A 230686-nucleotide genomic window follows, 5' to 3' on the forward strand; every position below is an offset into this window, starting at 1 on the left:
GCCTGCCAAACGCCGCCAAAACACTTTTTACAGGCAATTATCTGCACTCATTCGCTTATCAGCTCCGACACAAGATTATACGCCACACGCACAATAAATTAGAATAATCATAAAACAAAATACTTCCCATCGGAGCCTCTGCCACACCGTTCATGGCAACCTGCTCAAGTGTTTTTTTCCAATCTCCGCTCATTTTTTTTTCAGTTTCTCATCTCTTTTTTCCCACCCACAATTGCTGATGAATTTATTCCATTACCCTCTTGGCGCTTCACGCACTGCCGGCCGGTGGCTGCTGCTCCTGCTGCTATGCCTCGGCAGCCGGGCCGTTTCGGCCCAAACCCTCGTCTGGGAAGAGAACTTCAACGGCACGACCATCGACCCCGATACGTGGACGTTTGACTTCGGCGATGGCTGTGAGCGTAACCTCTGTGGCTGGGGCAACCAGGAGCTGGAGTATTACACCAGCCGGCCCGACAACGCTCGCATCGATAACGGCAACCTACGCATCGAGGCCAAGCGCGAAGCCTTTCAGGGCAAGGACTTTACCTCGGCCCGCCTGAAAACGCTGGGCCGCGTGCACTTCAAATACGGCACCCTGGAAGCCCGCATTAAGGTGACGAACCTGCAAAACGGGCTGTGGCCAGCCTTCTGGATGCTGGGCGCGACCGGCAACTGGCCTGCCAGCGGCGAAATCGACATGATGGAGATGGGCAGCGCAGCTTCCTACCCCAGCAACGTGAACAACTGGGCCGGCGCTGCCCTACACTGGCAGAACAACGGCGCGCACGATTTCGTGAGCCAGCTGCACCAGAGCACTACCCCACTCACCGATGTCTACCATGTATACAAGCTGCAGTGGACGGCCACCGAAATCAAGGTATTCATTGATAACGTGCAGTATTTCAGCCAGAACATCACCGACCCCGACATGGAGGAGTTTCACCGGCCCGAGTTCATCCTGCTGAACCTGGCCGTGGGCGGCGTGTACACGGGCAAGATGAGCCCTGGCGACATCACGGCCCCGCTGCCTTCGGCCATGCTGGTCGACTACCTGCGCCTGTACCAGAACCCCGGCGACGAGCTATATATCGGTAAGAACCATGCCTTTGCCGGCGACTACGGCGTGCTGTCGGAGCGCACCACCATTACCGATAAGCTGGCCTTCGACGGCGTGGATGCCAACCTCTACTACTGGAACAACCTGACCAATATCACCACGCCCGCACCGGTGCCCTTCGAGGGGCAGGACGTGCTGGCGGTGCACGCCAACGCCGGCAACTGGTTCGGCATGGGGGTCGACAACGTGGTGAAAAATCTGGGCAATTTCGCCAACGGCTCGTTGAAGTTTCAGTTCAAGACGACTTATACCGGGCAGTTTAAGGTGGGCGTGAAAAGCGGCCACGGCGAGAGCTGGGTGAATTTCCCGGCCGGCTCGACCCAGTACGGCCTGGTGCGCGACGGCAGCTGGCACGAGGTCACGATTCCGCTCAGCACCTTCAATCAGCCTAGCATGGGCATGCACATCGACCTGGTGTCGATGAACGGGCTGTTTATGTTTGCCGGCGACCCGGCCACCGGCCCGGCCGATTTCTACTTCGACGACGTGCGCTACACCGGCGGCGTGGCGGCCAACCCGCCCCCCACGGTGAGCCTGACCGCCCCGGCCCCGAACGCCATTATCACCCTGCCGGCCAGCATATCTCTCACCGCCACGGCGGCCGATGCCAACGGCACGGTGAGTAAAGTGGAGTTCTTCGAGGGCACCACCAAGCTGGGCGAAGACCTCACCGCACCCTATGTATATACCTGGACGGGGGCACCGGCCGGGGTGTACGTCATCACGGCTAAAGCTACTGACGACGAGGGCGCGACCACCACGTCGAGCCCCGTGACGGTGTACGTGGCGGCGGCCGGCAACACGGCCCCGACCGTCAGCCTGACTGCGCCCGCAGCCAATGCCAATTTCCTCACACCCGCCAGCATCACGCTCAGCGCCGATGCTACCGATACCGGCGGGGGTATTTATAAGGTGGAGTTTTTCCAGGGCACCACGCTGCTGGCCACCGACTTCACCGCGCCCTACAGCTACACCTGGGCCGGCGCGCCAGTGGGCAGCTACAGCATCACGGCCCGCACCACCGATACCGGCGGCCTCACCGCCACTTCGGCGGCCGTGAGCATTACCGTGGCCGACCCCATTGTACCCACGGTGAGCATCACGGCCCCGGCCAGTGGCACCAGCCTGACGGCCCCGGCCAGCGTGACCATTACGGCCGACGCGGCCGACACCAACAGCCCCATTGCCAAGGTGGAGTTCTTCCAGGGCAGCACCAAGCTGGGCGAAGACCTCACCGCCCCTTACTCCTACGCCTGGACCGGCATCGGGCCGGGCGCGTACTCGCTCACGGCCAAAGCCACGGCGGTTGATGGCTACGCCACCACTTCGGCGGCGGTAGCACTGACCGTGCGGGCCATTCCGTGCGTGAACACGGCCGCCAACGGCGAATACCGCTACGAGGTATTTACCAGCGGCCCCGACGTGACCTACACCTTCCATCCGCTGGGCGCCACGGCGGGCGGTAACCTGGCCATCATCTTCATCCGCGAGGGCAGCGTGGGGGCCTTCCCCGGCTATACCATGGTGCGCAACGCGGCCGGCGACTTTACCTTCACCCGTCCCATTGCCACCGGCGTGGTCACCACCTTCTACTTCACTTATGAGGTGGGCGCAGGCGGCCCGCAGCACAACACGCAAAGCACCCCGCATAGCTACACCGTGGGCACGCTGTGCACCGGCGGCGGCCCCAACAACGCCCCGCCTACCGTGAGCCTGACCGCACCCACGGCCACGGCCACCTTTACCTCACCGGCCACCGTGAACCTGGCTGCCACGGCGGCAGATGCCGACGGCACGGTGAGCAAAGTCGAATTCTACCAGGGCAGCACCAAGCTGGGCGAAGACCTCACCGCGCCCTACACATACGCCTGGACGGGCGTGGTGACCGGCACCTACATTCTGACGGCCGTGGCCACCGACAACAGTGGCACCACCGCCACCTCGGCCGCCGTGACCATCATGGTGCGCAGCACCGACGGCTCGTGCGCCACCACCGCCGACTACAGCTTCCGCGCCGAAACCATTGGCCCCGACGTGACTTACACCTTCCACCCCATTGGGGCCACGGCAGGCGGCAACCTGGCCCTGATTTACATCCGGGAAGGCAGCGTAGGGGCTTACCCCGGCTACCCCATGACGCGCAATGCCGCCGGCGACTTTACCTTCACCAAGGCCATTGCCACCGGCGTGGTCACGAGCGTGTACTTCACTTACCAAGTGGGCGCTAATGGGCCGCAGAACAACTCGGCTGCCACCCCGCACACCTACATCGTGGGCACCAGCTGCGGCAGCATCGCCACGGCCACGACGGCCGCCACGGCGCTGGCCACGGGCACCCTGCACCCCAACCCGCTGGGCCAGGGCAGCGCAGTGCTGGCCTTCAGCATGGCGCAAACCAGCGCCTACACGGTTGCGCTGTACGATATGAAAGGCTCCCGGATTAGCACCCTGAGCACCGGCCGTGCCGCCAGCGGCCAGCCCGTATCGGTCGACATTGCGGCCGGCACCCTGGCCAATGGCATCTACCTGGTGAAGGTAACCACGGACAATACCGTACTAACCAAGCGCTTGGTAATAAGCCGCTAGGCTTTTCAGGCAGACCAGTCACGGTTCAGGGCTTGTCTGGAATCGGCGGGTTCTTGCCCAAATTTGAAGAACCCGATGAGCGGGTGGCTACTAAGCCACCCGCTCATTTGCTGTTAGCCACGGCCATTCTTGCAACAGGAATATGGTCCGGCGCACAATATGGGCCATTTCGAGAGGCCGGTCGTGCGATAACCATTATTGCGAGTGGAACGCAACCCGTCAGACTGAATTTCAGCGCGGGTCTAAGCGACTCCGCTGAACAGCCCTACCAACTGCGCCAACGCTCCCGGCGAATGCAGGGCCTCCGTTTGCTCCAACGTCTCGGCGGCGACGGTGGCGGCGCGCTCACGCATGTGTTGTTCGTAGTGGCCGATGGCGGCTTGCAGGTCCGGGAACTGGTTGCTGGTGAGGCACTGGCTTAGTTCGAGGGCGTCGAGCATGGCCATATTCACGCCTTCGCCGGCGTAGGGCGGCATGAGGTGGGCGGCGTCGCCGAGCAGGGTGAGGTTGGGCTGGGCGGGCCAGGTTTGGTCCAGCGGCATGCAGTATTGGGGGCGGGGCACGCAATACGTAGCCTCACTGGCAAATAGCTCCTGCCAGATGGCATCCCAACCGGCAAACTCCTGCCGGAACCAGGCCAGCATTTCGGCCGCGCTTGTGAAGTCGATGCCGCTGTTGCGAGCCCAGGTTTCGGTCGTTTTGCAGCCGGTATAAAAAGCCAGGCTGCCATCGCCCTTTGCACTGATAATGAGGGTTTTTACATCGCCCATTGCAAAGACTTTTCCACCCCGTACCAGCTCGTGCAGGCGGGGCGCGTGCTGCGCCGAGTTGGGCAGGCTACCCTCCACCACCGTCACACCCGAGTAGAAAGGCCGGATGGGTGTCAGCACCGGACGAATTTTCGAATTGGCGCCATCGGCTCCCACAACGAGGTCGGCCACCGCCGTGGTGCCGTCCTGAAAAGTCATTTCCCAACCCGCACCCAGCCGCTGCATGGCTACCAGCTGGCGGTTCCAAACCACCGTATCGGGTTGCAGCGAGTCGAGCAGCAGCTCGCGCAGCGGCCCCCGGTCGATTTCGGGCCGGAAATGGGCGTCGCCAAACGTGGCGGCTTGCGCTTCGGCGTGGTCGTCGAGCACGATGGTGGCGTGCTGGTCGGTGAGGCGCAGGCGGTCGGCTCCCGGCCGGTAATGGGCCCGGAAGGCGTCGAGCAGGCCGGCGGCGCGCAGGGCGGCCAGGCCCGATTCGTGGTGCAGGTCGAGGGTGGCGCCCTGCACCCGGCCGTGGCGGCTGAGGTCGCGCTCGTACACTTTTACTGAGGCGCCGCTTTGCTCGAGCAGGCGGGCCAGGGTGAGGCCGCCGGGGCCACCGCCCACGATTGCAACTTGCTTATTACGAAGTAACATGGCTGAATTATCTGGTTGATTTCAGGCCAAAATTATTTCTTCGGCAAAGCGGATAATTGAATAAATCGGTCGTTTTTGTTCCGCGCTAACTCCTTCGGCGCCACGCCCGTGTATTTCCGGATTTCGCGGATGAAATGCGCCTGGTCAGCAAAGTTTTCCTCCGGAAACAGCCGGCCCTCCCGCAGCTGCGGCAGCGAAGCCCGGAAGCGCAGAATGTTGCCGTAAGCCTTCAGCGAAAGGCCGAACTGGCGGGTGAAGTAGCGGTTGATTTGCCGGCTGCTCCAGCCCGCCGCCGTGGCCAGCGCCTCCACGGTGAGGCCGCCGTCGGAAGCGTAGAGCAGGTCGAATAGCCGGCGGTGGCGCGGGTCGATTTTGGCGGGCAGCAGGGGCGTAATCCGGGCCGCCACCCTGGCGCAGAAGCCATCGAAATCCCTCAGGTCCTCGGCGCTCATGCCCAAGAAATCCGGCGGCAGGTGGCAACCGCCGTCCAGCAAGTCGGCCACCGGCACGGGCAGCAGGCAATCGGCCGCCAGCAGCCGCCAGCTAATGGCAAACATGGTGGTACGCGGCAGAATGGTTTGGGCATCGGGCCGGTTTTGCAGGCCCAGCAGCGTAACGTGGTAGGGCTCGGTGGCCGACAAGGCAAAAAACACATCAATGCGCCCGTCGGGCACGATAACCACCGGCTGCGCGTCATCCGAATGATTGATGAGCATCCAGAAGCTCTCCACAAATTCCGCCAGCGCTGGCGGCGGCGGTACCGCCCGGTACTCAATATCACTGAAGGCCATTGGGGCGCGTTGGGGTTGAAGAGGTTTGCCAGGTACCGACGAATAGCCCGGCCAGATACTTCATTTTCGGCCCGTTGCCGCGGCCTCCTACCCTATCGCCCGCTGCACCCACGGCTTCAGCCCCGGCACGCGGGCCAGGCGCACAGCCGTGTCCACCAGCCACGCCTTGTTGCTGAGAAAGCGCATGAGGCGGTAGCTTTTGGCCAGCTTGCGGCCGATTTTGTGGGCTACCTGGGCATCGTATTCCTGCATAAATCCGGCGCTGAAATCCTGCTTTGCAAAGCACGCCGCCGCCTGCGCCCCAGCCAGGATGCCACTCTGAATAGCCGTGTCGATGCCGTGGCCCTGCAAGGGGTCAATCAGGGAAGCCGCGTCGCCACACAGTATGAACCGCGTACCACTGATGGGCCGCGTGCGTCCGCCACCTAGCGGCAAACCAAACCCCACAATGGGCCCCAACTGCCGCGCCTCCGCAAAGCGGCCGGCCAGTTCGGGGTGCGTGGCCAGCATTTTCGTCATCACTTCCTTGAGGTCGACTTTGTGCTTCGCCACCACTTCAGACAGCATGCCCAGGCCTACATTATAGCGGCCCACGCCCACGGGAAACAGCCAGACGTAGCCCGCCAGGTAGTCGCTGCTGAGGAAAAACTCGGTGGTGCCGCTGCTGGCGCCGGCCACGTTTTCGTAGTAGGCCCGCACGCCGGCGCAGTGGTGGGCGCGGTCGAGCGGTGCGGGCAGCAGCTTGCGGCCCACGGCAGAATTGGCTCCATCGCAGCCTATAACTAGCTGGGCGGTGATTTCGCGACCATCGGTGGTGGTGAGGCGGGCGTGGTCGGGCTCAATCTGCAGGGTTTTGAGGCCGGTGTTTTCGAGAATTTCGGTGGTCGAATTCTTTCGTACTAATTCGAGTAATGCCGCGTCAAACGTTTCGCGGGGGCTGTTGAAGCTGGGCAGCTTCCATTGCAGCGTGAGGCTGGCCCCGCTGGGCGCTACCAAGCGGGAGTCGCGCACATCATCGCGCGGCTGGAGCTGCCAGAGCGCCTCCACAAACGCCGGGTCGAGCTGGCGCAGGGCCTTGAAGGCGTGGCCGGGAATGGCGTCGCCGCACACTTTATCACGGGGAAATTGGGCTTTGTCCAGCAGGGCCACGCGCAGGCCGCTTTGGCGCAAGGCCAGGGCGCAAGCGGTACCGGCCGGACCGGCTCCGACAATGGCCACGTCGTAATCAAATGGGGAAGAAACAGGCACGGGGCCAAAGGTAGCAGCCACGCTTGGGCGGCTCCTGCTGCCCCACCACATTTCCGGCGATTTTGCGTACATTCATTCACACTTCAGCTCCCGGCCTTGACTGCTCTACCGAACATTCTGCTTCCGGCCGATGACGCGGCCCGCCTCCAGGCCCTCAGCCGTTACCAGCTGCTGGACGCGCACCGCGAACAAATCCTCGACGATGTGGTGGCCGCCACCGCCCATCTGTTCCGGGTTTCCAACGCCATGCTGACCATGGTGGAGGGCACCACGGTACTGCTCAAGGCTCCTTACAACCTGCCGGTGCCCCTCGAACGCCTGCCGCGCGAGCAAAGCCTGTGCTCGGCCACCATCCTGCAAAATGAGACGGCTGTATTCGAAGACCTCACCCAAAGAAGTGCGCCGGGCGTCGATATTTCCCTGATTCTGCAGCTGGGACTGCATTTCTACGCCGGCCACAACCTGCGCACGTCCGAGGGCCACAACATCGGCACGCTCTGCCTCTTCGATGGCCCGCCCCGGCACTTCCCGCCCACCGAGCGCCACCTGCTGAGCCAGCTGGCCGCTCTGGTAATGCACCTGTTGGAGCTACGACGCATTATGGGGCCGCATTCCGGCCTCACGGCGCTGCTGTGGGGTCCCATCTACCGCAGCATGAGCGAGCAGCTGGCGGTACTCAATGACCTGGCCCGGCACACGGTACCGCCCGATGGCCCGCTCGCCCCGGCCGTGGCGCAAGAGGCCGGCAGCATCGTGGCCAACCTCGACCAGCTGGTGGCCGGCACCCTGCGCCGCAAGTAGCGCCCGGTTTGCCGCTCCCCGCCGAATTATCCCGGGCTGGTTGGGGTTAGGGCTGAAAACCCCTACATCTTCACGGCACAATCGCGCAACCCTGGCCCCCTGCCAGCGGTACAAGCAGTACCTGACAGCTCGGCGGTACGCACCTGCCTACCGGCCCACCAGAACCATTTGCTTCTTACTGGCCGCGCCCTTTTACCTATTCTATTTTGGTTGATAATTCTATTTCCCTGATACCGGCCAACGACGCAGCCCGCCTCCACGCCCTCGAAGGCTACCATTTGCTGGATGCACGCAGCGAAAAAGTTCTGGATGATGTGGTAGCCGCCACCGCCCGGCTCTTCGGCGTTTCCAACGCCATGCTGTCCATTGTGGAGAAAGATGAGGTGCTGGTGAAAGCACCCTACAACCTGCCGGTAGCCATTGAGCGCGTGCCGCGCGGGCAAAGCATGTGCTCGGCCACCATTTTGCAGGATGACACGGCGGTGTATGAAAACATGAACCTGGCCAGCGCCCCCGGCGTCGATATTTCCCTGCTTCAGCAATTGGGCCTGAGCTTTTACGCCGGCCACAACCTGCGCACGCCCGAGGGCTACAACCTCGGCTCGCTGTGCGTGTACGACGGCCCGCCCCGGCAGTTTTCGCCCGTCGAGCGCGCCCTGCTGGCCACGCTGGCCGGCCTAGTGATGCGCCTACTGGAGCTGCGCCGCATCCTGGGTGCCCACGCCGACAGCACCGCCGTGCTCTGGAACCCCGTGTACCAGGCCATCGGCGGGCAGCTTTCCCGCCTCACCGCCCTGGCCGAGCGCACCACGCCTCCCGGCGGCACCGCCCAGCTCACCGAGCCCGTGGTAGCCGAGGTGAAGGCCATTGCGGGCATTGTCGACCAGTTTGTGACGGCCACGCTCAAACGAGTGTAGGCCAGTGAGCGCGGGGGCGGCGTACTTTTGCGCCGTTTCCGTGTTTCATCATTATGCTTGAAGAAAAGAAGGTAAAAACGCTGGCGCTGCTCGGCGCGACGGGTTCCATTGGCACGCAGGCGCTGGAAGTGGTGCGGCAGCAGTCGGGCCGGTTCCGGGTGGCGGTGCTGAGTGCGCAGCGGCAGTGGGAGTTGCTAGCGCAGCAGGCCCGCGAGTTTCTGCCTGCCGCCGTGGTTATCGGCGATGAAAGCTGCTACCAATCCCTGAAGGCCGCCCTGGCCGACCAGCCCGAAACCGAAGTCCTGGCCGGCACCGCCGCCCTGGCCGAAGTGGTGACGCGACCCGAAATCGACATCGTGCTCACCGCCCTCATGGGCTACGCCGGGCTGCTGCCCACGGTGGCCGCCATCCGGGCCGGCAAGGACATTGCCCTCGCCAACAAGGAAACGCTGGTGGTAGCCGGCGAGCTGATTACCAGCCTCATCAAGCAGCACAACGTGCGCCTGCTGCCCGTCGATTCGGAGCACTCCGCCATCTTCCAGTGCCTGGTGGGCGAGGATGCCAACCCCATCGAGAAAATCATTCTCACGGCCTCGGGTGGCCCGTTCCGGGGCCGCACCGCCCAGCAAATGGAGGCCGTGACCAAGGCCCAGGCCCTGAAACACCCTAACTGGGACATGGGCGCCAAAATCACCATCGATTCGGCTTCGCTCATGAACAAGGGCCTCGAAGTTATCGAAGCCAAGTGGCTATTTGGGCTGACCAATGAGCAGATTGACGTGGTGGTGCATCCCCAAAGCATCGTGCATTCGCTGGTGCAGTTCGAGGACGGCTCGCTGAAAGCCCAGCTCGGCCTGCCCGATATGAAGCTGCCCATTCAGTACGCGCTGGGTTACCCGCAGCGGCTGGCCAACACCTTCCCGCGCTTCTCCTTTCTCGACTACCCCACGCTCACCTTTGAAGCGCCCGACCGGGCCGCGTTTCCCAACCTGGAGCTGGCCTTCGGGGCCATGCGGCGGGGTGGCAACGCGCCCTGCGTCCTCAACGCCGCCAACGAAGTGGCCGTGGCCGCATTTTTGCGGGAGCAGGTCGGCTTCCGTCAAATGTCGGACCTCGTGGCCGAGTGCCTGGCGCGGGTATCGTACCTTGCAGAGCCGATATTGGCCGACCTGGTGGCTACCGACGCGGAAACGCGGCGGATTGCTGCGCAATTAATTATGAATTAGAAATTATGAATTATGAGTTTGCGCTTAGCTGCTCCAGGCAGCTTATGGCTTCTCAATTCGATTCGTATTTCCCAATTCATAATTCATAATTTCTAATTCATAATTCAATTTCCCCCTTGGCTATCCTCACCATGATTGGCCAGCTTGTGCTGGCCCTTTCTATCCTCGTTGGCTTGCACGAATTCGGCCATTTCGCCTTCGCCAAGCTCTTTAAAATCCGGGTCGATAAGTTCTACATCTTCTTCGACTTTCTGTTTCCGATGCCCAACGTGGCCAACTTCGCGCTTCTGAAAAAGAAGATTGGCGAGACGGAATATGGCATTGGCTGGTTTCCGCTGGGCGGCTACGTGCAGATTCACGGCATGATTGACGAGACGCAGGACGCCTCGGCCCTGGCCGGCCCGCCGCAGCCCGACGAATTCCGGGGCAAGCCCGCCTGGCAGCGCCTGCTGGTGATGCTCGGCGGCATCATCATGAACGTGATTCTGGGCATCATCATTTTCGGGGCAATGACGTTTCACTATGGCGACACGTTTCTGCCGGCTTCGGAGGCCCGCTACGGCATCTTGCCCAACGGCCTGGGCCGCGAAATCGGCTTCCGCACCGGCGATAAAATCGTAAAAATCAACGGCCGGCCGTTCGATGAATTTGATGACGTGTACAAGCCCGAGGTCATCATGGGCGACAACTCCTACTACACCGTGGAGCGCAACGGCCAGTTGGCCGACATCAAAATCCCGAAAAACTTCCTCGACAAATTTGGCAAGCAAAGCGCCGACAGCCTGCTGGTGCGCCCCCGCGAAACCTTCGCCGTGGACCGCGTGACGCCGGGCGGCAACGCTGCCAAAGCCGGCCTGCAAGTGGGCGACGTCATCACGAACGTGGCCGGCCAGCCGGTGCAGTTTTTCGACGAGCTCCAGGCCGTGTTGCTGGCCAACAAGGACAAAACCGTGCCCGTAATGGTGCAGCGCGGCGGCCAGCCCCTCACGCTGAATATTACCGTCACCAGCTCGGGCCGCATCGGGTTTGAGCGCAAATCGACTTTGCAGCTCGGCACCCGCAAGTACACGCTGGCCGAGTCCATTCCGCAGGGCGTGAGCAAGGCGTTTGGGGTGATTGGCTTGCAGGCGCGCGCCTTCGGCAAGATTTTCAAGGGCGAAGCTTCGGCTTCGGAAAGCCTGGGCGGGCCGGTTGAAATCGCACAGCAGTTCGGTGGCATCTGGGATTGGCAGCATTTCTGGGGCCTGGCCGGTGGCCTGAGCATGGTGCTGGCTTTCATGAACCTGCTGCCCATTCCGGCCCTCGATGGCGGCCACGTGGTGTTCCTTCTCTACGAAATGATTCTGCGCCGCAAGCCGTCGGATAAGTTTCTGGAAGGTGCCCAGCGCGTGGGCACGGTCCTGATTCTGGCTCTGATGGCGTATGTCATCGTGTTCAAGCAGGTGATGAAGCTGTTCCACTAAACGGAACCGATAGGTTATCCAGAACGTCATGCTGCGCGAAGTCGAAGCATGACGTTCTTTTTTTCACTCAATCAGTTTCTTTCCCATGCGCCTGCTCACCCTTCTCGCCGCTGCGCTGCTGCTGTTTCCGCTGGCCGGGGCCGCGCCGGCGCTCCACGCCTACCACTCCACCATCACGGAGCTGCGCTACAACGCGGCCAAAAAGCAGTTGGAGATTTCGGTCAAAGTCTTCGTTGATGACTTCGAAAAGGCGATTTCGCAGGGCCAGCCCACCCGTGTGAACCTCACCGATGCGGGGCCGCGCCCGCTGGTGCTGGCCACGGCGTACTTCCAGCGCACTTTGCAGGTGAGCGTGACGAGCGGCAAGCCCCTGCTGCTGCAAGTGCTGGGCATGCAAGCCGAAAACGACGGCTGCTGGTTCTATTGCAAAGTCCCCCTGCCGGGCCCGGTCACGGCCGTGAAGCTGCGTCAGGCCATGCTGCTCGACACCTTTGCCGACCAGATGAACATCGTAAACATCGAGGCCAACGGCAAGAAGCAAAGCGCGCTGTTCCGCGCCGGCCACGAGGAGGAAACCATCGGCTGGTGATGTAGCGCGGACTTTTAGTCCGCGAATGGAATCGTTGAATTCGCGGACTAAAAGTCCGCGCTACGCCTCAATCGCGCCGCGCAGGAACTGGCAGAAGGGGACCATCGCTGCAAATACATTCACCACGTGGGCACGAAAGTCGGCGTGGCTTAGCACTTCCGCATCGGTCATCAGGTGAGTAGCGGTGAAGCTTTTGTGCTTCAATAGCTCGATTTCGGGATGGTCGACGGAATAGGCGGCGGGGGATTTTTTGAGCCTATCGCCGCTCATGGAGCCGAAGTAGCGCTGGAAATCGGGCGCGGCCAGAATGGCTTTCAGCTTGTCGGCGTTGTAGTCAATTTCCTGGCGAATGGCGGCCAGCTGCGTTTTATCGGGCATATAAAAACCGCCGCCGATGAGCGTGTTACCATTTGGACCAATCTGCACGTAGTAGCCGGGCGTTTCAATATCCTTGCCGCTGGCGGTGAAGTAGGCCGAAAAATGCGTCTTGTACGGGTCTTTGTTGTTGCTGAACCGCACGTCGCGGTAGATGCGGAAGATGCTTTTGCGGCCGGCGGGGCCGGCGATGCCCGGGTCTAGCTTAGCCAGTTCCTGATACCAGAATTCGGCATCTTCCTCGAATTGCTTGCGGAGCTGGTCGTAGGTGGCTTTGCGCTCCTGAAACCAGGGCCGGTCGTTGTTTTTGGTGAGGGCGGTGAGGAAGGTGAAGAGGGGTTTGAGCTGCATGGGCGGGGGGAAGTTGGCGGTAAACTCCCCTCCTTACCAAGGAGGGGATGTTTCAGCGAAGCTGAAACGGGGGTGGTTGTGGCGTTGAACAGCTTCGCCCAGGTTTCGTTCGGACGTATTCCAGCTACCATTCAACGCCTACAACCACCCCAGCTGCCGCTTCGCGGCAGCGTCCCCTCCTTGGTAAAGAGGGGAGTTTTCGCTCAGTCATCATCGCCTTCCTCTTCTTCTCCATGTTCCGCCTTCGCCTCGCGCAGAAAAGCGGCGCGACGCGGGGCGGGCATGTGACTGTTTTCGCCCCGAATGGCCTGCCAGATATTCTCGTTGAAAGCCAGGTCGGGGGCGGCGTCTTCGCGGCTCATGTCGAACTTGAGGGAGCGGCGGGCGGGGGCGTTGAAGGCGGTATTGCGCACGTCCTGCGGGGTGGTGGCGGGGCGCAGGGCGTAGGGTTTGAAGTTGGGTTTTGGGGTGAAGCAGGCCCAGAGGGGCAGGGCGGCGGCATCGTACTGGCTCATGGGCGGCAGGCCGAGGATGAGCTCCAGCGTGCGCAGCATCCCGGAGGTGGTGTAGGCGGTGTGCACCACGGCGTGGCGGCGGATATACGGCCCCACGAGGTAGGCCGTGGAGCGGTGCGCGTCGATGTGGTCGGGGCCGTTCTGGGCGTCGTCTTCCACTACCATCACCACCGATTCTTTCCAGACGGGGCTTTTGGAGAGGTGCTCGATGAGGCGGCCGAGGGCGAGGTCATTGTCGGCGGCGTAGCTCAGAGGGCTGAATTCACCCTTGCGCGCGCCGAAAGTGTGGTCGTTGGGCAGGCGGATGATGCTGAGGTCGGGCAGCTGGTTGGCGGCCACCAACTGGTCGAAATCCTGCTCCCATACTTTCTCCCGGTCTACGTCGCGCACATGCAGGTCGAAGCCGGCATAGGCTTCGCAAAAGTGGCCTGCGATGGCCGGCAGGCTGGCTTTGCCCTTGTACACAAACTCGCCGTAGTTGCGGAAGCTGCGGCCGGCGCGGCGGCAGTAGTCCCACAGGAAGCCGTCTTTGGGCTCGGCTACTTCGCCGCGGTTGCCCTCGAAATCGTACTCGCCTCCCCGGCCGCTGTAGTTGCCGGGCCAGCTTTTTTCCACGAAATCAGTCGCGTAGGCGGCGGTACTCCAGTTGTGGCCGTCGGCGCTCACCTCGGCATCCACATAGAAATTATCGAGCAGCACAAACTCCCGCGTCAGGGCGTGGTGGTTGGGCGTCACCTTTTCGGGGAAGAGGCAGAGGCTGGCGTCACCGTTGCCAGCCGGTAAATCGCCCAGCACTTGGTCGTAGGTGCGGTTTTCCTTGATGATGTAGAACACGTGCTTGATGGGCGAAGCCTCCCCCACGCGCTGCGGCACGGGGCTGCCGGCGGGTACATCGGGCGCGGTTTCGCGGGTTTTGGTGAAGGGCGTGTTGGCGTAAACCTGGGCTGAGAAGGCGGCCAGGGCTTTTTCATCGGGCACAGGCAGGCGCGAGAGCGAGCCGAGCAGCAGCCCGCCGATGTAGCCTTTGCCTTTTTCGCCATCGTCGCGCACCGGGTTGGGGCCGTCGGGGTTGGGTTTCGAGGTGCTGCCTTTGCCGTTGGCAATCAGGAGCTGATTGCCAACCACGCGCACCGCCGTGGGGTACCAGCCCGTGGGGATGAAGCCCAGCGGCCGGCTGGCGCGGGGCTCGCGCACGTCGAACACAGCCAGGCAGTTGTTGTCGGCGTTGGCAATAAATAGCTGGGAGTCATCGGCGCTCAGGGTCAGGCCATCGGGCGTACTGCCGGCGGGCGAGGCAGGAAACAGGGCGGTATTCAGCGTTTCGATGACGAGGCCAACTCGGGTATCGATGACGGAAACCGAGTTGCTGTTGGCATTGGCCACGAACAAGCGGCGGCCGTCGCGGGTCAGGGCGAGGTCGTTGGGGTGGCTTTCGACGGGAATCGAAGCCAGTAATTGCTGCTTTTCGGTATCGTAAACCGCCACCGCGTGGCCGCCCCAGAGGGTGATGTAGAGCCTGGTGCCGTCGGGGCTGAGCAGGGTGCCGTAGGCTTCGGCGGGCAGCTTGAGGGTGCGCAGGATGCGGCGCGTTTTCAGGTCGAAGGTGTACAGAGAATTGTCCTCCCGGGTCACGGCGTAGAGCACGTTGTGGCGGCCATCGACGGCGAGGCCGGCTACGCCGATTTTCTGTTTCGGCCATTTCTGGCCCAGCACAAAGGCACTATCGGGCTGTAGTTTCTGGCCTTCGATGCGGAAGCAGTGAATGCGGTTGTGCTGCCCGCCAGAGGCGTAGAGCGTGCGGCCATCGGGCGCGAAGGCGAGGCCGGCCCAGGCGGCGGGCACCACTTTGGTATCGAGCACCTGGCCGGTGGCGGCATCCAGAAGCTGCACTGAGTTTTCGCCCCAACCGGCGTTGGTTACGGCGGCCAGGCGGCCGTCGGGGCTGATTTGCAGGCTCAGGGGGAGGTCGCCGAGGGGCGTGGTGGTGCCGGCGGGGCTGAGTTTCCAGCCGTTGGAAAGCTGGGTCTGGCTGGTGCCGGCAATGGGGCCGGGCAGCACGCCGGGGGCTTCGGGTGCAGCTTTGGTACTGGGGTTGCCGGAGCAACCGAGCAGCGCCAAAAGCGGCAGTATGGGGATAAAACGGCGGTATTTGGTTGAAATATGCATAAGCGGGCAGCCGGGCGGAGAAACCACCGCACCAGCCACCACGAAGGTAGCGGACGGGCCGCGCCGTACCCATTACGCGGGCGTTACCGATGCTGCAGTCGAACTTTTATGGTTAGGCTAAAATAGAAACTCCTGAATGCCGTTGTAGCCGCATCCCTCTTCATTCCGGTTTGTTTCTATGCTGCGTCGACTTTCGTGCTGCGTGCTGTTGGTATTGCCCGTTTTTCAGCTGCTGGCCCAGTCCTGTACCCCGCCTGCGGAGGGCTTGCCGGGCGCGAATTCGGCAGATTTCTGGCGGCAGCAACGGCAGTTCCCGCGCGTGCGGGCGGCCGAAGCGGCTACCGGCCCGGCCGTGGCCCACCTGCTGCGCACGCACTACCTCGACCCGCGCCGGCTGGAAATCATGTTCCGCCTCGTGAAAACCCGCATGGAGTTGGAAGTGTGGGCCCGCAACCAGGGCGGCGGGCCCTTTGAGCTGCTCCACGCCTACCCGCTGGCGGCTACCTCGGGCGCGCTCGGCCCCAAGCGCCGGGCCGGCGACTACCAGGTGCCGGAGGGCTTCTACGAAATCGACCGCTTTAATCCCAAGAGCAATTACCACCTCTCGCTGGGCCTCAACTACCCCAACGCCGCCGATTTGGCTTTGGGCGAGCCCAACCCCGGCGGCGACATTTTCATCCACGGCGGCGAGGCCAGCATCGGCTGCCTGCCCATCACCGATGCCGGCATTGAGGAAGTGTACTTGCTGGCCGTGACGGCCCGGGCGGCCGGGCAGGCAGTGATTCCGGTGCACATTTTCCCGTTTCCACTCACAGAGGTTGAGCTGGCGAAACACGCCGCGAGCCCGCACCTGGCCTTCTGGCGCGGGCTGCTGCCGGGCTACGCTTATTTTGAAAAGCACCACGAGCCGGCAGAGCCGATGCAGCTGGCGGTAGCCGGTAAGTAGCGGCCGGCCGGGCGTAAGTTTGACCGGCCGCACCATTCAGCGGCGCTTTTTGCATGAATCCTTCCGTTACTCACAGGGCCGGGCGGGCGGCGCGGCGCTGGTTTACCCTGCCGCCGGGGCTGGTGCTGGTGCTCGCCCTAGTGGCCGCGGCCAACCTCACCAAGCTCAGCAGCGTGCACTTCGGCCCCGACCGGCCGGTGGATTTCCGCCCGGCCTACGTGGGCCAGTGGGCCCTGCGCCACGGCCTCGACCCTTACCAGGACCGCGACATTCGGGAAAGCTGGCGGCGCATTGTGGCCGACGAAAACCTGGTTTCGCACAGCACGCCCGGTCTGCCCGACCAAGCGTTTATCTACCCGCCCTGGGCAGCGGCCTGGCTGGGCATACTGCTTGGTGCCCTGCCCTACAGCCTGGCTTGGCCGCTGTGGTACGGCGTGGTGCTCCTGGCCCTGCTAGCGGCCTGCTACGCCACTCAGCGCGCCCTGGCGCGCCTCAACGCCCCGCCGCTCACCACCGCCGACCTGCTCCTCACGGCTCTGGCCCTGAAAGCTACCGTGGTGGCCCTCATCAACGGGCAGAATACTTTTATGGCCTTGGCGCTGGCCACCGGGGCTTGGTGGGCCGCTGGTGCGGGACGCCGCACGCTGGCCGGGGTGCTGCTAGGGCTGGCCGCATTCAAAATCACCGTGGCGCTGCCTTTCATTGGGTTATTTCTGTTGGAGAAGCGCTGGCGCAGCATCGTGTTGGGCGGGGCCGTGGGCGCGGTAATGCTGGCGTTGTTTTGGTTTTGGGCGGCTGACCCGGCATCTAGCCTGGCCAGCTACCGCCACCTGCTCGATTTCGTGCAGGCCGACGTGGTGCGCCCCACGCAGCCCGGCTACCCGCTGGGCCGGGGCATGATTCTGCAATTTGAACTGCGCAACCTGCTGGAGTTTCTGCGGCCCGGCGGGCACCGTTGGGCCGGACTGGCGGGGCTGGGGCTGGCGGGACTGGTGCTGGTCCGGCTCTGGGGCCTGCGGCGGGCTGGCCACTCGCTGGATGGGCTCTACGCGCTGCTGCTGCTGCATTTGCTGGGCCTGCTTTTCACCTACCATGTAGTATATGATGCCCTGCTGCTGCTGCCGCTGCTGGCCTATGGACGGGCCTTTCCGGGGCGGGTGCAGGCGGGACTGCTAGCGCTGACGGTGCCGTTTTTTCTGCCCATTAATGGCCTATTGGACCGGCTGGGGCAGCCTATGGCGTTGCATCTACTCTACTTCACGCTGCCGCTGGCCACGCTGGGCCTACTGCTGTACCTGCTGGTGCTGGGGCCGCGCCCGCTGGGGCCGGTACGCGCATAATCGGGCACCGCTCATCGGCCCGGGCAGTTAGGTAGACCAATTGGCCCGATTTTTTCGTTAACCCCGCGAACTACTTATCAAACAAATGCGCTCAAAACGCCTTTTTCTCGCCCTGCTGCCGCTGCTGCTCACCCTCACGGCCCGCGCCCAGCGCCCCACCGACATCTGGTATTTCGGCCAGCAGGCCGGCCTCACCTTTGCCGATGGCAACACGCCCAAACCGCTGAACGACGGCAAGATGAGCACCTACGAGGGCTGCGCCGTGGCCACCACCGCCAAGGGCGAACTGCTCTTCTACACCAATGGCGAAACCGTGTGGAACCGCAAGCACCAGCCCATGCCCAACGGCCACAAGCTGATGGGCAGCGGCAGCAGCACCCAGTCGGCCCTCATCGTGCCCGACCCCGGCTCGGGCAACATCTTCTACATCTTCACGGTAGCGCCGCAGGGCACGCCCAACGGCCTGCGCTACTCGATAGTGGACATGACCCGTGCCGACGGCTTCGGCGACCTGCCCCGGGTGAATCTGCTGCTAATCCAGCCGGTAGCCGAAAAGCTGGCCGCCGTGCGCCACGCCAACGGCCGCGATACCTGGGTAGTGGCCCACCGCTGGAATTCCAACGCCTTCGTGAGCTACCTCGTCACGGCCGATGGCGTATCGGCCAAGCCGCTGATGAGCAACGTGGGCAGCATGAACGCCGGCCCCGGCCGCAACGCCATCGGCGCGCTCAAGTTTTCGCCCGATGGCAAGCATCTGGCCGCCGCACTGTGGAAGGAAACCAACAAATTCGAGATTTACGATTTCGACCGCAATACGGGCAAGGTCAGCAACCCGCGCGGTTTTGGGCCTTATGCCGAGGCGTATGGGGTTGAGTTTTCGCCCGATGGCAAGTTCTTATATGGCACCTGCAACGGCCTGGGCGGCGGCGAAACCCAGATTTGGCAGTTTGATTTGGCGAAGAAAGCCAGCCCGCCGGTGCTGGTGGGCAAGTCGGCCAACCGCAAAATCGGCGCGCTCCAGCTCGGGCCGGATGGCCGCATCTACGTGGCCCGCGAGGACAACCCCAACCTCGGCGTTATCGAGCAGCCCAACGTGGCCGGCAAGGACTGCAAGTACGTGGACGAAGGCCTGAAACTCGGCGGCCGCCGCAGCAAGCTGGGTTTGCCGGCGTTTGTAGTGGTGCCGAATTAGAGATTTTGTCATTGCGAGGAGGCACGACGAAGCAATCCGTCCTGTACAATATGATAAGCCCTAATAATGTGAAAAGCCCCGGCACTGTGCAGTGCCGGGGCTTTCTGGTATAAGAAAGAGTCTGGTTTTGACAGGACGGATTGCGTCGTCGTGCCTCCTCGCAATGACAGGCGGCCTACTCCGAACCGCCAATCTTGAAGCGCAGTAAGCCGAAGGCCACCGAGCTATACGGCGAGTCTTCGCTGAGCAGGCCCACCACGTCGCGGGTGCTGATGCCGGCTTCCCAGAGGGGCGACACGAAGGTGAGACCCAGTGGCAGGCTCTTGCCATAGCCCGCGCCGGTGGTGAAGCCGCTGCTCAGTTTCAGCCAGTTTAGGGGCTTGTAATCGACGCCGAGGCCCATGAAGGTGGTGGTGAGGTTGCCGGCCACTTTGTTGAGGGGCGCAGTTACGTCGAGGCCGGCTTCGAAGAACTTGTTGATGCGGATGCCGCCACCCAGGCGCAGCTTGGCGGGCAGGGCGGCCGTGCGCTCTTTGGCCGTGGTGTAGGTGAACAGGTTTTGCTTGTCGGTATCGAACTGCGAGCTGATTTCCTTGAGCACGTTGTAGGTCTGCACGCCGGTAGAGGCGGTTTGCTGGAGCTTCTGGTCGGAGGCTTCGAGCACGTTGCCGGTCCAGGTCATCGAGCCCATATCAGTCACCGAAGCGCCGAAGCGGAAGATTTTGCCGATTTCAGCCGATACGCCGGCGTCGAAGCCGTTGCCGTGGCCCACGGGTTTCAGGCCCGAGCCCGACTCGTAGTTGAAGTTAGAAGCATTGGTGGCCAGCGCGCCGTAGTTCACATCGAACACTGGCGAAAGCGACGTGTAGGCCGTCAAACTCCCGCCGCTCACCCGGATATCGGCGATGCCGATGCCCTGAATGTAGCGGTAGCCCGCGCCTAATGACAGTTTCAGACCGTCATTATGGTACACCTGAATGCCGTAGGCCACATTAAACTCGTTGGTCACGGCCGCCTGGATGCTGGTGCCATCCAGCACGGTGGAGATGAGGGGCGCGTTGGCGGCCGTGGGCGTGGGCGTGCCGCTGGTGTTGGGCGTGGGGTAATACTTTTTCACCACATCGGCGTTCTGGCCGTTGATGATGATATCGGCGGCGTTGCGGTTGAGGGCGAGGTGGCCGCCCACGCGCTGCCGGCTGCTGAAGGCCAAGCCGCCCAGGCCGTTGGGCAGCGTCACGGCAAAGCCGAAGAGGTTGGTGTCGACGTTAAAGTTCAGCACGTTGTCGCCGCTGAGCTGGGTGACCAGCGTGGCTTTTTCGGCGGCCCCGATGCTCTGCTTGCCGTCGTAGAGGATGTGCTTGAAGGTGGTTTTGCTCAGCGACTGCGAGCCGATGCCCGCCCCCACTTCGCCGATGGTGAAGGCCACGCGGAAGTTGGTGTTGCGGCCTAGGTTGGCGGGGTTGATGCCGATGGCCTGGTAGTCGGTGGCGAAGGTGTTGATGACGCCGCCCCGGCCCGTGGCCGAGAAGTTGCTGAGCTCGTTTTGGGCGAAGGCGGTGGCGGGCAGGGCCAGCCCGGCGGCCAGCGATAAGAGGCGGTAAGGGACTTTCATGCAGAAATGCGCTAAGGGGTGGTTAGTTTGCAGCGGGATATGCCCCCGCCAAAAACCATCCGCAAGCTAACGCCAACCGCCCAAACATTGCCTCCCAAACGCCTTTCTGCCGCCGAGTACGCCGCTGGCATCCGGGCCGGCTCCCGCACGGTGCTGGGCCGGGCCATCACCCTCGTCGAAAGCACGCTGCCCAGCGACCACGCCCTGGCGCAGGAGGTGTTGCAGGCCGTGCTGCCGGATACCGGACGCAGCCTGCGGGTGGGCATCACGGGCGTGCCGGGCGTGGGCAAAAGCACGTTTATCGAGGCATTGGGGCGGTATCTGGTCGAAACCAAAGGCCTGAAACTGGCCGTGCTGGCCGTGGACCCCAGCAGCCAGCGCGGCGGCGGCAGCATTCTGGGCGACAAGACGCGGATGCCCTGGCTCTCGGCCCAGCCGGCGGCGTTCATCCGTCCCTCCCCCGCCGGCAGCAGCCTGGGCGGGGTGGCGCGGGCCACGCGCGAGGCCTTGCTACTATGCGAAGCGGCGGGCCACGACGTGATTATCGTGGAGACGGTGGGCGTGGGGCAGTCGGAAACGACGGTGCATGGGCTGGTCGATTTCTTCCTGCTGCTGATGCTGGCCGGGGCCGGCGACGAATTGCAGGGCGTGAAGCGCGGCATTATGGAAATGGCCGATGCGCTGTGCATCACCAAGGCCGACCACGGCAACGAGCAGGCCGCCCGCCGCGCCCGCCTCGATTACCAGAGTGCGCTGCACCTGTTTCCGACGCCGCCCTCGGGACAGGTGGTGCCGGTGCTGCTCACCTCGGCGGTGGATGGCACGGGCATCGGGGCGGTGTGGGAGGTCATCGAAAACTATGCCGCCGCTACCCGGGCCAGTGGCTATTTCGGGCAGCGGCGACAGCAGCAGCAGTTGCAATGGCTGCACCAAAGCATTGTGCAGGCGCTGGAATCGCGGTTTTATAATGACCCGAAGGTGCGGGCGCGGCTGCCAGCGGTGCAGGCGGCGGTGGCCGCCGGCGGGCTCACGCCCTTCGCGGCGGCCGAGGAGTTGCTGGGGCTGTAGCTGTTGCCGGCCGGCTTAGAGGGCAGCCAGGCCGTTTTCGACGCGGTGCGTGGTGGTTTCGCGCACGGCGATGGTGGCCGCGCCGGGGGCTTTGTTGTCGACCTGGATGGTGTAGCGGTAGCGGTCGGGGCCGACGCGGAGGGTGAGGGCGTAGCGGCCGCTGGGCAGGGTGTTGAACTTGAGCAGGGTGCCGTAGGCGGGCAGGCGGTGGGTTTCGTTGAGGATGAGGGTGGCGGTGCTGAGGTTTTCGACCTGCATAGCGATGGGCCGCGTGGAGGAATTGTAGATGCGGACGCGCAGGCTGGCGGCATCGGGCTGGGTGACCTGCACGGGCTGGGGCTGCTGGGCCTGGGCGGCGAAGCTGGTCACGGTGGCCAGGACGAAAATGGCGGGGCGGAGGTGGGCGGAGAGGTTCATAATCAACAAGCGAAAAAAGGTGGGTGATGGAAGTGGTTTGTCCCTGGCGAGTGTCCGGTTTTGAGCGGTTGTGGGCCGGGGGTAATTGGGTAGATTCCATCGCCGTGCCATATTTTTAAATGATTATCAACCAGCATTATATCTACAACAATCACTGATTAAGGGTGTAAAAACCTGTTCACAGCCGGGCAAGTGTCCACTTCTGAACGGCAGTTGTTGAATCGCCACATGATGTCGTTTTACTAAGCCAATTTATCAGCATCAGTCGGGGCTCTTTTTAGCCTATCTGACAGGAGGCTAACTTTGATTCTCCGTAGCTTTCGAGCCTTTCCTACTGCTTTTCTACCGCTCAATGAAGTGTTTCCTGCTGCTGCTTTTTCTAATTTCATTCAGCAGCATACGAGCCCGCCAGCTAGAACCCGTGGTTCGGCTACAAGTGCGGGTGATGCCCGACGCGCACGCCTTCACCTGCCGCTACACCCTGACCGTACCGGCCGGCGACACCGCCACCACCTTGGCCCTCAATCTGGACCGCCGCTTTCGCATTGCACGCGTGCAGGCCCCGCGGGCCCAACAGCAGCGCGTGGCGCGGGTGTATTACCCCTTCTTCGGCGATACGCTGCAATGCGTGCAGGTGCGCTACGCGGCCCGTAGCCACCAGGCCCGGCGCATCACGCTCACGTATTCCGGGGTGCTTACCGAGAAGTTTTTCACGGCGCAGGTGCTGGAGTTTAGCGGGCACAGCGGCTGGCTGCCGTTTCGGCCCTTACGCGAATATGAGCCGGTGCGCTACACGCTGGATGTGCGCACCCCGCCCGGCTATCAGGTGCTGAGCACCACGGCCCCACGCCGACAGCGCCCGGGGCACTGGGCATTTCGGGGGCGCACCAGCGCCATTGAGATTACGGCGCTGGTGGGGCAGCACTTTGCGCGGGCGCAGGCGGCGGCGCGGCCGTTGGTGGGCGTGGTCAAGGCGGGCCCGGCACTAGGACGGCCCGATTCGGTGCTGCTGCACCAGGCGGCGGGCATTATCGGCTTCTACAACCGCACCATTGGGCAGCAGGATTCAATCAGGGCGTTCCGGGTGTTGCTGCCGGGTACCAACCGCGATGCCTTTGGGTTGCTGGCCAATGCCACGGTTATTACCTATTCAGAATTTAACACGGCCGACCGGGGCGATTTACTGATTCTAGCCCATGAAATCAGCCACAAGTGGTGGGGCTACGGCTCGGTGCACGACGAAAACGACTGGCTGAACGAGGCCTTTGCTACGTATTCGAGCCTTCTCTATCTGCAGGCCAGCGGCGACACCGCCGGCTACCGCCTGGAGCTGGCCAAGCGCGCCAAAACCGCCGTTGGCACCCCGCCCCTGCTGGGGTTCGACCGCACCAAATACGACTACCCGATGTACCGCCGCGTCATCTACGACAAGGGCACGGTGCTGCTGGCGGCTCTGCACGCCCGCCTCGGCACTGGGCCATTCGTGGCCGTGCTGGCGGCCACAGCGGCCCGACAGGTCAGCACAACAGCCGCATTTCTAGACGTGGTGGCCCAAACCGTCGGGTCGGATACGCGGGCATGGCTGCTGGCGAAGCTGCAACGGTAGCCTCTTATCCCCGCCGGGGGCGCAGGGCCAGGTAATCCAAGTAATACAGCACTTTTATCGACACCGAGTTATTGTGCGGGGTGTTGATGGTGTTGCTCAGGTTATCGAAGTAGAGCGGGGTGGCGGCATTGGCCTCGAAGAAGGAGGCACCGGCGTTTTTCCAGACGATGCTGACCTGGGAGCCGGGCGCGAACCACCAGGAATAAACGGCGTCGATGTTGAAGGCGTTGAAGGTATTGTCGCGGTTGCGGGTGTAGGCGGGTTCGGGGGTTTCGAGGCCGTCGGGGTGCAGGCGGGAGAAGTCGCGGTAGTGCACGTTGCTCACGTAGTGCCGCAGGCGGATGTTGAACGACATGCGGTTGGTGAAGGTGTAGGTGCCCGTGGCGGTGTTGGTGAAGGTGGTGACGTGGCGGCGGCCGAGGAGCACGTCGCCATCGGAGCCGCCGAAGCGGGTGAGGAAGTCGTTGTCGTAGGGCAGGCTGCTGTCGAGGCCGCCGGCGTAGCCAATCTGGTTGCGGGCAATGGCGTAGCCGATGGAATAGACGAAGCTGAGCTGGTTGCTGACGCGGTAGCGCGGCCCGAGCGTGAGGGAGTAGCTGCTGCGGCCGGTGCGGTCGCCGTCGGCGGCAAAATGCCGGGTGCTGTAGTTGATATCCCAGGCGAATTTCTTGCGGTAGTCGGAGGAGAAAAAGCCGTTCAGGCCGAAGGTAGCGGGCTTGCGCACGTAGTATTTGCCGAGCGGCGCGCGACGCGGGTCGAAGTAGTCGCGGGTGAGCGGATTGGCATCGAGGTTGATGCCGGTGGTGAGGAAGTTTTTGGTGAAGGTGGTGTTGCCGCCCAGGTACAGGCCCATGTCCTGGTAGAGGTTGGGCTGCTCTAAGCGCGAATACGAGGCACTGGCGTAGGTACTGAGCTTATTGACCTTCCAAAAGGGCTTGTAGATGTTGTAGTTGGCGTAGAGCGACTGCGAGATGTTGTTGTTGGCGAAGAGCAGGCCGAGGTCGTTGGGGTTGTAGCTGTGCGACTCGATGCCGTGGTCGAGGCCCCAGGTGAAATTGCCCGAGATTTTGTTGAAGGCCAGGTAGTATTTGTAGCCGTTCTGGTCGTCGATTTCGTCGGTGGTGCCGAAGGCATTGCCGCGGCGGCGGGAGTACATCACGCGGCCGTCGAGGGCGTAGGTATTGGCCTTGGTGGCGAAGCGGAAGAGGCCGCCGGTCACGTTGGCGTCGTAGGTGCTGCCGGCCCGGGTCACGTTGGTGTTGATGAGGCTCACATAGGAGTTGTTTTTGAGGCTCTGGTCGAGCACTACGATGTTGTAGTTGCTAAGCGGCTGGGTGAGGATGTCGCGCCGCTGGCCGGTGGTGCTGTCCTGCACGGTGGCGTACACGTCGTTGCTCACGGCGTTGAAGATGCCCACGCCGAGGCCCTTGCTGGTGCGGCCCGAGACTTTGGTGGCGTTCAGCAGGCGCGTGATGCCGGGGTTCTGCACGATGAACTCGCCGCCTTGGCGCTTGCCATCCCGGCCGGTGGTGCCGGTGCGCAGCTGCCCGCCCACGTTGCCGAAGCCCAGCGGCTGCGCCCCCACCCGCCGCGAATAGAACAGGCCGCCCTTGTTGAACAGCTCGGTGCCTTCGGTGAAAAAGCCCCGGTTTTCGTTGTACTGTACCTCGAAAGGCGAGAGGTTGAGCACCTGGTTGTCGCTTTGCACCTGGCCGAAATCGGGCACCAGCGTGGCATCCAGCGTGAAGCTTTCGTTGATGCCCCACTTCACGTCGGCCCCGCCGTTGAAGGTGGTGGTGGTGTTTTGCTTGCCCTGTTCGTTGTAGGGGTAGTGGTTCACGTAGGCCGAGACGTAGGGCGTGAGGGAGAGGCGCAGCGGCGGCTTGAGGTCGCGCAGGCCGGTGAGCTCGCCCCACTGGTTCACGAAGCCGTCCACCTGCGGCTTCACCTCATTCCAGAAAAACTTCTGGCGGGAGCTGCGCCGCTGCCGGCCAAAATTCAGCCCCCACACCTGCTCCGTGGCCTTGCTGAAACGGATGGCAGAGTAGGGAATGCGGATTTCGGCTATCCAGTCGTTGCCGCGCAGGGCGGTGCGCGAGTCCCACACGGCGTTCCAGGAGCCGTCCTCGCCGTTGGTGGGCGACTGCCGGGCATCGAGCTGCACCCCGCCCGAGCTCACGATGAATTCGTAGCCGTTGAGATGGTCTTTGTAGGTATCGAAAAATACCCCAAACCAGTCCGAATTACCGATATTATCCCGGTTGCTCAGCTCCCGCAGAATGGAATCCTGCGACACATCGTGCATAATGGCGCCCACGTAAATCGCGGCATCGTCGTAGAGCACGCGTACTTCGGTGGGGTGGGTTTCGATGGGGCCGGGTGTGGGCTCCAGCTCGTAGAAATTGGTGGCGATGGGGGCCGACTGCCACACGGCCTCATCCAGCAGGCCATCGAGCTTGGGCGGGGTACTGATGCGCGTGGCCTGGAGCTGGCGCTTTGGCGCGGGCCGGGCAGCATCGGTAGCAGCGGGTGCAGCCGCCGGCGCTTGCTGGGCCCGGGCCACCCCGATAAAAAGACTAAACCAACAAAGCAGTAAAAAACAACGCATAATATTCGTCCGAAACAGAATAGCTTTCGGAGGGGCCAAGAGATGCTGGATGAGGTGGAAGAGTTGCTTGCAGCGAGGCAATTTTTCAGGTGAGTTGAAAATAATCGGGCACAAAAAAGCCGGTTTCCCGCTAGAAAACCGGCTTTTTTGTGCTCGCTTCGCCCCTATTCCTGGGTCGAAATCGTCATGTTAAATTTCTTATCCTCAGCGTGGCCAGTGAGCTTGCGGTACTTGGCCGCCAGCTCGTCCGACTGCTTTTTGCCGTTCACCGTCAGCCCCGAGTTGTTGAGCTGGAACTGCAGGTTTTTCTCGGTGACGCCGAGGATTCCGTCCTTGCGCAGCTCATTCCGCAGCTCCTCCGTGTCGACGCGGGGCGGGGCCGGGGGCGCGGGCGGGGCCGGCATATCCATCATCGGCGGGGCCGGCGGCGCGGCCAACGGGGCCAGGGGGGCACGCGGCGGCCGGGGCGGGCGCGGCCCGGGGCCCATGTTGAAGCTGGAGTCATTGCGGCCGTTGCGGCGGATGACCATCACGTCGTTGCCACTTAGCGAGCGGCCGTTGGCTTCGGCGTATAGCTTCAGGTACTTGTCGCGCACTTTGGCCGACTGGTCCTTGCCGTTCACCGCCATGCTGGTGGGCGAAAGGCGCAGCTGGAAATTATCCTTGTCCTTGATGAGGCCATCTTTCTGCAACTGGTCGATGAGGCCTTCGTTGAGCTTGCGGTCACGTTCGGCGCGGTCGCGGTCACGGTCGGCGCGGGCCCGGTCGCGGTCGGCCTGGGCACGGTCCCGGTCGGCCTGGCGGCGGTCATGTTCGGCCTGGGTGCGGTCATAATCGGCGCGGTCACGGTCCCGTTCGGCCATTGCCCGGTCCCGGTCGGTTTGGTTGCGGTTCTGCTCCATGTCACTCAGCTCCTCCTGCGACTCCCGGATGCGCTCCTTGATTTCCTGCCGGCGCTCCTGCATTTCCTGCCGGTTCTCCTGCATGAGCTGGTTGTGCTCCAGCATCAGCTTTTGATGCACGCGCATTTCGGGGTCCTGGTCGCCGTTCATGCGCAGCTGCCGGCCCGAGGAGGCGTTGCTCTCGGCCTGCTTTATTTGAACGCGCACTTTCTCCAACTCTTTGTTGATTTCCTTGCGCTGGGTGGCGCTCAGGCCCTTGGTGGCAGCGGCGGTGCGCAGGCCGCGCTCGGCTCCGCGCAGAGCGTCGATGGCGGCGCGGCTGGTTTCGGGGTCCTGACCGTCTTTAAGGGTTTTGAATCGGTACACCCGGTTTATCGACCCATCGGGAACCACGCGAAACGCCCTATCCATCGGCCCGCTCATGTCCGGGAAATTGAACTGGAAATTCCGGTTGAAGTTGCGGTTGAATTCCTTCTCCGCCTCTACTTTTCGCTTCATGTTGCGCTCCATGTGCCGCTCCATGTCGCCGCCATCGGTGCGGAACGCAAAGGCCCGCATATCAGCAGAGGGAGCCATCTGGATGATTTCAACCTGCTGTCCTTTATCGCCCTTGCTCTTTTTGGGCTTGCCAATGGCCGACTCCACGCGCTGGCCGTTCACCACGAGGTCCGTAAGGCGGCCCTTTTTGTCCTTGGTCACCACCACCGTGCCGGGATTGCCGGCGAAGGGCATCGGCCCCATTTCCTGACCATTAATGATGACGCGGCGCTGCTGGCGCGGGGGGCGGCCGTCGTCGTTCTGCGAGGCCTCGTCGGCTCGGTCAGCTTCATCCTTGATAACCGTGATTTCGCGGCGCACCTCGGTGGGCTGGCCGGGCGAAGTTGCGGTTGTCGTGTTGGTTGTGGTCGTGGTGGTGGCGTGCTTGTTGGTATCGGCCACGCCGGCGGCTTTGGCGGGCGGTATGGGGCCGGTTTGCCAGTAGAAGGCGGTGGGTTTGGCGGTGTGGCTGTTATCGGCCAGCGGGCCGGCCAGGGCCACGCTGCCGCCCAGCAGGCCCAGCCCGCCCAGCACCAGCGCGCCGGCCATCAGGCCTTCGGCCATGGTGGGAGCGGCGGGGCGGCGCTGCACCAGGCGGCGCACCCGCATCAGCAGGGCCCCGGGCCGGTTCATAGCGGCCAGGGCGAGGCGTGGGGCGGTGGGTACCACGGCGCTCTGGCTCCACTCGGCCAGGGCAGTGAGGGCGCGGGCCAGCCTGAGCGGGTCGCCACCCACGAGGGCCGTGGCGGTGTCGTCGCAGCAGTTTTCGCGCTCGGTGCGCACGCAGTTGGCCATAAACCACACGGCTGGGTGGTAGAAAAACAGCACTTCGGCCACGGTTTGCAGCAAGTTCACGAGGTAGTCGCGGCGCAATACATGGGCCAGCTCATGTGCCAGAATGGCCTCCAAGCAAGCCGGCGACAAGCCCGCCACCGTGCCCAGCGGCAGCAGAATCACGGGCCGCAAGTGGCCCACTACCAGCGGCACCTGCACCAGCGCCGACTCCAGCAGCGCCACTGGCCGCTTCACGCCGCTGCGGACGGCCAGCGCGGCCAGCCGCTCCTGCCACACGGCACTCAGGGGGCGCACCCGGTAGTTCCGCAGCCGCTGCACATACAGCAGGCCGCCCAGCATGCGCAGGCTCATGGCCAGCAGGCCCAGCAGCCACGCCACTACCAGCAGCGGCAGGTTCTTATCGAAATACCGCAGGCCCGTAGCCAACCAACTGGGCGTGGCCGGCTGAACAACCGGACTTCCGGCAGTAGCCGCTGCCTGACGCGAATACGTGGTATTTGCAGCAACTGTCACCGTTTTGTCCGTTCCTTTTGGAGCTACTGAAGCGCCCGCCGCTGGAGTTTCAACCTGCTTCAATGGCGCTACTTGTTGGGTTTTCACCGTGCCGGGGCTCAGCAAAATGCCCTGCGCCGGGCTCGAATTAAAATACAGCCCGAACGTGATGCCGGCCAGCGCCACCACCACACCCAGCGCCCCGGCCGAGGCCGCGTAGCGCACTTCGGCCCGCTGGCGGCGCAGCAGCAGCAGCGCCCCGGCCAGCACGGCCGCTACCAACGCACCCTGCCACAGCGAATGCAGCAAGGTCCAGCCCAGAGCCCGCGTGAGGGCGGGCGAAACGAATTGCTCAAGCGTGGTCATCGTCGTCGGAATTAGGGGTGGAATTCTGGATTTCAATGTCATTCAGTAGGCGGCGGATTTGCGCCAATTCGTCGGCCGAGGTCTGGCGGCTGCCCAGGGCCTGCATCACCAGCTTCAGGGCCGAGCCGCCGAAAGTGGCGTCCACGAACTTGTCGAGGAGCAGGCCCTGGGTTTCCTGCTCTCGCACCGCAGCGCGGTACACGTGGCTGCGGTCGGCATCGTCGCGCCGCACCAGCGCCTTTTCCAGCATCAGCTGCAGAATTTTGAGCGTGGTGGTGTAGCCCACCTCCGCCTGACGGCGCTGGCTCAGGTGGTCGTTGATGGCCCGCACGGTAGCGGGGCCGTGCTGCCAGAGCACGTGCAGGATTTCCAGCTCGGAATCCGTAGGTTTGGGGGGCGGTGCTTTGCTCATGTCGAAAGATACGAGGTTACTACGAATTATTTCGTAGGATGAGACAAAGATTATACGAACACCTTCGTAGTTGCAAGAAATGTCTACGAAAAATTTCGTACAACTGCACTAGATGGGACTAATCCACTGTATGACAGTGAATTAATTTTTATCCAAAGTCTGATTTTGACCGGTATCGTTCAATGGGATACGCAAAGGGTTGCGTCTCTACATCGTTCGAACATTCCTATTGCTTCTCCCGTCGCTTCACCAGCGTGACGCGGGCACGCTGGCAGATACCGCCCAGTGGCGGGTTGAACTTGCTGACGCTGATTTTCACCTTGCGCACGCCGGGCAGCTCGGCCGTGATGCGGTCGAGCACGCGGTGGGCCACATGCTCCAGCAGGCGGGCGGGGGCACGCATTTCCTCGGCCACGAGGCGGTATAGCACTTCGTAGTTCACCGTCTGCTGCAGCTTATCCGACTCGCCAGCGGCCAGCAAATCGGTTTTGATGTAGAGGTCGACGCCGTATTTGTTGCCGATTTTCTGCTCTTCATCATAGTAGCCGTGGAAGGCGAAAAACTCCAGCCCTTCGAGTGCGATTTGGCCCATGTGGTGAGGTGTGAGGTGATGAATTAGAGAGAAACGAGAGCCCAGGCCGCTTATGCCAGTGCCGCCGCAAAGGTCGGCGCATAAAAAAAGAAAGCCTATCCGAGGACAGGCTTTCTTCAAATGACATTTACAAAATCCGAGCAATCCGACTAATCCGTGGTCTAGATTTCATCGAAAAACGACTTTTCCGCTACCGAAGCTTCTGCAGGGGCTGTTGTGGCAGCGGCCGCCATGCCCGGCTGGCCGGGATGAATGGCCGGTTCGGGCTGCGCGATTTCGGGGTGGTTGGGCGTCACGGGCTGAATGTCGGGCGAGGGCGGCTGGATATAGGGCGGGTTGGGCTCGGGTACCTGCGAGGGCGCAGGCGGGTCGATGTGCGGGGCGGGCGAGATGCCGGGGTTTTCGGCCGGAGCGGCAGGGCGCTCAATGTCGGGGTGCGGCGATTGGGCGGGCGCGCCGGGGTCAGGCTGCTGGCCGGGCTTGGGGTTGTAGCCGGTGGTTTGGGCGGTGCGCTCCAGGGTTTCTTCGGCACGGCCCAACGAGGTGGGCGCGAAGGCAGCAGGCGTGGCGGCGGTAACAGCCGCAGCCGATGAAACAGCGGAAGAAGAAGTGACTTGCATGGCGGAAGGGGTTTCGGGCGTGGGTTCGGCGGCGGCTTCCTTGGGCCGCTCTACCTGTACGCGGGCCGCCCGCGAAAGGATGGCCGCCGTGCCGCCCTTGGGCCGGTTGCGGGCTTTTTCCACTTTATCCAGCGCATCGGATGCCAGGTGATGCAGGTCGCGCACGAGGCCGTCGAGCTGCTGTTCCAGGCGCTGGCACTCCTGACCCAGGCCGCCCACTTCACGCTGCATGTCGGCTACGGTTTTTTCGGCTTGCTGGTAGGCGCCATCCACCACTTCGCGGGCGCGCTGGCGGGCTTCGCTCAGGATGCTTTCGGCCTGGAACTGAGCTTCGCGGATGCGCAGGTCGGCATCGCGCTGGGCCTGCTCGGTGATGTTGTTACCGGTGTCCTCGGCCGTTTTGAGGGTGCGGTAGAGGCTGCTTTCCACTTCGCGCATCTTCTGCACGTCGTGCTGGGCATGTTCAAGTTTGAGGCGCAGCTCGCGGTTTTCGTCGCCCAGCCGCTCCCACTGCTGCGAAATAGTGGTCAGGAAGGCCTGCACCTCGTCTTTATCAACCCCTCGAAAGGATTTTTCAAACGTTTTCTGGCGGATATCGAGAGCGGTGAGTTTCATTTTTTCAGTTGTCAGTTATTCGTGGCAGGCAGTCCAAATCAGAGGCAGGAATCAGGCATCTTTATCCCTGAAAACTGACAAAGAACCGTCCACAGCTACGCGCCCAATTCCCAAACGGCCAGGCTGCGGTCGTCGCTACACGAAACTAGCCGGTTTTGGTTGCCCGGCCAAACCAGCCGGTTCACCGACGTGCCGTGGCCGGCGGCGCGGGCGCGGTCGAGCACGCGCAGCAGCGTGAGCGTGGCCGCGTCCCAGAGCTTGATGCTTTTATCGAGGCTGCACGAGGCCAGGTAGCGGCCATCGGGGCTAAAGGCCAAGTGATTGATGGTGTACATGTGGGCCGGCACGGTGTCAGTCAGCGCGTAGCCATTGGCCACGTCCCAGCGCCGAATCTGGGCATCGCGGCCGGCCGTGAGCAGGTGCGCGCCATCGGGTGAAAAGGCCACGGAGAAAACCGAATTGGTGCTCTCGCCGAGGGTAAATTTGGTTTCCAATGAATCCAGGTCGAGCACGCGGGTCAGGTGGTCGGAACTGCCGATAACCAGTTCGCCGCGCTCCTCGTGCAGCACCAAAGTGCGCAGGCTTTTGTCGGTGATGCGCAGCAGCTTTTCGAGGCGGAAATCGGGCAGGCGCAGCACGGCCAGCGTGCCATCGGCCAGGCCCGCGTAGAGCCGCTGGCGGCTGGGCGAAAACACGATTTCGAAGATGGCCACCGGCGGCAGGGCCGTGGCGTGGGCCAGCTGCTTTTGGCTTAAATCGATAGCCTGAATTCCCTGGAAATTGTGCCCCAGCACCAGCAAATCCAGCTCCGGCAGGTGGCGCAGAGCGTACACCGAATTTTCGACGCGGGCCAGCAGCTCGCCGTCGTGCTCCGGTTCGGCGGCATCCCAGCCCACCACCATGCCATCGGCGCTGCCGGAGAAAACGCGGCTGGCGGGGCCACCCGTGAGGGCGTACACGGCATCGCGGTGGCCGGCAAGGGTGGCTATTCGGGTAACGAGCGGGCGGAAGATTTCGGACATAAGTGTGCTGCAAAGGTAGCTTTGTTTAGAAGTGGAGCTGCTTGAAAATGACTCCATCTGTCATCCTGAGCGTAGCGAAGGAGCTTATCACGGCTGCTCCGATTGAATTATAACAGGAGCAGCCGTGATAAGCTCCTTCGCTGCGCTCAGGATGACAGACGCTTCCCACTCCCCGCCTCTCGCCCCACTCCTATGCCCCTGCACTCCATCCAGCGCCTCTCCCCTACCGCCGTGCTGGGCCTCTGGCACCTCACCGAAACGCCCGAAGACCTGTGGACGGACCTGCCCCACGCGGCGGCCTATCAGCCGCTACTGCCCGCCACGGCCGATGCGAAGCGTCAGACGCAATGGCTGGCGGGCCGCCGGCTGGCCCATGCGCTGTTCGGAGAATTGCCCACGCCCCTGCCGCCCGAAACGCTGGTGCAAAACGATGCCACCGGCCGCCCCTGGCTACTCGGCGCGCCCGCCGACACGGTGGTGTCATTGTCGCACTCCGGTGAGTGGGCGGCGGCGGTGCTGGCACAAGGTGGCCGCGCTGGGGTCGATATCGAACTCATCCGCGACAAAGCCCAGCGGCTGGGCAAAAAATTTCTGGCCGAAAACGAGTGGGCGCACGCCCGCGCCGCCACCGCCGATGCGGCCGCCGACGCGCATTATACCCTGCTCTGGAGCGCCAAAGAATCTTTGTACAAGCTAGCTGCCCAGCGCGGCATTATTTTCCGCCAACAGCTGCTGCTTCACGAATTTAGCCCGCAGGCATCCGGCGAAATCCCCGCTACGTTAATGCTGAACGGTGCTGAGACGCGGCACCGCATTTGCTATACCCAACCTGCGCCCGGCTACGTGCTTACGTATTGCCACGAACCCGCCGGGTAGCCGCGAGCCCTTGTGCCGCGCCGTTTTGCCTTACCTTACCGCCATGTCTTTCCGTCGCATTTCTATTCTGACCGCCGTGGCCCTGTTGGCCGTGACCCTCGCCGTGGGCGTGGCCCGCGCCCAGGCCGGCGGCACCGTCACCGATTTCACCCTGAAAACTGCCGCCAACGCCGACGTAGCCCTGAAAAGCTACGCCAAGGACAAAGCCGTGGTGGTGGTATTTCTGAACCCGGCCTGTGCCTTTTCCCGCCTCTATCAGGAGCGGTTGGCCTCGCTCAGCAGCGCTTACCGAAGCCGGGGCGTGCAGTTTTTGTTCATCAATGTGCCCATCAACCTCGATGCGCCCGGCACCGCCGCCCCCGGCGAAGTCGAGCTGCCCACCCTAACCGATGCCAGCCAGCAGGTGGCCGGCCTGCTCGGCGTGACCAAAACCGCCGAGGCTGTGGTGCTGGAGCCGGTTGGCAACGGCTTCGCTATTCGCTACCGAGGCGCGATTGACGATAACCCGCAGGTGGCGGGCAGTGTGCAGCAGCCCTATTTGAAACAGGTGCTTGATAACGTGCTGGCTGGTCGCCCTGCCGGCGTGGCCGATAAGCGTGCCGCCGGCTGCTTGATTAAGAGGTAATAGCGCCCTGTCAAAACCAGAAACGTCTTTATACCAGAAAGCCCCGATAATACGCAGTATCGGGGCTTTCTGGTATAAAATGTAGGGGCGGGGCTTACCCCCGCCCGGCCGGCCGCATTGCCTCAACAATTCCGTTCAACGGCGGGCGGGGTCAAGCCCCGCCCCTACATCGTTCGTCCCCCCCTCACTGCGCCGAAAACCGAAAAGCCGCCGGCGTGAGTCCGGTTTTACTTTTGAAAAGCCGCGTGAAATACTGCGGGTACTCAAACCCAAGCTGAAACGCGGTTTCGTTGATAGTGAGCGAGGTGGTGAGTAGCAGGCGCTTGGCTTTTTCGATTATGGCTTGGTGGAGGTGCTGCTGGGTGGTCTGGCCGGTGAGGGTGCGCAGCATGTCGCTGAGGTAGGCGGGCGACACGTTTAGTGCATCGGCGAAATGCTGCACGGTGGGCAGCGGCAGTTCGGTATCGACGGCGAAGTAGTGAGTTAATTGGGCCTCGAAGCGGCTGAGCAGGTCGTGTTCGGGACTGCGGCGGGTGAGAAACTGGCGGTGGTAGAAGCGGTTGGCATAGTTGAGCAGCACGTCGAGCTGCGACACCAGCACGTCCTGGCTGAAGGCATCGATGGGCCGGCCGTATTCAGCCCGAATGTTATCCAGCAGCGTATCCAGGGCCGTTTCTTCCTGAGCCGAGAGGTGCAGCGCCTCGTGCACGGCGTAGGAGAAAAAGCCGTAGCCGGCAATTTTCTGGCCCAGCGGGTACTTGCGCAGCAGGTCGGGGTGAAACACCACCATCCAGCCGCTGATTTGGGAAATATCCAGCGTTCTATCGATGGCAAAGACCTGCCCGGGAGCCTGGAAACCCATCACACCTTCGCCAAAGTCGTAGGACTGGTGCCCGTAGTGGACTTTGCCTTTGAGATTTTTCTTGACCCAGACGGTGTAGAGCTGCTGGAGCACTGGCATCATCTTTTCGGGCGGCGCGTTGCCGCGAGTCTGCTCCAGGTCGATGACGGTGAGCAGCGGGTGGGCCGGCGCGGGTAGCCCGCACAGGCGGGTGTAGTCCGTCACGGTTTCCAGCACGCGGATATCGGGGGCCTGCTGTTTCATTATGATGTTTAATAAATGAGCTACTCCGCAACTTCAAGCGGCAATTGCTGCTCCAGAAACTGCAGAATCTCAACCTGCATTTCCGTCTGAAATTGTGCCCTATCAAACCCAGGCGGGTCTTGCGAGGGCGGAAACGCTGGGCCCGTGCGCTCCGGTGGAAATGGGCTGAAGAAGGAATAATGGCCGGCATTTTTGATGATGCGGTGCTGCACCTGCTGCCGGTCGGCCACGCCGTTGAGCACGATTTGCGCGTGGAAATCGGGCGTCCATTCGTCCTTTTCGCCCATCATCAGCAGGATGGGCACCCGCACCTCACGCAAGGCCTCGGCCGCCCGGTACCAGACGGTGGCTGGGGCCAGCAGCACCAGCGCGCGCACCCGCGCATCGGACGTGGCGGGGATGAGCTGCGATGGTTCAGTCACGGTACCCGGCTGCCCGCCGGCCAGCGCCAGCGCCGTGTAGCCGCCCAGCGAGTGTCCAATCAGGGCCACCCAATCGGGCCGCAGCGCCGCTCCGAATTCCGCGACCAGCGCATCAATGGCCAGGCTGAGATGGCGCGGGCGGGCCACGAGGTTATCGGGCGTGTTGTGCCAGGAGTTGTCGTCGCGGTGGTTGGCGTGGTGCCGGGGCAGGCCCACTACGAAGCCGTGGCGGGCCAGAAAATGCGCCAGCAGCCGGTGCGTGAGCGGCGTGCCGCCGGTGCCGTGCGAAATCAGCACCAGCGGAAATGGGCCGGGTTCGATGGGCGCATCAAAGGCCACTTCGAGGCTGTAGGGGCCGATGGGCTCGGGCTGGCCGGGCGTGCCGGTGGGGTACAGCACGAGCAGCGGAAAAGTCAGGCCCAGGGCAGCATCAGCAATTTCCAGGGTGCGGCAGCCTACGAAGTCGGGCATAGTTTGATAAGGTTGGCGGGGGCAATTGCCACCGGGCAAACTTAGCGGCTATTGTGGCAGCAGAGGCCTCAACTGCATCAATTGTGATGATTCAAATTGTCATGGCTCAAGCAGCTAGCGCAACCCGAACCATGACGTTCTGATGATGATATTTAAGCCTGCACATAGGCCGCACCGGCGGCGCTGCCCACGGGCATGATGGCTTCCAGCTCGGCCAATTCCGCCGCGCTAAGGGCAATGCTGGCGGCGGCTACGTTCTCTTCCAGGTACTTGCGGCGCTTGGTGCCGGGAATGGCCACCACGTCCTGGGCCAGCACCCAGGCCAGCGCCAACTGCGAGGCCGAAACGCCTTTGGCCGTGGCCAGGGCCTTTACTTTCTCTACCAGAGCCAGGTTTTTGGTGAAGTTCTCGCCCTGGTAGCGCGGCAGGTTGCGCCGAATATCGGAAGCATCAAAGTCTTCAAACTTCGTAATCTCGCCCGACAAAAAGCCCCGGCCCAGCGGCGAATAGCCCACGAAGCCGATGCCCATCTCGCGGGTGGCTTGCAGCACGCCGTCGTCTTCCACGCCCCGGTCGAAGAGCGAATATTCGGTTTGCAGGGCCGTGATGGGATGCACCTGGTGCGCCCGGCGCAGGATATCGGCCGAAACCTCGGACAGGCCGATGTAGCGCACTTTGCCTTCTTCCACCAGCCGGCTCATGGCCCCCACCGTGTCCTCGATGGGCGTGTTGGGGTCGAGGCGGTGCAGATAATACAGGTCCACGTAGTCGGTGCCGAGGCTCCGGAGCGAGCGTTCGATGGCCTTGCGCACGTAGTCGGGCCGGCCGTTATAGCCCCAGGTCAGCGCCTCGTTATCATCGATTTCGAAGCCGAATTTGGTCGCGATTAAGCACTTATCACGCTGGCCGGCAATGGCCTTGCCCACCAGACGCTCGTTCAGCAGCGGGCCGTAGAGGTCGGCCGTGTCCAGCAGGTTCACGCCCAGTTCCAGCGCCCGGTGAATGGTGGCAATGCTTTCCGTTTCATCGGCCACGCCATACACGTTCATGCCGGCCAGAGTCGTCATGCCCATGCAGCCCAGGCCTTCCACGGGCACTTCCAAGCCCTGGCTGCCCAGGGCTACTCGTTTGATTTCAGTTGTCATTTTGCGGTTGATTTTGATAGCGTTTGGTTATCTCAAAGGTCCGGCCCACACACCCCGGCGGGCCTACACAAAACCCCATTTCTGCAACACAAAACCCGGCTACTGCCAGCCTCGCACACTGCCGCCGCCAAATACGGCCTGCTTCAACACGGGCCAAATCCGGTCCTGAAACGGGTCGAGAATGCTGGCATCGTCCAACGTTTTCAGCTGCTCAGGGCTAAGCTGAATTTCGAGCGAAGCCAGACTATCGTGCAGCTGCGCCACCTTGCTGGCCCCCACAATCAGCGAACTGATGCCGGGCTGCGCCATTGCCCAGGCCAGCGCCACCTGCGCCAGCGGGCGGCCCAGCTCCGCCGCCACCGGCCGCAGGGCATCTAGCACGCGCCAGTTGTGGTCGGTGAATTTCATATTGCCGAAGGGATTGGGGCCGGTGAGGCGGCCTTCGCCGCTGGCTCCGGTACCGTCGCGCTCGTACTTGCCGGCCAGGAAACCGGCCGCCAACGGGCTCCACGGCGTGATGCCTAGGCCCATTTCTAGGGCGGCGGGCACGTGCTCGGCTTCGATGCGGCGGGCCACCAGCGAGTATTCCATTTGCAGGGCGATGGGGCCGGGGATGCCGTGCGCGGCGGCCAACGTGGCGGCTTTGGCGGCGTACCAGGCCGGCACGTTGCTGAAGCCGAAGTAGCGGATGCGGCCGGCCCGCACGAGGTCACCTAGCGTTTGCAGGACCTCTTCCACGGGCGTTACGCCGTCAAAGGCGTGCAGCCAGTAGAGGTCGGCGTAGTCGGTTTTGAGGCGGCGTAGCGAGCCTTCCAGCGCGCGGTGAATGTTTTTGCGGCCGTTGCCGCCCACGTTAGGGTTGCCGGCCTGCCCGCCGAAGCTGAATTTGGTGGCCAGTACCACTTGGTCGCGCAGGCGGCGGCCGGCAATGTAGCCACCCAGCATTTCCTCGCTCTTACCACCCGAGTACACGTCGGCCGTATCCACAAAATTGCCGCCGGCCTCGACGTAGGCATTGAAAACGGCCTCGGATACGTCATCGCCCGAGCCCCAGCGCGGGGTGCCAAACGTCATGGTGCCCAACGCCAGCGGGCTTACCACCAAGCCGGAGCGGCCCAGGGTGCGGAAATCGGTGAGCTTCATCAGGAAACGGGGGTTAGGGCCGAAGCGACGGTACTTCGGCTGCTGAACAGGCAGCACTCCACAAAGGTCTTGGGATAGGCCATGCCTGGACCTACACAAACCGCCGTTTCTGCAACACAAAACGCAGGCGTTGTTTACGCCGGAACGGTCATGCTGAGCGTAGCCGAAGCATCTCTACCGCAATACTAAAATTGATTAGTTACACGGTAGAGATGCTTCGGCGGCGCTCAGCATGACCGTTCTAACGGTGCTCCTGCCCCTACTCCAGAATACTCAGCAACACGGCCACCTCGGCCGCCTTAACCGGCTCCTGCAGGCGCTCGAAGCTCATTTGCAAATTCCGCATGGCGCGGCGCACGATGTCGAGGTGCGAGCAAGGCTCGAAGAAAATGGGATTGGGCGTGATGTTGAGCTGGGCCACGTAGTGCTCGATATCGGTGCGCGAGAGCACCAGGCCGCGGTTGTAGCAGTTGATGTAGAACGGCTCGGCCCCCGGCAGCTCGGGCCGGAAAGTCAGAACAAAAAGATTGGGCAGATTCACCCCGAAAACCGGCAGTTGGAGCCGTTGCGCCACCAGCAAATAAATCACGCACAGCGTGAGCGGGTTGCCGCGCTTGGTTTCAATCACGCGCTGGAGCATGGAGTTGGCCGGCGAGTGGAAATGCTGGGTGTTGGCCGCGAACTTATGCGTGCGGAACATCACGTAATTCAGGGTTTGGACCTGGTCGGCGGGGTGCATTTCGGGTCGCAATGCCGTCCAGGCCTCGAAGCGGAGCTGCTCGATGGCACGGTTCAGGGCCTGGTAGTCGGCGTCGGGATACTGGTAGGTGTTCAGCAGCCACATGCCTTCGAGCAGGTCGGTGGCCCCGGCTTCGCGCCACACTTTGAGGCGCTGCTGCAGGCCCTCAAACTGCAGGTGGTGAATCAAATCCTCCAGCCGGTGCTGCTGCTGGCTGTCAAGCGTTTCCTCCCACGACTCCTCCAGAAAGGGAATGATGCTCTCGCCCAGGTTCTGAATTTTATCCTGGATTTGCGGCGCGATTTCCGGGTCGTCGAGCAGCGAGATGAGGGCTTTGATTTCTTTGTTGGTCATTGGATGCGAAACGGCCGCCGCTAGGGTTGCGGGGCCGAATTTAACACGCGGAAGGGCCTTTTGGGTTTCGTAGGGGCTGCGATGGCCGGCCACGGGAGTGATATAGAACGTCATGCAGAGCGTAGCGAAGCATCTTGCCCGCCACCAGTAATCCAATCAAAAAAGTTAGTGACTGCGGGCAAGATGCTTCGCTGCGCTCTGCATGACGTTCTTTTCGGTCAGGCAAACCCTACCGAAACAGGTTCGTTTTCGCCACTTCCAGCAGCTCGCTGCCCTTGCCATTCATCAGCGCCTTCAGCGCATACAGCCCAAACCCCTGCGCCTGCTTCAGCTCAATACTGGGCGGCATGCTCAGCTCTTGGCGCTTCACCACGGCATCCACCAGGGCGGGGCCGTCGTGGGCCAGGGCTTGGCGGAGCACGCTTTCCAGGTCGGCGGGGTCGCTCACGCGGAAGCCTTTGAGGCCGGCTGCAGTGGCCAATGCCCCGAAATCGGGGTTGTCCAGCTCGGTGCCGTATTCGAGGATGCCGGCGGCCTTCATTTCCAGCTCCACGAAGCTGAGGGCGGAGTTATTGAAGACGATGATTTTGACGGGGATTTTGTGCTGGCGGATGGTCAGCAGTTCGCTCAGCAGCATAGCCAGGCCGCCGTCGCCGCACATGGCGATGACCTGCCGGCCGGGCTCCACCAGCGCCGCGCCGTAGGCCTGCGAAACCGCGTTGGCCATGCTGCCGTGCACGAACGAGCCGATGAGCCGGCGCTGGCCATTCATGTGCAGATACCGGGCGGCCCAGATGGTAGGCGTGCCCACGTCGCAGGTGAAAATGGCGTTTTCGGCGGCTATTTCGTCCAGCAGGCGGGCTACGTGCTGGGGGTGCAGGCTGGTATCGCCAGCGTCGCCGGTGGCCAGCTCGGCGAGGTGGGCGTCGTCGTCGCGGTGGCGTTTTTGGGCTTCTTCGAGGTGGGCGCGGTCGGTGCGGGGCGTGAGGTGGGGCAGCAGCTGGCGCAGGGTTTCGGCCACGTCGCCGGCCAGCCCAATTTCGACGCGGGTGCGCCGGCCGATGTTTTCGGGGCGGATATCGACCTGCACCACGCGGGCCTTCTCGGGGTAAAACTGGCGGTAGGGAAAGTCGGTGCCCAGCATCAGGATGGTGTCGGCGTCCATCAGGGCATGGTAGGCGGCGGGCATGCCCAGCAGGCCAGTGAGGCCCACGTCGTAGGGGTTACCGGGCTCCACATGCTCCTTGCCGCGCAGGGCGTGCACCACGGGCGCTTGGAGCGCGGCAGCGGCGTGCACCAGCTCATCTAAAGCTCCGGCACAGCCGATGCCGGCCAGAATCGTCACCTTTTCGCCCGCGTTCAGCAGCTCGGCGGCTTGCTTAATATCAGTGTCCGAAGGGCGCAGGGCACTACGGCGGCCGTGGGTGGGCAGCAGGACATCTGGTGCTTCAATTTCGAGATACGCTACATCGCCGGGCAGCACTACCACGGCCACGCCGCGCTGGCCCAGGGCGGCGGCCACGGCGCTCTCAATGGTGCGCACGGCCTGCTCGGGCACCGAAATCAGCTCGCAGTAGTGGCTGCATTCGCGGAACAGCCGCTCGGGGTGGGTTTCCTGGAAGTAGCCGGTGCCGATTTCCACGTTGGGAATCTGGGCCGCGATGGCCAGCACCGGCACGCGGCTGCGGTGGCAGTCATACAGGCCGTTGATGAGATGGGTGTTGCCCGGCCCGCAGGAGCCGGCGCACACGGCGAGGTCGCCGGTGAGGTGGGCCTCGGCTCCGGCGGCGAAGGCCCCGCCCTCCTCGTGCCGCACGGCTATGAATTCGATGTCGTCGCGGGTGCGGATGTTGTCGGTGATGCCGTTGAGGGAGTCGCCTACCACGCCAAACACGCGCTTCACGCCGGCGGCTACGAGGGTATCGACAATGATTTCAGCTACGGATTTCTTGGGCATAATTTTCTGCGTTAGAGTCGCTGGCTTTACGCAAAAACGAAAGGCCCGGCAGTGCGGGCCGGGCCTTTTTTGTCATATAGCGCGGACTTTGTCGTCCGCGCCCCGGAACGGCAATTATTGGGGCAGCGCGGGGACGCGGACGACAAAGTCCGCGCTACGCCGCAGCCAGCGCCGTTTTACGGTGCCGCCGCCACACCACCAGCAGGCCCACCGCCCCCACCAGCCCGCACACGCCCAGCCACAGCAGCATATTATACCCATCTGTGAAAGCCCGGTAGCCGGCCGTGAAGACGAATAGCACCGCCCCCACCCCTTCCCACAATCGGCTCTCAAACAGCGCCGAAGTAGCCTCAGGCACGGCCGGCAGGTTCACCACCACGCGCAGGCGGTTCCAGTCCCAGGCCAGGAGCAGCAGGCCCGCCAGCAGCATCAGCCCGGTGATGACGGGCGTGCCCCGAAAGTCGTAGGAAATGGTGATGACGAAGATATTGGCCATGATGCTCACATAAGCCAGCGCCCCCAGCAGGGCGTAGCGCTGCGTGAGCAGCAGCAGCCCCGCCACACACTGCGCCCAGCCAATAAACTGCCAGTACAGCCCCGACTGGTACATCATCTCGAAAAAATGGCCGACGCTATGCGCCTCCGCCGTGTCCGAAATCTGCGTGAAGCGGTGCCCTTTGATTTTAATCAGACTGGCAAACACGAACGCGCCGCCCACCAGGTAGCGGGTATAAATAACGGCCAGCTGCAGCAGCAGCGAGTGTTTCAGGGCTTGGCGGGTCATGGCGACGGGCGTATTATTTCAGGCCCAGCCCCTGCGCCGCCGCCCCACCAAAGGTGACCGTGGCGCTGTCCGAAAAATGGTAGCGCAGCTGCGGAATTCTCGTTTTCAGGGCCAATTTGCTTTGGTGTTCGATGGCCAAATCAGCGGCCTGAATGTTGTTGGTGCCCTCCACTACCAGGATGGCCGTACTGCCCGCCGGCGCTTCGGCCACCGCCCGAAGCCGGCGCAGGTTGTTGCTCTCCAGCGTCACGGTGCCCGCCCGGCGCTGGTTCACCCGCAGGCTGTCCTGGTTGAAATTGCGCACCAGCACCTCGCTGCTGGGGTCGTTTCGGTAGTCTTTGCGCGTGACCGCCAGGTAGCCCGCGTCCGTGGTCAGCTGTTGCAGCTGCGGGCAGTGAATAATGACGTGCGGCTGGCCACCCAGGAAATGCACCTCTTCCGGCGAAGTAAGCGTCACGGCCAGCGTGCGGCCGTGCTGGCGGAGGCGCACGTATTCGGTGGCCTCCTTGTTTACCCACACGCCCGCCGGGCCGGCTTCAATCTTCACCCGGAAGTAGAGCCCGGCCGGCACTTCCACGGCATCGAAGCCGGTGCCGACCTGTTTGGTGAAGTTGTGCAGCGGGTCTTTGTAGTGGCCGGTGCGGTATTCGGCCAGCAGGGCGGCATCGTAGGTGGCCATGGAGCCGAGCACCAGGGCCACGGCGGCCACGAAAAGCTTGTTACTGGTTTTCATCAGGAAGGGACGGTGATAGGTTGCGGTTGGGCACTTTTGAATTCCTCGTAGCGGCGCTGCACCTCGGGCAGCCCAATGCCCAGCAGCAGCATGGTGCCGAACACCTCCGGCAGCTCCTGGCTCAGAAACCGCTCGCGGCGGGCGGCCTGCACCTGCTGCACCGCGGCCGGGGCCACGAAAAAGCCGATGCCGCGCTTGTTGTACAGCACCTCCTGGCTTTGCAGCAGCTCGTAGGTGCGCATCACCGTGTTGGGGTTCACCTGCAAGTCGCCGGCCAGCTCGCGCACCGACGGAATCTTGCTATCCGGCGGCCACTTGCCGCGCAGTATCAGCTCGCTCACGTACCCGGCTATTTGCAGGTAAATGGCCTCGTTGTCTTTAAATTCCATGACTTTCTTCCCTTAAATCTGCTTCTCCGTGACGCGTAGGTAGGCCGCCGCCCAGGCCAGCAGCATCACGCCCACCGGCACCAGCAGAAACCAGCTGTTCTGCGTCGGCTCCAGGTTCACCGAATACCACTCCTGCCCGTCCCGAAAGCCCATGCCCGCGAAGGGCAGCACGCCGTCCAGCTTACGCCCCACCAGCCCTTTCACCACCTGCATATTCGCCAGCGACACCAGCACCCCGACCAGCAGCAGGCCAAACGCCGTGCGGACAAACTGCTGCTTCTGAAAGAAAATGCTGCCCCACAAAAACACCGCATTCACCACCGCGTAGCCCACCAGCGACCAGTACAGCTTGCTCTCGTTCGAGAACAGCCGCACCATTTTCGGCGTTTGGCCGTGCCAGTCCTCCAGGTTCACCACCAGCGCATCAATCAGGTAGAAGCACCCCACGTACACCGCGATGAACAGCGGCACCGAGTACAGCCAGCCCACCAGATACTTCTCCCAGTGCGAGGCCGGCAGCATCAGCGCCGCCGTGGTCTGCTTCCGGTTGCCATAAAACGAGAAAACAGTGCTGGAAAAAATCGCGCCCGCCGCCAGCAGCCCCATCACAAAAATGACGCCCTGCATGTCCGGACTCACCGGCTGGCTCGACGAAACGGCCACGAACCCCAGCACCAGCCCAATGCCGCCCAGCAGCACCCCCGTGGCCAGCAGATAGCCGCCCGCATGCTCCGTGGTGTGCTTGCTGAACAAGCGCCCAAAGCGCGACAGATTAAAGAACTGGCTCATGAGTAGGTTGCTTTTGAGATAAGTAAGACATCAGCGCGGGAGCCTCGCCCACCAGCGCATTAAACAGCAATTCCAAATCGACACGGCCCGGCATGCCGCCGTGGTTGGGCCGAATGACATAGGCCCCGCGGATTGAGCCTTCGCTGTAAAGCGCCGTTTCATCCGCCTCCGGCACCGTGGCAAACGTCAGCCGCTCGGCCAGCTCGCCCAGGTCGGCATTGAGCACGATGCGCTGGCCGTGCAGCACCACCACGGTATCAATCAGGCTTTCCAAATCGCGCACCTGATGGGTCGAGATTATCAGGCAGCGCTCCTCCGTGAAGGCCGTGGCCAGGAGCTTGCGGAACTGCGCCTTGCTCGGAATATCCAAGCCGTTGGTGGGCTCGTCCAGCACCAGCAGGCTGGTGTTGGCGGCCAGCGCAAAGGCAATCATGAACTTCTTCTGCTGCCCGAAGCTCAGCGCCGTAAGCACCGCCTGGGCCGGCACCTCAAACTCGACGAGGTAGTGCGTCAGCGCCTCGTGGTCGAATTTTGGGTAGAAGCCCGCCGTCTGCTCCACGAATTTCGCGGCCGTCACGGCCGGCACGTAAATTTCTTCGGGCAGGAAAAACAGGTCGGCCAGCACGGCAGGCAGGCGCTTGGCCGCCGGCTGCCCCAGCACCTCGCAGGTACCGCCCTCGGGGAACGCCAGCCCCACCATGTTCTTGAGCAGCGTGGACTTACCCGCCCCGTTCTTGCCCAGCAGGCCGTAAATGTGCCCGCGCTCCAGCGTCAGGTCGAGGTGTTGGAAGAGCGGGCGCTTCTTGGAGTACCCAAAGTGGAGGTTGCGGATGTGGACCATTGTCGCGCTTGCCTAGTGTATTATTGTTCTAGTACACTGCAAACATAAACCACGAAAATTCAATCCAACAAATTTTATTTTCGACTCAATAAAAAAAGCCCACTCCTGTTAAGGAATAGGCTTTTTTTATTGAAAAAATGTCGCTCAACTAAAAGTTGGCCAGAATATTATTGCGGCGCTCGTCATACTCTGCTTCTGTGATGAGTCCTTTTTGCAGCAGACTTTTCAGCTCCCGCAACTCCATCAGCGTGCGGTTGGGCGCAGGAGCCCCGGCAGGGTTTGCCTCCTGCTCAGTCGCCGGCTTGGTACGCTGGGCGCACTGGCTACAAGTCCCGCCAAGGGCCAGATGGCCGTGTTCACAATACTTCTGCTTATTAATCATATCTATATGACTGAACTTCAAATATCCATAATTCTCTCTACGAAGTACAAAGTCCAAAAATTTCTTTTCGGTTGAATTCATATTATCTTCACTGCTGTGCCACGCCTTTCTCCACCACTCCAGTTTGCCCTGCGCAAGGCCGTTGCGACCCGCTTCGGCCAGCCGTTGCGCTACCCCAGCCATTGCGATGCCCTCGAGCTGGAGCTGCGGCAGAACGCCGCCACCGGCGGCCGCCGCCTGAGCCCCAGCACCCTGCGGCGGTTCTTCGGCCTGGTAGACAAGGAAGGCGGCTACCACCTGCATACCCTCGACACGCTGGCCCGCTACGCCGGCCACGCCGACTTTGCCGCCTTTGGCCAATCGGTTTCGGGGCTGGCAATGCAGGAAACCACCGCCCCAGGCGCAGGCACGGCCACCGACATCCCGGAGCTTTTGGCTATGGAGCAGCTGGCGTATCCTGAGCGCCTGTTGCTGGGCTATTTTCTGGGGCGCATCACGCGCCCAGCCCAGCCTGGCGGGTCCGCCGCGCCGCTGGCCCTGCAGCTGGCCACCCATCCGGCCGGCCAGGAATTCTTCGTCGAATCCTTCGTGGATTTGGCGCACCTGACCAGCGCGTTTGGCGAAGTGCTGGCTACTTACCTGCAACACAAGCACACGCCCGAAGCCCAGCTGTTTGGGAATTCCGCCCTGTTTCTGGCCGAATTCCTGGCCGAGGACGAGCCCGCCTGGCGCAAGCGCCTGGCCCGGCTGCTGGCCCTGCCCGTGCCGCCCGAAGTGCACGCCTTCCCCCGGGGCCGCCGGGCCTTTGCCGAGATAGTATCGGCCTGGTACGACGCGCCCGACCACGTAGTGCCGGCCGACCTGCTGGCCCGCCTGCACCAGGAAGCCGTCACGGTTCCGCGCACGCTGGTGCCCCCGGCCCCGCTGCCGGCGTTCTACAACCTATTCCCGGCCGGCTACCACTTTCTGATAGCCGAGGGGCTATTCCTTACCGGCCAGTTTCCGGCGCTACTCGACTGGCTGGCCCTCACCAACCGCGAGTATCCCGAGCTGCCCTGGCTGGAAACCAACGTATTCGACCAGCTGCTGCGTGCCTTCCAGGCCGTGGCCGAGCTGCGCACCGGGCTCATCAGCGCCCGCGCCCCACACCTGCACTCGCTCTTCAACCTGGAAACCAACAGCTGGCTGCTCGATTATTTCCAGGTACACATCTGGCTGGTCGAGCTGCACTTCGCCGCCGGCACCGATGCGGCCGAAGAAACCCGGCTGCGTAGCCACATCCAGGAGTTTGCCGCGCTGTATGGGATGCCGTTTTTTGAGACGGTGGCGGGGCAGATAGGTTAAGGTTTTAGTTAATGCTGCCTTTTCTCGGCAGCATTAACTAACTCGCGGCAGGCCAGCAAGTCGAGCGGCAGGGTGAAGGCTTCGGGGGGGGCGTGCCGTCACAACTGGCTAGGAGGTAGAGGGTTCTAGGAAGCCACTACAATCTAGTTACGCTTAAGCACATGTCTATTACGAAGCCTATAAGAGCGAGTCTAAATGGATATAGCAGCAACAGAGCAACCCCGACAATTAAGTAAGACTTTGCCTTTGGCATATTGTTGCTGCGCTTTTGCATGTATTTGAAGAAACAAAATGCAACGCCTAGTAGCAATGGCCGGCACTCATACACGAAGTTCACTGCTGGAATGTGATAGGTTTTTAATGCGATTTCCCCTTCTCCAAAAAACACCCAGAATGTCAGTGGGAAAACTGCGTAAATCAGTATTCCCACTGACATTGTCACAAGCAAAAAGACAATAGTAAGATGCCCAAGTGAGACACGTACCGAAAGCGCATTTTTGAAGATTGGAGTCATTCAACCTCACACCTGAATAACCCCCACGTTATACGCCTTCTCAATCGGCGCATGGTTCGCCGCCGCAATGCCCTCCGAAAGCACCTTGCGGGTTTCCAGCGGGTCAATCACGGCATCGACCCAGAGGCGGGCCGCGGCGTAGTAGGGCGATAATTGCTCCTCGTAGCGGGCCTTGATGCGGTCGAGCAGCTCTTTTTCGGCTTCGGGGGTGATGACTTCGCCTTTGGCTTTGAGGGAAGCCACCTGGATTTGCAGTAGGGTGTTGGCGGCGGCCGCGCCGCTCATTACCGCGAGTTGGGCCGTGGGCCAGGCCACGATGAGGCGCGGGTCGTAGGCCTTGCCGCACATGGCGTAGTTGCCGGCCCCGTAGCTGTTGCCCACGATGACCGTAAACTTGGGCACCACCGAGTTGGCCATGGCATTCACCATCTTGGCCCCGTCCTTGATGATGCCGCCCTGCTCGCTCTGGCTGCCCACCATGAAGCCCGACACGTCGTGCAGAAACACCAGTGGGATGCGCTTCTGGTTGCAGTTCATGATGAAGCGCGCCGCCTTATCGGCCGAGTCGGAGTAGATGACGCCGCCCATCTGCATGCCGGTTTTCTTGCTCTTTACGATTTTGCGCTGGTTAGCCACGATGCCCACGGCCCAGCCATCGATGCGCGCCAGCCCGCAGATGAGAGTCTGGCCGTACAGGTCCTTGTAGGGCTCGAATTCGGAGTTATCAACCAAACGGTTGATGATGTCCATCATGTCGTAAGGCTTCACACGGTCAGAGGGTAGCAGTCCGTAGATTTCCTGCTCATCCTGCGCCGGCTTGGCCGGGGTGGCGCGGCTGAAACCGGCCGTGGCCTGCCCGCCCATCTTGTCGAAGATGTTGCGGATATGCGTCAGGCACTCCTCGTCGGTATCGAACTTGTAGTCCGTCACGCCCGAGATTTCCGAGTGCATGCTCGCTCCGCCCAGCGCCTCGTTGTCAATGGTTTCACCGATAGCGGATTTCACCAGATAGGAGCCGGCCAGGAATACCGAGCCGGTGCCGTTCACAATCATGGCCTCATCGCTCATGATGGGCAGATAGGCCCCACCGGCCACGCAGGGGCCCATAATGGCCGAAATCTGCACGATGCCCATGCTGCTCATCACCGCGTTGTTGCGGAAAATGCGGCCGAAATGCTCCTTATCGGGAAAAATCTCGTCCTGCATCGGCAGGTACACGCCGGCGGAGTCCACGAGGTAGATAATCGGCAGCTTGTTTTCGATGCTGATTTCCTGGGCGCGCAGGTTCTTTTTGGCGGTGATGGGGAACCAGGCACCGGCCTTCACGGTGGCGTCGTTGGCCACCACCACGCACTGCCGCCCGGCCACGTAGCCGATTATCACGACTACGCCGCCGCCGGGGCAGCCGCCTTCCTCCTTATACATGCCATCGCCGGCAAACGCGCCTATTTCAACAAAGGCCGCGCCTTTATCCAGGAGGAATTCAATCCGCTCGCGGGCGGTGAGCTTGCCCTTGGCTTTGTGGGCGGCAATGCGCTTCTCGCCGCCGCCGAGGGCTACTTTCTGAAACTTCTGGCTGAGGTTGAAGCTGAGTTGCTTGAGTTGGTCTTCGTTGCGGTTGAAATCGACGTTCATCAGGAAAGCGCGGTGGGAATTTGGTGGGATGGGCACAAAAAAATCCGCCCGGAGGCGGATTTCAAAGGTACGGCGGGTTTGAATGTTGGGCCGAGTGCCAGTATGTCATCCTGAGCGGAGCGAAGGACCTTATCACGTTCGCAGCCGATTGAAATTACTGCAAATCGTTGCTCGGTGATAAGGTCCTTCGCTCTGCTCAGGATGACAAACGCACTACTTCAGCGACGAGGTTTCCACCTTTTTCACTTCTGTCTTGATGGTGCCGTCGGGCTGCTGCTTGGTTTCTACTTTGCTCTTGTCCTTACCGCCGCCAAATACCGAGAAGTGCACGTAGCGCTTGGGGTTGGCTTTGAAATCAACCAGCAGGTCGTTAGAGCTAGCCGTAGTGGCGGCCAGGTTGTTGTAGAGCGTAGAATCGTGCAGCAGGCGGCCCATCGAGCCTTTCTGGTCGCTGAGGGCCGTGTTGAGGCTTTTCACGGTAGTCTGGGCATCGGCCAGGGTCGAGTTGAGGCGGCGCAGGGCGGGACCTACGGGCGCGGCTTTCAGTGAATCAGAGAGCTGCGAGAAGTTCACCGCGATTTTATCGAGCTTGCCGGTGGTTTTGTTCAGGGCGGTGCTCATCTGTGCCAGGTTGCGGGTGATGAGGGCGACGTTGGCTTGGTTGGCCACGATGAGCTTTTGCAACGCCTCGGTACTGGCGCGCGCGCCTTGCAGCGTGCCCTGGATGTTGGTCTGGGCGTCCTTGTTCAGGAAGCTGTTGATGTGGGCCAGCGTGGCTCCCACGGTATCGAGCACGGGCAGGGCCTTGGCTTGGAAGGCGTCGGCAATGCCGGACGGCGTCACGGTGCGGATTTCTTCACCGCCGGTGTAGTTCTTCGAGTTGCGGCCCAGAGTCAGGGTGATGGCCTTCGAGCCCAGAAGCGAGCCGCCCAGGCTGGCGGTGGTGGAGTCGCCCACCACCACATCCTTCTGCAATTCCAGCGCCACGCGCACGGAGTTGCCCTTTTCGGGCTGGAGCTCCATGCTCTTTACTTGGCCAACTTTGATGCCATTGAGGGCCACCAGCGCGCCCACGTTCAGGCCATCGACCCGGGGATAGGTGGCGTAGTAAGTATGGTCGGAGGAAAGCACGTTGCTGCCACGCAGGAAATTATAGCCGATAACGAGAGCGGCAATGGCGACGATGGCGAGAAGCGCCACTTTTATTTCTTTAGACACGGAGGGTAATAGTTGGATGAGAATAGAGGGAGGCGGAAGCGACTTGCGGTTATTTACGGCAGAAATGCGACTGCTGGTCGCCCGGCAGCACAACGCCCGAATGCGCCGCTTAATTACCCGCCCTCCAGCTCGCGTTTGTATTCGCGGAAGGCGCGGTAGATGCCTGCGGCCATATACGATTGATTGGCTTTATCGTTGAGGTAACGCTCTTCGGCCGGGTTGGTGAGGAAGCCCGACTCGATGAGCACCGAGGGCATGGTGGATTTCCAGAGCACCAGAAAGCCCGCCTGCTTCACGCCGCGGCTGGGGCGGCTCACGCTGGTGCGCAGTTGCCGGTCGACGCGCTGGGCAAAGCGCAGGCTGTTGGTGATGTAGGCCGACTGGAACAACGAGAACAAAATATGCGACTGGGGCGAGCTGGGGTCGAAACCGTCGTAACGCGTTTTGTAGTCTTTTTCTTGCAGAATTACCGAGTTTTCGCGCTGGGCCACGCCCAGGTTGGCGGTGCTTTTGTGCAGGCCCATGGTCCAGACTTCGGTGCCATGGCTCTGGCTGGGGCCGGCGTTGCAATGAATGGAGATGAACAGGTCGGCGTGGTTGCGGTTGGCAATGGCCGCACGCTCGTCGAGTTCGATAAACACGTTGGTTTTGCGGGTGTAAATCACCTTCACGTCGGGCATGTTTTCCTCAATCTGGCGGCCCAGGGCCAGAATGAGGCTCAGGGCCACGTCGGCTTCGCGGGCGCTGGCCCCGGCGCAGCCCCGGTCTTTGCCGCCGTGGCCGGCATCGAGCACCACCGTGCGCAAGCGGTAGCGGTAGGGCGCATTAGCATTAATAGAAGCAGCTGAGAGCACCGAATCGGGGGCGATGCGGGCGGAGTCGGCCGGAGTTTGGGCCTCCGCTTTCCACTCGCCGCTGCCGGCGCCCAGCAATAGCAAAGCGGCACTGGCCAGGATGACAATAATCCGCACGTTGTTCGTTGAAGGGGCGGTAGCGACCTGCTACCTTTGTAGAAGCCCCAAAAGTAAACGATTTAACTGCTACTATACTTTGCCTGTTTGGTTTGGCCTTCGTTCCGAAGCTGATTTCCGGCCCGCGCCGCGCCGCCGCACTGGCTTCTCATGGGCCTACCCTGCCCTGTTTGGCCTCTTTTTTCTTCTACTAGCAGGCCTACCCGGCACCGCCTGGGGCCAGACCGGCACGCCCACTAAGCCCAAGCCCAAAACTGCGCGCAAGGCCAAAATCCAGGCCCGCAAGGCGCGGGTGAAGGCCATTCTGGCCGCCCCCACCAGCCAAGGCGACACCACCACGGTGGCCCGCCCCAAGGCCATTCCGGCGGCCAAACCCGGCCAGCGGGCCGGCTCGGCTCCTACCCCACCGGTGCGTAATATTTCCGTCGACCCGCGCGACCCCGTGGGGCCGCCACCGCCCGGCGTGCGCAATACCGGCCAGTCGCGGGTGCCCGGCGCATCGCACAAGCCCGTGCCCGATACGCTGGCCCGCCCCAGCGGCCTCAATTCGCCCACCGACACCAGCGGGCTGGTGAATGGCGTGCGCCGCACCAACGACTCAGTGCAAGTGGCGGCCCGGCCCAAAGGCCAGATTGAAACCACCATCAATTACAAGGCGCAGGACTCCATTCAGTTCGATGTGACCCAGAAGGTGGCGCGGCTCTACAATAAGTCGAGCGTGACGTATGGCGACACCGACCTGAAGGCCTACCTCATCACCATCAACTACGGCACCAACACCATGCAGGCCGACGGTCGGCTCGACTCGCTGAAGCACAAGCTGGAAGGCCGGCCCGTGCTCAAGGACAAGGGTGGCCTGTACACGGCCGGCAGCATTGCCTACAATTTCAAGAGCAAAAAGGCCAAGGTGACCGAGGCCGTGACCACCCAGGGCGAAGGCTACGTGAGCGCCTCCACCATCAAGCGGATGCCCAACGGCGACATCAACGGCCTGCTGGGGCGCTACACCACCTGCAACCTAGAGCACCCGCACTTCTACATTCAGGCCAAGCGCATGAAGGTAATTCCGGGCGAGAAAGTGGTGACCGGGCCGTTCAATTTGGTTATTGGCGACATTCCCACGCCGCTGGGCTTCCTGTTCGGCTTCTTCCCGACGCCGAATAAGAGCCGGGGCTCGGGCGTGCTCATTCCCACCTTCGGGCAGGCCGCCGACCGGGGCTACTACCTCACCAACGGCGGCTACTACTTCGCCCCGAACGACTACATCGGTATTCGCCTCACCGGCGATATCTACGCCGGCAACGCCCAGACCTGGGGCGGCTTCGGGGCTACCGCCGATTTTTCGTACCTGAAGCGCTACACCTACCAGGGCAATTTCAACTTCCGCTTCTCGAACCGGCCGCTCAACCCCATCCTGGCCACCGATGCGCTCACGACCACGCCGGTCTACATCAAGCCGCCGTCGGCCAACTCGTTCTGGGTGACCTGGAACCACACGCCGGTGCCCAAGCCCGGCGGGGGCCGCTTCACGGCCAGCGTGAACGCCGGCACCAGCAGCTTCAACAAGGTGAACAGCCTGGATGCCCGCCGCTACCTGTCCACCCAGTTCAGCTCCAGCATCGGATACTCGAAGCAGATTCGGAACTCGCCCTGGAACTACGACATCAAAGTGAGCCAGAGCCAGGGCACCGACGGCACCATGACCTTCGTGCTGCCCGACATCAGCTTGGGCCTGGCCCGGCAGTACCCGTACCAGTGGTTCGGCATCAAGCCGGGCGCGGGTGGCAAGCTGGGTGCCAGCACCTACGAGCAGTTCACCTTTAGCTACAACGTGACGGCCCGCAACGAGCTGAGCAACGTGCTCACGTCCCGCACCCTGAGCAACGGCCTGCCGCTGTTGGGCGGCACCAGCACGCCTACCAACATTCCAGTAAGCTTTGCCAACATCGGCCGGCTGCTGGCTAACTCCCGCAATGGCATGCAGCATCAGTTCGGCATTGGGCTGGGGTCTTACTCGCTGGGGCCGCACCTCAAGCTGAGCCCGTCGGTATCGTACAGCGAAGTGTGGTTTGCTCAGAAGCTGAACTACAGCTACAGTCCCGTGGCCCAGGCCGTTCGCATCGACACCACGTACGGCTTCAACCGCGTCAACGGATATTCGGCCGCCCTGAGCCTGAACACCACGTTCTACGGTACCATTGTGCGCAAAGGCACGCATAAAATCCAGGCCATCCGCCACAAAGCCACGCCCAGCCTGAACTACGCTTATGCCCCGCCGCTGGACAAGCGGGAAAGCGTGTATCCGCAGGGTGCCAATGTGTTGAGTGGCTACACCAACCAGTTCGGTCAGACTTTATTCGCCAATAATCCCACCGACGCCGCAATTCTCAATAGCTACGCCTTCAACAACTACAGCAATTTCCTGTACTCAGTGCCCGGCGGGGCCCGCCAGAGCCAGGTTTCCTTCAGCCTGCAAAACTCGGTGGAGATGAAGGTGCGCGACTCCAAAGACACCACCGGCCTCAATCCTTTCAAGAAAGTGAGCCTGATTGACGGGCTTGATTTCAACATCGGCTACAACTTCGCCGCCCTCCCCGGCGTCCAGAAACTCACCCCGCTGAACGTGATTTTCCGCACCCAAATCGCCCGGAAACTCAGCCTCAACAGCGGAGCCAGCTTCGAGGCGTATCAGCGCGACAGCCAGGGCCGGCCCATCAATAAATTTCTGTTTGAGGCCGACCCACGCAAGTTGCTGCGTCTGGCCTCGGCCAGCTTCCAGACCAATTATTCCTTCAACCCGGCTACCGGCAAGAAGAAAAGCGCTGTGCCCCGCGCCGTGGCTCCGGCCAACAACCCCAGCTTGGGCGCGGTAGGCCCCAACTACTACGCCGACTACGTCGATTTCGAGATTCCGTGGGAGCTTAACGTGTCGTACTCGGCCGGCTATACCACCAATGCTGTGCCCCTCACGCCGACCAGCACGCGCCCGCCCATTCTGGCGCTCAATAACATCCGGGCCGATGGCTCCATCAAGCTCACCGAAAACCTGCGTTTCACCACCGGGTTTGGGTATGATTTCACCAGCCAGGCCGTTACGTTCCCCACCGTGTCGTTCTTTCGCGACCTGCACTGCTGGCAGATTAACGGCACCTGGATTCCCTTCGGCCAACTCAAGGGCTACAACTTCACCATCGCGGCCAAGAGCAGCCTGCTCCAGGACCTCAAGCTGAACCGCAACCGCTACGCGCAGTATCAGTAGGCCCGGGCCGCGAACGGCGCATTTCGTTTTCAGCCCCTGCGCTTCGGCCAGGGGCTTTTTGCTGGGCGCGCGGCGCGGGCTAACGAAATTGTTGCCAGCTTTGCCCCGCCAAACGGCCTTTTATCTCGCAAACCTGCCTGCCCGCCATGTCTCAGCACAAGGAAGTCAAACTCATTACCACCCACCAGATGCTCGCCATGAAGGAGCGGGGGGAAAAAATATCCATGCTCACGGCCTACGACTACTCGATGGCCCAGATTCTCGACGGCGCGGGCGTGGATGTGCTGCTCGTCGGCGACTCGGCCTCCAACGTCATGGCCGGCCACGAAACCACCCTGCCCATCACCCTCGACCAGATGATTTACCACGCCCAGAGCGTAGTACGCGCCGTGAAGCGCGCCTTCGTGGTGGTCGATATGCCCTTCGGCTCCTACCAGGGCAACTCGTCGGAAGCGTTGCGCTCGGCCATTCGCATCATGAAGGAATCGGGCGGCCACGGCATCAAGCTCGAAGGCGGCGCCGAGATTAAGGACAGCATCACGCGCATCCTCACGGCCGGCATCCCCGTGATGGGCCACCTCGGCCTCACGCCGCAGTCCATCTACAAGTTCGGCACCTACAGCGTGCGCGCCAAAGAAGAAGCCGAGGCCCAAAAGCTCCTCGAAGATGCCCGCCTGCTCCAGGAAATCGGCTGCTTCGGCCTGGTGCTGGAAAAAATCCCCGCCTCCCTGGCCAAGCAAGTGGCCGAAGAGCTCACCATTCCCGTCATCGGCATCGGGGCCGGCCCGGACGTGGACGGCCAGGTGCTCGTGGTGCACGACCTGCTGGGCATCACCAAAGAGTTCAAGCCCCGCTTCCTGCGCCGCTACGCCGAACTGCACGACGTGATGACCGAAGCCGTGCAGCACTACGTGGCCGACGTAAAAAGCCGCGAGTTCCCCAGCAAAGAAGAAGGGTACTAGGTTCCCGTTTGTCATCCTGAGCGTAGCGAAGGACCTTATCACGCCAGAACAACTCGTTAGGCGGTGATAAGGTCCTTCGCTCGGCTCTGGATGACAGCCATTACCCTGCGCACTCCCATTCAGCTTCGTATCTTCGTGCCAGCAACAGCAAGAGTGGAGCACCCGGTGAGTGTGGTCTGATGACGTGCGGAAGCCCCCGAGGGGCCCTGGCCCGCTCCTGCTGATACTCCATATCCCGCCCGTTCCCGCCGCGTGAATCGTCCCAACCTCTGGTCCGAAGGCAGAGAAATTCTGTTCGAAGACAACCATCTTCTCGTCATCAACAAGCCCGCCGGCATCCTCGTGCAGGGCGATGCTACCGGCGACGAGCCCCTCTCCAAAAAAGCCGCCGAGTACCTGCGCTTCAAGTATAAGAAGCCCGGCGAAGCCTTCGTGGGCGTGTGCCACCGCATCGACCGGCCGGTGTCGGGCATCGTCATTCTGGCCAAAACCAGCAAGGCCCTGAGCCGCCTGAACGAGATGTTCCGGGACGATAAAATCCACAAAACCTACTGGGCCCTTACCGGCCGGCCGCCCGTGCCCGAAAGCGGCACCCTGGTGCACTGGCTGGTGAAAGACACCGTGCGCAACGTAACCAAAGCCTACCCCGAAAAGCACAGCCAGGGCCTGCGTTCCGAGCTGAGCTACGAGCTGCTGGGCATGGCCGGCAACCGCTATTTATTGCAGGTAAACCCCGTTACCGGCCGCCCGCACCAGATTCGGACCCAGCTGGCTACCGGCCTCGGTACCCCCATCATCGGCGACGTGAAATACGGCTTCATCGCCCCCCTGCCCGACGTAAGCATCGCCCTGCACGCCCGCCAGCTACAATTGCAGCACCCCGTCACGAAAGAATCAATGACTTTCGTGGCTCCCTTGCCCGACGCCCCACACTGGGACGCGGCGCGCGAGTATTATAAGTAAGACCATCTGGCCCAGGCAACAATTATCTGTCATCCTGAGCGGAGCGAAGGACCTTATCACGTTACTGCGGAACAATGCGTTGTGACGTGATAAGGTCCTTCGCTCCGCTCAGGATGACAGACGCTAGCTCGTGCCACTACGTGCAAGATTTTGGCCTTTCCGAACCGGAAACCCCACTGCCCTAACCCCGGCCGTAATTTTGTATCGTTGCCGCTGAACCTAACCCAAGTCCTTTTGCTTGTGCGGTCAGCTTCTTCACAACAGCTTCACATGGCTATTCTGATTTTTTTCGTTGCCCATTACTATCTGTCATTGTTTACGCAGACATTCTATCTGCACCGCTACGCGGCGCACAAGATGTTTACGATGAACAAGTTCTGGGAAAAATTCTTTTTCCTGTTCACCTATATCTGCCAGGGCAGCAGCTTCCTCTCGCCCCGGGCCTACGCGCTGCTGCACCGCATGCACCACGCCTACTCCGATACCGAGTTGGACCCGCACTCGCCCCACTTCTCGAACAATGCGTTCGACATGATGTGGAAGACCAAGGTGATTTACAACGACGTAGTAAACCACAACCACGAAGGTGCCAAGCGCTTCGAGGGCGACATTCCAGAGTGGAGCTGGCTCGATAAATTCGGCGGCACCGTGTACTCGCGCCTCGCCTGGGGCACGGCTTACGTGCTGTTCTACATCAACTTCGCCACGGCGTGGTGGCAGTACCTGTTGCTGCCCATTCACTTCCTGATGGGCCCCATCCACGGCGCTATCGTGAACTGGGGCGGCCACAAATACGGCTACCAAAACTTCGACAACCGCGACAAATCCCGCAACACGCTGGCCCTCGATTTCTTGGCCTTCGGTGAGCTATTCCAGAACAACCACCACAAGCTGCCCATGCGCGTCAACTTCGGCGTGAAGTGGTGGGAATTCGACCCCACCTACGTCGCCATTTGGGGCCTCGACAAAGTGGGCATCATTAAGGTGAAGCGCAAAAACATGAATTTGAGCACGATTTCTAAGCTGGCCAAGCCCAAGCGCGAAGCAATGGCAGCGTAATCATCAGTTGATATTTCAAGAAAGCCCTGGCTCCACGCCAGGGCTTTTTTTATGACCAAGCCTAGCTAATACCCTGAACAAACGCTACCTTTGCACTCCCAATTTCGGGAAACCCTCACCCGACGGACGAGCTCCGTCACACAACCCCACCGGTTTATGGCAGTTAAAATCCGCCTCGCCCGTCGTGGCCGCAAAAAGGCCGCGACTTACGACATCGTAGTAGCTGACGCCCGCGCTCCCCGCGATGGCCGTTTCATTGAGAAACTCGGCACCTACAACCCCCAAACCAACCCCGCCACCATCAACTACGACGCCGACCGCGCGTTCTACTGGATGATGACCGGTGCTCAGCCCACCGACACCGTTCGGGCCATGCTCAGCTACCGCGGCGTGCTCTACCGTCGTCACCTGCAGCTGGGTGTTGACAAGGGTGCCATCACCCAGGAAGTTGCTGACCAGCGCTTCAGCGCCTGGAAAGACGAGAAAGATGCTAAAATCGAAGGCAAGCGCACTGGCCTCGATGATGCCAAGGCTACCGCCAAGAAAGCTGCTTTCGACGCCGAAACCAAGGTAAAAGAGGCTCGTGCTGAAGCTCAGCGTCAGAAAGCTGCTGCTCTGCTGGCTGCTAACGCCCCCGCTCCGGCCGCTGAAGAAGCTACCGAGGCTCCGGCCGAAGAGGCTACCGAAGCTGCTGCCGAGTAGTATTCAGGCACCTGAAAACCGAAAGCGTTTGGGAGTTGTGAGCCGGACCGGCTGGCAACCCCCAAACGCTTTTTCGTTATCCCCTCCCCTACGACTATGACGCTCGACGAAACCTATCAGCTCGGCTACCTCATCAAAACCCACGGCCTGCGCGGCCACCTAGTGGCGCACTTCGACGTGGACGATGTTTCGGCCTACACCAAGCTCAAAACGGTGTACCTCACCCTGGCCGGCGCCCCCACCAAGCTGGTGGAGCACCAAATCGAAAAAGTGCAGCCCCAGTCCGGCAACAAGGTACTAATTAAACTACGCGGCATCGAACGCATTGAGGAAGCCGAGCCGCTACGCGGCTCGCAGCTGCACCTGCCCCTGGCCGCCCTGCCCGAGCTGGAAGAGGACCAGTTCTACTTCCACGACGTCATCGGCTTCACCGTGGTTGATGAAAACCTGGGCACCCTGGGCACCGTGGAAAACTTCTACGAGCTGCCCCAGCAGGACATGCTGGCCATGCGCTACCAGGGCCAGGAAGTGCTGATTCCGGTAGTGGATGAGCTAATCAGCCACGCCGACCACGCCAAAAAGGAGATTTACGTGAACCTGCCCGACGGCCTGCTCGACGTGTACCTCAAACCCAGCACCCGCCAGCAGGACGAAGCCGACGAAGCGGAGTAGCGCGGACTTTTAGTCCGCGAGTAACAACCTCCGAATGCACTGACCGACTCGCGGACTAAAAGTCCGCGCTACTGCCATGAGAATCGACATCCTCACCTGCCTGCCGGAGTTGCTGGTCAGCCCCTTCGCCCATTCCATCGTGAAGCGGGCGCAGGACAAAGGCCTGGCCGAAATCCACGTGCACCAGCTGCGCGACAAAGCCATCAACAAGCACGGTCAGATTGATGATTTCGTGTTTGGCGGTGGGGCCGGCATGGTGCTCCGCGTCGAGCCCATTGCCGCGTGGATGGACGAGTTAATGGCCCAACGTACCTACGACGCCATCATCTACCTCACGCCCGATGGCGAAACCCTGCGTCAGCCACTGGCCAACCGCCTCTCGCTGATGCAGAACATCATCATGCTCTGCGGCCACTACAAAGGCATCGATGAACGTATCCGTCAGACCTACATCACCCACGAAATCAGCGTGGGCGACTATGTGCTGAGCGGCGGTGAACTCGGCGCAGCCATTCTGGTTGATACTGTGGTTCGGCTGCTGCCCGGCGTGCTGGGCAACGAGGAATCGGCCCTCTCCGACTCTTTTCAGGACGACCTGCTGGCTCCGCCCATCTACACCCGGCCGGCAGAGTGGCGCGGGCAAGCCGTGCCGGAAATTCTGCTTTCGGGCAACACGCCCAAGATTGAAGAGTGGCGGCACGACCAGGCCCTGGCCCGCACCCAGGCCCGCCGTCCCGATTTGCTCTCGTAGAACACGCTTCAGCTTGTTCTTTTTCTGAATTGGCAGCAAATCAGGGAACAAGCTGGCTTATGTTCTACAAACCCCTTGCTATCATCACCGGAAAGCGCTATCTTTGCGCTCCGTTTCGTAAAATACTAATTCCCGACGGCGGCGCCGTCTTTCGCAATTTTCTCAGCCATGAGCGTACTACTTGACTTTATCCAGGCCGAATCGCAGGAGCGCCGCGCCAGCTTCCCTCTGTTCGCCGCCGGCGACACGATTAACGTGCACGTGAAAATCCGCGAAGGTGCTAAGGAGCGCATTCAGCAGTTCCAGGGCGTTGTTCTTCAGCGTCGTAACCCTAGCTCCAACGGCGAAACCTTCACCGTTCGCAAGATTTCGAACCAAATCGGCACCGAGCGTATCTTTCCCCTGCTGTCGCCTAACATCGAGAAAATCGAGGTTGTGCGTCGCGGTAAAGTACGTCGCGCCCGTCTGTTCTACCTGCGTGGCCTCTCGGGCAAGCAAGCTCGTATCAAAGAGCGTCGCTTGAACCAGGTTGCCAAGGCTCCCGTAGCTTAAGCATTGCCGCAACCTTCGGGTTGTTGTTAATAACAAAAAAGCCGGTCCCACATGTGGGACCGGCTTTTTTGGGTTTGTAGCAGCACCAATTGGCGCTGAACGGGCAACCTAGTCGTGCGACGACATATCCTGCGGCACGGTGCCATCGGGCGTAACGGAGCCGCCTTTCAGCTGCGCGGCCACGGCCGACAGCGTTTCGCCCAGCTTGGCTACGCGCGGGGCGGTGTTGCCTTCAGCAAAGTTGGCGGCTTGGGTGGTATTGGTGCCCATACGGGCCAGCAGGGGGGCAATCACGTTCACATCGAGCGAGCCGCTGCCGAAATGAGCCTTCAGGGCCTGCAGGTCGACTACCAATTGGTGGAAGGCCGGGTTGTTGGCCGCTTTCAGGTCTTCAATCCAGCGCTGAAACTGATTATCGAGACCGGCGCGGTCGGTTACTTCGGAGAGGTCGCCGGCGAGGAGATGGATGGCGCTATCGAGGTGTACCTGGTTTTGAACTTCGGTCTTTTCCATGGGTGGGGTATCTTGGGTTGGGTTAATACGGCAGTAGCTACTGCCTTTATTGCCAACGTAGTTTGGCCGGTAGGGTTGGCCGCTGGGCAAACAAAAAGCCCCGCCGGTGAGGGCGGGGCCTTTTGTTTTATAATGTGTGTCTGCCGAATCCGGCCCGCACTACTCAATCTTGTTCAAACGGTCCTTCACGGCTTCCAGGGCCACGCGCATGTTCACAATGTCGCCGCGGGCAGCTTCTTGCTCTTTCAGGTTGGTGTCGATGAGGTTGTTGAACTGCTGGAGTTCAGCGGCGTTAGCCGCCAGCATCTGCTGAATTTCCAGCTTGCGGGCCTTGTTCTTTTCGATGTCCTTCTTGATGGTGTTAGCCTTCTCGATAACGGCCATGTGGTTGTTTTGCGAGGCCACCAGAGCGCGCTCGGCTTCCGAAATCTGCGACACCAAATCTTCGCGGTACATCATGCGGGCGAAGTCTTTCAGGTACTTCTCAGCCGATTTCCATTGCACGGGCGTCGACTCTTTGCCGAGGTAGGCGTTGCCGAGGTCAATGCTCCACCAAACAGTGGTGCCGGTGGGCGTAGCGTCGACCTTGCTGATAACGCGAATCGGGTTGGGTGCAATTTCTTCGATGATAACCCCGTCCAGCGTGAGCACGCCTTTGGTGTTCTTGAGCTTGCTGCCGAATTTATCACCTAACTGCTTGAGCCAGGCAGCTTCTACGCGGCGGTTATCGAGCTGCATGCTCACCTGCTGGCCTTTGCGCGGGATGCTGTTGATTGACTTATCTGCTTCATCAACAGGGGATTTTTGGGCATAGCTACCCAGCGTAGCCAGGCATATCAGGATTAGAACTAGTACGCTTCGTTTCATGGGAATAAAAACTTATGAAAGCATTAAAAATGGTCGGTCAGAAAGCCGTTGCTAACGGTACCGTTGTCCGGCTTTTCAAATTTAGGACCTTTATTCTATGCAACTTCGGCCAACCACTACTTTTTTCAGAATAATGCCGTTTTTGTTGATTTATTCATATCAGGGCCACATTAAATTCTACAAAAGTTTATTATTGCGACTCCAAGACCTCAGAATACTACCAGTCTGGGGCAACGCGACGCAACAAAGTATCGCAATCTGAGGTTCTAGCCGCCTATGCTGATAACCGTTTGCCGAACTGAGCATTTCAACGCTGCCCACCGCCTGCACAATCCCGCCTGGGACGATGCCCACAACCAACAGGTGTTTGGCAAGTGCAACAACCCGCATTTTCACGGCCACAACTACAACCTGACCGTGCGGCTGACCGGCGAAATCGACCCGGAAACCGGCTACGTGTACGACCTGAAGCGGCTGAGCGACTTGATTAAGCACGAGGTGCTTAACCGCTACGACCACCGCAACCTGAACCTGGATACGGAAGAGTTCCGGCATCTAAACCCCACGGCCGAAAACATCGCCGTGGTAATTTGGCAGCGCCTGCGCCCGCATCTGGACGCGGCCCTGGCCCTATCGGTGACGCTCTACGAGACGGACCGTAACTTTGTGGAATATCATGGATAACCCTTCCGGACCGGTTCCGGCCACCGACGCCCATTTGCCTGCGGGCCTGCGCACTCCTCTTCGCGATGATGCCTTCGTGCGCTCTGATGAAGATAAGATTACGGCCATCAGCGGCCATTTTGAGGCCATTATGCGCGAGCTGGGCCTCGACCTGACCGACGACAGCCTGGCCGGCACGCCGCGCCGCGTGGCCAAGATGTACGTGCAGGAATGGTTCAAGGGCCTCGACCCGAAAAACCGGCCCGAGGTACGCATGTTTGACAACCGCTACGACTACCACCAGCTGCTGGTGGAGCGTGACATCACGCTGTTTTCGTGCTGTGAGCACCATTTCGTGCCCATTATCGGGAAGGCGCACGTGGCGTATTTGCCGGGCAGCCATGTGGTGGGGCTCAGCAAGCTGAACCGCGTGGTGCAGTATTACGCCCGCCGGCCGCAGGTGCAGGAGCGCCTCACGCGCCAGATTGCCGAGGAGCTGAAGCAGAGCCTGGGCACCGACGACGTGGCCGTGCTCATCGAAGCCGACCACCTCTGCGTGATGAGCCGGGGCGTGAACGATACCAGCAGCTCGACGCTGACCAGCGAATATGGCGGGCGTTTTGCTGAGGATGAAGCGCTGCGGCGGGAGTTTCTGCGGCAGATTGGGAAATAGATTGGATGGATTGTGGTGGGACCGTTATTCGGGCCACTTGGCCGGAGTAGCGGCGGCTTAGAATGACGGTTTTACTTTTGTTCGAAATACTAACCATGACCGATACTTCACCTCGCAAAGTCCTCATCACCGGCGGCACCGGCCTCATTGGCACCCGCCTGGCCGAAATGCTGATTGACAGCGGCTACGAGGTGGCGCTGCTGAGCCGCGAGCCGGCCAAGAGCAGCCACTTCCGCAGCTTCCGGTGGGACCCACAGGCGGGCACGATTGACGAAGCGGCTATCCCCTTTGCCGATTATATCGTGAGCCTGGCCGGGGCCAGCGTGGCCGATGGCAAGTGGACCGATGAGCGCAAGCGCGAGATTATGACCAGCCGCTTGGGCGGCCTGGCGCTGCTGGCCCGCGAGCTGGCCAAGCCCGGCCACCACGTGCAGGCCGTGATTTCGGCCTCGGCGGTGGGGATTTATGGCGATGCCGGCGACAAGCTGGTGACCGAGGAAACGCTCCCGGTGCTGTCTACGAACGACTTTCTGGTTGACGTATCGAACCAATGGGAGCTGGCGGCCGCGCCCATCGCGGCGCTGGGCATCCGGACGGTGATTCCGCGCATTGGGGTGGTGCTGAGCAAGGACGGCGGGGCCCTGCCCCAGATTGCCCGGCCGGTGAAGCTGGGTGCGGGCGCGGCGCTGGGCAGCGGCCGGCAGTACATGTCCTGGATTCACCTCGACGACTTGTGCCGCCTGTTTATTGCCATGCTGGAAGACCCGACCTGGCACGGCACCTACAACGCGGTGGCCCCCTACCCTGCCACCAATCAGGCCTTCACCGAAGTGCTGGCCGAGGTGCTGCACCGCCCGCTGATTCTGCCCAAGGTGCCGGCCTTCGGCCTGAAGCTGGCCATGGGCGAGATGAGCGAAATCGTGCTGGCCTCGCAGAATGTGAGCGCCCAAAAGGTGCTGGCCCACGGCTTCACCTACGAGTATCCGGAGCTGCGCGGGGCGCTGGAGGCGCTGTACGGAGGGGAGTAGAACGGCCGGCGTGGGCCAGTCGACGGTTCCGGAAAGGCTTCCAACGCTTCCGCAAGTCATTCAACGGTTCCGGAAACCTTTCCAACGGCTCCGCAAACCATTCAACGGCTCCGGAAAGGCTTCCAACGCATCCGGAAACCGTTCCGATGGTTCCGGAACCTCGTCCGACGGCTCCGCAAGCCAGCCGATGGCTCTGAAAACCGTTCCGATGGTCCCGCAAGCTGGCCGATGCATCCGGAAAGCCTTCCGATGGTTCCGCAAGCCAGCCGACGCATCTGAAAACTCATCCGATGGTCCCGCAAGCCAGCCGATGGCTCCGGCTGGGCATCCGATGGTGAGGTAAATTCCCCTGCTATTGAGTTACAATCAATGATTCATTCTAATACGCCCGAATACGAGCATATGCTGACTATGCTTAAGGATTTTATTGCAGTAGAATTAGGCGTTGATAGAGCGGCATTAACAGCCGAAACCCGAATCGAAGACGATGTTTCTATCGCAGGACTCGATACCTATATCTTTTACGAAAACTACTTTTCCACTTTCGGAATCAGCAATCCGAACGATTTCCCAGTGGATGAATACGTGACATCGGAGATACCATTGCGGCACCTGTTACTGGGGATTTTCTCTAAAAATGAGCATCAGAAATTACATCCCAAGCACACGACCTTGGGGCACTTAACTCGCGTAGCCCTGATGAAGAAGTGGTTTAATCCGTAGCTTTTGGCTATAAATCGCCAAAAACTCCTTTACAACTAGCGCCCGCCCTTCACGCTATCCGGGATGCCGCCTCCGTTGTTCATCTGCTCCAATAGATTGTCGGCGGCGATGGTGTCCACGGCCTCGGCACGGCGGCGGCTGGGTTCCTCGGGCGACACGCAGTTATACTTCTTGGTGATTTTGACGGTGGGCTGCGGGAAGTGGCCGGGCGTGTAGCCGAGGTCTTTGTCCTTGTACACCTTCTCCATGAACTTGCCGAAGATGGGCAGGGCCGTGCGGCCGCCTTCGCCCTGCTGCGAGCCGGTGAAGTGGATGCTGCGGTCTTCGCCGCCCACCCACACGCCGGTCATCAGGTCCTTGGTCATGCCCATGTACCAGCCGTCGGAGTAGTTGGAGGTGGTGCCGGTTTTGCCGCCGATTTGGTTGTCGTTGTGCCAGAGGTCGTAGTCCCAGAGGGCCTGGGAGGTGCCGCCGGGCTCTTCCATGCCGCCGCGCAGCATGTAGGTCATCAGCCAGGCGGTTTCGGCCGGGATGGCGCGGTGTTGCACCGGGTCGAATTGCTTGATAACGTTGCCGTTGCGGTCCTCGATGCGGGTAACGAGGCGCGGGTCGGAGCGGAAGCCGGTGTTCATGAACGTGCTGTAGGCGTCCACCATTTCGTACACGCTCACGTCGCCGGCCGAGCCGAGGCCGATGCTGGGCACGGCCAGTAGCGGCGAGGTGATGCCGACTTTGTGAGCGTATTTGGCCACGTTGTCCCAGCCCACTTTCTCGGTCAGCTGGGCCGTCACGGAGTTCACGGAGCGGGCCATGGCGTGGCGCAGCGTCATATTGATGCCGGTGTATTCGCGGGTCACGTTGTCGGGCTTCCACTCCATGGGCTTGCCGTTTTCGACGTAGTTGATGGTAACGCGCTGGTCGCGGATGCGGTCGCAGGGCGAGTAGCCGTTGTCGAGGGCCGTGAGGTACACGAAGGGCTTGAACGTGGAGCCGGCCTGGCGCTTGCCTTGTTTGACGTGGTCGTACTTGAAAAAGCGGTAGTCGAGCCCGCCCACCCAGGCCTTGATGTGGCCGGTGAAGGGGTCCATGCACATCATGCCCGATTGCAGAAAGTGCTTGTAGTAGGCCAGCGAATCGAGCGGCGACATCACCAGCGTGGTGTCGTTGTCGTCGTGCTTCCAGGTGAATACCTTCATCGGCCGCTTGGCATTCAGGGCCGAATCCAGGCGTTGGGGCTGGTTGCGGTAGTGGTTGGCGAGGGTTTTGTAGCTCTCGGTGCGCTTCATCTGGGTCAGGATGAAGTCGGGAATGACGTTGCCTTCGTCGTCCACCCACGGGTCCTTGCCCTTGTTTTTCCAGAAGTTGTCGAACTGGCGCTGCAAGGCCTTCATGCGTTCGTGCAAGGCTTCTTCGGCGTGGGCCTGCATGCGTGAGTCGATGCTGAGGTAGATTTTGAGGCCGTCGCGGTACATATCGTGGCCCGTGCTGTCGCACCACGCATCCACAAACTGGCTGATGGCGCTGCGGAAGTAGGTATCCGGCCCGTCGATGTGCTTCTCGACGTGGTAGTCGAGCACGATGGGCATGGCTTTGAGGGCCGTGATTTCGGCTTTGGGCAGCACGCCGGCCTGGGCCATGCGGTCGAGCACCACGTTGCGGCGGCGCAGCGCGGCGGCCGGGTGGAACTTGGGATTATAGGCCGTGGGGTTGTTGAGCACGCCCACCAGCATGGCGGCCTGCTCGGGTTTCAAGCTATCCGGTGAGGTGTTAAAGAAGGTTTTGGCCGCCACTTTGATGCCGAAGGCGCTGGAGCCGTACTCCACGGTATTGAGGTACATCCGCAGGATTTCCTCTTTGGTGTAGCGCTGCTCCAGGTCCACAGCCGTGAGCCATTCCTTGGTTTTGGCCACGATGGTACTCACCACCGGGATGTAGCCCAGCGCGCCCCGGCTCTGCTGGCGGCGGATTTTGTAGAGGTTTTTGGCCAGCTGCTGGGTGATGGTGGAACCGCCGCGCTTCTCGCCGCGCAACGACGAAAATACCCCGCCGAGCACAGCCTCCAGGTCGATGCCCGAGTGCTTGTAGAAGCGCACGTCCTCGGTAGCAATAAGTGCCTTGATGAGTACGGGCGACATCTTATTGAGCGGCACTGGCGAGCGGTTTTCGCGGAAATACTTGCCAATCAAGACCCCATCTGAAGTGTAGATTTCCGAGGCCTGCTCCACCTTGGGGTTCTCCAAATCGGCCAAGCTGGGCGACTTGCCGAAGAGGAACATGAAATTGGTGCTCACCAGAAACGGGTACACCAGAAATAGAATGACGACGAAGCCGAACAGCACCCAGGCCCAGCTGGCCACGCGCAACGGCCAGCGGCGGCGCGGCGGCTTGGGTTTAGCGCCGGAAGATGAAGCGGAAGGAGACGTTTTGAGGTCGGCCATGCGAGGCGGCAAGTGGGAAGCGGAGTCCAGGCTCCGCCACGAAGAACGGCAAATATACCAGTTGCCTCGCCCTAACGGGAAAATTTAGCCCGTTGCCACAATACGTGTGGCACGAGTACCATGCGGGTTCTAGTGGCGCTGCCGGGCCGTCAGAATGGCTTTGTGGTGCACGTTGCGCTGGGCCTTGGCGCGGCGACGCTGCCAGCGCCAGCCCAACTCGCCCAGGGCCAGCAGGATAATGCCTAGGCCGAGGAAATAGCTCCAGTGCAGCAGGCGAATCTGGCCTCGCGTGGGCGAATCCAGCTCCTGAAAGAGAAACAGGCCCCACAGCTCATCAATCAGGGTGAAGCCCCACACCGCCGCCGCAAAAACGCGCCCCACGCGCCCCAGCGCCAGCTGCCAATGCAACAGGTATAGCGCCACGCCGGGCAGCGCCGACAATAACACCAGCGGCGCGGCCTTCACTAACGGCAGGCCCAGGAAGATGATGCTCAGCGTTTCCTTAAGGACCTGCGCGCCGGCCAGGGCTCGGCCAAAGCGCGAGAGTTTCGGAACGACGGCCAGCGGATGGAGGTGAGAAGTGGGCATAGGGCGGGACAATGCAGAGCGGCTAATTGGCCCCAAGATACTGAGCTTCGGCTAGTAACGCCGCGCCATGATGCGCGAGGCCTGGCAACGCCACGTGAGGACGATAATCAACAGGCCTTTTACGGAATCCAGCAATAAATTGTCGGGCTTGCCAAAAGCAAAATAAATACCCGCCCCAATGCCTATCCACCACACGCCCAGCAGGTAGCACCAGGTAGCAAAGCCGGGCCGCCGCTTCCAGACCTGCACTACGGCCACGGCCGCCACCAAAGACACAAACAGCAGCAGCCACGCCACGATGTAGGCCAGGAATGTAGTATCGGGGCCATATTTCACCCCGAACTGCTTTAGCGTGAAAGCCGGTGCGAAAAACGCGCCCCCCGTCAGCGCCAGCTCGATGAGCAGGGCGATGATGAGCACAGTCAGAAGCAGCTTACGGGCCATGTAATGTAGGCGATGATGGTGCCGTAGCGGGCTGTTCTCAGGATGGGAAGCCCAACGGGCCGCCAAGCTAAACAATAATCTTTAATAAATCATTATTTCAAGTTTCGAGGTCAAGCTCGCAATCGAATCCGACTGCTGTAAGTGCTTAACTGGAGGTTTAAAAACAGCTTTTGCCAGGACATGTGGTCTGTTTGCCGAATACGGCTTTTTACATAATCCCCTGATTGGACAAGTCCCAAAAGGCATTCCCATAAGAAGGCAATGCCTCCTGAACCGCGACTACTGCGCGATGATGCTTCCGAGGTTAAAGCAGATGAAAAAGGCAAATCCAATTACCAGCAGCGCCACTGCAACATAAACAGGCAATGTCGCTCCCCACAGCATAATCCGAATCAAGCCGGGGCCGTGGCATTCCTGCAGCCACGCTCGCAACACTCTGATTACCTGAATGCCGCCAGCTTGGAGCAGGAGCCCCAGCACAATCCAATTCCACAGGTGGGCCTTGGGGTGGTGCGGCCATATTTCCATCCGAAAGATTATGCCCAGGCCGGCTATGATAGTGGCTGCCGCTGTGAGCCACAGCCGGGGCGGCACCACGGGCCATTGCGGCAGCCAATTCCATTTATTAGAGCGCATGATTACGCGGGCAAGCGCCCCTACTGCCGCGACCACAGCAGCATGAGTTGGGTGAAGGCCAGCAGTAGCAGCGCCAGCAGCACAATGGTGGCTGGCAGCACGCCGCGTATTAGCCGCCGCCAGCGGGCATCGGGCGAGGCGGCGCGCTCCTGCCAAGCCAGCAGCAGGCCCAGCGCGGCCACATCGCCGATGCAGAACAGAACACCGAGGAAAGTGAGAGCGAATTGAGAGATGGAAGCCATTTTATGCTCTTATTGACAAGTGACTGTTAATTTTTCAGCTGCTCGTAAGCCTGCCAGTCGGCGTAGGTGAAGCCCTGCCAGCCGGTTTGGGCCGCGTGGTGCGCCCGCCAGTTAGCCACGGCCACGTTGAGCTGCTGCTGCGCGGCAGCGGCCGGGATGGTGGTGGCATTGCCGTACTGGTCCTCGGTGGTGAGGTGGGCGGCAGCATCGAGCTGGCTGCGATGAGCCACCAGCGTGGGCAGAGTACGGCCTGGCATGGACAGCAGAAAGCCCACATCGATGCTGCGAAAGCGGGGCTGGAGGTTGTACTCGGCAATCCAGACTTCCCAGTTGCCAGCGGCGAGCAGCAGCAGCACCGCGTACACGGCCAGCGAATTGAGGCGGATGAGGCTGTAGGCCGAGCGGCGCTGCCAGATTTTCAGCAGCACTGTGGCTAGCCCGAAGAATACCAGCAGCAGAAAAAAGCACACGCCGATGCGCTTGTAGGCGATGCCGCTGTTAAGGATGTAGTAGTAGTTGCGCAGGCCCACTGAGATGGCCAGCACGGCATTCTGCATCACCCACACGGTAGCGCCCCAGCGCAGCCACGGCAGCCCGGGCTGGTAGAAATTCAGGTTGCGGCGGAAGAACCACAGCACGATGCCCATGGCGAGCAGGATGCTGAAAATGAGCACATACGTGCCTTCGTGCACGAACTGGGCGAGGTCAAACCCCGGCGCGGGCTCAAACCCAAACCAGAGCCAATTGATATCGATGGCATTCACCGCCAGCAGCAGCACGTTCACCAGCCCGAAAACGGCGGCGGCGGCCAGAAACTCTTTGCGCAAGTCCAGCATCCGGGTGTGGCGGAAGCTAAAGTCCGGCCGGCGCACGCCGAAAGAGGCCACCCGGTCGCGTTGCCGCCGCACAATCTCCCCGAAGCGCGACTCGTGGTCGGCGAAATAATACACCGGCACCACCACCACTACCCCGGCCGTAACCAGAAAGCCCAGCGCGATAAACAGCAGGTGACCAATGGAAATATCGGGCAGCAGCCGCCCCAGCCACTCGCCGAGCTGCGCCAGCACTTGGCCGCTTAGCGCCTCATAACGCGGGTTGGCCACCGCAAAGAGCACGTGGAAAGCCCCCAGAATGCCCAGCGGCACCAGAAACAAGCGGCCGTAGAACCAGCTTCGGCGCACGCCGGCCCCGGTATTGCGCGGGGCACGCACACTCCGCAACACCCGCAGCCAAGCCTGCGCCAGGCTGTTGGCCGCCGTGAGCAGGGCGTAGAGCACCAGCTTCAGGTGCGGCTGGTTCACGTAGCCCAGCAGCAGCAGCACCGAGGCCATGCAGGCCAGCGCCGCCGCCCCAGAGCCATATACTGCCATCATGGCGGCCCCAAACAGGCTGCCGCCCACCATCAGCCAGAAGTAGCCCGAGCGGCGCGCCGCCGCGTGGCGGGGTAGCATCAGCAGCTGCGCCACCACGATAAAGGCCGTGAACACCAGCATGTTTACGCCGCCGCCTTCGCGCCAGAAAAGCCAGTCGAAAAGCACCACGCCCAGAGGGAGCAGCACCTTCTGAATGGTTGAAAGCGAAGCCGCAGGTACGGATGACATCGAAGCAGCATCCGAATCTTCGGACAATGGAATGACAGGATTCATTGAAAATGAACTAAATAGATGAGGTGAATGAGTAGAAAAAGTCTGTAACTGACCGGCGGTAGCGCGGCCTAGTGCGGCAGCACGGGCAGCGGCAGAAAAGTGGCCGAATCAGCCGGCTCCAGAGATGCCCCCGACGGAGCAGTGGGGTCAGAACCCTTCCGCACCTTGCTCAGAATGGCTTCGAGCAGCGGGCGCATCGCGTCGAGGTGGCGCGACTTGATGAGGAAATTCCAGAGGGGCTCGAATTTTTTCCAGCCGCCGGCGTAGGCGAAGTGCTTGAGCTGGTGGCGCAGCGTGTCGTGCACCAGGCTGGCTTTGGTGATGTTGGCCCAGGAATAGAAGTCGCGGTAGGCCTGGTCGTAGCCGTCTTTTAGCTGGTGGGCGGTGAGATGCGGGCCGGGGCGGCACACCACGGTGCGGGTGTCGTACTCGTTCCAGCGGCGGTGCAGCAGGCGGTTTTCGGCCTCCATGCGCTGGAAAAGCGCCGTGCCTGGATAGGGCGTGGCAATGTGAAAGGTGGCCGTGGTAATGCCCTGGCCCACGGCCCAGTCCACGGTGCGTTGGAACACGTCGGGCCGGTCATCATCGAGCCCGAACACGAAGCTGCCGTTCACCATGATGCCCAAATCGTGCAGCCGCCGGATGGCCGCCGCGTAATCGCGGCCCAGGTTCTGGGGCTTGTTGCTGGCCTTCAGATTTACCGGGCTCAGCGTTTCAAATCCCACAAACAGGCTGCGCAAGCCCGCCTGCGCGGCCTTCTCCAGCAGGCCATTATCGCGCAGAATGCTGTCCACCGTGGCCGCCCCCTGAAACAGCCGCCCCATGCCGCGCATTCCCTCAAACAGCCCCGTGGCGAAGCGCGTATGGCCCAGCAAATGGTCGTCGAGGAAGTAGAGGTGGCGGCCCGGCAGGCGGTCGATTTCGGCCAGGGCATCGTCTACGGTCTGGGTGTAGAAGCCCTTGCCACCCTGAAAAAAAGCGTCCTTGTAGCAGAAATCGCAGTGGTGCGGGCAGCCCCGCGTCACCACAATGGAATTGGGCACGAGGTAGCGCTCCCGCTTAATCAGGTCGCGGCGGATGGGCGGAATGCCCGCCAGCGTGCGCCCCGCCCCCGACACGTAGCGCGACCGGGCCCGCCCCGCCTGCCAGTCCCGCAGAAACTCCGGAAATATTTCCTCGCCCGGCCCCAGAAAAATGCTGTCGGCGTGGGGCACGGCCTCATCGGGCAGGCTGGTTACGTGCAGGCCACCCAGGCACACATAGGCTCCACGGGCGCGGTAGTGGTCGGCCAGCGCATAGGCGCGGTAGGCGTTGGTGATGTACACCTGGATGATGACTAGGTCGGGCGCATCGTCCAGCCGCAACGCTTCCACGTGCTCATCCTGCAAGTCCGCTTCCCAGTGGGCTGGCAGGTAGGCCGCCAGCGTGGCCAGCCCCAGCGGCGGAAACAGGGAATACTTTATCGGCCGCCAATAGGGGTTGGTGGCTTCCGTAAGGGCGGGCAGGATGAGTTTTACGCGCATGTTAAAGAACTTTGAATTACAAAGTATAAATGCAAAAAAAAGAGCCTCGATGGCTTCTTTTTCAAAAAATCAGGGCCGCAGCAGCTTCTCCAGCGTGGCTAGGTGCTGCTGAAACGCGGCCTTGCCGGCGGCAGTGGCCGTGTAGGTCGTGTTGGGCTTTTTGCCCACAAATTGCTTGCTCACCAGCACATATTCGGCCTTTTCGAGGGCGGCGACGTGGCTGGCGAGGTTGCCATCGGTTAGGTCAAGAACTTCTTTTAGGTCGTTGAAGCTCACCGATTCGTTGGCCAGCAGCACGGCCATCACGCCCAGCCGCACGCGGTGGTCAAAAGCCTTGTTGAGGGTATGAATGAGGTGCTTCACCGGGATACTACAGGTTATTGGGCCGCTGCGCCGGCCGCGCCCGGCCGCTCGTAGCGGTTATACATCAGCAGGCCGTAGCCGATGTGGCCCAAGCCAAAGCCGAGCGCAAAGTAAAGCAGGCCCCAGCCGGGTTGCAGCATGGCCAGCAGCCCCAGCACAATTTGGGTGAGCCCCAGCCAACGGATTTCGTCCAGCGTGTACTTGCTGGCATTGAGCAGCGCCAGGCCGTAGAACACCAGTAGGCCCGGCACCACCATGCCCGCATCGCCGCCCAGGTACAGCCGCAGGCAGAACAGCCCGCCCGCCACCAGCGGCACCGCCAGGGCCACGGCCACGCGGCGCGCCGGGCCGCTCCACAGCGTCTGGCCGCTGCGGCGGGTGCGGCGCTGGGTGAAGAAAAACGCCACCAGCAGCGCCGCCGCAATCACGCCGCCCGCCAGCAGCAACAGAAACGGCAGCGCCGCCTGCCGCTCCGGCGCGGTGCTGGCCACCAAGTGCGAGTAGCCGGTTGGGCCGTACTCGCTGGGGTATTGGTTTTGCAGGTAGAAATGGCCGGCGGCTGCGCCCAGCAGCGCCACCACACCCGCCCCTACCCCGCTCAGGCCGGAAAGCGACAAAAAGCGCGAGCTGCGCTCCATGATGGCGCGGATTTCGGTGAGTTGGGCAAGCGGGTCGGGAGCAGCGGCGGGCTTCATAATTATCGAAGTGCTTTGTGATGCAAAGTTGATAAAAAGAATTGATATGTTGCATCACCCAGCCCACTTTTTTATTTCACCCGTGAAAGCATCTGCCAACCCGTGGAACCGTAGCGCGATGCCTGGACTATCACGCTGCTGGTGTTGGCCACTACTCATTTCTGCCCCTGTCTCAAACCGGGACGGCTTGCGGATAAACTGAAATTTCAGCCCAACAATCCCAACCCGAATCCCCTAAAAATCAGCTGGCTATCGGGTCATTTTTCAGGCCGGCTTACAGTATCGATTTGGGAGTAAATTTTCCCAAAAATATACTTAACCTCATCGCAAACCACTCATTTACAAGGCTTCGTAGCTCGGCAAAGTTTCCTTGATTGTGCCGCCGCAGCCAGCAATAGCGCAATCGGGCGACGATGCCCCATCCTCACTTATTTATGCTATGCCAACTTCTTCGCAAACCACGGCCACGACCCATACCCTTGCCATCTGGTTTTTGACCAACCTGGGCGGCACCGCCTGGCTGACATTGGATTTTTGCCGCGATTCTCCCGCTGATGCCATGGTGCCATTGATTATCGGGCTGGTGGCGGCTGGGCTGTCGCTGGGGGCGGTGCCGCTGGCTATTCCCTTGTTTGCCCTGGCGCAGCACCATTGCACCGCCTGGCGCTGCCGGCTTACAGCGCTGGCCGTGGTGCTGCTGGGCTTTTTTGCCAGCAACTACCTGATAATAAATTTACTGCCCATTGGCCCGGTCGGCAGCCTGTTGAGCATATCGCAGCCATACTTGGTAACAGCGGTGCTGGCCGTGATGTGGGTTTACCGCCCCCGGCCCACCCCGAAACGGTCGTTGGTTTGGCTGTTCAAACCCGCCCGCATCACCCGGCGCGTGGCCATCAAATTAGCTGGCATGGCGAATTAGGCTCCGGTATTCCGGTGCTTCTGCGGCTTATTTCGCCCAAGCCCGGCGCTGGTGCGTATCATCGGGCCATGCGCCTTCGCTTACGGTTGTTCGAATTTGAGGATTTGCCCTGGTTCCCGGCCACCATTCGGGCCGGGATGATGGACTACCTGCGGTTCATGATTTCGGCGCTGGGTACCTACCGGCCCATTGCGCCGCTGCTGGCCGAGGGCCTCGCCCGCACCGCCCAAACCCGCGTGCTGGAGCTAGGTGCCGGAGCCGGCGGCGGCACCGAAACCGTGCTGGCCGCCCTGCACGCCCTGGGCCAGCCCACCACCATCACCCTCACCGACCTCTACCCCCAGCCCGCTGCCTGGGCCGATATCGCCCGCCGCACCAACGGCAACATCGGTTACGAGCCGTCATCGGTAGATGCCCTGGCCGTGCCCGCACAGCTGGCAGGTTTCCGCACCATCTTCTCGGCCTTTCACCACTTCCCGCCCGACGCGGCTACGGCCATGCTGCGCGATGCCGTGCGGGCCGGCACCGGCATCGGCGTGTTTGAGGGCGCGGGCAAGCACTGGGCCGAGCTGCTGCTGGCCCTCACGGTGCTGCCCGTGGCGCAGCTGCTACTCACGCCGTTTTTCCGTCCATTCCGGCTCAGTCGGCTGGTCTTCACTTATCTCATTCCCCTCATTCCACTCTGCACCATTTGGGATGGGTCGGTGTCGCTGCTGCGCATGTACTCAACGGGGGAACTGCTGGCCCTGGCCCATGCCGCCGACCCAGCGGGTGCATTTGCCTGGCAGGTGGGCAAAAAGCGGCACTGGTGGGGACCGCAGGTTACATACCTCATCGGTTGGCCAGTTGAGGCTGCGCAACCGGCAAAAACCCACGAAACCTAAGCCGCAGCTGTTTCTATTGCAGCTTTTGCCCACCTTTGTGACCGCCGGCTCCGTTGGCCTTGCCTAATCGATTTAGACCATTGCTTACTGCTTACAAAAAGGCGCTGCCGCTGCTGCGCATCCCGTTTTCCGTTTACCTCATGCCCGTATTCTGGTTTGGGCTGAGCGCCTTGCGCGGACCTTGGAGCGGGTGGCGGGCCGTGGGTGTATTTGTGGTGCTGCACCTGCTGGCTTACCCCGCCTCCAACGGCTACAACTCCTACTACGATAAGGACGAAGGCAGCATCGGCGGGCTGAAAGCGCCGCCCAAGGTCACGCAGGAGTTGCTGCATTTAGTTTGGCTGTTTGATGCGCTGGCCGTGGCGGGGGCGGCGCTACTCTCGCTGCCATTTGCTGCGCTGGTAATAGCGTATTTGCTGATATCGAAAGCCTACAGCTATGAGGGAATTCGGCTGAAGAAATACCCGCTGCTGAGCACGCTGGTGGTGGTGGTTTTCCAAGGCGCGTTCACGCTGTTGATGACGCAGGTGGGCGTAGGGGCCGCGCCGGAGCAGCTTTTTGAAAAGACCAATTTGCTGCTGGCGTTGGTCAGCACGCTGTTTTTGTGCGGCTCTTACCCGCTCACGCAAGTATATCAACACGAAGAAGATGCCCGGCGCGGCGACCGCACCCTGAGCCTACGACTGGGCATCCGGGGCACGTTCATCTTTGCGGCTATCGGGCTGCTGGCGGGTGCGGCGGCGCTGGGGCTGGCCTACTGGCTGCGCCAGGAAATCCGCCCGCTGCTGATTTTTCTGGTAGCTACCGGACCCGTGGTGGCGCTGTTCAGCCGCTGGGCCTGGGCCGTGTGGCACGACGAACGCGCCGCCGATTTCGAGCACACCATGCAGATGAACCAAGTTTCGTCGTTGTGCTTAAGTGCAGCCTTTATCGCCATGCTGCTCTGGCGCTGAGCGCCGGCCGTGTGACGGCGGTAACTCAGGCGGCCCCTCGCCGCGTATCAACAAGGTATTTCACTTCAATGGCTACTATCATGCGTACCACCCGCCTCTTCCTGTTACTGCCGCTGCTGGCCGCCTGCAACTCTACTCCTTCGGCTGTAAATGAAGGCTCGGTTTCCCAGATGGATGACCGTCAGGGGCCGGACAGCACCACCGCGCCAACAGCTACCAATAGCGCCCTGCCCGCCCCCGACACCGCCCACACCAAAGCCGTTTCGGCCGTGCGCGATACGCTGCGCGTGTCGCGCATAGCGCACAATTTCAGCCGTCCCAAAGGCCCGGCCGACAAATTCCAGCTCATATTTCGCGGCCCGTCCATCCTCGAAGGCACCGGCGAATTTACCATCACCGACCCCGAGGGCCAGGTTATTTTCCGCGAAATGCTGACCGAGCCCGACCTCGAAGCCGCCCTCGTGTATGAGATGAAAGGCCCCACCGCCACCCGCGCCGAGCGCGAAACCTTCGTGCTTCGCCGCATCGACCGGTTTTTCCTGCCGGCGCAGTTTCACACGCCGGCCGTGGCGGCCAAAGCCACGTTCCCGGGCGGCATCGAAAACCTCGACCGCGCGACCTGGAACGACCTGCAAAAACGGCCCGACGCCATCGGCTTCGAATACCTGAAAGGTAAGGAAGACCGCCGCCAGATTGCCTGGTCGCCCATAAAAAAGCAGAGCGTGCGGGTGCGCTAACGCCACATGGCACGAGTACCCCGAATTATTTAATTCGGGACACCAGAACATCAGTCGTTCTAACTGCCCGATTCCTGCAGCAACAGCTGCTCCAGCCCCGCCCGCATCTGCTCAAACGGCTGGTAGCCCCGGGCCAGTACGTAGCCCTGCTCCCCTATCCGGACCACCGCCGTGGGAAAGCCCTGTACGCCAATGCGGGCCACCGCCGCAAACTCCTGCCGGGCAGCCGTGGCCGTTTCCGGCGCGGCAAAACGGCGCAGGAATTCCGCCTCATCCACCCCGAACGGGACCAGCAGCGGCACATAAGTAGCGGCAGCATTTAAATCCTGGCCATCCCGAAAAAAGGCCGTTTGCACGTCGTGGGCGAAGGCTACGGCGCGGGCCGGGTCCTGCGTCAGGTGCCGAAACGCTACGATGGCCCGGCTCGGCGGCTCCGAGTCGTAGTAGTAAGTCCCGGCTTCGCCCAGTGCCTTGAACGGCTCGCCGAATTCCACGCCGGTCACGTCTTCCACCTGCACTAAGGACTGGCGGATGTAGTCCCAGCTTTCAGAAATCGGGCCGGCATCGTCGTCACGCACCATGCCGCCGCACAGTACCGACACGTCGACGCGCCCTGCAAACTCGCGCTGCACCTGATTGATAACCGGGCTCATGCCGTAGCACCAGCCGCACAGCGGGTCGTGAACATAGAGCAATTCGGGCAGCTGAACGATGGGGTCAGGATTCATACGCGCTTTTTTTCTGCCAAAAATAGCGCCCTATTGCTCGCCCGGCGGCTTATGTGAAGTGGGCGAAACTTATTTTCAACAATGATGAATTTATTCCTTCAACCCATAGTTTGCTCCGTGATACCTAGCGTTATTCAAGTGGATAATTTTTATACGTCCATTTATTATTATTGACGATTATTATTCTACCGACAGCCCGTTGCAGCAATGCAGCGGGCTTTTTCGGGCTCAATTTACACAATTGAATTATTTCAATAAATTGAATAATTCAATTAATCAGCCAAAATCTAAATCCATTAAAAAAGGCCCGTTGCATTGCTGCAACGGGCCTTTTTTAATTTGGTAATCAGGCTTACTAGCCGTTCATGGCCAGCAGGAATTCTTCGTTGTCCTTGGTGCCTTTGATGCGGTCCTTGAGGAATTCCATGGCCTCGGTGGCCGTCATGTCCGACATAAACTTGCGGAGCACCCACACGCGGTTCAGCTCGTCCTTGCTCATCAGCAGGTCTTCGCGGCGGGTGCCGGAAGCCGGGATGTCGATGGCCGGGAACACGCGCTTGTTGGCCAGCTTGCGGTCCAGCTGCAGTTCCATATTGCCGGTGCCCTTGAATTCCTCAAAGATAACCTCGTCCATTTTGGAGCCGGTTTCGATGAGGGCAGTGGCGATGATGGTGAGCGAACCGCCGCCTTCCACGTTGCGGGCCGCGCCGAAGAAACGCTTGGGCTTTTGCAGCGCCCCAGCATCGATACCACCCGAGAGGATGCGCGACGAGCTAGGCTGCACCGTGTTGTAAGCCCGGGCGAGGCGGGTGATGGAGTCGAGCAGAATCACCACGTCGTGGCCACACTCTACGAGGCGACGCGCTTTATCCAACGCCATTTCGGCAATTTTTACGTGGCGGTCGGCCGTTTCGTCGAAGGTCGAGCTGAGCACTTCGGCCTTCACGGTGCGGGCCATGTCGGTCACTTCCTCGGGACGCTCGTCGATGAGCAGCACCATGAGGTAGACTTCGGGATGATTCTCGGCAATGGCGTTGGCGATTTCCTGGAGCAGCACCGTTTTACCGGTTTTGGGCTGGGCCACGATGAGGCCACGCTGGCCTTTACCGATGGGCGCAAACAAATCGAGCACGCGGGTGCTGATTTGGCTGGGCTTGGTGGTCAGCTTCATGCGGTGGTCGGCAAAAAGCGGGGTGAGGTGGCTGAACGGCACCCGGTCGCGGACTTCTTCCACGGTGCGGCCGTTCATGCTTTCCACGCCCACCAGAGCGAAGTATTTCTCGCCCTCGCGCGGCGGCCGGATGGTGGCCACCACCGTATCGCCAGCCTTCATGGCAAACTGCTTCACCTGCTGCGGCGACACGTACACGTCGTCGGGCGAGCTGAGGTAGTTGTAGTAAGGCGAGCGCAGGAAGCCGTAGCCACCGTCGGGCATCAGCTCAAACGTGCCGCCACCGGGCACCACCAAATCCAGCTCCTGACGCTGTGGACGCTGGTTCTGCTGGTTTTGGTTCTGGTTTTGGCCTTGGTTCTGGCCCTGGGGCTGGTCGGTGCGGGGCGAGCCGTCGGGATTTTGCTGGCGCTGCTGGCGTTGCAGGTCGCGCTGGGCGTAGCGCTCCTCGCGGGTCAGGTTGCGGTTGTTATTATTGCCTTCGCCGCGGGGCTGGTCGTTGCGCGGCTGGTCCTGGCGGGGCTCACGCTCCTGCCGGGGCTGGTCGCTGCGGGGCTGCTGATTATCGCGGTTTTCGCGGGGCTGCTGGTCTTGGCGGGGTGCGCGCTGCTGGTCTTGGCGGTTATCGCGCACTTCGCGGTTGTCGCGCTCGAAACGGTCGGCGCGGTTTTCGCGGCGGTCGCCAAAGCCGCTGCCACCGAAATCGCGGCGACCGTTGGAGTTGCCCTCACGGGTATCGGTATTGGGTTCGGCAGCGGGCGCGGCAGCAGCGGCGGCTTCATTAGCAGCTTTTTCGGCGGCCATTTCGGCGGCACGCTGCTCGGTGATGGGCCGGCCGGCGCGGTCGACGCGCTCCCGGCGGGGGCGGTCAGTGCGGGGGGCAGTGGCGGCAGTATTCTGGGCGTCGGTGTCGGCCGCCGCTTCAGCGGCAGTGGCTGGAGCCTGGGCCAACGTAGCACCGGTAGCTTCGAAAGGTGCCACCAAGGCTAGGCCCTCAATAGAATCCAATATTTCAACCGTGGGAGCCGGCGCGGCAGCAACTACCGAAGCAGGCTCTTCAGCCACTGAAACGGCGGCTTCGCGGCGCGGCTCGCGGGCTGGACGGCCGTTTTGAGCTTTGGCGGCGGGCGGCGCGACATCGGAAAAAGGCTGTTCGGCCGTGCTAGGCGCGGCACGGCGGGTAGCGGTGCGGGCAGGCCGGGCAGAGTTGGCGGCGGGCGCGACAGTGGCCGGAATGGCTGCTACCGGCGCAGCAGCGGCCGGGGCGGCAGCAATTTCGGCCGCGCTGGGGGTGAGGGCCTGCTGGTCAAGGATTTTGTAAATCAAATCCTGCTTGCTGAGCCGTTTAAAGTTGCCGACGTTTAGCTTTTCGGCAATTTCCTTGAGGTCGGACAGCAGCCGGTCCTTCAACTCGTTAATGGTGTGCATAATGGGGATAAGGGGGGAACATCTGGCTGTAAAGCACTGGGGGCTGGCGGCCCGCTTCGGCCCACTGGGGGCGCAAAAAAGCCAGCTACGGCACGGCGGCGGGGCCGCGGGAAATATTAATTCGCGGGGTCCGAACGAGCTACTAGTGAGCGGCGCACGGCGCGAGATGAATACGCAGGAAAATGAGGTGCAGAATGGGCCGCTGGAAATTCAGCAAACAGGCGGACCAACGACGGGCACTACGGCCCGCGGGCCCGACCAAGGCGGCCGGTTGCTCCCGCAATGTTAGCGCATTACGGACAAACTGCCAAATCGGATGCCTTGCGGATGGCGTGGGAACACGGGGCGCGGCAAAATAAGTTGCGTGCCGCGCCAAGGCTTTCGTAGCCAAGGCGGTGGTGAGGTCGGTTTTTACTTACGACCTTTGCCCGGCTTACCCCAACCTGCCTCATGCTGCAACTTTCCGTTCTCCGCGACCAGACCGACCTTGTGCTGGCCGGCCTTGCCAAAAAACGCTACGCCACCGGCCCCGCCGACGTGGCCGCCATCCTCGACCTCGACCAGCGCCGCCGCCAGCTCCAGACCAGCCACGACTCGGCTCAGGCCGAAGCCAACGAGCTGGCCCGCCAAATCGGCGGCCTCATGAAGTCCGGCGACAAAGCCGGGGCCGAAACACTGAAGGCCCGCACCGCCGAACTCAAGCAGCATACCCAGAGCGCCGCCGCCGAGCTGGCCCAGGTGGAAAAAGAGCAACAGCAGCTTCTGTATAAGCTGCCCAACCTGCCCCACGCCAGCGTGCCCGAAGGCCGCGCCGCCGCCGATAATGAAATCGTGCGCGAGCACGGGACCAAGCCCGAACTCGGACCCGACGCCGTGCCGCACTGGGATTTGATTAAGAAGTATGACATCATCGACTTCGAGCTGGGGGTGAAAATCACCGGCGCAGGCTTCCCTGTTTATAAAGGCCAAGGGGCCCGCCTGCAGCGCGCGCTCATCAACTTCTTCTTGGATGAGGCCCGCAACGCCGGCTACACCGAGATGCAGCCGCCCATTCTAGTGAATGAGGCCAGCGGCTACGGTACCGGCCAGCTCCCCGATAAGGAGGGCCAGATGTACCACGATGCCAAGGACGACCTCTACCTCATCCCTACGGCCGAGGTACCGCTGACCAACATCTACCGCGACGAGATTATTCCGGTTGAGAAGCTGCCCGTTCGCATCACCGGCCACACGCCCTGCTTCCGCCGCGAGGCCGGCTCGTGGGGGGCCGATGTGCGTGGCCTCAACCGCCTGCACCAGTTTGATAAGGTGGAAATTGTGCAAATCACGGGGCCCGAACACAGCTACGCCGCCCTTGATACCATGGTGGCCCACATCGAAGGCTTGCTGCAAAAACTGGAACTGCCCTACCGCGTGCTGCGCCTCTGCGGCGGCGACATGGGCTTCACCAGCGCCCTGACGTTTGATTTGGAGGTGTGGAGCGCCGCCCAGGGCCGCTGGCTGGAAGTGAGCTCGGCCTCAAACTTTGAGACGTACCAAGCCAACCGTCTCAAGTGCCGATACCGGGCCGACGGCGGCAAAACCCAACTGCTGCATACGCTGAACGGCTCGGCGCTGGCGTTGCCACGCATCGTGGCCGCGCTGCTGGAGAACAACCAGACGGCGGAGGGCATTAATCTGCCAGCAGTGCTGCACAGCTACTGCGGGTTTGAGAAAATCGGGTAGTCGCCTGTCATTGCGCGTGTAACGAAACGCGGCAATCCGTCCTGTAAATACCAGAAACGACCTTTTACCAGAAAGCCCCGATACTTCGCAGTATTGGGGCTTTCTGGTAAAAGGGCTTTATCACATCTCAGAGTTGGTCACATCGAGAGGACGGATTGCCGCGTTTCGTTACACGCGCAATGACAGACGGGCAGGCCACTCACCGACGACTCCTAATAATCCGCCATCTCCTCATCCAGATAGCACCAGAGCCACCGTTCACCGGGCTCGGCCGATGACACGACTGGGTGCTGACTGGCGTGGAAGTGTTTGGTAGCGTGCTTGTTTCGGGAAGAGTCGCAGCAGCCGACGTGGCCGCACTGCTGGCATACGCGCAGGTGCACCCACGTATCGCCAAGGGCCACGCACTCGGGGCAAGCGTATTCGGGGGCATTTTTGAGGCTGGTGAGGGCCGTGAGGTGCTGGCAGGGTTCGGTTTCGGGCATGACGGGGGCGGGTTTGGAGGAAGACAACTGACCGGCCGGAATTGCCCGGCTCATGAAATATAGCAATTCTTTTTGCGAGCCGGATGGCGAAACCGTCGAGCCGCTGGCCGAAACCGGCGATTCGGTAGCAGCGGCGGGAATGTTAGGGGGCAGTTTTGGGTAATCAATCAGCCAACGGATTCCTTAACCGCCTAGTCCCTATCGTCATGGAAAGAAAACACTTTTTAAAAAGCCTCCTGATGGGCACTGCATCGGTACCCGTGCTGCTGTCGGCTTGCAGCAAGGACACGGTGACGCCTACTTCTACCAGCACCGGCACGACGGGTACTACCGGCACCACGGGCACCGGCTCGGGCAGCTGCGCCGTGGCCCCCACCGAAACCGAAGGGCCATTCCCCACCAAAGTGCCGTCGTCGTATGTGCGCAGCGATATCCGCGACGGCAAAACGGGCTACCAGGTGGATATCAGTATCAATCTGACCAATAGCAACAGCAGCTGCGCCGCTTTGGTGGGCGCGCTGGTTGATATCTGGCACTGTGATGCCGAGGGCAACTATTCGGAATACGGCGGCTCGGGCATGCAGGCCACCAACTATCAGTCGGTGCACTTCCTGCGCGGCCGGCAGGTGACGGACGCCAACGGGCAGGTGAAGTTCACGAGCATTTTTCCGGGCTGGTATTCGGGCCGCGCCACGCACATTCATGTGCATGTGTATTCGGCCACCGGCACTTCGCTGAAAGTCACGCAGATTGCCTTCCCCGAAGGGACCGGCACGGCCGTGGCCGCCGTGAACGGCTACGCCAAGGGCCTGAGCGGCTACACTTCCAATGCCACTGACAACGTGTTCAGCGACGGCGTGGCGCAGGAGCTGGCTACTGTAACGGGCAGCACGGCGGCGGGGTTCCAGCTGGCGTTTTCGATGGGCGTGCCGGCGTAGAATCAGAAGTTCTGAACGGTCATGCTGAGCGCAGTCGAAGCATCTCTACCGCTTCGTTGACACGATTGAATTACTCTTCGCGGTAGAGATGCTTCGACTGCGCTCAGCATGACGGCGTTTTTTATCTTTCGCGGCCCGTCCTCCCCTACCCATGCCCGACCGCCTCATCACGCTTTGCTACCGCAAAATCATTGATGCCACCGCTACCCGCTCCTGGGACCAGCTGGTATGGAACGACAGCTACGCCGAGTTCCGGCTGCAGGCGCAGAATTTCAACCCCGGACAGCAGTACCGCTCGTTTGGCGAAATCCTACATTTCATGCCGGGGGCTGAGCGCCTGCATTTTCTGGTGAGCGGGGCCGTGACGGGCTATGTGCAGCAACTGAATGAGCGGATGCCCGACATTACCGACAACCTAGGGCGGCAGTTTCTGCGGTTCAAGCGGTTTCAGTTCGAGCTGATTAACTCTGATTTGCAGGATAAGAGCAAACATCAGATTGCGGTCAATTTTGTGTCGGAGCCGCTGCGCTGGCACGATACCGTGGGGGCATTTCTGGTAGTATCAGAGGCTTCGGCGGCAAGTGATGCTGACGAAATCCTGACGCATCTGGTGCCGCTTCAGCCGTTTCTCAGCATTTATTCCATCCTCACGCCCGCTTCCGATGATAGCGCAAACGCCGGGTAAAATCTTTCTGGCCGATGAGCGGGGGCTGGCCGAATCGGACCGGTTCCGGCGTTACAGCACGTTCAGCTTCGGGCCGTGGGCGCACCCGCACAAGGGGCCGTTTGGCCGTTTGTACGGCCTGAATGAGGAAACGCTGGCTGGCGGCCACGCGCTGGATTTCACGGTGGTGGAAGCCTCGCACGTTGTCGTTATCCCCATCACGGGGGCCGTGGCGCTGGGCAGTTTTGGGCAGTCTGAAACCACCGTGAGCGTGGAAGAAACTACCGTGCTGACGCTGCCCGCCGGCAGCACGCTCCGCGTGCGCAACCCCTATAATACCGAGTTAGTGAGCTTGCTGTACCTCTGGCTGCTGGCCGATGCGCCAGTGGCCAACAGCAGCGAGCAGCGCGGCAGTTTCAACAGCGAAGCCATTCATAACCAGCTGACGCGGTTACTGCCAGCGACGGCCAATCCGCTACCGTTTACCGTGAGCCTGGGTCGTTTTGCGGGCCGTCAGGAAGCTATTTATCAACTAGAAAACCCAGCTAATACCGTATTTGTATTTGCTCTAGCTGGGGCTTTCGAAGTCGAAAGCCGCCTGATGCACGAAAAAGACGGCCTGGCCTTGTGGAACGTGGCTGAAATCGAGCTCGAAGCCCTGAGCAACGATGCCCTGATTCTCGTGCTGGAGATGGCCCCGCGGGCAGCCTGAGCTAGCGCCCATCGCGGGCCGGGGGCAATTCCAGATTCAGCGTTTGCTCGCGCATGCACTTGAAATGGCCTTGCGGGCACTTGGCAAACCCGATTTTGGAGCACGGTCGGCAACTTAGCCCCTGCACTTCCAGCACCTTGAATTCGGTGCAGTACGGGTACATGCCGAAGGCGGGCACGGTATTGCCCCACACGCTGAAAATCTCCTTGCCGAAAGCGGCTGCAATGTGCATCAGACCGGTATCGTGGCTCACCACAAAATCGGCCTGCCGCAGCAGCGAGGCTGATTGGTGCAGTGAGTAGCGCCCGCAGCCTTGGTGGATTATTGGGTTTTCCTGGCTTACGGCTGCTATCAGCGCCTCCGCCACGGCGGCATCTTCCGGGCCGCCGAGGAGCATGATGGGGCGCGGGGCCAGTTTGTGGCACAGCTCCACCAGTTTCTCCAATGGCAGGCGCTTGGTGGCGTGCTGCGCGCCAATGGCCACGGCCACGTAGCCGCTGGCGAAATCGGCGGGGAGCGTGGCTAGGTCTACTTCCTGGCCAGCGGGGATGAAGTAATCGAGGCCCCGGCCGTCGTCTTTAACTCCCAGCGGTGCGGCGGCGGCTAGGTAGCGCTGTACGATGTGCACACGCGGCAGCTTATCAATCTTAAAATTGACCAGCAGCCACTTCTGCCAGTTCAGCTTGTCGAAGCTGCTGGATTTCACGCCCAGCCGCAGCTTGATGAGCCGGGTGCGCAGGTTGTTGTGCAGGTCGACGATGTAGTCGAACCGTTCGGCTTTCAGCGCTTCCACCAACTCGCCTAGGCTGCCGTTGAGGCAGTGCACTTTGGTGATGTAGGGGTTGGGCTCGAGCAGGCTGCGGTAGCCGGGCTTGGTGGCAAAATGCACCTCCGCGCCCGGTATCTGCTGCGCCAGCGCTCGCACCACGGGCGTGGTGAGGACGATGTCGCCGATGGAAGAAAAGCGGAGAACGAGGATTTTCACACTACTCAAACAACGACTTCTTGTATTCCAGCGGCGGCTTTATGGCGGCTTTGCGGGCTTCGAAATAGGCTGCCACTTCCTCCACCGACTTGGCGTTGAACGTCATTTCCTTCGTCAAATGGCCTTTGCGGCCCATCAGCACGCCGTAGCGCATGTCTTCGTAGCCGTTGGTGTGGTGGGCGTCGGGGTTGATGCTGAGCATTACGCCTTGGTCGAGGGCGTAGCGCACCCAGCGCCAGTCCAGGTCGAGGCGCCAGGGGTTGGCGTTGATTTCGATGATGACTTGGTGCTGGGCGCAGGCATCGATAACGGCTTTGTAGTTGATGGGGTAGCCCTGGCGGCGCAGCAGCAGGCGGCCGGTGGGGTGGCCCAGCATGGTCGTGTAGGGGTTTTCGATGGCGCGTAGCAGGCGGTTGGTCGCCCGGGCCTCGTCCATTTTCAGGTTGGAATGGACGCTGGCCACGATGAAATCGAAACTGGCCAGCACGTCGTTGGGATAGTCGAGAGAGCCGTCGCCCAGAATGTCGCTTTCGATGCCTTTGAAAATGCGGAACGGGGCCAACTCGGCATTCAGCTGGTCGATTTCCTGGTGCTGCTGGCGCACGCGCTCCACGCTCAGGCCGTTGGCGTAATGGGCGGCCTGGCTGTGGTCGCAGAGGCCGAGGTACTCGTAGTTGTGGTCACGCAGCCAAGTGGCCATTTCGCGGATGCTGTGATTGCCGTCGGACCAGGTGCTGTGGTTGTGCAGGGAGCCGCGCAGGTCGCCGTCTTCGAGCAGGCGGGGCAGCTTTTTCTCAGCGGCTAGGGGAATTTCGCCTAGGCCTTCGCGCAGCTCGGGCACGATGAATTGCAGGCCGGCTTTCTCGTAGAGCGCGTCTTCCTGCTGAAACTTCTCGCGCCGCGCCCACTGGCGCAAGGTGGAGTTGTGGATTTGCGGGTTGGTGGGCTGCGGGATGGGTTCGCTCAAATGTGCTTCAGCGGCGGAATTCAGGAAAACTTCGGTCGTAAAATCCTCGGGCTTCACCAGCAGCACTTCGATTTGCACCCCTGATTCGGTAGCCGTGCCGCGCCAGGCAAACGGCCCCGAGCGGCGCGGGTCGGGCGTGAGGCCGGCCGTGGTGTTCAGCAGCTCGTGCGCTTTGGTCAGCTTCTCGGCAGCGGCCACGAGGCTCACGGTTTCCACGGTTTCGAGGCGGCGGCGGATTTCGCCAGCCACGGCTACCTGTTCGGTTTTCAAGCCGTCGCGCAGTAGCTGGGCCAGCTCATTGCCCAACTTTTCGGCCTGCGGGTAGAGGAGCTTGCCCTTGCTCTGCCCCGCGAATTCCAGGGCTTCGAGGATGCTGTCCTGGGTCTTTTTGCCGAAACCTTTGAGCTTGCTCACCTGGTCGGTTTCGGCGGCTTCGCGCAGCTGCTCGATGGTTTCGATGCCCAGCTCGCGCCACAGGCTGCGGATTTTCTTCGGGCCAATGCCTTTGATGCCCAGCATTTCGACTACGCCGGGCGGCGTCACTTCCAGTAGGCGCTGCAGGTCGGAGAAGGTGCCGGTATCGAGTAGCTCGGCCACTTTGGCGGCGGCGGTTTTGCTCAAGCCGGTGCGGTCGGGCAGGCCGGAGCGCTCTATTTCCGAAACCGGAAAGCTCAGGGCATCAAGGGCGTTGGCCGTGCCTTCGATGGCGCGGATTTTGAACGGATTTTCGTCGTGCAGCTCCATGAGCTGGGCGGCCAGCTTGAAGGCACGGGTCAGGGCGCGGTTATCCACGGGGAAGGGGCTTTTAGGGGCACGAAGGTAGTTTATCCTGGGGCTTACGTGGTACGGCAGCGGGCGGCCAACCACCTCAATGCGGCCATGCCACGCAAGCAGGCAGTACCTTGGTTGCCGGGCCGGGAGCGCGAACCATCTCGCTCAGACGGCCCCATTGCCATGTTCAAACCGACTTTTTCGGGCCGGCTGTTGCTGGCCCCGCTCCTGTTGCTGGCCGCCTGCGAGCGGCACAAGCCGGCCGTCGTCACCTCCTCCCCTACTTCCATGAAGCAGCTGGAAGGCACCTGGTTGGCCTCGCACGAAGAAAACCGGGGCGATACGCTGGTGTACCGCCCCAACACCTACAAATTCCCGCCGACACGGGGCCGCACGGGCTTCGCCATCAAGTCCTTCGGCCGGTTCGAGCAGTTCGATATCGCGCCCACCGACGGGCTGGCCGGCCACCCCGGCACCTGGACCGCCGACGGCACTACCCGCCTCATCATCCACCTCACCGACGGCCACGAACCCAACTACACGCTTGAAATTCTGTCGCTGAATAATAAAGTATTGAAACTGCGGCGAGTGAAATAAGGCATTTGCACACTAAATCAGCCCTTTCAGCGCTTGGCTGGTGCTAGGGGCACCGGCATTTCACGGCATATTCATTTCCTGGCAGGAGTTTTGGCATAACGCGGCAAGCAAAACGCCCCCGGCTCCGTATTTCAACCTCTGACTCCTGCCATCGTAGAAACCAGCAGCGTTTGGGCGGCATTTTTCGCAGTCTTTCACCTTTTACGTGCTTATCATCATGTCCTTCGTCCCTTCTTTCAGCCCCGTGCGGGCCTTCGCCCTTGGCCTGGCCCTCGTTAGCCTGGCCCCGGCCCACGCCCAGAAAACCACTGTTAAAACGAAAACCAGCAAGGTTAAAACCAAAACCAGCGCTGTGCCCAAGCCCCCCGTAAGCGAGCCCAAAGAGGTAGCCGCCGCCGCCGTGCCCATGGAGCCCACCCCGAAATCGCCCGGCGTGTCGGCCCCGCAGGTGGTGAAGCCCGAACTGCCCGCTGAATGGATTTCTGACCTCGGCGCGGCCCAGGCCCAGGCCAAAGCCACCAACCGGCCCATTCTGGCCGTTTTTTCGGGTTCCGACTGGTGTAAGCCCTGCATCATGTACGAGCAGGAAGTTTTTGCCAAGCCTGAGTTTACGGCCTATGCCAAGGACAAGCTGGTGCTGGCCCACTTCGATTTTCCGCGCATGAAAAAGAACCAGCCCACCGCCGCCCAGCTCAAGCTGAACGAAGCGGCCGCCGCGCAGCTCAATAAGGAAGGCGACTTCCCGCTGGCCGTCGTCATCGCGCCTGATGGCAAGGTGCTGGCCAAAACCGGCTACATCGCCGGCGGCCCGGCCGCTTTCGAGGCTTACCTGAAAAAGGTGGTGCCCACGCTGTAGGAAATATTGCCGCTGAAGGGCCGGCTGGCCCCGAACCAATGCCGGCCCTTCGGACTTTGCCAGTAGTATGCACACGAATTTAAAACCTGGAATCGCCGTTTGGGCGCTGCTGGCTATGCTTTTTTCGGCATGGACGGGCAGCGCCCAAACGGTTTCGGCCCAGCGCCACACCTTCACGCGCAGTGCCCACCTCATGGGCTCGCACTTTACTTTTACGGTGGTGGCCGACGATGATTCGGCCGGGCAGCGGGCACTGCGGGCGGGATTGGGTGAAGTGAAGCGCATTGACCGGCTGATGTCGTTCTGGGATTCCACATCCGAAGTGGTGCGCATTAACCGGGCGGCGGGCGTGCGGCCGGTGGCCGTGTCGCCCGAAACGTTTGACCTGATTACCCGCACGTTGAACCTGTCGCGCCTCAGCGGCGGCGCGTTCGATATCACCTTCGCCAGCGCCGATAAGCTGTACAAGTTCGACCGGCAGGCCCACCCCGCCCTGCCCGATTCGGCGGCCATCCGGGCTTCGGTGCGGCGCATTGGCTGGCAGAAAATCCAGATGGATGCCGCGAAGCACACGGTTTTTCTGCCTGAAAAGGGCATGCGCATCAATCTGGCGGGTATTCTGCAGGGCTACGGCCTGCGCCGGGCCAAGCAGGTGCTCGACAAAATGGGCATCAAAGGCGGGCTGATGAATGGCTCGGGCGACATTTACTGCTGGGGCCGACAGGCCGACGGCTCGCTCTGGCGCGTGGCCATCGGCGACCCCGACCACCCCAACAGCGTGGCCGCCTGGGTCGATGTGACGGATATGGCCGTGGTCACGGCTGGCAACTACGAGCAGTATTTCACGGTGGGCAAGCAGGTGTACGGCCACATCATCAACCCGCACACCGGCTACCCGTCCATCGGTCTGCGCTCGGTCACCATCCTCTGCCCCGACGTGGAACTGGCCGATGGATTGGACGAAGTCGTCTTCGTGAAAGGCCCAACCGCCGGTTTGGCTTTCATCAACAGCCTGAAGGGCGTTGATTGCACGCTGATAACCGACGATAATCGCACGTTGGCCTCCCGGGGCATGACGTTGAACTACTACCACGGCGCGACTCCGGCCGCCCGCCCCTGATTTTTCGTAACTTAATGATTGTGAAAAAAATCTCTCTATCTGCGCACCCCCGGCTGGCGCTGGGGCTGTTGCTGCTGCCCCTGGGGGCAGCGCTGCCCAGCTGCGTATCGGTGAAAGCCTACCAGAAAGTGTACCTCAACGACGAGGACATGAAGCTGGCCAGCAAAACCGTGGAAACGCCCGAAACCAACTTCGAAAGCTACCGCGAAGGGGCCGGCGGGGCTAATGGCGGCAAAGTAGGCGGCGGCTGCGGCTGCAATTAATCACTCTGTATCAGCCCGACTTCTTGAAAAATCTCCTATTCCCGCTGCTCGCCCTGAGTGCCTTGGCCACCCCGGCCCTGGCCCAAACCGGCACCACGCAAAACCCGAACCGCATCGACGGCTACGGCGCGCCCGTGAGCCCCTCGGTGCCGGTGAGCCGCGCGGCCGACGAAACCACCATCGACATCATCGGCGGCTACTACCAGCAGGACGGCAGCCACGGCGCGGTGGAAGGCGGCCGCGGCACCCAGCAGCTCACCGACGTGCCCCCGGCCATCATCGTAAACGTGCCGCTGGATACCGTTAGCCGGCTGACGGTGAACGTGGGGGCTGATTTCTACGCCTCAGCTTCGACCGACCGCATCGACTTTGCGCTGAGCACGCCATCGGCGCACGATGTGCGCTACCACGGCGATTTTGGCTACAGCCGCGAGCAGAAGGCCAAGGGCACCATCTGGGGTGTGGGCACGGGCGTGTCGAAAGAATATGACTACCTCTCGTTCAACCTGGCCGGCTCCTTCGCCAAAACCTCGCAGGATGGCAACCGCCAGCTGAGCCTGGCCGGGCAAGTGTTTTTCGACCGCGTGACGCTGATTCAGCCGTTGGAGCTGCGGGAAGGGTATTCGACCGGCGCTACCACCAACCGGGGCGAAAAGAATTATGGCTCCGATACTCGCCAGACTTACAATTTCACGGCCACCTATTCGCAGGTACTCACCAAGCGTTTACAGGCGGCTATTAGTACCGAACTGGTGTCGCAGAATGGCTTGCTGAGCACGCCGTTTCATCGGGTGTATTTCCGGGACAACACGATTCTGAACCCTGCTCCAACCAGCGTGGGCGACAATTTCGCGCCCCGTGTGGCCACGGCGGCCCGAATCGAGAACCTACCCCGCGCCCGCTTCAAGTACCCGGTGAGCCTGCGGCTGAACTACTATGCTTCTGACCTGGTCCAGATTCGCGGCTTCTACCGCTTCTATAATGACAATTTCGGTATCACGGCCCACACGTTTGAAGTGGAGCTGCCGGTGAAGGTGACGCCGTTTTTCGTCTTGTATCCCTTCTACCGCTACCATACCCAGACGGCCGCCAAATACTTCGCGCCCTTTATGGAGCACTCCATCAGCGACACGTATTATACCTCCGATTACGACCTGTCGGCTTTCTCGGCCAACAAAATCGGCCTGGGGCTGCGCTACTCGCCGGTGTACGGCATCGGCCGTTTCCACGTGCCGGGCAAAAACGCGCAGGGCTTGCCCCGCGTCATGCGCTTCAAATCACTGGATTTGCGCTACGCCAACTACCAGCAAACCGGCTCCACCATCTACACCGCCGCCAACCGGGCCGACCTCAAGGCCAACATCATCAGCTTCGATTTGGGCTTCGCGCTCTAAAAACCGGGGCATTTGCGCCCGGCTTTATTTTCTTTGTGGTGTGTAAACCAACGGCCGGCCGGCATCAATGCCAGTGCCGGCCGTTTGCGTGTCGCCACCCTTTACTTACTTACTTACTTACTTACTTACTTACTTACTTACTTACTTACTTACTTACTCAGTTACTCAGTTACTCAGTTACTCATTCAACGCTTGAAACACTGGCTCGTTAAATCGGAACCCGAAGCCTACTCCTGGGCCACCTTCGTGCAGGAAGACGGCACTGCCTGGACCGGCGTGCGCAACTACCAGGCCCGCAACAACCTCAACCTGATGCAGCCCGGTGACCTCGTGCTCTTCTACCACAGCGTGAGCGAAAAAGCCATTGTAGGCCTGGCCGAAGTGGCCGCCCTGGCCATCCCCGATGCCACGGCCGAAGCCGGCTCGCCCTGGGTGGCCGTGCCGTTGCGGCCGGTGCAGCCACTGTCCCGGGCCGTGGGCCTGGCCCAGCTCAAGGCCGATGCGCGGCTGGGCGAGCTGGCCCTCATCCGGCAGTCGCGCTTGTCGGTGCTGCCGGTGCGGCCCGAGGAGTTCGATGCCATTCTGGAACTGGGGGCTGAATAACCATTTTCGAGACCAGACAAAACGCAGAATTCGGTTGTAACTTTAAAGCAGTAGCCGCGCGTTAGAAACGAGTATTCACGGTTACTTTTTACGGCGTACGGGCATGAAACTTCGCTACATCCTGCTGCTGATTTCGTTGGCAACGCTGGCCGCCCCGGCGGCGGTGCACGCCCAACCAAAGCCCCCGCTGCCGCCCCCCGCCAACGCTCCCCGCCAGCCGGCCCGCACTGAGCTGCCGCTGGAGCGCCACGAGAGCGAAGTGCACGTGCAGCCCCTGGCCACCGATAGCACCGTGGTGCTACTGCTGGGCCGCGACCGGCCGCTGTCGAACAAAACCAAGTTTGCCTTTCAGCAGTACGACCGCGACCTGCACCTGCGGCAGGAGCTGCCGCTGGAAATTGACGAGGAGTTTGATTTTGCCCGCATGTGCGCCGAGGGCACCACGGTCTACGCCCTGTTCACGTCGCACAACAACCCCGGCCGGCTGCTGGTGGCCGCCTTCGATGGCCGCGTGAGCCAGACCCGCACCCAGACCTTCGACACCAAGCTCAGCCGCGAGGTGGTGGAGCTAAAGGCCCTCGACGGTCGCCTGTTGGCCACCGTGCTGCTCAACGACCAGCAGCACGTCACGGCTCTGCTGCTCGATGTGGCCACCGGCCAGATGCAGTACCTGCCCTCCGTATACGAGCCGCTGCCCACCCAGCTCACCTTCGTGGCCGATGCCGCCAGCCGCCGCGCCGAGTACGTGCTGAGCCAGACCAACGGCCGCAAAAGCCGCCTGCTCCTCAAGCGCCTCACCGAAAAGGGCCAGCTCGTGAGTTCCGAGTTTGTGCAGGCCGAGAGCGAGCGCAGCCTCATCACCGCCCAGCTTACGCCCCCGCAAGACACCACCGCCCGCCTGCTCATGGGCACCTATTCGCTTCGCGACCCCACCTACGCGCAGGGCCTGTTTGCCACCGACCTGAGCAAGGGGGCCAACACCGGCGCCAAGCCGCCGCTGCGGTTCTACGATTTCCTGCACCTCAAGCACTTTTTCGACTACCTCAAGCCCAGCCGCCAGGCCCGGCTGCGGCTGCGCACCGAGCGCCGCATTGCCCGCTCGGTGCCGCCCCTGCGCTGGCACTACCGGCTGCTGCTGCACGAGCTGCTGCCCCAGCCCGACGGCGGCTACGTGCTGGTGGCCGAAGTGTACTACCCCCACTACCGCTACAACAGCTACGGCAGCTACAACGGCCCGCTCTACAGCGGCATCGGCAACCAGTATGGCTCGCCCTACGGCAATGCCCGGATTTTTGATGGCTACGAAACTACCCATGCCCTGGTGTGCGGGTTCGACCGCGCCGGCAACCTCATCTGGGACAACACCTTCGTGGTGGAAAACCTGCGTCGCTCCGAGCTCGAAGAAGCCGTGCGCCTGCAAGCCCTGCCCGATGGCCGCCTCGTGCTGGCCTACCTCGATGAAAACAAGCTGCGCTACAAGCTGGTACGCGGGGCCGAGTCGTCGCCCAACGACCAGCAGGTGCCCATCCAAATCGGGGCCGGCCCCGCCGATAGCGGGGCCGAACACGCCACCGACACCTACCAGGCCGACCTGCTGCCCTGGTTCGGCAGCCGCTTCGTGGCCACCGGCTACCAGCACGTGCGCGTAGAGCATGGCAAAGACCGGGACGTATTTTTCCTGAATTCGGTGGTGTTCTAAGCTGGGATGGTCGGGTTTATTCGCTTGGCGAATAACCGTAGAGCGGGCTTGGCGCGTACAACGCACCAATCTTCTCGCCACTTTTGCCGCATGATTAGTAAACTCCGCTTCCCCGTCCTCATCCTGTTTTTGCTGCTAGCGGGTTGCCGCGCCGGTGGCCCCGGCACCCCGGCTCGCACCGTTTCTTCGTTTTTCTCGAAATACGAAGGCCGCGAAGGCTTCAAAACCACCGACTGGTCGGCCGACCTGCTCCAGCGCCTGGCCCTGGTGAAAGCCGCCAAGCTCCTCGGCGGCTCCGACCTCACCAACGGCATCACCGGCATCCGCTCGGCCAAGGTCATCAGCTTCGCCCCCACCACCACCTCGGCCAAAGAGCTGGCGGCCCAGGGCCTGCGCAGCGAAGCCGCCGGTATTCTCCAGAACAATAAGTACGACCCATTGACCACGGCCGGCTTCGGTGGCAGCAACTACGCTGTGTCCACGCGCGGCTCGGGCAATAGCATTTCGGAATTCGCCGCCCTCGGTACCTTGCCCGACGTGGCCGATTCCTTTGTGCTGGTATCGGTGCAGGGCAATTTCACCAGCTCCCAGGTAGCGGCCCTGAGCAAGTACCTGCCGCAGATTGTGCAGGCCACCAGCAAGTAATTTGTCACCCTGAAGTAAACGCAAAATGCCCGGCTGAACGAAGGTTCAGCCGGGCATTTTGCGTTTACCTTAGACTCTATCGGCCCTGGGCCATCAAGGCCTCAATCTCCTCCGCCTTAATCGGAATGTTGGCCATCAAGTCCTCATTGCCATTGGCCGTGAGCAGGATATCATTCTCCAAACGAATGCCCAAGCCTTCCTCGGGAATGTAGATGCCAGGCTCGCAGGTGTACACCATGCCCGCCTCGAAGGTGCGGTACTTGTAGCCCACGTCGTGCACGTCGAGGCCGAGGTAGTGGCTGGTGCCGTGCATGAAATACTTCTTGTAGAGCGGCGCAGCGGGGTCTTGGTTCTTCACATCGGCGGCGTTCAGCAGGTCGAGCTTGATGAGCTGCTGTTCCATGTACTCACCCACGGCCTGGTGGTACGCTTCGATTTCGCCACCGGGCACGAGGCGCGTTTTGGCGAAATCCATCACCGATAGCACGGCATCGTACACCTGGCGCTGGCGCGGGGTGAACTTGCCGTTCACGGGAATGGAGCGCGAGAGGTCAGCGGCGTAGTTAGCATATTCGGCCCCGAAGTCGAGTAGAATCACCTCGCCGTCCTGGCACTGGTTGTCGTTGGTGGTGTAGTGCAGCACGCAGGCATTCTTGCCGCTGGCCACGATGCTGCCATAAGCCGGCCCCCGGCTGCGGTTGCGCATGAATTCGTGCACGATTTCCGCCTCAATCTCAAACTCCCACACGCCCGGCTTCACAAAACCCAGCAAGCGCCGAAACGCCTTGCCCGTAATATCACACGCCTCGCGCATCACACGGATTTCCTCGGGGCTCTTGATGGCGCGCAGCTGGTGCAGCAGGCGTGCCGCCCGGCGGTAGGTGTGCAGCGGGTACTGCGCCTGCAGGCTCTTGATGAAGCGGGCATCCCGCGTCTCTACCTCCACCACAGCCCGGATGTGCTCGTTGGAAGGCAGGTAAACATTCTCAGCCTCGTTCATCAGCGCGGGTAGCACCGATTTGAAGCTATCCAGCCACATAATAGTTGGGATGCCGGAGTTGGCGCGGGCTTCGTCCTTGGTCAGCTTGTAGCCTTCCCAGATGAGAATGTGCTCCGAAGTTTCCTTCAAAAACAGAATTTCGCGGTGCTGGGGCAGGCGCGCATCGGGGAAGATGACGAGGATGCTTTCCTCCTGGTCCACGCCGGACAGGTAGAACAAATCGTTGCTCTGGCGGAAGGCCATGGTGCCGTCGGCGTTGGTCGGCATCACGTCGTTACTCTGGAAGATGGCCAGCGAAGCCGGCGGCAGCAGCTCGCGGAAGCGGCGGCGGTTTTCAATAAAAAGCTCGGGGGCAAGGGGAGCGTAGCGCATGGGCAAGAGTTGAGTTGGAATGGGGCCGCAAGTTAGGTAGCCGGCTGCCGGCATGGGCTAGCACTGTGGACCGACTGCGGCTTGAATGAAAAGCAAAAAAGCCCTTGCTTATTCATAAGCAAGGGCTTTTTTAACGGTTAACCGCTGGACCTTACATTTTGGTTGAGGTCTTTTTTACGGTCGTTTTGTTGGCTTTGTAGCGCATATCGGGCGTGCCGTCGGCCTTCAGGGGGCCGGTGCTCATCTTGGTGGTTTTGGTCGATTTGTTCTCCGAGTAGCGCATGTCGGGCGTGCCATCGGCCTTCATTTTAGTGCTGCTGGTCGAAGTCGACGACTTGGTCATGCCCGAGGGCGTGGTCATTGTGCTCGATTTGCTGGTGGTAGCCGCGCCCTTGGTCATGGTGCTCGACTTGGTCATGCCCGCCGGGTTGGTCATCGTCGACGACTTCACCGTCGTTTTCGTGGCCGGGGCCTGCATGGTTTTGGTCGTCATTGTTTTCGACGAGCTGGTGCTCATCTGGGTGCCGGCTGCCGGCGTAGCCGTTTGGGCCTGGGCCACCGAGCCGCCGAGGATGCTGAGGGAAACGAGGAATCCGAGAATGCGTTTCATGGGAGTGAGTGTAACTAAAGAGTGAGAGAATGCGCCTCCTACGCGGTTTCGGGCCGCGTGGTTGGATGGCAATGTAGCTATTTTTTCATATCCCGTGCCAACTTCATTTTCCCTCCGCCACGGCGGTTAAACCTTTCCGGCAGCCCAGCCTCCAACCCGCATCTTTCCCCTCACTATTATTTTTTATTCCCATGCAAAAGTCGTTGTTTTCGCTACTCGCCGCCGTTAGCCTGCTGGCTGTCTCCTATACTTCCGTGGCCCAGGTCGTGACGCCCGGCATCAACGCCCGCCAGCGCAATGAGCGCGCCCGCATCCGCCAAGGCGTGGCCACCGGCGAACTCACCCGCCCCGAAGCCGCCCGCCTCAAGGGCCGAGAAGCCGAAATCCGGCAGGACAAGCGCGCCGCCCGCGCCGACGGCATCGTGACCCGCGACGAGCGCCAGGACATCCGCAAGGATGAAAACCAGGCCAGCCGCGCCATCTACCGCCAGAAGCACGACGGCCAGGTGCGGCCCCGCGCCGTGCGCTAGCCCGCTGTCCTATCGCCTCTTATTATGTTGCCAAAATCCCTGCATCCCTTATCAGATGCAGGGATTTTTTATGAATTATTGTTGATTTTTTAAATTTAATATTACTTTAGTGCACACAAAAGCACTACCGGCAGGAATCCGCCGGTTCATTCTCCCACTTTCTGCTGCCTGGCATATGAAGCACTTTCTTTACTCTGTCCTAACTATCAGTTCTTTGTTGCTACTCGGCCCACCTTCGGCCAGTGCCGCCAATACCCGCCACAGCCTGAACGATACGCCCGCCGATGTGCAGCGCAAAGCCGCCACCCGCGAGCAGAAGGCCGCCACCCGCGAAAAAGCTGTTGCCGCCAGAAAAGCTTCCAAAATGCAGCGCCTAGCTGTCAAATCCCGCAAAGTCACCAATAAGCTCCAGCGGGCCATGCTCGTCATTCTCGGCCTCGAAGACAGCAAAGCCGTCACCTCACCGGCCCGCCTCCACCGCCAGCTCCACGCCCACCAAAAGCAGCTGAAATCCCGGGCCCGCATGGCCGCCCGCGCCCACCGGCACCGCGCCCACGAGTAGCCCTCACTAAACTTATTGTTTTAAAAAGCCCCTTGTCGGTATCGACAAGGGGCTTTTTGTTCTCCGGCAGTTGTAGATTTTGCACACCTTTCCCTATCCTCATTTCACAGAACCTGCGAATTCATGAAAAATTCATTAGGAATAATTTGTTATTTTATTTTAATATATATATTTTTATTATAACCCTAAGCGGTTAGCCAAGCGGTGCTCGGCCTCAAAAATAGGCAGCGCACCAACTGACACATTACCAACCTTTTTCACTTTTTTGTATACTGCAATGAATACACACTGCTGCACGTTGTTGGTAGCCGGAGGACTATTGCTCCTATGTTCCGGTTTTGTGCCCGCTGCCCCGCGCTCCGCCCCGTCTTTCGACGACACCCCGGCCGAAATTCAGCGTAAAGCAGCGCGGGAACGCGCCGTGGCGGCGAAAAAGGCAGTCCTAGTGTCCCGCAACAACGCCCGCACCACCCGCAAATCGACAGCGAAGCTCAACCGCGCCGTACTTATCCTGCTGGGCCTAGAGGCCAACCGGAAAGTCACCTCCCCTGCCAAGCTGGACTGGCATCTGCACCAACATCAGCAGCATATGAAGCGGCAGGCCCTGCACGCCTCGCAGGCCCGCAAGCGGCGCTGCACCCGCGCCCTTAACTAGCGCCCAGTCAGCACCGTTCTAACAATAAAAAAGCCCCTTGCCGCATTGGCAAGGGGCTTTTTTAGCGTCAGATGGCAGCAGAATTATGCCGTAACCTGAGCTTCCAATTTTTGGGCGAGCACATGCTTAGGCACGGCGCCTACTTGTTTATCAACGATTTGGCCATTCTTGAAGACCAGCAGCGTGGGGATGCTGCGGATACCGAACTTCATGGAAGTCTGGGGGTTGGCGTCCACGTCAACTTTGCCGACCACGACTTTGCCTTCGTATTCGCCGGCCAGTTCCTCCACTACGGGGCCTACCATGCGGCAGGGGCCGCACCATTCGGCCCAGAAATCAACCAATACGGGCTTATCGCCGCTGATGATTTCGTCAAAGTTGGCGTCGGTTATCTCAATTGCTTTGTGTCCCATTTCAATTTGGGTTGGGGTTAATTAGTATAGTCTGGCGTATACGGCCAACGGGGTCGCAAGGTAGCAGATTGGATGGTAAAACAGCGGGGCCGGGGGAAAGTTCAGGAATGGTTGGCTGGCCCGGTGAAGGACTGGATTTTCTATCTGAACGCGGTGTATGACGAGATTTTTCCTAAAATTTCACCAGCGCTAAACCGCTAAATCAGCGTGCAAACTTCCATATCCAGCTCCCTCATCTTCTCAATGAAAGCCTTGGGCTCAATCTGAAAGCGGCGCGAGAACATGTCTACCGCCAGGTGCTCGTGGGGCTCCACAAACTGAATTTCGAGGCGCTTGCCGCCCGGCGCGTGCTCGATGGCTTCTTCCAGCCGGTCGAGCATGGGGGCGGTCACGGTGCGCAGGTCGAGGCGCACGCGCACACCTTTGCTGCGCTTTTCGGCCACATCGGCCAGCGGTTCCATGGTCAGGATGCGCAGGTCCCACTGGTCCTGGGTGTGGCGGCGCAGCTCCTGCTTGAGCTTGACGTACATGGGCGGCACCTGCTCGTTGGGGTAGTTGCGCGGGTTGATGAGGGGCGCAAATTTGGTGTAGTCGTCGCGGAACAGCGCCGGGTTGATGCTCGTCTCGTAGTCTTCCAGGGTGAAGGTGCAGAAAGGCTGGCCGGTTTTCGTCGTCTTGAATAACACGTTGTTAATCAATCCCGCCACGGCAATTTCCTTATTTTTGATTTCGTCTACTTTCTCCAGACCGCAGGTACAATAGGCGTCCAGCTCCAGCTTGTAGGCATCGAGCGGGTGGCCGGACAGATAGAAACCTACGACCTCCTTTTCGCGGCGGAGCTGCTCGGTTTTGCTCCAAGGCTCCATCTCGTGCATCTTGGGTAACGGCGCGGCCACGGCCCCGAACGCACCCGCGCCGAAGAGGCTGTGCTGGGCCGATTCTTTAGCGGCGGCGTGCTGCTGGCCCACTTTCATGGCCTTTTCGATGAGGTTCTGGTCGCCGGCCGGCGCATCCAGGTAGAGGCGGCGGTGCTTGTCGAAACCATCGAATGCGCCGGCCTGGGCTAGGCTTTCGAAGGTTTTCTTATTCACGGTGCGCAGATTCACACGCTTGGCAAAGTCGAAAATATCGGAGTAGTTGCCGGCTTTTTCGCGCTCCTGCACCATGCTTTCTACCGCGAGTTCGCCCGCGCCCTTCACCGCGCCCATGCCGAAGCGGATGGCCCCTTCCTGGTTCACGTTGAATTTCAGGAGGCTTTCGTTCACATCCGGCCCGAGCACGGGCACGCCCTGCTTGCGGGCTTCCTCGATGAAGAAGGTCACCTTCTTGATGTCGCCCATGTTGTTGGTGAGCACAGCCGCCATGTACTCAGCCGGGTAGTTAGCCTTCAGATAACCAGTCTGGTAGGCAACCACGGAGTAAGCGGCGGAGTGCGAGCGGTTGAAGCCGTATTCCGCAAACTTCTCCATCACGTCGAACACGTCATTGGCCTTTTTAGCCGCGATACCGTGGATGTTCTTGGCGCCTTCGATGAACTTCTCGCGCTCCAAGGCCATCTTTTTCATGTCCTTCTTACCCATGGCACGGCGCAGCAAGTCGGCCCCGCCGAGCGAATAGCCGGCCAGAATCTGGGCCGTTTGCATAATCTGCTCCTGGTACACCATAATGCCCTGGCTGTATTCCAGAATGGGTTTCAGGAGCTCGTGCGGGTATTCCACTTCCTCGCGGCCGTGCTTGCGGTTGATGAAGTTCGGGATGAACTGCATCGGGCCCGGGCGGTAGAGGGCGTTCATGGCAATCAGGTCCTCGATGTTGGTCGGCTTCAAGTCCTTGAGGTACTGGCGCATGCCCTCGGATTCAAACTGGAACGTGCCGATGGTATCGCCGCGCTGGTAGAGGGCATAGGTCTTTTCGTCATCGAGCGGGATTTCGTCGATGTCGATTTTCACGCCGTGGTTGCGCTCAATCAGATTCATGGCATCCACGATAACCGTCAGGGTTTTCAAACCCAGAAAGTCCATCTTCAGCATGCCCGCCGATTCAATCACCTTGCCGTCGAACTGCGTGATGAGCAGGTCCGAGTCCTTGGAAGTCGAGACGGGAATGTACTTGGTGATGTCGTCCGGCGCGATAATTACGCCGGCGGCGTGGATGCCCGTGTTGCGCACCGAGCCTTCGAGCTGGGTAGCGAGGCGCAGAATCTGTCCTTTCAGGTTTTCGGGCGACTCATCGCGCCGAATCATGTCGAGTTCCTGGTTTTCGGCGAAGGCGCCAGCCAAGGTGGTGCCCGGCTTATCGGGCACCATCTTGGTGAGGTCGTTGGTATGAGGCAGGGGCAACTCCATGGCCCGAGCCACGTCCTTAATGCTGGACTTGGCGGCCATGGTGCCGAAAGTGATAATCTGGGCCACCTGCGTCTTGCCGTATTTATTCACCACGTAGTCAATGACTTTCTGACGGTTCACGTCGTCAAAGTCAATATCGATATCGGGCATCGACACGCGCTCGGGGTTCAGGAAGCGCTCGAACAGCAGCGAGTACTTGATGGGGTCGATGTTGGTGATGCCCACGCAGTAGGCCACCGCCGAGCCGGCGGCCGAGCCCCGGCCCGGCCCCACGGCCACGCCGATGTTGCGGCCGTGGTTGATGAAGTCCTGGGTGATGAGGAAGTAGCCCGCGAAACCCATCGTCTGGATGATGCGCAGCTCATAATCAAGCCGTTCCTCGACTTCGGGCGTGCGGTCGGAGTAGCGCGGCGGCTTGGTCATCGTCACGGTGCCGTTGCCGGCACTTGGGCCGAAAGCTCCTACGTAGGTCAGCTCGCGCAGGAATTCATCGGCGTTGGCGAAGGGCGCGGGGATGGGGAAGTTGGGCAACAGAATGTCGCGGGCCAGCTTCGGAGGGGTGATTTTGTCGACAATCTCATTGGTGTTGTCGATGCTTTCGGGAACGTCGATGAACAGCTCGTTCATCTGGGCCTGGGTTTTGAAGAAAAACTGGTCGTTGGCGAAGCCGAAGCGGGTGTGCGGCTTGGGCTTCTGCAGTTCCTCGTCGATGCGGCGGAGCTGGCGCTGGGCACGCTCGTCGCGCGAGTGGTCGCGGCGCAGGTTGTCGAGCAGGTCGTACTTCACCTCGCCCCCGCTGGTCATCAGGGTGTAGTAATTGGTGCGGATATCGCCGACCGGGATGCTGTGCTCCTCGCCGGTGTTCACGCAGAGCAGCAGGTCGTGGGCGGCATAGTCAGTCTGGTCGACGTAGTGCGAGTCGTTGGTGCAGATAACTTTGACGTTATACTTGCGCGCAAAGCCCAGCAGCACCTGGTTCACGTCTTCCTGGCTTTTGCCGGTGCCGTCGAAATTCATCAGACCGTGGCGCTGGATTTCGATGTAGTAGTCCTCGCCAAATAGGTCGAGCCACCACTTCAGCTTTTCCTCGGCCTGGGCCTCGGTGCCGAAGAGAATGGTTTGCGGAATCTCAGCCCCGATGCAGCACGACGTGGCAATCAGACCCTCGTGGTACTTCACCAGCAGCTCCTTATCGATGCGCGGAAACTTAGAGTACACGCCCTCGATGAAGCTCATCGAGCAGAGCTTGCTCAGGTTGTGGTAGCCAGCCTGGTCCTTGGCCAGCAGCAGTTGGTGGTGACGGGTGTCGCGCTCGCCCTTCTCGCGACTGAAGGCCTTTTTGTGACGGTCTTCAACAAGGTAAAACTCGCAGCCCACGATGGGCTTCACGTTGTACTTGTTCGCTTCGGCCACGAAGTTGAACGCGCCGAACATGTTGCCGTGGTCGGTGAGGGCCACGGCGGGCATGCCGTCCTTCTGCGCCTTCTTCATCAGGGCGCCAATGCTGGCCTGACCGTCGAGCAGCGAGTATTGCGTGTGCGAGTGGAGGTGCGAGAAAACGGGCATAAGACAGGGCGTTGGGAACGGGCTAATCGTAAAGATACCCCCGGCTGGCGGGCATTGCCAAACCCCATTCCCCTGCTGCCTGATTCCCTGACTGCTGCGTTTTTTACGACTTGTGAGCCGGCAGTCAACCCATTTTTCGGGCTATTTTATTTCGTCTCGGTCTGCACGCGCAGCACTTCGCCCAGCTTCACCGAGGCATCGGGCTTGTTGTTCCAGGCTTGCAGGTCGGCAATGGTTACTTGGTAGCGTTTGGCGATGCTGTACAGGGTCTCACCCTTCACAACGGTGTGCTGGGTAGTCGTTTGCACCTCCGGTGCGGATGGGGTTGCGGTTGCTGCCGAAGCTACCGGAGCAGCTTTTTTGGGCGCTTTGGGCACGTACAGCAGCGCCGGGTTTATTTGCCCGGTAGCGTGAGGGGCCGGGGCCGACACGGGCGCAGTTACGGGAGCAGGTTTTGGAACAGCTTTGGCGGCTGGAACGGGCTGTTGCTCCGTGGCCTTTAATGTCAATACCTGACCCGTAACCAAACCATAGGGAGGGGCCAGCTGATTGATGGCAATCAACGTGGCGGGAGGAATATTATAAAGCCGGCCCACGGAATAAACCGTCTCGCGGGCTTCCACGCGGTGGGTGGCATCGGCGGGAATGGCGCGCACGGCCGCTGTGGCGGGCTTCGATGTGGGCGCGGCGGCGACAGGCACCGGGGTAGGCTCCGGCTTGGGCACAACAGCAACCGGAGTAGGAACGACAGGCGCAGCAACTTTCGCCGGAGCCGGCTTCGGCACATATACCGGCGCAGCGGGCGCGTTTACAGGCTTGGCAACTACCGCCGGGCGGCTCACAGGCACCGCCACGGTCGAATCTGGCTGTCGCGGCTCATCGGCCAATGGCGCGGGTGCTGGGGCGGCAGCGGGCGGCGGCAGATAGGTTCTCTTGGCAAAAGATGGCTGCGTGGGAGCAGAAATTGGAGCCGAGCGTACCGGCGTTGGAGCCGCACGAACGGGAGCCGGGGTCGGCACAACGGGCGCAGATGCCATCGGAGCAGGCGCGGGCGCTACCGCCGGTGCTGTAGCGGCAGTCGTGGTGGCCGTTTCCAGCGCCTCGCCCCAGCCGTCAGTGCTTTCCGTGGTTACGCGCTTGGTTTTGCCGGTGTCGCTTTTGACTTTGATTTTAACCTTCACTTTGCCATCGCCAGCCGATTCGGTGCGGCGGGTAGCCACGGCTTCGTTGGCCTGGTCGACTAGATTATCCGTCTCGGTTTCGGCGGCCGTGGCGGCTACACTGGGGCGCTCCAGGGCCGCGCCCTCGGGCTGGGTGCGGTATTCGATGGCGGTTTCGCGGGGGCGGGTGTGCTGCAGCCAGAGCACGCGGCCGGGCCGCAGCTCCTCGACGCGAGCCATGCGGTTTTTGGTGTAAATGGCTTTCTGGCGGATGCCGTACTTCTGGGCCACGTCGAAAATCCGCTCACCGGGCTGGAGGACGTGGTATTCCACAGCGGCCACATCGCGCTTTTTTTCGAGGAAATACGGGCGGCCGGTTACCACTTGGTCAAAAGCCGACAATTCGTTGTGTTTCAAAAACTCGCCCAGGCGCTGGTGACCCCGTTTGGCTAGGTCGGCCATCGTCTCGCCCGGCAGGGCGATGAGCGCGCGCAGGTTGTTGAGGCGCACTTCGGCGGCATTGGCGGCCACGGTGGGTGCGCTCAGGAGCTGGCCGCGGCTTTGCAGGCGCTGGTTGGCCACGATGCCGGCGGCCTGAGTGATGTCGCCTACCGGCACGATGAGCGTGTAGGGTTTATCGGCGGGCACGGTGGCGGCCAGCAGCCAGTGGTTGTGGGTAGTTAGCGCGGCCGAGTCTACGTGCAGCGTGAGGGCCTGGTCGTAGAGACTCTGGCCGGCCACGGCGGGGAATTCCTGGAGCAGCAGTTTCGGCTTGGGGTTGAGGCCGCAGGCGGGCTCGAAAGCCACTTTCTGGGCCAGAAACATCAGCACGTATGGCGACGTGGCCTCAGTAATGGCCATTTCGGTGGCGTCGAAATCGGTGGGCAGCGTGTAGGGTTTCACGCCGGCCGGGCCGGTGTAGTAGCTCAGCAGGGCGTTGAGCCAGTTGTGCAGGCTGGTGTTGCTGCGGGTGAGGTAGCGGGCGGCGGCGCGGGTGCTGGTGGTGAGGTGCTGGCGCTCATCCACGGCGCTATTGACGGTGAGGCCCAGGCCGGTGGCGGTTTCCTGCTTGAGCTGCCAGTAGCCTACGGCCTCGTGGTTGCTGCGGGCATTGCCCAACAGGGCGCTTTCCTGGAGGGCGAGGTAGCGGAAATCGAGCGGCACGCCTTCTTCCTTCAGCACTCTATCAATGATGGGAAACGAGGCATCGGCCAAATCAACCCGCGCCTGAAACGAGGGCTGGTGGCGGCACAGGCCGTCGGCTTTTTGCTGCACGAGGCGCTGGGCTTCCTCACTAAGGACGAGGTGAATGCCGGCTACGTCCATGGCGGCGGGCACGTCGGGGTGCGGGCGCGGGGCCAGCGGCTGGGCTGCCAATGTGCCCGTAAACGTCAGTAGAACCCCCAGCAGCAGAATCAAATTTCGCATAAACAACCCCAGACCGGCAGCAGCCACCGCAGCAGCTTTCGACCCAGAAGCTACAAAGAACCTGATTTTCGGGGGAAATCCAGCCCTAGCCCTGCGGACGGTGCGCTCGGGCGGCTTGGTTTAGCCCGTTGCACGGCAAACTCTGTATCAGCACCGCAGTTGTAGCAGCGAAAAAACAATTTCAGCCCATGTACACCCTCAGTAGCCAGCAGCCCGTCCCGATATACCCGTTCGAGCGGGACGAAGTAACTGGGAGCAAACTATTCACCCTGCTACGCTCCGAGGGCGAGCTGACCTATGAGGAAAACCTGCTCATTCCGCACCGCAAGGCCTATTATTTGCTGGTTTTTGTGAAGCACAACCGTGGCCGGCATTGGGTGGATATGAAATCCTACGACCGGAAAGACAATACGCTGTACTTCTCCACCCCAAACCAGGTGCTGGTGAAAGAGGCTCCCACGCCCTTCTGGGGCACCCGCCTCACGTTCACGAAGGAGTTTCTGGCCTTGCAGCAAAACGCGGCGCTGCGCGAACTGCCGCTCATTCTGAACCCTTACAACGGCCACGAACTGCTGCTGACCGAAGCCGACGGGACCTTCGTGGAGGAGATGCTGGCGAAGCTGGAGGACGAATACAGCCGCCCCGGCGAATGGCAGCACCGCATGCTGAGCGCCTACCTGACGGTGCTGCTCACCCATCTGAGCCGCTTGTACACGGAGCAGTTCACAGGCGAAGAATTATCGGCTGACCAGCAGCTGCTTAGGACTTTCCAGGCCCGAATCGAGGAATGCTACCGCGAGTTGCACGAGGTAAGCGCGTATGCCGCCCAGCTACATATTTCGGCCGGCCACCTGAGCGAGGTGGTGAAAGCCAAAAGCGGAAAGCCGGCCATCAAGCACGTGCACGAACGGCTGGTGCTGGAAGCCCGGCGGCGGCTTTTTTACACCCAGCATTCGCTCAAGGAAATCGCGTTTGACCTCGGGTTTTCGGATGCGTCTTACTTCAACCGCTTCTTCAAACGTGAAACCGGCGCCACCCCGGCCGAATACCGCGCCACCATCCGCAAAATGTACCAGTAATACCGCGAAATGGGTGCCAGCCCCGCTCATCGGGCCCGATAATTTTGCGCTGTTAATCAACTGGAAATCATTGACCATGAAAACCGCACTCATTACCGGGGCCAACAAAAGCATTGGCTTCGAAACCGCCCGCCAGCTGCTACAGCAGGGCTACCACGTGTACCTCGGCAGCCGCGACCTTGAAAAAGGCCAGCAGGCTGCCGACCAACTAAAGGCCGAAGGCTTCGCCCAAGTTGAGCCTCTGCAAATCGACGTAACCGACGGTAATTCCATCAAAGCTGCCCGCGAAACCCTGGGCCAGAAAACGCCCGTCCTCGACGTGCTCATCAACAATGCAGGCATTCTCGGCGGCATGTCGCAGCCAGCCGTCAGCGCCGAAATCAGCCTGATTAAGGAGGTTTTTGAAACGAATGTGTTCGGGGTAATTACCGTAACGCAGGCCTTTCTTGACCTGCTGCGGCAGTCGCCCGCGCCCCGCATCGTGAATGTGACCTCGGGCCTGGGCTCGCTCACGCTGCACAACGACCCCTCGTGGAAATACTACGCCGTGAAAGGGGCTGCCTATCAGCCCTCCAAAGCGGCTCTGAATGCCTACACCATCATGCTGGCCTACGAGCTGCGCGATACGCCCTTCAAAGTGAATGCCGTGGACCCGGGCTACACCGCCACCGATTTCAACCACCACAGCGGCCCCGGCAGCATGGCCGATGCCGCCGCCCGCGTCGTGAAAGCCGCCGTTCTGGGCCCAGATGGTCCCACCAGCCAGTTTTTCAGCGATGACAATGCGCCGGAAACGGGCATTAGCCCGTGGTAGACAGCGGCAGTTGAGCGCTTTGGGGTGAGTAATTTGGGCAGACGATAAAGAACGTCATGCTGAGCGCAGCCGAAGCATCTCTACCGAGGAAGTAATTATTTACTCTCGCGGTAGAGATGCTTCGGCTGCGCTCAGCATGACGTTCTTATTTCGGGTTTTCTCCTTCTTGTCTACTGCGGGCCGCCCCCACCGCCGGGCGGCGGGCCACCGCCCCCATCGGGCCGGCCACCGCCATCCGGGCGGCCGAAGCCCCGGCCTTCGCCGCGCCCGCCGCCTTCACCTTGCGTGGGTGCTATCACGTTGCCGCTACGAATATTGTAGGTAAACATCAGCATGACGTAGCGCTGGAGGATGGTGGTTTGCACGTCCTCGTAGTAAGCGTCGGTTACGTTGCGCTGAATGGAGCGGTTTTGGCCCAGCAAATCGAAGGCGTACACCCGGATTTCGCCGCGCTGGCCGGGGAAGAGCTTCTTGCCAATGCTAGCATTCCAGAGTAGGTATTGCTGGTTGTAGCCGGCCGAGAGGCCCGAGTAGGCCTGGTGCAGCAGGTCGGTGGCAATGTTGATGCCGGGGCCTACAATCCAGTTCAGACGGAAGCGCGACACCTGCGAGAAGTAATTGGTGTTGAGCCGCGTTTGGAGCGTATTGATGACGTAATTCTGGTTCGAGGTGGTGGAGGCTGTGAAATCCAGATTGGCGCTGATGTTGGAGCTCAGTGTGAGGCCGGCCCCGAAGGTGGGCACACGGGCGTAATTCAGGCCACCGTTTACCAGGCCCGGGGTTTGGGTGAAGCCGGCGTTGGCGCTCAGGTTCACGTTGGTTTTGATGGCCTTGATGGGCTGGCCGTAGCTCACCAGCGAGCGCACCGTGTACTGCTGGCTGAGGTTGGTGGGCTGGATGAGCTGGCCGCCGGCGGGCAGGCGCACGGCGGGCGCGCCCTCAGGCGTCACGATGGTGTCGCGGGCGGCCACGATGGTGCGGTTCGAAATCGGATTCTGGGTGTAAGCCCCAGACAGCAGCGCGAAGAAGTTGCTCGACACTTCGGGGTTCGAGGCCGAGTAGCGGATGTTGAGCGAATGCTGGAATTCCTGGCGCAGCGTGGGGTTGCCGATGGTGAGCTGCAAGGGATTGGAGTTGTTCACCACGGCCTGCAACTGGCTCACGCTGGGCGCGTTGGTATTGGTGCGATAGAACAGCCGCAGGTTCTTCTGCTTCGTGAAGCGGTAGTTGAGCATGGCGTTGGGCAGCACGTTCACGAAGTAGTAGCGCCCGACGCTGGGGCGCGGAAACTGCGCGTCGCTGTATAGCTCCGAATACTGCCCGGCCAGCCCGAAACTAGCTTGGTACTTGGGCGTGATGTGCCGATACGTAAGCCCGCCCGACTGCGTCAGATAATAGTTCTGGAACACGTTGCTCAGGCCATCGTTCTGCTGGCGGGTGTCGCCGGTGAGCACGTCGTAGGTGTATTTGCTCGAGTTGTTGGGCGCGTAGTTGATGGCGTAGTTGCCCTGCAGCACGTCCTGCTTGGTCAGCGCCTCGGTGAGCGAGAGGTTGGCGTTGATGCTGCCGCCGTGCTGGGTGAGGTCGCTGGCCTGGTTGAGGTTATTGAGGCGCGAGCCGGTGTCGGTGGTTTGCAGCGTGGTGTTGCTGTTACGTTGCGTGTAGGTGCCGCCAATGCTGAGACTGGCCGTGCGGCCGGCTTTGGCAAAGCGGTGACGCAGCAGCAGGTCGCCGCCGGTGTTCAGGCCCTTGTTGTTGGAGCCATAGAGGCTGTTGATTTTGCTCTGCGTCGTGTCGGCGCGGCGCGTGAGGCCGTCCACAGTGCTGTTGGCGTCGTTCAGCTGGTAGCTGAAGCGCGGGCGAAACAGGATGGAGTTGGCCGAGTCAATCTTATGTTCCAGGCGCAGGTTGAAGCGCTGGTTAGTGTTGAGGCTGCTGGTGTTGGCGTTCTGGGTGTAGCTGGTGCCGGCCGGCAGCACATACTGACGGTTGGTGTTGCTGTTGAGCGTGTTATCAGCCCTATTGAAGAAGTAGCTGGCCGCTAGGTCGGTTTTCTTGTTCCAGGAATTTGAGTAGTTCAGGCCCACGGCGTTGGTTTTGGTGATGCCGCCGCTCTGGTTCACCAGGAAATCGCCGGCATTGCCGCCGTTGCCGCCGCCACCTCCTCCACCGCCGCGCTGGCCGCCGCGCCCGCCGCCGCCCTGGTTGGAGTTGCCCACAACGCCCAGCAGGTCTTCGGTGCCGAAGTTCTGCTCGTTCACATTGTTGCTCTGGGCCAACACCGACATCCGCTCGTTGCCCTTGAATTTGTTCACGTTGCCGCTGGCCTTGTAGCGCTCCGGCCCCGCGCCAGCCACCACCCGCCCGAAGGTGCCGTTGCGGAATTCCACCTTGGTCACAATGTTTATGGTTTTGGTCGTGTTGCCGTCATCGAAGCCCGAAAAGCGGCTCTGCTCGCTGCGCTGGTCGAATACCTCAATCTTGTCCACCATTTCGGCGGGCAGGTTTTTGAGCACCGCGTCGGGGTCGTTGCCGAAGAAGGGCTTGCCGTCGACCAGCACCTGCTGCACGTTTTCGCCCTGGGCCTGCACCTTGCCATCGGTGCCACGGCTCACGCCAGGCAGCTTGTCGATGAGGTCGCCGGTGGTGGCGTCGGGGTTGGTTTTGAAGGCTTTGGCGTTGAACTGCGTAGTGTCGCCCTTCTGCACCGATTGCGCGGCGGCACCCGTTACTACCACGCCTTTCAGCTGAACGCCGCCGGCCTGCAAGGCCAGCGTGCCCAGCTGCACGGCCGCACCGGCTACGGTCACACTCTGGCGGATTTTCTGGTAGCCCACGAAGGAGGCATCAATTACATACCGTCCGGCGGCCACGTTATCGAACTGAAACCGGCCCTCGGCATCAGCCGCCGCGCCGCTTTTGGTCGAATCAGGCAGGTGAATCAGCAGCACGTTGGCTCCGATGAGGGCCGACTGGTCCTTGCCATCCGTCACGCGCCCGCTCACCGTGGTGGGGGCCTGCGCCCGGGCCACCTGGAGCCCAATCAGCAGGAAAAACAAAACCGTAAAATGCCGCATAGACCTGATTGTATTACTATAAATTTGTCTGACGGTATTCCGAGGTCGAAGGTTGGCCGGGGCCGGCCGCCGCTACTTCTTGCGCAGCAGCAGCAGGCCGTCGCGCAAGGGCAGAAAAACCGTCTCCACCCGCGCGTCCCGGGCCATCTTGTCGTTGAAGGCCCGCACCAGCGGCGTGTCCTTGTCGCCGGATTTCAATTCGTGCGCGGGCAGCACCTTGCCGCCCCACAGCACATTATCGACGATGAGCAGCCCGCCGGGCCGCACCTGGTCAATCACTGCTTCAAAATACGCGTCATTATTCCGCTTGTCAGCATCAATAAAGACCAAATCCCACACTTCATCGACCAGGCCCGGCAAAACGTCGAGCGCCGCGCCGATGTGCAGTCGCACCTGCTCCGTGCGGCCGGCCGCCGCCACGTAGCGCCGGATGCGCGCCTCCTTCTCCGGGTCGATTTCGATGGTGTGCAACAAGCCGTTATCCGCCAGTCCTTCGGCCAGGCACAGCGTGGCGTATCCGCAAAACGTGCCGATTTCGAGAATGCGGCGCGGGCGTGCCAAGTGGCTCAGCATGCTCAGCAAGCGGCCTTGTAGCGGGCCGCTGCTCATACGCGGCATCAGGAGCTGCAAGTGGGTTTCGCGGGTGAGCTGGGCGAGGAGCGGCGGCTCGGGCGCGGTGTGCTGCTCGGCGTAGGCTTGGATGGGGTCCGTCATATCGATATGTAATATTTCCCGCAGAGGACGCGGAATCCTCTGCGGGCTGAAAATCAAGCAAAATTCCGCAGCCGAAATACGAAAACCCGAAAGCACGACTTGCCCGGCCCGTAGCTGGAGCCGACTACCCGGTACAATCCCTCATATCGGTACACATCCGGCCCACCGTCTTCGGCCGGCACTTTGCGGAGCACGCGCACGGGCTGGCCGGTTTCCTCGCTTTTCAGCAGGGCCAGATTGGTACCGGTGGGCACTTGGTCGGTGGTTTGACGGCCGGTTTTGGGGTCGCGGCCACCGTTGCCGGAGTAGCGGATTTCAGGCTCGCCGAATTCGTCGTCCTCGTACTGACCAGCCAGCACGATGCTCTCGGCCCCCAGCGCCTGCGTGCCGCACACGACCGCCCGGCGCGGCCGATGCACGCCGCTAAAGGCTAGCTCAATGCGGTTACGAAAGGTGTCGCCCGGCCGGTAACTGCCTACGTGGCCAAAAACCGGCTGGCCCATTACTTCCCTTCTGGCACGTATTGCAGCACGCTCAGGTGCTCCTCGGTCAGCACTTCGTTGGCCATGTCGCGCAGCTCGATGGCCGAAATCTTCTCGATTTTGCTGAAAATCTCGCTCAGCGGCTCCACGCGGCCCAGGTCCAGGGTGCTTTTGCCGAGGAGTTGCATCATGCCACCGTTGCTTTCCTCGCTCATGGCGAGCTGGCCCATGAGCTGGTGCTTAGCCGTATGCAGCTGGTTGGTGGTCAGCTCTTTTTCGCGCAGCAGCTTCAGCTCCTTTTGCACCAGGCCCAGCGTTCGCTTCACCTGTTTGCCCTCGGTGCCGAAGTAGATGCCGAACAAGCCGGTGTCGGTGTAGGGCGAATACGTGCTGTCGATGGTGTACACGAGGCCGTATTTCTCGCGCACGGCCAAGTTGAGGCGCGAATTCATGCCGGGGCCGCCGAGGATGTTGTTCAGCATGAAAAACGGGATGCGGCGCGCATCGTTCAGCGAATACGCCGGGCCGCCCACCAAGCAATGTGCCTGCGAGATGGGCCGGGTTTCGGTCTGCGTTTTGCGCTCGTAGCTGCCCACCGGGCGGCGGGTGCGCGGGCCCAGCCGAGCCGGCAACGGGGCCAGAAATTTATCGGCCAGCTTCTTAACCGCCTCAAACGGCAGGTTGCTCACCGAGCTGAATACCAGCCGGTCGGTGCGCATCTGCTCCTGCAAGAAGGCGTGGAAATCGGCCGTCTGGAAGCGGCTCACACTCTCGCGGGTGCCCAGAATGTTCACGCCCAGCGGGTGGTCGCCGAACACGACGGTATCAAAATCATCAATAATGGCATCTTCCGGGGCATCCTGGTACATGCTCATTTCTTCCAAAATCACGCCCCGCTCCTTCTCCACCTCGCGGCCGGGAAAGACGGAATTGAACGTCAAATCGGTCAGCAGCTCAAATGCCCGCTCGAAGTGCGTGCTGAGCAGCGAGGCGTAGAAGCAGATTTTTTCCTTGGTGGTGTAGGCGTTCAGCTCACCGCCCACGGTTTCGAGACGGTTGAGGATGTGGAACGACTTGCGTTTCTCGGTGCCTTTGAAAGCCATGTGCTCCCAAAAGTGGGCTAGGCCCTGCTGGTGCGGGGCCTCATCGCGCGAGCCAATGTCGAGCAAAAACCCGCAATGCGCTATTTTAGTGTGCAGTACCTGCTTGTGTAAGAGGCGGATACCGTTAGGATATTCGTGAATGTGATAATCGAGCATAAGTAAAGCAAAGGTACCTAGCGTGGACTTTGTAGTCTGCGTCCCAGAACGATGTTATTATAAATGGCGCGGGACAAACGGCGGGGCGACGCGGACTACAAAGTCCGCGCTACATCAACCGGCAAGGTGGCCAGTATTTGCCCCACCTCAATGCCATAAGCGCAGCGAAAGTGCCCCAGCGGACAGACGGCGTGCCCGTGCAGCCCGCACGGCCGGCAGGCCAGCTCTTCCTTGGTTTCCACAATGAAAGAAACTGGGCTCAGCGGCCCGAACCCAAACGCCGGTACCGTGCTGCAAAACACCGCCGTGACCGGCGCGCCTACGGCCGAGCACAGGTGCATCGGGGCCGAGTCGTTCACGTAGTTCATCACCGCCCCGCGCATGAGCGCGGCTGAGGCCAGCAAGCCGATTTTGCCGGCAATGCTGGTCACGTTGTCGCGGCCGCTGGCGGCCGCCAGGCGTTCGCAGGCGGCAACGTCAGGCGGGCCGCCCAGCAGGTACACCCGCACATTTTGGGGCAGGGCGGCCAGCAACTCCAGCCACTTGGCTTCCGGATATTGCTTGGTGAACCAGACCGATGTCGGGGCCAGGCAGATATAAGGGCCGGCCGTGGCGTAAGGCGCTACCGCTGCTTCATCCACGGCCGAGGGGTAGAGCCGGGGCGGCACCAGCGGCGTGGGGACCGCGTCGGTGAGCAAGCGCAGGTTGCGCGTCACCTCATGCGTACCGTCACCAATGGCGTGAGGTACGCGGCGAGTGAAAAACCGACTCAATGGGTTTTTGGCGAAGCCGATGCGCTCCCGGGCTTTGGAAAATGCCGTGAGAAAGCCCGTGCTGGCAAAGCGCTGCAACGTGACCACCCGGCCGTATTGCGCGGCCCGAATCTGGCCCAACAAGTCCCACAACGCAGCGTATTTGCGGTGTTTTTTATCCCAAATCAGCACTTTGCGCACGTGCGGGTGGCCGGCCAGCAGGCCCTCGTTGCCGCGCCGCACCAGCACGTCGACGGGCGTGGCGGGCTCGGTCTGGTGCAGGTATTCCAGGAGCGCCGTCATCAGAATAACGTCGCCGATGAAGGCGGTTTGGATGAGCAGCGTGGCGGGCGGGGCAGGAGTCGTGGGCACGGCACGAAATTACGGCGTTGCGGGTACGCTTTCTTTGGTTCCGGCTGCCGCCTTGGCTCAAGGCCAGGCAAAAAGCAAAGGACATGCGGCACCGGCCAGCGCAATCTACGCCTGGCCAATACCACATGTCCTTACCAGTTCTGCAACGAAATTCCAGCCGGTGCAGCTACGTCAGCTGCGTGGGCCGGTTCACTACTTCTTCCAACGAAATCAGGGTTTCGGTGCGCTCAATGCCGTCAATCGGCTGAATGCGGTCGTGGAGTACGTCGCGCAAATGCTGGGTGTCGCGGCATACCAGACGGGCAAAAACCCCATACGCGCCGGTGGTGAAGTGAATGCTCACCACCTCCGGTATTTCCCGCAGCTGCTGCACCACGCTGGTATAGACCGAGCTTTTCAGCAGGTAAATACCGAGGAAGGCGCTCACGCCGTAGCCCAGTTTCTGGTAATCGATGCGTAGGGTAGCGCCCTGCACGATTCCCAGCTCTTCGAGGCGGGCCATTCGCACGTGTACGGTGCCGCCCGAAACGTTGACTTTGCGGGCGATTTCGGTGTACGGCATTTTCGCATCCTGAATCAAAAGATTGAGAATGTTGCGGTCGGTGTCATCAAGTTCGTAATTTCTGGCCATTTTTTGCAGAAAGGAGTTGGAGAGTGTATCGAATTAAACGCTAAAAATTAAATTTATTGCAAAGTTCTCGTTAAATGAAAGAATTATTTGCATCATCTAACCAAGCAACTTACATTTGTCATAATCCTAGGCAGAAGGCCACGGTGCTACGTAAGAACCTATCAGCGTTTGAAGCAAGACCGATAACTCGGCAATGTTACACGCTAAGTTCTTCACAAAAGGAAACTTCCTTTTGTTACGGCCGCGGTTGGATACGGAGGAGAAGAGGGGAAAACGAGGCCGCGCATCTGGGTGGGTGCGCTCCTCACACTTGTAAGAGGCGGCCTCTGGGTGGGGGCCGCCTCTTCGTGCTTTAAATCGTTTGTGGGCTGTCTCTGCTACCGCCACGGGATTAATCAACTGGTTTTCAGCGGGCCGCCACCGGGCCGCGCTGATTGCGAAACTGCTTCGAGCCAGCTTGCAAAAAGGTGCTGAATTGCGCCACGTCGGGCTCATAGGCAATAGGCGCTACCAGGGGCTTGCTGGTTGCATCATCGGGGTCAAGAATTACATAATAAGGCTGGGCATTGATGCCGTAGCGCGTTATCTGCAGGTCGGCATTCTGCTTGCCGAGGGTGGTTTTCAGCTGGTTATCGTGGGTGGAGGTGTACCACTCGTTCTGAGGCAGTTCGGTTTTATCGTCTACGTACAGGGCCACCACCACGTAATCGTTGCGGAGTTGGGTGAGCACCTGCGGGTCGCTCCACACCGTGGCTTCCATCTTGCGGCAGTTCACGCAGGCGTGGCCGGTGAAATCAACAAAAATGGGTTTGTGCTGGAGTCGGGCCACGCGCTTGGCCTGCTCCAGGTCGAAGTAGCCGTTGAGGTTGTGGGGCAGTTCCAGGAAATCGCCGAAGCGGGGGACTTCCGAGGCGGCAGTGGCGCTGGTGGCTACGGCGGGCGCGGGGCCGCCTTCAGCCGTGGCCAGCGAGAAATCGTGCTTGCTCTGGGGCGGCAGATAGCCGGCCAGCAGCGGCAGCGGTGCGCCAAACAGGCCCGGCACCAGGTACACGGTGAAGGCGAAGGCCAGCACGGCCATCAGCAGGCGGCCCACGCTGAGGTGGTCGAGGGGCGAGTCGTGCGAGAGGCGGAACTTGCCCAACAGGTAGAAGCCCAGCAGCGCGGAGAGCACAATCCAGAGCACGATGTACACGTCGCGGTTGAGCAGGTGCCAGTGGTAGGCCAGGTCAGCGGTGCTGAGGAATTTCAGGGCCAGCATCAACTCAATAAAGCCGAGCACGACTTTCACCGTGTTCAGCCAGCCGCCGGAGCGGGGCAGGCTTTTCAGCCACGAGGGGAAGATGGCAAACAGCGTGAACGGCAGCGCAAACGCCAGCGAGAAGCCCAGCATGCCCACAATGGGCGTAATCCGCTCACCGCGCGCGGCCATGCTCAGGATGCTGCCCACGATGGGCGCGGTGCACGAAAACGACACCACTACCAGCGTGAGGGCCATGAAGAAGATACCAGCCCAGCCGCCTTTATCGGCCTGCGCATCCACCGTATTTACAATCTGGTGGGGCAGCGTGATTTCAAACAAGCCCAGAAACGACAGGCCGAATACCACGAAAACCACGAAGAAAATCAGGTTTGGAATCCAGTGCGTGGCAATGAGGTTAGGGCCGTCTTCGCCCAGCAGCACCGATACGAGCACGCCCATCAGCACATAAATACCGATGATGCTGGCCCCGTAAACAAGAGCCTTGAAGATGCCACGCTGGCGACTGTCGTTGCCGCTGGTGAAGAGCGAAACCGTCATTGGCACCATCGGGAACACGCAGGGCGTGACCAGCGCGGCCAAGCCGAAGGTGAAGGCCAGCAGCGCGAAAGCCCACAGGCCGCCGGCTTTATTCACGGGGTCGGCGTTGAGCGCGACATCAGCCACGGCCGGCGCGGGGGCTGCTTTGGTTTCGGGAACGGCGCTGGCGGCTGGGGCAGCGGGCTGTGCAGGTGCGGGGGTAGCAGCTATTTGGGCGGCAACTGTGTCGCGGGCCAAGGCGGGCGTGGCAGGCTGCGCGGCAACTGAGGCGGCGGCAGGCGCAGTGGCTACTTCCGTTTTAGCAGGAGTAGCGGCGGGCGGCACGGCCCCGGTGGTTTTGGCGGGAGCAGCCGCCCCAGTCACATTCAGCGGGCCGAATTTCAGGGTTTCGTTGCCGGGCACGCACTTGCCGTCCACGCTGGTGCAGCTCTGGTAGTCGGCATCGGCCGAGATGGTGAGCGGGCCGGGCTGGAGGACTTTGATGCGCTGACGCATCTGGCCGGTTTTTTCCCAGAAGGCCACTTCGCCCTTGAAAACCTCGTCCTGCTCGTGGTGCGATTTGATGGCCTGGAGCTTGCCCACCACTTCATAGGCCGGGCTGGGCTTGAACTTGAGCGTGAACACCACCGGGCCGACTTCATCGCTGAAATCGGAGGCGTAGAGGTGCCACTTGTCGTCGATGCGGGCGTTGATGATGAGTTCGACCTCGTCGCCCACTTTGGCAGTGGGCTTGCTCAGGGTGGTGCTCAGGTGGGTGGGCGTGAGAATCTGGGCGGTGGCCGGCCCCATCAGGCCCAGCCAGAGCAGCACCGCAGTCAGTATCCGAAAATTCTTCATTGGTAATTGAATGACGCGTTATCGTTGGCCACGCCTGGCTCCCTGTTAACCGGAAAAGGCGCGCTCTCGTTGCAATTGCCCCGGTTGGGGGCCACGGGTAGTCGCCTCAACCGGCTAGGGCTTACACCCGCTTCGGGGCCCAAAATTAGGTCGTGCTACATGACAAACGGGTGAGTTAAAAGTTCAGCACGCCAACCACCTGCGTCAAACTGCGTACTTTTGGCCTACAAAGGCCCCCAGACCGACCGCGTCGCGGGGGCCGCCGACATGGGTTTACAAATACTATTTACCGTTTTACTCGTCTTAGTAAACGGATTTTTCGTGGCTGCCGAATTCTCGCTGATTCGCGTGCGCCTCTCGCAACTGGAGATTAAAGCCAAGGAGGGCAGCCGGCTGGCCGGCCAGGCCCTGGGCGTGCTCCACAAGCTCTACGACTACCTTTCGGCCACGCAATTGGGCGTCACCATTGCTTCCCTGCTATTGGGTGCGGTGGGCGAAGAGCTGTTCACGGAAATATTTTTGGGCTTCCTGCCGCGGCTGGGCTTGCCCATTTCGGCCCTCACAGCGCACAGCCTGGCCGTGGCGATGGGGCTGATTGTCCTCACGTTCATGCACGTATTGTTCGGCGAGCTTTTCCCGAAGGCGCTGGCCATTCAGCGGCCCGAAGCGGTGAGCCTGGCCTTGGTGCTACCCCTGCGCGGCTTCTATTTCCTCACCCGGCCCCTCACCTGGTTTCTCTCCAAAGCCAGCAACCTGATGCTGGGCGCGGTAGGCATCCAGAATGTGCACGGCACGGAGGCCCACACCTCCGACGAATTGCGCCTGCTGCTTGACCAGAGTAAGGAAAGCGGCGAAATTCAGGACTCGGAGCACGAGCTGATTGAGAACGTGTTTCAGTTCAACGACCGCATGGTGAAGCAGATTATGGTGCCCCGCACCAAGCTCTCGGCCTTGGACGTGAACGCGCCCGCCGAGCAGCTGCTCGACACCATTTTCAGCGAAGGCTTTTCGCGCATGCCGGTGTACGAGGGCAACATTGACAACATCGTGGGCGTGCTCAACGTGAAGGACCTGCTGCCCATCATCCGGCGCGGCGAGGCCGTGGAACTGGCCCGCATCATGCGCCCGCCCTACTTCGTGCCCGAAACCAAGAAAATCAACCGCCTGCTGCGCCAGTTCCAGCGCAAGCACATCGTGATGGCCATCGTGAGCGATGAGTTCGGCGGCGTGTCGGGCATCGTCACCATCGAGGACATCATGGAAGAGCTGGTGGGCGAAATCCAGGACGAGTACGACAACGAGGTGCCCGTGGTGGAAAAAGTGGCCGACGACGAATACCGCGTGAACCCTGCCACGCCCATCTCCGACGCCAACGAATTCCTCCCCTACCCCCTGCCCGAGGGCGAAGACTACGAAACCGTGGGCGGTCTGCTCAACGTCATCTACGGCAGCATCCCGGAAGTGGGCGACGTGGCCGTGCTCGACCCCTACGAGTTCCGCGTGTTGCAACGCTCGCGCCGCGCCGTGGAGCTGGTGCAGCTCCGCATCACCACCCCCGCCGAGCGCGAAGCCCCACGAGGCGAACTCAGCGACGAAGTGTAATTCTGATTTTCAACCGAAAGTAAAAAGCCCGTCTGATGAATCAGACGGGCTTTTTGCTTTCGGTTGAAAATAGTTTATTGCTGTAACCAACTGGCATAAGTCTGGTAATTGGCTGCGGTGCGCTTCAACCCTTCGCGCTGGGCTTCTGTCACGAGCTTGATTTTTTTGGCGGGTACGCCGGCATAGAGAAAGCCGGGCTCGCACACGAAGTTCTCCAGCACCACAGCCCCGGCCGCGATGATGCAACCTGTGCCCACCACGGCGTGGTCCATCACGATGGCCCCCATGCCGATGAGCACGTCGTCCTCCACAGTGCAGCCGTGCACCAGCGCCCGGTGCCCGATGCTGACGCGGCTGCCAATGTTGAGCGGGGCCTTCTGGTAGGTGCAGTGCAGCACGGCCCCGTCCTGGATATTGGTTTCGTCGCCGATGCGGATGCTGTGCACGTCGCCGCGAATGACGGCCGTGAACCAGACGGTGCATTTAGCACCCAGCACCACATCGCCGATGATGGTGGCGTTGTCTGCAACATAGCAGTCGGCGGGAATGGTGGGCGTGATGCCGTGAACGGGGAGGATGAGGGCGGGCATGGGAATGGACTATTTGCTAAAATAAGGAACGGTCATGCTGAGCGAAGTCGAAGCATCTCTACCGCAATAGTAAATCCTTTTGATTGGATTACTTCCTCGGTAGAGATGCTTCGACTTCGCTCAGCATGACGTTCTTTTATACTGTTCTACGCCACCCCAATCAGCCGCTTCCACGTCCCTTTTTCCCAGTTATACTTGAGCGTACTCGGCAGTGCCTGCCAGAAGTATTTACTGGTTTCCACTGCGAAGCTGGGCTGCATGTAGCAGTTGATGGTGCAGCCCTCGCAGGCGGGCAGGCGGCCTTCGAGGGCGGCCAGGCGCTGGGTTTCGGGGGCGTTGTAGAGGTCGAATAATTTGCCTTCGATGGGAAATTTCTGTTCGCCGAGGTGGTAGCAGGGCAGCACCAGTTCGTTGCTGGGCGAGATGACCAGCGTGGTGCTGGCGGCCCGGCACACGGGCGCGGCTACGTGGTTGCCGCCATCGCGCCGCAGCTCGATAAAGGCTTCGTTCAGGTACACGCCCTTGCGCTTGCCGAAAGCGGAGAGGTAGTCCAGCTCCTCGGGGGTGAGCTGCTCGCCGGTTTCCACGTCGCCGTACTCGAAGGCGGGGTTGAGGATGAGCACGAGGCCGTTGGGCTGGGTGATGTCGCGGTACACGGCCTCCAAATCCGCCAGGTTTTTGCGGAAGACGGTGAAGAGGATGTCAGGCCGCTCACCCAGCTCTTTGGCTACACGAATGCTTTCGAGCACGAAATCGTAGCAGGCTACGCCCCGACCTAGGTCGTGGGTGTCACGGTCGGCCGAGTCGAGGGAGAAGTGGAGCATATCCACTTTGCCGCGCAGCTTTTCCGCGTTTTTGGGGTATAGCAGGCCGTTAGTCGTCACTGTTGTGATGAAGCCCAGTTCCCGTGCCAGCCCCAGAAACTCGGGCAGTTGCCGGTGCAGCAGCGGCTCGCCGCCCGTGAAATCAATGACGGACACGCCCAGCCGCTTGAGGTCGCGCAGGTTGCGGTCCACGTCCTCAAGGGTGATGTAGGGCGAGGGCTTCTCCCAGATGTCGCAAAACGCACACTTCGCATTGCATCGGTACGTGACGTAGTAATTGCAGAGAACGGGGTGCTTGACGAGGCGCATGGCGTAAAGGTACAGTCCCCTGAACGTCATGCTGAGCGCAGCCGAAGCATCTCTACCGCGCAAGTATTCATTTACTATTGCGGTAGAGATGCTTCGGCTGCGCTCAGCATGACGTTCAGATAGTTGTTGTTAATGCGGCAGCTTGCCCCAGGCGGCCGGGTCCCATTGTGTGGGCGTAGCGGCCAGTGCCTCCGCCGTGGCTTCCCCAAAATGCTCCTGATAATAATTGCAGAAGCCCTTCAGTGGGCACCGCGCACAGTTGGGCCGCAGGAAAAAGCAAATCTGCTGCCCGTGCCAGTAGTTATGCTTGTGGAAGTTGAACAGCGTCTCGGCATCGGCCGGCAGCAGGGCCAGCAGCACGCTATGCGCCTTCTCTACTGATACTTTCGGCCCCAGAAACCCCACTCGCTGCGCCACCCGATGCACGTGCGTATCAACGGGCAGCACCGGCTTGTGATAATTAAAAAGCAGCACCAACGAAGCCGTTTTCAGCCCGATACCGGGCATATCGGTGAGCCAGGCCATGCCCTTTTCGGTGGGCCAGTCGGCCAGAAAATCCAAGTCGAACGGCCCGCCCGTTTCGGCCCGGATGCGCCGCAGGATTTCCTGGATGCGCGGGGCCTGGGTATCGGGCCAGCGCGTGGTGCGGATGGCATGGGCCAGTTCCGGCGTGGGCGCAGCCTCTACGCCGGCCCAGTCGCCGAAGGCTTCCAGCATGCGGTCATAGGCCAGTTCTTCGTCGGCGTGGGTGGTACGGTGCGAGAGGACGGTGGAAATGAGCTCGCGCATAGGCGTGCGGCGCGGCTCGGGCGGCAGGTGGCCGTAGAAATGGTCGAGAATCTGGTGGTCGGCCCAGGCTTTTTCGGCGGCGGGCGAGGCGTAGGTAGCGTCGGGAGAAGGCATGGCGCGTTGTACCGTTTAGCTCCGGGCAAAGTTGCCCGACCGCCAGCGTTTAGACTCCGCTCTGTTTTAACGGCATAAAAAAAGGCGACCAAGCTGGTCGCCTTTTTAGTTGAATACCGGCTGCTCTTACACAGCCGGCTTTGTCTTACAGCTGGCCTTTCTTGGCGGCCTTCTGCATCTTCTCGTTGGCGAAGATGGCCACTTCTACGCGGCGGTTAGCAGCTTTGCCAGCAGCGGTGCTGTTGTCGCCCACGGGCTGAGTCGAGCCGTAGCCTTTGGCTGTGATGCGGGCTGCATCTACGCCCTGGCCCTGGATTTCATTCGACACCGCCTGAGCACGACGCTCCGAGAGGGGCTGGTTGATGGCATCCGAACCCGAGCTGTCGGTGTGGCCTTCGATTACGACGTTGGTGTCGGCGTATTTTTTCAGCGTGGTGGCCAGCTGGTCGATGTTGCCGGCAGCTTCCGGGGTCAGGCTCGACGAGTTGGTGCCGAACAGGATGCCCGAAGCGAAGGTGATTTTGATGCCTTCACCCACGCGCTCTACGGTAGCGCCTTCCAGGTCGCGGCGCAGCTCAGCGGCAGCCTTGTCCATTTTGCGGCCGATGAGGGCACCAGCGGTACCACCCACCACGGCGCCAATGATAGCACCTTTGGCCGTGCCCGACTTACCACCAATCAAACGACCAGCTACGCCACCGGCCACCGCGCCACCCAGGCCGCCAATGATGCCGCCTTTGAGGGTTTTGCTCATGCCTTTCGGCTTATCCGTCGAAACGGTGGTGGTCTGGGCTTGCGCGAAGTTGTTTACCAGCAGCAGGGCGAACAGAAACGCAAGAGAGGAACGAAGAAATTTCATGTTTGAAAAAGGGTTTGGATAAAAAACGCCGGCCAGAAAGCACAGCTCGTGAATTGGCCGGCAAGTACGCCATTTGCAACCACCTTGCCAAACTATCAGGGGCCGGCAGGTCTTTTGGCACGCCCAACCTTGTGGCTGGCTCGTTCAGCCACAAAAAAAGGCCCCGCCGGGTGGCAGGGCCTTTTTTAACACGTCAGCGCAATTGCGCGGTGCGTCGGAATTACTTCTTGTTGTGATAGGCGTTGTAGCGGGCCGGGTCTTTCTTCTTGTCCTTGTTGCGGCCAATCAGGCCGCCGCCGATTACGCCGGCAGCACCGCCAATCAGAGCGCCTTTGCCGCCACCCAGCACCGCGCCCGTCACGGCACCCGCGCCGCCGCCAATGGCAGCGCCTTTGGCCTTATTGCTCCAGCCCTTCTTGGGGGTTTGGGCCTGAACACTGGTGCCAGCTAATACGAAGAACATCAAAAACAAAGCGAATACTACGCGCAGGGATTTCATGATTCAGGAAGTTAAAGTTAATGGGAGGTATTACGGGATTTCAACGCACACCAAACGGGTAGGGTTTCTAAAATTCCCAAAACCTTCCGTCGCTCCGCGAACCAAAAGGCCCAAAAAAAGACCGTCCCCAGCGGAGACGGCCTTCTTACTAATTGCGGCAGCTAGTGCCGGACTTTTCCTGATTACAGACGGCCTTGCTCGGCAGCCTTTTTCATTTTCTCGTTGGCGTAGATAGCCACTTCTACGCGACGGTTGGCCTGCTTGCCTTCGGGCGTGGTGTTATCACCTACGGGCTGGGTCGAACCGTAGCCCTGGGTGGTGATTCGGCTCGAGGCCACGCCTTTGGCGATGGTCGAGTTAGCCACCGACTGGGCCCGGCGCTCCGAGAGTGGCTGGTTGATGGCATCCGAACCCGAGTTGTCGGTGTGGCCTTCAATCAGCACGTTGGTGTCAGGGTATTTCTGGAGCACGGCAGCCATTTTGCTGATGTCGGCTTCCGAAGCCGGACGCAGCGTAGCCGAGTTGGTGTCGAAGAGAATGCCCGAGTCGAAGGTGATTTTGATGCCTTCGCCCACGCGCTCTACGCGGGCACCTTTCATGTCGGTTTGCAGCTCGGCAGCGGCTTTGTCCATCTTACGGCCGATGATGGCACCCGTGGTACCACCAGCGGCAGCACCCACGATAGCGCCGATGGCCGTGCCTTTGCCGCCGCCCAACAGGCCGCCTACCACACCGCCCAATACGGCACCGCCGCCAGCACCCAGCAGGCCGCCTTTAGCGGTTTTGCTCATGCCGGTTTTGCGGGCTCCGGTACCGTTGTTAGTCGAAAGGTCGGGCTGCGAGGAGCTGGCTTGCTGCGAAGTGGCGCAAGAGCTGAACAGCAGCACGAAAGCCATCAGAACAGAAAGAAGGGATTTGGAGGTGTTCATGTGAAAATGAGGGATTGGTGAAGTTGTTTTCGGCCCTTATACGGAAAAACCCGTCCCAAGGCTGGAAACGGGTTTTTCAAGAAGTGTGCCGAAAACGGAAAAGGCCTTTCCTCTATTGCTGAGGAGCCTTCGTAACAGCGCGACGGGGCGCAGGGGCGCTGGCGGCCGCAGCCGGCGCGGGCTGCAACATGCCCAGCAAATCGGCCAGGCGCTGCTTTAGCTCGCGGCGGTCCACGATGAAATCGAGGAAGCCGTGCTCCAGCACGAATTCGGCACTCTGGAAGCCCTTGGGCAGGTCCTTACCAATGGTTTCTTTGATAACGCGCGGGCCGGCAAAGCCGATGAGCGCGCCGGGCTCGGCAATGTTAAAGTCGCCAAGCATTGCGAATGAAGCGGTGACGCCGCCCGTGGTCGGGTCGGTGAGCAGGCTCACGTAGGGCACGCCGGCTTCGGAGAGCAGGGCCAGCTTGGCTGAGGTTTTGGCCATTTGCATGAGCGAGTAGCCGGCCTCCATCATGCGGGCACCGCCGGAGCGCGAAATCATCAGAAACGGGGTGCGGTTCTGGCGGGCGAAGTCGATGGCGCGGGCAATTTTCTCACCCACCACCGAGCCCATCGAGCCGCCAATGAACTTGAAATCCATGGCCGCTACCACCAGCGGCTGGCCGGCGCTCAGGCCGTGGGCGGTGCGCACGGCATCTTTCAGGCCGGTGTTGCGCTCGGTGGCCGCCACGCGCTTGGGGTACTCTTTAGTATCGACGAAATGCAGCGGGTCGCCGGAGGTGAGATTGGCGTCGAGCTCCGTGAATTCGCCTTGGTCGAAGAGGAATTCGAAGTAGTCGATGGCGTCGATGCGGTCGTGATGGTTGCAGTTGCCGCACACGTACAGCAGGCGCTTGTGCTCGGCCATGGTGGCCACCGTTTTACATTCCGGACACTTGTACCAGAGGCCGTCGGGAGTCTCTTTTTTCTGGTCGGTGGGGGTCACAATGCCCTTTTCTACGCGCTTGAACCAGGCCATTTTTTAGTTGCTAGGAGCTGGGGCCGGGGCCCGACAGCTGATATTTTTTTTGAAGAAGAGTCGCAAGCTTCGGGCTTGCAAAGACTAATTACAGGGCGTCAAAGATAAGCCATAACTAACGCCTCATTTTGCAAAGAAAGCTACCGAAGCCCACGCCGGGCATCGGGCCCGGGCTAAGCTAGGGTGATGCGGCCGTCGAGGTATACGTCTTGAATGGCGTTGAGGAGTGCCACGCCCTCGGCAAAAGGCCGCTGGAAGGCCTTGCGGCCCGATATCAGCCCCTGCCCGCCGGCGCGCTTGTTGATAATGGCGGTGCGAATAGCCTCTTCGCGGTCGGTCGCACCGTGGCTTTCGCCGCCCGAGTTGATGAGGCCAATGCGGCCGGCGTAGCAGTTCAGCACCTGGTAGCGCGTCAGGTCGATGGGGTGGTCGGTGCTGAGCGAGTCGTACATGGCGGGGAAGGTTTTGCCGAATTTCAGGGTAGAAAAGCCGCCATTGTTTTCGGGCAGCTTCTGCTTGATGATGTCGGCTCCCATGGTCACGCCCAGGTGGTTGGCCTGGCCGGTAAGGTCGGCGGCGACGTGGAAGTCTTTCTCCGTCGTTTTGAAGGCATTATTGCGCGTGTAGCACCAGAGCACGGTGGCCAGGCCCAGCGCATGCGCTTCCTCGAAGGCGGCGGTCACTTCCGTAATCTGGCGGTTGCTTTCGGCCGAGCCGAAATAGACGGTGGCCCCCACGGCGGTAGCGCCCATCTCCCAAGCCTGCCGCACCGAGCCGAACATAATCTGGTCAAACTTATTGGGATAAGTCAGCAGCTCGTTGTGGTTGATTTTGACCAGGAACGGGATTTTGTGGGCGTACTTCCGGGCCACCGTGCCGAAGGTACCAAAGGTGGTGGCCACGGCATTGCAGCCGCCTTCCACGGCCAGGCGCAGAATATTTTCGGGGTCGAAATACATCGGGTTGGGTCCGAAGGCCGAGCCGGCGGTGTGCTCGATGCCCTGGTCGACGGGCAGGATGCTGACGTAGCCGGTGCCACCCAGGCGGCCGTGCCCGTAAATGGCCCCGAGGCTGCGCAGCACCTGCGCCGAGCGGCTGCCGGGCACAAAGCAGCGGTCCAGAAAATCGGGGCCGGGCGCGTGCAGCAGGTCCTTTTTCACCAAGCATTGGTGGGTGAGCAGGGCTTCGTTTTCGGGGCTTAAGGAGATGGAATCAGCCATGAGCAAGCGCGGATGCAGGCCGGGCCGGGCAGGCACGTACCAGGGTGGGAAGCAAGCAAATATAGACCGGAAATACAGGTCAGAAGCGGTTTCGGAAGGATTGAGCGCGGGTTAAGCGCTACCTTGCTTCGCCAACGCGGCCGGGCAGTCCGGCGGCGAAAGGCCCGGGACTTCGCCCCCCTCTCCTCCGTGAAAACCTTCTCCCCCGCCCTGTTGGGCCTTTGCCTGCTGGCCGCCCCCGTTCTGAATAGCTGTGTGACGGCCAAGAAATACGACGACCTCAGCGCCCGCCAAAAGGCCGATGCCGAAGGCAAATCCGCCGCCGAGCGCCAGTATCGCGGGGCCACCGCCGAGCTGCAAAAGGCCAGCGACGAGCTGGCCCAACTGCGCCTCACCCAAAAGCGCCTCATGACCGACTCGGCTGAAACCGGCAACGCCTACCGCAAAACCCGCAGCCTCTACAACGAACTGAACAGCAGCTATGACAAGCTTCTCAAGAATAGCGACCGGGAGCTGGCCAACAAATCCTCCGACTACAACAAAGTAGCCAAAGACCTGGCCCGCCGCGAAGCCGAGCTCGGCGACCTGGAAACCACCCTTCAAAAAAGCAAAGCCAACAACGACCGCCTCGCCGCCGACCTGCAGGCCCGCGAAACCCGCCTCACCGAGCTCACCAAAGCCCTGGCCGACAAGGACAAAGCCGTGGATGACCTGAAAGCTCGCGTGAGCAAGGCCCTGCTCAGCTTCAACAGCAGCGACCTGCAGGTGAAGCTGAAGGACGGCAAGGTTTACGTGTCACTGTCGGAGCAATTGCTGTTCAAATCGGGCTCCACGAAAGTGGACCCCAAGGGCCAGGAGGCGCTGAAAAAGCTCGCCACCGTGCTCCAGGAGCAGAAAGACGTGAACGTGGTGGTGGAAGGCCACACCGACAACGTGCCCATCCTGCGCGGCACGGCCGGCATGACCGACAACTGGGACCTGAGCGCCCTGCGCGCCACCGAAATCGCGCGTCTGCTCACCACAGCGGGCGTTTCGCCGGAGCGCGTCACGGCCTCGGGCCGCAGCCAGTACGTGCCCGTGGCCGCCAACGACTCGCCAGCTAATAAGGCCATGAACCGCCGCACCGAGATTATTCTCACGCCCAAACTCAACGACCTGTTTCAGATTCTGGACAGCAACTCCAGCACGCCGGCGGCAGCACCGGCGGGCAAATGAAAAAGCCTCAGCCAAATAACACATTTTCAATTGGTTTAGAATACCTTCGCAGGGCCTCCGGAAACGCCGGAGGCCCTGTTTGGTAACTACCCTTTTCCAATTTGAGCATGCGTCCATCTTTCCTTTCCCGCAGCCTCGCCATTCTCGTCTGTTTGCTGGGCACCTTCTCGGTTGCGCATGCTTCCCACATTCTGGGAGCGGAACTGACCTACGAATACGCGGGCACCACCGCCAATCCCAACCAATACCACGTCACGGCCCGGCTTTTTGAGGACCTGAATTCGCCGGTAACGGACATACAAATAGAGTTGACCTGTGGCAAAAACGGGTGCGCGGCTACGCTACCCGGCAGCTTCACTACTTGGCTGGTACGCACGGGAGTTGTAGTGCCACCCCGGGCCTGCGCCAACTCCGAGTACCCCTTCCAAATCACCACGTTAGAAGGCCTGGTTCAGTTGGCACCCGCCCGCTGGACGCTGAGCATCAATTGCTCGAACCGGTCAGACGGGGTGGCCAACGTGGCCCAGTCGATACAGATGAGCACATACGTGCAGGCGCTGCTGGATAACACCACGGGCCTGACCAATTTTTCGCCCCGCTTCACCACCGCCCAGCTCCTGCACCTCACCAGCACGCAGCCGCAGCACTACAGCCTGAGTGCCTTCGATAGCGAAGGCGACTCGCTGGTCTACCGTCTGGTGCAGCCGCTGGCCAACCCGACTACGGCGGTACCCTGCGGCCAACCCACAGTTGGGGCCATTGCGCCTCACTTTCAGCTGAATGCCACCACGGGCGAGCTCCTGACGGTGGCGGGCCCCACGCAACAGGGATACTACGCCCTGGCGGCGCGGGTCGATGAGTACCGGCGGGTGGGCGGGGCGTGGCAGCAAATCGGCAGCATCACGCGCGACATGACGTACCTGGTGACGGTTGGAACAAACCAAGTGCCGGCGTTTACCCGCGTGGCCCTTGCCAGCAACCCAACCGGCCAGCTGCTGGGCCAAACTATTCGCGTCAATCCCGGCCAAACCCTGGTTCTCAACCTTACGGCCGCCGACCCCGATGCCGGGCAAACGGTGACGTTGGGCAGCAACGCGCCGGGCATCGTTCCCGGCACTACATTCCAAGACCTGGGCAATGGCCAGGGCCAGTTGACCTGGCAAGTGCCGGCCACGCTGCCGCTGGGCCATTACGTGCTGCCCGTTACGGCCAATGATAATGCGTGCCCGGCCCCGAGTTTCGGCACTGTGACTGTGCCCGTGTTGGTTACGCAGCAGGTGCTGGCCACCCGTTCTCGGCAAGCGTTGGCGCAACCACCCTTCCCAGTGCCGTTTCAGGACGAAGTGCGGTTTCAATTGACGGGGCAGGGTCGACAAACTGTGCTTATTACGGATGAAATGGGCCGGGCAGTGGTGCAACTCACTACCGCTGCGGACGGCAGCGTGGTGTGGCACCCAGCTACCAGCGTGGCCGCCGGCCTCTACATCGCCCGCAACCAGAGCGGCACCCAGGTAGCCCGCCTGTCCTACAGCGGCCGGTAACGCCAGCTCCGGCCCTATTTATCCAGCATAAAAAAGGCTGCTCCGGAGTTGGGGCGGCCTTTTTTAATGATTCGGGCAACTGCTACGGCAGCGTCACATTCACGCGGCCGAAGTAGAACGCGCCCTGGAAGCCAAACTGGTTGGCGGGATACACGAAGCGGCCTCGGTTGGTGTTGTCGAGGGTGGAGTTGTAGCTCAAGTTGGGGTCGACGGAGAAATTGAATTCGTTGTTGCGGGGGTTCTGGAAAAACTTGTCGGGGTAGACGTTGAACAGGTTGTTTACGCCCACGATGACGCCGATTTGCTTGGTTATTTGGGCGCTCAGGGTCAGGTCGGTCACCCATTTGGCGGCGAAGGTCTGGTCGATGAACGAGCGGGCGGGGTCGGCGTCTTTGTACTGTACCTCGCCGAAGCGCACGGCCCGGGCTTCGATGCTGAAAATGCCGTAGCCGTAGTTGGCCGAGAGGTTGATTTTGGAGCGCGGGTTGCCCGATTCGAGACGGCCACGCTGCTGGCGGTCAAACAGCGTGTTTTGCAGGCTGGCAGTGCCGGTGGTCGGGTCGTTGTTGATGGTGGTGGACGTGCTATTGAAGGCGCGCACGGTGGTTTCGTTGAAGTTCGCGGCGGCGGTCAGGCCCAGCCGGCTTTTTTCGCCCAGCGTAATGCGCTCATTGGCCACAATGTCGATGCCCCGGGTGCGGGTATCCACGGCATTGGCGAAAAACTGCACCCGGCTCACATCGCGCGTGCCCAGAATAGTGTTCACCGTGGGGTTGGTGCGGGTGAATTGCGACGAAAGCACAATGCGGTTGTCGATGTCAATCTGGTAGGCATCCACCGTCAGGGTGATGGTGCGGGCCACGCGGGCGGTGAGGCCCAGGCTGTAGTTGCGGGAGTTTTCCTTAGTGAGGCCCCCCAGGCCGAAGCCCGGCTGTGCGTCCGATGCCTGGTTGCGCACGATGGGATTGTCGTTGTTCACGGTGAGCACCTGGTTGGGCAGGCCGTTCACAAACTGGGTGCTGGTGTTGGTGAAATACCGCTGCTGCAACGACGGTGCCCGGAAGCCATTGCCAATGGAGCCGCGCAACGCCAGCCCCTCCAGAATGCTGAACCGGGCGGCGGCCTGGCCGCTCACGCTGCTGCCGAAATCGGAGTAGTTCTCGACCCGCCCTGCCAGGTGCACCAGCAGCTTTTCGGTGATGTCGCTCTCCAAATCGACGTAGCCCGCCACGTTGGTGCGGCTCTTGTTCACCTCATCCTGCGCCTGATAGCCGGGAAAAACCTGCGAACCCGAGGCCGTGGGCGTGGTCCCAATCAGCCGGCCGCCGTTGACATAGGACGCGTATTCGCCCTTGCCAATCAGGAATTTATCGTAGCGAAACTCGCCGCCAAACGCCAGGTTGACAGTAGGCAGGAAACCTACGTCTGTGAATTTGCGCGACACGCCCAAGTTGGTGGTGTTTTGCAGGAAAGCTAGCCGGCCGGCGTAGAAATCGGTGGGGTTCACAATGCCAGGCCCCTGCGGTAGCGAGGCATTCACGCTGTTACTGATGTCGTAGCGCAACTCGTTGCGGCCAAAGGTATTGCTCAGGTCCACCGCGAATTCACTGAAGACTTTACGCAGACCCACAATGGCCGACTGGTCATAAATAGTGGTGTTGATAAGCGGCAAAAAGCCGTTTGGGAATAGCGTCAGGTCGCTTTGGGTGGCCTGGTTGGGCAGACGGTTGAAGCCCGCCGACGTGCCCGTGCGGTACGTAGCCCCGCCCGAGAGGTACACCTCGTAGCCGCGCCCCAGGCGGTAGGCCCCGTTGAGAAAACCGCCGTAGTTGCGCGTGGCAGCGTTGCCAATGCGCAGGTCGTTGCGGTTGAAGCCGCGCTGGGCCACCAGCGCATCGTCCTGAGCCTTGAGGTCGCGGCGGGCTTGCTCGGTGGTGGCGCTGGCGGGGTAGTTGCCGCCATTATTGCCGAGGTAAATGAGCGGGGCCGTGTCGGCAAAGCCGCGGTTGTAGGCGTTGTGCTTCTGAAACTGGCCGCTCAAATCGAGGTAGCCGCGCTTGTTCAGGCCGATGCCCACGTTGAAATCGGCCTGAATTACGCCGCCGTCGTTTTCCTTGGTCTGGCCCACGGTGCTGCTGGCCGTCACGCCCGTGGAGTCGTCTTTGAGCTGAATGTTGATAACCCCGGCAATGGCATCGGAGCCGTAGAGGGCAGCCGCGCCGTCGCGCAGCACCTCAATGCGCTTGATGCTGGCGGTGGGAATCACGTTCAAATCGGTGCCCACCGAGCCGCGCCCGATGGTGCCGTTGATGTTGACCAGCGAGGAATTGTGGCGGCGCTTGCCGTTCACAAGCACCAGCACCTGGTCGGGGCCGAGGCCACGCAGGCTGGCGGGGTCGATGTGGTCGGTGCCATCGGAAATGGTTTGGCGCGACGACTGGAACGAGGGCGCGACGTAGGACAGCACCTGGGCCACATCGGTCTGGGCGAAGGCCTTGATTTCACGGGCCGAAATCACATCCACCGGGGCCGTAGTGAGGATGTTGGAGCGGCCCTCGCTGGCTCGTGACCCCGTTACCACCACCTCGTTCAAATCCTGGGCAGTGGCCACCAGGCGCACATCCAGCGTGGTGCGGCCATTGAGCGGAATCTGCTGCGTGGCGTAGCCAATGGCCTGCACCGTAATGGTGGCACCGGGGTCAACAGAGAGCGTAAAATCGCCGTTGGAGCCCGTGCTGGTGCCGTTGCTGGTGCCGCGTTCCAGTATCGTGGCACCGGGCAGGGCCTCGCCCTGCGCCCCCAAGACCCGGCCCGTCACGGTCGATTTTTGCGCCTGGGCCGCCGCCCCCGTAAGCATTATCAGCAAGATGAGAAGTAGCAGATTTTTCATACAGCGAAGCTTTTTGGTGAAAACAGGATAGGATGGTTGCAATCAGCCCCGCTCATTCGCTTCGGCAGCCTTTGATTAGGTTTGGGGACCCAAAGGGCAGAAATGCAGGAACATGCTGAAAACTACAATAAAAATATTATATTTTATATATTTTTATTACCACCAATAGCCAGCCAATTGTTCCGCGCCCACTCGTCTCAACGCCTCGGTGCCTTCTGCCACCAGCAAAAAAGCCAGCCCCAAGTACGGAGCTGGCTTTTTCAGCAATAAATGCGGCGGAATTACAGCGTGAAATTCACGCGGCCGAAGTAGAATGCGCCGTTGAAGCCAAACTGGTTGGAGCCGTAGGGGAAACGGCCCCGGTTGGTGGCATCCAGAGTTGTGTAGGTCAGGCTCTGCTCGTTGTTGTTGGGGTCCTGGTAGAGGCGGTCGGGGTACACGTTGAACAGGTTGTTCACGCCCACGCTCAGGCCGATATTCTTGATAACCTGCGCGCTGATGGTCAAATCCGTTACCCATTTGGCGGCGAAGGTCTGGTCGATGAACGAGCGGGTGGGGTCGGCGTCCTTGGTCTGCACTTCGCCGAAGCGCACGGTGCGCAGGTTCAGGCCGAAGATTTTGTAGCCGTAGTCGGCGCTCAGGTTGATTTTGCTGCGGGGCTGGCCGTTCTCGAGGCGCGCGCGCTGGGCGCGGTCGAACAGCGTGTTTTGCAAGCTGGGGTTGTTGTCGATGGTGGCGGAGCTATTGAAGCTGCGCACGGTGGTTTCGTTGAAGTTGGCGGCGGCCGTCAGGGTCAGGCGGCTATCCGGGCCGAGGGTGAGGCGCTCATTGGCCACGATGTCGATGCCTTGGGTGCGGGTGTTCACGGCGTTGGCGAAGAACTGCACGCCCTGTACCGGGTTCTGGCCGGGACGCGGGTTGGCAGTGAGGATGGCGGCCACGACCGCGTTGCTGCGGCTGAACTGCGAGCTGAGCACGATGCGGTCGCGGATGTCAATCTGGTAGGCATCCACGGTCAGCGTGATGGTTTTGAAGAGGCGCGCCGTGAGGCCGAGGCTGTAGTTGGTCGACTTTTCCTGCTTCAGCGAGCCAATGCCGAATGCTTTGGTAATGGCGTCGTCGTTGTTGGTGGTCAGCACTTCGCGCAGCTCGCCGCTGGTGAACTGGGTGCTGGAGTTGGTGAAGTAGCGCTGCTGGAGCGAGGGTGCCCGGAAACCGTTGCTGAGCGCCCCGCGCAGGGCCAGGCCGTCGAGAATGCTGTAGCGGGCGGCCACTTTGCCGCTCACGTTCGAGCCGAAATCGGAGTAGCGCTCGGCACGGCCGGCTACGTCCACCAGGAGCTTATCGGTCAGGTCGCTTTCCAAATCGAGGTAGCCCGACACGTTGTTGCGACTCTGGTTCAGGGCATCAGAAGGCCGATAGCCGGCGAAACCCTGCGAGCCAGCGGCGGCCGGCGTAGTACCCACTAAGCGCGGCCCGAGGATGTAGGAACCTTCATCGCCGGCCGAAATCTGGAAGTTATCGACCCGAAACTCGCCGCCGAACGCTAGGTTCAGCGTGGCCAGCGGGCCCACTTCAATGAACTTGCGGGTGAAGCCCAGGTTGGTGGTATTCTGCTGGAAAGCCAGCTCGCCGGCGTAGAAGCTGGTGGGGCTGGTGCCGACCGGTAGCGAGGCGTTCAGCGTATTGGTGATGTTGTATTTGAGCGCGTTGCGGCCGTAGGTGTTACTCAAATCAGCGGCGAAGCCGAAGACTTTGCCGCGCAGGCCCACAATGGCCGAGCCGTCGTTCACGGTGCTGTTGATGAAGGGCAGGAAGCCGTTCGGGTAGATGCTGGCATCGGTTTGGGTGACCTGCGTGGGCAGCCGGTACAGCGCGCCCGACGAGCCCGTGCGGCGCGTGAGGCCGCCCGAGAAATAGGCTTCGAGGCCAATGCTGGGGGCCAGCGTGTAGGCCGCGTTCACGAAGCTGCCGTAGGTGCGCGTATCGGCGCTGCCCACCCGAATGTCGCGGCGGTTGAAGCCATTTTGGGTTACCAGGGCATTGTCACGGGCTTTCAGGTCGATTTTCTGTTGGTCGGTGAGGCCGGCGGGATAGTTGCCGCTGGTGGTGCCGAGGTAGATAAGCGGGGCCGTGTCGAGCCCGCTACGGTCGACGTAGCTGCGGTTCGAGAACTGGCCGCTCACGTCCACAAAACCCCGGTGACCGAGGCCGAAACCCAGGTTGGCATCGGCCTGGAACAGCTGGCCGTCGCTCTTGGCGGTCTGGCCGGCGGTGCTGCTCACGCTGATGCCGGTGGTGTCGTCCTTCAGCTGAATGTTGATAACGCCGGCAATGGCATCGGAGCCGTACTGGGCGGCCGCACCGTCGCGCAGCACTTCAATCCGCTTAATCGCGGCGGGCGGAATCACGTTCATATCGGTGCCCACCGAGCCGCGCCCGGGCGTGCCGTTGATGTTGACGAGGGCCGAAGTGTGGCGGCGCTTGCCGTTCACAAGCACCAGCACCTGGTCGGGGCCGAGGCCGCGCAGGGTGGCGGGGTCCACGAAATCGGTGCCGTCGGTCACGGTCTGGCGCGTGCTCTGGAACGAGGGCGCGATGTAGGTCAGAATCTGGGTGACGTCGGTTTGGGCGTAGGCCTTGATTTCGCGGGCCGAAATCACGTCCACCGGCGAGGTGGTGAGAATATTGGAGCGGCCCTCAGTGGCGCGCGAGCCGGTTACTACCACTTCGTTCAGCTCGGTCTGGTTGGCGGCGAGGCGGATTTCGAGTGTCGTGCGGCCATTCAGCGGGATTTGCTGGGTGAGCGAGCCCACTGCGGAAAAGACCAGCGTGGCCGTGCCGGGCACATTATTGAGCGAAAAACGGCCGTCGCCGTCGGTACTGGTGCCGTTGCTGGTACCTTGCTCCAGCACGGTCACGCCGGGCTGGCTTTGGCCGGTGGCATCCAGTACGCGGCCGGTCACGGTGATATTCTGAGCCCAGGCGGCAGCGGTGGTCAGCCACAAAAGCAGCGCCACCAGCCCGATTCGGGTAGTTGTGGGGTGTATCATAAGAAAATGGGGAAGTAAAACGGGTTTCCGGCGGCCGCCGCAGCGGGTTTTGGGCCGGATAAACCCAGGAAAAAGAAAAGCCACGGCGGCCGTTGGCCAGGGCCGCCTGCGTGGCAACTCCGGCACCAACAGGCGACCATTAAAACCAACAAATTATATATATCAGAATCAACCAAAATGTTGTCGCGCAGCTACACGACGGCGCGGTAATTGGCGCGCCGGGGCAGGTTCCCGCTCTTTTCTGGTCTGGCATTCAGCCGGGCAAGGAACCATGTCCTGCCGGCTAATGCTCTATCCTAACAACAACAGCAACAGCCCCCTACCACGGCCGCGCGCATGAACGCGGGCAGGCTGGCAAGGTTCGGGGAAAAGCTGGGGGAGGCCAGCCGATTTCCCGATAAGGGGGCGGCTGTGAGTAATTGTATCACGAGGTAAAAATAAAGTCGGATTGCCGGGCCACGGCTGCGGCCGGAATCGAGTGGGTATAAGCTGCGGGCGCAATAATTGTTTACGGCCGCGCTTATTTAACCATTTAGCCTACCGCTCCCACCAGCGCGAGTTAAGGGGGCCGGCGGCCACATCCACGCGCTGGCCGGGGGCGGGCAGTAGCAGCGGCACCTCGGGTCCGGCGGCCTCGAGCAGGCGCTGCACGGGTTGCTGCCAGGCGTGAAAGGCCAAGTTGAACGTGCCCCAGTGCAGCGGCAGCAGCGGGCCACCACCCAGCAGCCGGTGGGCCGTGAGGGCGTGGTCGGGGCCCATATGGATATCGGCCCACTCAGGGTCGGAAGCGCCGATTTCCAGCATGGTCAAATCGAACGGCCCGTAGGCCTCCCCTATCTGCCGGAATCCTTCCTCGAAGGGGCCGGAGTCGCCGCCGAAAAACACCTTATGAGTCGGCCCCAGCAGGCACCACGAGGCCCAAAGGGTATCGTTGCGAGTGAGGCCCCGGCCCGAAAAATGGCGGGCCGGCGTGGCTGCCAGCGTGAAATCGTCGCCCAACGGGGCGGCTTCCCACCAGCTCAGTTCGGTGATGTTAGCGGCGGGCACGCCCCAGCGGCGCAGGTGCGCGCCCACACCCAGCGGGCAGAAAAACGGCACGCCCGTGCGGCCCAGCACGCGGATGGCGGCCGAATCGAGGTGGTCGTAATGGTCGTGCGATAGGATGACGGCATCCAGCTTCGGCAGCTTATCCAAGGGCAGCGGCGGGGCGAAAAACCGCTTCGGCCCCACCAGCTGCGAGGGTGACACCCGCTCGCTCCACACCGGGTCGGTGAGGAAACGGCGGCCGTCGATTTCGAGCAGCATGCTGCTGTGGCCCAGCCAGGTGGCACGCAGGGCATCGGCCGGCACTGGGGCGGCTAGGGCGACGATATCGGCGCGAAAAGGACCGAGCGGCTTTTTCGGCTCCCGCTCGGCTTTTTCAAACAGCCAGCGCTTCATCAGCGCGCCGTAGCCAGAGGGCGGACTGACGCTGGTGGGCACGGCATTCTGATAGATTTTGCCGTGGCGAACGGCTTGCAGGCGGGCGGAGGCTACTGGTTTCATCGAGGGCGTAGACGTAGCAGCCGCCGCAATATTTGAAGCCCCTCCGAAACATCATGCTGAGCGAAGTCGAAGCATCTCTACCGCAATAGCAAAGTTGATTACTTCACTAGTAGAGATGCTTCGGCTTCGCTCAGCATGACGGCCTGATATAATTCTTACTGCCCTTTAGAAATCCGCTTTCACGCCCAGCGCCAACGTCAGCAACTGGCCAAAGCCCAGGCCGCCGTTGCGGTTGTTGAGGTAGCTGGCCAGGTACAAATCATTGCTACCCAACTCATAATACACCGACACCTTGCGCGGCTGGCCGGTGGCCGCCACGGGCGGAGCCAGAAACGTGACGCGGCTGCCCAGCAGCGGGCCGTAGCGGGTATCGGTCGAAAACCAGTAGTAGTCGCTGGCGTACTGGCCCTTCAGCTCGTCATTAATAGTGCCGTGGGTGTAGCTGAAATACGCGCCCACGGTGAGGGGTACCACCTGAAATTTCTCGCCCACCGGCAGGTGGAAGGGCGAATACATAAACTTCAGCGAAGCCAGGCTGAGCGTGGAGCCGGCGTAATACTTCGGCACGTAGCCGATGAGAATATCGGTTTCGAGGTGGGTTTTCGAGAATTCGTAGCCGGCCCCGGCGGCCACCATGCCCAGGCCGCCACCGGTTTGCAGGGCCAGGTGGGTGGGGCGATACCAGGGATACCCGGCCCGGCGGGCGGCGTGGGGAGCGGGTTTGGCCGGAGCCGTCCCGGCCGTATCGGGCGGGGTGCTGGCGGCGGCGCGCAGGCCAGCCAGCAACAGGACAGGAAGGAGGAGCTTTTTCATTAGAAGGCGACCCGTTTGATGCGAAACTGCTTGTCACCCCACACGGTGACCACCATGTAGTGGCGCTCCGAAAAAGCGTCGGAATTGACGTAAGTCACGCCATCGTTGTAGGGCTGCGCGATGCTGGCGGAATGGTTGTGGCCATTCATTTCGAACACCAGGTTTGAGGCCTCGCGCAGGGCCTGCACGTAGGGCTGGCGCAGGGCGGGGTCGAAGTCGTCGTTGGTGGGCGGCACATGCGAAATCACCACCTGCCGCCGGGCTCCGTCGCGGTTGCTGAGCTGGGGTTTCAGCCAGCCCATATCGGGTGCAGTGCCGTCGAAATTATACTCGCGGCCGTTGGTATCCAGCATGATAAACTTGGTATTGCCGTACACGAACGAGTAGTTGAACGCCCCGAAAATGTGCTGGTAGGTAGGGCGGCCATTGCCCACCAAATCATGGTTGCCGATGACCGTGACGTAGGGCACCGTGAGGCGGCGCAGCTTCTCGTCCACCCACTGCATTTCGCGGGCCAGGCCGAAGTCGGAAATATCGCCGGCCACCACCAGGAAGGAGATGCCGGGCTGCTGGTTCACGCTGGCTACCAGGGCCTCGGCCTCGTCGTAGAATTGCTGCGAGTCGCCGGTGAAGACGAAGCGGAGGGTGTCGCCAGCGGGCAGCGGGCGGGCGGCCATTTTCGCCAGGTTTTTCTCGGTGAGGTTGGTGAATTCTTCGGGGACGCGGTGGTCGTTGGGGCTGAACTCAATCAGGTTACAGCCCGCTAAACCCAGCAGCGCGAGGCCGGGCAGCACGCGCCCCCAGCGGCGCAAATCAGTAAAGGGAAGCATAGACATAAAACCAGCCCGGGGCCGGCCAATAAAAACAGAATTAGAACAGAATTGCCCCTTAAACCCCTTCCATCGAGCCAGGGTTGGGGATTAATCCGCTTTTAATCCTTTGTTATTGGGTTTTTCGAGCCGGAGGCCCGGCCTATCGCAGCTGCGATTGCACTACGGGCAGCACCCGCTCGGCCCACTGCCGCATCTGGGTTTGGGAGTAGTGCAGGCCGTCGCGGGTGAACTGGCTACGGTCGGGCGCGGCGGCGCGGGTCAGGGCGGTGATGTCGACGTAGGCCACGCCGGCCTGGCGGCACTCGTCCTGCGCCACGGCGTTGAACTGGTCGATTTCCCGGCCGATAGCCGCCACATCGCCGCCCTGCTGCTGCCCAAACGGCGACTGGCCCCAGTCGGGAATGGACAGCACCACCACTCGCCCGGCCCGGCCGCCCGCAAAGCCAATGGCTTGGTGCAGCAACTCCCGAAACTCGGGGCGATACCGGGCCACACCCTGGCCGCGGTACTGGTTGTTCACCCCAATCAGCAGCGACACCAACCCGTAAGTCGAGGCCGGATGGGCATCGGCGATGGCCGCTTGCAGTTCGGCGGTGGTCCAGCCGGTGCGGGCAATGATGGTGGGCGCCTGCACGGCCAGGCCCTGCTGCCGGGCCAGCGCCGCCAGCTGCACGGGCCAGCGGGCCGCCTCCGCCTCGCCCTCGCCGATGGTGTACGAATCGCCCAGCGCCAGAAACGACACGCCGGGGACCGCCACGACAGGAGCCGGCGGCGGCGACACGGCGCAGCTATTGCAGCAAAAAATCAGAAACGAAACCAGCAGCGGGCGCAGCGACATCATAAGCAAGTGGAAAGTAACCGGCACACCTACGCCACGCCACCACTTGCAGATTGCCGACTAGGTGCCGGCCCTTCCCTCCTACCCCATCACGGCCACCATGCGCAGGGCCGCCAGAGCCAGTTTCTCATCGCCGGCCACTTGAGCCCGCTCCCGGGCCTCAGCCGCGCTCAGGCCCTTGGTGAACAGCTGCCAGGCATCGGCCGGGAGCAGTGTAAGGGTGGCGGCCGGCCGGGCGGCATCTGGCAGTTGCAAGTGCCAGTCCCCGGCGGCGCGGGCCAGCTCCCAGATGCCGCCCGCATTCCCATCAATAACCACTCGCACCACGGTGCCTGTCGGCGCGGCAACTTCCCGGTAAGCATGCGGCAGCCCGCGCATCATGGTTTCGATGAACGGCCGGAACAGCGCCGGCTCCATCAGCGGCGCGGGCTGGCCCACGGCGGTGCGGATTTGCTGCTGGTGGTGCCATTTCTCGGTGTAGTCGCGGGCAATGTGAAACCAGTTCAGCGACTCCGTTTCGCCGGCCCAAGCCACCGCAAAGGCGGCTGGTGCCCACGGGTCCAGCGTATTCAAATAAGCCGTGTATTCAGCCCCCGACTGCGCCAGCCAGTCCATCAGCACCGCCGGGCTGAGGCGGCGGGCAGCCCGCACCCAGTCCGCATTCAGGCGGTTGAGATAGGCTACGATGCCTGCGTAGCTGGTATCCTCCGGCGCTTCGCCGAAGTAGCCGTCGCGCAGCATGGAGAGCGTGCGCAGGTTGCCATCGAGCAGGTGGCCGGCGATGTCTTTCACCGTCCACTCGCGGGCCAGAGTGGGGCGCTGCCAGTCCTCGGGCGTGAGGCTGTGTAGCAGTTCCAGCAGCAGGCGGTCGAGCTCCGGGAAGAGCGGTAATACGTCGACAGGTGGTTTCTGCATACGTCTTTTTACTGGTGAGGCCGGTTGATTACCAAGGCATTTTCAGCGCATCCTGCCACTTGGTAAACGCCCCAAACGGGACCTTGGCCCGGCCGTAGCGCAGGGTTCCGCCGGGAATGGCCCGGGCGGCGGCGTCCAACTCTCGGAAAGCCATTTTTGCCGGGGCATCATTCAGCCCGAAATACATGGCCGGAAAGGCGGTATAACCACTATTCAGCGGCCCGCCAATGAGGTAGAGGCCCGTCAGTTTCCAGCCCTCGGCCACGCGCACTGCCCGGATTTTCATCTGTTCCGGCAGCGTTTCCCCCGATTCCTGCACCCGGGTCGTGAGCAGGCCCCGCGCGGGGTCCAGCGTATCCGTTACAAAGCCGTTGCTAGTCAAATAGGAACGCAGCCCGGCCAGGACTTCATCCGGCCGGGCTGCAGTTTCTACCAATATCAGGTTGGCCCGGCTGGTTGGCCCGGCAGCAGCTTGGGCGGGTTGCTGAGCCGCCGCCGGAAGCGCCAGACTCAATAACCCGCCCAGCGCAGCGAGAGTGCAGATGCTCCGCATTACCCGATGGCCTGGGCCAAATCCGCAATCAAATCCTCGGCATCCTCAATGCCCACGCTCAGGCGAATGAGCGAGTCGCTCAGGCCCGACTTGCGGCGCTGCTCGGCCGGGATGCTGGCGTGCGTCATGGTGGCGGGGTGGCCGCTCAGGCTTTCCACGCCGCCCAGGCTTTCGGCCAGGGTGAAATACTGGAATTTCTCCAGCACGGCGATGGCGTCTTCCTGCTTATCGCCTTTCAGAATAAAAGAAAGCATGCCGCCGAAATCGCGCATCTGCTTGGCCGCCACGGCGTGATTGGGGTGGTTTTCGAAGCCGGGCCAGTACACTTTTTCCACTTTGGGGTGCTGGCGCAGGTACTCAGCCACGGCACGGCCGTTTTCGCAGTGCCGCTGCATGCGGATGTGCAGGGTTTTGAGGCCGCGCAGCACCAGGAAGCAGTCCTGGGGGCCGGGCGTGCCGCCGCAGGCATTCTGGTAGAAGCTCAGGCGCTCGTGCAGTTCGTCATCGTTCACCACCAGCGCGCCCATCACGGTATCGGAGTGGCCGGCCATGTACTTGGTCAGCGAATACATCACGATATCAGCACCCAAATCCATGGGCGTTTGCAGATAGGGCGTGCTGAAGGTGTTATCGACGGCCAGCAGCGCGCCGGCTTCCTTGGCCACGGCGGCAGCGGCGGCAATGTCGATGATGTTGAGCAGCGGGTTAGTGGGCGTTTCGACCCAGATGAGCTTGGTTTTTTCGCTCACCACGGCCTTCACCGCCGCCATATCGTGCATGGGCACGAAGTGGAATTTGATGCCAAACGGCTCGTACACTTTGGTGAAAAGGCGGTAGCTACCGCCGTAGAGGTCGTTGGTCGAAATCACCTCGTCGCCGGGCTTCAGCAGCTTCATCACGCAGTCGATGGCAGCCATGCCAGAGGCGAAGGCGATGCCGTGCTTGCCGTTGTCGAGGGCGGCCACGGCGGCTTGCAGCTGCGAGCGCGTGGGGTTGTGGGTGCGGGAGTACTCGAAGCCCATGTTTTTGCCGGGCGACGTTTGCACGTAGGTCGAAGTCTGGTAGATGGGCGTCATGATGGCCCCGGTGGCGGGGTCCGGGTGCACGCCGGCGTGAATGGCTTTGGTGGCGAATTTCATGGGTGGGCTATGAGAGTTGAAGGGCCGGATAGGCCGCCGGCAAAGGTCGGGGATTAATCGGAAACGGCCCGCTGGCTCTTCTACGGCCGACGACTTTCACCGCCGGGCGCACGTCCCTGGCCCATGTATCTGCGTACTTGCAGGGCGAAACCCCGCCGCCGGATGGCGGAGCTTCGCCCTTGGCCTATGTTCCGACTGCTGCGCGAGCTTTTCCAGAAAAACTTCTCCACGCTGCTCACCATGTTTCTGCTGGTGGCGGTGCCGCTGCTGGGCTCCGCCTCGCTGCTGACGCTGCTCTATGAAAAGCAGGATTTGCTGGAGCGCCTCAGCGCGGGGCAGGCGGTGCTGTATTTCGTGGTCATTGCCTTCACCATGGCCTTTGCCCTCACCCCGACTACGTTCGTGGCCATCGTGACGGGATATTATTTTGGCTGGGCCGGGCTGCCGGGCATGGTGCTGGCCTACGCGCTGGCCGCCGCCATCGGCTACGAGCTGGCCAAGCGCCTCGACCACGGCAAGCTGCGCCATTTCCTGCACCTCTTCCCCAAAGCCGAGGCCGTGCTGGGCGAGCTGCAAAACCAGAGCTGGCAGCTCATCCTGCTCACGCGCCTCTCGCCGGTGCTGCCCTTTGCGTTGATGACGTTTGTGCTGGCCATCGTGGGCGTGCCGCGCAAGCGGTTCCTGGCCGCGTCGGTGCTGGGCATGCTGCCGCGCAGCCTGTTCTTCTACTGGCTCGGCACGAAAGCATCCGATGTATTGGCCCTGCTGAAAGACCCCGACCAGGGCACGCTCAGCAAATTGGTACTGCTGGGGCTGGTGGCAGCATCGCTATTCGGCCTGTACTTCGTCTTCAACCGGGCCTTGCAACGGGTATTGAGGCAAGGCAGCGCCGGAAATGAGCAAAAATCTCCGGCTGATTATTAGCCACTTGCTGCCGCCCGCGCATTTTTCTTCCCGTAAAAAGTGCGCGTGGCTTGCACAGCCGCTTTTTCTCCTCTTACCTTTGTGCTCCCAACACGGGAAAAGGGTTGTGTAGCTCAATTGGATAGAGCATCTGACTACGAATCAGAAGGTTTAAGGTTCGACTCCTTACACGACCACTACAAGGCCCTCAGCACAATGCTGAGGGCCTTTTTGCATACTTTGGGGTACAGTATCGCCGTTTCAAGGGACGGGTTGAGCTTTCATGCTACTGTTGCAGCTCGGCGACACCGGATGTTTATGCATTAGGGGCAGTATGTACCTTTTACTCGGTTTTAAATTGAGTTTCGCAGGCAGGTGGTGTAAGCCCAGGCCACCTCAATGGCGGCCGAAAATTGAGAAGCTCATTCACCGGCTGCGGATGAAAAAAAATGGTATCGGCCCCAAGCCGGGGCGGCCCGCTACGCCTCCGTTTTCGATGAGGCATCGGAGGCATCGGAGGCATCCTGCGGCACCTCGGCGGCGGTGGGCAGCACCAGCACCGGCACGGGGCACTGCTCCACCAGCCGGGCCGTGATGCTGCGATGAAACAAGTCGCTCATGAAACTGCGCTGCCGGGCCAGCGTGATGACCAGGTCGGCCGCTACTTCCTGCGTGGCGGTGAGCACACCCTCGGCGTAGTCGCTGTCGAGGTAGCCGCGCAGCTCGGGGTGGGTAAAATCGACCAGGCCGCTGGCCCGCACGGCCCGCAGGGCGGTCGCGCAGCCATCATCGTCCTCCACGCCGTCGGAAACGTGGGCCACCACCACGCCCCCCGTGCCGAGCTGGGCCAGCATGGGGCGCAGCGCCTGGGCGGCCGCCCCCAGGACAAAAGGCTCGCGGTCGGCCGCAATCAGGAAGCGGTGCGGCGGGTGGGTGGTGGGCGTGGTGGTGGGCACGGTCAGCACCGGGTAGTGGCCGGCGCGCAACAGCTCGGCGCACATGGCCGTCATGCCGGCGTAGTCGGGGTGGTCGGCATCGGGCTGGCCCAGCACAAACAGCGCCGGGGCGTAGCGGGTGGCCAGCTCGCGGGCAATGTCGGGGAGCAGGTCGGTGGCCATTTCTACGGCGGCGGGCACGTGCAGGCTCCGGGCCAGCTGGTGCAGGGCCACCACGGTATCGGACTGGCCGGCCAGCTCCTGGCGGTGGTACTTCTCCCCCACCGCGCCCACCAGCTCGTAGGGGTCGAGCAGCGAAGCCCGGTTGACGTGCAGCAGCACTACCTGGGCGTGCACGGCCTGCGCCAGCTTATCAGCGTAGTGAATAGCATGCCGGGCGGGCTCGTAGAAACCGGACAGCACGATGAGCGTGAGGGCCATGGCAAAAGCAGATTTTAGTGAGTGACGGGGATAAAGGCCCGCGTCTCGACCGGGGCGGCAACCGGGTCCGGAATGTGGGCCGAGAGCAGCAGCACCGGCACCGGTGTGTGCCGCAGCACGTAGTCGATAACACTGCCGCTGAACATCTTGTGCGCCCAGCCGTGGCCCTGGTCGAGCAGGGCCACCAGGTCGGCCTCCAGGTCGTGCACGGCCTCCAGAATGCCCGAGCCGGGCTGCGCGCCCACTACTTTGTGCAAGCCGCAACGGGCTATGCCAGCGGCCAGGCCGCTATGCTGCGTGGCCCGCAGGCCATCCCAGCCGCCGGGGCTTTCGGCCTCCGACAGCACGGTGACGGCCACCACGTCCAGGTCCAGCCCGTCGAGCAGGGGCGCAACGGACCGGGCGGCCGGGGTCAGCCGGAAGGGTCGGTCTTCTACGGCCAGGGCCAGGCGGCGGGGCTGGTGCAGGGCAGCATCGGGCAGGTGCTCGGGCACGAGCAGCAGCGGGCAGCCCGTTTGGCGCGTCACCGACGCGGCGCGGTTGCTGAACCACTCATCGAGGAAGCCATTGGTAGCCGTGAGCCCGGCTACGATGAGCATGGGGTGATATTTTTCGATGGCCTGCACAATGGCGCCGGGCCAGTCGGCTTCCAGCACCTCGGCGGTGGTGGGCACGGGCATGGTTTCGGCCACGTGCCGAAGGCAGCGGCAGGTTTCGGGCACGTAGTCCTCATCCTTGGCCGGCAGCACCATGCCGAATTCCGTGACGACGGGCACCGGCAGAAATACGTGCACCAAGTGGAGCTCGGCATCCAATGGAGCGGCCAGCACGGCGGCGTAGGCTCGGGCCCGCTCGGCGGCGAGCGAGAAGTCAGTCAGCACAACGATGTTGGGGACCATGGCAATTAGTGGCTAAGAATGAGGCGGCACTGGGCTGATGGCAGGAAGGCCGAAACCCGGGCCGGCAATGGAGATATAAAAGCACGATAAAATTCGCTTTTCTCCGCAGGCAAACCCCTGATATTGATTGGCTCAGCTAGTGATTCTCGTCATGTACAGGCAGGTCCGGCCGCTGCCGGGCAATCAGGCAACGGGCTGCTTTTGGGCAACGGGCACGGCCACCTCGTGCGCGGCGGGCCGCCCCTGCGCCCAGGCCGTGAGGCTGGCCAGGGTGGCGTCGGCAATGTTGGTGAGGGCCTCGCGGGTGAGGTAGGCCTGGTGGCCGGTGAGCAGCACGTTGGGGAAGGTGAGCAGCCGGGCAAACGTGTCGTCGAGCAGCAGCTCCTGGCTGTGGTCGGCGAAGAAAAGCGGCTTTTCCCGCTCGTACACATCGAGTCCCAGAAAGCCCAGCTGGCCGCTTTTGAGGGCGCGCAGGGCGGCTTCGGTATCGAGCACCCCGCCCCGGCCGGTGTTGATGAGCATCACGCCGCGCTTCATCTGGCGCAGCAACTCATCATCAATCAGGTGCTGGGTATCGGCGTTGAGCGGGGTGTGCACCGAGATGATGTCGGCCTGGGCGCAGGCTTCAGTCAGCGTCACGTAGCGCAGGCCGTACTGCACGGTCAGGTCGGGGTTAGGCTGCACGTCCACGCCCAGCAGCTGGCAGCCAAAGCCGTGCAGAATGCGTGCTACCACCCCGCCAATGCGGCCCACGCCCAGAATGGCCACGGTTTTGCCGTGCAGGTCGAAGCCGATGAGGTGGTCGAGGCGGAAGTCGTTGGCGCGCAGCTGCTGGTCGGCCTGGCGCAGGTGGCGGCACAGGGCCAGCATGAGCGTCACGGCGTGCTCGGCGATGGCGTAGGGCGAGTATTCGGGCACGTTGGCCACGCGCAGGCCCAGCTGGCGGGCGGCGGCCAGGTCCACGTTGTCGGTGCCGGTGGCGCGCACGGCCAGGTAGCGCACGCCCAGGTCCCAGAGCTGGCCCAGCACGGGTGCCGAGGCATCGTCCCGCGTGAAGATGCTGACGGCCAGCGCCCCCTGGGCCAGGTGGGCCGTGTCGGCGCTGAGGGGCGTATCGAGCAGCGTGAGGTGGTGGCGGGTTTGGTTGGCGCGCTGCAAAAAGCTGCGTTCAAAGCCTTGCACACTGAAAGCGGTAACGTTCATAATCAATTAACTAGATTTAGCAGAAATGAGTCTCTATTGGCGCAGCGTCAGCGCCTGAGGTTCCGTTGGTTATCGGTACCAGGCCCGCTGCCCGGTGTTGTTTTCAGCCCGCCCATGCCCGCTACGCCCTTGCCCGCCCCCCAGCACCCCGACCGGGATGAGCGCCGGTTTCTGGCCGGGCCGCGCAGCCGGCGGCGCGAGCTGCGCTTTCTCTGGACGGTGGTGCGGGAGTTTGTGCGCGGGTTTCGGGCGCTGCATTTTGTGGGGCCGTGCGTGTCGGTGTTCGGGTCGGCGCGGGTGGCGGCGGGCTCGCCGTTCTATGAGCTGGCCCGCCAGCTGGGCGCGGGCCTGAGCCGGCAGGGATTCACGGTGCTCACCGGCGGCGGGCCGGGCATTATGGAAGCCGCCAACCGGGGCGCACGCGAAGCCGGCGGCCCCTCGGTGGGCTGCAACATCGTGCTGAATGCCGAGCAGCACCCCAACGCCTACCTCGACAAGTGGCTGAGCTGCCGGTACTTCTTCGTCCGTAAAGTCTTGCTGGTGAAGTATTCATATGCATTTGTAATTATGCCCGGCGGCATTGGCACGCTCGACGAGCTGTTTGAGGCCCTCACCCTCATCCAGACCCGCAAAATCCTGGATTTCCCGGTAGTGGTGGTGGGGCGCGCCTACTGGCAGCCGCTGCTGGCCCAGCTCACCCACATGCAGGCCCAGGGCATGGTGGCCGCCGCCGATTTGGAGCTACTCACCTTCACCGATTCGGTGGCCGAAGCCCTGGCCCACATCGAGCAGTACGCCGTGCAGAAGTTCCGGCTGGTGGCCAAGCGCCCGCCCCGGCGCTGGTGGCTGGTCGAATAAAGTGGCTCAAAACGGCTTCAAGGGCTCATATTCTGGTCTGAAAAGCACTCAGCGGGTGGCCGTGGCCGCCTGGGCCGCTACGTTCTGCTGAATAGCAGCTTGCTCGGCTTCCGTGGCCAGGCCGGCCAGGGCGGGCAGGTCGAACAGGCGGCCGCGCAGCACCACGGCCTGAATCAGACGCAGGTTGTGGATATCGTCGAGCGGGTTGCCGTTGAGCAGCAGCACATCGGCCGCATAAGCGGGGCGGATGCGGCCCACGTCGAAGCCGTGCCCGGTGGCCATGGCCGGGTTCACGGTGCCGGCGCGCAGGGCTTCGGCCGGCGTGAGGCCGAGGGCCACCAGGCGCTCCAGCTCATCGTGCAAGCTGCCGCCGTAAAAGAGGTTGGGCGTGCCGGAGCCGGCATCGGAGCCCGCCACCAGGCGCACGCCCAGCAGCCCAAACGTGGCCACCATGCTGCGCTGCAACGAATCGGCAACCTGGATTTTGGCCAGCTTGCCGGCCGATAGGTGCGGCCGGTCGTGGGCGGCCTGCGCCCACTGCTGGCGCATGCTGGCCGGCACCGACCGAAAGCGCGGGTCTTCCCGGGCGGGGTCGCGCCGCAGGTCGAAATCGTGGGCCACCAGCCCGGGCATCACCGCCGTATGGTCCTGCATCAGCGCCTGGGCCAGCGTCGCGCACCGGCTGGGGCTGAAGCTCGCCACGATGTCCTTTTGCTGCGATTTGATGCAGGCTTGCAGCGTGGGCAGGGGCCGGGGGCCGGCCAGGGCCGCAGCGCGTGCCGCCACCAGCTCGGCCTCGCGGCCGGAGCAGGCCAGCAGCAGCTTATCGGCGTGCTCGATGCTGCGCTGGCCGGCCCCGATGGCATCCAGCACCGGCACGGCCTCGGGCACGGCACCGGCCAAGTGCACCCGCTCCAGGCGGGTGGCAGCGGCGATGCCCCCAAAGGCCTCGGGCGATAGGTACGGGCCAGCTTGCAGGCTGCACCAGCCCGCCCGCATCAGGGCTTCGGCCCGGGCAAAGCCCTCGGCGCGGGTGGCCGTGAGGCTCAGGCTGGTGCTGCCATCGGCCGAGCCGTCGAGCACGGGGCCGGCCAGTTCGAGGCGCGGCCCCACCCGCGCCCCGGTTTCCAGGGCCTGGTATGTGCGCAACAGGTCGGCCAGGGGCCGGGCCGCGCTCACGTCGCGGATGCTGGTGATGCCGTGGGCCACGTACAGCGGCAGGGCCACCCGCTCATCGGCGGCTGAGCCCAGGGCGTGGGTGTGGAAGTCCCACAGGCCGGGCACCAGGTATTTGCCGGTGCCGTCGAGGGTGGGCACGCCCCGGCCGGCCGGCACCCATTGGCCCACCGAAAAGATGACGCCGTCGCGCAGCACCACGTTGCGGTGGGGCTCGACTTCGCCCAAATCAACGTCCACCACGTTCACGTTGGTAATCACCAGCTCATCGACCGGCGGGGGAGCGATGGGCGGCGGAATGAGGGACACCGGACGCTGCCCGACAGCCAGGTGCCCCGAGAAACTCAGCCCCAGGAGCAGTCCAAAAAAAAGGCGTGGTTTCATGACCAGAGTACAGATTTAAAAAAGCGTTTGCGGCTAATAATTAACACGTAAGACAACTGCCGCCCCCCGAATCAAAGCCCGGCGAACAGGCGGACGGATTCCAGGTATTCGGGCACTTCCACGCTGGGCCAGTGGCGCTCGCGCAGCGTTGCGGCCAGGTTTTCGGCGGCCGGCGGCTCGCCGTGCACCACGAAGGCGCGCTGGGGCGGGGCCTGAAACTGGTCGAGCCAGCGCAGCAATTCCGAGCGGTCGGCGTGGGCCGAGAAGCCGTCGAGGTGCTCGACGTGGCAGCGCACGGGCACCATTTCGCCGAACATCTTGATTTCCTGCTCGCCGGCCAGCAGGCGGCGGCCCCGCGTGCCCTCGGCCTGGTAGCCGATGAGCAGCAGCGTATCCTGCGGGCGGGGCAGGCGGTGGTGCAGGTGGTGCACAATGCGCCCGCCCGTGCACATGCCACTGGCCGAGATGATGATGCCCCAACCGGTTTTCTGGTTCAGCGCCTTCGACTGTTCCGACTCCGGCACCAGGTGCAGGCCACTGAAATCGAACACGTTGCCGTGGCCCAGCCGGTGCGCCGTGGGGTGGCGCGGGTAGAGGTCGGCCACGCGCAGGGCCATGGGACTATCCACGTACACCGGCACGGGCGGGATGCGGCCGGCCGCCAGCAGCTTTTTCAGGTAGTAGAGCAGCGCCTGGGTGCGCCCCACGGCAAAGGCCGCCACGAGCAGCACGCCGCCCCGGTCCAGGGCCTCGTTCACGGTGCGGGCCAGCACCGATTCGGGGTCGGCCAGGCGCGTGGTGCGGTCGCCGTAGGTGGATTCCACCACGAGCACATCGGCCTGGGGGATGGCCGTGGGGTCGTGCATCAGCGGGCTGTCGTAGCGGCCCAAATCGCCGGAAAACACGAGGCGCTTGTGCTGGTGCGCGCCCCGCACGTCCAGCTCCACAATGGCCGAGCCCAGGATGTGGCCAGCTTCCCGGAAGGTGAGCACGAGGCTGCCCCCGAGCAGGCTGATGGGCGCATTGTAGGCCACGCTTTCCACCAGGGGCAGCACCTGCTCCACGTCGGCCTGCGAGTAGAGCGGCAGAGCCGGATGGTGTTTGGAATAGCCTTTTTTATTCGCGTAAACCGCATCTTCTTCCTGCAGCTTGGCCGAGTCAAGGAGCATAATGCTGAGCAAATCGGCGGTGGGCTCGGTGCACAGGATGCGGCCCCGAAAACCGTCTTTCACCAGCTTGGGAAGGTAGCCGCTGTGGTCGATGTGGGCGTGGGTGAGGATGACAATTTCGACGTCGGCGGGCGCGAGGGGCAGCTCCTCGCGGTTGCGCAGCCGCAGCTCCTTAAGGCCCTGAAACAGTCCGCAATCGATGAGTAGCTGATGGCGCTTGCCCGCCTCTTCCAGCGTGAGCAGGTGCTTGGAACCCGTGACGCAGTGCGCGGCCCCGAGGAATTGCAGATTGACATCCATGGCCTTGAAGCGGAAGTAAGTTGCGCTTACAAGGTTCAGCCAAACCCAACCAACAAAACATGACGAAAATCAACGCTTTGGCTAATAATCAGCAGGGTGCTGGCGCGCGCGGGGCGGGTTCTTTGGGTTCGGATTTTCCTTTCCCGGCCGGGTGCTGAATCATCACCCGGCACGTGCGTAATTTCTTGGGCGGCAGGCCAATTCGCATTCGAGTACCCCTCCTGCTGCTTGTCATGGCTGAACTCATCCGGCCCGCTTCGGTTCCCCCCCGGTCCAGCGCCGACCTTGATGGGCTGCTTGCCGAACTCACCACCGTGCGCGACGAGATGGTGGGCTTTGCCACGCAATGCACGCAATACCTGTCCTCTATTCACCCAAATTTCCAGCTGGGTGCCCGCAACCTGCTGCACTACCTGGCCCTGCGCCAGCGCGACCTGCGCCCCCTGCAATACCGCCTCGCCGAGCTCGGCCTCTCCTCCCTGGGCCGGGCCGAGGCCCACGCCCTGGCCAGCGTGGAGGCGGTGCGGGCCGTGCTGCACGCCCTGGCACGGCCCACCTCACCGGAGCCAGTTCAGCCGGACGAAACCGGCCCGACCTTCAGCAGCGGCCCGCGCCTGCTGGCCGAACACAGCACCGCCTGCCTGGGCCCGGTGCCGGCCGAGCGCGACGTCCGCATCATGGTGACCATGCCCAGCGAGGCCGCCACCAATTATGCTCTGGTGGAAGAGCTGCTGCGGCAGGGCATGGACTGCCTGCGCATCAACTGCGCCCACGACGACGTGGCAGCCTGGCAGCAGATGATTGCGCACCTGCGCCGTGCCGAGCAGACGCTGGGCAAGTCCTGCAAGGTGAGCATGGACCTGGCCGGCCCCAAGCTGCGCACCCAAGGCCTGCCGCCCGGGCCGGCCGTGCTACAAATCAGTCCGAAAATTGATGCCTTTGGGCGGCGGCTGGCCCCCGCACGGATATGGCTGAGCGCCGCCGAACAGCCCACGGCGGCCCCAGCAGCGGCGGCCGCCAGTCTGGCTTTCCCGGCTGCCTGGCTGCTCGGCCTGCACGCCGGCGAGGCCATTGCATTTGTGGATGCGCGGGGGAAGCGGCGCAAGCTGCACGTTGGCAGCTGCACGCCGCAAGGCTGCTGGGCCGAGCTTAGCAAAACGACCTATCTCACGCCGCTTACCCAGTTTCGGGGGGCGGACGGAATGGCTACCATTCAGCACCTGGAGCCCTCGGAGCCGTTCATTCTATTGCGACCCAGCGATAGTTTGTTGGTGCGCCGGCGGCCGGCTGGCGGCGGGGCGCTGTCCGTCCCAACGGCATTGGATGGCGAAGCCGCAGCGGCCATTGGCTGCGCGTGGTCCGAGGCGTTCGACTACGTGCGGGCCGGCGAGCCCATCTGGTTCGATGACGGCAAGATTGGCGGGGTCATTGAGGAGGTCGAGCCCGAAGCCTTGCGCGTGCGCATCACCCAGGCCCGCTCGCAGGGCGAAAAGCTGCGCAACGACAAGAGCATCAACCTGCCCGAAAGCCAGCTACCGCTCTCCGCCCTCACGGAGAAGGACCAGCGCGACCTGGCCTTCGTAGCCCAGCACGCCGACCTGGTGGCCCTCTCCTTCGTGAGCTCGGCGGCCGATGTAGAGCAGCTGCGGCAGGAAATCAGTCGCCTCACGGACCGGGAGCTGCCCATCATCCTCAAAATTGAAACGCGGCGGGGCTTCGAGCAACTCCCGGCCCTGCTGCTCAGCGCCATGCAAGGCGAGAGCTGTGCGGTGATGATTGCCCGCGGCGACCTAGCCGTGGAATGCGGCTTCGAGCGCCTGGCCGAGGTGCAGGAGGAAATCCTCTGGCTGTGCGAGGCCGCCCACGTGCCCGTCATCTGGGCCACACAGGTGCTCGAGAGCCTGGCCCGGGGCGGCATGCCCTCCCGCGCCGAAATCACCGATGCCGCCATGGGCGACCGCGCCGAGTGCGTGATGCTCAACAAAGGCCCGCGCGTGGTGGAAGCCGTGCGTATTCTCAGCGGGATTTTGCGGCGTATGCAGGCCCATCAGCGCAAGAAAAGCGCCATGCTGCGCGGCCTGCGCGTGGCCCAGGCGTGGCCGGGGATATAAGCCCGCCCACAAAACGGCAGCTACTTACCGGGCTTCCATTCCAACACGTATACCGGCTGCGGGGCTAGGTTTTCGAGGGTTTCGCCGTCGCCCTGACCGGTGCGCTGCACGAATAGGCTGAGGATGCCTTCGGTTTTCCAGCGCTCGGTGTCGTAGCTGGGCTCCCAGTTGCCCACGGAACTGGTTGTGAGGTCAGTGGCCGTCCACTGGTTGGTGGCGAGGTCGGGACATTGCAGCACCGAGGCACGGTCCTGGCGCTCGGCGTCGCGGTAGAGCAGGTAAGCGGCAGTTTTGCCTTTTTGGGTCGAAACCAGCAGCTGCGGGCGCGAAATCGGAATCTTCTTCGTGCCCACGCCGCTCAGGCTGAAAGGCATGGTGCGCTGGCTGATTTGGGCGGTTTTCCAGGTTTTACCATTCAGATAAATCAACTGATACTGCGGCACCTGGGTGCCGGCCGGCCGCCAGTAGGTGGCGATGTAGGGCCGGCCCTGGGCATCGGCGGTGATGCTGGTCTGGTTAATCAGCTCGCTGTTTTGGGGGATGCGGGCGGCGTACTCGGCGGTTTTTTCGGTGATGGGAATCTGATACTTTTCGCCGGTGCTGCGCTGCCAGGTCAGGCCGCCGTCCTTCGAGCAGGCGTAGGCCATGTCGTGGTTGGAGGCCACGTTGGGCGACTCGCGCCATACCCACGACACATGGATGGTGCCCCGCGCATCGATGCAAGCCTGCCAGTAGGCGTTGCGCTGGCCCTCGCCGTCGATGAGCACGCTGTGCAGGCGGGTCCATTTCTGGTTTTTCGGGCTGTAGCGGTTCAGCACGAGGTTGCCGTTGCCGGAGCCGCCGTCGCGGTACATAAACAGCACGTCGCCGCCGGGGAAACGGTGGAATTCGGGGTAGGAAACCTTCTGCTCCTGCTGGCCGGTCATGGGCTGGAGCGGCCCCATTTCGAGCGAGCCGGGCGCTTTGCCCCGGCAGTAGTGCAGGGGGTTGTTGTGGTGGTCGAAGGACAGGTGCACGTAGCCCACGCCATCCACCATCAGGCTAATGATGTTGTGGGCATCCTTCACATTGCCTTGGTATGGCGTGCGTTGCACCTGCCACGGCCCGGCTGGCAGTCGCCGCTTGGCCAGCACCACGTAGGCCGCCGAATCGTACCAGGCCACGTACTGGTCGCGGCCCTGCGTCACGACGGAGTTTTTGCGGAACACCGCGCCGTTCACGTTATTCTTCGCCCAGCCCAGGCCCACCGGCATTTGGGCGCGGCTGGTCAGCGGCTGCAATAAACTCGATATCAGTAAAATACACAGCGCAAATCGAAAATTCAACATGAAGTGATGAGTGGTTTTTAGAGATGCGTTGTCTGCCAATCCGGCCGATTATTTCACCCGCACCGGCTGGATGCCGGCGTGCGTGGGTGTCACAGGCTTGATGCTGCCGTCGGCGTTGAATTCCAGCTTATCAATGCAAACTTCGCGGTGGTAGCCGGCAGCGCGGCCCATCCCGAGGCCCTCGGGGTAGGTGAAACGGTGGTAGACGAGGTACCACTCATCCCGCCCCGGCACCTGGATGGTGGAATTGTGGCCCGTGCCATAGAGGCCGGCCGCCGCGTCTTTGCTGACAACCAGATTATTGGCCGACACCGTGATTTTGCCCAGCGGCGTGGCAGCCGTGCCGTAGCGCACGCGGTAGTCGGGGTCGCGGGTATCGTTTTCGCTCCACATGAAGTAGTAGGTGCCGTTGCGGTAGAGCACGTGGCTGCCCTCGCGGAAGGTGCCGTCGGGCGTCATCAACTGTGTGGTGCCGGGTTTCAGGGAGATGAGGTCGTCGTTCAGTTCCGCGCCGGCCATGTAGGAGTTGCCCCAGTAGAGGTAGTTTTTGCCGGTTTTGGGGTCGTGGAATACGGCCGGGTCAATCTGCTGGCCGCCCTTCGCGCCCTCGGGCCGGGTGTCAATCAGAGGTTTGCCGGTGTCCACAAAAGGGCCGGTGGGGCTGTCGGACAGGGCCACGCCAATCTTGCCTTCGGCGCAGAAATAATAGGCGTACTTGTAGCCGTTGGCCGTTTTCTGCTCGATGATGCAGGGCGCCCAGGCGTTTTTCTTCGCCCAGCTCACATCCTTCCCCAAATCCAGTATCACGCCCTCGTCCTTCCAATTCACCAAATCCGGCGATGAAAACGCCTTGAAGTAGGTGCCCGACCAGCCCGTAAACCCGTCGCTCGTGGGGTAGAGGTAGAATTTGCCGGTTTTCTCAGCGTAGAGGATGGCCGGGTCGGCATAGTAGCCGGTCAGGGCAGGGTTGTGGGTTTCGGCCATGCTCACCGAAACGGGCTGCTTCTGGCTGGTGCCGCTCACGTTGTAGCGCACGGGGCCTTTGGTGAAATCCTGCGGGCCGGTGGGCTGCACTGCTACCCCGGCGAAAGTGGAAAACGTGGGGTCGAATGCTTTCAGGCTGGTGCCTGGTTTGGCCAGGAAGGCCAGCTTGCCGCCGGCGGAATCGGCCACGGTATTTTGCGAACGGATAGCGGGGTTGCGGGCCGAGCGCAGCACGTCGACCGGAGCCAGCCAGCGGGCGGCCAGGCGCGCGCCCTCTTGCGCCGTGATGGGCAGCACGGTGCCGTGGCGCGGGTGAAAATTCATGCTCACCTCGCTGTCCACAACCTTGAAATTCTGGAGGTCGGAAGTGCGGGTGAACTGGTAACGGCCCTTGGTGTACACGTCGTACATCAGGATGTAATCGTTGGAATTATTGAGCTTGAAGGTGCCCGCGCCTTCCACCGGGTCGGTGGTTTGCTGCACGTATTGGTCGCGCAGCACGTAGCCGCCGGTGAGCTTATCCGACACGGCGATTTTGATGCCGTTGCCCTTGCCTTCGGTCTTGAAAAACAGGTAAAACTTGCCGTCTTTGGCCACGATGTCGCCGTCGATGCACGAACCGTTGGTGGGGCTGATGAACAGCTGTTTCGGCTCGCCTTCCAAATCGGTGAAATCCTTGTTGGCGTAGGCATAGTAGATTTTATCGGGGTCTGTGCCGTGCTTCAGCGAGAAGTAAACCAAGTATTTGCCGGCCTGGGCGTCGTAGATGGTTTGCGGAGCCCAGACGCGTTTCAGGTCATCCTGGCCGGGGTAGCGCTTCTGGAAATTGATGGCGCTGGATTTCCAGTTAAGCAGGTCGGTGGACTTCATGAGTACCATGCCCCGGTTGGAGTCCCAGCCCTTAGCTGATACCATGTCGGTAGCCACCATGTAGAAGGTTTTGCCATCGGCCCCGCGCAGAATGTGCGGGTCGCGCACGCCGCCCGTCTCGCTGATAGCGGCCGAGCTGATGACCGGCCGGTTGCCGTTGAGCGCCGTGTAGTGGTAACCGTCGGGGCTGAGGGCGAAGCGGATGGCTTCTTCCTTGAGGTCGTTGCCGGTGAAGTAGACGAACAGATAGGCGCTGGTTTTTTCTTTCGCGGGCGGGCCGGGTTTGCCGGCGGCAGATTGAATTAATCCGAGCACCAGCAGTAAGAAACCAAAGTAGTATTTCATAAAAACGAGGAAGTGGCCGGAGCCACTGAAAGATGCGAATAAAAACACTTGTCATCCTGAGCGGAGCGAAGGACCTTATCACGCCTGTGCCGCTTGATTTCTGCAAATCGTTTATCGGTGACAAGGTCCTTCGCTCCGCTCAGGATGACAAATGATAAAGAAAAACACGAACGCACGGCCCGCGACCAGTGGCCGGTAAGGGTCCCACCTCCCACCGGCCAGCGGCTCCGTTTGCAGCGGGGCCGGGCTCTCACTGTCAGGCTAGCAAGTTTCTCACTGCTCAGTTAGCCGGGTTGGCGCTGGTCGGGGCCGTACGTTCGTTAGTTTTTCTTTTTAATCAAATTTTATGGTCTTGCTGCTGCCGTCCTTGAAAGTCACCACGGCGCTGCTGTTCTGGGCCGGCGGCATAAGTTCTTTCACGGGCATTAATTCGGCATCGGTCCAGGTTTCGCCGGATTTTTTCCAGAGTATGAGCGTGGCGTAGAGTGTAGTTTGAGCGGGCTCAAACTGGGCCGAGACGTTGATAACGGCGCTTTCGGACTTCACGGGGTTGAGGCCGGTGGTGGTCAGGGTTTCGGTTTTGGTCCAGCCGCTGAGCGGGATGAGGGCCAGCTGGTAGGTGCCGTTGTCGATGAGCTGGGCTTCGTAGCCGTTCACCTTGCGCGTGGTGCGCCGGATGGTGCCCGTGAGGTTGGGCAGGGCGTAGTGGCCCAGGCGGGCGGCCACGGGCTCGGTGCTCAGGTTCTGGTCGAGGCGCAGGATGCCGTTGGGCAGGGTGATGTCGGCCAGATGCAGCTTGATGTTGTGGTTGGTTTCCAGCTCGGCATCGCGGTAGTAGATGCCGTTTTCGAACTTTTTGAAGGTGTAGAGGCGCAACGGCTCCCACTTGTTGTCCGGGGTTTTGAACACGTAGTCCATGGCCACTTCGCCGTTGGGGCCGTCGGCCTGCCAGGGGAAGGCGCTGTTGTAGCTCAGGCGGTTATAGTTTTCGTTGCCCCGGTTGCCATCGCTGGCGGGCTGGGCCGAGGGTACGCGGATTTCGGCCGCGCCGGTGTTGGGATAGTCGGTGACGAGGATGTTGGGGCCGGCCTCGAACTTGTTGAACACGGTGCCCGGCTTCAGCTCCTTGCCCCAGGGGCCTTCGTTCTCGGTGGCGGTCCAGAAGGGCGAGTCGGCCGGCACGAGCAGGCCCAGGAAGGCCTTGGCCATCCAGAACACGCTGCCTCGGCAACTATAGGCCTGCACGGCGGGGTCAAAAGAGCCATAGAAGCCCAGCGTGGGGATATTGTCCTGCAAAAAATCCGGGTTTTTCAAAAACTGTAACAGCGTGCCCGAGGCAATGCGCCGCATCCAGCCGAAGTTGGTACCGGCCTCGGGGTGCAGGCCCATCAGCGGGAAGGGCACCACCGCCGCAAAGCGGTAGGTGATGCTGCGGCCCCACATTATCATGCGGCCGTCGCGCCCAAACTGGTAAGGGTAATTGTCCTTCAGCGGGGAGAAATTGGCGGTGAGCTGGGTGGCAATTTCGGGGTAGTGTGCCCGGCCGTAGTATTCGCTCCACAGCCGGCCGTACATCTGGAAGGCCCACATGCTGTAGTAGTCGAAGGTAGGGCCGTCGTGGTACCAGCCTTCGCCGCGGTAGTGCGTGAGCTGCTTTTGCAGGTATTCTTCCATCAACTTTTCGTTGACGGTGTAGCCCCGGCTTTTGTAGAAGCTCAGGATGAAGATGTTGAAATAGCGCCAGTTCTGGGGCACGGTGGGGCCGTCGCCGTAGCTGAGCATGGTGGCAGCCAGGGCATCTTTGGTGGCCTGGGGCAGTGGGTCCCAGAGGATTTCGGGGGTCGCAAACAGCGCCACGCTCAGCCCGCCAAACTCCACCAGGTTCTGGCTGGGGCCGCCATCCTTAGCCCGGGGCTGGATGAACGATGGGCTGGCCGGGTTCACCAACTGGGCCAGCTGGTGGCGGTAGTAGTCGCCCACTTTGATGCCGTTCAGCGTCAGGCCGGGGTCTTCTTTCAGCAGCGGCGCGGCCATGAACAGGGTGCGGCACAGGCCTTCCAGCTTCTCGGTGGGCACCTGGGCAGCGGTGCGCGGGTAGCTTTTGCCGGGCTGCTTGGGGAATTGCATCGGGTCGTCCAGCTGATGGATGTAGCTGAACGCGCCGCTGAGCAGGTAGCGGGCGGCGTCCTGCCAGTGCCGCCGCGTCATGCCAGTGAAGGGGCTGAGCCTTTTATCCGGCTGCTTCACCTGGAACAGCGGCAGCCTGGTAGCGGGCGGCGTGACGGCAGTGGTGAAGGCGGGCGGGGCGGGCTGGGCGTGGGCCGGGGTGGCGGCCAGCACTGCGAGGATTCCAAAGAGTAGGCCGTTTATTTTCATTAATACAAAGGCTCGAAAGCACGTCATGCAGAGCGCCGCGAAGCATCTTGCCCGCAGTAAGTAACTCATTCGATTGAATTAGTGGTGGCGGGCAAGATGCTTCGCGGCGCTCTGCATGACGTGCTTTCGAGACGTTCTTTCCTGGACGTTCTACTACTCCGGCTTAATACCCGTCATTCTGCCCCAGCGTAGCCATACCATTCAGGTCAATAGACGTTTGCGGGATGGGCAGCAGCAGCTTTTTGGTGGTGAGGCCGGAAACCGGGGCGGGGTTCAGGCGCGTCACGCGGTCGATGAGCGTGCCGGTGCGCAGCAGCGTGAGGCGGCGCTGCTCCTCCCCTATCAACTCGCGGGCGCGCTCGTCGAGGATGAAATCGAGCGTCATCTGGGCGGCGGTGACCGGAGTAGCCTGGGCGCGGGTGCGCAGCTCGTTGATGCTGATGGCGGCATCAGTCGTCTTGCCCTGCTTCACCTGGGCTTCGGCCAGCAGCAGGTAGGTTTCGCCCAGGCGCATCATGGGCAAGTCTTTGATGGTGCCGAACCCGAAGGTATCGGTGGGGTCAAACTGGTTCCACTTGGTGGTGTAGGGCGTGATGAAGAAGATGGTATCCGAGCCGGTGAGGCCGGTGACGCGCTGGCCGAATTTGGCCGGCACGGCGGGGTTGTTATAGTAGAAGCGGCGCTTGATGTTGTACTTCGAGTTGCGCATGTCGGGGCCGTTGTTGTACAGGCGGTAATCGACCCAGTTGCTGAGGCGCAGGCGGCCCAGGCCACGCCCGCCCAGGGAGTCGACCAGCAGCATGCCGTTCACGTTGTAATAGGCCGGCACCCACACGCGGCGCTGCTGGGCGCTGGTGGTGCCGCCGGGTATCAGCAGCTGCTGCTCAATGCCCCAAATCAACTCGGTATTCCCTTGGTTGCGGCGTTGGTTGCCGATGATGAACATATCGGAAAAGTAGTCGCCGGGCTGGGTCGATTTCACCCCGTAGCGGGCCTTAATCAGGCTATACTGGCCGCCGCTGATAACCTCTTTAAGCTGCGTTTCGGCCAGCGAGGCCTGGTTGGTGCGCAGGTACACTTCGCCGAGCAATTGCTGGGCCGCGCCCTTCGTGATGCGGCCCGAAGCCGCCTTGCTGGCCAGAAACAGCTTGGGAATGGCCGTGGTCAAATCATTGATGATAAACGTATTCACCGCTGCAATGGGCGTGCGAGTGAAGTCGGTGCGCGGCGTAGTCACGGGCGTCTCAATCAGCGGCACGTCGCCCCAGAGCGTCACCAGGAAGTTGTAGGCGTAGGCGCGGTAGAAGCGGGCCTCGCCGCTGATGCGGTCCTTGTAGCCCTGGCGCAGGGTGGCCGGTGCAGCAGCCGCCCCCTGAATAATCTGGTTGCAGTTGTTGATGGTGCGGTAGGCCCAGCTCCACATCACGGCAGCGGCCTGGTCCTGCGAGTTCAGCAGGGTGTAGTTGTAGTAGGGAATCTCGGCGCCCTGCACCTGGCCGGGAATGGCCACGTCGGTGCCGAGCTGCATCATGCCCAGCAGCCCTTGCTCATCAGAGCGGGTGTACTGCTCGCGCACCACGGATTGCAGACCGGCCATGGCGGCCTCAAAGCCCAGCGAATCGGTCAGCACCGTTTGGGGCGTGTAGAGCGACTTGGGGGCTTCGTCGAGGAAATCTTTCTTACAGGAGCTCAGCAGCTGGGCGGCTGCCAGCAGGGCCAGGCCCATTAATCCAATGCGTTTCATATATCAGGAGCGGTAAGGCGGGTGGGATGGGATTACAACGTCAGGTTCAGGCCGAACACGAAGGTTCTGAGCTGCGGGAAGTTGGGGTTCGAGCCGGTGCCGGGGTTGCCAAGGGTAGTCAGGTTGTCCACGTTGCCGGAGCCGTTGCCCAGGGTGTAGCCCTGCTCGGGGTCCCAGCCCACCCACTTGGTCCAGGTGTAGAGGTTGCGGCCGCTCACGTACACGGACACGCCGCCCATTTTCAGGCGCTCGGTCAGCGACGTGGGCAGCGAGTAGCTCAGCGTCACGTCTTTGAGACGGGTGTAGCTGGCGTTGCTGGGGTACTGGTAGCCGCGGTTGTTGTAGAAGTTCAGGCCGGGACGGTCCTGGCTGGCGTTCTGGGGCGTCCAGTAGCCCACTTCCTGCGGCGTGTTGAGGCGGCCGCCCAGGTCCACGAAGTTCAGGATGCCGTTGTTTTTCAGGATGCCCTGGGCCGTTTGCAGGAACACGCGCAGGCTCAGGCCCTTGTAGGTAAAGGTGTTGGTGAGGCCGGCCGTGTAGTCGGGCAGCGTCGAGCCCTGGTATTCGCGGTCGGCGGTGTCAATTTTCTTGTCGCCGTTCAGGTCCGCGAATTTTAGGTCGCCGGGCTTGGCCCCGGGGTCCTGCTGCGAGGGGTCTTCGCCCACCTGCCACACGCCAATCTTGCGGTAATCATAGATGGCGCCCAGCGGCCGGCCCAGAAAGCGGCGGTTGCCGATATCGTCGGTGCTGGTGTAGCCCAGCTCCAGCAGGCGGTTGCGGTTGGCCGAGATGTTGAAGGCCGACGACCAGCTAAAATCCGCTTTCTGAATATTCACCGTATTCAGGGTCAGTTCGATGCCCTTATTCTGCACCCGGCCAATGTTGTCGAGAATGGAGGTGTAGCCCGAGATAACCGGAATCTGGCGGGCCAGCAGCAGGTCCTTGGTGGTGGCATCGTAGTATTCGAGGCTACCCGTGATGCGGTTTTTCAGCAGGCCAAAGTCGATGGCGTAGTTGGCGCTGGTGGTTTGCTCCCACTTCAGGTTGGCGTTGCCGATGTTGTTGGCCCGCACGCCCACCGCCGACACGCCGCCGTAGGCGTAGTTCAGCAAGGCCCCGCCCGTAATGGTCTGGTAAGGGTTGATGCCTTCGTTGCCGGTGGTGCCGTACGAAAAGCGCAGCTTCAGCACGTTCAGAATGGAATTATCCTTCAAAAACGCTTCGTTGGCCACGTTCCAGCCCACTGCCACCGAGGGAAAAACAGCGTATTTATCCGCGTTAGCACCGAATACCGAGGAGCCGTCGCGCCGGGCCGTGGCCGTGAACAGGTAGCGGCTGTCATAGGAATAGTTGACGCGGGCCATCTGCGATTCCAGACGGCGCATCTCGCTGTAGGAGCCAAGCGTGGGCGTGTTCGAGCCCGAGCCGATGCTGTTGAACCCAATCTGGTCGTTGATGAAGCCGCTGGCATTTTCCGTAGTCGTGAAGTACTTGTTCTGCTGGGCGCTTTGCACCAGCGTCACGTCAACGTGGTGCTTATCAATGTCTTTATTATAAGACAACACGTTCTCCACCGTGTAGTTGGGCCGCTCCTCGTTCACGAGCGCCGCCGAGCCGCGCAGGTCGCCGCCCTGCCGACCCACGTAGCTGGCGAAGCGGTAGGTGCGGTAGCCGTAGGTCACGTTCAGGCGGTATTTCAGGCCGCTCAGGAAGGTGGGGGCCACCTCCAGGTAGCCCGTGCCGGTGAGCTGGTTCACGCGGCTTTCGCGCGTAGTGGTAGTGCCTATCAGCGGGTTATTGAAGAGCTGCTCGGGCTGCTGCGGGAAAATGGTGTAGGTGCCATCGGGGTTGTACACGTTGCCGTAGGGGCTGGCAATCTGGGCCGAGCTGAGGTTGGCGCGGCCGCCGCCGTCGTCGTTGTTGGCATAGAAGGCCGAGGTGCCCACGCGCAGCCAGTTGGTCAGGTTGGCATCAATGTTCGTCCGGAAGCTGATGCGCTGGTACTGATACCCTTTGATGATGCCCTGCTGCTTGAAATAGTCACCCGACACGAAGTACTTCACGTCGTCGTTGCCGCCCGAAATCGACACGTTGTGGTCCTGGATAAAGCCCTGCTGTTTAATCAGGTCCATCCAATCCACGGTGCGGCCGGCGTTGTAGTTATCTACCTCGCTCAGGTTGGGCACGTGGCCGAAGGTGATGCCCCGCTGCCGGGTAAACTCCTCGTATTTCGCCGCGAATTCGGGCCCGTTCAGCGGGTGCAGCTTGTCCACCATGTACTCCGGCCCGGCGTAGCCCGCGTAGCGAATCTGGGGCTTGCCGGTTTTGCCGCGCTTGGTGGTCACCAGGATAACGCCGTTGGAGCCCTTCGTACCATAAATGGCTGTCGAAGAAGCATCTTTCAGAATCTCAATCGAGGCAATGTCGTTGGTATTGATGTCATTCAGGTTGCCCGCAAACGGCAGCCCGTCCACAATCAGATACGGGTCGGTATTGGCCGTAATCGAACGCACCCCCCGAATCTGGATGCTGGACTGCGAGCCCGGCACCCCCGAGCCGCTCGTGACCTGCACGCCGGCCACCGCGCCTTGCAGGGCCTGGGCCACGTTGGCCACCGGCAGCTTCTCCAGCCGGTCCTGCGGCACCGACACCACCGAGCCCGTCACGTCGGAGCGTTTCTGGGTACCGTAGCCCACCACCACCACTTCGCTCAGGTCCTGGGTATCGGGGGCCAGCTTCACGGTAATCTTCGTTTGGCTGCCCACCACGATTTCCTGCTTCACGTAGCCCACGAAAGAAATGACCAGCGTGGGCGAAGCCGTGCCCTCGGGAATGGCCAGCGTGAAGCCGCCATTGCCGTCGGTGCTGGTGCCGGTGGTCGTGCCTTTCAGCACCACCGTCACGCCGGGCAGGCCCGCGCCCTTCTCATCGAGCACGGTGCCGGAGATGGTGCCCTCGGCCGCCGGCGCGGCCAGCCCGTGGGCCGCCAGCGGAGCCTCGGCCCGGCTGGCAGTGGGTTGGAGCGCGGCGAGGGGCAGCGCTCCACAGAGGAGTAAAAGTTTTGCCTGCATATGATTTAGGGAAAAAGGCAACTGGCGAAGGCTGCCCGGGGTGGGAATTTGTGAGAATCTCAGGAGTTGTTTTCTGAGGTAAAAGTACCGGGCTGTTTAAGCAGAATCCGGGGTGTTTTTAGGCAAAAAAGGGGGTCTAATTGGTCCTCCAAGCCAGACAATCGATTGTGGAAATTCAACCATTGTATTAATAACATGATACTTATATTATTAACAGTAGGGATTGGCCTTCCAGACCGCTGAATTGCGGTCTTCCAAGCTAAGGATTGACGCCCCGTTTTGCACCGGCCGCATCGAACGCGCTCAGGTTCCAGCGGTCGGCCCATTGCAGGCGGGGCTGGTCGCCCTCGAAGCGCAGCGGCAGCCATATGTAGCCGCCGTCGATGGGGTTCTTCGGCGTCCAGCGGTCGGCCATGAAAATGAAGGCATCCTTGCGGCCCGCCACCGGCAGCAGGTAAGTGCTCTGCGAGTGGTAGGTGGAGTCGGCGTCGGGGCCGGTGGCCGGATTGTCCAGCTGCTGCCACGGCCCCCAGATGGACGAGGCCACGAAAGAACGCGCCGCATTGGGCGCCCAGCCGGTGCAACCGGAGGTGATGAGGTAGTACTTGCCGCCGCGCTTGCAGATGGCCGGGGCCTCGTTGTGCCCGGCCGGCGCAATGGTATTCCAGCGTCCCGTGAAGCCCTGGTAATCAGCCGTCAGCTCGGCTACATGCAGCGTCAGGTTTTCTTCGGAGGAATGGATGTTGTAGGCCTTGCCGTCGTCATCCACGAAGATGGTCATGTCGCGGGCCATCTGGCCGGGCTCGAAATCGCGCCGCACAAACAGACCCTCAGCCACGGCTTTTTTCCACTCAGGGGTCCACCCTTTCAGGCTGGCCTCGTTGGGCACGGGCTTTTTCCATTCTGGGTTGAAGCCCAGCGGCCACTGGCCCGCGCCGGGGCGGTAGGAGCGCACGTAGCGGAACGGGCCGGTGGCTTTGTCGCTCACGGCCACGGCGGTGCGGGCGGCGGCGTAGCCCTTGCCTTTCAGCTCCAGGTGGAACCACATCACGTACTTGCCGGTCTGCTTATTGAACACCACCTTGGGCCGCTCGATGATGCTGCCCTGCTCGATTTCGGAGCCCGAGCCGGCGGGCGCCACCGCCAGGGCAATGCCCTCATCGGTCCAGTTGTACAGGTCTTTGGAGGAGTAGCAGTGCACGCCCACCTGGGCGCTATTGCCCTTCGGCCCCACAATCTTGTGTTCGCCAAACAGGTAGTAGCGGCCTTTATCATAGAGCACGCCCGCGCCGTGGGCGTTCAGGTGCGTGCCTTTGTTGTCGGGCCACACCTTGCCCGGCTCGAAAGCCGTGCGCTGCTGCGCCTGAGCCAGGCCGGCCACCGCCAGCAACGCGGTTATCAGGAGAGACTTTTTCATAACTAGAGGCTAGCCGCTGCCGGCTGCAACTCACTGAGGATGGAATAATTGAGAAATGGCAGCGCCGTCTGCCGGGGCTTGAGCAGCTCCAGCACTGTGATTTCATTGGCTCCTTTTTTCAGCCATTCGGCGGGCACGTAGAGGGTTTGCTGCGGGCCGATGGCCCAGTAGCGGCCCAGGTTGTGGCCGTTCACCCACACGCTGCCCTTGCCCCAGCTGCGCAGGTCGAGGTAGGTGTCCACGGGCTGGGCAACGGTGAAGGTGGCCGAGCGCAGCACCGGCCCGCTGCTGGCGGCCGGAGCGGCTGCGGCGGCTTTGGCCACGGCCGGGGCTTGGTCGAAGGGTAGGCCGTACATGCGCCAGTCCTTCAGCTCCTTGCCGTCCAGCTGTACGCTTTTGGTGATGCCTTTGGTATTCTGGAGCAGGTATTCGCCGAAGTTGACGCGGCCCATGTTTTCCACCAGAATATCGAGCTGCGCCGGGCCGGCGGGCAGGGTCAATTTCAGCTGGTCCTGCCGCAGGCGGCGGTCGAGTGTGCCCACGCGCTGGCCGTTCACCATGATTACCGCGTAGTCGCGCAGGTCATTCAGCTTCAGAATTTTGGTGCCGCCGCCGGGCACAGTGGCTCGGTAGAGCACGAAGCCATAGGCCTGTTTCAGGGCCTCAAAGGTGAGGGGCGTGGCGCTGGCTACGGGCGCGGGCAGGCGGTCGAGCAGGCTCACGGCTTTGGTGAGTTGCAGGGCCGGCAGGGCAGCGCTGGGGCGGGCGGCGGGCACGGGCGGCAGCGGCTGCCTGGCGGGCCGATATTTGGCAATCACTTCTCTAAAGGCCAGAAACTTGGGCGTGGCATTGCCAGCTTCATCGAGGGGCGCGTCGTAGTCGTAGCTGCTCACCTGAGGCTCGTAGTGCGAGCTGTCGCCCTTGTAGTTGGCCCCGTTCATGAAGCCGCGCGTGCTGCCGCCATGGAACATGTACATGTTGATGGACATACCGGCTTTCAGCACCGAATCGAGGCCGGGCGTGTACTTGCTGGCGGGCACGGTGTGGTGCGGTGCGCCCCACCAGTCGAACCACGCCGGGTACCATTCGGCCACGTAGTAGGGGCCTTTGCCGCCGTGGTTAGCATTCACCAGCTGCCTGATTTGGCGCGGCTTATCGGTGCCGTTAACGGCGGGTAGCAGGCCGTCGAGGTGGCCGGCAGCCACATCCTTCACGGGGTCGCAGGTGTAGAGCAGGCCATCGAAACCGACTTCCTCAAACATCTTCTTATTCGAGGCCAGGTAGGCTTTGTCCGAGCCGTAGGAGCCGTACTCGTTTTCCACCTGCACCATCAGGATGGGGCCGCCGTGGTTGACTTGCAGCGGGGCCAGCTGCTTGGCCACGGCCTGCAGGTAGCGCCGGTAAGCGGCCACGTACTGCGGCTCCTGGCTGCGCACTTTCAGGCCGGGCACATTCTGGAGCCAGTAGGGGTAGCCGCCGAATTCCCACTCGGCGCACACGTAGGGGCTGGGGCGCAGCACCACCCAGAGGCCTTCCTCCTGAGCCATCTTCACGAAGGCGGCCACGTCGTTATTGCCCGTGAAGTCATACTTACCCGGCTGGGGCTCGTGCGCGTTCCAGAACACATAGGTGCCTACCGTATTCAGACCCATGGCTTTGGCCATTTTGAGGCGGGCACGCCAGGCCTCGCGGGGAATGCGCGGGTAGTGCAGCTCGCCCGAAATCATCTGAAATGGCTTGCCATCCAGCATGAAATTATCGGCGGAAAGGCCGAAGGTGTGGGCGGCTGGCGGATTGGGTGGCGCACCGGCCAGGCCCAAGCCGGCCACAATCAGCAGGGGCAACAGTTGACGGGAAAACGAGGAAAGGGTGGGCACGTTCGGTATTGTTAATTGGGTAGGCTTTCCGTTTAGAGTAGGGTACGACCCCGCACTCCACATCCCGTATGCTATTGAGCCTTTTAGGGATGATTGCGAAGGCAAAACTACCGGCGGGTTACACGGGTGCCGGGGGGTATTTTCGTTAAAAAGGCGGGTGTAATTGGCTCCCGAACCATAAAAACATACCCTCAGCTTTCCTGGAAAGCACAGGATGCAATCCGATTACAAAACGGTTACCTTGCCGGGCAACTTGGGAGCAGTCTGAGTAAATCAGCCACCCCCTAAGTTGTCCGTTTACAGTTTCCGGCCTCCTTCTTTCTGCATCTAAATCCCACCCAAACATGCAGGCTTCACACGCCCTCAAGTGGGCTTTCCGCTTTCTTTTCTTTCTGCTCTTGGGGATAAGTGCGCAGGCCCAGGACGTAGCGCCCAGCGCCTTCCGCTTCGAGCACCTGACCGTGGACCAGGGCCTGTCGCACTCCGACGGCATGGCCGTGGCTCAGGACCGCGCCGGCTTCATCTGGGTGGGCACCAACCGGGGCATCGACCGCTACGACGGCTACCACCTCAAGCAGTACATGCTGCCCATCAATCCGCACAACGGCGTGTCGGGCAACCGCATCAAGGCCCTGCACGTGGCCCCCGATGGCCGCCTGTGGGCCGGCACCGAGCGTGCCGGCCTGGGCCTCTACGATGCCGCCGCCGACCGTCTGCTGAACTACAACGAGCAGCAGGTACCAGCAGCTTTTCGCCCGCTGATGCAACGCCTGTCGCAGTGCAGCATCGCCGCGCTGGCTTCAGATAAGCAGGGCCGGCTCTGGGCCGGCACTCCCACCGAGGGGCTGTTTATGCTGAATTTTGACCAACAGGGCCACCTCCGCGAACTGCGCCAGGTGCCGCCGCCAGCCAGCAAACCCGCTGAGCAATACAATGTAACCAGCCTGGCCACCGATGCGGAAGGCAAGGTCTGGGTGGGCACCTTCAACCACGGCCTGCGCGTGATTCGGCCTGAAAACCAAGACCTGATGGCTGAGCCCACTGAGCTAAATCAGCCGGTGCGCGTGCTGCACATCGACCACCGCGGCGACCTCTGGATTGGGGCCGACCAGCAGGTGCTGTGGGTGAGCGCGGCCAACCGCCGCACCGTGCGCGAGCTACGCGCCCACCCGCAGCCGCAAACCTACCCTGTTCTGCAAGCCCTGAATCTGGACTCGTTTGGACGGCTTTGGGTAGGCACTATTTATGGCCTGTACGTGTGGGAGGCGGGGGCCGTGACCGGCACGGCCCCGCCGCTGCGCCCCGCCCCCACCCTGCTGCTGCCGCAGGATAATGAGCCTTTCGGCATCAACTCGGAGCGTATTCACCAGATTTTTGAGGACCGCAACCAGATAATGTGGCTGTGTGCATCAGCAGGTGGGCTGAATAAGGTGGACCTGCGGCAGAAGCCGTTTGGGCGGCTGCGCCAGCAGCTGGCAGGCGGCTCCACGCTGGCTAACAACTATATCAACACCGTTTATAAGGAGGAGGGGCGCAACACTCTGTGGTCGGGCACCCGCAACGGGGTGTATGGCTACGACTTAGCCCACCACACCACCCACAGCTACCTCAACCAGCAGTGGGCCGGCGCGACCCGCGGTGTCGATGTGGCCTCCACTTTCCAGACCCGCAACGGCACCCTCTGGTTTGGCACGCGCACCAACGGACTCAGCAGCCTCACGCGCAGCGGCGGCCGCGAAACCCTGCGCACCTACGGCCAGCTGCCCAACGGCCCCGACCTGACCAGCGCCAGCGTGGAGGCCATGGCTGAGGACCGGTTTGGCACGCTGTGGGCGGCCACGTTCACGGCCGGCCTGGTGCGCCTTAGCCCCGAGGGCAAGTTTCTCGGCGCGTACCGCAAGGGCCACAGCGCTTTGCCCACCGACCAGTTTACCTACCTGCTCTACGACCGCCGCCAGGACGTGCTCTGGGCCAGCACCGTGGATGCGGGCCTGCTGAAACTGCGCGTCACGGCTGATTCTTTGGTGCTGCTCAAGCAGTTCAAAGCCACGCCGAGTTCGGCCGACGGCCTGCGTGTGAACTACATATGGCCGCTACTGCTTGATGAGCACGGCACCCTCTGGATTGGCACCATCGGCGGCGGCCTGCACCAGCTCACCGCCGATGCGCGGGGCCGCGAAACGGTGCGCAGCCTCGCCAAGTATCTGCCCGAAACCGACGTGGAAAGCATCCTGGCCGATGATGAGGGTCACCTCTGGATTGGGGGTACCGGCCTCTACCGCTTCACGCCGGCCACCAAAAGCTACCTGCGCTACGACGTGGCCGACGGCCTGCAAAGCAACGCCTTCAAGATTGGGGCCGCCGCCCGGGCGCAGGACGGCACGCTGTATTTCGGGGGCATCAACGGCATCAGCTACTTCCAGCCGCACGCCATTCAGCCCAATCCTTACGCGCCGGTAGTGCAGCTCACGGGCCTGCGCATTGCCAACCAGCCCGTGGCCGTGGGCAAGCCCTTCAACGGCCATATCGTTCTGCCTCAGCCCTTGTCGACTCCCCAAACGGTGACCATCCGGGCTTCGGAGAATGACTTTTCGGTGGAATTTGTGGGGCTGAACTACGCCAACCCGCAGAAAAACCGCTACGCCTACCGGCTGGTGGGCTACAACCCGGATTGGGTGTACCCGGCCCCCGGCCAGCGCACGGCCAGCTTCGCCAACCTGCCGCCGGGCCAGTACACGTTTGAGGTGAAGGCCAGCAACGGCGAGGGCGCGTGGTCGAAAAAAGCCGCCACCATGCAGTTCGATGTGCGCGCACCGTGGTACAAAACCGGCTGGGCGTATGGCCTTTATGCCCTGGTGCTGCTGGGCGGGCTGGCGCTGTACCGCCGCATCGAAATTGCTCAGCAGAAGCTAAAAAACCGGGTGGCGCTGGAGCAGTTTCAGACTGAGAAGGAGAAGGAGCTGACCGGCCTCAAGCTGGGCTTTTTCACCAACGTTTCGCACGAGCTGCGCACGCCGTTAACCCTGATACTGGGGCCGATGGAGGAGATAATGAGCAGCCCCGGCCCGGTGCCCAACCTGCGCGACAAAGTGGGCCTTATGCACAAGCAAACCCGCAAGCTGCTCGACTTGGTAAACCAGCTGCTCGACTTCCGCAAAGTTGAAACCGGCAACGTGCCCCTGCGCGCCAGCTACGCTGATACCGTGCAGTTTATCACCGACCTCTACGCCACCTTCCGCCTCAAGGCCGAGGAGCGGGGCGTACGCTACGTGCTCGACCTGCCCACTGACCCCGTGCCGCTCTACTTCGACCGCAGCAAGCTGGAAATCATCCTTACCAACCTGCTGGCCAACGCTTTCAAGTACACCCGCCCCAACGGCCGGGTGGAACTGGCCGCCACGCCGGTGGGAAACCCCGGTGGCGAGGCTGTGTACACCAAGGGCCGCCTCACGGGCAATTACCTGAAAATCACGGTAGCCGACAACGGCGTGGGCGTCAAATACTACGAGTTGGAGCGCATCTTCGACCCCTATTATCAGGCCTCGCATACCAACACGCTGCGCATGACGGGCACGGGCATCGGCCTGTCATTGGCCCGGCAGTTTGCTGAGCGGCACGGTGGCACGCTCACCGCTTCCAGCGGCGAAGGGCTGGGCACCACGTTTGAGCTACGCCTGCCCTTCGGCCGGCAGCATTTACAACCCGAAGACATTCAGAATGAGGAGACTATGCCGGATGCCAGCCCGGCCGAGTTGGCCCCGTTGCCCGCCGAAATCGAATCCGAAACTGCCCCATTAACTGAGCCGGAGCTAACCGAAATTGAGCCCGCCACCGCCCGCCTGCCGCGCCTACTGGTGGTGGAAGACAACGACGAGCTACGCACCTACCTGCACCAACTGTTTGATAGCGAATACGAAGTCCTGACCGCCGAAGACGGCCTAGAAGGCTGGGACAAGGCCTTGGCCCAGCTACCCGACCTCATCATCTCGGACGTGATGATGCCGCGCAGCGACGGGCTGGAGCTGTGCCAGAAAATCAAGCAGCACCCCAAAACGGCGCACATCCCGGTGCTGCTGCTCACGGCCCGCACAGCCGAAACCCACGAGCTCGAAGGCCTCGGCATGGGGGCCGATGAGTACATGAGCAAGCCCTTCAATCCCAGCATCTTGCAAGCCAAAGCCAGCACTCTGCTGCGCAACCGCCGCAAGCTGCACGAATACTACCAGCGCCACATCCTGTTGGAGCCTACTGAAATTGTGGTGGCCGATGCCGACCGGCAATTTCTGGAACAGGCCATGGCCGTGGTGGAGCAGAACCTCGACAACTCCGAGTTCAGCGTGCAGGTACTGGTGAAGGAAATGGCCATGAGCCAGTCGGTTTTCTACCGCCGCATCAAGAGCATCACAGGCCAGACGGCCGTGGAATTTATCCGCGACGTGCGGATGAAACGCGCCGCCCAACTCCTGGCCCAAACCCAGATGCGTGTGTCAGAAATAGCCTTTGAGGTGGGTATTGAGGACGCGAAGTATTTCCGCAAGGCGTTCCAAAAAATCTATAACGTGTCGCCTTCCGAATATGCCAAGCAGCACCGGCAGGGCCGGGAAGCTGCGTCGGCGGAAGCGGTGGGGTGAGGTGGCGGCGTCAGGGTGCATACCGCATCACGTCCCACTTGATAATCAGCACTCCTCCAAACCCCCAGACGAAAACCGCCCCTCTAATCTCCCAAAACGTCCCCGCCAAATCCCGACGTGGCACCCTAGTATTGCGGTCAGATTTCGCCGCCGCCAAATCCAGCCGGCCTCACTCCCCCGCCCCACCCATATGCTCCTTTCTCTTCGTCCGCTGGCCTGCGGGCTGCTGCTGGCCCTGGGCCTCGGCCGCGCCGGCCACGCCCAAGAAATGACTGCCGCCGACAAGGCCGTTTTCAAGCCCAAGTTCATCAAGCAGCAGTTGCTGAAAGCCACCAAGTGGCAGCTGGCGCACCCCAAGCATAAGGTCACCGACTGGACCAACGGCGCGTTCTACTCCGGCGTGTTTGCTGCGTACCAGACCACCAAGTCGAAGCTGATTCTCGACTCGCTCATGGCCATGGGCGAGCGCACCAAATGGCAGCCCGACCGCCGCTACGACCACGCCGACGACATTGTCATCTGCCAGACCTACCTCAACCTCTACCGCCTGAAAAAGGACCGGCGCATGATTGAGCCCACCCTGGCCGTGGTGGAGAAATTCCGCACCGTGCCTGGCCCGGAAGTGGCGAAAAACGGCATTGCCTGGTGGTGGTGCGACGCCCTTTTTATGGGTCCGCCCGTGCTGGTGAAGCTGGGTTTGCTGGATAACCAGCCCAAATACGTGGCACTGAGCGACACGCTGTATCAGCAAACTTACCGGCGGCTGTTCAACCATCAGGAGCACCTGTTTTCGCGCGATGCCTCTTATCTGTGGAGCGAAGCCGGCGAGGGCAAAAAGGAGAGCAACGGCCAGCGTATTTTCTGGAGCCGGGGCAATGGCTGGGTGATGGGCGGCCTGGTCCAGATTCTCCAGGAATTGCCCGCAAACCACCCCACGCGGCCGTTCTACGTGAATTTGTTCAAAGAAATGAGCGCCCGGCTGGTGCAGCTGCAGCAGCCCGACGGCTTGTGGCGCTCCAGCCTGCTCGACCCGGCCGCCTACCCCGGCGGCGAAACCTCAGGCTCGGGGTTCGACACCTACGCCATGGCCTGGGGCATCAACAACGGCATTCTCGACCAGGCCACCTACCTGCCCGCCGTGCAAAAAGCCTGGGTAGCGCTCAATAAAGTGGTATCGCCCGAAGGCCGCGTGGGCTGGGTGCAGCCCATCGGGGCCGACCCACGCCGCGACTTTTCGGCCGAGAGCTGGGAAGTGTACGGCACCGGGGCCTTCCTGCTGGCCGGCTCGGAAGTTATCAAGCTCAAGCGTTGATTTAGCGCCCTTCCAGCCCTGCTACCTATGAAGCGACGCTCATTTATTACCGGAGTTGGGGCCGGCCTGTCGGCGCTTTCGCTGCCAGCGGTGGCGCGGCCCATCGAGGCCACGCTGCCCCCCAAACCAGTGGCCGACCGCGACTATTGGATGACAATTTTGCTGCGCATCGTAGAGCCGGTTCTGAAAGCCGGCGCCGAAGGCACGCTTAAAACGGCCATGCCCGTGGAATCGGCCGCCGGGCAGCAGGACGGCCGCCGCCGCGTCACGCACCTCGAAGCGCTGGGCCGCACCCTGGCCGGTCTGGCCCCCTGGCTGGAACTGGCCGACGTGCCGGCCGCCGAGCAAGCCCGCCAGCAGCGCGCCGCCGAACAGGCCCGCCAGTCCATCGCCCACGCCGTGGACCCGCAGTCGCCCGGTTTTCTGAACTTTACGCAGGGTGGCCAGCCCGTGGTGGATGCGGCTTTCCTGGCTCACGCGCTACTGCGGGCACCTACGCAGCTATGGGAGAAGCTGCCCGCTGCCACGCAGCAGCAACTGGTGCAGGCACTGCAAAGCAGCCGCGTTATCAAGCCGGTGTATAGCAACTGGCTGCTTTTCAGCGGCATCATTGAGGCGGCATTGCTCAAATTCACGGGCAGCGGCGACCTGATGCGGATGGACTACGCCATCAAGGAGCACCAGACCTGGTACAAGGGCGACGGCACCTACGGCGACGGCCCCGATTTTCACTGGGACTACTACAACAGCTACGTCATCCAGCCCATGCTGCTGGATGTGGTGGGCACGCTGGTAGCGGCCGGCAAGGAAAACAAGGAGCTGCTGGAGCGCCTCCAGGCCCGTGCCCGGCGCTACGCCGCCGTGCAGGAGCGGCTGATTGGCCCCGATGGCTCATTTGCGGCCTTCGGGCGCTCGCTGGCGTACCGCTGCGGGGCCTTTCAACATCTGGCCCAGGTCAGTTTGCAGCAATTATTGCCGGCTGAGCTGCCCGCCGGGCAGGTGCGTAGCGCCCTCACGGCCGTTATTCGCCGCACGATGGAGCCCAAAGGCACGTTCGACGCGCAGGGCTGGCTGCAAATCGGGCTGTGCGGGCACCAGCCGGGCATCGGCGAAACCTACATTTCGACAGGCAGCCTGTACCTATGCACCACCGCCTTTCTGCCGCTGGGGCTGCCTGCGAGCGACCCATTCTGGACCAGCCCGGCGCAAGACTGGACTGCCCGCCAAATCTGGTCGGGCCAGGATGTGAAGACTGACCACGCGCTGTGAGGCCGGCTGGCAAGCACGGTAAGCTCGCGCCATGTCTTTCTACTAAGCCAGCGGCTTCACCAGCTTGATGGGCAGCCGCGCAGTCGTCCCCGGTGCATCCACCAGCAGTACGATGGCCGGTTTATGTTCGGCGTGGGCGTACTGCAACGTCTCGGCCGAGCCGCCGCGGGCCAGCGGGGCAGTCGAATCCAGGTTGAGGGCCGCGTTGTAGTCGGCTTGGGTGCAGGCCACGAGCAGCACGTCACAGGCGTGCACGATGGCGAAGGCCGTTTCGGCAAACCGCTCGTCGCGGTCAGCGCTGGTGCCGACGATGCGCACTTCCTGCACCGTTGGACCTTTCAGGAGGCTTTCTGAGTGGGCCATCCGGGAGCGAACGGCGGGGTCGGTGGCGGCCTCATCGCCCAGGCAGAAGTCGGCGGGCAGGAAGAAACCGGCGGGCGGCGTGGGCAGGAATATTAGTTGCGCGTAGGCCGGGCGGCCGGTGGCGGCCGGCCGGCTGCCCCGCTCCGCCATTAGCTCCACAAACACGGTATCGGCCCCCAGCGCCAGCGACGATATGCCCAGCAGCTCACGACCGGGATTTTCGGCTTCTAATTGGTCGAGCACCTGCGCGAGCGTGGCGCGCAAAGCCCCCTCCCTCCCCGGCGGCAGCAGGCGCTTGCCCACAAAGCCAATGGCTAAGACGCCACTAGTCAACGCACTGTTATTTGGCATATTATCGACCATATTGAGGAGCAGCAAAAAGCTGCGCCGGAGCAGCAAAACATATTAACCCGAGTTCAGGCCGGCCGGCGGCAGAACCGGAAACAGGTTCTTCTACGGCTGGCACCGACCAGGGTCAACTGCTTTTCTCAGTCCGCCTCTCCGCAAAACGCGGGCAACTGCTACCTTGCACCTCGGCTATATAGGATAAACCCCACTCTATTTGAGATGGCAGCAACTTTAGGCCGATTTCTTTTCCAACGCTACCCGCCTTATGGCCGCCCTGCTACCCGAGTTCGAGTACGATATTTTCATCAGCTACCGGCACAACGACAACCTGTTCGATGGCTGGGTGACCGAGTTTGTGGCCCGGTTGCAGGAGGAGCTGGCGGCCACCATCAAGGAGCGGCTGAGCATTTATTTCGATAAGGACCGCACCGACGGCCTGGGCGATACGCACATGGTAGGCCCCAGCCTGGCGCACCGCCTGCGCTCCTTCATCCTGATTCCGCTCATCTCGCAGACCTACTGCGACACCACGCGGTTTTCGTGGCAGCACGAGTTTCTGCCCTTCCTCCAGCAGGCCAGCGCCGACCGCCTGGGCCTGCACCTGCGCCTGCCCAGCGGCAACGTGGGCTGCCGCATCCTGCCCCTGCGCATCCACAACCTCGATGCCACCGATGTGCAGCTGCTGGAGCACACCATGGGCGGCCCGCTGCGCACGATAGACTTCGTGTACCAGGACCTGGGCGTGAACCGCCCCCTCCGCGCCAAAGACGACGAGCTGCCCCGCCCCACCGGCGGCCTGCTCTACCGCAACCAAATCAACAAAGTAGCCAACGCCATCAAGGAGCTGGTGGCCGCCGCCAAGCAACAGAGCGCCCCCGCAGCAACAACCCCGGTGGCACCAGGGCTGCAGGATGCGCCGGCCTGGGCACCGCCAGCCGCGCCGGTATCGGAGGCAACACCAACTGCTCCTGTTGCTTCGGCCCCGCCAGTCGCCGCGCGCGCTAACGGCCCGGTGGTTTTCCTGGCCTGGACCTCGAAGGAGCTGGCCGCCCGACGTGAGGAGCTGGCTTTGGTGTGCACCAAAGCCGGCCTGCATGTAGTCCCCACTTCTGATTGCCCGCTGGATGAGAACGAGTTCCGGCTGCGCACGCAGGAGGCGCTGGCCTCGGCGGTGTGTGCGCTGCACTTGTTGGGCAATGAGTTTGGCCGCCGGTTTGAGGACGACGACGAGTGCTCGTTCCCGATGTTTGCCTATCAGGAGGCGCGGCGGGTGGCCGGCAGCCGGCCGGCGTTCCGGCAGTTTGTGTGGTACTGCCCCGACGAGGCCCTGGCCGTGAAGCCCGCCCAAAAAGCCTTCGTGAACACCATCCGCAACGAACTCACCGAGCAGTGCACCTTCACGAACGCGCCCAGCGCCATGCAGCTGGTGGAGGACCTGCGCAGCAGCCTGCGCCAAGCGGCTCCGCCGGCCGCTGTCATTGAAAAAGAGACAGATATTTTCTTCGTTTTCAATGAGATGGATTTGGAAGAAGCCAATGCCATCACCGACCGGCTGAGCGAGGAATTCCCGCTGGAAATCCTCACCATTGAGCCGGATAGCGAGGATTTGTACAAGGACATCACGGTACGGGCCATTCCGAAAAGCAAGCTGGCGGTGGTGTATTTCAAGCACAGTGCTGGCTGGGCCCTGCCCTTCGTGAAGCAGGTGTGGCGGCTGGTGGGCGGGGCGGGCTCCACCACGCCCATCCTGTTTGTGGGCGAAGACGACCCGGTGCTGAACCGCATGCACGGCTTCAAGGCCCCGAAGGTCATTTCGCGCATTCAGCCGCATCTGGGCGTGAGCGAGGAAGTGCGGCGCGTGTTCCAGCAACTCAACCTGCCGGCCTAAATGGACGCTTCCACCGCCGCCGCGTCGTCCCTGTTCGGACTCGACGCCCCCATTTGCCCCTACACCGGGCTGCGCACTTTTACCGAAGACGAGGCCATTTATTTCCGGGGCCGTGAAGCTCACGTCGCCAAGTGCCTGGATCTATTGGCCGAGCGGCGGTTTGTGATGATAACCGGGGCGTCGGGCGATGGCAAGTCGTCGCTGGTGTTTGCCGGGCTGCTGCCCGAGGTGCGGGCCGGCTTCGTGCGGGCGCGCTACGGCAGCTGGGCCGTGGCCACCTTCCGGCCCGAGCGCAGCCCCTTGCGCAACCTTTCGCAGGCGCTGGCCACGGCCCTGCGGCTGCCCGGCCACGGGGCCATCGAGACCGAGCTGGAGCAGGGGTTTTCGGCGCTGGTGCAGCTTTATAAAACGTCGGCGCTGTGCCCCGCCCCGCCCCCACCGGGCCTCAGCCCGGCCGAGGAGCGCCGCCACCAGCGCGAAGCCGCCAACCTGCTGATAGTCGTCGACCAGTTCGAGGAGTTCTTCACCAACCCCGAAAACTACGACGGCGAAACGCCCAACGCGGCCGCCCAAACCGTGGTGAACCTGCTGCTGGAAACCACCCGCCTGGCCCGGGCCGAGGGCCTGCCCATCTACATCGTGTGCACCATGCGCTCCGATTTCGTGGGCCAGTGCGCCGAGTTCCGGGGCCTGATTGAGCAGATTGGGGCCAGCCAGTATTTCGTGCCCCGGCTGGTGCGCCACGAGTTTGTGGAAGTGATTCGGGAGCCGGCGCTGCTCAGCGGCAACCGCATCAGCGAGCGGCTGGTGCAGCGGTTGCTCTATGACATCGGCCACGGCCAGGACCAGTTGCCGGTGCTCCAGCACGCGCTGCGCCGCATCTGGCTGGCCGCCGATGAGGGCCGCGAGGAAATGGACCTGCTCCACTACGCCATGGTGGGCGGGCTCAGCGACGAGCTGCCGGCCGAGGACCAGCCGCGTTTTGCGCAGTGGCAAACCACGCTGCCACCCCAGCAGCGCGATTTTCTGCTGGCCAACCCCTCGCTGCTCAACGTGCTCGATGCCCACGCCAACCAGCTCTATGCCGAAGCCAACGAGCTGTACAACCGTGACTTCAGCCCCCCGCTGTCGCCAGGCACCGCCGAGCGGGTGATTGAGCAGACCTTTCGGGTACTCACGCGCACCGATGGCAAGCGCGTAGTGCGCAACCGCCTCACGGGGGCCCAAATCACGGCTATTATCGACGACGAAAACCTGCCCTGGCCGGTGGTGTGCCACATTCTGCGGCCCTTCCGGGCGGCGGGCACCACCTTTCTCTCCCCTTTTCTGAGCGAAGACGATGACGACCGCGCCGTGCTCCCGCCCGATGCCGTGCTCGACCTCACCCACGAAAGCCTGATTCGGAACTGGCAGCACCTGGCCCGCTGGGCCAGCGCCGAGGCCGCCGACGTACGAATCGCGGAGAATTTCCGGCAGCAGGCGGGCCGCTGGCAGGCCAACGATGAAAGCCCCGGCTTCCTGCTGCCCATTGGTCTGTATACCTTTTTTGCCCAGTGGCACGCCGGCAAAAAAGGCGCGGCCAACTGGCTGGCCTATTACCTCGAAGCCAGCCCTACGGCCGATGCCACGCTGCGCGAAGAGCAGGCCGCCGCCCAGAACGACGTGCTTACGCGCTACCTCCGGGCCAGTCGCCGCCGCCTGCGGGTGCCGCTGCTGGTGGCGCACTACGGCGCGTGGCGGCTGGCGGCGGCCGTGCTACTGCCGGCGCTGCTACTGGCCTTGGTGTGGCTGGGCGTGCGCCACCGCCGCCAGCAGAGCGACTACGTGACCTACTCCATCGTGAACGGCTATTTCGACCGGGACCGGGAGTTTCAGAAGCCGCCGTTCATCGCGGTGCGCGACATGGCGGCCTTTTTCATCAACGCCGACCGGCTCAAGAACAACCTCTACCGTCCCTGGCTCAGCGGCCGGGCGGCCCGCGACTACGCCTTCCCCCACATGCTTGATTCGCTGGCCAATGACACCCTGGCCCTGGACATTGAGCTGAGCATGTACGGCGGCCTCAGCAACGTGGAATACGACACGGTGGCGCGCGAAAACCCCTACATCCGGCCCGTGCTGCACGACCTGGAGCGCCGCCTGGCACGGGCTGGCAGCATTGCCCGGCCCACCGTCGGCGCGGCCACCCTCAGCGAGCCACAGCGGCGGGTGGCCGTGCTCACGGCCCGCACCATCATGGCCCTCACTCACTACTTAATATGGGACGAGCGGCATTCGGCCCGGCCGGTGCCAGGCCGAATGCCGCTGCCGGAGCGCCAGCACTTCGCAGCTACCAAACAACAGCTGTTGCGCAACCTGCGCGATTATGTGCAGCAGGAAATTCAAACGCCCACTACGGCGCTGCCCGCGCCCAGCCCGGTGGCCTTCGGCTTTTGCCTGCGCGTGCTGCTGGGCCAGGGCACCGATGGCCCCGCCGAGCTGACTTTTCTGACTGGTTTGAGTCCATTTGACCCCGGTACCGTCGGGCAGTTCAACCGGCTGTTTCCGCCCACGGGCACGCTGTATGCCCGCGAGAGCCGGACCCCGCACAGCGGCGGCTATCTCACGGCAGCGATGGCCTTTGCAGCCCTGCGCCAGCTGCCGCAGCTGGCCCAATGCCTGGACACCATGCGCCGCCAGCCCCTCACCCTCACCGATGCCAACGGCGGCATTGCCCTGGTGCCGTATCTGGTGAAATACGAGCTGCTCACCCCCGCCAACACGCACCAGCTGCTGAATGCCTGCGCACAGGTGGGCGGCGTCACCTTCAATGAGTTATTCGCGGCCACCACGTACAGCCTGCTCAGCGTGGCCCCCGTGCAGCAGGTGTTCGATGTGAGCCAGAAGGCTACCATTGCCAACCTGAACCGGGCCGATGCCATCCGCCTCGGCGGCGTCGACCCCGGCTATTTGAACGCCGACCGCGTGAGCTTCTCGGTGCCGGCTGCCAGTCGCGACAAGGCCTGGGGGGCCCTGCGCGAGGCCAGCCAGGCCATTGCCCACCAGGAATCCATCTTCATCGAAAGCGAAGAGCACCACCTGGCCGATGGCGTACCGGAATCCTTCTACAAAATCCGCGACGAGCTGTTTTTGAGCGCTTTCCTGAGCAAGATGCAGGGCGCTTATCTGGCCGAAATAAAGCACCAGCCGGCGGCAGCACAGGCGTCGTTCGAGCAATTCAGCCGCACGCTTGGCCAACTCCAGCAGCACCTCGCGGGCCAGGATGCGCGCTCCCGGCGAGGCCGCGCTGCCCCGAATGCCAAGCATAAAAACCTCCATCAGATTAACTCTTTTGAGTGGAATCTGGCCCCGACCCAACTCTCGCACCAGCTAAGCGGCACCACGGTGGCGAGCACGGGTGCGCAAAGCCCATTGGTGTATTTGCAGCTGCCCATCCGCCCCAAAACCTTGGCTTTCGAAACCTACTATACTTGTTCGTTCGATGCATTTTTTCGGTATGAGCTGCAGCACGAAGCCCGCAGCGCCCGGCCCGACCGCGCCGTGGTGCAGCTTCTCGACAGCGTGGCCTTTGTGGAAGCAGCGTTGCCCGACCGCTACTCCAACGCCCGCACCAATTCGCTGTTTTCCGAAGCCCTGTCCCGCTCCGCCCAGTACCGGCCCAACCTGGCCTGGATTCGGGCCATCGCGCAGCCCGGCCTGCTCCCCGATAACGCCCGCCGGCGGCAGCGCAACGCCCTGCTGCTCCGCCTCTCCGAAACCTTGCAAAGCCACCGTGCGCTAACCCGCCCCGGCCTGCTAGACACGCTGCTCCCGCTCACCAAACGGCTTCGCGGCCAGCCCGCTTTCAGCCGAATCCCGCTGCAAGTAGCTTTCTCCGACCTGGCGACGGCGCTGGCGCACGAGGGCCAAGTAGCCGCCGCCTTCGCGCTGGCCGATGCGCTGGGCGAGCCCATGACCACCATCACCAAAATAAGGGCCAGCGAGCAGGCCATGCTCACGAATAACCAACGTGCCCAGCCCCTGCTGGATAAGTTCTTACACGACTACACCCTGGCCACCGTGGGTGCCTACGTGGGCGAGAAGCAGAAGGAAAGGCCGCGTCTGGTGTCCGGCAACCTGCTGTCCGTATTCTACTGGCGGCCCTACGCCATCGATAATCAGGCCGAGGTGCTGGTACCTTTTGCCCGGCGGCTGGTGAATTTGACTACCGACGAGCGCAACGCCGCCAACGACCTGTACGCCAAGTGCATCGGCTACAGCCTGGCCGACAGATGCTACGCGGCCAAAAGCCAGATGCCCGAATTTCAGGCCGTGGGCCTCGAAGACCTGGACTACAACTACATCCTGATGGGCTGGGCCCACCTGAAAACCACTACGCCCGGCGACGGCTGGCGCGAATACGACGAAATTGAGCTAACCACCCCCGCCGATTATAACGGCTCGGTGAACTAGCCGGCCAATGACGGCTGGCGCTTCATTCTGAGCCTTTATTTTTCCATTACCTTCTCAATTGTCCAGCTAAAACCCGTTACTTCACCGCCGAATTAAGTCCGGTAGTCCGGGTTTTATCCGGCGTGCCACGCACGTCCATTTCCAGCCCCTTCTTCTATTCCACACACCTACTACTCCTTTCATGGCAATTAAAGACAAAGACGCGCTGGGCGGCCCGCGCAAGCTGCTGGCGCTGGATGGTGGCGGCATCCGCGGCACCATTACCCTGGAAATATTGGCCGAGCTGGAGCGCAGCCTGGAGCAGCGCCTCGGGGCCGGGCCGGGTTTCGTGCTGGCCGATTACTTCGACTACATTGCCGGCACCAGCACCGGGGCCATCATTGCCACCTGCCTCAGCCTGGGCATGCGCGTCACCGATATCCGGGCGTTTTACCTGGCCAGCGGCCCGGCCATGTTCGACAAGGCCAGCATCCTCAAGCGCTTCCGCAATAAGTACAAGGACGAGCAGCTGGCTCAGAAGCTCCAGGAAGTCATCCGGGAGCGCAGCGGCGAGCCGGAAACCACGCTGGGCAGCCAGGCCCTGAAAACCTACCTGCTCCTGATTCTGCGCAACGCCACCACCGACTCGCCCTGGCCCCTCTCCAACAACCCCCGGGCCAAGTACAACGACATCAGCCACCACAGCTGCAACCTGCAGCTGCCGCTCTGGCAGCTGGTGCGGGCCAGCACCGCCGCCCCCACCTACTTCCCCCCCGAAGTAGTGACCGTGGGCACCGAGGATTTTGTGTTCGTGGACGGCGGCGTGACCATGTATAACAACCCCGCGTTCCAGCTTTTCCTGATGGCTACCGTGAAGCCCTACAAGCTGGAATGGCCCACCGGCGAAGACCAACTCCTGCTCGTGTCGGTGGGCACGGGTGCGGCGGCCGGCTCCAACGCCGACCTCGCCCCCAACGAGATGAACCTGCTCTACAACGCCAGCTCCATCCCATCGGCCCTCATGTTTGCCGCCTCCAATGAGCAAGACATGCTGTGCCGCGTGTTTGGGCGCTGCCTGCACGGCGGCGAAATCGATAGCGAGGTGCTGGATTTGAAGGGCGACATCGGCCCGGGCTCCATCGAGAAGAAGTTTTTCACCTACCTGCGCTACAACGCGGACCTCTCCCGCGCCGGGCTCGACGCCTTGGGCCTACCCCACATCAAGCCCGAAACCGTGCAGCAGATGGATTCCGTGCAGTACATCCCGCAGCTCCAGGAAGTGGGCCAGGCCGTGGCCAAAGAAGTGGATTTGGCGCATTTCGCGGCCTTCCTGCCGGCCTAGCCTACCATTCGAGTGAAACCGGACAAGAATGAGCCGTCCCCCGCGTAAAAATACCCGGTTTTGAAACACCGTATTTCTACGGGGGTATGCGCCGGAATTGTCGCGGTTCTTTGTGCCGCCGCGCCGCTGCCGCACGGCCCATTAATCCAGGCGCTTCCCCGGTGCGGCAAGCCGCCGCCGGAAGCCGCGCCCCCGGTTTCAACGTCACGCCGAATTCACCAAAATCACTCCCTCGCGAACGTATCACTTCACCAACCTTACTCATCTAACCCAATGAACAACACCGCTCTGGCAGCCAATGCCACTGAAACCTCTTACCTCCTCAGCGAAGGCGACTACACGCAGTACGCGGCCGCCTGGAAGGAATTTGCCGGGCCATCTGGGGCAAATCTTACGCAAGCCTTCCTCGGGCCCGACAGCAACCGGCTGGAGGCCCTCAGCTTTCCGCCGGAGCGCATTAAATGGCTGGTTTCGGCCGTCGGCGTGAGCCAGATTAAAGCGCGGTTTTTGCTGATGCCCGGCCCTCAGGGCGAACGGTTCAACCTCGTCCTGTTCGCCACCGATGCCACCGGCTACCGGCTGTCGGCCTACTACCTGCCCGACCCCTACTTCACGGCCAGCACCCCAAATGGTGGCCTGGGCGAGCCTATTCCGCTGGACCTGGCTGCTGACTGGCAAAAAAACTGGCACGATGCGGACGACATCAAGGCGGACATGTTCATTTCTTACGCCGCCACCTCGCACGAGGCGGTCACGCTCGAAGGCTACAACTTTGAGATAAAGGATTTTGTGTCGGCCCTCTTCGGCAGCGCATCCGTTCCGGGCCAGAACCTCAGCCTGGGCCTGGGCCTGCACGAGTACCACGCCCCTACTGCCACTTCGGAGGCTGATTTGACGAAAACGTTCGGCCTGGTGCTGCAGGCTCCCGCTGCGGAGCTGGCTGCGCGCGGGGCGGCGGCCACCGCCGCCCGGGCTTTTGACATGGCCTTTCCCTGCCCTCCCGGCACCTGAGAGCCGATACCAAAAAACCTTATAATTGCCAGTTCTGACGGAAGAGGGCAAGTGCGTTATGACTGACCTTTTTCATCTTTCGTTGCAGCAGCTGGTGATGCGGCTGACGATGTTGCCGGTACTGGCAGCCGGAATCATTGGCCTGATTCGCTTCCGCCAGCTGCCGCTGAATATGCGGTACCTCACCACGCTTATCGGCTTCGTGCTGCCGATGAATGTGTTGGCTTTCGCGTTCATGATTCAGCACCGCAACAACATGTTTTTGATGCCGGTGTATATGGTGGGCGAGTTCACCCTCCTGGCCCTGGTGTTTCGACACACGCTACAGTCGCCTACCTTCACCCGGGCCGTGCCCTGGCTGGTAGGCGGCTTTGCAGCGTATGCCTTGTTCGATAGCCTGGTTCCGGGCGCGCTGGCCCAGTTTCGGCCCGGTCAGCAGGTGGTTCAGGGCGCGCTGATACTGCTGCTGGTGGGCCTGTATTTCCGGAAGCTGCTGCGCGAGCTACGCGTGCTGCAGCTGCGGCGCGAGCCCATGTTCTGGGTATCGACGGGATTATTGATATATTACCTGGGCTATTTGCAGATTGCCATTTTCAGCAATTACCTGCTGAACTACTCGCACCAGCTGAATGCCAACGTCTGGATGATACATTCGTTTCTGTTCATTATCCTTTATAGCTGCTACAGCCTGGCCTTATGGCTCCCCCAGCGGAAGTAACGTTTGGCCAGCTGCTATTTAGTGGCATCGCGGTGATGCTGCTGGCGGCGGGCACGCTACTGGTCTTTCTGGTGACGTACCAGAAGCGCCTGCTGCAACAGCAGCTCCACATGCGCACCGCCGAGGCCATTCATCAGCAGCAGCTGCTGGTAGCCATTATTGAAGCCCAGGAAGGGGAGCGCGAGCGCATCGGGCAGGATTTGCACGACGGCATCGGCTCGACGGTGGCCACGGCCAAGCTGCTGATAAACCGGCTCAGCAGCACCCCCACCGAGGCCCCGCCTACCGAGCTGCTGGCCCTTATCGAAGAGCTCATGACGGCGGCCGTGCAGGACGTGCGCAGCGTGTCGCACAGCCTGTACCCGGCCGTGCTCTCGCGCTACGGGCTGGCCGAGGCCATTCAGCACCTGGTGGACGTGTGCAACGAAACCGGCAAGCTGCCCATCGAGCTGGATATGGAATACGGCCAGTCCCTGGCCCTGGCCCAGGAGCTGGCCCTGTACCGCATTTGCCAGGAGCTCCTGCACAATGCCCTCAAACACGCCAAGGGGGCCACTTACCTGGTGGTGCAGCTGCACCAAACGTCCGAGTTGCTGACGCTGGCCGTGGAAGACGACGGCTGTGGATTTGCGGCCAGTGCCGGCGGCCCGGGCCGCAAAAATGGCGGGGCAGGCCTGCGCAGCATTGAGGTGCGGGTGCAGATGCTGCGCGCCAGCCTGCGCCGCCATAGCACCCCCGGCGAGGGCACCCGCATGGTGGTGGAGCTGCCGCTACTGTCGAGTTAAGTTTATTTTTCTTTCCTTCGTCATTTCCCACCTACTCTATCTCTATCCGATGGTTCCTACCCCCGCCCGCATCGCCCTCCTCGACGACCACCCCATGTTCCGTCAGGGGCTGCGCTACATCCTCGAACCGTTGCCCTTCGTGGCCAGCGTCTTGGAAACGGCCGATGCGGACGCGCTGGTGGCCTTGTGCCGGCAGCAGCTGCCCGATGTGGTGCTGCTCGATTTGCAGATGCCCCAAATGGACGGCCCGGAAGTAGCCCAGCTCCTGCTGGCGGAGTTTCCAGAGTTGAAAATCATTGTGCTCTCGATGTTTTCGGCCGATAAGTACATCACCCAGATGATGAAGCTGGGCGCCCGCAGCTACCTGCCCAAAGATGCCAACCAGGAAGAGCTGGTGCTGGCCATTGAGCAGGTACTTACCACGGGCTACCACTTCACGCCCCGCATTTCGCGGGCGCTGATGCGGGGCGTGCAGAAGCCCAGCCGCCAGCCCGTTGCCAAACTACCGGAGCTGCTGGAGCTTACCCCGCGTGAGGAAGAAGTGCTGCGCCTGATTTGCGAAGGCCGCCGGGCCAGCGAAATCGCCGAGCAGCTATTCCTCAGCCGCCGCACCGTGGAAGGCCACTGGCAACGGCTGCTGGATAAAACCGGCTCGTCCAGCGTGGCGGGCCTGGTTGCTTACGCCGCCAAGCACGATTTGCTCAGCCAGTAGCCCCGGGCCGGTAGCCAAGCCAGCTGGTGCAAGCAGGTGCCCGCGTTTTTTCCTAACTTAGGAAGGCAAATTCTCGCCGGCGTCCCTCCCGCCCCGGCCTGCTTCATCATGACCAAACCCGCTGCTGACCACTGGCCCGCCCTGCCCACCAACTGGGACGACACCCGCCAAACCCTACACCTCTGGACCCAGATAGTGGGCAAAACCCGCCTGGCGCTCAGCCCCATGGTGAACCACTGGTGGCAGGTGCCGCTGTATGTCACGCCGCGCGGCCTTTCCACCGGCTCCATGCCCTACGCCGGGGGCAGCTGCGAGGTCGTGTTTGATTTCAACCAGCACTGCCTGCGCCTGCACACCAGCGACGGCCGCAGCTGGGAGCTGGCCCTAAAGCCCCGCTCCGTGGCCGATTTCTACCGCCACTACCGCGCCTTGCTGCGCGAAGCCGGCATTCACGTCAAAATCTGGCCCGTGCCGGTGGAGCTGGAAGAGGCCACGCCGTTTACGAAGGATGAGCACCATTGCTCCTACGATGCGGCCGCCGTGCAGCAGTTCTGGCAGGTGCTGCTGCGGGCCGATGCCGTGCTCAATGAGTTTCGGGGCGGCTTTACGGGCAAGTGCAGCCCGGTGCATTTTTTCTGGGGCAGCTTCGATTTGGCCGTCACGCGCTTTTCGGGGCGGCCCGCGCCGCCGCACCCCGGCGGCATCCCGCACCTGGCCGATTGGGTGACTCGCGAATCGTACTCGGCCGAGCAGAGCGCCGCCGGCTGGTGGCCCGGCGGCAACGGCCAGGCAGCCGCCTTCTACAGCTATGTGTACCCCGGCGTGCCGGGCCTGGCCGAGGCCACCATCCAACCCGCTGAAGCCTTTTTCAGCCCCGAAATGGGCGAATTCTTCCTACCCTACGAAGCCGCCCGCACCGCCCCAAACCCGCGCCAGACCGTACTCGACTTCCTGCAAAGCACCTACGCCGCCGCCGCCGATTTATCGAACTGGGACCGCGCCGCGCTGGAGCGGCATTAGGTGGCAATACCAGGAGGAATCAGTTTTCAGAACGAACGTGCACGCAGACCGGCGAAAAACAGGGACTACTTTTACCCTCCCACCCTGTTTTTCGTTTTATGAAAGCCCTTTGTTTTGACACCTTTGGCGGCCCCGAAGTTCTATATTACACCGAAGTACCGGACCCGGCGGCGCCCGGCCCCGGCGAAGTACTGGTGCGCACCCGCGCCATCGGCCTGAACTATGCCGACGTGTACCGCCGCCAGGGGCATTACCACCTGCTGGGCCGGCCGCCCTACCTGGCCGGCTACGAAGCCGCTGGCGTGGTAGAAGCCGTGGGGGCCGGGGTGTCAGACTTTGCCCCGGGCGACCGGGTAGCCTTTGCCGACGTGCCCTTTGCCAATGCCGAGCTGGTGCTGGCCCCGGCCGAAAAACTGCTGGCGCTGCCGGCCGGCGTATCGTTCGAGCTGGGGGCGGCGCTGCTGCTCCAGGGGCTCACGGCCCACTACCTCAGCCACGACAGCTACCCCGTGCAGCCCGGCGATGTGGTGGCGGTGCACGCCGTGGCCGGCGGCGTGGGGCAGCTCCTCACCCAGCTCATTCGGCAGCGCGGCGGCCGGGTGCTGGGCCTCACCTCCTCGCCCGAAAAAGCCCAGGTAGCCCGTGAATTGGGCGCAGAAGCCGTCTTTTTATATTCCGACGACTGGGCCAGCCAGCTGCGCGCCCACACCCACGGCCAAGGCCCCGATGCCGTGTACGACAGCGTGGGCAGCACCCTGGCCCAAAGCCTGGAAGCCGTAAAAACCCGGGGCACGGCGGTGTTCTACGGCATGGCCGGCGGCGACCCGGCCCTGGTTGACCCGCGCCAGCTCATGGACTCTTCGAAGACGCTGACCGGGGGCGATTTGTGGAATTATCTTGACTCGGGCGCGGAGCGGCAGCGCCGGGCTGCGGAGCTATTTGGGCTGGTAGCGGCCGGGGAGTTGCGGGTGCACATCGCCCGGCAATTTGCGCTGGCCGAGGGGGCCGCCGCCCACCGCTACCTCGAAAGCCGCCAAAGCGCGGGCAAGATTTTGTTGATTCCGTAGCACGGCGCGGCCATCGGACTACCCGTAGCAGCCCCCCTTTACTCGGCTGGCAGCTGGCGGCCGAAGTGCTTTTTCAGAATTTCGTCGACCTTCTCCCTATTCAGGGGCTTGTTGAAAAAGCCGCCGATGTTGAGCTGCTGCACCCGCTCCACGTCGCGGGGGTGCAGCGAGGTGGTGAGCATCACGATGGTGGTGGCCTGGCGCTGGTCGGCGGGCAGCTGCTCGTAGGCTTCGAGGAAGGCAAAACCGTCCATCACGGGCATTTTCACGTCCAGCAGAATCAGGACGGGGCAGTCGGCGAAGGGCGTCTGGCAATGCACGTGCAGCAGGTCCAGCGCCTCCTTGCCGTTGAGGGCTACCAGCACCTGCTCGGCCACGCCCAGCCGCTTCAGCAGCAGCTGGTTGAGGTAGTTGGCGGTAGCGTCGTCATCGACGAGCAGGACGCAGGCGAGCTTTTGCATAGGCATTCAATTCGTATCCCTGCCCGCAAAGCGGCGCATTGGGACGGGGCAGGTCATTGATTAATGAAGTGCACCGTAAACGTGCTGCCCTGTCCCAGGGTTGATGCCACGGTGATGCGGCCCCCGGCGTTTTCCACCATCTTCTTCACCATGTACAGGCCGATGCCCGAGCCCTCCACATGGTCGTGGAAGCGCTGAAACATGCCGAACAGCCGGTCGGTATAGGCCGTATCGAGTCCCAGGCCATTGTCGCGCACTTCCAGCACCGTGTGGCCCGCTTCGGTCCAGCTGCGCAGGCATACGTGCGGCGGCCGTGTGGGGGCGCGGTACTTCAGGGCATTGCTGAGCAGGTTGAAGACCACCGAGCGCAGATTTTTCTCCGAAAACAGCACCGTGGCGGCCTGCACGTCCACTTCCAGCCGGGCCCCCGTGCTCTGAATGACCGGCTCCAAATCGAGGCGCACATCGCGGACAACGGCCGCGAGGTCGACCGATACCGTGGAGCCGCCGTGCTCCTTTTGCAGCCGCGACACCTCGGTGAGGTGCTCGATGGTGCGCTTGAAGCGGTTCACCGAGTCCTGCATCAGGTCGAGCAGGGGGCTTATTTCTTCGCTTTGGGCCGTGGCGGCGGGCAGCTCCATCAACAAAGCATCGAGCAACCCTTCGATGTTACTGATGGGCGCTTTGAGGTCGTGCGAAGCGGTGTAGATGAAGTTGTCGAGGTCGACGTTGGCGCGGGTGAGCTGCTCGTTGTTGTCGCGCAACTGCTGCTGGGCCTGGTCGATGCGCTCCAGGGACAGCTTCTGCTCGTGAATATCGGTGCAGGTGCCAATCCATTGGATAATCTCGCCCTGCGCGTTGCGCGAGGGCAGGGCGCGGCCCAGCATCCAGCGGTAGTCGCCGGCGCGGTTGCGGAAGCGGTATTCCACCTCGTAGGGCTCGCCGGAGGCCAGGCACTCCACCCACCGCTGCCCGGTAGCGGGCCGGTCTTCGGGGTGCAGGTGCGCCCTCCAGCCCAAGTCAGAACCCACGGCGTTTTCCCGGCCTATGTAGTCGAACCAGCGGCTGTTGAGGTAGGTGTTGATGCCCTGCGGGTTGGCCGTCCAGGCAATTTGCGGGATGCCTTCCAGCACGCGGCTGGCTTCGGCGGCGGCGCGCTCGCCGGCCAGGCGGGCAGCTTCTTCGCGCTTCAGCTCCTCATTTTTGCGGTCGAGCAGGGCGTTCTGCTCGGCCACCTGCGCCCGAATGGCCGTGATTTCGCGCTGCGCCGACAGGTCGGTAACGATGACGGCCAGCGCCGGCGTCTCGTTGAATTCCAGCACGTTCATCGACACCGAGAAGGGCAGCAACGCCCCGGTCTGGGTTTGCAGCGGCAGCTCGCCCCGGCTTTTACCGGCCCAGCCCCGTTCCATCAGCGCGGCCCAGGTTTGCTTGAAGCCCAAGGGCACAAACTCGTCGAAGTTGCGGCCCATCACCTCGGCCAGCGGGCAGTGCAGCAACTCGGCCAGGCTGGCGTTGCAGTAAAGCACGGTGGCATCTTCCGACAGCAGCAGGGCCCCTTCGTTCATCTGCTCGATGAGGGTGCGGTAGCTCTGGTCGGCCCCTTGCAGAGTGAAGATGCGCGGGCCCTCAGTGCTTTGCACGGCCAGCGCGTCCACGGCGCCGGTGCGGATGGCGTGAATCAGGTCGTGGGCTTCCTCCAGCTGCTCGCGCAGCTCTTCATTGGCCCGGGCCAGCTCGGCGGCGGAGGGCGCAGGATTACTCATAGCCCAGCACCATCAGCTGATTGATTGATACCCAAGGCCTTCAGCACCCGCTCACGGTTCGAAAGGTCGCCCACCAGGCGGCGCACCAGGCCGGGGCTGCGCTTGATGAGCGTGGGCACGCCGATGAGGTCTTCGCGCTGGGCCAGGTCGGGCTGTTGGTAAATATCTACAATCAGCAGCTCGTAGCGCCCTTTCAGGAACTCCTCGCAGATGTCTTTGATGTTGCGCACGGCGCGCGTCGAATTCGGTGTGGCCCCCGTGATGTACAGGTGCAGCACGTACTCGGGGCCGGCGGGCTCCGGCGGGGCCAGGGGGTCCGTAAAGGGTTCCATTGGCGCGGTTATTTGCTCGTGGCGGGGCGCACGTCGAGGCCGACCAGCACCCGCTCTTCGTTGGAGAGGTCGCCAATGATTTTGCGGATGGGCTCGGGCACTTTGCGCACCAGCGTGGGGATGGCCAGAATCTGGTCACCCTCAGCAAGCTGCGGATTTACAAGCAGGTCAACCACTTCCAACTTGTACCGACCTTTGAGGTGCTGCTCGCAGTACCGCTTCAGGTTGGCCAGGGCCGTCACCGATTTCGGCGTTTGGCCGGCCACGTACAAGCGCAGTTCCCACGTTTCCTGGAGGCCTTCTTCTTCTAATTCAACTGCGGCTACTTCTGCCATAAAACGGGTGGTGCAATGGGATGCTACGGCATTCCGGGCGTTTGGGTTACTGGCCGCTTTCGGCGGTGGGGGCGCTGGGGGCCGGGGGGTTGGCGGCCGCGATGCGCTGATGGCCGCTGAGCAGGGCCTGCTGGCGGCTTTGCTCGTTGGAGCTGATTTGGCGCAGCTCCTCCTCCACCGATTCAAACTCGGTGCGCAGGTTGGCAATGTTGGCTTCCAGCATCCGGCGGCGGCGCTCCAGCTCGCGGTCGCGGCGGTCGGCCTCCTGCTGGGCAGCCAGGGCTTCGGCGTGCTCCTTCATTTGCTGGGTGAGGCGGCTGGCCCCGGTCACGATGCCGGTGGGCCCGAGCACCACGTCGAGCAGCTCGATGCCGTGCGGGGTCACGATGAACTCGCGCACCTGGTTGGAGTGCGCCATGCCGCGCGATTTGAGGATGCTCAGGCCGCGGTTGCGCTCGCCCACGCCCTCCAGGTCGCGCACCGAAATCCAGGTATCAACCAGCGACGACACGCCTTCGTCGGTCATTTCCTGCTGCAGGCCGCGCCCGGTCACCAGCGCCGTGAACAGGGCCGTAATGCCATTAACCTTCAGGAAATCAATGAGACGAGTGAGCATACTGCGCACCTCGTTCACGTTGCCCACGGTGATGAGGTTGGTGATGGGGTCGATGACGACGGCCGTGGGCTTGAACTCTTTCACCAGGCGGTGCAGCGTCACGAGGTGCTGCTCGAGGCCGTTGAGGGTGGGGCGGCTGGCTTCGATGACCAGCCGGCCGGCCGCCACGTGCTCCTCCAGGTTGATATTGACCGACGCCATGTTACGCAGCAGCTGCGCCGGCGATTCTTCGAAGGCAAAAAAGAGGCAGCGGCCACCGTCCTGGCAGATTTTTTCGGCGAAGCCGGCGGCCAGGGTGGTCTTGGCGGTGCCGGCCGTGCCGGTAATGAGCACGCTGCTGCCCTCGTAGTAGCCGCGCAGGCCAAACATTTCGTCGAGGGCCGGAATGCCCGACGACACAATGCGGTTCGATACCTGGTGGTCGAGCCGCAGCGAGGTCACGGGCAGCACCGAAATGCCGCTTTCGGTGATGAGGTAGGGGTATTCGTTGGTGCCGTGGGTGCTGCCGCGGTACTTCACCACGCGCAGCCGGCGGGTGGTAATCTGGTCAATCACGCGGTTATCGAGCAGAATCACGCAGTCCGACACGTACTCTTCCAGGCCCTGGCGCGTGAGCGTGCCGTCGCCGCGCTCGGCGGTGATGATGGTGGTCACGCCCTTTTCCTTGAGCCAGTGAAACAGCCGGCGGATTTCCGAGCGCAGCACGCCCTGGTTCGGGAAGCCCGAAAACAGCGCCTCAATGGTATCGAGCACCACGCGCTTGGCCCCAATGCTGTCGATGGCATAGCCCAGCCGGATAAACAGGCCGTCGAGGTCGTACTCGCCGGTTTCCTCAATCTCGGAGCGGTCGACGTGGACGTGGTCGAGGCGCAGCATTTTGCGTTCCTGCAAATCCTTCAGGTCGAAGCCCAGGGAGGTGACGTTGGCGGCCAGCTCCGGGGCGGTTTCCTCGAAGGCCATGAGCACGCCCGGCTCATCAAATTCCAGGATGCCACGCACCAGGAACTCGATACCCATCAGGGTTTTACCGCAGCCAGCGCTGCCGCAAATCAGCGTGGGCCGGCCCAGCGGCAGGCCGCCTTCGGTGATTTCGTCGAGGCCTTCGATGCCCGTGGGGGCCTTGGGCAGTTGGGGTAAGACGTGGGCAGCGGCGGGAATATTTTCAGGCATGAAGCGGTGCTATGAGCAGATAAAGGTAGCAGTTGAAACAAAAAAAGCCCGGCTATGCAAAAAGCACAACCGGGCATGCAGACAACAGAACTCAACAGTAAATTCCAACCCGGGCGGGCAATCAGCGGCTGCCGGCCTCAAAATCGAGCCAGCCGGCGCGGTGCTCTTCCAGCTCGGCGGGGCTGATGCCGTAGGCGGCGCAGGCTTCGTCGGCGGCCATCAGGCCCTGCTCCACGGCGTTGAGCACGGCCCAGACCTTGAGCTTGCGCTCGGCCAGCGTGGCAGCCTCATCGACGGGCGCGGGGCGGCCATCGGTATCGAAGAAGTCGGGCAGGTTTTCGCTCATGATGTAGCCAAGGTAGACAGACAAATATTAACGCAGCGTGAATATTGACCGGATTGGACCGCCGGCCGAATAATTATTTCCAGCGGCTGAAAAACTGGTCGAAGCCCTCGCGGTAGCCGTCGCTCACGGGCAGGGTTTCGCCCCCAATCTGCACCGTGCCGCGCCCAACGGACTGGATGTGACCCAGCCCCACAATGTAGCTGCGGTGGATGCGCAAAAACTTGCTGGCGGGCAGCTTTTCCTCCATGCCGCGCAGACTGGTGAGCGAGAGCAACGGCCGCGTCTGGGTGGCCAGGTGCACCTTCACGTAGTCCTTCAGGCCCTCCACGTACACGATATCGGCCAGGGGCACGCGCACCAGCTGGTACTCTACTTTGAGGTAGATGTAATCGTCCTCGGGTGCATTGGCGGGTTGGGGAACTGGTGGATTGAGTGGCGCGGAGGCAGGCGCGGGCGTTTCGCTGGCCTGCTTCATCTCGAAGTAGGTTTTGGCCTTGAGGGCGGCGCGCAGAAACTCCTGGTAGTCGAAGGGCTTGAGCAGGTAGTCCAGCGCATCGACGCGGAAGCCTTCCAGCGCGTACTGGTTGAAGGCCGTGGTAAAGATGACGCGGGGGCCGTGCTGCAAGACTTTGGCCAGCTCCAGCCCGCTCAGGTCGGGCATCTTGATATCGAGAAACAGCAGCTGGGCATCGGGCCGCTCATGCAGCGAGCGCAGGGCGGCTACGGCGCTTTCGTGCCGGCCCACGAGGCGCAGAAACGGGGTTTGCTCGATGAAGGAGCAGACCAGGCCAAGGGCCAGCGGCTCGTCATCGACGGCCACGCAGTTAATGACGAACGGGGCGGCGGCAGTGGCGGGGATTACAGATTCAGGTGCAGACATACTTCGTACTCGTTAGCGGGGTTGCGGGGCTGCACGCGCACGGTGTGGGCGTGGGGATAGAGCAAATCGAGGCGGCGCTGGGTGTTGGCTAGGCCGATGCCGCCGGGCTCGTCGTCATCGGCGGGCCGGTCGGGGAATACGGTGTTGCGCACGCACAGCTCGACGGTATTGGCCGTGGGCTGGCGCAGCTGGATGGTGATGCAACTGGGCGCGGTGGCGCTCACGCCGTGCTTAAACGCATTCTCGACAAACGGCTGGAACAGCATGGGCGCGATGAACGGGTCGGGGCTTAGCGGGTCGGGCATCTCGAACTTGACCTGCACTTTGTTGGTCAGGCGCAGGTGCATCAGCTCAATATAATCGCGCAGGAAGCTGATTTCCTGGCTCAAACGGGTATGGCCGGCGGGCGACTCATACAGCACGTAGCGCATCATGCGCGAGAGGCGGTGCAGGTTGGTGCGGGCCAGGTCGGCGTCGAGCAGGGTGAGGGCGTAGATGTTATTGAGGGTGTTGAAGAAGAAGTGCGGGTTGATTTGGGCCTTAAGCAGGCTGAGTTCGGTAGCCACCTGGCGGCGCTCCAGTTCCAGGCGGCTTTCGGCGTCGCGCTGGCCCTTTTGCATGGCCGCGAGGCTGGTGGCAATGCCCAGCACCAGCAGCGTAATCAGCAGCACGCCGGTATTGAAGAGCGGGCGGCCTTCATCGGGCCCCAGCTGCGGGTGCGGGCGTGGGCCGGACCACGGGTTGGGCGGGTTGAGGACGGCCTCGCGGGCGGTGGCCACCAGCTCGGGCACGCCCAGGCGCTGCTCCACCTGCTGATGGATGACCAGCACTGCCAGCACCACCACGGCATTCAGGGCCACGTAGGCCCAGCCCTTGCCGCCGTACAGCAGGCGCGGCGCGGCCCACAGCACATTCAAATAAAACACGCCCACCAGCAGGCCAAACACCACGGCCTGCGTCAGCCAGAACTCGGTGGGCTTCGGGCCAGGGTAATCGGGCTGCTGGGCCACCAAAAGCACCGCCACCAGGCCCCAGACCAGGGCGTGCTGCAGCAGCGTGGAAGCCGAACGGAGTAGCGGTAACGCCATAGAAGTGGTGGATAGGAATTGCTCCGCAAGCTACAACGGCGGCCCCGCGTGCCCGGGCTCGCATCGGCCAGCGGGGGTTGGATATCGGCCAGTCGGCACTTTGGGCCGCTGGCGCGGGCAGTGGCGCAGTGGCGGTTTGGGGCCGCGCCGTTTGGGGGGCTAAATGGGCGAATGGGCGACGCCGGCTAGTAACTCGCCGATTGCAGTTTGACCAGCCTATAGAGGGCCTGCAAATTTGAACCAATCCCACCGTCCCCAAGACCAACGGGGCTGCTGGTTTTATCTCCGCTCATCTTCCAATATTCCCATGGCCTCGTCTCTACTTCCCCGCGTTGCTTCGATGGTGGCCGCCGCCGCGCTGCTGGTGGTAGTGGCCTGCCAGAAACAGCCGGATACCCCCAACGCCGCCGACCTGGCCACGCTCACGGCCCTGCCGCAGGTGGCATCCGCCCCGGCCAACAACCCGAGCAGCACGGCCAAAATCGCGCTGGGCCGCGCCCTGTTCTGGGACCCCGTGCTATCCGGCGGCAAGGACGTGAGCTGCGCCAGTTGCCACCATCCCGCCAGCGGCTACGCCGACGCCATCGACCTCAGCATCGGCAGCAATGGGCAGGGATTGGGCACTGCCCGCCATTTCCGCGCCCCCAACGACATTGCCTTCGTCAAGCGAAACTCGCCCACGGTCCTCAACGCCGCTTTCAATGGCATGGCCACCGATGGCACCTGCCAGCCTGCCACGGCCGCCATGTTCTGGGATTTGCGGGCGCAGTCGCTCGAAACGCAGTCGCTGATGCCCGTGGCCACGCTGGAGGAGATGCGCGGCCACCAGTATGCCGAGGGCGTGGCCCTCGACTCGGTGGTGGCGCGGCTGCGCGGCTTCGCGGCGTATGGGCCGCTGTTCAGCGCGGCGTTTGCGGAGGCCACGCCCATCACGGCGGCCAATATCGGCAAGGCCATTGCCTGCTTCGAGCGCACGCTGGTAGCTACTGATTCGCCCTTCGACCAGTACATGCGTGGCGATAAATCGGCCCTCACGGCCCAGCAGGTGCAGGGCTTGAATGATTTCGTGACCAGCGGCTGCGCCAAATGCCACAGTGGCCCGATGCTCAGCGACTACCAATTGCACGTCCTCGGCGTGGCCGACAACACCAAGAACCCCGCCTCCGACGCGGGCGCGAATGGCAGCTACGCCTTCCGCACGCCCAGCCTGCGCAATGTGGCCCTCACCGCGCCCTACATGCACAGCGGCACGCTGGCCAACCTGACGGCCGTGCTCAATTTCTACGACCCCGGCCGCGGGGGCCAGGCTCCTTCGGCCAACCCGCACGTGAGCGTGAGCCAGCGCGACCCGCTGTTCCCGGGCCGCGTGACTAACCCGCAGAACATCATCGCCTTTCTGCAATCCCTCACTGCCGCCAGCTACGACCGCACCGTGCCCGCCGCCGTGCCCAGCGGCCTGGCCGTGGGCGGCAACATCCACTAAGCTCGTTCCCCATTTTTCTTTTTTCAATTCATTTTTTCAACCACCATTTTCTTCATAATCATGCGCTTAACTTCCGTACTTCGTTTTGCCAGCGCCGCGGCGCTGCTGTGTTCCATGAGCAGCTTCTCGGGCTGCGAGAAAGACAACGTGAGCCCCAACGGCGGCTGCGCCAAGAAAACCACCACGACCACCACGCCTACTACCACCACCACGACGGGCACGGGCACGGGTACCGGCACGGGCGGCGCTAACTAATCCGGCACAGCGGAGCCTCACTCCCGCTCCTCTTCAAAAAAGAGGAGGAGACTGACAATTTCCGTCAGAAAAAAAGACCGATGCCGCCGCTCCCCAGGGAGGGGGCGGCGCTCGGCAGGGAGCCGGGGGTGAGGTTCCTAGGATGCCGCAGCCATATTTATTATCTTCATTATCACTATGAATACCCTCCGCTCGCTTGGTCTTTTGCTTCTGTTGCTGCTGCCGCTGGCGGCATCGGCCACGCACATTGTGGGCGGCGAGCTGGATTTGCAGTACAAGTCCGGCAGCACCTACACGCTCAGCCTCAACCTGTATTTTGATGCCATCAACGGCGACCCACTGGCCCTGGACCAGAGCCTCGTGGCCAGCATTTTTGTGAAAGCCACCAACCAGCGCGTGGTGAACGTGACGCTGCCGCTCACCTCCAATACCTTCGTGCAATACACCAACCCGGCCTGCGCCGTGGGCTCGCTGAGCACCCGCAAGCTGGTGTACACCAAAGACATCATCCTGGACGCCGCCACCTACGCCAATGCCGGCGGCTACTACGTGGCCGTGGAGCGCTGCTGCCGCAACATCACCATCAGCAACATTGTGAACCCGGCCGGCGCGGCCCAGACCTTTTACCTCGAATTTCCGGCCGTCGTCCGCAATGGCGCGGCTTTTATTGACTCCACGCCGCGCATCTTCCCGCCCCTGGGCGACTATGCGTGCCGGGGCGAACTGTTTTACTACGATTTCGGCGGGCAGGATGTGGACGGCGACTCACTCATCTACGACATGGTGACGCCGCTGAACGGCCACGCCACCGCCGCCGTGGGCAACACCGCGCCCCTGCCTAGCGCCGCGCCCTACGCCCCCATCACCTGGAGCCAGGGCCTAAGCGCCACCAACCAGATTCCGGGCTCGCCGGCTTTGGGCATCGACGCCCACACCGGCCGCCTCACGGTGCGGGCCAGCAGCCTGGGGTTGTTTGTGTTCGGAGTGCGCTGCTCGGAATACCGCAAGGGCGTGAAGATTGGCGAAACGCGGCGCGACTTCCAGCTTTATGTCCTGAACTGCCCCACCAACGTGGCCCCGAAGCTCCAGGTGCACGCCGCTAATAGTGCCACGCTATACCGCCCAGGCCGCGACACGCTACGCCTGCTGCCCGGCGGCAACCGCTGCCTCACCATCCGCTACACCGACCCCGACCCGAACTCGGTGCTCACGATGAGCACGCGGGCAGTCAATTTCACGGTACCCGCGCCCACCTTCACCACCAGCACCAGCGGCACGGTGCGGGCCGCCGGCGCACCGGATACCCTTACCGCCACCCTCTGCTTTCCCGATTGCTCGGACACCAAGGGCAAGGTGTATTTGCTCGACCTCATTGTGGCCGATAACGGGTGCAGCCTGCCCAAGCACGACACCGTGCGCGTGGCCTTCACTGCCACGCAGGCCCCCAACGCGGCCCCGGTGCTCACCAGCAGTTTCCCGCCCGCCCCGGCCCCGGCCGTGGATGCCGCGCCCACCGTGGTGCGCGTGACCCTGGGCCAACGCTACACCGCCACCCTCACCGGCACCGATGCTGACCGCAACTCTTTGGCCCTTACCGCCACCGGCGAGAGCTTCGACCTGGCCGCCGTGGGCATGCAGTTTGCGGCCCAGAACGGTACGGGGCTGGCCAATGCCACCTTCGCCTGGGAGCCCACCTGCGTGGCTGTGGCGGCCATCGGTGCTAATGATGGCCTGGTCGTGCATTTCAAGCTCACCGAAACCGGGCCGTGCGTACCGCTGCCGCAGGAGCGGGTCATCCGCTTCCAGGTGGTGCCGGTGGCGGAGCTAGCGGCCTTCCGCCCGGCCAACGTCATCACGCCGAACGGCGATGGCCTGAACGATTTCCTGCGCATGCCCGACCTGCCGGTGGACTTCTGCGATAACAAATTTGCGGGCATCAAAATCTTCTCGCGCTGGGGGCAGCAGGTTTTTGCGTCGTCAGAGCGCGGGTTTCAGTGGGGTGGCCAGGGCGCGGGCGGGCTGTATTATTACCTCGCCACTTACACCGATGGCCGCAAGTTCAAGGGCTGGGTGGAGGTGATTCCGTAGCGGGGCTTGTGCTAAACCAACGTTGCAGACGCCTGTCATCCTGAGCGCAGCGAAGGACCTTATCACGCCTGCGCCAATTGAATTGCCGACAGCATTACTACAGACCGTTCTTGGGTGATAAGGTCCTTCGCTGCGCTCAGGATGACAGGGCCGCCCCCGCTCTAACCCTTCCTTCCCTACCTTTCCCCTCCCATGAAGCTCAAGCCCAACATTGCCACCAGCGAGGCCGGATTCATCTTCAATCCCGCCACCGGCGACTCCTTCGCGGCCAACCCATTGGCAGCCGACATCCTGGCCCGCGCCAAGGCCGGACTGGACACGGCTGCCATCAAGGCCGACATTCTGGAGCGCTACGACGTGGCCCCCGGCCAGCTCGAAAAAGACTGGGACGACCTGCTGGCCCAGCTGCGCGACTTCAACCTGCTAGACTAACCCACTGTGCCCCTTCCCAGTACCCGCCCGCGCCTGACCGTGGCCGTGACCGGCCTTAACGCCACCGACAGTCCCGGCCCGGGCGTGGCCGTTATCCGCGCCCTGCGCGAAACCACGGACTTCGACCTTCGCATCATCGGGCTGAGCTACGAGGCGCTGGAGCCGGGCATCTACCTGCGTGAGCTGGTGGATAAGACCTACCAGCTGCCCTACCCGGCTGCGGGCACGGCGGCGCTGCTGGCGCGGCTGGCCCACATCCGCGAGCGGGAGGACGTGGCCGTGCTCATCCCCAACTTCGATGCCGAGCTGTTCAACTTCATCAAGCTGGAGCCCGAGTTGCGGGCGCTGGGCATTCACACGTTTCTGCCAACGCTGGCCCAGCTCGATGCGCGCGATAAGCTGAACTTGGCCGCCTTCGGGGCCGCGCACGGGCTGAGCACGCCGGCCAGCCGGCCCCTGCACAGTGCTTTTGAAATAACCGCGGCCGCTGAGCAGCTAGGCTGGCCGCTGGTGCTGAAGGGCCGCTACTACGATGCCGCCGTGGTGCACTCGCTGGCGCAGGCCGAGCAGGCGTTTGCACGGCTGAGTGGCTTGTGGGGCGTGCCGCTCATCGCGCAGGCGTTTGTGGCGGGGCAGGAAATCAACATTGCCGGGCTGGGCGACGGGCACGGCCACGCCCTGAGTGCGGTGCCCATGCGCAAGCTCACCATCACGGACCGGGGCAAGGCCTGGGCTGGCATTACGCTGGAAGACGAGGCGCTGCTGGCCCTGGCCCGCCGTTTTGCCGAGGCCACGCGCTGGCGCGGCGGCTTCGAGCTGGAGCTGATTCGCACGGCGGCCGATGAGTTGGTCATCCTCGAAATCAACCCCCGCTTCCCGGCCTGGATATACCTCACGGCCGCCGCCGGCCAGAACCAGCCCGCCGCCCTGCTCCGCCTGGCCCTGGGCCTGCCCGTGCCGATGATGGAGGGCTACGCCGTGGGCAAGATGTTCGTGCGCTACGCCTGGGACCTGATTACCGACCACACCGAATTCCAGCAAGTGGCCGCGCTGGGCGAACTTTGAGCTCCCCTCCTCAGCTGAGGAGGGGATGTTGCCGCGACGCGGCAACGGGGGTGGTTGACCTCGTTGCACGATGCCCGAACGACACCCGGTTGAAGCGGGCGCGAGTCGTTCAACGAGTCAACCACCCCAGCTGCCGCTTCGCGCCAGCATCCCCTCCTCGGCTGAGGAGGGGAGTTGTCCGCTGGTTCATCATCATCCTTCATGAAAAAACCTTACGAACGTCCCACCCTCCGCAAGCTCACGGCCGGCGCGCTGCACAAGTTCGGCCCGCGCCCCGGGGCCGCGCCCACCACGGCCCTCGATGGCGTGCCCGTGGCGGAGCTGGTGGCCCGGTTCGGCTCGCCCTTGTTTGTGCTGAGCGAGCGGCAGCTGCGGCGCAGCTACCAGGCGGCGGTGCGGGCCTTCGGCACGCGGTATCCGGCGGTGCAGCTGGCGTGGTCGTACAAGACGAACTATTTGAATGCCGTGTGCCGCACCTTCCACCAGGAGGGCGCGTGGGCGGAGGTGGTGAGCAGCATGGAACTGGAAAAGGCGCTGCTCAACGGCGTGCCCGGGCCGCACATTCTCTTCAATGGCCCCGGTAAGCGGCGCACGGACTTGGAGCGAGCTTGTGAGGTCGATGCCGTCATTCACCTCGATAATGCTGACGAGCTGCACCTGCTGCTCGACGTGGCCGCCGGACGCGCCACCCGGCCCCGCGTGGCCCTGCGCGTGAACCTCGACGCCGGTATCTACCCGCAGTGGGACCGGTTTGGTTTCAACCTAGAGAATGGCGAGGCCTGGCAGGCGCTGGGCCGAGTAGTAACGTCGGGGCGGCTGGCGCTGGTGGGCTTGCACTGCCACATCGGCACCTACGTGCTTCAGCCCAAAGCCTACGGCACGGCGGCTACCAAGCTGGCAGCGCTGGCCCTCCGCTGTGGGCGGGAGTTGCACACAGCCGTGCAGTACCTCGACCTGGGCGGCGGCTTCCCTTCCACCAACACTTTGAAAGGCGCTTACCTGCCCGCCGCCGACACCGTGCCGCCGCTGGACGAGTACGCCGAGGCCATCACCGGGGCGCTGCTGGGCGCGGGCTTCCCTTCGGATGAGCTGCCGCTGCTGGTGCTGGAAGCCGGCCGGGCGCTGGTCGATGATGCGGGCTCGCTCATCGGCTCGGTGCTAGCGAATAAGCGCCTGGCCGACGGCCGCCGCGCCACCATCCTCGACTTCGGCGTGAACCTGCTCTTCACCTCCTTCTGGTACGACCACCACATCAGTCCCACCCGCGAATTCTCCAATCAAACCGAGCCCACCGTGCTCTACGGCCCGCTCTGCATGAACATCGACCAGCTGCGCGACAGCATTGCCCTGCCCCTGCTCGCCCCCGGCGATACCGTGGTGGTGCACAAAGTGGGCGCGTACAACATGAGCCAGTGGCAGCAGTTCATCAACCTGCGCCCGAACGTGGTGATGATTGACGAGGCCGGCGCGGTGCACTTGATAAGAGCCGCCGAGACGCTGGAGTACCTGCAACAGTTGGAGCGGGTGCCGGAGCATCTGTTGTAGGGGCGGGGCTTGCCCCCGCCCGCCGTTCGGGCCGCCTCGCCTATCACTCACAATCAACCACTGCTCACCGTTCAACGACGGGCGGGGGCAAGCCCCGCCCCTACTTCGGTTATCTTTCTCCTTTGCTTACTGGTCTTCCCTCGACCCATGCCTGCCTCCTTCTCCTCCTTCTTCCGCGCCGTGCTGCACAGCTACGCCATGCTGTTCTTTTCGCAGCACCGGGGCTTTGCGGCTGTGCTGCTGGTGGTGTCGTTTGGGCACCCGGTGGTGGGGGCGGCGGGGCTGGCCAGTACCTGCCTGGCGGTGGCGGGGGCACGGCTCGGGGGCTTCAATAAGGAATGGACGGACAGCGGCGCGTACAGCTTTAATGCCCTACTCACCGGGCTGGCGCTGGCCTCGTTCTTCGCGCCGGGCTGGGGGATGGCGGGGCTGGTGGTGGTGGGCGCGGGCTTGGCCCTGCTGCTGAGCGTAGCCCTGGGCGGCTGGCTGGGCGGGCGGGGGCTACCGTTTCTGTCGCTGCCCTTTGTGGGCACGGTGTGGGTGCTGCTGCTGGGAGCCGGGCCGCTGCTGCACCTGCCGGCGGCCGAGGGCGGCATCTACTGGCTGAACGAGGCCTACGCCCTGGGCGGCCCCCGGCTGGTGGCGGCCGCCCAGTGGGTGGGCGACTGGCCCTGGCCGCCCCTGCTGGCCACCTACCTGCGGGCGTTGAGCGCGGTGCTGTTTCAGGACAGTGCGCTGGCGGGGCTGCTGGTAGCGGCGGGCTTGCTGTGGCACTCGCGCATTGCGTTTTCCTTGTCGGTGCTGGGCTTTTTGGGGGCGTATGGGCTGCTGCTGCTCACCGGGCCGGCGGGCAGCGGGCCGATGGACTATAACCTGGGGGCCAACTACGTGGTGGCCGCCGTGGCCGTAGGCGGCGTGTTCGTCATCCCCTCGGCGGCCAGCTATGGGTGGGCTTTGCTGAGCGTGCCGGTGACGGTGGTGGCGCTGGCCGGCTTCACCACGGTACTCGATAAGCTGGGGCTGCCGGCCCTCTCGCTGCCCTACTGCGCTACGGCGCTGCTGTTCCTGTACGTGCTGCTGCTGCGCGAGCGGCCGGGCGCGGGCCTCGTGCTCACCCCCATCCAGCGCTACTCGCCCGAGCGCAACCTCTACGCCTACGCCACGGCCCGGGTGCGGCTGGCCCACCAAGGCGCGGTTGCCCTCACCCTCCCCTTCCGGGGCGCGTGGACCTGCACCCAAGGCTACCTGGATGGCGGCCCCACCCACCTCGGCGACTGGGGCCAGGCCCTGGACTTCGCCATCACCGATGCCGACGGCCGCACCTACCACGGCTCCGGCCTTAGCCTGAGTGACTATTACGCCTACAACAAGCCCGTCCTCGCCCCCGCCGACGGCGTGGTGGAGGAAGTCATCCAACACATCGAAGACAACGCTATCGGCGAGGTGAATACCCGCCAGAACTGGGGCAATACCGTGGTGCTGCGCCACGCGCCGGGCCTGTTCACGCAGCTCTCGCACCTGCGCGCCCACTCGGTGCCGGTGAAAGTGGGCGACTACGTGCGGCGCGGCGACATCATCGGCACCTGCGGCAGCTCGGGCCGCTCGCCCGAGCCGCACCTGCACTTCCAGGTGCAGGCCACCCCCTACGTGGGCTCGCGGACGCTGGCGTACCCGTTGGCGTATTTCGTGGCGATGCAGGGGGCGGGTTCAACTATTGCTACCGACGCTTTAACTCCGCCACTCAAGAAGCTGAAGACGCAACAGTTTCAGGTTTTGGGGTCGTCGGTTAGCGCTTCGGACGAACCCAAGACACCGTTAGACAAACCCAACACCATCTTGGGTTCGTCGGATGGCATTTTGGACTCGTCCAACAGAGCGTTGGGTTCATCGGTTGGCGTTTTGGACTCGTCCAACGGAGCGTTGGGTTCGTCGGTTAGCGTTTTGGGTTCGTCCAACGGCGTCTTGGGTTCGTCGGTTGGCGTTTTGGACTCGTCCAATGGAGCGTTGGGTTCGTCCAAAACGCCAACCGATGAACCCAAAACGCCCCAGCTCCGCCACTTCGCCGTGCCCGTGGCGGGCGAAGTCGTAAGCCCGCCCACCTTCAACCGTACCCTGAGCCAGGCCCTGCGCCTGCCCCCCGGCTACGCCCTGGACGTGCACGATGCCGCCGCGCCCGATGCCCCGGCCCAGCGCTGGGAGGTGTTTACCGATGCATACAACCTGGCCTACCTGCGCTGCCAGCGCACGGGAGCGGTGCTCTACTTCGCGGGCGATGAGTCGGTATTCTACTGCACCGCCTTTTATGGCGATGAAAGCTCGTGGCTCTACCTGCTTTATCAGGCCGCCTACCGGGTGCCGCTGGCCAGCCTGCCGGGCCAGGTCGTGCACGACGAATTCCCGCTGACCGTGGTGCGCAACCCCGTTTTGACGTGGGTGCAGGATGTACTGGCCCCGTTCTATCGCTTTCTCCGCCCCACTTTTTGGGCCGAAGAAGTGCCTACTGCCGCCGGCCACTGGCCCGGTGGCCCGGTGCGGCTGCGCAGCCGCGTGGTGGTGTCGGGTTTCGGCCGCGCCCGCGAGGTGCAGACCGCAGAGCTGCTCTTTGCCGATGGCCGGCTGGCCGAGCTACGCGTGCGCCGGGCCACCGGCAGCCTCACCCTCACCTGCACAGTAGCCGGCGCATGAGGAAATTATTCGTCCTGCTTCTCCTGCTGCTGGCCGGGGCCACCGCCGCCCACGCCCAAGCCTCCACGCCCGACTATCAGGCCACCGACAGCCTCACCCAGGCCCTGGCCCGGCAATACCGCTGGGCTGCCCTCGATTCCGTAGGCCGCGCTGCCCTGCGCCTCGGACTCGATTACCCGGCCCTGCGCCGCCGTCTGGGCCAAGCCGCTTTGGCCCGTGACCGCCCGGCGGCGGCCATTAATCACTACGGCCGGGCGTTGCGCGAAAATCCCGTCGACACCACCGCCCGCTATGGGCTGGCCCTCGCCTACCTCGGCCTGAACCAGCCCGGCTCCGCCGCCCTGGTGGCCCGCGGCCTGCCCGACTCGCTCCGTCGGCCGCTGCACCTCAACGGTTTTCAGCTGCTGAGCCGGGTGGAGGTGGAAGCCAGTGGGCAGTCGGTCCATAATGAGCACCGGGGGCCGGCCGGCTTCCTGCGCCTGGGCTTGGGCACCCGCCTCAGTCCCCGCCTCAGTCTGAGCCAGAACCTGAGCTACTTCGGCCAGAACATTGAGCTGCCCGACCGCCAGCATCACATGCGCGGCGAAGGCTACCCCGTGCGCCAGCATCAGTACCACGCCCTGCTGGCCGGCCAGCTCAGCCCGCGCTGGCGGGCCCTGCTCGGCTACCACTACCTGAACAGCGACTTCGGCCACCTCGAAGCGCCCGCCAGCCACCTTGGCTACGCGGCCCTGGCCTACGCCCGGCCCTACTTCGCGGTGCAGGCGGGCCAGTACCTCGGCACCCTCACCGACACCGCCCGCGCCCAAACCGACCTGCGCCTGACCGTGTACCCGCTCGGCAACCTGCGCCTCTACGGCTTCGGGCAGGCCAGCGTGGTGCGCTCCAACGGCCGCAGCTACCCGCATGGACTGCTGGGCGCGGGCGGCCGGCTGCACCGCCGCGCGTGGCTCGATGTGTACGGCGGCCTGGGCCAGGTGCCGGTGCTGGCCGAGCTCGACGGGCTTTACGTGTACAATCTTCTCGACCCCTTGCAGGCCCGTGCCGGGGCCGGCCTGCTTATTTTGCTGCCCGAGCGGCTCTCGCTGCGCCTAAGCTACGGTGTGGAGCGGCGCCGAGATGCCATCGACAACCGCCTGTATAACTTGCAATCCCTTAGTACTGCCCTCGCATGGACCTGGTAAAGCTGACCTTCGCCACCGCTGCCCTCGTGTATGCTGTGCCGGCCGCCGCCCAGGCCCCGGACCAGACTGCCGCCTTCGCCACCAGCTACGCCGCCGAGGCCAAAGCCGACTACGCCGAGGCCATCGCGCCCATCAAGGCCATTTACGTGGGCACCTACGAGCAGAACCTGCGCCTGGGCTGGCTCTACTTCCTGGCCAAAAACTACCCCGCCGCCGCCGCCCACTACCAGAAAGCCGTGGAGCAGCGCCCCTACGCCATCGAGCCCAAGCTCGGCCTCATCAAGCCCCTGAACGCGCTGGGCCAGATTGAGAAGATGCTGACCACCTACGAAAGCATCCTGAAAGTAGACCCTCAGAACACCCAGGCCAACTACTGGACCGGCGTCATCTACCTCAACCGCAAGGCCTACGGCCAGGCCGCGCGCTACTTTGAGCACGTCGTCAACCTCTACCCGTTCGACTACGATTCCAACATCTCGCTGGCCTGGGCCTACCTCAACCTCGGCAAGAAAGCCGAGGCCCGCGCCCTCTACACCAAGGCCCTGCTCATCCGCCCCGGCGATGCCGCCGCCACCGCCGGCCTGCGCCGCCTGTAGCGCGGCTCCTACGCCGCCGGCAGGCAGCGCACCACGTAGGCCACCAGCGCCTGAAACGTCTCGGCCCGCTGCAATTCGGCATCGTCGAGCTGCACGTAGCAGGCCCGTTCCACTTCGCAATACAATTCGTTGCGCTCTACTTCGCTGGCAAACACGGCGCTCAGCCGGCGGCGCGGCACCAGGCGGGATGGCGCGATGAGATGCCGCCGAAATATCCGGCGCAGAATGCGATAGACCTGCTTTTTCATGGTGAGCTAAGGATAATAGGGATAGGAATAGAGGACCAGCAGCCCCCGGCCCATTGAAGCCAGGCTTAGTTGGTGGGCCGGCGGCCGTGGCGGCGCGCCCGGCGCTGGGCGGCCCGCTGCGCTTGCAGCTTAGCGTATTCATCGGCTTTCAGGACTGAGCGGAGTTGGATGTCAAATTCGTCTTCGAAGCGCTGCATGGCAAAAAGAAATGGGGGAGAAAAAGCGCCGGCGGGCCGGGTTGCTGCGTCAAAGGTGCCGGGCCGCCGCCGGGGCTTCAAACCCAATCGCCCAGCCGCGCCCCCACGCCGACTGCTGCCCGGTTGCAGCCGCTTCGGTCCACTATCAGCCCGCTTTGGCTTGAAGCAAAACCATTGGGAGTGACTGAGCGAATGTTCATCGACTTTTTAAACTAAGCCGTCGATTACCAGTCTTATCCACGCGCTTAGGCGCCCATCTTTGGGTTGTTACTTCCTGCTTCTCCACCCCTACCACCTTCACTGCCTATTCCTCACGCATTGTTTGCTTTTCCCATGACCGATGCCCCCGGCTACGTCACCCCTTACGACATGACGACTGTCCCCGGCAGCGGCTGCGCCGTTACGCCCGATGTCATGCCCTGGCACCACCGAACCGGTGATGGGACCAATGCGCCGCGCACCGCCGACAGCCCTTTTGTGCTGGGTCAGAATTATCCCAACCCGCACACCGGCGAAACCACCGTCCCCTTCACGCTGCTAATCGCGGCCGACGTTCACCTCGATTTGTTCGACCAGTTGGGCCGCAAAATGGCCGGCGTGGTACGCAAAGGCCGTAGCGCCGGCCCCCAAAATATAAAGCTGAACCTGAATGGCTTGGGATTGCCGGCTGGCGACTATATTTACAGACTACAGGTCAGCACCCGGTTCGGAATATACCAGCAGGCGAAGTCAATGACCATTGTATAAAGACAATCAGAAGTGAGTGGGATGAATCGTGTGGCCCGAGGCCGACCGCTGCAACGGTCGGCCTCTTTTTTTTGGTCCCGGTGCCAGGGCCCGCATTCGTTTGGCCGAAACCTTTCAGGTTAGGCAGCGCCGCCCGTACTTTGCCGTTGGGCTGCCGCGGGTGGCGGCCCGCTTGCTCACCTTCGCTTCACCTCCCACCGCGGCCCCGCCGCATATCTTTTTCCTATGGCTGACCAAACCCTTACCGGCCTGCGCGCCGGTGTGCTGCACAGCGACGAAGTGCAGGCCCTCTTCCAGCACGCCAAGGCCCAGGGCTACGCCCTGCCCGCCGTGAACGTGACCGGCACCAACACCGTGAACGCCGTGCTCGAAACCGCCAAGGCGGTAAATTCGCCGGTTATCATCCAGTTCTCGAACGGCGGCGCGCAGTTCTTCGCCGGCAAGTCGGTGCCCAACGACAAGCAGCAGGCCAGCATCGCGGGCGGCATTTCGGGGGCCCAGCACGTGCATTTGATGGCTGCTTTGTACGATGTGCCCGTGATTCTGCACACCGACCACGCCGCCAAAAAGCTCCTGCCCTGGATTGACGGCCTGCTCACGGCCGGCGAAAAACACTTCCAGCAGTACGGCCAGCCGCTCTACAGCTCGCACATGCTGGATTTGTCGGAAGAGCCGATTGAGGAGAACATCGAAATCTGCAAACGCTACCTGGAGCGCATGGCCAAAATCGGCATGACGCTGGAGATTGAGCTGGGCGTGACCGGCGGCGAGGAAGACGGCGTGGACAACTCCGACGTGGATTCCAGCAAGCTCTACACCCAGCCCGAGGAAGTGGCCTACGCCTACGAGCAGCTGAGCGAAGTGAGCCCGCGCTTCACCATCGCGGCCGCGTTCGGCAACGTGCACGGCGTGTACAAGCCCGGCAACGTGAAGCTCCAGCCCAAGATTCTGCACAACTCGCAGGAGTTCCTGCGCCAGAAGCACAACATCGCCGAGGCGCTGCCCATCGACTTCGTGTTTCACGGCGGCTCGGGCTCCTCGCAGGAGGAAATCCGCGAGGCCATCAGCTACGGGGCCATCAAGATGAACATCGACACCGACCTGCAATGGGCGCTGTGGGAAGGCATCAAGGACTACTACGTGAAAAACGAAGGCTTCCTGCAAGGCCAGATTGGCAACCCCAGCGGGGCCGATTCGCCCAACAAGAAGTACTACGACCCGCGCGTGTGGCTGCGCAAAGGCGAAGAGTCATTCTCGGCCCGCTTGAAAGCGGCTTTTGAGGATTTGAACGCTATCAACCGCCGGTACTAATTGATTGAACGACCACTCCCCTCCTTACCAAGGAGGGGACGTTCAGCCGCCAGGCTGAACTGGGGTGGTTGAATCGTTGAGCGACACCCGAACGAGGCCTTTGTGCTATGTTCGGGTGTCGTTTGCGTTTCGGGCCTTTCGCAAGTCGTTCAACGCCCTAACCACCCCCGTTTTCACTTCGTGAAAACATCCCCTCCTTGGTAAGGAGGGGAGTTTATCGTTCACAACTTCCCAACCACCATGCCCTACCAGCCCGCCCCCATCCGCTACCAGGAAATGATCTACCGCCGCTGCGGCCGTAGCGGCCTGAAACTGCCGGCCCTTTCCCTGGGCCTGTGGCACAATTTCGGCGATGTGGACCTGCTGGCCAACTCCCGCGCCATCCTGCACCGGGCGTTCGACCGGGGCATCACGCACTTTGATTTGGCCAACAACTACGGCCCGCCGCCCGGCTCGGCCGAGGAGAATTTCGGCCGCATTTTGCGCGAAGATTTCCGGCCGTATCGGGATGAATTAATCATCTCGACCAAAGCCGGCTACCACATGTGGCAAGGACCCTACGGCGAGTGGGGCTCGAAGAAATACCTGGTGTCCAGCCTCGACCAAAGCCTGAAGCGCATGGGCCTGGAGTACGTCGACATCTTCTACCACCACCGCCCCGACCCCGACACGCCCCTGGCCGAAACCATGGCCGCCCTCGACCTCATCGTGCGCCAGGGCAAGGCCCTGTACGTGGGCTTGAGCAATTACCGCCCCGCCGAAGCATCCGAGGCGTTCATGCTGCTGCGCGAGATGGGTACGCCCTGCCTCATCCATCAGCCCAAGTATTCGATGTTTGAGCGCTGGGTCGAAGGCGGCCTGCTCGACTTACTGGGCGACGAAGGCGTGGGTTGCATCCCCTTCTCGCCCCTGGCCCAGGGCCTGCTGACGGATAAGTACCTGCACGGCATCCCCGACGACTCGCGCGTGGCCAAAGGCGTGGGCTTCCTCACCGAAACCAACCTCACACCCGCGCGCCTCGACCAGGTCCGCCGCCTCAATGACCTGGCGAAAACCCGCAATCAAAGCCTCGCCCAAATGGCCCTTTCCTGGCTCTTGAAAGACGAGCGGGTGACGTCCGTACTCATCGGGGCCAGCAAGCCCGAGCAACTCGATGACTCGCTGCGCTGCCTGGAGAATCTGGCGTTTAGCGCGGAGGAGCTGGCAGCGATTGAAAGAATAATGAAGTAGGGTGCGGGGCTTGCCCCCGCCCGCCGCTGAAAGATTATTCTGTTCAACGGCGGACGGGGGCAAGCCCCGCACCCTACTTCCCAATCGACCCAATCTTGGGCTGAATCTGGATAATAAACCGCTTGTTCAGGGCTTCCTGGCTGCCGGTGTAGCGGCCGGCCCCGCGGAAGCCACTGCCCGCCGCCACCACTTCCAGGTTGGCGGGGAAGCGTATCCCAGCCTGCTCCCAGAGGCGAATAACAGCGAGCGCCCGGCTGTAGCTGAGCTGGCGCACGGCCGGGCCGTCGAGGTTGTGCGGGTCGTTGGCGGGGTAGCGCAGGTCCTTGGCGGCGCGGCCCTCCACCACGATGAGGTACTGCACCTGGTCGTCGTTTTTGATGGACTGCATCTGGCTCAGCAGGAAGCGGCCGGCTTTCACCAGCGGGGTTTGGGCCTCGTAGGGCAGCACGTCGCTCTTAGGCGCGAAGGTGACCGGGAATTTCAGCTCGTAGCGCTTGTAGGTGGGGTTGTACTCGAAGTAATTGCTTTCGAGGCGCTTGAGCGCCGCTTTGATTTCGTCGAGCTTGCGCTTTTCCTGCACCTGCACTTTCAGCTCCGAAATCAGCCGCTCATTGTCCCGCTGCTTGTCGTTGGAGCGCTTGAACCCCAGCACGAACAGCACGAGCATGATGAGGAACAAGGCCGTCATAAGGTCCACGTAGCTGGGCCAGAAGAAGTCCTTGCTCTCTTTCATAGTGTGGGTTTGGTTACTAAGATTATTATATAGCCCGTCATGCTGAGCGCAGCCGAAGCATCTCTACTGCGCAACTAATTATTTACTCTCGCAACGAAGCGGGAGAGATGCTTCGGCTGCGCTCAGCATGACCGTTCCTCTGGTATAGTATTACTTCTTGCCCAGCACGGTGCGTTGAAACCAATTGGGCTTGGTCAGTTCTTCCAGCACCTTGTTCGTGCGGTCCACCTGTTGCAAGAGTTGCTGCTGAAGCTGAGAGTCGACCAGCAAACGGCCTTCTAGGCGCTGCATAGCCTGGGCAGTTTGTTGAGCCTGGCGCTCCTGCAGCACGTTCAGGTCCTTTTGCTGGGCTGGCAGCTGGGTGAAGGGATTCAGGTACTCGGTGATTTTCTGGTAGACGTTGTTCTCATTGAGGCGGCGGAAATGCTGCTGCCATTGCTCGTGAGCCTCAGAAGCTTCTTTTTGCAGCTCCTGCAGGCGGCCGTCCAGCTCGGCATCCATGCGGTGCACGCCCTCGCTCACCCCCTGGCGGATTTGCGCGCCCAAATCGGCCAGGAGCTTGCCGTGCTGGCTGAAAAACGCCACTTGCTGGCGCAGGGCATCGTCGTGCTGCTGCAGGTACTGCGGCACACTGGCCAGGCCCTGCTCCAATGCGGTGAGGCGGTTAAGCAGCGCCCCGATGGTCTGGGCAGCCTCGTTGCTATGGACCACGGTGGTATTCAGGGCCTGCTGGTAGCCCAGGAATTTCTCGAAGGTCTGGGCGCTTTCGTCCACCCTATCAAACACCTTGATGGTGGCGTTGGCCAGCTCTGAATAGCCGATTTTCTCCAGCTGCTCCAGGAAGCGCTTCTGCACGCTCACGTTCTCCGTGATGCTGGCAATGAGCGGCGTGAATTCGTGAATCTTGCTAAAAAAGTCGTTCTGAATCTGGCTGAAAAACTCGGCGTTGAAGGTATCGAGCACCGATTTCAGGTTGCTCATGCCGGCCTGCATGTCAGAGTTCAGCTTGGGCAGCAGGGCCTTTTGCAGGAAGGTGTAGTAGGCGTTTTTGTTGCGGTCGCGGGCGGCGCGGGCCTGCTTTAGCAGCTGGTTGCCGGCCAGCGTGAAGGCCAGGCCGAACAAGCTGCCAATCATCGCAATGAGCACCCCGCCGAGGAAGTGCTGCACGTCGCCGTTGCTGAACGAAGTATCCTTGGCCGGGTCCACCACCACATCAGCAAACGGATTGCCCACCAGTGAAATCAAGCCCAGAATAGCGCCCGTGAACGTGCCCAGCAGCCCCAGATACAGCGGCGTGGCAATCTGGGCCTGAATCTCCTCATCCAGCGCCTCGGCGTGGCGCTCGGAAATGTCTTTCAGAATGCCAAAGTCGGCCGCCGCGCCGCGGTTGTTGAGCAGATATTCGTTGGTATCGGTGATGATTTGGCCGAACTCCGGCGAGGCATCGCGGGTGATGAGCGCATCGTACTGGATGGCGAAGTTTTTGTCCGGGTCGGCCGCCGTGAAGGGAATGGGCTGCACCGCCACCGCGCCCGCCAGCGGGTACATGGCCTGCACCCGGGCCGTGAGCTGGCGGTTGCGCAGGAACACCAGCGCCTGCCAGGCCACCAGCGCCAGGATGAGGAGGATTTCAATTAGGAGCATAACTTGGATTTACAGCGAAGGTAGAGACGCAATATTTTGCGTCTCGTCGTTGAACGGCTACGACCTCGCCATTTGGCTAGGTACCGTAGCAACTAAACAACATCAGCACCGACGAGACGCAAAATATTGCGTCTCTACCTCATTCAAGCCAATTCTTAGCTCAGCGCGATTTCGGCTTTCTGCACCACGTGCCAGGCGTCATCGCGCTTTTCCAGCTTGCCGGCTTTCAGGTTTTTAATCGTCGTGAACTGCTCTGTGGGCGGCAACTCAAACTGAAAAAACTCCTTCAACTCGCGCACGCCGTTGCCGATAATGCGCGACTGGTCGGCCTGCGGGCTGAAGGAAAATTGCGCCGTAGCGGCTTCCGCCGAAGGCAGCGTGATGAGCAGCGGCATCTGGGGCAGCGGGTTGGGGCTGAGCTTGCGGTGCTCGATGCTCGGCACGTCGGGGGCCGGGGCGTAGTAGTGCAGCGGGCCGTTGGATGCGGCGGGGGCGGCAGTTTTGGGCGCGGCTTCGGTAGCAGCAGTTTCGTTGGCGCTGCTGTCAATCAATTCCTGAATGGCGGGCGGCGTAGACGTTGGTGCGGCCCATTCAATGGTTTGGCCGGGCTCCAATGGCTGGTTATCGCCAGTGGGCGGCGGGGTGGGCGAAGTTGGATTCATAGCGGAGGGGCGGGGGGCAATCGGCGGCCAGGATTGGGGAGAATTAGCAGCGGACGATTTACGGGAATTGAAATTGGGCTGGGTCCTTTTATCCTTGCCGGAGGGCTTGGCCGGCTGCTTCGGAGTAGTGCCCTGCACCTCGCGCATCGACTGAAACGAAACGCCTTTGCCCGTGCTTTCGGCGGCGGGCGACTCGGCGGGCGGCGACTTCCGCACGTTCTCAGCCGGCTTTTTTCGCACCGGTTCGGGCACTGGCATAGGTGCGGGCATGGGTTTGGGCGAAGGCGCATCCAGCATAACACTGGAATTATTAGTTGCCTGTGATTTCCGCACGAACAACCACACGCCCAGCGCGCCAATGGCCACGCCGCCCAGCACCGCCCACACCGTAGTCCAGTGCGAAGCCGGCTGAGCAACTGGCGCAGCACTGGTCGTAGAGGCCGAATCGGTTGCCAAATGAGGCGCGGGTGTATTGGCGGACGGCTGCGCCCACGCCGCTGGGCTGCCACCCAGCAGCCCCAGCAGCAGGAGAAGCAGCAACGGCCGGCTGCCCTTACGCGGGCAGCCGGCCGGCTGGAACAGGCTCACTGAGCCGACGCGGCTAGTTGAGCGGCTGCGCGTCATGAAGCACCTTGGATAGCTCATACAGGGCGTTTTTGAACGGCAGGAAGAACAGCGTTTCGGGCACGGTATCACCGTCGCGGAGCACGTCAGCATACTGCTGCCGGTAGAGGTTGAAGGAGTCGCCGAGGCTGCGTTCCAATGTGTTCATCACCAGGCCTTGGTCGTTTTTCACGCCCAGGTCGGCCTGCACGCGCTTCAGCTCGGGGTCTTCGAGCAGCAGCTTGAGGCAGGCGCGGGCGTTGGCCAGCACAGCCTGTTTGATTTCGTCGGTGACGGCCGTCGCTTCGAGGTGGTGTTCGCCTTTATCGGCCAGCGGATTCTCGGGGTCGGGCAGCACGCCCACGGGGCGCACCATGGGCGGGTCCTGCGGAATCTGGCCGGTGGCGAGCACGCCGCCGTTGGCGGTAGTTTGCTTGGGGTCGTCGGCTAGCTTAATACGGAAATCGGCCGGCACGGTCTGCCCGGTGGCTTTTTCCATGATGAGGCGGGCCAGTTTCTCCACCGGTTGCAGGTTGGAACCGGCCGCCAGCAGGCGCACATACAGGCTACCGCGACCGGTGAAGCACAGGTAGCGCGGCAGCTGCTGGCCGTTGGCCACCGTCACCTGCGCCACATGGTAAATCAGCGCGCCGAAGTGCAGGTAAAACAGCACCCGCAGGTGCTCAGCCCGCAACAGCCGCTCGCTAAAGCCCAGCAACTGGTCGTAGTTGAATAGGAAGCTAGCCACGTCCTCGGAGCCGAAATTATCGGTCCCCTCAGCCACCAGCACGTATTCGCGGGCCCGGCGGGCGGCGGGCGAAAGCACCGCGCTCTGCACCCCCGCTACGCCGAAACGCACGAGACCATTGTCCTTTGAGCCGCGCACTTCGGCCCCGCCGTCGCCCCACAAGTCGTTGCCGGCGAAGCGGAACGACGTGCTCAGCACCGGCTTGCGGTCGGCGTAGAGCAGCACGTCGGTGGTACCACCGCCGATGTCGATAAAGGCCGCGTTTTCGCCCGGTCCCAGCGTCACGATGTTGCGACGGGTGAGATAGTAGTACGGGGCCGTCGACTCGACCATGCAGGGCATGGAATTGGTGGTATGGAAGACGCTGTGAAACAGCGTATCCCACTCGCGCTGGTAGAGGTTGCGCTGGTAAGTCGAGAAGCTCAGCGGGGCAAACCAGGTGATTTGCGTGGCCGCGAGATTGCCGCCGTTCAGGGCCACTTTGGCGCGGCACAGCAGCAGGATTTCCTTGAAAAATGCCCTCACGCGGTTGGTGTTGGCGATATTCAGCGAATTATCCCACTTCAGATTGGTGTGGTAATTCGGCCGGCGTTGCTCCTCTGTGATGATGCCGAAAGCCACGTTGATGTTGCCGAGCACGCTCAACTCTTGGGTGGCATAGTTGGCGGCTTCGTAAGTCGCGGTGCGGGCCGGAAAGGCGTAGGGCGAACTGTCCTGCCCGATGATGGGAGGCACGAATTCGCGCTCCTGGTACTGCTGCCAGCGCTTGATTTGCACGAAGTTGGCCGGGTCGTCGTCGATGCCTCGGTACAGGCGCTCATAGGCGGTGCGGTCGGGCTCGGTGGTGCTCTTTTTGAGCAGGGCCACCGGCGTATCGGTCAGGCCAAAGCTGAACGGCTTGGGCTCCTGGCCGGGGCTGTCCTGCATGGCGACGTGGGTATTCGTGGTGCCGAAGTCGATGGCAAAACGGTACTCCTTGGTGCCCTGGCGCACTTCGGGCCAGCGCGGGATGATGAGCGCGCGGCCCTCGGCCGGGGCCGGGTTCAGCACTTCGAGGTAGTCGAAATGCGTGCCGCGAACCTCGTAGTAGGTGCTGCCTTCGTCCTGGCCGGTTTTGGGAGTGCGCTCGTAGCGGGTAGCGCTCTGGTCGGTGCCGGTTTCGCTGAGCTGGTGGCCATTGGCCCAGAATTTCAGGTCGACTTTCTTGGTCACCATGCTCGGGTCGATGTTGTTGGCATCCACCAGCATGACTTTGTAGAAGTCGTTGTACTGCGGGGCGTCGGCCACTTTTACGAACGGGAACACCGACAGCGCCACGTTGGTCACGCGCAGCCGGCCCACTCCCTCCCCTTGCGGGTTCTCATAGTAGGCACGCTCATAATCCACGTAGTCGCCGCCACTCACCGGCACCCGCAGCTTCACCCGAATGCAAGCCGATTCCAGCTCCAGCGTCAAATGCTCGGCCAAATCCGTCTGCGTGAAGTAGTCGAAATACAGCGGCTTGATGGGCAGCAGCGGCCAGCTGCTGGGGCGGAAACCAGGTGCAATTTTCAGATTACCGCAGAAGAACCGGGCTTCATCCACCTCGTAAGGCACGGCCAGCAGGGTTTCTTCCAGCAAGTCGTTCACCGTCAGGTATGGGTACGGCAACTCCGGGCCGGGCAGGGTACGCTCCTTCAGCGGGCGGGCATCGGCGGCTGGCACAGTCGCACCGCTGTCGGCAAACATGGTTTCGTTGTAATACTTCTTGCCCACAGCCTTCAAACCCGGGCGCAACACGATTGGTAACGGGCCCGCCACGCCCGCCCGGGTGGGCCGGATGAACAGATCGGAGCCGCGCACGGTGCCCTCGTCGGGCCGCACGCGCAGCAGCACGCCGGCTACGTCAATCTGGTTGTTCGAAGCGTCGATGAGGATGGGGAAATTGCTGAGGCTGGCGGTGCCATCCATGGCCCACTTCTGCAACTGGCCGCGGTCCAGGGTGTCGCGCACCAGCGGTGCCATCGTCGTCAGGGCCGGGTCGCCCACGAACTCCTGGTACACGTAGTCACGGAACGCGGCCTCGCGGTTGGCCAGCGGCACGTACTGGTTATCAAAATAATAGCCCCCACCCTGCGGGCGCTGCACGGGCAGCGGCTTCACATTCGGGGCTGGGAAAAACAGCGTGAGCGGCGAGGTGCCGCCGATGAGCTGCGGCACGCCATTCGCGCCGGGGAAGTAGATGAGGTGCATCTCGGTCAGCTTCGCGAAGCGGCCGTCGAGATACAGGGCCAGCACATCGGCCAGCGGGCGGGTGGCGGGGTTGGCGCGCAGCTTGGCCAGCTCCTCGTCCTTGCGCCAGGCCCGGATTTGCAGGCGCTGGCTGGCCAGCTTACGCTGGTGGAAGTTGAATACCATTTCCCACACGTCCCAGAAGTGGCTGACGAGCTGGTGATAAACCGAATCCTGGCTCACGCCGCCCTGCGTCACGAAGCGCAACGCGGTTTCGACCAGGTGCATTCGCGCAAACGGCGAGGGAATCGAAACCGCCACCTTAGCGGCACGGCCGCCTTGCGGGTCGAGCAGGCGCTCCACTTCGTGGGGCCCTATTTTGCCAGTCGGCCCCCAGCCCTCGTGGGTGCTGGAGCCGGTGTCGTGTAATCGCAGGATTTTAGCCATGAAGGTTGTTTTCGGTCAGGTAACGCGAGTCGTTGAATCGTTCGTCATTGCGAGGGCGCAGCCCGTGGCAATCCATCCTGTTCTCAGCGCGTCACTGGATAATGTGATGGAGTTTTAATTTCTACTGAAGCCTTTGTCACTTCTCGGGGCTGGTCGCATTAGGAGGACGGATTGCCGCGTTCCGCTGCTCTCCACTCGCAATGACAGACGGCGCTTAGGAGTACTGCAGCTTTTTATCCAGAATCTCGCCCGTCGCCTCCTCAAAGGCTTTCACCACCCAGCGCAACGCCTCGTTCTCCGTCGGGTTGCTCAGCGTGGCCTTCCCTACTGCCTTCGTCAGCTCATCGCGGAAGAAGCCGGGCGTGATGCCTTTGCTGAAAATGCCGGTTTCCACCGTTTTATCGCTCACCATTTTGTTGAAATCAACCTCATCGGCGCGGATGGCGGTGTAGCGGCGCTGGTTCACGCCCAGCTCGCGGAGCCACTCGTTATAGTCGCCGAAGAAGTCGGTCAGCTCACGCAGGGCGCGGTTGTTGCGCAGCTGGGCGGTTAGGTCGCCGGCTTCGTAGTAGGGCGCTTTGGCGTCGTCGGGGGTGTGCTTGAGGAAGTAGCGGGCGAAGTAGTGCAGCTGGATAAGCGGACGGGCCACTTCCTGGCGCATTTCAGTGGGCAGCTGGCCGAAGTCGATGTCGGTGGTATCGGCTTTCAGGCCGTACTCGTGGTAGAGCGGCTGGTTGCCGTCGAGCTGGTTGTCGGGCACTTCCATGAAGTGCGGCACGGCCAAGGCACCCAGCAACTCCAGCAGGTGGGCCTGGTTGCGCTGCTCGGCACGGCCGGGATGGTTGGCCAGCGGCTGGCCGGGCTGGTCACCGAGGTAGTACATGGCCTCCAAGCCCTGCAGGTTGTCAGCGTAGTACGAGAGGGCCGTTTTGGTCTTCGTGACGAAGGTATTCGAGTCGATAAAGTCCTGTCCGGCTGATTTTTCATCAGCCGAAGGGTCCTGCAATTTGAAGTACGGCAGCATCACCAGGGCGCCGGCTTTGAGGCGGCGGCGGATTTCGGGGTGGGCCAGCGGGGAGTTGGCATCGCGCAGGTTTTTCACCAGCAGCGGGAAGCCGGCCGCGCCGGTACCGCCAAAAATCGAACTGATGAAAAACGCCCGGTCCCCGTCCTGCAAGCTCTGGGCTAGGTAGCGCATTTCCTTGGATTGCACCACGGCATTGAGCACCACCGAGCCCACGTTGGGCGAGCCGCGGAAGCCCACGTCGAGGTTGGCAGCGAGGCTGTCCTGCGTAAACAGCAAATCGACCAGACCCTGCGTTTCCACCGAGAGGTCGTTGTATTTCAGGTAATCACGGAATGGCTGGCTGATACCACCGAAGTCGTACACGAACGAGTCGCGCAGCTCTTCGCCGCCGCCGCTGGTGTTCAGATGGGCCAGCGTGTTCATGGGCTGGCTGAAGAAGCCGGTTTTTTCCTTCTGGCCATCGCCGTACAGGGCTTCGTGAATGCGGGCGTAGCGCTTGAGCAGGGCCACGGTGCGGGTCACGTCGCCGTTCTGGGTATCAGGGTCGATGAGGACGGGCACTACCTGGTCGCAGTTCGGGATGCGAACTCCGGCCGCCAGCAGCATGGTGAGGGAGCGTAGCACGCGGGCTCCGGTGCCGCCCACGGCGAAGATGAATAGTTTAGACATTGTTTTCTAGCGGATTGTAAGAACTGTCATTTTCAACGGCTGTCATCCAGAGCAGAGCGAAGGACCTTCTCAGGCCAGCATCATTCGCAGTAAACCATCAGAATACCCGGACGTGATAAAGTCCTTCGCTCTGCTCAGAATGACAGCCGTTAACAAGAGAATTTAAAACGGCCCCACAAACGGCGTAGTGCGCGCATAAGTGCTCCAACGCTTCAGCAGCACCGAAAACAGCAGGAACCACAGCGCTGCCACCAGCATATTCACGACCATGAAGTAGCCTAAATAGCTGCTCACTTCCGCGCCGTGGCTTTTGCTGAGGCTATTGGCCAGAAACACGCCTAAGCCAGCGGCCAGCGCCAGCGTCAAGGCCCAGTGCGTACTGCGGAACATGCCGGTGCGCATGGCCGAGTTGAACACGTAGTAAAAGGCTAGCACCAGCAACAGGCTCACGCCCAGCGTGCTCCACCCTACAAGCGAGAATAAATCTGTTTTATACAAGCCGTAATCGGCCGGGCGCTGGCTTTGGAAAATGGAAATCAGGGCCGAGTACAGGCTGGTGAAGAAGGTTTGCATAGGTTGAAAAAGGGGGCAGGGTTATTTATCGTTTTTGAGCGGAAGCTGAACCGTAAATACGGCCGGCAGCGTGGTTGGATACGATTGGCGGACACCGGCCAGAATTTGGTCGAGGCCAAACGTGCGGGGCGCGGGCGTATTGTCATTGGTCGTGCTCCAGGCCGCAACCCAGTCCGGCGTTTCCGGAGCGGGCAAACTCACGGTGAGCGTGGCCGTGGGTGCCGCCAGCTTGCTCACCCGCAGCCGCACCACGTGGGTGTAAGGTGCCAGCACCGGCTGGCCACTCTGCTCCACTTCGGTGAGGGAGTGCACCGAGTTGGGCAACAAGCTGGCCTGGCCATTGGGCAGGCGCACCTGCAGATGTTGGGCCAAAAATGCTGGCTGCTGCCAGGCAACAGGCAATTCCTTCAAATCCAGCCCCACCGAAAAGTCCACCGGGTCGTCGGAAGGGTTCAGGGTCAGGCCGTTGTTTTCGGTGTATACCGTGCCGCCGCTCGACTTTAATTTCGGGTCGGTGAGCTTAGTGAGCAGCGGGGCGAAGGCCGGCGTCTTGGTTTTCAAGCCAAAAAACGCCTGCTGAGCCGGCGCGTTCCGGAACACCTCGGCGGCGTAGCGCGCTACCTGCGCGGGCGGGCCGATAACCCACACGTAGTAAGGCACTTTCTCGCCATTCAGGGTGCGCTTCTGCACGGGCGTTTTCACGGCCGGGAAGTAGCTGCCGTAGAAATGCGAGGTTTCGCCGAATACCGCCACGGCCAATTGCTGCTGGCTAACAGGCGCGATGGACGTGCGAATCAGGTTCGGCAGCTGCGAAAAATCAGACTTGCGGGCCGGGCCGTAGATGAAGTCCGAAATCACCACGCTTACCTCCTCCCCTGCTTTGGGCCGGTTCAAAACCCCTTCCAGCATCTGGGGCAGTTCGGTACCGAGGGCGGCCTGACTCACCTCGCCCTGCACCACATCGCGCAGCTGCTCAAACTTCACGGGCCGGGGGGCGGCATTTTCGCAGAGGTAATACTTGCGCTCGGCCACGGCCCCGCTCACCTGGGTTTCGGTGATAAGTGCGCCGATGCGCTGCTGGAATTCGGTAGCTGGCTTATCGGCCCCGCCGCGCGGCACAAAACCCTTCATGCCACCCGAATATTCCAGAAAAACGCTGACGTGCAGCGGGGCGGCATCCGTGTTAGCAGGCGCTTCAGTAACGGCTTTGGTGCCTTTGGCGGGCTTGCTGGCGGTGGTTTCGGTGGGCTCCGAGCCGCAGGCGGTGAGCAATGAAAGGGACCCGAGAAGCATTCCGGCGAGCCGGAAACAACGAAACAAACGCGGCGCGGGCACGCCCACAAAAACGGAAATCGGCATAGAAGAAACGCTAAGCTAGGTTTTGGGGCGAAGTATAGGCATTACGCAGCGAACTACCCGCCGGCCGAAAACCAGACCGTTAAACGTAGGCAATCCGCCGGTGGTACGTGTATTTTTGCGGCCGGCCAAAATTTGCAGCTTTTCGTAGCTGCTTTTCCTGCTCTATCGACCACTGCTGGCGGTGGGCATGGATGGTCGTCAGACCATCAGTTCCTCATTTTCTCTGTGCCGCTCATGCGCCTCATTGCTTTTCGCCCCGAATACCAGATTACCGCCGAACCGAGCCGCAACCGCATCTTTTATAAGCACTTCGCCGAGTTGGCCCAGGCGCAGGAGCTGCCCGAGTACCTCAGCGACTGGCGGCAGGCGCTGGATGCGATGAAGCCCGGGTTCACGATTCTTAGCGACATGACCGAGCTGGAGATTGCCTCGGGGCCGCTCACCAAGCTTTTCGAGCAAGTGCAGCAAATGCTCGACGGCCGCGGCCTGCGCATGATTGCTACCGTGCACGCGCCCGATGTGCTGTTGGCCCACGCCGAAACGCCGGAAGAAGCGCCCTCCAAGTACCCGCGGCGCAATTTTACCGACCTATGGGAGGCCGACAAATACTTGGACGAGCTGGCTGCCGAAGGCTGAAATTGACCGCTTTCGGACCAACGTTTAGCCGGCCGGGGCTGTTATAGCACGGGCCGCCGATTGGCGGCCCCGACCCCGACCCGTACCTTTGCGCCAACGGCCTCCTACGTTGTGGCCGCTTCAAAGCCGACGCCCGGTTAAAGGCACTTAACACTTTTATGTCCAACACCATTTCCACCGATATCTGCATTATCGGAGCCGGCCCGGTCGGTCTGTTTGCAGTTTTTGAAGCGGGCTTGCTCAAGCTCCGCTGCCACGTTGTTGATGCCCTGCCGCAGCCCGGCGGGCAACTCTCCGAGATTTACCCCAAGAAGCCAATTTACGACATTCCGGGTTTCCCTGAAATCCTGGCTGGCGACCTGGTCGACAATCTGATGAAGCAGATTGAGCCCTTCCACCCCACCTTTACGCTGGGCGAGCGGGTTGAAAAATTCGAGAAGCTCGACGACGGCTCCTTCCAGTTGTTCACCACCGACGGCACCGAAATTCACTGCAAGGCCGTGGCCATTGCCGGCGGCCTGGGCTCATTTGAACCCCGCAAGCCGGCCGTGGAAAACCTGGAGCATTTCGAAGGCGGCAAAGGCGTGCACTACATGGTGCGCGACCCTGAGCACTTCCGCGACAAGAAAATCGTCATCGCCGGCGGCGGCGACTCCGCCCTCGACTGGACCAATTTCCTCGCCAATGTGGCCTCCGATGTGACGCTCGTGCACCGCGGCACCACCTTCCGCGGCGCGGCCGACTCGGCCGAGAAAGTGCAGAAACTGCACGAATCCGGCAAAATCAAGCTCGTCCTCAGCTCCAACGTGACGCACCTGCACGGCAACGGCGAGCTGAAGGAAGTAACCATCACCGGCAACGACGGCAAGGCCGAAACCGTGCCGCTCGACTGCTTCATTCCGCTGTTCGGACTCACGCCCAAGCTCGGCCCCATCGGTGAGTGGGGACTGGAAATTGAGAACGATGCCGTGAAAGTCGATACGCTCGACTACAGCACCTCGCTGCCCGGCGTGTTTGCCATCGGCGATATCAACACCTATCCCGGCAAGCTGAAGCTCATACTCTGCGGCTTCCACGAGGCCGCGCTGATGTGCCAGGGCGCGTTCAAATACATTTTCCCCGACAAGAAGTACACCCTAAAGTACACCACTGTCAACGGGGCCCCCAGCATGTAATCTGGCAACGCAGCACGTCATGCTGAGCGCAGCCGAAGCATCTCTACCGCAGTAGTAAATGAATACTCGCGTGGTAGAGATGCTTCGGCTGCGCTCAGCATGACGTGCTGTTGTACTGCCTACCCAATAATCTTATGGAAAACGACATCCGCATTTACGTCGAAGAGGCACCCGGCCAGCGCACGGAGCTCATCGGCCCCACCGACATGGGCCTGAGCCTAATGGAGCTGCTGAAAGCCAGCGGCTACGACATCATGGCTACCTGCGGCGGCATGGCCCTCTGCGCCACCTGCCACGTAGAGGTACTGGCCGGCCCCGCCCTACCCGAACCCGGCGACGACGAGCTCGACATGCTCGAAACCCTGCCCGTGGTGCACGAAGGCTCCCGCCTGAGCTGCCAGATTCGCCTCACGCCCCGCACTGATGGGCTGGTAGTGCGCCTGGCCCCAACGGGGGCGTAAATTGTCATTGCGAGTGGAGCATTCCGCGCATCAAGCGGAGACGCAACGCGGCAATCCGTCCTCTCAAAACCAGACACTCTTCTTTTATCAGAAAGCCCCAATACCGCGAAGTGTTGGGGCTTTCTGTCGTTTTAAAAGGGCCTTGTTACATCTCTTGGCTTGTCGCTCATGAGAGGACGGATTGCCGCGTTGCGCTGTGCTCCACTCGCAATGACAGCCGGGTTATCCCGCCGCAGCCAGCCGCTCCCGCATCCGCTCCTTGGCGGCTTCTGATAGCACCGGGCCGGCCTGCGCACGGGCGGCTGCCGAGGCCCGCGCCCACTCCGCAATCAGCACGGTTTGTTTGGCGTAGCGGTTGCAGTAGGGGCAATAGCGCAGGTGCAGCCACAGGTTCACGCGCTGTTCGCGGGCCAGGGCGTGGTCGGCCTGCTGCTCCAGGAGCATGGTGGCATGTTGGCAGTTGATAAGTCGTAGCATAGCGGATAGTTAGTTTTTGCCGAGACCGTGTTTTTCGAGGCAGCGGCGCAGCTGGAGCTTGGCCCGGTGCACGATAACCCAATAATTAGCCGAGCTCAAACCCAGCTCCTGACAAATTTCTTCGGCCGATAATTCCTCCACGAAACGCAGGGCAAACACCGCTTCCTGCTGCGGCGGCAGTCGCTCCTGGCAGCGTTGCAGGATGTCGCGCAGCTCCTGCTGCTCCAGCGCGGCATCGGCCCGAAGCCAGCTGTGGGGGGCCTGCGGGCCTGTCCAGTGGCCGTTTTCAGGCACGAAAAAATCGGCTTCGGTGGGGCCGCCGTCCCCGATTTCATCCAGCCCGACGTGGGTGGCGCGGGCCTGCCGCCGGTAGTGGTCGATGATTTTGCGGCGCAGAATCACAAACAGCCAGGTGCGCTCCGAGGCCTCGGCCCGGAAGGTAGCCAGGCCATCCAGGGCGCTGAGGAAGGTTTCCTGCACCAGCTCTTCGGCTGTTTCCGAATCGGAAACGCGGCTCAGGGCAAACCGGTAAAGCTCGTCGCCGAAGCGGGCCGGCCACTGGGCCGGAACAGGGGTATTTGGGGTCATGCGGGGCGACGGCTGGTTGGGCAAAGGTCGCGCTGCAATAGTACGCTTTGCGTCGTGAGCAGTTTCGTGCTTGCTGAGCACAACGCCGGATTAATTGCCCAGCGCCGCCGTGGCCACGCCCACGATGCGGCGAGAGGCCACCTCCTGCACCAGCACCACTGCCCGCAGATTGGGACGTTTCCAGTCGGCCGCCAGCTTCAGGGCCGGGCTGGCCGCAAAGGTGCCATCGGCCCCTACCCGGCCCAGCGGCAGCAGCTGGCGCACCACGGCCGTGTGGTGCAGCAGCAGCCCCGAATTTTCACCCCGACCAATCTGCGAAGCAAGGCCGTTTTCAGTGATGGCCAACAGCACTTCGGTGGCGGGCGTGCCGGCGGGCAGGCGGCTCACGCGAACCTGCGCCGTGCTGCCGGCCAGCGCTATGGCCACGGCGGCTTGCGGGGCTTTGGCGGCTTTGGCCACGGTGGCCACCAAATCGGCGCGGCGGCTGCCCACCAGCTCATAGCGGCCATTCACCACGGCCTGCGGCGTATAGGAGCCCGTGCCGAAGCCAGCGGCATATTGTCGCTGCCGCTCGGTGTAGGCCGGGGCCGAGAAGCTGTCTTTCCAACCCAGCCGATTCCAGTAATCGACGTGCTCACCCAACGCGATAACCTCTACGCCAGGCACTGACTGTTTTTTTTCCAACTCGCGTAATGCTTCATCAGCGGCCGGACAGCTGGAGCAGCCTTCGGAAGTGAAAAGCTCAACCACGACCGGCACCCGGCCGGCCCCGGGTGCCGGGACTACCGGCCGCGTCGGCCCTACCCAACCGCCCAACAGTGGCACGGCCAACAACCATCCTAATGCTTTCATAACAAGCTGAAAAAAATCAGACTTGAAGGCCGCCGGCCGCAAATACGGTCCGCCCCTTCCTTGGTTGGCCAGACGCGGCCAGGGCCCCAGCCTTACACCCGATTCAAAGAAAAGCCCCCAACTCGCCAAGGCGCGCTGAGGGCTTTTGAGGGAATACGTTGAGTTTGAGCCGCTGCGTGCTACCGGGACTATTCGCGGCGCTTGGCCGGCAGCTGGCCGGTGGTGCCTGGCGCAGGCACGGCCGGCGCAGGTGCCGCCGGGGTAGCAGCGGCAGCCTCGGCCGCGCTGGGCACGAAGTTGAACATCTCCAGCACAATGCGCCAGCCGGCGTCGGCTTCGCGGCGCCAGATGCGCAGGAAGGTGCCGTTTTCTTCGGGGTGGTTGGTGCTGGCCGGGCGGTGGAGCGAGCCCACCACGTAGCCCAAATCGCCGGCGGCGGCCAGGTAGCCGGTGTTGGCAATGAATAGGTAGCCGCCGTCAATATTCTTCATGTTGGCCGAGGCCGCTGCGCCCTGCATCATCGATAGGCCCGAGCGGTAGAGGCGGGCTTCGGCGCTCAGGTACTGCTGGTAGGTGGCCCCGGGCTTCATGAGCTCGGCGGAGGCAAACTTGCTGTCGACTTCGAGCACGATGTTGGACGGCGCGGCGCTGGGCGTGGCGGCGGCCGCCATCAGGCGGGGCCGGGCCACGGTGGCTATCTGCGCGGGCGCGGTCCCAATGCGCTCGATGCCCATGTCGATAGCGAATTTCCAGCGGCCATCCAGCTGCTTGCGCCACACGGTCACGTACTCGCCGGCCGCCACCGGGCGGTTATTTTGCAGCATGGTCCAAGGGCCGGTAGTATAGCCCATGTCGCCCGACTGGGCCGCATCGGCCAGCACCGGATACCAGGTCAGCTTATTGCCGGGCCGCGAGGGGCGCGTGCGCCACACCTCCTGGGCGTTGGCCAGCTTGCCGTTTTCGGTCACCAGGGACGTGGGGGCACTATTGGCCAGAAACGCGGCCTCCGTGCTGGTTTGCGTGGCCTGGGCCGCAAATGCTGTTTCCGCCGCTACCACCACATCATGGGGCGACTGGGCAAAAGCGGCCATTGGCAACATAAGGGCAACCGTAGCGCCGATAGTCAACTTATTCTTCATAGGATACAAGGAAAGACAATTCACAATGCTAAGGTACGCGGTACGGTATAATTATACTTTTGGTCCAATTTTCACTTCGCCTTTCTGTGCCGAACTTGCGGCCCTATTGGCCTCATCGGGCCGGTTTTGGCTTTTTGCTGCACTTCGTTTATTCGTTTTTTTCCTTGCTTTCATGAAATTACCAGACCTCACTGCCCGGGCTCGCCGCATTCGCTTGGTTCTCACCGATTGCGACGGCGTGCTGACCGATGGCGGGGTATACTATTCCGAGCGGGGCGAGGAAATGAAGCGCTTCAACATCCGCGACGGCATGGGCGTGGAGCGCCTGCGCAACCACGGCATTCTGACGGGCATTATGACGGGCGAAATGTCGCCTTCCGTGCGCACCCGCGCCGCCAAGCTGCGCATCGAGGAGCTGCACCTGGGCATCAAAGACAAGCCCGCCTGCCTGCACGAAATCCTGGCTCGCACCGGCCTCACGGCCGAGGAAGTGGCCTTCATCGGCGATGATACCAACGATGTGGAGATTCTGGGAATGGTTGGTTTCTCGGCCTGCCCTGGCGATGCCACCTCCTTCGCCCGCGCCGTGGCCGACTTTCATTGCCAGACCGCCGGCGGCTACGGCTGCTTCCGCGAGCTGGCCGAGTTCATCATCGCCGCGCAAGGCGGCGGCGAGTAACCGTCACGCAGAGCGCAGCGAAGCATCTTTACCGCACTAGTAAATGAATTACGTTACGCGGTAACGATGCTTCGCTGCGCTCTGCATGACGTTTTTTTAGCTCACCACCTATTCCGGCAGCAGGCCCTCACGGGCCGCCAGCTTGATGAGGGCGGCGGTGTTACGGGTCCGGGTTTTCTCCATGATGTTCTGCCGATGGGTTTCGACGGTGCGCTTGCTGGTGAACAGGCGCAGGGCAATTTCGGTGTTGGTGAGGCCCTCGGCTACCAGGCTCAGCACTTCCATTTCGCGCTTGCTCAGGCCCAGGCTCAGGCGGGCGGCGGTGCCGTCTACGGGCTTGGCCAGGTAGAGCCGGCGCAGCAAGGCCAGGCCCAGGGCCGAGCACAGGAATGGCCGCCCGGCCGCCACCGTGCCCAGGCTGTGCACCAGCTCCGGCAGCGGCGAGGTTTTCAGGATGTAGCCGTTGGCTCCCAAATCGAAGGCGCGGGCCACGTAGTGCTCGTTGGTGAGCTCGCCCCGGGCAAGAATCCGCAGCTGAGGGTACTGCTCGCGCAGGGCAGCCAGCACCGCAAAGGCGTCGGGGCCGGGCAGGCTCAGGTCGAATAGCACGACCGTGGGGCTCAGGGCGGGCAGCTGGACCAGCAGCTCCTCGCCGGTCGCGGCTTCGCCCGCTATTTCCAGGCTTATGGCCGCTCCCAACCCAATGCGCAGTTCCTCGCGGGTGAGCGCATCGCCGTCGGTAAGTAGCAAACGAATCATGAACGAAGAAAAAGGTAGAGCCGGATGCTGAAAGCTAAATATATCGAATTCCCAGGATACGAATTAGTAAAATGAGAATAAACAACCCGAAATTACCATTTCAGCTAAGCTCAACCATAACCGACGCAACAAAAGCAGTATAAATCCCTTCGAAAACCACGATTAACCCTGACGATTTAGTACAAATACGTAGCCCTTTCTTACGTATAAGCTAAGTTCCCAACTTTGTTGCGCGCCGCCCGTTTTGCCTAGTTCCAACTCTCCTCCCGCTATGACCCGACTTCTTCTTGCCGATGACCACACCATCCTGCGTGATGGCATCCGCGCGCTTCTCTCTGCCGAACCGGACCTCGACGTGGTGGGCGAAGCCAGCAACGGGGCCGAAGTGCTGGCCCTGCTCGAAACCACGCCCGTGGATGTGGTGCTGATGGACGTGCAGATGCCCGTGCTCGACGGCTTTTCCACCATGCCGGAGCTGCGCCAGCGCTTTCCCGAGGTGCGCGTGCTGGTGCTCACCATGCTCGACCACGAAAACTACGTGGCCCGGATGATGGAAGCCGGCGCGCTGGGCTACGTGCTCAAGAACGCGGCCATCAGCGAAATCACGCACGCTATTCGGACCGTGGCGACGGGCAACCCGTTTTTGTGCACCGAAATCGGCCTGAATATGCTCTACAAAGCCGTGGCCCAACGCAGCAGCACCGAGGATGCGGCGAATGAAGGCCACTCCGGGGCCGACCTCACGGCCCGCGAGCTGGAAGTGCTCAAGCTCATCGCCGAAGGCATGACCAACGGCGAAATCGCCGACAAGCTCTTCACCAGCAAGCGCACCATCGAAACCCACCGCCAGAACATCATCGCCAAAACCCAGGCCAAGAACACCGCCGCCCTCATCAAGCTGGCCGTGAGCCGGGGGCTCATTTCTTGAGTTAAGAGTTAAAGGTTAGGAGTTAGGCCGGCTGCTAGTCGCAAAATGCCTTGCGGCGGGCTTAACTCCTAACTCAATTAAGCATCCCGCCGATGGTGCCGATGGTGAGGGCCACGATGACGGTGTTGAAGATGAAGGCGATGAGGCCGTGCAGCAAGGCCGCGCGGCGCAGCTCGCGGTTGCCGATGCCGATGTCGGCGGTTTGGGCCGTCATGCCGATGATGAAGGAGAAATAGGCGAAGTCCACGTAGTTGGGCGTGAGCTTGGGGCCTTTGTCTTTGCCCTGGTCGTCGGGGAATACGAGGCCGCCGATATCATGGCCGGTGTCTTCGTCGGCGTTGTAATAAGTGTGGGCGTAGCGCAGCGTAAACACGAGGTGCACCAGCGTCCAGGCCAGCACCACGGCGGCCACGCTCAGGATGACGTGCAGGGCCCGTAAGTCTTTCGAGATGCCTTTGAGGGAGCCCATGAGGCCCACCACCGCGCCCAGACTGGCCAAGGCCGCGCCCACCACCAGCACGAAAGCTTGGGTGCGGGGCAGGTCTTCGGAAGCGGCCACGCGGCGGATGTCGTCAGTGTCGGCCTGCCACATGCCCAGGATTACCAGACTTAGGTCGGTGGCGGCGAAGCCTACCCAGCCCACTACTACGCGGGCCAGCGTGCCCAGCAGGTGGGGGGCCAGCAGTGCCGCCGCCGCGCCAATTATTACCGCCAGGGCCAGCCGCCAGCGCACGTCCATTGCCCGGGCCCACACGATGGGGCGCGGGCTTTTTGTCTTGTTTTTACTCATTTGGCCGCCAAGGTAGTGCGGCCCCGCCGATGCTGCCCCAACGACCGGACCGGCCGGAATAGCCGCCGCGTCGTAAGCGAATGCGTCGTTTCACTGTTATTTCGCTCTATGAATGCTGCTCCCCTCTCCGGCCTCTACGCGCCCTCGCTCGCCCTCGTCACCGACTTATACCAGCTCACCATGGCCTACGGCTACTGGCAGCAGGGCTTGCAGGACCGGGAGGCGGTGTTTCACCTGTATTTCCGCAAGGCTCCGTTTCAGGGGGGCTACGCGGTAGCGGCCGGGCTGGCTCTGGCCGTGGATTGGGTCGAGAACCTGCAATTTTCGGACGATGACCTGGCCTATCTCGGCAGCCTGCGGGGCAGCAAGGGCGGGGTGATGTTCCCGGCCGAATTCCTGCGCTACCTACGTGAGTTGAAGTTCACCTGCGACATCGACGCCATGCCCGAGGGCACGGTGGTGTTCGGCAACGAGCCCATTATGCGGGTGCGCGGGCCGCTGCTGCAAGCCCAGCTGCTGGAAACGGCCCTGCTCACGCTCATCAACTTTCAGACGCTGGTGGCTACCAAGGCTGCCCGCATCCGCGAAGCCGCCGGCCCCACCGACCAGATTCTGGAGTTCGGCCTGCGCCGCGCCCAAGGCTTCGATGGGGGCCTGGGGGCCAGCCGGGCGGCCTACCTGGGCGGCGGCGATGCCACCAGCAACGTGCTGGCCGGGCAGCGCTATGGCATTCCGGTGCGCGGCACCCACGCCCACAGCTGGGTAATGGCCTTTGAGAACGAAGTGCAGGCCTTCTCGGCCTACGCGCAGGCGTTTCCCGACGACTCGGTGTTTCTCGTGGATACGTATGACACGCTGGAGGGCGTGCGGCAGGCCATTCACGTAGCCCGGGACATGCGCGCCCGGGGGCATGAGCTGGCCGGCATCCGGCTCGATTCGGGCGATTTGGCCTACCTGAGCCGGGAGGCGCGGGCGGTGCTGGACGAGGCCGGTTTCCCGGAAACGCGCATCGTGGCCAGCAATGATTTGGAGGAAAACCTCATCACCAGCCTCAAGCAGCAGGGCGCGCGCATTGATACCTGGGGCGTGGGCACGCAACTCGTGACGGCCTACAACCAGGCCGCGCTGGGGGGCGTGTACAAGCTGGCGGCCCTGCGCAAGGCCGATGATTCGGGCTGGGATTTCACCATCAAGCTCTCGGAGCAGGTGGCCAAAACCAGCATTCCGGGCATTTTGCAGGTGCGCCGCTACCTCGGCGAGCACGGCAAGCCCCGCGCCGACATGCTCTACAACACGGCCGAGGACCTGCCCAACCACCTAATCCTGATTGACCCCGCCGACAGCACCCGCCGCCTGCCCATCCGCCCCGAAACCCAGTACCGCGAGTTGCTGGAGCCGGTGTTCCGGCGCGGCCGCCGCGTGCTCGACCTGCCCACCCTGGCCGAAAGCCGCGCCCTCGCCCAGCGCGAGGTGCAGGCCCTGGACCCCGGCGTGCGCCGCTTCCTCAACCCCCACACCTTCCCCGTGGGCCTCGAAATGGGCCTCTACGAATACCGCACGAGCCTCATTCTGGAGAAGCGCCCGGTGCGCCCGGCGTAGTTTTTAGCATCGAATAAGCAGGCCCGGGTGCTTTGGCGTTGCCGGGCACACCGGGCTTTTTTGTTTGAGCCGGGCAGTGCGGCCCTGGCTTATTCCGGGTCCCAATCGGAGGGCGCGGGCAGGGGCATCGCCAGGGCCACGGGCGCGGAGCGCAAGGGGCCGTGCTGCACGAAAGCGGTGCTGAACAACGCAATGACCAGGCAGAAAAACACGGCCAGCACCGTCACAAACTGGTGCGAAAACAGGGTCTTTTTGGCCGCGATGAGCATCAGGGCCAGCACCAGGAGGAGGGCATTGGCGGCCAGTACGAGCACGCCGCTGCCCGGCCAATGCAGGAACTTGAACACCACGCCCAGGATGCCCACGGTCAGGGTGGCCACCATCACGTAGTTCAGCAGCTCGGACGTGCCCACTTCGGCATTGGCACGGGCGGTGAAGCCGAGCACCGAAACCAGCAGGGCCCCGAAGCCGAGGAGTATCAGCACATCGGCCCCGCGCCACCATTCCACCTTGAAATACACGCCCAGCAGGCCGAGGAGCAGGGCTGCGCCGTTGAGGACTTTTTTACTGTTCATTGCCGGGGGAATAAGCCAGTGTGGCGGCCAATGCCCCGGAAAGCCGGGGGCGCTAAAGCCTCCACCCTTCCCGCACTAACCGACCATAAACTTCCCGCCTTTTCGGAACAATGGCAATACCCGGAAATAGGTATATTTCAACCCATGCGGGGCGGCTCAGGCCGTGGGCCGGGCCGGCGGCACCTCGCACCGCCCGATGGCCAGCAGCCAGTCCTCGCCCCAGCGGCTGAGGCGGTACTGGCGGCGCGGCCCGATGCGCTCCCACGTCAGCAGCCCCACCGCCACGAGGGCATTGTGGGCGCGGCTGCCGGCCACCCGCTCAATGCTGGCGGCTTCGGCCAGGTCGGCGGCGGTCTGGGTTTCGTTGCGCAGGAAGCAGGTCATCATGCGGGCCTGGGTGTCGTTGCCGCGCCCGTTGCTGTGGGGCACCAGCGGCTCCAGTGCCGCCATCAGCCGCGCGTGGAACTGCCCGGGCTCATACGGGTCGGAGTAAGTGACGACGGGCGGCACATCACGCCGGGCAATGCGCCCGGCCAGGCCCTCCAGCAGGGGTTCGATGGTACGCTTAGCGGGGGTATCCATAACGGGCAGCGGCAGCGGAACAGCCTGCCGCAACTAAGTTACGATACAAAGTCGGGCAGCTTGTATCGTTGCAACGGCGTTCTGTTCACACTTTCAAACGTTTTGTATTGTTGCGAGTGCGCGTTATTCGTATTTCTGCGCAGTTTGTATTGTTGCAACCGGTTGCTGTTCGCATTTCTGCACAGTTTGTATTGCTGTACGTGCGCGCTATTTGTATTATCGGGCAGCTTGTATTGTTGTACGTGCGCGTTGTTCGCATTTCTGCACCGTCTGTATCGTTGCAGGCATCCGTTGGGCTGTATTTGGCAGGGTTTGTATCGCCACAAGAACTGCACTGCGGTAAAACGGTAGGTTACACTTCTACTCCTCTGCCTCAATTGCCTCCCTCGCCCACTTTGCGCCGACAAATTCGCGCGTTGCCGTCTGGCCCGTTGGCAGATTGAACAGTTCGTTTACCGACTGGTCACGGTTCACGACTTCTTCCAGACAAACAACCATCATGTCAGCGTCGGCCGCTTCGTCTTCGGTCAAAAACTGCC

Annotated in this window: 195 protein-coding genes and 1 tRNA gene (1 of these 196 running past the window's edge); 84 read left to right on the top strand and 112 right to left on the bottom strand. The window is 62.1% G+C overall.

All coding sequences use genetic code 11. The features are described from left to right. Positions 1 to 238: 238 nt before the first annotated feature. Entirely contained in the window at positions 239 to 3703 is a 3465-nt protein-coding gene (locus ACYU70_RS12050; protein ID WP_342299042.1) for an Ig-like domain-containing protein, read from the top strand. 242 nt (positions 3704 to 3945) lie between these two features. On the opposite strand, the gene ACYU70_RS12055 is transcribed toward ACYU70_RS12050, so the two are convergent. The 3 genes from ACYU70_RS12055 to ACYU70_RS12065 form a co-directional block, all read right to left on the bottom strand. Beyond that, positions 3946 to 5109, bottom strand: a complete 1164-nt coding sequence (locus ACYU70_RS12055) for an FAD-dependent oxidoreductase (RefSeq protein WP_342299043.1) — start codon at positions 5107 to 5109, stop codon at positions 3946 to 3948. Between the two features lie 32 nt (positions 5110 to 5141). Continuing rightward, positions 5142 to 5900 (bottom strand): helix-turn-helix domain-containing protein, encoded by a 759-nt coding sequence (locus ACYU70_RS12060; RefSeq protein WP_342299044.1) that lies wholly within the window; start codon positions 5898 to 5900, stop codon positions 5142 to 5144. 87 nt (positions 5901 to 5987) lie between these two features. Continuing rightward, the gene (locus tag ACYU70_RS12065; protein WP_342299046.1) at positions 5988 to 7148 is read right to left on the bottom strand and encodes a geranylgeranyl reductase family protein; all 1161 of its coding nucleotides are present in this window, start codon (positions 7146 to 7148) and stop codon (positions 5988 to 5990) included. Between the two features lie 96 nt (positions 7149 to 7244). Here ACYU70_RS12065 and ACYU70_RS12070 point away from each other — a divergent pair, with 96 nt between their 5' ends. The 5 genes from ACYU70_RS12070 (at position 7245) to ACYU70_RS12090 (ending at position 12144) form a co-directional block, all read left to right on the top strand. Beyond that, the gene (locus ACYU70_RS12070; protein WP_342299048.1) at positions 7245 to 7949 is read left to right on the top strand and encodes a GAF domain-containing protein; all 705 of its coding nucleotides are present in this window, start codon (positions 7245 to 7247) and stop codon (positions 7947 to 7949) included. 206 nt (positions 7950 to 8155) lie between these two features. Further along, entirely contained in the window at positions 8156 to 8866 is a 711-nt protein-coding gene (locus tag ACYU70_RS12075; RefSeq protein WP_342299050.1) for a GAF domain-containing protein, read from the top strand. A gap of 53 nt (positions 8867 to 8919) precedes the next feature. Further along, positions 8920 to 10092, top strand: a complete 1173-nt coding sequence (locus ACYU70_RS12080; RefSeq protein WP_342299052.1) for a 1-deoxy-D-xylulose-5-phosphate reductoisomerase — start codon at positions 8920 to 8922, stop codon at positions 10090 to 10092. 116 nt (positions 10093 to 10208) lie between these two features. Further along, positions 10209 to 11555: an RIP metalloprotease RseP gene (gene rseP / locus ACYU70_RS12085; RefSeq protein WP_342299053.1), complete on the top strand. Its 1347-nt coding sequence runs from the start codon at positions 10209 to 10211 to the stop codon at positions 11553 to 11555. Between the two features lie 85 nt (positions 11556 to 11640). Then, a complete protein-coding gene (locus tag ACYU70_RS12090; RefSeq protein WP_342299055.1) occupies positions 11641 to 12144 on the top strand; it encodes a DUF6702 family protein in 504 nt (167 codons plus the stop codon). Between the two features lie 60 nt (positions 12145 to 12204). Here the strand turns inward: ACYU70_RS12090 and ACYU70_RS12095 are convergent, their stop codons facing one another. Together ACYU70_RS12095 and ACYU70_RS12100 are read right to left on the bottom strand one after the other, a co-directional pair. After that, a complete protein-coding gene (locus ACYU70_RS12095; protein ID WP_342299056.1) occupies positions 12205 to 12870 on the bottom strand; it encodes a DUF2461 domain-containing protein in 666 nt (221 codons plus the stop codon). A gap of 203 nt (positions 12871 to 13073) precedes the next feature. After that, a complete protein-coding gene (locus ACYU70_RS12100) occupies positions 13074 to 15503 on the bottom strand; it encodes a bifunctional YncE family protein/alkaline phosphatase family protein (protein WP_342299057.1) in 2430 nt (809 codons plus the stop codon). A gap of 226 nt (positions 15504 to 15729) precedes the next feature. On the opposite strand from ACYU70_RS12100, the gene ACYU70_RS12105 reads away from it, so the two are divergent. The 3 genes from ACYU70_RS12105 to ACYU70_RS12115 all read left to right on the top strand — a co-directional run bounded on the left by ACYU70_RS12105 (position 15730) and on the right by ACYU70_RS12115 (position 19029). After that, positions 15730 to 16497, top strand: a complete 768-nt coding sequence (locus tag ACYU70_RS12105; RefSeq protein ID WP_342299058.1) for a L,D-transpeptidase family protein — start codon at positions 15730 to 15732, stop codon at positions 16495 to 16497. A 53-nt stretch (positions 16498 to 16550) separates the two neighbouring features. Continuing rightward, complete coding sequence (locus ACYU70_RS12110) at positions 16551 to 17837, top strand: glycosyltransferase family 87 protein (RefSeq protein WP_342299060.1); 1287 nt, start codon at positions 16551 to 16553, stop codon at positions 17835 to 17837. 85 nt (positions 17838 to 17922) lie between these two features. Beyond that, the gene (locus ACYU70_RS12115; protein ID WP_342299062.1) at positions 17923 to 19029 is read left to right on the top strand and encodes a WD40 repeat domain-containing protein; all 1107 of its coding nucleotides are present in this window, start codon (positions 17923 to 17925) and stop codon (positions 19027 to 19029) included. 175 nt (positions 19030 to 19204) lie between these two features. Here ACYU70_RS12115 and ACYU70_RS12120 read toward each other — a convergent pair whose 3' ends face one another. Then, positions 19205 to 20641 carry a DUF5723 family protein gene (locus ACYU70_RS12120; protein WP_342299065.1) on the bottom strand — a complete coding sequence of 479 codons (1437 nt, stop codon included), beginning with the start codon at positions 20639 to 20641 and terminating at the stop codon, positions 19205 to 19207. A gap of 87 nt (positions 20642 to 20728) precedes the next feature. Here ACYU70_RS12120 and meaB point away from each other — a divergent pair, with 87 nt between their 5' ends. Next, positions 20729 to 21709 carry a methylmalonyl Co-A mutase-associated GTPase MeaB gene (meaB, locus tag ACYU70_RS12125; RefSeq protein WP_342299067.1) on the top strand — a complete coding sequence of 327 codons (981 nt, stop codon included), beginning with the start codon at positions 20729 to 20731 and terminating at the stop codon, positions 21707 to 21709. Positions 21710 to 21724: 15 nt separating this feature from the next. Here meaB and ACYU70_RS12130 read toward each other — a convergent pair whose 3' ends face one another. Then, a complete protein-coding gene (locus ACYU70_RS12130) occupies positions 21725 to 22126 on the bottom strand; it encodes a hypothetical protein (RefSeq protein ID WP_342299069.1) in 402 nt (133 codons plus the stop codon). Between the two features lie 421 nt (positions 22127 to 22547). Between ACYU70_RS12130 and ACYU70_RS12135 the strand changes: the two genes are divergently transcribed. Next, positions 22548 to 23732: a gluzincin family metallopeptidase gene (locus tag ACYU70_RS12135; protein ID WP_342299071.1), complete on the top strand. Its 1185-nt coding sequence runs from the start codon at positions 22548 to 22550 to the stop codon at positions 23730 to 23732. Positions 23733 to 23736: 4 nt separating this feature from the next. On the opposite strand, the gene ACYU70_RS12140 is transcribed toward ACYU70_RS12135, so the two are convergent. The 6 genes from ACYU70_RS12140 to ACYU70_RS12165 all read right to left on the bottom strand — a co-directional run bounded on the left by ACYU70_RS12140 (position 23737) and on the right by ACYU70_RS12165 (position 32693). Next, positions 23737 to 26295: a DUF5916 domain-containing protein gene (locus ACYU70_RS12140; protein ID WP_460615995.1), complete on the bottom strand. Its 2559-nt coding sequence runs from the start codon at positions 26293 to 26295 to the stop codon at positions 23737 to 23739. A 209-nt stretch (positions 26296 to 26504) separates the two neighbouring features. Beyond that, entirely contained in the window at positions 26505 to 29432 is a 2928-nt protein-coding gene (locus ACYU70_RS12145) for a M56 family metallopeptidase (protein WP_342299075.1), read from the bottom strand. Beyond that, positions 29419 to 29844, bottom strand: a complete 426-nt coding sequence (locus tag ACYU70_RS12150; RefSeq protein WP_241937221.1) for a BlaI/MecI/CopY family transcriptional regulator — start codon at positions 29842 to 29844, stop codon at positions 29419 to 29421. The genes ACYU70_RS12145 and ACYU70_RS12150 overlap by 14 nt, the downstream gene beginning before the upstream one ends. A 226-nt stretch (positions 29845 to 30070) precedes the next feature. Next, complete coding sequence (folB, locus tag ACYU70_RS12155; RefSeq protein ID WP_342299077.1) at positions 30071 to 30436, bottom strand: dihydroneopterin aldolase; 366 nt, start codon at positions 30434 to 30436, stop codon at positions 30071 to 30073. Positions 30437 to 30597: 161 nt separating this feature from the next. Then, positions 30598 to 31671 carry a DivIVA domain-containing protein gene (locus ACYU70_RS12160; RefSeq protein ID WP_342299079.1) on the bottom strand — a complete coding sequence of 358 codons (1074 nt, stop codon included), beginning with the start codon at positions 31669 to 31671 and terminating at the stop codon, positions 30598 to 30600. Positions 31672 to 31766: 95 nt separating this feature from the next. After that, positions 31767 to 32693 carry a WD40 repeat domain-containing protein gene (locus ACYU70_RS12165; RefSeq protein ID WP_342299080.1) on the bottom strand — a complete coding sequence of 309 codons (927 nt, stop codon included), beginning with the start codon at positions 32691 to 32693 and terminating at the stop codon, positions 31767 to 31769. Positions 32694 to 32885: 192 nt separating this feature from the next. Between ACYU70_RS12165 and ACYU70_RS12170 the strand changes: the two genes are divergently transcribed. Both ACYU70_RS12170 and ACYU70_RS12175 read left to right on the top strand, forming a co-directional pair. Further along, a complete protein-coding gene (locus tag ACYU70_RS12170; protein ID WP_342299082.1) occupies positions 32886 to 33569 on the top strand; it encodes a 4'-phosphopantetheinyl transferase superfamily protein in 684 nt (227 codons plus the stop codon). Between the two features lie 43 nt (positions 33570 to 33612). Then, positions 33613 to 34194 (top strand): redoxin domain-containing protein, encoded by a 582-nt coding sequence (locus ACYU70_RS12175; protein ID WP_342299085.1) that lies wholly within the window; start codon positions 33613 to 33615, stop codon positions 34192 to 34194. Between the two features lie 184 nt (positions 34195 to 34378). On the opposite strand, the gene ACYU70_RS12180 is transcribed toward ACYU70_RS12175, so the two are convergent. The 12 genes from ACYU70_RS12180 to ACYU70_RS12235 form a co-directional block, all read right to left on the bottom strand. Continuing rightward, complete coding sequence (locus ACYU70_RS12180) at positions 34379 to 35299, bottom strand: helix-turn-helix domain-containing protein (RefSeq protein WP_342299086.1); 921 nt, start codon at positions 35297 to 35299, stop codon at positions 34379 to 34381. 20 nt (positions 35300 to 35319) lie between these two features. Beyond that, entirely contained in the window at positions 35320 to 36192 is an 873-nt protein-coding gene (locus ACYU70_RS12185) for an alpha/beta hydrolase family protein (protein ID WP_342299088.1), read from the bottom strand. A 152-nt stretch (positions 36193 to 36344) separates the two neighbouring features. After that, positions 36345 to 37337, bottom strand: a complete 993-nt coding sequence (locus tag ACYU70_RS12190; protein WP_342299091.1) for an aldo/keto reductase — start codon at positions 37335 to 37337, stop codon at positions 36345 to 36347. 99 nt (positions 37338 to 37436) lie between these two features. Then, positions 37437 to 38480 (bottom strand): aldo/keto reductase, encoded by a 1044-nt coding sequence (locus ACYU70_RS12195; protein WP_342299093.1) that lies wholly within the window; start codon positions 38478 to 38480, stop codon positions 37437 to 37439. 259 nt (positions 38481 to 38739) lie between these two features. Continuing rightward, on the bottom strand, positions 38740 to 39687 hold the full coding sequence (locus tag ACYU70_RS12200; protein WP_460615996.1) for a transglutaminase-like domain-containing protein: 948 nt from the start codon (positions 39685 to 39687) through the stop codon (positions 38740 to 38742). 115 nt (positions 39688 to 39802) lie between these two features. After that, a complete protein-coding gene (gene poxB, locus ACYU70_RS12205) occupies positions 39803 to 41530 on the bottom strand; it encodes a ubiquinone-dependent pyruvate dehydrogenase (protein ID WP_342299096.1) in 1728 nt (575 codons plus the stop codon). 154 nt (positions 41531 to 41684) lie between these two features. After that, positions 41685 to 42314, bottom strand: coding sequence for a hypothetical protein (locus ACYU70_RS12210; protein ID WP_460615997.1), 630 nt, complete (start codon positions 42312 to 42314; stop codon positions 41685 to 41687). A gap of 13 nt (positions 42315 to 42327) precedes the next feature. Next, positions 42328 to 43047, bottom strand: coding sequence for a hypothetical protein (locus ACYU70_RS12215; RefSeq protein WP_342300081.1), 720 nt, complete (start codon positions 43045 to 43047; stop codon positions 42328 to 42330). Further along, the gene (locus tag ACYU70_RS12220; RefSeq protein ID WP_342300082.1) at positions 43047 to 43436 is read right to left on the bottom strand and encodes a GntR family transcriptional regulator; all 390 of its coding nucleotides are present in this window, start codon (positions 43434 to 43436) and stop codon (positions 43047 to 43049) included. The genes ACYU70_RS12215 and ACYU70_RS12220 overlap by 1 nt, the downstream gene beginning before the upstream one ends. Positions 43437 to 43448: 12 nt before the next feature. Beyond that, complete coding sequence (locus ACYU70_RS12225) at positions 43449 to 44225, bottom strand: hypothetical protein (protein WP_342300083.1); 777 nt, start codon at positions 44223 to 44225, stop codon at positions 43449 to 43451. Further along, a complete protein-coding gene (locus ACYU70_RS12230; protein WP_342300085.1) occupies positions 44209 to 45066 on the bottom strand; it encodes an ABC transporter ATP-binding protein in 858 nt (285 codons plus the stop codon). The genes ACYU70_RS12225 and ACYU70_RS12230 overlap by 17 nt, the downstream gene beginning before the upstream one ends. A gap of 148 nt (positions 45067 to 45214) precedes the next feature. Continuing rightward, positions 45215 to 45529: an SHOCT domain-containing protein gene (locus ACYU70_RS12235; protein ID WP_342300086.1), complete on the bottom strand. Its 315-nt coding sequence runs from the start codon at positions 45527 to 45529 to the stop codon at positions 45215 to 45217. Between the two features lie 15 nt (positions 45530 to 45544). Between ACYU70_RS12235 and ACYU70_RS12240 the strand changes: the two genes are divergently transcribed. Further along, the gene (locus ACYU70_RS12240) at positions 45545 to 46792 is read left to right on the top strand and encodes a hypothetical protein (RefSeq protein WP_342300088.1); all 1248 of its coding nucleotides are present in this window, start codon (positions 45545 to 45547) and stop codon (positions 46790 to 46792) included. A gap of 520 nt (positions 46793 to 47312) precedes the next feature. On the opposite strand, the gene ACYU70_RS12245 is transcribed toward ACYU70_RS12240, so the two are convergent. The 3 genes from ACYU70_RS12245 to ACYU70_RS12255 form a co-directional block, all read right to left on the bottom strand. Then, positions 47313 to 48941, bottom strand: a complete 1629-nt coding sequence (locus tag ACYU70_RS12245; protein ID WP_342300089.1) for an acyl-CoA carboxylase subunit beta — start codon at positions 48939 to 48941, stop codon at positions 47313 to 47315. Between the two features lie 213 nt (positions 48942 to 49154). After that, positions 49155 to 50159 (bottom strand): MlaD family protein, encoded by a 1005-nt coding sequence (locus ACYU70_RS12250; RefSeq protein WP_342300090.1) that lies wholly within the window; start codon positions 50157 to 50159, stop codon positions 49155 to 49157. Between the two features lie 113 nt (positions 50160 to 50272). After that, complete coding sequence (locus ACYU70_RS12255; RefSeq protein WP_425293342.1) at positions 50273 to 51013, bottom strand: N-acetylmuramoyl-L-alanine amidase family protein; 741 nt, start codon at positions 51011 to 51013, stop codon at positions 50273 to 50275. Between the two features lie 196 nt (positions 51014 to 51209). On the opposite strand from ACYU70_RS12255, the gene ACYU70_RS12260 reads away from it, so the two are divergent. The 8 genes from ACYU70_RS12260 (at position 51210) to rplS (ending at position 60050) form a co-directional block, all read left to right on the top strand. After that, positions 51210 to 54389, top strand: coding sequence for a putative LPS assembly protein LptD (locus tag ACYU70_RS12260; protein WP_342300092.1), 3180 nt, complete (start codon positions 51210 to 51212; stop codon positions 54387 to 54389). A 146-nt stretch (positions 54390 to 54535) separates the two neighbouring features. Further along, positions 54536 to 55351: a 3-methyl-2-oxobutanoate hydroxymethyltransferase gene (panB, locus tag ACYU70_RS12265; protein WP_342300094.1), complete on the top strand. Its 816-nt coding sequence runs from the start codon at positions 54536 to 54538 to the stop codon at positions 55349 to 55351. 252 nt (positions 55352 to 55603) lie between these two features. Next, the gene (locus ACYU70_RS12270) at positions 55604 to 56314 is read left to right on the top strand and encodes an RluA family pseudouridine synthase (protein ID WP_342300096.1); all 711 of its coding nucleotides are present in this window, start codon (positions 55604 to 55606) and stop codon (positions 56312 to 56314) included. Positions 56315 to 56584: 270 nt separating this feature from the next. Continuing rightward, complete coding sequence (locus ACYU70_RS12275; protein WP_342300097.1) at positions 56585 to 57373, top strand: acyl-CoA desaturase; 789 nt, start codon at positions 56585 to 56587, stop codon at positions 57371 to 57373. Positions 57374 to 57529: 156 nt separating this feature from the next. After that, complete coding sequence (locus ACYU70_RS12280) at positions 57530 to 58075, top strand: 30S ribosomal protein S16 (protein WP_342300098.1); 546 nt, start codon at positions 57530 to 57532, stop codon at positions 58073 to 58075. Between the two features lie 96 nt (positions 58076 to 58171). Beyond that, complete coding sequence (gene rimM / locus ACYU70_RS12285; protein ID WP_342300100.1) at positions 58172 to 58747, top strand: ribosome maturation factor RimM; 576 nt, start codon at positions 58172 to 58174, stop codon at positions 58745 to 58747. Between the two features lie 76 nt (positions 58748 to 58823). Further along, positions 58824 to 59498 carry a tRNA (guanosine(37)-N1)-methyltransferase TrmD gene (gene trmD / locus ACYU70_RS12290; RefSeq protein WP_342300101.1) on the top strand — a complete coding sequence of 225 codons (675 nt, stop codon included), beginning with the start codon at positions 58824 to 58826 and terminating at the stop codon, positions 59496 to 59498. Positions 59499 to 59666: 168 nt separating this feature from the next. Continuing rightward, positions 59667 to 60050, top strand: a complete 384-nt coding sequence (gene rplS, locus ACYU70_RS12295; protein WP_342300102.1) for a 50S ribosomal protein L19 — start codon at positions 59667 to 59669, stop codon at positions 60048 to 60050. Positions 60051 to 60158: 108 nt separating this feature from the next. On the opposite strand, the gene ACYU70_RS12300 is transcribed toward rplS, so the two are convergent. Both ACYU70_RS12300 and ACYU70_RS12305 read right to left on the bottom strand, forming a co-directional pair. Continuing rightward, complete coding sequence (locus tag ACYU70_RS12300) at positions 60159 to 60563, bottom strand: hypothetical protein (RefSeq protein WP_342300104.1); 405 nt, start codon at positions 60561 to 60563, stop codon at positions 60159 to 60161. A gap of 159 nt (positions 60564 to 60722) precedes the next feature. Continuing rightward, positions 60723 to 61430 carry a hypothetical protein gene (locus ACYU70_RS12305; protein WP_342300106.1) on the bottom strand — a complete coding sequence of 236 codons (708 nt, stop codon included), beginning with the start codon at positions 61428 to 61430 and terminating at the stop codon, positions 60723 to 60725. A 276-nt stretch (positions 61431 to 61706) separates the two neighbouring features. On the opposite strand from ACYU70_RS12305, the gene ACYU70_RS12310 reads away from it, so the two are divergent. The 4 genes from ACYU70_RS12310 to ACYU70_RS12325 all read left to right on the top strand — a co-directional run bounded on the left by ACYU70_RS12310 (position 61707) and on the right by ACYU70_RS12325 (position 64517). Further along, complete coding sequence (locus tag ACYU70_RS12310) at positions 61707 to 62114, top strand: 6-pyruvoyl trahydropterin synthase family protein (RefSeq protein WP_342300107.1); 408 nt, start codon at positions 61707 to 61709, stop codon at positions 62112 to 62114. Next, the gene (gene folE / locus ACYU70_RS12315; protein ID WP_342300109.1) at positions 62107 to 62766 is read left to right on the top strand and encodes a GTP cyclohydrolase I FolE; all 660 of its coding nucleotides are present in this window, start codon (positions 62107 to 62109) and stop codon (positions 62764 to 62766) included. The genes ACYU70_RS12310 and folE overlap by 8 nt, the downstream gene beginning before the upstream one ends. Positions 62767 to 62861: 95 nt before the next feature. Beyond that, positions 62862 to 63794 (top strand): TIGR01777 family oxidoreductase, encoded by a 933-nt coding sequence (locus ACYU70_RS12320; RefSeq protein WP_342300110.1) that lies wholly within the window; start codon positions 62862 to 62864, stop codon positions 63792 to 63794. Positions 63795 to 64163: 369 nt separating this feature from the next. Further along, positions 64164 to 64517: a hypothetical protein gene (locus tag ACYU70_RS12325; RefSeq protein ID WP_342300112.1), complete on the top strand. Its 354-nt coding sequence runs from the start codon at positions 64164 to 64166 to the stop codon at positions 64515 to 64517. Between the two features lie 35 nt (positions 64518 to 64552). Here ACYU70_RS12325 and ACYU70_RS12330 read toward each other — a convergent pair whose 3' ends face one another. The 9 genes from ACYU70_RS12330 to ACYU70_RS12370 all read right to left on the bottom strand — a co-directional run bounded on the left by ACYU70_RS12330 (position 64553) and on the right by ACYU70_RS12370 (position 73092). After that, positions 64553 to 66955: a penicillin-binding protein 1A gene (locus tag ACYU70_RS12330; RefSeq protein ID WP_342300114.1), complete on the bottom strand. Its 2403-nt coding sequence runs from the start codon at positions 66953 to 66955 to the stop codon at positions 64553 to 64555. A 129-nt stretch (positions 66956 to 67084) separates the two neighbouring features. Next, positions 67085 to 67543, bottom strand: a complete 459-nt coding sequence (locus tag ACYU70_RS12335; protein ID WP_342300116.1) for a hypothetical protein — start codon at positions 67541 to 67543, stop codon at positions 67085 to 67087. A gap of 51 nt (positions 67544 to 67594) precedes the next feature. Continuing rightward, entirely contained in the window at positions 67595 to 67987 is a 393-nt protein-coding gene (locus tag ACYU70_RS12340) for a hypothetical protein (protein ID WP_342300117.1), read from the bottom strand. Positions 67988 to 68266: 279 nt separating this feature from the next. After that, positions 68267 to 68515, bottom strand: a complete 249-nt coding sequence (locus ACYU70_RS12345; protein WP_342300119.1) for a hypothetical protein — start codon at positions 68513 to 68515, stop codon at positions 68267 to 68269. 128 nt (positions 68516 to 68643) lie between these two features. Next, positions 68644 to 68865 (bottom strand): hypothetical protein, encoded by a 222-nt coding sequence (locus tag ACYU70_RS12350; protein WP_342300120.1) that lies wholly within the window; start codon positions 68863 to 68865, stop codon positions 68644 to 68646. 26 nt (positions 68866 to 68891) lie between these two features. Then, positions 68892 to 70511 (bottom strand): DUF4153 domain-containing protein, encoded by a 1620-nt coding sequence (locus ACYU70_RS12355; RefSeq protein ID WP_342300121.1) that lies wholly within the window; start codon positions 70509 to 70511, stop codon positions 68892 to 68894. Positions 70512 to 70579: 68 nt separating this feature from the next. Next, complete coding sequence (locus ACYU70_RS12360) at positions 70580 to 72034, bottom strand: B12-binding domain-containing radical SAM protein (protein WP_342300123.1); 1455 nt, start codon at positions 72032 to 72034, stop codon at positions 70580 to 70582. Positions 72035 to 72103: 69 nt separating this feature from the next. Beyond that, positions 72104 to 72397: a winged helix-turn-helix domain-containing protein gene (locus tag ACYU70_RS12365; protein ID WP_342300124.1), complete on the bottom strand. Its 294-nt coding sequence runs from the start codon at positions 72395 to 72397 to the stop codon at positions 72104 to 72106. A 14-nt stretch (positions 72398 to 72411) separates the two neighbouring features. Next, the gene (locus ACYU70_RS12370) at positions 72412 to 73092 is read right to left on the bottom strand and encodes a hypothetical protein (RefSeq protein ID WP_342300126.1); all 681 of its coding nucleotides are present in this window, start codon (positions 73090 to 73092) and stop codon (positions 72412 to 72414) included. A 439-nt stretch (positions 73093 to 73531) separates the two neighbouring features. Between ACYU70_RS12370 and ACYU70_RS12375 the strand changes: the two genes are divergently transcribed. The 4 genes from ACYU70_RS12375 to ACYU70_RS12390 all read left to right on the top strand — a co-directional run bounded on the left by ACYU70_RS12375 (position 73532) and on the right by ACYU70_RS12390 (position 76585). Continuing rightward, positions 73532 to 74011, top strand: a complete 480-nt coding sequence (locus ACYU70_RS12375; protein ID WP_342300127.1) for a hypothetical protein — start codon at positions 73532 to 73534, stop codon at positions 74009 to 74011. 68 nt (positions 74012 to 74079) lie between these two features. Further along, positions 74080 to 74895: a class I SAM-dependent methyltransferase gene (locus tag ACYU70_RS12380; RefSeq protein WP_342300128.1), complete on the top strand. Its 816-nt coding sequence runs from the start codon at positions 74080 to 74082 to the stop codon at positions 74893 to 74895. A gap of 80 nt (positions 74896 to 74975) precedes the next feature. Beyond that, entirely contained in the window at positions 74976 to 75848 is an 873-nt protein-coding gene (locus tag ACYU70_RS12385) for a UbiA family prenyltransferase (protein WP_460615998.1), read from the top strand. An 80-nt stretch (positions 75849 to 75928) separates the two neighbouring features. After that, positions 75929 to 76585: a hypothetical protein gene (locus tag ACYU70_RS12390; protein ID WP_342300226.1), complete on the top strand. Its 657-nt coding sequence runs from the start codon at positions 75929 to 75931 to the stop codon at positions 76583 to 76585. Between the two features lie 59 nt (positions 76586 to 76644). On the opposite strand, the gene ACYU70_RS12395 is transcribed toward ACYU70_RS12390, so the two are convergent. Both ACYU70_RS12395 and rho read right to left on the bottom strand, forming a co-directional pair. Further along, positions 76645 to 77313 carry a DsbA family protein gene (locus ACYU70_RS12395; RefSeq protein ID WP_342300225.1) on the bottom strand — a complete coding sequence of 223 codons (669 nt, stop codon included), beginning with the start codon at positions 77311 to 77313 and terminating at the stop codon, positions 76645 to 76647. 355 nt (positions 77314 to 77668) lie between these two features. Beyond that, complete coding sequence (rho, locus tag ACYU70_RS12400; RefSeq protein WP_342300224.1) at positions 77669 to 79912, bottom strand: transcription termination factor Rho; 2244 nt, start codon at positions 79910 to 79912, stop codon at positions 77669 to 77671. 450 nt (positions 79913 to 80362) lie between these two features. On the opposite strand from rho, the gene serS reads away from it, so the two are divergent. Next, positions 80363 to 81637 (top strand): serine--tRNA ligase, encoded by a 1275-nt coding sequence (gene serS / locus ACYU70_RS12405; protein ID WP_342300222.1) that lies wholly within the window; start codon positions 80363 to 80365, stop codon positions 81635 to 81637. Positions 81638 to 81849: 212 nt separating this feature from the next. On the opposite strand, the gene ACYU70_RS12410 is transcribed toward serS, so the two are convergent. Beyond that, positions 81850 to 82122 carry a UBP-type zinc finger domain-containing protein gene (locus ACYU70_RS12410; protein ID WP_342300220.1) on the bottom strand — a complete coding sequence of 91 codons (273 nt, stop codon included), beginning with the start codon at positions 82120 to 82122 and terminating at the stop codon, positions 81850 to 81852. 206 nt (positions 82123 to 82328) lie between these two features. Here ACYU70_RS12410 and ACYU70_RS12415 point away from each other — a divergent pair, with 206 nt between their 5' ends. The 3 genes from ACYU70_RS12415 to ACYU70_RS12425 all read left to right on the top strand — a co-directional run bounded on the left by ACYU70_RS12415 (position 82329) and on the right by ACYU70_RS12425 (position 84436). After that, complete coding sequence (locus ACYU70_RS12415; RefSeq protein ID WP_342300218.1) at positions 82329 to 83060, top strand: dioxygenase family protein; 732 nt, start codon at positions 82329 to 82331, stop codon at positions 83058 to 83060. Positions 83061 to 83211: 151 nt separating this feature from the next. Then, entirely contained in the window at positions 83212 to 83745 is a 534-nt protein-coding gene (locus tag ACYU70_RS12420; RefSeq protein ID WP_342300217.1) for a hypothetical protein, read from the top strand. Further along, entirely contained in the window at positions 83723 to 84436 is a 714-nt protein-coding gene (locus ACYU70_RS12425; RefSeq protein WP_342300215.1) for a pirin family protein, read from the top strand. The genes ACYU70_RS12420 and ACYU70_RS12425 overlap by 23 nt, the downstream gene beginning before the upstream one ends. A 1-nt stretch (position 84437) precedes the next feature. Here ACYU70_RS12425 and ACYU70_RS12430 read toward each other — a convergent pair whose 3' ends face one another. Further along, positions 84438 to 85421: a glycosyltransferase family 9 protein gene (locus ACYU70_RS12430; RefSeq protein ID WP_342300213.1), complete on the bottom strand. Its 984-nt coding sequence runs from the start codon at positions 85419 to 85421 to the stop codon at positions 84438 to 84440. Position 85422: 1 nt separating this feature from the next. Beyond that, positions 85423 to 87180 (bottom strand): helix-hairpin-helix domain-containing protein, encoded by a 1758-nt coding sequence (locus ACYU70_RS12435; RefSeq protein WP_342300211.1) that lies wholly within the window; start codon positions 87178 to 87180, stop codon positions 85423 to 85425. Between the two features lie 162 nt (positions 87181 to 87342). On the opposite strand from ACYU70_RS12435, the gene ACYU70_RS12440 reads away from it, so the two are divergent. From ACYU70_RS12440 to ACYU70_RS12475, 8 genes are all read left to right on the top strand, one after another. Then, the gene (locus ACYU70_RS12440) at positions 87343 to 87756 is read left to right on the top strand and encodes a hypothetical protein (protein ID WP_342300210.1); all 414 of its coding nucleotides are present in this window, start codon (positions 87343 to 87345) and stop codon (positions 87754 to 87756) included. Between the two features lie 217 nt (positions 87757 to 87973). Then, positions 87974 to 88612, top strand: a complete 639-nt coding sequence (locus ACYU70_RS12445) for a thioredoxin family protein (RefSeq protein ID WP_342300209.1) — start codon at positions 87974 to 87976, stop codon at positions 88610 to 88612. A gap of 115 nt (positions 88613 to 88727) precedes the next feature. Continuing rightward, positions 88728 to 89732 (top strand): FAD:protein FMN transferase, encoded by a 1005-nt coding sequence (locus ACYU70_RS12450; RefSeq protein WP_342300208.1) that lies wholly within the window; start codon positions 88728 to 88730, stop codon positions 89730 to 89732. Between the two features lie 65 nt (positions 89733 to 89797). After that, positions 89798 to 89995 carry a DUF4266 domain-containing protein gene (locus tag ACYU70_RS12455; RefSeq protein WP_425293343.1) on the top strand — a complete coding sequence of 66 codons (198 nt, stop codon included), beginning with the start codon at positions 89798 to 89800 and terminating at the stop codon, positions 89993 to 89995. 23 nt (positions 89996 to 90018) lie between these two features. Next, a complete protein-coding gene (locus tag ACYU70_RS12460) occupies positions 90019 to 91389 on the top strand; it encodes a DUF3570 domain-containing protein (RefSeq protein ID WP_342300205.1) in 1371 nt (456 codons plus the stop codon). A 192-nt stretch (positions 91390 to 91581) separates the two neighbouring features. Continuing rightward, positions 91582 to 91992, top strand: coding sequence for an EVE domain-containing protein (locus tag ACYU70_RS12465; RefSeq protein ID WP_198067726.1), 411 nt, complete (start codon positions 91582 to 91584; stop codon positions 91990 to 91992). A 103-nt stretch (positions 91993 to 92095) separates the two neighbouring features. Next, positions 92096 to 93691 carry a hypothetical protein gene (locus ACYU70_RS12470; protein WP_342300203.1) on the top strand — a complete coding sequence of 532 codons (1596 nt, stop codon included), beginning with the start codon at positions 92096 to 92098 and terminating at the stop codon, positions 93689 to 93691. A gap of 90 nt (positions 93692 to 93781) precedes the next feature. After that, a complete protein-coding gene (locus tag ACYU70_RS12475; protein WP_342300202.1) occupies positions 93782 to 94336 on the top strand; it encodes a DUF4252 domain-containing protein in 555 nt (184 codons plus the stop codon). Positions 94337 to 94412: 76 nt separating this feature from the next. Here the strand turns inward: ACYU70_RS12475 and ACYU70_RS12480 are convergent, their stop codons facing one another. Further along, a complete protein-coding gene (locus ACYU70_RS12480) occupies positions 94413 to 95708 on the bottom strand; it encodes an aminopeptidase P N-terminal domain-containing protein (RefSeq protein WP_342300201.1) in 1296 nt (431 codons plus the stop codon). Positions 95709 to 95859: 151 nt separating this feature from the next. Continuing rightward, positions 95860 to 96318 carry a hypothetical protein gene (locus ACYU70_RS12485; RefSeq protein WP_342300199.1) on the bottom strand — a complete coding sequence of 153 codons (459 nt, stop codon included), beginning with the start codon at positions 96316 to 96318 and terminating at the stop codon, positions 95860 to 95862. Between the two features lie 191 nt (positions 96319 to 96509). Here ACYU70_RS12485 and ACYU70_RS12490 point away from each other — a divergent pair, with 191 nt between their 5' ends. From ACYU70_RS12490 to ACYU70_RS12500, 3 genes are all read left to right on the top strand, one after another. Next, positions 96510 to 96848 carry a hypothetical protein gene (locus tag ACYU70_RS12490; protein WP_342300197.1) on the top strand — a complete coding sequence of 113 codons (339 nt, stop codon included), beginning with the start codon at positions 96510 to 96512 and terminating at the stop codon, positions 96846 to 96848. A gap of 214 nt (positions 96849 to 97062) precedes the next feature. Continuing rightward, on the top strand, positions 97063 to 97410 hold the full coding sequence (locus ACYU70_RS12495; protein WP_342300195.1) for a hypothetical protein: 348 nt from the start codon (positions 97063 to 97065) through the stop codon (positions 97408 to 97410). 340 nt (positions 97411 to 97750) lie between these two features. Beyond that, complete coding sequence (locus ACYU70_RS12500; RefSeq protein ID WP_342300194.1) at positions 97751 to 98065, top strand: hypothetical protein; 315 nt, start codon at positions 97751 to 97753, stop codon at positions 98063 to 98065. Positions 98066 to 98148: 83 nt separating this feature from the next. Here ACYU70_RS12500 and trxA read toward each other — a convergent pair whose 3' ends face one another. The 3 genes from trxA to ACYU70_RS12515 all read right to left on the bottom strand — a co-directional run bounded on the left by trxA (position 98149) and on the right by ACYU70_RS12515 (position 104977). Continuing rightward, positions 98149 to 98478, bottom strand: coding sequence for a thioredoxin (gene trxA / locus ACYU70_RS12505; RefSeq protein WP_227785613.1), 330 nt, complete (start codon positions 98476 to 98478; stop codon positions 98149 to 98151). A gap of 197 nt (positions 98479 to 98675) precedes the next feature. After that, positions 98676 to 102389: a DNA polymerase III subunit alpha gene (gene dnaE / locus ACYU70_RS12510; protein WP_342300193.1), complete on the bottom strand. Its 3714-nt coding sequence runs from the start codon at positions 102387 to 102389 to the stop codon at positions 98676 to 98678. A 146-nt stretch (positions 102390 to 102535) separates the two neighbouring features. Further along, the gene (locus tag ACYU70_RS12515) at positions 102536 to 104977 is read right to left on the bottom strand and encodes a LysM peptidoglycan-binding domain-containing protein (RefSeq protein ID WP_342300192.1); all 2442 of its coding nucleotides are present in this window, start codon (positions 104975 to 104977) and stop codon (positions 102536 to 102538) included. Between the two features lie 188 nt (positions 104978 to 105165). Here ACYU70_RS12515 and ACYU70_RS12520 point away from each other — a divergent pair, with 188 nt between their 5' ends. Next, a complete protein-coding gene (locus ACYU70_RS12520) occupies positions 105166 to 106056 on the top strand; it encodes a helix-turn-helix domain-containing protein (RefSeq protein ID WP_342300190.1) in 891 nt (296 codons plus the stop codon). A 76-nt stretch (positions 106057 to 106132) separates the two neighbouring features. Next, the gene (locus ACYU70_RS12525; RefSeq protein WP_342300188.1) at positions 106133 to 106870 is read left to right on the top strand and encodes an SDR family oxidoreductase; all 738 of its coding nucleotides are present in this window, start codon (positions 106133 to 106135) and stop codon (positions 106868 to 106870) included. Between the two features lie 170 nt (positions 106871 to 107040). Here ACYU70_RS12525 and ACYU70_RS12530 read toward each other — a convergent pair whose 3' ends face one another. From ACYU70_RS12530 to ACYU70_RS12560, 7 genes are all read right to left on the bottom strand, one after another. After that, positions 107041 to 109947: an outer membrane beta-barrel protein gene (locus tag ACYU70_RS12530; protein ID WP_342300390.1), complete on the bottom strand. Its 2907-nt coding sequence runs from the start codon at positions 109945 to 109947 to the stop codon at positions 107041 to 107043. Between the two features lie 72 nt (positions 109948 to 110019). Then, positions 110020 to 110661, bottom strand: a complete 642-nt coding sequence (locus ACYU70_RS12535) for an O-methyltransferase (RefSeq protein ID WP_342300388.1) — start codon at positions 110659 to 110661, stop codon at positions 110020 to 110022. Positions 110662 to 110714: 53 nt separating this feature from the next. Beyond that, complete coding sequence (locus ACYU70_RS12540) at positions 110715 to 111164, bottom strand: YDG/SRA domain-containing protein (RefSeq protein ID WP_342300387.1); 450 nt, start codon at positions 111162 to 111164, stop codon at positions 110715 to 110717. Then, positions 111164 to 112402, bottom strand: a complete 1239-nt coding sequence (locus tag ACYU70_RS12545; RefSeq protein WP_342300386.1) for a M16 family metallopeptidase — start codon at positions 112400 to 112402, stop codon at positions 111164 to 111166. The genes ACYU70_RS12540 and ACYU70_RS12545 overlap by 1 nt, the downstream gene beginning before the upstream one ends. A 95-nt stretch (positions 112403 to 112497) precedes the next feature. Next, complete coding sequence (locus ACYU70_RS12550) at positions 112498 to 113526, bottom strand: glycosyltransferase family 9 protein (protein ID WP_342300385.1); 1029 nt, start codon at positions 113524 to 113526, stop codon at positions 112498 to 112500. Positions 113527 to 113692: 166 nt separating this feature from the next. Continuing rightward, positions 113693 to 114157 carry an Lrp/AsnC ligand binding domain-containing protein gene (locus ACYU70_RS12555; RefSeq protein WP_168671949.1) on the bottom strand — a complete coding sequence of 155 codons (465 nt, stop codon included), beginning with the start codon at positions 114155 to 114157 and terminating at the stop codon, positions 113693 to 113695. Positions 114158 to 114563: 406 nt separating this feature from the next. Further along, on the bottom strand, positions 114564 to 116792 hold the full coding sequence (locus tag ACYU70_RS12560; protein WP_342300383.1) for a protein-disulfide reductase DsbD family protein: 2229 nt from the start codon (positions 116790 to 116792) through the stop codon (positions 114564 to 114566). Between the two features lie 267 nt (positions 116793 to 117059). Here ACYU70_RS12560 and ACYU70_RS12565 point away from each other — a divergent pair, with 267 nt between their 5' ends. Further along, on the top strand, positions 117060 to 118394 hold the full coding sequence (locus ACYU70_RS12565) for a hemolysin family protein (protein WP_342300391.1): 1335 nt from the start codon (positions 117060 to 117062) through the stop codon (positions 118392 to 118394). 74 nt (positions 118395 to 118468) lie between these two features. On the opposite strand, the gene ACYU70_RS12570 is transcribed toward ACYU70_RS12565, so the two are convergent. The 8 genes from ACYU70_RS12570 to ACYU70_RS12605 all read right to left on the bottom strand — a co-directional run bounded on the left by ACYU70_RS12570 (position 118469) and on the right by ACYU70_RS12605 (position 125548). After that, positions 118469 to 118984, bottom strand: a complete 516-nt coding sequence (locus tag ACYU70_RS12570) for a gamma carbonic anhydrase family protein (protein ID WP_342300381.1) — start codon at positions 118982 to 118984, stop codon at positions 118469 to 118471. A gap of 146 nt (positions 118985 to 119130) precedes the next feature. Then, complete coding sequence (locus ACYU70_RS12575; RefSeq protein WP_342300379.1) at positions 119131 to 120117, bottom strand: radical SAM protein; 987 nt, start codon at positions 120115 to 120117, stop codon at positions 119131 to 119133. Between the two features lie 129 nt (positions 120118 to 120246). Continuing rightward, positions 120247 to 121020: an endonuclease III domain-containing protein gene (locus ACYU70_RS12580; protein ID WP_342300377.1), complete on the bottom strand. Its 774-nt coding sequence runs from the start codon at positions 121018 to 121020 to the stop codon at positions 120247 to 120249. A gap of 145 nt (positions 121021 to 121165) precedes the next feature. Further along, entirely contained in the window at positions 121166 to 121879 is a 714-nt protein-coding gene (locus ACYU70_RS12585; RefSeq protein WP_342300376.1) for an OmpA family protein, read from the bottom strand. Positions 121880 to 122099: 220 nt separating this feature from the next. Next, positions 122100 to 122378: a YMGG-like glycine zipper-containing protein gene (locus ACYU70_RS12590; protein ID WP_342300374.1), complete on the bottom strand. Its 279-nt coding sequence runs from the start codon at positions 122376 to 122378 to the stop codon at positions 122100 to 122102. A gap of 182 nt (positions 122379 to 122560) precedes the next feature. Then, positions 122561 to 123307 carry an OmpA family protein gene (locus ACYU70_RS12595; RefSeq protein ID WP_342300372.1) on the bottom strand — a complete coding sequence of 249 codons (747 nt, stop codon included), beginning with the start codon at positions 123305 to 123307 and terminating at the stop codon, positions 122561 to 122563. A gap of 112 nt (positions 123308 to 123419) precedes the next feature. Further along, on the bottom strand, positions 123420 to 124328 hold the full coding sequence (gene accD, locus ACYU70_RS12600) for an acetyl-CoA carboxylase, carboxyltransferase subunit beta (RefSeq protein ID WP_342300371.1): 909 nt from the start codon (positions 124326 to 124328) through the stop codon (positions 123420 to 123422). Positions 124329 to 124501: 173 nt separating this feature from the next. Next, complete coding sequence (locus ACYU70_RS12605; RefSeq protein ID WP_342300369.1) at positions 124502 to 125548, bottom strand: class I fructose-bisphosphate aldolase; 1047 nt, start codon at positions 125546 to 125548, stop codon at positions 124502 to 124504. Positions 125549 to 125737: 189 nt separating this feature from the next. Here ACYU70_RS12605 and ACYU70_RS12610 point away from each other — a divergent pair, with 189 nt between their 5' ends. Continuing rightward, positions 125738 to 126763, top strand: coding sequence for an OmpA family protein (locus tag ACYU70_RS12610; protein WP_342300368.1), 1026 nt, complete (start codon positions 125738 to 125740; stop codon positions 126761 to 126763). A gap of 107 nt (positions 126764 to 126870) precedes the next feature. Further along, the gene (locus tag ACYU70_RS12615) at positions 126871 to 128304 is read left to right on the top strand and encodes a hypothetical protein (RefSeq protein ID WP_342300367.1); all 1434 of its coding nucleotides are present in this window, start codon (positions 126871 to 126873) and stop codon (positions 128302 to 128304) included. Between the two features lie 82 nt (positions 128305 to 128386). On the opposite strand, the gene ACYU70_RS12620 is transcribed toward ACYU70_RS12615, so the two are convergent. The 9 genes from ACYU70_RS12620 to ACYU70_RS12660 all read right to left on the bottom strand — a co-directional run bounded on the left by ACYU70_RS12620 (position 128387) and on the right by ACYU70_RS12660 (position 140883). Beyond that, complete coding sequence (locus ACYU70_RS12620; RefSeq protein WP_342300365.1) at positions 128387 to 131194, bottom strand: TonB-dependent receptor; 2808 nt, start codon at positions 131192 to 131194, stop codon at positions 128387 to 128389. A gap of 281 nt (positions 131195 to 131475) precedes the next feature. Next, positions 131476 to 134247 carry a TonB-dependent receptor gene (locus ACYU70_RS12625; RefSeq protein ID WP_342300363.1) on the bottom strand — a complete coding sequence of 924 codons (2772 nt, stop codon included), beginning with the start codon at positions 134245 to 134247 and terminating at the stop codon, positions 131476 to 131478. 537 nt (positions 134248 to 134784) lie between these two features. Further along, positions 134785 to 135792: an MBL fold metallo-hydrolase gene (locus ACYU70_RS12630; protein ID WP_342300362.1), complete on the bottom strand. Its 1008-nt coding sequence runs from the start codon at positions 135790 to 135792 to the stop codon at positions 134785 to 134787. 165 nt (positions 135793 to 135957) lie between these two features. Continuing rightward, positions 135958 to 136605 (bottom strand): hypothetical protein, encoded by a 648-nt coding sequence (locus ACYU70_RS12635; RefSeq protein ID WP_460615999.1) that lies wholly within the window; start codon positions 136603 to 136605, stop codon positions 135958 to 135960. Then, positions 136605 to 137435, bottom strand: coding sequence for a metallophosphoesterase family protein (locus ACYU70_RS12640; RefSeq protein WP_342300931.1), 831 nt, complete (start codon positions 137433 to 137435; stop codon positions 136605 to 136607). Before ACYU70_RS12640 ends, ACYU70_RS12635 begins: the two co-directional genes overlap by 1 nt. A gap of 142 nt (positions 137436 to 137577) precedes the next feature. Further along, entirely contained in the window at positions 137578 to 138279 is a 702-nt protein-coding gene (locus ACYU70_RS12645; protein WP_342300929.1) for an SGNH/GDSL hydrolase family protein, read from the bottom strand. Between the two features lie 78 nt (positions 138280 to 138357). Then, positions 138358 to 139191 carry a maleylpyruvate isomerase N-terminal domain-containing protein gene (locus ACYU70_RS12650; RefSeq protein WP_342300927.1) on the bottom strand — a complete coding sequence of 278 codons (834 nt, stop codon included), beginning with the start codon at positions 139189 to 139191 and terminating at the stop codon, positions 138358 to 138360. A gap of 28 nt (positions 139192 to 139219) precedes the next feature. After that, positions 139220 to 139744 carry a hypothetical protein gene (locus ACYU70_RS12655; protein WP_460616000.1) on the bottom strand — a complete coding sequence of 175 codons (525 nt, stop codon included), beginning with the start codon at positions 139742 to 139744 and terminating at the stop codon, positions 139220 to 139222. Then, entirely contained in the window at positions 139744 to 140883 is a 1140-nt protein-coding gene (locus ACYU70_RS12660) for a cystathionine gamma-synthase (protein WP_342300924.1), read from the bottom strand. Before ACYU70_RS12660 ends, ACYU70_RS12655 begins: the two co-directional genes overlap by 1 nt. A gap of 186 nt (positions 140884 to 141069) precedes the next feature. Here ACYU70_RS12660 and ACYU70_RS12665 point away from each other — a divergent pair, with 186 nt between their 5' ends. Both ACYU70_RS12665 and ACYU70_RS12670 read left to right on the top strand, forming a co-directional pair. Further along, positions 141070 to 141807, top strand: coding sequence for a TVP38/TMEM64 family protein (locus tag ACYU70_RS12665; RefSeq protein ID WP_342300923.1), 738 nt, complete (start codon positions 141070 to 141072; stop codon positions 141805 to 141807). A gap of 102 nt (positions 141808 to 141909) precedes the next feature. Beyond that, positions 141910 to 141983: transfer RNA gene (locus ACYU70_RS12670), tRNA-Arg, on the top strand. A 282-nt stretch (positions 141984 to 142265) separates the two neighbouring features. Here ACYU70_RS12670 and ACYU70_RS12675 read toward each other — a convergent pair. The 3 genes from ACYU70_RS12675 to ACYU70_RS12685 all read right to left on the bottom strand — a co-directional run bounded on the left by ACYU70_RS12675 (position 142266) and on the right by ACYU70_RS12685 (position 145264). Next, entirely contained in the window at positions 142266 to 143162 is an 897-nt protein-coding gene (locus ACYU70_RS12675) for a universal stress protein (protein WP_342300922.1), read from the bottom strand. A gap of 14 nt (positions 143163 to 143176) precedes the next feature. Next, the gene (locus ACYU70_RS12680) at positions 143177 to 144061 is read right to left on the bottom strand and encodes a universal stress protein (RefSeq protein WP_342300920.1); all 885 of its coding nucleotides are present in this window, start codon (positions 144059 to 144061) and stop codon (positions 143177 to 143179) included. A gap of 183 nt (positions 144062 to 144244) precedes the next feature. Then, entirely contained in the window at positions 144245 to 145264 is a 1020-nt protein-coding gene (locus tag ACYU70_RS12685) for a 2-hydroxyacid dehydrogenase (protein WP_342300919.1), read from the bottom strand. 114 nt (positions 145265 to 145378) lie between these two features. Here ACYU70_RS12685 and ACYU70_RS12690 point away from each other — a divergent pair, with 114 nt between their 5' ends. Next, the gene (locus ACYU70_RS12690) at positions 145379 to 146122 is read left to right on the top strand and encodes an LOG family protein (RefSeq protein ID WP_342300917.1); all 744 of its coding nucleotides are present in this window, start codon (positions 145379 to 145381) and stop codon (positions 146120 to 146122) included. A gap of 48 nt (positions 146123 to 146170) precedes the next feature. Here ACYU70_RS12690 and ACYU70_RS12695 read toward each other — a convergent pair whose 3' ends face one another. Both ACYU70_RS12695 and ACYU70_RS12700 read right to left on the bottom strand, forming a co-directional pair. Further along, positions 146171 to 147682: an amidohydrolase family protein gene (locus ACYU70_RS12695; RefSeq protein WP_342300916.1), complete on the bottom strand. Its 1512-nt coding sequence runs from the start codon at positions 147680 to 147682 to the stop codon at positions 146171 to 146173. A gap of 71 nt (positions 147683 to 147753) precedes the next feature. After that, positions 147754 to 149151, bottom strand: a complete 1398-nt coding sequence (locus ACYU70_RS12700) for an MBL fold metallo-hydrolase (protein ID WP_342300914.1) — start codon at positions 149149 to 149151, stop codon at positions 147754 to 147756. 233 nt (positions 149152 to 149384) lie between these two features. Between ACYU70_RS12700 and ACYU70_RS12705 the strand changes: the two genes are divergently transcribed. After that, on the top strand, positions 149385 to 151262 hold the full coding sequence (locus ACYU70_RS12705) for a pyruvate kinase (protein ID WP_342300912.1): 1878 nt from the start codon (positions 149385 to 149387) through the stop codon (positions 151260 to 151262). A gap of 20 nt (positions 151263 to 151282) precedes the next feature. Here the strand turns inward: ACYU70_RS12705 and ACYU70_RS12710 are convergent, their stop codons facing one another. From ACYU70_RS12710 to ACYU70_RS12740, 7 genes are all read right to left on the bottom strand, one after another. Then, complete coding sequence (locus ACYU70_RS12710) at positions 151283 to 152590, bottom strand: BNR repeat-containing protein (RefSeq protein WP_342300910.1); 1308 nt, start codon at positions 152588 to 152590, stop codon at positions 151283 to 151285. 48 nt (positions 152591 to 152638) lie between these two features. Then, positions 152639 to 154789: a family 43 glycosylhydrolase gene (locus ACYU70_RS12715; RefSeq protein ID WP_342300909.1), complete on the bottom strand. Its 2151-nt coding sequence runs from the start codon at positions 154787 to 154789 to the stop codon at positions 152639 to 152641. 333 nt (positions 154790 to 155122) lie between these two features. After that, positions 155123 to 157165, bottom strand: a complete 2043-nt coding sequence (locus ACYU70_RS12720; protein WP_342300908.1) for a DUF2264 domain-containing protein — start codon at positions 157163 to 157165, stop codon at positions 155123 to 155125. 163 nt (positions 157166 to 157328) lie between these two features. Next, positions 157329 to 158909 (bottom strand): RagB/SusD family nutrient uptake outer membrane protein, encoded by a 1581-nt coding sequence (locus ACYU70_RS12725; protein ID WP_342301366.1) that lies wholly within the window; start codon positions 158907 to 158909, stop codon positions 157329 to 157331. Positions 158910 to 158941: 32 nt separating this feature from the next. Then, positions 158942 to 161980: a SusC/RagA family TonB-linked outer membrane protein gene (locus ACYU70_RS12730; protein WP_342301368.1), complete on the bottom strand. Its 3039-nt coding sequence runs from the start codon at positions 161978 to 161980 to the stop codon at positions 158942 to 158944. A gap of 259 nt (positions 161981 to 162239) precedes the next feature. Continuing rightward, positions 162240 to 163397, bottom strand: a complete 1158-nt coding sequence (locus ACYU70_RS12735; RefSeq protein WP_342301369.1) for a glycoside hydrolase family 43 protein — start codon at positions 163395 to 163397, stop codon at positions 162240 to 162242. A gap of 2 nt (positions 163398 to 163399) precedes the next feature. Next, the gene (locus tag ACYU70_RS12740; protein ID WP_342301370.1) at positions 163400 to 165274 is read right to left on the bottom strand and encodes a glycoside hydrolase family 35 protein; all 1875 of its coding nucleotides are present in this window, start codon (positions 165272 to 165274) and stop codon (positions 163400 to 163402) included. A 344-nt stretch (positions 165275 to 165618) separates the two neighbouring features. On the opposite strand from ACYU70_RS12740, the gene ACYU70_RS12745 reads away from it, so the two are divergent. The 3 genes from ACYU70_RS12745 to ACYU70_RS12755 all read left to right on the top strand — a co-directional run bounded on the left by ACYU70_RS12745 (position 165619) and on the right by ACYU70_RS12755 (position 172486). Next, a complete protein-coding gene (locus ACYU70_RS12745; RefSeq protein WP_342301372.1) occupies positions 165619 to 169905 on the top strand; it encodes a hybrid sensor histidine kinase/response regulator transcription factor in 4287 nt (1428 codons plus the stop codon). 190 nt (positions 169906 to 170095) lie between these two features. Further along, complete coding sequence (locus ACYU70_RS12750) at positions 170096 to 171217, top strand: glycoside hydrolase family 88/105 protein (protein ID WP_342301374.1); 1122 nt, start codon at positions 170096 to 170098, stop codon at positions 171215 to 171217. Positions 171218 to 171244: 27 nt separating this feature from the next. After that, the gene (locus ACYU70_RS12755) at positions 171245 to 172486 is read left to right on the top strand and encodes a DUF2264 domain-containing protein (RefSeq protein ID WP_342301375.1); all 1242 of its coding nucleotides are present in this window, start codon (positions 171245 to 171247) and stop codon (positions 172484 to 172486) included. A 42-nt stretch (positions 172487 to 172528) separates the two neighbouring features. Here the strand turns inward: ACYU70_RS12755 and ACYU70_RS12760 are convergent, their stop codons facing one another. After that, a complete protein-coding gene (locus ACYU70_RS12760) occupies positions 172529 to 173200 on the bottom strand; it encodes a hypothetical protein (RefSeq protein WP_460616001.1) in 672 nt (223 codons plus the stop codon). Between the two features lie 262 nt (positions 173201 to 173462). On the opposite strand from ACYU70_RS12760, the gene ACYU70_RS12765 reads away from it, so the two are divergent. The 9 genes from ACYU70_RS12765 to ACYU70_RS12805 all read left to right on the top strand — a co-directional run bounded on the left by ACYU70_RS12765 (position 173463) and on the right by ACYU70_RS12805 (position 186171). Beyond that, positions 173463 to 175085, top strand: coding sequence for a hypothetical protein (locus ACYU70_RS12765; protein WP_342301636.1), 1623 nt, complete (start codon positions 173463 to 173465; stop codon positions 175083 to 175085). Next, positions 175086 to 179537 (top strand): ATP-binding protein, encoded by a 4452-nt coding sequence (locus ACYU70_RS12770; RefSeq protein ID WP_342301635.1) that lies wholly within the window; start codon positions 175086 to 175088, stop codon positions 179535 to 179537. It begins immediately after the preceding gene. A 181-nt stretch (positions 179538 to 179718) separates the two neighbouring features. Next, a complete protein-coding gene (locus ACYU70_RS12775; RefSeq protein ID WP_342301634.1) occupies positions 179719 to 180858 on the top strand; it encodes a patatin-like phospholipase family protein in 1140 nt (379 codons plus the stop codon). Between the two features lie 273 nt (positions 180859 to 181131). Continuing rightward, positions 181132 to 181869 carry a hypothetical protein gene (locus tag ACYU70_RS12780; RefSeq protein WP_342301632.1) on the top strand — a complete coding sequence of 246 codons (738 nt, stop codon included), beginning with the start codon at positions 181132 to 181134 and terminating at the stop codon, positions 181867 to 181869. A 58-nt stretch (positions 181870 to 181927) separates the two neighbouring features. After that, entirely contained in the window at positions 181928 to 182587 is a 660-nt protein-coding gene (locus ACYU70_RS12785) for a hypothetical protein (protein ID WP_342301630.1), read from the top strand. Continuing rightward, positions 182566 to 183372 carry a sensor histidine kinase gene (locus ACYU70_RS12790; RefSeq protein ID WP_460616002.1) on the top strand — a complete coding sequence of 269 codons (807 nt, stop codon included), beginning with the start codon at positions 182566 to 182568 and terminating at the stop codon, positions 183370 to 183372. Before ACYU70_RS12785 ends, ACYU70_RS12790 begins: the two co-directional genes overlap by 22 nt. Positions 183373 to 183421: 49 nt before the next feature. Beyond that, on the top strand, positions 183422 to 184084 hold the full coding sequence (locus ACYU70_RS12795) for a response regulator (RefSeq protein WP_460616003.1): 663 nt from the start codon (positions 183422 to 183424) through the stop codon (positions 184082 to 184084). A 108-nt stretch (positions 184085 to 184192) separates the two neighbouring features. After that, complete coding sequence (locus ACYU70_RS12800) at positions 184193 to 185104, top strand: DUF5996 family protein (protein ID WP_460616004.1); 912 nt, start codon at positions 184193 to 184195, stop codon at positions 185102 to 185104. Positions 185105 to 185202: 98 nt separating this feature from the next. Next, positions 185203 to 186171, top strand: coding sequence for a quinone oxidoreductase family protein (locus tag ACYU70_RS12805; RefSeq protein WP_460616005.1), 969 nt, complete (start codon positions 185203 to 185205; stop codon positions 186169 to 186171). 38 nt (positions 186172 to 186209) lie between these two features. Here ACYU70_RS12805 and ACYU70_RS12810 read toward each other — a convergent pair whose 3' ends face one another. The 8 genes from ACYU70_RS12810 to ACYU70_RS12845 form a co-directional block, all read right to left on the bottom strand. Next, positions 186210 to 186632 carry a response regulator gene (locus ACYU70_RS12810; protein ID WP_460616006.1) on the bottom strand — a complete coding sequence of 141 codons (423 nt, stop codon included), beginning with the start codon at positions 186630 to 186632 and terminating at the stop codon, positions 186210 to 186212. A 53-nt stretch (positions 186633 to 186685) separates the two neighbouring features. Continuing rightward, positions 186686 to 188398: an ATP-binding protein gene (locus ACYU70_RS12815; protein WP_460616007.1), complete on the bottom strand. Its 1713-nt coding sequence runs from the start codon at positions 188396 to 188398 to the stop codon at positions 186686 to 186688. Continuing rightward, positions 188395 to 188730, bottom strand: coding sequence for a circadian clock KaiB family protein (locus ACYU70_RS12820; RefSeq protein WP_460616008.1), 336 nt, complete (start codon positions 188728 to 188730; stop codon positions 188395 to 188397). Before ACYU70_RS12820 ends, ACYU70_RS12815 begins: the two co-directional genes overlap by 4 nt. 8 nt (positions 188731 to 188738) lie before the next feature. Further along, positions 188739 to 189065 carry a thioredoxin domain-containing protein gene (gene kaiB / locus ACYU70_RS12825; protein ID WP_460616009.1) on the bottom strand — a complete coding sequence of 109 codons (327 nt, stop codon included), beginning with the start codon at positions 189063 to 189065 and terminating at the stop codon, positions 188739 to 188741. A 46-nt stretch (positions 189066 to 189111) separates the two neighbouring features. Beyond that, positions 189112 to 190851, bottom strand: coding sequence for a KaiC family protein (gene kaiC / locus ACYU70_RS12830; RefSeq protein ID WP_460616010.1), 1740 nt, complete (start codon positions 190849 to 190851; stop codon positions 189112 to 189114). A gap of 121 nt (positions 190852 to 190972) precedes the next feature. Further along, positions 190973 to 191221 carry a DUF1153 domain-containing protein gene (locus tag ACYU70_RS12835; protein ID WP_460616011.1) on the bottom strand — a complete coding sequence of 83 codons (249 nt, stop codon included), beginning with the start codon at positions 191219 to 191221 and terminating at the stop codon, positions 190973 to 190975. Positions 191222 to 191270: 49 nt separating this feature from the next. Continuing rightward, positions 191271 to 192077: a LytR/AlgR family response regulator transcription factor gene (locus tag ACYU70_RS12840; RefSeq protein WP_460616012.1), complete on the bottom strand. Its 807-nt coding sequence runs from the start codon at positions 192075 to 192077 to the stop codon at positions 191271 to 191273. Further along, on the bottom strand, positions 192056 to 193165 hold the full coding sequence (locus ACYU70_RS12845; RefSeq protein ID WP_342301642.1) for a sensor histidine kinase: 1110 nt from the start codon (positions 193163 to 193165) through the stop codon (positions 192056 to 192058). Before ACYU70_RS12845 ends, ACYU70_RS12840 begins: the two co-directional genes overlap by 22 nt. A gap of 307 nt (positions 193166 to 193472) precedes the next feature. On the opposite strand from ACYU70_RS12845, the gene ACYU70_RS12850 reads away from it, so the two are divergent. From ACYU70_RS12850 to ACYU70_RS12890, 9 genes are all read left to right on the top strand, one after another. Further along, positions 193473 to 194648, top strand: coding sequence for a cytochrome-c peroxidase (locus tag ACYU70_RS12850; protein ID WP_342301643.1), 1176 nt, complete (start codon positions 193473 to 193475; stop codon positions 194646 to 194648). 60 nt (positions 194649 to 194708) lie between these two features. After that, on the top strand, positions 194709 to 194903 hold the full coding sequence (locus ACYU70_RS12855; protein WP_342301645.1) for a hypothetical protein: 195 nt from the start codon (positions 194709 to 194711) through the stop codon (positions 194901 to 194903). A gap of 177 nt (positions 194904 to 195080) precedes the next feature. Next, positions 195081 to 196991, top strand: coding sequence for a T9SS type B sorting domain-containing protein (locus ACYU70_RS12860; protein ID WP_342301647.1), 1911 nt, complete (start codon positions 195081 to 195083; stop codon positions 196989 to 196991). A gap of 192 nt (positions 196992 to 197183) precedes the next feature. Then, positions 197184 to 197423 (top strand): PqqD family protein, encoded by a 240-nt coding sequence (locus ACYU70_RS12865; RefSeq protein ID WP_342301648.1) that lies wholly within the window; start codon positions 197184 to 197186, stop codon positions 197421 to 197423. Positions 197424 to 197429: 6 nt separating this feature from the next. Beyond that, positions 197430 to 198488, top strand: coding sequence for an ATP-grasp domain-containing protein (locus ACYU70_RS12870; RefSeq protein ID WP_342301649.1), 1059 nt, complete (start codon positions 197430 to 197432; stop codon positions 198486 to 198488). Positions 198489 to 198689: 201 nt separating this feature from the next. Beyond that, on the top strand, positions 198690 to 200033 hold the full coding sequence (locus ACYU70_RS12875; RefSeq protein ID WP_342301651.1) for a type III PLP-dependent enzyme domain-containing protein: 1344 nt from the start codon (positions 198690 to 198692) through the stop codon (positions 200031 to 200033). A 147-nt stretch (positions 200034 to 200180) separates the two neighbouring features. Beyond that, entirely contained in the window at positions 200181 to 202718 is a 2538-nt protein-coding gene (locus tag ACYU70_RS12880) for an urea transporter (protein WP_460616013.1), read from the top strand. After that, complete coding sequence (locus ACYU70_RS12885) at positions 202715 to 203902, top strand: tetratricopeptide repeat protein (protein WP_342300230.1); 1188 nt, start codon at positions 202715 to 202717, stop codon at positions 203900 to 203902. Before ACYU70_RS12880 ends, ACYU70_RS12885 begins: the two co-directional genes overlap by 4 nt. Continuing rightward, a complete protein-coding gene (locus ACYU70_RS12890) occupies positions 203890 to 204498 on the top strand; it encodes a tetratricopeptide repeat protein (RefSeq protein ID WP_342300232.1) in 609 nt (202 codons plus the stop codon). The genes ACYU70_RS12885 and ACYU70_RS12890 overlap by 13 nt, the downstream gene beginning before the upstream one ends. 8 nt (positions 204499 to 204506) lie before the next feature. Here ACYU70_RS12890 and ACYU70_RS12895 read toward each other — a convergent pair whose 3' ends face one another. Continuing rightward, the gene (locus ACYU70_RS12895) at positions 204507 to 204746 is read right to left on the bottom strand and encodes a hypothetical protein (RefSeq protein ID WP_342300233.1); all 240 of its coding nucleotides are present in this window, start codon (positions 204744 to 204746) and stop codon (positions 204507 to 204509) included. 65 nt (positions 204747 to 204811) lie between these two features. Then, positions 204812 to 204943 (bottom strand): hypothetical protein, encoded by a 132-nt coding sequence (locus tag ACYU70_RS12900; RefSeq protein ID WP_342300234.1) that lies wholly within the window; start codon positions 204941 to 204943, stop codon positions 204812 to 204814. A 318-nt stretch (positions 204944 to 205261) separates the two neighbouring features. On the opposite strand from ACYU70_RS12900, the gene ACYU70_RS12905 reads away from it, so the two are divergent. From ACYU70_RS12905 to mgrA, 3 genes are all read left to right on the top strand, one after another. Then, positions 205262 to 205690: a hypothetical protein gene (locus tag ACYU70_RS12905; protein ID WP_342300236.1), complete on the top strand. Its 429-nt coding sequence runs from the start codon at positions 205262 to 205264 to the stop codon at positions 205688 to 205690. A 225-nt stretch (positions 205691 to 205915) separates the two neighbouring features. Then, on the top strand, positions 205916 to 207001 hold the full coding sequence (gene fbaA / locus ACYU70_RS12910; RefSeq protein WP_342300238.1) for a class II fructose-bisphosphate aldolase: 1086 nt from the start codon (positions 205916 to 205918) through the stop codon (positions 206999 to 207001). A 240-nt stretch (positions 207002 to 207241) separates the two neighbouring features. Next, complete coding sequence (mgrA, locus tag ACYU70_RS12915; protein ID WP_342300239.1) at positions 207242 to 208231, top strand: L-glyceraldehyde 3-phosphate reductase; 990 nt, start codon at positions 207242 to 207244, stop codon at positions 208229 to 208231. A 73-nt stretch (positions 208232 to 208304) separates the two neighbouring features. On the opposite strand, the gene ACYU70_RS12920 is transcribed toward mgrA, so the two are convergent. The 7 genes from ACYU70_RS12920 to ACYU70_RS12950 form a co-directional block, all read right to left on the bottom strand. Beyond that, positions 208305 to 208964: an OmpA family protein gene (locus ACYU70_RS12920; RefSeq protein ID WP_342300240.1), complete on the bottom strand. Its 660-nt coding sequence runs from the start codon at positions 208962 to 208964 to the stop codon at positions 208305 to 208307. A 150-nt stretch (positions 208965 to 209114) separates the two neighbouring features. Next, complete coding sequence (locus ACYU70_RS12925; protein WP_342300242.1) at positions 209115 to 210608, bottom strand: hypothetical protein; 1494 nt, start codon at positions 210606 to 210608, stop codon at positions 209115 to 209117. Between the two features lie 155 nt (positions 210609 to 210763). Beyond that, positions 210764 to 211894 (bottom strand): hypothetical protein, encoded by a 1131-nt coding sequence (locus ACYU70_RS12930; RefSeq protein ID WP_342300244.1) that lies wholly within the window; start codon positions 211892 to 211894, stop codon positions 210764 to 210766. Further along, positions 211872 to 215279 carry a hypothetical protein gene (locus tag ACYU70_RS12935; protein WP_342300246.1) on the bottom strand — a complete coding sequence of 1136 codons (3408 nt, stop codon included), beginning with the start codon at positions 215277 to 215279 and terminating at the stop codon, positions 211872 to 211874. Before ACYU70_RS12935 ends, ACYU70_RS12930 begins: the two co-directional genes overlap by 23 nt. Before the next feature lie 214 nt (positions 215280 to 215493). Then, the gene (locus tag ACYU70_RS12940) at positions 215494 to 216975 is read right to left on the bottom strand and encodes a hypothetical protein (RefSeq protein ID WP_342300248.1); all 1482 of its coding nucleotides are present in this window, start codon (positions 216973 to 216975) and stop codon (positions 215494 to 215496) included. A gap of 162 nt (positions 216976 to 217137) precedes the next feature. After that, complete coding sequence (locus ACYU70_RS12945; protein WP_342300250.1) at positions 217138 to 217548, bottom strand: hypothetical protein; 411 nt, start codon at positions 217546 to 217548, stop codon at positions 217138 to 217140. A gap of 21 nt (positions 217549 to 217569) precedes the next feature. Further along, a complete protein-coding gene (locus ACYU70_RS12950; protein ID WP_460616014.1) occupies positions 217570 to 218841 on the bottom strand; it encodes a hypothetical protein in 1272 nt (423 codons plus the stop codon). A 300-nt stretch (positions 218842 to 219141) separates the two neighbouring features. Between ACYU70_RS12950 and ACYU70_RS12955 the strand changes: the two genes are divergently transcribed. From ACYU70_RS12955 to ACYU70_RS12965, 3 genes are all read left to right on the top strand, one after another. Further along, positions 219142 to 219543, top strand: coding sequence for a hypothetical protein (locus tag ACYU70_RS12955; protein ID WP_342300254.1), 402 nt, complete (start codon positions 219142 to 219144; stop codon positions 219541 to 219543). A 158-nt stretch (positions 219544 to 219701) separates the two neighbouring features. Further along, positions 219702 to 220718, top strand: coding sequence for an NAD(P)/FAD-dependent oxidoreductase (locus ACYU70_RS12960; RefSeq protein ID WP_342300255.1), 1017 nt, complete (start codon positions 219702 to 219704; stop codon positions 220716 to 220718). Positions 220719 to 220852: 134 nt separating this feature from the next. Beyond that, entirely contained in the window at positions 220853 to 221179 is a 327-nt protein-coding gene (locus ACYU70_RS12965; RefSeq protein ID WP_342300256.1) for a 2Fe-2S iron-sulfur cluster-binding protein, read from the top strand. Positions 221180 to 221401: 222 nt separating this feature from the next. Here the strand turns inward: ACYU70_RS12965 and ACYU70_RS12970 are convergent, their stop codons facing one another. From ACYU70_RS12970 to ACYU70_RS12985, 4 genes are all read right to left on the bottom strand, one after another. Continuing rightward, on the bottom strand, positions 221402 to 221656 hold the full coding sequence (locus tag ACYU70_RS12970; protein WP_342300257.1) for an anti-sigma factor family protein: 255 nt from the start codon (positions 221654 to 221656) through the stop codon (positions 221402 to 221404). Positions 221657 to 221665: 9 nt separating this feature from the next. Then, the gene (locus ACYU70_RS12975) at positions 221666 to 222244 is read right to left on the bottom strand and encodes a sigma-70 family RNA polymerase sigma factor (RefSeq protein ID WP_342300259.1); all 579 of its coding nucleotides are present in this window, start codon (positions 222242 to 222244) and stop codon (positions 221666 to 221668) included. Positions 222245 to 222334: 90 nt separating this feature from the next. Continuing rightward, positions 222335 to 223096, bottom strand: coding sequence for a DUF1223 domain-containing protein (locus tag ACYU70_RS12980; protein ID WP_342300260.1), 762 nt, complete (start codon positions 223094 to 223096; stop codon positions 222335 to 222337). Between the two features lie 188 nt (positions 223097 to 223284). Beyond that, positions 223285 to 224235, bottom strand: a complete 951-nt coding sequence (locus ACYU70_RS12985; RefSeq protein WP_342300262.1) for a Cif family virulence factor — start codon at positions 224233 to 224235, stop codon at positions 223285 to 223287. A 172-nt stretch (positions 224236 to 224407) separates the two neighbouring features. On the opposite strand from ACYU70_RS12985, the gene ACYU70_RS12990 reads away from it, so the two are divergent. Beyond that, complete coding sequence (locus ACYU70_RS12990; protein ID WP_342300264.1) at positions 224408 to 224914, top strand: KdsC family phosphatase; 507 nt, start codon at positions 224408 to 224410, stop codon at positions 224912 to 224914. Positions 224915 to 225022: 108 nt separating this feature from the next. On the opposite strand, the gene ACYU70_RS12995 is transcribed toward ACYU70_RS12990, so the two are convergent. Continuing rightward, positions 225023 to 225673, bottom strand: a complete 651-nt coding sequence (locus ACYU70_RS12995; protein WP_342300265.1) for a response regulator transcription factor — start codon at positions 225671 to 225673, stop codon at positions 225023 to 225025. Between the two features lie 271 nt (positions 225674 to 225944). On the opposite strand from ACYU70_RS12995, the gene ACYU70_RS13000 reads away from it, so the two are divergent. Then, entirely contained in the window at positions 225945 to 226601 is a 657-nt protein-coding gene (locus ACYU70_RS13000; protein ID WP_342300267.1) for a response regulator transcription factor, read from the top strand. Positions 226602 to 226674: 73 nt separating this feature from the next. Here ACYU70_RS13000 and ACYU70_RS13005 read toward each other — a convergent pair whose 3' ends face one another. Next, positions 226675 to 227391 carry a DUF1345 domain-containing protein gene (locus ACYU70_RS13005; protein ID WP_342300269.1) on the bottom strand — a complete coding sequence of 239 codons (717 nt, stop codon included), beginning with the start codon at positions 227389 to 227391 and terminating at the stop codon, positions 226675 to 226677. Positions 227392 to 227499: 108 nt separating this feature from the next. Between ACYU70_RS13005 and ACYU70_RS13010 the strand changes: the two genes are divergently transcribed. Continuing rightward, positions 227500 to 228990, top strand: coding sequence for a nicotinate phosphoribosyltransferase (locus ACYU70_RS13010; protein ID WP_342300270.1), 1491 nt, complete (start codon positions 227500 to 227502; stop codon positions 228988 to 228990). Between the two features lie 89 nt (positions 228991 to 229079). On the opposite strand, the gene ACYU70_RS13015 is transcribed toward ACYU70_RS13010, so the two are convergent. From ACYU70_RS13015 to ACYU70_RS13025, 3 genes are all read right to left on the bottom strand, one after another. Then, positions 229080 to 229565 (bottom strand): hypothetical protein, encoded by a 486-nt coding sequence (locus ACYU70_RS13015; protein ID WP_342300272.1) that lies wholly within the window; start codon positions 229563 to 229565, stop codon positions 229080 to 229082. 156 nt (positions 229566 to 229721) lie between these two features. Continuing rightward, on the bottom strand, positions 229722 to 230147 hold the full coding sequence (locus ACYU70_RS13020; RefSeq protein WP_342300273.1) for a hypothetical protein: 426 nt from the start codon (positions 230145 to 230147) through the stop codon (positions 229722 to 229724). A 360-nt stretch (positions 230148 to 230507) separates the two neighbouring features. Continuing rightward, positions 230508 to 230686 carry the 3' end of a DUF4262 domain-containing protein gene (locus ACYU70_RS13025; protein ID WP_342300274.1) on the bottom strand. It continues 574 nt past the right edge of the window, so 179 of the gene's 753 nt are visible here — the last part of the coding sequence; its start codon lies beyond the right edge, outside the window; its stop codon occupies positions 230508 to 230510.

Source organism: Hymenobacter segetis, from assembly GCF_054776495.1.

What these genes read in the sequence shown, in the direction of transcription:
- ACYU70_RS12050 (WP_342299042.1), top strand. Translation starts at nt 239, where the DNA reads ATGAATTTATTCCATTACCCTCTTGGCGCTTCACGCACTGCCGGCCGG.
- ACYU70_RS12055 (WP_342299043.1), bottom strand. Translation starts at nt 5,109, where the DNA reads ATGTTACTTCGTAATAAGCAAGTTGCAATCGTGGGCGGTGGCCCCGGC.
- ACYU70_RS12060 (WP_342299044.1), bottom strand. Translation starts at nt 5,900, where the DNA reads ATGGCCTTCAGTGATATTGAGTACCGGGCGGTACCGCCGCCGCCAGCG.
- ACYU70_RS12080 (WP_342299052.1), top strand. Translation starts at nt 8,920, where the DNA reads ATGCTTGAAGAAAAGAAGGTAAAAACGCTGGCGCTGCTCGGCGCGACG.
- ACYU70_RS12090 (WP_342299055.1), top strand. Translation starts at nt 11,641, where the DNA reads ATGCGCCTGCTCACCCTTCTCGCCGCTGCGCTGCTGCTGTTTCCGCTG.
- ACYU70_RS12095 (WP_342299056.1), bottom strand. Translation starts at nt 12,870, where the DNA reads ATGCAGCTCAAACCCCTCTTCACCTTCCTCACCGCCCTCACCAAAAAC.
- ACYU70_RS12105 (WP_342299058.1), top strand. Translation starts at nt 15,730, where the DNA reads ATGCTGCGTCGACTTTCGTGCTGCGTGCTGTTGGTATTGCCCGTTTTT.
- ACYU70_RS12110 (WP_342299060.1), top strand. Translation starts at nt 16,551, where the DNA reads ATGAATCCTTCCGTTACTCACAGGGCCGGGCGGGCGGCGCGGCGCTGG.
- ACYU70_RS12115 (WP_342299062.1), top strand. Translation starts at nt 17,923, where the DNA reads ATGCGCTCAAAACGCCTTTTTCTCGCCCTGCTGCCGCTGCTGCTCACC.
- ACYU70_RS12120 (WP_342299065.1), bottom strand. Translation starts at nt 20,641, where the DNA reads ATGAAAGTCCCTTACCGCCTCTTATCGCTGGCCGCCGGGCTGGCCCTG.
- ACYU70_RS12130 (WP_342299069.1), bottom strand. Translation starts at nt 22,126, where the DNA reads ATGAACCTCTCCGCCCACCTCCGCCCCGCCATTTTCGTCCTGGCCACC.
- ACYU70_RS12145 (WP_342299075.1), bottom strand. Translation starts at nt 29,432, where the DNA reads ATGACCACGCTTGAGCAATTCGTTTCGCCCGCCCTCACGCGGGCTCTG.
- ACYU70_RS12150 (WP_241937221.1), bottom strand. Translation starts at nt 29,844, where the DNA reads ATGAGCAAAGCACCGCCCCCCAAACCTACGGATTCCGAGCTGGAAATC.
- folB (WP_342299077.1), bottom strand. Translation starts at nt 30,436, where the DNA reads ATGGGCCAAATCGCACTCGAAGGGCTGGAGTTTTTCGCCTTCCACGGC.
- ACYU70_RS12160 (WP_342299079.1), bottom strand. Translation starts at nt 31,671, where the DNA reads ATGAAACTCACCGCTCTCGATATCCGCCAGAAAACGTTTGAAAAATCC.
- ACYU70_RS12165 (WP_342299080.1), bottom strand. Translation starts at nt 32,693, where the DNA reads ATGTCCGAAATCTTCCGCCCGCTCGTTACCCGAATAGCCACCCTTGCC.
- ACYU70_RS12170 (WP_342299082.1), top strand. Translation starts at nt 32,886, where the DNA reads ATGCCCCTGCACTCCATCCAGCGCCTCTCCCCTACCGCCGTGCTGGGC.
- ACYU70_RS12175 (WP_342299085.1), top strand. Translation starts at nt 33,613, where the DNA reads ATGTCTTTCCGTCGCATTTCTATTCTGACCGCCGTGGCCCTGTTGGCC.
- ACYU70_RS12180 (WP_342299086.1), bottom strand. Translation starts at nt 35,299, where the DNA reads ATGAAACAGCAGGCCCCCGATATCCGCGTGCTGGAAACCGTGACGGAC.
- ACYU70_RS12185 (WP_342299088.1), bottom strand. Translation starts at nt 36,192, where the DNA reads ATGCCCGACTTCGTAGGCTGCCGCACCCTGGAAATTGCTGATGCTGCC.
- ACYU70_RS12190 (WP_342299091.1), bottom strand. Translation starts at nt 37,337, where the DNA reads ATGACAACTGAAATCAAACGAGTAGCCCTGGGCAGCCAGGGCTTGGAA.
- ACYU70_RS12195 (WP_342299093.1), bottom strand. Translation starts at nt 38,480, where the DNA reads ATGAAGCTCACCGATTTCCGCACCCTGGGCCGCTCCGGCTTGGTGGTA.
- ACYU70_RS12200 (WP_460615996.1), bottom strand. Translation starts at nt 39,687, where the DNA reads ATGACGTTCTATATCACTCCCGTGGCCGGCCATCGCAGCCCCTACGAA.
- poxB (WP_342299096.1), bottom strand. Translation starts at nt 41,530, where the DNA reads ATGCCCAAGAAATCCGTAGCTGAAATCATTGTCGATACCCTCGTAGCC.
- ACYU70_RS12210 (WP_460615997.1), bottom strand. Translation starts at nt 42,314, where the DNA reads ATGACCCGCCAAGCCCTGAAACACTCGCTGCTGCTGCAGCTGGCCGTT.
- ACYU70_RS12215 (WP_342300081.1), bottom strand. Translation starts at nt 43,047, where the DNA reads ATGAAAACCAGTAACAAGCTTTTCGTGGCCGCCGTGGCCCTGGTGCTC.
- ACYU70_RS12220 (WP_342300082.1), bottom strand. Translation starts at nt 43,436, where the DNA reads ATGGAATTTAAAGACAACGAGGCCATTTACCTGCAAATAGCCGGGTAC.
- ACYU70_RS12225 (WP_342300083.1), bottom strand. Translation starts at nt 44,225, where the DNA reads ATGAGCCAGTTCTTTAATCTGTCGCGCTTTGGGCGCTTGTTCAGCAAG.
- ACYU70_RS12230 (WP_342300085.1), bottom strand. Translation starts at nt 45,066, where the DNA reads ATGGTCCACATCCGCAACCTCCACTTTGGGTACTCCAAGAAGCGCCCG.
- ACYU70_RS12235 (WP_342300086.1), bottom strand. Translation starts at nt 45,529, where the DNA reads ATGAATTCAACCGAAAAGAAATTTTTGGACTTTGTACTTCGTAGAGAG.
- ACYU70_RS12245 (WP_342300089.1), bottom strand. Translation starts at nt 48,941, where the DNA reads ATGAACGTCGATTTCAACCGCAACGAAGACCAACTCAAGCAACTCAGC.
- panB (WP_342300094.1), top strand. Translation starts at nt 54,536, where the DNA reads ATGTCTCAGCACAAGGAAGTCAAACTCATTACCACCCACCAGATGCTC.
- ACYU70_RS12275 (WP_342300097.1), top strand. Translation starts at nt 56,585, where the DNA reads ATGGCTATTCTGATTTTTTTCGTTGCCCATTACTATCTGTCATTGTTT.
- ACYU70_RS12280 (WP_342300098.1), top strand. Translation starts at nt 57,530, where the DNA reads ATGGCAGTTAAAATCCGCCTCGCCCGTCGTGGCCGCAAAAAGGCCGCG.
- rimM (WP_342300100.1), top strand. Translation starts at nt 58,172, where the DNA reads ATGACGCTCGACGAAACCTATCAGCTCGGCTACCTCATCAAAACCCAC.
- trmD (WP_342300101.1), top strand. Translation starts at nt 58,824, where the DNA reads ATGAGAATCGACATCCTCACCTGCCTGCCGGAGTTGCTGGTCAGCCCC.
- rplS (WP_342300102.1), top strand. Translation starts at nt 59,667, where the DNA reads ATGAGCGTACTACTTGACTTTATCCAGGCCGAATCGCAGGAGCGCCGC.
- ACYU70_RS12300 (WP_342300104.1), bottom strand. Translation starts at nt 60,563, where the DNA reads ATGGAAAAGACCGAAGTTCAAAACCAGGTACACCTCGATAGCGCCATC.
- ACYU70_RS12305 (WP_342300106.1), bottom strand. Translation starts at nt 61,430, where the DNA reads ATGAAACGAAGCGTACTAGTTCTAATCCTGATATGCCTGGCTACGCTG.
- ACYU70_RS12310 (WP_342300107.1), top strand. Translation starts at nt 61,707, where the DNA reads ATGCTGATAACCGTTTGCCGAACTGAGCATTTCAACGCTGCCCACCGC.
- folE (WP_342300109.1), top strand. Translation starts at nt 62,107, where the DNA reads ATGGATAACCCTTCCGGACCGGTTCCGGCCACCGACGCCCATTTGCCT.
- ACYU70_RS12320 (WP_342300110.1), top strand. Translation starts at nt 62,862, where the DNA reads ATGACCGATACTTCACCTCGCAAAGTCCTCATCACCGGCGGCACCGGC.
- ACYU70_RS12325 (WP_342300112.1), top strand. Translation starts at nt 64,164, where the DNA reads ATGATTCATTCTAATACGCCCGAATACGAGCATATGCTGACTATGCTT.
- ACYU70_RS12330 (WP_342300114.1), bottom strand. Translation starts at nt 66,955, where the DNA reads ATGGCCGACCTCAAAACGTCTCCTTCCGCTTCATCTTCCGGCGCTAAA.
- ACYU70_RS12335 (WP_342300116.1), bottom strand. Translation starts at nt 67,543, where the DNA reads ATGCCCACTTCTCACCTCCATCCGCTGGCCGTCGTTCCGAAACTCTCG.
- ACYU70_RS12340 (WP_342300117.1), bottom strand. Translation starts at nt 67,987, where the DNA reads ATGGCCCGTAAGCTGCTTCTGACTGTGCTCATCATCGCCCTGCTCATC.
- ACYU70_RS12345 (WP_342300119.1), bottom strand. Translation starts at nt 68,515, where the DNA reads ATGGAAATATGGCCGCACCACCCCAAGGCCCACCTGTGGAATTGGATT.
- ACYU70_RS12350 (WP_342300120.1), bottom strand. Translation starts at nt 68,865, where the DNA reads ATGGCTTCCATCTCTCAATTCGCTCTCACTTTCCTCGGTGTTCTGTTC.
- ACYU70_RS12355 (WP_342300121.1), bottom strand. Translation starts at nt 70,511, where the DNA reads ATGAATCCTGTCATTCCATTGTCCGAAGATTCGGATGCTGCTTCGATG.
- ACYU70_RS12360 (WP_342300123.1), bottom strand. Translation starts at nt 72,034, where the DNA reads ATGCGCGTAAAACTCATCCTGCCCGCCCTTACGGAAGCCACCAACCCC.
- ACYU70_RS12370 (WP_342300126.1), bottom strand. Translation starts at nt 73,092, where the DNA reads ATGAAGCCCGCCGCTGCTCCCGACCCGCTTGCCCAACTCACCGAAATC.
- ACYU70_RS12375 (WP_342300127.1), top strand. Translation starts at nt 73,532, where the DNA reads ATGCCAACTTCTTCGCAAACCACGGCCACGACCCATACCCTTGCCATC.
- ACYU70_RS12380 (WP_342300128.1), top strand. Translation starts at nt 74,080, where the DNA reads ATGCGCCTTCGCTTACGGTTGTTCGAATTTGAGGATTTGCCCTGGTTC.
- ACYU70_RS12390 (WP_342300226.1), top strand. Translation starts at nt 75,929, where the DNA reads ATGCGTACCACCCGCCTCTTCCTGTTACTGCCGCTGCTGGCCGCCTGC.
- ACYU70_RS12395 (WP_342300225.1), bottom strand. Translation starts at nt 77,313, where the DNA reads ATGAATCCTGACCCCATCGTTCAGCTGCCCGAATTGCTCTATGTTCAC.
- rho (WP_342300224.1), bottom strand. Translation starts at nt 79,912, where the DNA reads ATGCACACCATTAACGAGTTGAAGGACCGGCTGCTGTCCGACCTCAAG.
- serS (WP_342300222.1), top strand. Translation starts at nt 80,363, where the DNA reads ATGCTGCAACTTTCCGTTCTCCGCGACCAGACCGACCTTGTGCTGGCC.
- ACYU70_RS12410 (WP_342300220.1), bottom strand. Translation starts at nt 82,122, where the DNA reads ATGCCCGAAACCGAACCCTGCCAGCACCTCACGGCCCTCACCAGCCTC.
- ACYU70_RS12415 (WP_342300218.1), top strand. Translation starts at nt 82,329, where the DNA reads ATGGAAAGAAAACACTTTTTAAAAAGCCTCCTGATGGGCACTGCATCG.
- ACYU70_RS12420 (WP_342300217.1), top strand. Translation starts at nt 83,212, where the DNA reads ATGCCCGACCGCCTCATCACGCTTTGCTACCGCAAAATCATTGATGCC.
- ACYU70_RS12425 (WP_342300215.1), top strand. Translation starts at nt 83,723, where the DNA reads ATGATAGCGCAAACGCCGGGTAAAATCTTTCTGGCCGATGAGCGGGGG.
- ACYU70_RS12440 (WP_342300210.1), top strand. Translation starts at nt 87,343, where the DNA reads ATGTTCAAACCGACTTTTTCGGGCCGGCTGTTGCTGGCCCCGCTCCTG.
- ACYU70_RS12445 (WP_342300209.1), top strand. Translation starts at nt 87,974, where the DNA reads ATGTCCTTCGTCCCTTCTTTCAGCCCCGTGCGGGCCTTCGCCCTTGGC.
- ACYU70_RS12450 (WP_342300208.1), top strand. Translation starts at nt 88,728, where the DNA reads ATGCTTTTTTCGGCATGGACGGGCAGCGCCCAAACGGTTTCGGCCCAG.
- ACYU70_RS12470 (WP_342300203.1), top strand. Translation starts at nt 92,096, where the DNA reads ATGAAACTTCGCTACATCCTGCTGCTGATTTCGTTGGCAACGCTGGCC.
- ACYU70_RS12475 (WP_342300202.1), top strand. Translation starts at nt 93,782, where the DNA reads ATGATTAGTAAACTCCGCTTCCCCGTCCTCATCCTGTTTTTGCTGCTA.
- ACYU70_RS12480 (WP_342300201.1), bottom strand. Translation starts at nt 95,708, where the DNA reads ATGCGCTACGCTCCCCTTGCCCCCGAGCTTTTTATTGAAAACCGCCGC.
- ACYU70_RS12485 (WP_342300199.1), bottom strand. Translation starts at nt 96,318, where the DNA reads ATGAAACGCATTCTCGGATTCCTCGTTTCCCTCAGCATCCTCGGCGGC.
- ACYU70_RS12490 (WP_342300197.1), top strand. Translation starts at nt 96,510, where the DNA reads ATGCAAAAGTCGTTGTTTTCGCTACTCGCCGCCGTTAGCCTGCTGGCT.
- trxA (WP_227785613.1), bottom strand. Translation starts at nt 98,478, where the DNA reads ATGGGACACAAAGCAATTGAGATAACCGACGCCAACTTTGACGAAATC.
- dnaE (WP_342300193.1), bottom strand. Translation starts at nt 102,389, where the DNA reads ATGCCCGTTTTCTCGCACCTCCACTCGCACACGCAATACTCGCTGCTC.
- ACYU70_RS12515 (WP_342300192.1), bottom strand. Translation starts at nt 104,977, where the DNA reads ATGCGAAATTTGATTCTGCTGCTGGGGGTTCTACTGACGTTTACGGGC.
- ACYU70_RS12520 (WP_342300190.1), top strand. Translation starts at nt 105,166, where the DNA reads ATGTACACCCTCAGTAGCCAGCAGCCCGTCCCGATATACCCGTTCGAG.
- ACYU70_RS12525 (WP_342300188.1), top strand. Translation starts at nt 106,133, where the DNA reads ATGAAAACCGCACTCATTACCGGGGCCAACAAAAGCATTGGCTTCGAA.
- ACYU70_RS12530 (WP_342300390.1), bottom strand. Translation starts at nt 109,947, where the DNA reads ATGCGGCATTTTACGGTTTTGTTTTTCCTGCTGATTGGGCTCCAGGTG.
- ACYU70_RS12535 (WP_342300388.1), bottom strand. Translation starts at nt 110,661, where the DNA reads ATGACGGACCCCATCCAAGCCTACGCCGAGCAGCACACCGCGCCCGAG.
- ACYU70_RS12540 (WP_342300387.1), bottom strand. Translation starts at nt 111,164, where the DNA reads ATGGGCCAGCCGGTTTTTGGCCACGTAGGCAGTTACCGGCCGGGCGAC.
- ACYU70_RS12545 (WP_342300386.1), bottom strand. Translation starts at nt 112,402, where the DNA reads ATGCTCGATTATCACATTCACGAATATCCTAACGGTATCCGCCTCTTA.
- ACYU70_RS12555 (WP_168671949.1), bottom strand. Translation starts at nt 114,157, where the DNA reads ATGGCCAGAAATTACGAACTTGATGACACCGACCGCAACATTCTCAAT.
- ACYU70_RS12560 (WP_342300383.1), bottom strand. Translation starts at nt 116,792, where the DNA reads ATGAAGAATTTTCGGATACTGACTGCGGTGCTGCTCTGGCTGGGCCTG.
- ACYU70_RS12565 (WP_342300391.1), top strand. Translation starts at nt 117,060, where the DNA reads ATGGGTTTACAAATACTATTTACCGTTTTACTCGTCTTAGTAAACGGA.
- ACYU70_RS12570 (WP_342300381.1), bottom strand. Translation starts at nt 118,984, where the DNA reads ATGCCCGCCCTCATCCTCCCCGTTCACGGCATCACGCCCACCATTCCC.
- ACYU70_RS12575 (WP_342300379.1), bottom strand. Translation starts at nt 120,117, where the DNA reads ATGCGCCTCGTCAAGCACCCCGTTCTCTGCAATTACTACGTCACGTAC.
- ACYU70_RS12580 (WP_342300377.1), bottom strand. Translation starts at nt 121,020, where the DNA reads ATGCCTTCTCCCGACGCTACCTACGCCTCGCCCGCCGCCGAAAAAGCC.
- ACYU70_RS12585 (WP_342300376.1), bottom strand. Translation starts at nt 121,879, where the DNA reads ATGAAATTTCTTCGTTCCTCTCTTGCGTTTCTGTTCGCCCTGCTGCTG.
- ACYU70_RS12590 (WP_342300374.1), bottom strand. Translation starts at nt 122,378, where the DNA reads ATGAAATCCCTGCGCGTAGTATTCGCTTTGTTTTTGATGTTCTTCGTA.
- ACYU70_RS12595 (WP_342300372.1), bottom strand. Translation starts at nt 123,307, where the DNA reads ATGAACACCTCCAAATCCCTTCTTTCTGTTCTGATGGCTTTCGTGCTG.
- accD (WP_342300371.1), bottom strand. Translation starts at nt 124,328, where the DNA reads ATGGCCTGGTTCAAGCGCGTAGAAAAGGGCATTGTGACCCCCACCGAC.
- ACYU70_RS12605 (WP_342300369.1), bottom strand. Translation starts at nt 125,548, where the DNA reads ATGGCTGATTCCATCTCCTTAAGCCCCGAAAACGAAGCCCTGCTCACC.
- ACYU70_RS12615 (WP_342300367.1), top strand. Translation starts at nt 126,871, where the DNA reads ATGCGTCCATCTTTCCTTTCCCGCAGCCTCGCCATTCTCGTCTGTTTG.
- ACYU70_RS12620 (WP_342300365.1), bottom strand. Translation starts at nt 131,194, where the DNA reads ATGAAAAATCTGCTACTTCTCATCTTGCTGATAATGCTTACGGGGGCG.
- ACYU70_RS12625 (WP_342300363.1), bottom strand. Translation starts at nt 134,247, where the DNA reads ATGATACACCCCACAACTACCCGAATCGGGCTGGTGGCGCTGCTTTTG.
- ACYU70_RS12630 (WP_342300362.1), bottom strand. Translation starts at nt 135,792, where the DNA reads ATGAAACCAGTAGCCTCCGCCCGCCTGCAAGCCGTTCGCCACGGCAAA.
- ACYU70_RS12635 (WP_460615999.1), bottom strand. Translation starts at nt 136,605, where the DNA reads ATGAAAAAGCTCCTCCTTCCTGTCCTGTTGCTGGCTGGCCTGCGCGCC.
- ACYU70_RS12640 (WP_342300931.1), bottom strand. Translation starts at nt 137,435, where the DNA reads ATGCTTCCCTTTACTGATTTGCGCCGCTGGGGGCGCGTGCTGCCCGGC.
- ACYU70_RS12645 (WP_342300929.1), bottom strand. Translation starts at nt 138,279, where the DNA reads ATGATGTCGCTGCGCCCGCTGCTGGTTTCGTTTCTGATTTTTTGCTGC.
- ACYU70_RS12650 (WP_342300927.1), bottom strand. Translation starts at nt 139,191, where the DNA reads ATGCAGAAACCACCTGTCGACGTATTACCGCTCTTCCCGGAGCTCGAC.
- ACYU70_RS12655 (WP_460616000.1), bottom strand. Translation starts at nt 139,744, where the DNA reads ATGCGGAGCATCTGCACTCTCGCTGCGCTGGGCGGGTTATTGAGTCTG.
- ACYU70_RS12660 (WP_342300924.1), bottom strand. Translation starts at nt 140,883, where the DNA reads ATGAAATTCGCCACCAAAGCCATTCACGCCGGCGTGCACCCGGACCCC.
- ACYU70_RS12665 (WP_342300923.1), top strand. Translation starts at nt 141,070, where the DNA reads ATGTTCCGACTGCTGCGCGAGCTTTTCCAGAAAAACTTCTCCACGCTG.
- ACYU70_RS12675 (WP_342300922.1), bottom strand. Translation starts at nt 143,162, where the DNA reads ATGGCCCTCACGCTCATCGTGCTGTCCGGTTTCTACGAGCCCGCCCGG.
- ACYU70_RS12680 (WP_342300920.1), bottom strand. Translation starts at nt 144,061, where the DNA reads ATGGTCCCCAACATCGTTGTGCTGACTGACTTCTCGCTCGCCGCCGAG.
- ACYU70_RS12685 (WP_342300919.1), bottom strand. Translation starts at nt 145,264, where the DNA reads ATGAACGTTACCGCTTTCAGTGTGCAAGGCTTTGAACGCAGCTTTTTG.
- ACYU70_RS12690 (WP_342300917.1), top strand. Translation starts at nt 145,379, where the DNA reads ATGCCCGCTACGCCCTTGCCCGCCCCCCAGCACCCCGACCGGGATGAG.
- ACYU70_RS12695 (WP_342300916.1), bottom strand. Translation starts at nt 147,682, where the DNA reads ATGAAACCACGCCTTTTTTTTGGACTGCTCCTGGGGCTGAGTTTCTCG.
- ACYU70_RS12700 (WP_342300914.1), bottom strand. Translation starts at nt 149,151, where the DNA reads ATGGATGTCAATCTGCAATTCCTCGGGGCCGCGCACTGCGTCACGGGT.
- ACYU70_RS12705 (WP_342300912.1), top strand. Translation starts at nt 149,385, where the DNA reads ATGGCTGAACTCATCCGGCCCGCTTCGGTTCCCCCCCGGTCCAGCGCC.
- ACYU70_RS12710 (WP_342300910.1), bottom strand. Translation starts at nt 152,590, where the DNA reads ATGTTGAATTTTCGATTTGCGCTGTGTATTTTACTGATATCGAGTTTA.
- ACYU70_RS12715 (WP_342300909.1), bottom strand. Translation starts at nt 154,789, where the DNA reads ATGAAATACTACTTTGGTTTCTTACTGCTGGTGCTCGGATTAATTCAA.
- ACYU70_RS12720 (WP_342300908.1), bottom strand. Translation starts at nt 157,165, where the DNA reads ATGAAAATAAACGGCCTACTCTTTGGAATCCTCGCAGTGCTGGCCGCC.
- ACYU70_RS12725 (WP_342301366.1), bottom strand. Translation starts at nt 158,909, where the DNA reads ATGAAACGCATTGGATTAATGGGCCTGGCCCTGCTGGCAGCCGCCCAG.
- ACYU70_RS12730 (WP_342301368.1), bottom strand. Translation starts at nt 161,980, where the DNA reads ATGCAGGCAAAACTTTTACTCCTCTGTGGAGCGCTGCCCCTCGCCGCG.
- ACYU70_RS12735 (WP_342301369.1), bottom strand. Translation starts at nt 163,397, where the DNA reads ATGAAAAAGTCTCTCCTGATAACCGCGTTGCTGGCGGTGGCCGGCCTG.
- ACYU70_RS12745 (WP_342301372.1), top strand. Translation starts at nt 165,619, where the DNA reads ATGCAGGCTTCACACGCCCTCAAGTGGGCTTTCCGCTTTCTTTTCTTT.
- ACYU70_RS12750 (WP_342301374.1), top strand. Translation starts at nt 170,096, where the DNA reads ATGCTCCTTTCTCTTCGTCCGCTGGCCTGCGGGCTGCTGCTGGCCCTG.
- ACYU70_RS12755 (WP_342301375.1), top strand. Translation starts at nt 171,245, where the DNA reads ATGAAGCGACGCTCATTTATTACCGGAGTTGGGGCCGGCCTGTCGGCG.
- ACYU70_RS12760 (WP_460616001.1), bottom strand. Translation starts at nt 173,200, where the DNA reads ATGCCAAATAACAGTGCGTTGACTAGTGGCGTCTTAGCCATTGGCTTT.
- ACYU70_RS12765 (WP_342301636.1), top strand. Translation starts at nt 173,463, where the DNA reads ATGGCCGCCCTGCTACCCGAGTTCGAGTACGATATTTTCATCAGCTAC.
- ACYU70_RS12770 (WP_342301635.1), top strand. Translation starts at nt 175,086, where the DNA reads ATGGACGCTTCCACCGCCGCCGCGTCGTCCCTGTTCGGACTCGACGCC.
- ACYU70_RS12775 (WP_342301634.1), top strand. Translation starts at nt 179,719, where the DNA reads ATGGCAATTAAAGACAAAGACGCGCTGGGCGGCCCGCGCAAGCTGCTG.
- ACYU70_RS12780 (WP_342301632.1), top strand. Translation starts at nt 181,132, where the DNA reads ATGAACAACACCGCTCTGGCAGCCAATGCCACTGAAACCTCTTACCTC.
- ACYU70_RS12785 (WP_342301630.1), top strand. Translation starts at nt 181,928, where the DNA reads ATGACTGACCTTTTTCATCTTTCGTTGCAGCAGCTGGTGATGCGGCTG.
- ACYU70_RS12790 (WP_460616002.1), top strand. Translation starts at nt 182,566, where the DNA reads ATGGCTCCCCCAGCGGAAGTAACGTTTGGCCAGCTGCTATTTAGTGGC.
- ACYU70_RS12795 (WP_460616003.1), top strand. Translation starts at nt 183,422, where the DNA reads ATGGTTCCTACCCCCGCCCGCATCGCCCTCCTCGACGACCACCCCATG.
- ACYU70_RS12800 (WP_460616004.1), top strand. Translation starts at nt 184,193, where the DNA reads ATGACCAAACCCGCTGCTGACCACTGGCCCGCCCTGCCCACCAACTGG.
- ACYU70_RS12805 (WP_460616005.1), top strand. Translation starts at nt 185,203, where the DNA reads ATGAAAGCCCTTTGTTTTGACACCTTTGGCGGCCCCGAAGTTCTATAT.
- ACYU70_RS12810 (WP_460616006.1), bottom strand. Translation starts at nt 186,632, where the DNA reads ATGCAAAAGCTCGCCTGCGTCCTGCTCGTCGATGACGACGCTACCGCC.
- ACYU70_RS12815 (WP_460616007.1), bottom strand. Translation starts at nt 188,398, where the DNA reads ATGAGTAATCCTGCGCCCTCCGCCGCCGAGCTGGCCCGGGCCAATGAA.
- ACYU70_RS12820 (WP_460616008.1), bottom strand. Translation starts at nt 188,730, where the DNA reads ATGGAACCCTTTACGGACCCCCTGGCCCCGCCGGAGCCCGCCGGCCCC.
- kaiB (WP_460616009.1), bottom strand. Translation starts at nt 189,065, where the DNA reads ATGGCAGAAGTAGCCGCAGTTGAATTAGAAGAAGAAGGCCTCCAGGAA.
- kaiC (WP_460616010.1), bottom strand. Translation starts at nt 190,851, where the DNA reads ATGCCTGAAAATATTCCCGCCGCTGCCCACGTCTTACCCCAACTGCCC.
- ACYU70_RS12840 (WP_460616012.1), bottom strand. Translation starts at nt 192,077, where the DNA reads ATGTCTGCACCTGAATCTGTAATCCCCGCCACTGCCGCCGCCCCGTTC.
- ACYU70_RS12845 (WP_342301642.1), bottom strand. Translation starts at nt 193,165, where the DNA reads ATGGCGTTACCGCTACTCCGTTCGGCTTCCACGCTGCTGCAGCACGCC.
- ACYU70_RS12850 (WP_342301643.1), top strand. Translation starts at nt 193,473, where the DNA reads ATGGCCTCGTCTCTACTTCCCCGCGTTGCTTCGATGGTGGCCGCCGCC.
- ACYU70_RS12855 (WP_342301645.1), top strand. Translation starts at nt 194,709, where the DNA reads ATGCGCTTAACTTCCGTACTTCGTTTTGCCAGCGCCGCGGCGCTGCTG.
- ACYU70_RS12860 (WP_342301647.1), top strand. Translation starts at nt 195,081, where the DNA reads ATGAATACCCTCCGCTCGCTTGGTCTTTTGCTTCTGTTGCTGCTGCCG.
- ACYU70_RS12865 (WP_342301648.1), top strand. Translation starts at nt 197,184, where the DNA reads ATGAAGCTCAAGCCCAACATTGCCACCAGCGAGGCCGGATTCATCTTC.
- ACYU70_RS12875 (WP_342301651.1), top strand. Translation starts at nt 198,690, where the DNA reads ATGAAAAAACCTTACGAACGTCCCACCCTCCGCAAGCTCACGGCCGGC.
- ACYU70_RS12880 (WP_460616013.1), top strand. Translation starts at nt 200,181, where the DNA reads ATGCCTGCCTCCTTCTCCTCCTTCTTCCGCGCCGTGCTGCACAGCTAC.
- ACYU70_RS12885 (WP_342300230.1), top strand. Translation starts at nt 202,715, where the DNA reads ATGAGGAAATTATTCGTCCTGCTTCTCCTGCTGCTGGCCGGGGCCACC.
- ACYU70_RS12890 (WP_342300232.1), top strand. Translation starts at nt 203,890, where the DNA reads ATGGACCTGGTAAAGCTGACCTTCGCCACCGCTGCCCTCGTGTATGCT.
- ACYU70_RS12895 (WP_342300233.1), bottom strand. Translation starts at nt 204,746, where the DNA reads ATGAAAAAGCAGGTCTATCGCATTCTGCGCCGGATATTTCGGCGGCAT.
- ACYU70_RS12900 (WP_342300234.1), bottom strand. Translation starts at nt 204,943, where the DNA reads ATGCAGCGCTTCGAAGACGAATTTGACATCCAACTCCGCTCAGTCCTG.
- fbaA (WP_342300238.1), top strand. Translation starts at nt 205,916, where the DNA reads ATGGCTGACCAAACCCTTACCGGCCTGCGCGCCGGTGTGCTGCACAGC.
- mgrA (WP_342300239.1), top strand. Translation starts at nt 207,242, where the DNA reads ATGCCCTACCAGCCCGCCCCCATCCGCTACCAGGAAATGATCTACCGC.
- ACYU70_RS12920 (WP_342300240.1), bottom strand. Translation starts at nt 208,964, where the DNA reads ATGAAAGAGAGCAAGGACTTCTTCTGGCCCAGCTACGTGGACCTTATG.
- ACYU70_RS12925 (WP_342300242.1), bottom strand. Translation starts at nt 210,608, where the DNA reads ATGCTCCTAATTGAAATCCTCCTCATCCTGGCGCTGGTGGCCTGGCAG.
- ACYU70_RS12930 (WP_342300244.1), bottom strand. Translation starts at nt 211,894, where the DNA reads ATGACGCGCAGCCGCTCAACTAGCCGCGTCGGCTCAGTGAGCCTGTTC.
- ACYU70_RS12935 (WP_342300246.1), bottom strand. Translation starts at nt 215,279, where the DNA reads ATGGCTAAAATCCTGCGATTACACGACACCGGCTCCAGCACCCACGAG.
- ACYU70_RS12940 (WP_342300248.1), bottom strand. Translation starts at nt 216,975, where the DNA reads ATGTCTAAACTATTCATCTTCGCCGTGGGCGGCACCGGAGCCCGCGTG.
- ACYU70_RS12945 (WP_342300250.1), bottom strand. Translation starts at nt 217,548, where the DNA reads ATGCAAACCTTCTTCACCAGCCTGTACTCGGCCCTGATTTCCATTTTC.
- ACYU70_RS12950 (WP_460616014.1), bottom strand. Translation starts at nt 218,841, where the DNA reads ATGCTTCTCGGGTCCCTTTCATTGCTCACCGCCTGCGGCTCGGAGCCC.
- ACYU70_RS12955 (WP_342300254.1), top strand. Translation starts at nt 219,142, where the DNA reads ATGCGCCTCATTGCTTTTCGCCCCGAATACCAGATTACCGCCGAACCG.
- ACYU70_RS12960 (WP_342300255.1), top strand. Translation starts at nt 219,702, where the DNA reads ATGTCCAACACCATTTCCACCGATATCTGCATTATCGGAGCCGGCCCG.
- ACYU70_RS12965 (WP_342300256.1), top strand. Translation starts at nt 220,853, where the DNA reads ATGGAAAACGACATCCGCATTTACGTCGAAGAGGCACCCGGCCAGCGC.
- ACYU70_RS12970 (WP_342300257.1), bottom strand. Translation starts at nt 221,656, where the DNA reads ATGCTACGACTTATCAACTGCCAACATGCCACCATGCTCCTGGAGCAG.
- ACYU70_RS12975 (WP_342300259.1), bottom strand. Translation starts at nt 222,244, where the DNA reads ATGACCCCAAATACCCCTGTTCCGGCCCAGTGGCCGGCCCGCTTCGGC.
- ACYU70_RS12980 (WP_342300260.1), bottom strand. Translation starts at nt 223,096, where the DNA reads ATGAAAGCATTAGGATGGTTGTTGGCCGTGCCACTGTTGGGCGGTTGG.
- ACYU70_RS12985 (WP_342300262.1), bottom strand. Translation starts at nt 224,235, where the DNA reads ATGAAGAATAAGTTGACTATCGGCGCTACGGTTGCCCTTATGTTGCCA.
- ACYU70_RS12990 (WP_342300264.1), top strand. Translation starts at nt 224,408, where the DNA reads ATGAAATTACCAGACCTCACTGCCCGGGCTCGCCGCATTCGCTTGGTT.
- ACYU70_RS12995 (WP_342300265.1), bottom strand. Translation starts at nt 225,673, where the DNA reads ATGATTCGTTTGCTACTTACCGACGGCGATGCGCTCACCCGCGAGGAA.
- ACYU70_RS13000 (WP_342300267.1), top strand. Translation starts at nt 225,945, where the DNA reads ATGACCCGACTTCTTCTTGCCGATGACCACACCATCCTGCGTGATGGC.
- ACYU70_RS13005 (WP_342300269.1), bottom strand. Translation starts at nt 227,391, where the DNA reads ATGAGTAAAAACAAGACAAAAAGCCCGCGCCCCATCGTGTGGGCCCGG.
- ACYU70_RS13010 (WP_342300270.1), top strand. Translation starts at nt 227,500, where the DNA reads ATGAATGCTGCTCCCCTCTCCGGCCTCTACGCGCCCTCGCTCGCCCTC.
- ACYU70_RS13015 (WP_342300272.1), bottom strand. Translation starts at nt 229,565, where the DNA reads ATGAACAGTAAAAAAGTCCTCAACGGCGCAGCCCTGCTCCTCGGCCTG.
- ACYU70_RS13020 (WP_342300273.1), bottom strand. Translation starts at nt 230,147, where the DNA reads ATGGATACCCCCGCTAAGCGTACCATCGAACCCCTGCTGGAGGGCCTG.